The organism is Pseudomonas guariconensis, from assembly GCF_900102675.1.
Lineage (GTDB): Bacteria > Pseudomonadota > Gammaproteobacteria > Pseudomonadales > Pseudomonadaceae > Aquipseudomonas > Aquipseudomonas guariconensis.
Map to the genome: position 1 here is coordinate 55,405 of NZ_FMYX01000001.1, position 230,686 is coordinate 286,090.

General features: G+C 62.6%; 197 protein-coding genes and 5 pseudogenes (2 of these 202 running past the window's edge). 110 read left to right on the top strand and 92 right to left on the bottom strand.

The window, feature by feature from the left end; translation table 11 throughout:
• On the bottom strand, positions 1-66 hold the 5' portion of the coding sequence (locus BLS27_RS00260) for an NAD(P)/FAD-dependent oxidoreductase (protein ID WP_090342198.1). It extends 1,137 nt beyond the left edge of the window; only the first 66 of its 1,203 coding nucleotides appear in the window; it begins with the start codon at positions 64-66; its stop codon lies off the left edge, out of view.
• Between the two features lie 269 nt (positions 67-335).
• Between BLS27_RS00260 and BLS27_RS00265 the strand changes: the two genes are divergently transcribed.
• Positions 336-878, top strand: coding sequence for an RrF2 family transcriptional regulator (locus tag BLS27_RS00265; RefSeq protein WP_043212729.1), 543 nt, complete (start codon positions 336-338; stop codon positions 876-878).
• Positions 879-913: 35 nt separating this feature from the next.
• Positions 914-1,690 (top strand): trans-aconitate 2-methyltransferase, encoded by a 777-nt coding sequence (gene tam / locus BLS27_RS00270; RefSeq protein ID WP_043212731.1) that lies wholly within the window; start codon positions 914-916, stop codon positions 1,688-1,690.
• Here the strand turns inward: tam and BLS27_RS00275 are convergent.
• Together BLS27_RS00275 and BLS27_RS00280 are read right to left on the bottom strand one after the other, a co-directional pair.
• Positions 1,680-2,051, bottom strand: coding sequence for a DUF2784 domain-containing protein (locus BLS27_RS00275; RefSeq protein ID WP_043212733.1), 372 nt, complete (start codon positions 2,049-2,051; stop codon positions 1,680-1,682). The genes tam and BLS27_RS00275 overlap by 11 nt on opposite strands.
• A gap of 126 nt (positions 2,052-2,177) precedes the next feature.
• The gene (locus tag BLS27_RS00280; RefSeq protein WP_043212735.1) at positions 2,178-3,047 is read right to left on the bottom strand and encodes a LysR substrate-binding domain-containing protein; all 870 of its coding nucleotides are present in this window, start codon (positions 3,045-3,047) and stop codon (positions 2,178-2,180) included.
• A gap of 262 nt (positions 3,048-3,309) precedes the next feature.
• On the opposite strand from BLS27_RS00280, the gene BLS27_RS00285 reads away from it, so the two are divergent.
• The 5 genes from BLS27_RS00285 (at position 3,310) to BLS27_RS00305 (ending at position 9,398) form a co-directional block, all read left to right on the top strand.
• The gene (locus BLS27_RS00285) at positions 3,310-4,626 is read left to right on the top strand and encodes an MFS transporter (RefSeq protein ID WP_043212738.1); all 1,317 of its coding nucleotides are present in this window, start codon (positions 3,310-3,312) and stop codon (positions 4,624-4,626) included.
• Between the two features lie 13 nt (positions 4,627-4,639).
• Complete coding sequence (locus tag BLS27_RS00290; RefSeq protein ID WP_090342201.1) at positions 4,640-6,031, top strand: FAD-dependent oxidoreductase; 1,392 nt, start codon at positions 4,640-4,642, stop codon at positions 6,029-6,031.
• A 126-nt stretch (positions 6,032-6,157) separates the two neighbouring features.
• Entirely contained in the window at positions 6,158-6,868 is a 711-nt protein-coding gene (locus tag BLS27_RS00295) for a YebC/PmpR family DNA-binding transcriptional regulator (RefSeq protein WP_043212740.1), read from the top strand.
• A gap of 85 nt (positions 6,869-6,953) precedes the next feature.
• Positions 6,954-7,898, top strand: coding sequence for a LysR family transcriptional regulator (locus BLS27_RS00300; protein WP_090342205.1), 945 nt, complete (start codon positions 6,954-6,956; stop codon positions 7,896-7,898).
• Positions 7,899-7,985: 87 nt separating this feature from the next.
• A complete protein-coding gene (locus BLS27_RS00305) occupies positions 7,986-9,398 on the top strand; it encodes a DOPA decarboxylase (RefSeq protein WP_090342208.1) in 1,413 nt (470 codons plus the stop codon).
• A gap of 95 nt (positions 9,399-9,493) precedes the next feature.
• On the opposite strand, the gene BLS27_RS00310 is transcribed toward BLS27_RS00305, so the two are convergent.
• Positions 9,494-10,867, bottom strand: a complete 1,374-nt coding sequence (locus BLS27_RS00310; protein WP_070575361.1) for an MFS transporter — start codon at positions 10,865-10,867, stop codon at positions 9,494-9,496.
• 416 nt (positions 10,868-11,283) lie between these two features.
• Here BLS27_RS00310 and quiC point away from each other — a divergent pair, with 416 nt between their 5' ends.
• On the top strand, positions 11,284-13,191 hold the full coding sequence (quiC, locus tag BLS27_RS00315; protein WP_090342211.1) for a 3-dehydroshikimate dehydratase QuiC: 1,908 nt from the start codon (positions 11,284-11,286) through the stop codon (positions 13,189-13,191).
• Between the two features lie 146 nt (positions 13,192-13,337).
• On the top strand, positions 13,338-14,009 hold the full coding sequence (locus BLS27_RS00320) for a TetR/AcrR family transcriptional regulator (RefSeq protein ID WP_043213716.1): 672 nt from the start codon (positions 13,338-13,340) through the stop codon (positions 14,007-14,009).
• Positions 14,010-14,045: 36 nt separating this feature from the next.
• Here BLS27_RS00320 and BLS27_RS00325 read toward each other — a convergent pair whose 3' ends face one another.
• The gene (locus BLS27_RS00325; protein ID WP_043213714.1) at positions 14,046-15,053 is read right to left on the bottom strand and encodes a GlxA family transcriptional regulator; all 1,008 of its coding nucleotides are present in this window, start codon (positions 15,051-15,053) and stop codon (positions 14,046-14,048) included.
• 127 nt (positions 15,054-15,180) lie between these two features.
• Here BLS27_RS00325 and BLS27_RS00330 point away from each other — a divergent pair, with 127 nt between their 5' ends.
• The 8 genes from BLS27_RS00330 (at position 15,181) to BLS27_RS00365 (ending at position 25,372) form a co-directional block, all read left to right on the top strand.
• Positions 15,181-15,648, top strand: a complete 468-nt coding sequence (locus BLS27_RS00330) for an FAD/FMN-containing dehydrogenase (RefSeq protein WP_090342216.1) — start codon at positions 15,181-15,183, stop codon at positions 15,646-15,648.
• A gap of 76 nt (positions 15,649-15,724) precedes the next feature.
• A complete protein-coding gene (locus BLS27_RS00335; protein ID WP_043213707.1) occupies positions 15,725-15,937 on the top strand; it encodes a PLDc N-terminal domain-containing protein in 213 nt (70 codons plus the stop codon).
• 118 nt (positions 15,938-16,055) lie between these two features.
• Complete coding sequence (locus tag BLS27_RS00340) at positions 16,056-16,553, top strand: GNAT family N-acetyltransferase (RefSeq protein WP_090342220.1); 498 nt, start codon at positions 16,056-16,058, stop codon at positions 16,551-16,553.
• A 125-nt stretch (positions 16,554-16,678) separates the two neighbouring features.
• Positions 16,679-18,775: a sensor domain-containing protein gene (locus tag BLS27_RS00345; RefSeq protein WP_232092029.1), complete on the top strand. Its 2,097-nt coding sequence runs from the start codon at positions 16,679-16,681 to the stop codon at positions 18,773-18,775.
• 244 nt (positions 18,776-19,019) lie between these two features.
• Positions 19,020-19,898, top strand: coding sequence for a DMT family transporter (locus tag BLS27_RS00350; RefSeq protein WP_043213699.1), 879 nt, complete (start codon positions 19,020-19,022; stop codon positions 19,896-19,898).
• Positions 19,899-20,176: 278 nt separating this feature from the next.
• Complete coding sequence (katG, locus tag BLS27_RS00355) at positions 20,177-22,429, top strand: catalase/peroxidase HPI (protein ID WP_090342226.1); 2,253 nt, start codon at positions 20,177-20,179, stop codon at positions 22,427-22,429.
• Between the two features lie 250 nt (positions 22,430-22,679).
• Positions 22,680-23,891, top strand: a complete 1,212-nt coding sequence (locus BLS27_RS00360) for a M24 family metallopeptidase (protein ID WP_043213695.1) — start codon at positions 22,680-22,682, stop codon at positions 23,889-23,891.
• Positions 23,892-24,043: 152 nt separating this feature from the next.
• A complete protein-coding gene (locus tag BLS27_RS00365) occupies positions 24,044-25,372 on the top strand; it encodes an MFS transporter (protein WP_090342229.1) in 1,329 nt (442 codons plus the stop codon).
• Between the two features lie 159 nt (positions 25,373-25,531).
• Here BLS27_RS00365 and BLS27_RS00370 read toward each other — a convergent pair whose 3' ends face one another.
• Positions 25,532-26,530, bottom strand: a complete 999-nt coding sequence (locus BLS27_RS00370; RefSeq protein WP_090342233.1) for a GlxA family transcriptional regulator — start codon at positions 26,528-26,530, stop codon at positions 25,532-25,534.
• Positions 26,531-26,642: 112 nt separating this feature from the next.
• Here BLS27_RS00370 and pssA point away from each other — a divergent pair.
• A pseudogene (pssA, locus tag BLS27_RS00375) lies at positions 26,643-28,027 on the top strand (CDP-diacylglycerol--serine O-phosphatidyltransferase).
• Here pssA and BLS27_RS00380 read toward each other — a convergent pair.
• From BLS27_RS00380 to BLS27_RS00390, 3 genes are all read right to left on the bottom strand, one after another.
• On the bottom strand, positions 28,011-28,520 hold the full coding sequence (locus tag BLS27_RS00380) for an HvfX family Cu-binding RiPP maturation protein (protein ID WP_090342236.1): 510 nt from the start codon (positions 28,518-28,520) through the stop codon (positions 28,011-28,013). The pseudogene pssA and the gene BLS27_RS00380 overlap by 17 nt on opposite strands.
• A 157-nt stretch (positions 28,521-28,677) precedes the next feature.
• Positions 28,678-29,964: an ATP-binding protein gene (locus tag BLS27_RS00385; protein WP_043213686.1), complete on the bottom strand. Its 1,287-nt coding sequence runs from the start codon at positions 29,962-29,964 to the stop codon at positions 28,678-28,680.
• On the bottom strand, positions 29,961-30,701 hold the full coding sequence (locus tag BLS27_RS00390; RefSeq protein WP_043213685.1) for a response regulator: 741 nt from the start codon (positions 30,699-30,701) through the stop codon (positions 29,961-29,963). The genes BLS27_RS00385 and BLS27_RS00390 overlap by 4 nt, the downstream gene beginning before the upstream one ends.
• 216 nt (positions 30,702-30,917) lie before the next feature.
• Here BLS27_RS00390 and BLS27_RS00395 point away from each other — a divergent pair, with 216 nt between their 5' ends.
• Together BLS27_RS00395 and BLS27_RS00400 are read left to right on the top strand one after the other, a co-directional pair.
• Positions 30,918-31,190, top strand: coding sequence for a DUF2790 domain-containing protein (locus tag BLS27_RS00395; protein WP_043213683.1), 273 nt, complete (start codon positions 30,918-30,920; stop codon positions 31,188-31,190).
• On the top strand, positions 31,180-31,710 hold the full coding sequence (locus BLS27_RS00400) for a thioredoxin family protein (RefSeq protein ID WP_052352489.1): 531 nt from the start codon (positions 31,180-31,182) through the stop codon (positions 31,708-31,710). The genes BLS27_RS00395 and BLS27_RS00400 overlap by 11 nt, the downstream gene beginning before the upstream one ends.
• A 31-nt stretch (positions 31,711-31,741) precedes the next feature.
• Here BLS27_RS00400 and BLS27_RS00405 read toward each other — a convergent pair whose 3' ends face one another.
• Together BLS27_RS00405 and BLS27_RS00410 are read right to left on the bottom strand one after the other, a co-directional pair.
• Positions 31,742-32,887 carry an MFS transporter gene (locus BLS27_RS00405; RefSeq protein ID WP_090342239.1) on the bottom strand — a complete coding sequence of 382 codons (1,146 nt, stop codon included), beginning with the start codon at positions 32,885-32,887 and terminating at the stop codon, positions 31,742-31,744.
• Between the two features lie 107 nt (positions 32,888-32,994).
• Positions 32,995-34,677, bottom strand: a complete 1,683-nt coding sequence (locus BLS27_RS00410) for an amidohydrolase (protein ID WP_090342242.1) — start codon at positions 34,675-34,677, stop codon at positions 32,995-32,997.
• 232 nt (positions 34,678-34,909) lie between these two features.
• On the opposite strand from BLS27_RS00410, the gene BLS27_RS00415 reads away from it, so the two are divergent.
• Positions 34,910-35,533, top strand: a complete 624-nt coding sequence (locus BLS27_RS00415; protein ID WP_043213676.1) for a TetR/AcrR family transcriptional regulator — start codon at positions 34,910-34,912, stop codon at positions 35,531-35,533.
• A 51-nt stretch (positions 35,534-35,584) separates the two neighbouring features.
• Here BLS27_RS00415 and BLS27_RS00420 read toward each other — a convergent pair whose 3' ends face one another.
• Positions 35,585-36,433, bottom strand: coding sequence for a shikimate dehydrogenase (locus BLS27_RS00420; protein WP_090342246.1), 849 nt, complete (start codon positions 36,431-36,433; stop codon positions 35,585-35,587).
• Positions 36,430-36,879, bottom strand: a complete 450-nt coding sequence (gene aroQ / locus BLS27_RS00425; protein WP_043213671.1) for a type II 3-dehydroquinate dehydratase — start codon at positions 36,877-36,879, stop codon at positions 36,430-36,432. The genes BLS27_RS00420 and aroQ overlap by 4 nt, the downstream gene beginning before the upstream one ends.
• A gap of 226 nt (positions 36,880-37,105) precedes the next feature.
• On the opposite strand from aroQ, the gene BLS27_RS00430 reads away from it, so the two are divergent.
• From BLS27_RS00430 to BLS27_RS00440, 3 genes are read left to right on the top strand one after another with little or no spacing between them, the layout of a single operon-like run.
• A complete protein-coding gene (locus tag BLS27_RS00430; protein ID WP_244155174.1) occupies positions 37,106-38,347 on the top strand; it encodes a TolC family protein in 1,242 nt (413 codons plus the stop codon).
• Positions 38,348-38,405: 58 nt separating this feature from the next.
• The gene (locus BLS27_RS00435; RefSeq protein ID WP_090342249.1) at positions 38,406-39,620 is read left to right on the top strand and encodes an efflux RND transporter periplasmic adaptor subunit; all 1,215 of its coding nucleotides are present in this window, start codon (positions 38,406-38,408) and stop codon (positions 39,618-39,620) included.
• Positions 39,621-39,634: 14 nt separating this feature from the next.
• Positions 39,635-42,775, top strand: coding sequence for an efflux RND transporter permease subunit (locus tag BLS27_RS00440; protein ID WP_090342253.1), 3,141 nt, complete (start codon positions 39,635-39,637; stop codon positions 42,773-42,775).
• Between the two features lie 31 nt (positions 42,776-42,806).
• Here BLS27_RS00440 and BLS27_RS00445 read toward each other — a convergent pair whose 3' ends face one another.
• The 8 genes from BLS27_RS00445 to BLS27_RS00480 all read right to left on the bottom strand — a co-directional run bounded on the left by BLS27_RS00445 (position 42,807) and on the right by BLS27_RS00480 (position 51,364).
• The gene (locus BLS27_RS00445; protein ID WP_090342257.1) at positions 42,807-44,135 is read right to left on the bottom strand and encodes an MFS transporter; all 1,329 of its coding nucleotides are present in this window, start codon (positions 44,133-44,135) and stop codon (positions 42,807-42,809) included.
• A gap of 179 nt (positions 44,136-44,314) precedes the next feature.
• Positions 44,315-45,022: a hypothetical protein gene (locus BLS27_RS00450; RefSeq protein WP_139205728.1), complete on the bottom strand. Its 708-nt coding sequence runs from the start codon at positions 45,020-45,022 to the stop codon at positions 44,315-44,317.
• 192 nt (positions 45,023-45,214) lie between these two features.
• Positions 45,215-47,365, bottom strand: a complete 2,151-nt coding sequence (locus tag BLS27_RS00455; protein WP_090342264.1) for a TonB-dependent receptor — start codon at positions 47,363-47,365, stop codon at positions 45,215-45,217.
• A gap of 68 nt (positions 47,366-47,433) precedes the next feature.
• Positions 47,434-47,841, bottom strand: a complete 408-nt coding sequence (locus BLS27_RS00460) for a DUF2946 domain-containing protein (RefSeq protein ID WP_043215091.1) — start codon at positions 47,839-47,841, stop codon at positions 47,434-47,436.
• Positions 47,842-47,919: 78 nt separating this feature from the next.
• Positions 47,920-48,693, bottom strand: a complete 774-nt coding sequence (locus BLS27_RS00465; protein WP_043215089.1) for a ParA family protein — start codon at positions 48,691-48,693, stop codon at positions 47,920-47,922.
• Between the two features lie 119 nt (positions 48,694-48,812).
• Positions 48,813-49,163 (bottom strand): hypothetical protein, encoded by a 351-nt coding sequence (locus BLS27_RS00470; RefSeq protein ID WP_090342268.1) that lies wholly within the window; start codon positions 49,161-49,163, stop codon positions 48,813-48,815.
• A gap of 81 nt (positions 49,164-49,244) precedes the next feature.
• On the bottom strand, positions 49,245-50,819 hold the full coding sequence (locus tag BLS27_RS00475; RefSeq protein WP_090342271.1) for a sensor domain-containing diguanylate cyclase: 1,575 nt from the start codon (positions 50,817-50,819) through the stop codon (positions 49,245-49,247).
• Positions 50,820-50,884: 65 nt separating this feature from the next.
• A complete protein-coding gene (locus BLS27_RS00480) occupies positions 50,885-51,364 on the bottom strand; it encodes a hypothetical protein (protein WP_090343038.1) in 480 nt (159 codons plus the stop codon).
• A 242-nt stretch (positions 51,365-51,606) separates the two neighbouring features.
• Between BLS27_RS00480 and BLS27_RS00485 the strand changes: the two genes are divergently transcribed.
• Genes BLS27_RS00485 through dgt form a run of 3 tightly spaced genes read left to right on the top strand, consistent with a single transcriptional unit; the run spans position 51,607 to position 54,425 of the window.
• The gene (locus BLS27_RS00485) at positions 51,607-51,798 is read left to right on the top strand and encodes a hypothetical protein (protein ID WP_043215077.1); all 192 of its coding nucleotides are present in this window, start codon (positions 51,607-51,609) and stop codon (positions 51,796-51,798) included.
• Positions 51,792-53,162 carry a B12-binding domain-containing radical SAM protein gene (locus BLS27_RS00490; protein ID WP_090342275.1) on the top strand — a complete coding sequence of 457 codons (1,371 nt, stop codon included), beginning with the start codon at positions 51,792-51,794 and terminating at the stop codon, positions 53,160-53,162. The genes BLS27_RS00485 and BLS27_RS00490 overlap by 7 nt, the downstream gene beginning before the upstream one ends.
• Positions 53,163-53,204: 42 nt before the next feature.
• A complete protein-coding gene (dgt, locus tag BLS27_RS00495; protein ID WP_070575457.1) occupies positions 53,205-54,425 on the top strand; it encodes a dGTP triphosphohydrolase in 1,221 nt (406 codons plus the stop codon).
• Between the two features lie 14 nt (positions 54,426-54,439).
• Here the strand turns inward: dgt and BLS27_RS00500 are convergent, their stop codons facing one another.
• The gene (locus BLS27_RS00500; RefSeq protein WP_043215070.1) at positions 54,440-54,790 is read right to left on the bottom strand and encodes a response regulator; all 351 of its coding nucleotides are present in this window, start codon (positions 54,788-54,790) and stop codon (positions 54,440-54,442) included.
• A 230-nt stretch (positions 54,791-55,020) separates the two neighbouring features.
• Between BLS27_RS00500 and BLS27_RS00505 the strand changes: the two genes are divergently transcribed.
• From BLS27_RS00505 to BLS27_RS00525, 5 genes are read left to right on the top strand one after another with little or no spacing between them, the layout of a single operon-like run.
• On the top strand, positions 55,021-58,476 hold the full coding sequence (locus BLS27_RS00505) for a response regulator (protein WP_090342279.1): 3,456 nt from the start codon (positions 55,021-55,023) through the stop codon (positions 58,474-58,476).
• Entirely contained in the window at positions 58,473-59,294 is an 822-nt protein-coding gene (locus tag BLS27_RS00510) for a CheR family methyltransferase (RefSeq protein WP_043215065.1), read from the top strand. The genes BLS27_RS00505 and BLS27_RS00510 overlap by 4 nt, the downstream gene beginning before the upstream one ends.
• Positions 59,291-59,866 carry a chemotaxis protein CheB gene (locus BLS27_RS00515; protein ID WP_043215061.1) on the top strand — a complete coding sequence of 192 codons (576 nt, stop codon included), beginning with the start codon at positions 59,291-59,293 and terminating at the stop codon, positions 59,864-59,866. Before BLS27_RS00510 ends, BLS27_RS00515 begins: the two co-directional genes overlap by 4 nt.
• Positions 59,860-61,086: a hybrid sensor histidine kinase/response regulator gene (locus BLS27_RS00520; protein ID WP_090342283.1), complete on the top strand. Its 1,227-nt coding sequence runs from the start codon at positions 59,860-59,862 to the stop codon at positions 61,084-61,086. The genes BLS27_RS00515 and BLS27_RS00520 overlap by 7 nt, the downstream gene beginning before the upstream one ends.
• Positions 61,087-61,130: 44 nt before the next feature.
• On the top strand, positions 61,131-61,508 hold the full coding sequence (locus BLS27_RS00525; RefSeq protein ID WP_043215057.1) for a response regulator: 378 nt from the start codon (positions 61,131-61,133) through the stop codon (positions 61,506-61,508).
• A gap of 875 nt (positions 61,509-62,383) precedes the next feature.
• On the opposite strand, the gene xthA is transcribed toward BLS27_RS00525, so the two are convergent.
• The gene (gene xthA, locus BLS27_RS00530; protein ID WP_043215524.1) at positions 62,384-63,196 is read right to left on the bottom strand and encodes an exodeoxyribonuclease III; all 813 of its coding nucleotides are present in this window, start codon (positions 63,194-63,196) and stop codon (positions 62,384-62,386) included.
• A gap of 162 nt (positions 63,197-63,358) precedes the next feature.
• Here xthA and BLS27_RS00535 point away from each other — a divergent pair, with 162 nt between their 5' ends.
• Genes BLS27_RS00535 through BLS27_RS00545 form a run of 3 tightly spaced genes read left to right on the top strand, consistent with a single transcriptional unit; the run spans position 63,359 to position 69,475 of the window.
• Positions 63,359-64,009, top strand: a complete 651-nt coding sequence (locus tag BLS27_RS00535; protein WP_070574573.1) for a GNAT family N-acetyltransferase — start codon at positions 63,359-63,361, stop codon at positions 64,007-64,009.
• Positions 64,010-64,061: 52 nt separating this feature from the next.
• On the top strand, positions 64,062-65,804 hold the full coding sequence (locus BLS27_RS00540) for an autotransporter assembly complex protein TamA (protein ID WP_090342285.1): 1,743 nt from the start codon (positions 64,062-64,064) through the stop codon (positions 65,802-65,804).
• Positions 65,801-69,475 carry a translocation/assembly module TamB domain-containing protein gene (locus BLS27_RS00545; RefSeq protein ID WP_232095237.1) on the top strand — a complete coding sequence of 1,225 codons (3,675 nt, stop codon included), beginning with the start codon at positions 65,801-65,803 and terminating at the stop codon, positions 69,473-69,475. Before BLS27_RS00540 ends, BLS27_RS00545 begins: the two co-directional genes overlap by 4 nt.
• 123 nt (positions 69,476-69,598) lie before the next feature.
• Here the strand turns inward: BLS27_RS00545 and BLS27_RS00550 are convergent, their stop codons facing one another.
• Positions 69,599-69,979 carry a Mor transcription activator family protein gene (locus BLS27_RS00550; protein WP_043215517.1) on the bottom strand — a complete coding sequence of 127 codons (381 nt, stop codon included), beginning with the start codon at positions 69,977-69,979 and terminating at the stop codon, positions 69,599-69,601.
• A gap of 409 nt (positions 69,980-70,388) precedes the next feature.
• Here BLS27_RS00550 and BLS27_RS00555 point away from each other — a divergent pair, with 409 nt between their 5' ends.
• Positions 70,389-70,583 (top strand): hypothetical protein, encoded by a 195-nt coding sequence (locus BLS27_RS00555; protein ID WP_043215515.1) that lies wholly within the window; start codon positions 70,389-70,391, stop codon positions 70,581-70,583.
• 36 nt (positions 70,584-70,619) lie between these two features.
• Here the strand turns inward: BLS27_RS00555 and BLS27_RS00560 are convergent, their stop codons facing one another.
• Positions 70,620-70,988: a fe2+ zn2+ uptake regulation protein gene (locus BLS27_RS00560; RefSeq protein ID WP_043215512.1), complete on the bottom strand. Its 369-nt coding sequence runs from the start codon at positions 70,986-70,988 to the stop codon at positions 70,620-70,622.
• Between the two features lie 198 nt (positions 70,989-71,186).
• Between BLS27_RS00560 and pvdQ the strand changes: the two genes are divergently transcribed.
• On the top strand, positions 71,187-73,502 hold the full coding sequence (gene pvdQ / locus BLS27_RS00565) for a bifunctional acylase PvdQ (RefSeq protein WP_244155176.1): 2,316 nt from the start codon (positions 71,187-71,189) through the stop codon (positions 73,500-73,502).
• A 42-nt stretch (positions 73,503-73,544) separates the two neighbouring features.
• On the opposite strand, the gene BLS27_RS00570 is transcribed toward pvdQ, so the two are convergent.
• Positions 73,545-74,267, bottom strand: a complete 723-nt coding sequence (locus BLS27_RS00570) for a UDP-2,3-diacylglucosamine diphosphatase (protein WP_043215510.1) — start codon at positions 74,265-74,267, stop codon at positions 73,545-73,547.
• Positions 74,264-74,764, bottom strand: coding sequence for a peptidylprolyl isomerase (locus tag BLS27_RS00575; protein WP_043215507.1), 501 nt, complete (start codon positions 74,762-74,764; stop codon positions 74,264-74,266). The genes BLS27_RS00570 and BLS27_RS00575 overlap by 4 nt, the downstream gene beginning before the upstream one ends.
• Before the next feature lie 236 nt (positions 74,765-75,000).
• On the opposite strand from BLS27_RS00575, the gene BLS27_RS00580 reads away from it, so the two are divergent.
• Positions 75,001-76,704 (top strand): glutamine--tRNA ligase/YqeY domain fusion protein, encoded by a 1,704-nt coding sequence (locus BLS27_RS00580; RefSeq protein WP_070574585.1) that lies wholly within the window; start codon positions 75,001-75,003, stop codon positions 76,702-76,704.
• Between the two features lie 9 nt (positions 76,705-76,713).
• Complete coding sequence (gene cysS / locus BLS27_RS00585) at positions 76,714-78,096, top strand: cysteine--tRNA ligase (protein ID WP_043211339.1); 1,383 nt, start codon at positions 76,714-76,716, stop codon at positions 78,094-78,096.
• Positions 78,097-78,173: 77 nt separating this feature from the next.
• Here cysS and BLS27_RS00590 read toward each other — a convergent pair whose 3' ends face one another.
• From BLS27_RS00590 to BLS27_RS00600, 3 genes are all read right to left on the bottom strand, one after another.
• Positions 78,174-79,565 carry a sensor histidine kinase gene (locus BLS27_RS00590; RefSeq protein WP_043211337.1) on the bottom strand — a complete coding sequence of 464 codons (1,392 nt, stop codon included), beginning with the start codon at positions 79,563-79,565 and terminating at the stop codon, positions 78,174-78,176.
• On the bottom strand, positions 79,543-80,223 hold the full coding sequence (locus BLS27_RS00595; RefSeq protein ID WP_043211335.1) for a response regulator transcription factor: 681 nt from the start codon (positions 80,221-80,223) through the stop codon (positions 79,543-79,545). Before BLS27_RS00595 ends, BLS27_RS00590 begins: the two co-directional genes overlap by 23 nt.
• A 226-nt stretch (positions 80,224-80,449) precedes the next feature.
• Positions 80,450-81,469 carry a branched-chain amino acid aminotransferase gene (locus BLS27_RS00600; RefSeq protein WP_070574590.1) on the bottom strand — a complete coding sequence of 340 codons (1,020 nt, stop codon included), beginning with the start codon at positions 81,467-81,469 and terminating at the stop codon, positions 80,450-80,452.
• Between the two features lie 310 nt (positions 81,470-81,779).
• Here BLS27_RS00600 and BLS27_RS00605 point away from each other — a divergent pair, with 310 nt between their 5' ends.
• The 9 genes from BLS27_RS00605 to BLS27_RS00645 all read left to right on the top strand — a co-directional run bounded on the left by BLS27_RS00605 (position 81,780) and on the right by BLS27_RS00645 (position 87,855).
• Complete coding sequence (locus BLS27_RS00605) at positions 81,780-82,613, top strand: urease accessory protein UreD (RefSeq protein WP_090342294.1); 834 nt, start codon at positions 81,780-81,782, stop codon at positions 82,611-82,613.
• A gap of 10 nt (positions 82,614-82,623) precedes the next feature.
• Positions 82,624-82,926 carry an urease subunit gamma gene (locus BLS27_RS00610; RefSeq protein ID WP_043211330.1) on the top strand — a complete coding sequence of 101 codons (303 nt, stop codon included), beginning with the start codon at positions 82,624-82,626 and terminating at the stop codon, positions 82,924-82,926.
• Positions 82,927-82,936: 10 nt separating this feature from the next.
• Positions 82,937-83,254, top strand: coding sequence for an urease subunit beta (locus tag BLS27_RS00615; RefSeq protein ID WP_043211329.1), 318 nt, complete (start codon positions 82,937-82,939; stop codon positions 83,252-83,254).
• Positions 83,251-84,954, top strand: coding sequence for an urease subunit alpha (ureC, locus tag BLS27_RS00620; RefSeq protein ID WP_043211328.1), 1,704 nt, complete (start codon positions 83,251-83,253; stop codon positions 84,952-84,954). The genes BLS27_RS00615 and ureC overlap by 4 nt, the downstream gene beginning before the upstream one ends.
• A 9-nt stretch (positions 84,955-84,963) precedes the next feature.
• Positions 84,964-85,443, top strand: a complete 480-nt coding sequence (ureE, locus tag BLS27_RS00625; RefSeq protein ID WP_090342298.1) for an urease accessory protein UreE — start codon at positions 84,964-84,966, stop codon at positions 85,441-85,443.
• A 19-nt stretch (positions 85,444-85,462) separates the two neighbouring features.
• Positions 85,463-86,008 carry a HupE/UreJ family protein gene (locus BLS27_RS00630; RefSeq protein ID WP_090342303.1) on the top strand — a complete coding sequence of 182 codons (546 nt, stop codon included), beginning with the start codon at positions 85,463-85,465 and terminating at the stop codon, positions 86,006-86,008.
• A complete protein-coding gene (locus tag BLS27_RS00635) occupies positions 86,008-86,682 on the top strand; it encodes an urease accessory protein UreF (RefSeq protein WP_070574603.1) in 675 nt (224 codons plus the stop codon). The genes BLS27_RS00630 and BLS27_RS00635 overlap by 1 nt, the downstream gene beginning before the upstream one ends.
• Before the next feature lie 11 nt (positions 86,683-86,693).
• Positions 86,694-87,320, top strand: coding sequence for an urease accessory protein UreG (gene ureG, locus BLS27_RS00640; RefSeq protein ID WP_043211322.1), 627 nt, complete (start codon positions 86,694-86,696; stop codon positions 87,318-87,320).
• A gap of 310 nt (positions 87,321-87,630) precedes the next feature.
• Positions 87,631-87,855 (top strand): hypothetical protein, encoded by a 225-nt coding sequence (locus BLS27_RS00645; RefSeq protein WP_043211321.1) that lies wholly within the window; start codon positions 87,631-87,633, stop codon positions 87,853-87,855.
• 67 nt (positions 87,856-87,922) lie between these two features.
• Here the strand turns inward: BLS27_RS00645 and BLS27_RS00650 are convergent.
• Positions 87,923-88,186: pseudogene (locus BLS27_RS00650) on the bottom strand (short chain dehydrogenase); the annotation flags it as partial.
• 182 nt (positions 88,187-88,368) lie between these two features.
• Here BLS27_RS00650 and sodC point away from each other — a divergent pair.
• Together sodC and BLS27_RS00660 are read left to right on the top strand one after the other, a co-directional pair.
• Positions 88,369-88,884, top strand: coding sequence for a superoxide dismutase family protein (sodC, locus tag BLS27_RS00655; protein ID WP_043211320.1), 516 nt, complete (start codon positions 88,369-88,371; stop codon positions 88,882-88,884).
• Between the two features lie 234 nt (positions 88,885-89,118).
• Positions 89,119-90,024, top strand: a complete 906-nt coding sequence (locus BLS27_RS00660; protein WP_043211318.1) for a LysR family transcriptional regulator — start codon at positions 89,119-89,121, stop codon at positions 90,022-90,024.
• Positions 90,025-90,133: 109 nt separating this feature from the next.
• Here the strand turns inward: BLS27_RS00660 and BLS27_RS00665 are convergent, their stop codons facing one another.
• Both BLS27_RS00665 and BLS27_RS00670 read right to left on the bottom strand, forming a co-directional pair.
• Positions 90,134-90,550, bottom strand: a complete 417-nt coding sequence (locus BLS27_RS00665) for a RidA family protein (protein ID WP_043211317.1) — start codon at positions 90,548-90,550, stop codon at positions 90,134-90,136.
• A pseudogene (locus BLS27_RS00670) lies at positions 90,550-91,906 on the bottom strand (flavin-containing monooxygenase). Before BLS27_RS00670 ends, BLS27_RS00665 begins: the two are co-directional and overlap by 1 nt.
• 300 nt (positions 91,907-92,206) lie before the next feature.
• Between BLS27_RS00670 and BLS27_RS00675 the strand changes: the two are divergent.
• Positions 92,207-92,881 carry a DUF1028 domain-containing protein gene (locus BLS27_RS00675; RefSeq protein ID WP_090342311.1) on the top strand — a complete coding sequence of 225 codons (675 nt, stop codon included), beginning with the start codon at positions 92,207-92,209 and terminating at the stop codon, positions 92,879-92,881.
• The gene (gene argE, locus BLS27_RS00680) at positions 92,874-94,037 is read left to right on the top strand and encodes an acetylornithine deacetylase (protein ID WP_043211312.1); all 1,164 of its coding nucleotides are present in this window, start codon (positions 92,874-92,876) and stop codon (positions 94,035-94,037) included. The genes BLS27_RS00675 and argE overlap by 8 nt, the downstream gene beginning before the upstream one ends.
• Before the next feature lie 48 nt (positions 94,038-94,085).
• On the opposite strand, the gene BLS27_RS00685 is transcribed toward argE, so the two are convergent.
• From BLS27_RS00685 to BLS27_RS00695, 3 genes are all read right to left on the bottom strand, one after another.
• A complete protein-coding gene (locus tag BLS27_RS00685) occupies positions 94,086-95,354 on the bottom strand; it encodes a carbohydrate porin (RefSeq protein WP_043211311.1) in 1,269 nt (422 codons plus the stop codon).
• 135 nt (positions 95,355-95,489) lie between these two features.
• On the bottom strand, positions 95,490-97,907 hold the full coding sequence (locus BLS27_RS00690) for a glucose/quinate/shikimate family membrane-bound PQQ-dependent dehydrogenase (RefSeq protein WP_090342314.1): 2,418 nt from the start codon (positions 97,905-97,907) through the stop codon (positions 95,490-95,492).
• Positions 97,908-98,088: 181 nt separating this feature from the next.
• Positions 98,089-98,703, bottom strand: coding sequence for a TetR/AcrR family transcriptional regulator (locus tag BLS27_RS00695; RefSeq protein ID WP_090342317.1), 615 nt, complete (start codon positions 98,701-98,703; stop codon positions 98,089-98,091).
• Between the two features lie 103 nt (positions 98,704-98,806).
• Between BLS27_RS00695 and BLS27_RS00700 the strand changes: the two genes are divergently transcribed.
• Positions 98,807-100,177 carry an MATE family efflux transporter gene (locus tag BLS27_RS00700; RefSeq protein WP_090342322.1) on the top strand — a complete coding sequence of 457 codons (1,371 nt, stop codon included), beginning with the start codon at positions 98,807-98,809 and terminating at the stop codon, positions 100,175-100,177.
• Here the strand turns inward: BLS27_RS00700 and BLS27_RS00705 are convergent.
• Positions 100,165-100,494, bottom strand: coding sequence for a cupin domain-containing protein (locus tag BLS27_RS00705; RefSeq protein ID WP_043211307.1), 330 nt, complete (start codon positions 100,492-100,494; stop codon positions 100,165-100,167). The two genes, BLS27_RS00700 and BLS27_RS00705, sit on opposite strands and share 13 nt — an antisense overlap.
• A 47-nt stretch (positions 100,495-100,541) precedes the next feature.
• Complete coding sequence (locus BLS27_RS00710; protein ID WP_043211305.1) at positions 100,542-101,153, bottom strand: LysE family translocator; 612 nt, start codon at positions 101,151-101,153, stop codon at positions 100,542-100,544.
• Positions 101,154-101,254: 101 nt separating this feature from the next.
• Here BLS27_RS00710 and BLS27_RS00715 point away from each other — a divergent pair, with 101 nt between their 5' ends.
• Positions 101,255-102,232: a GlxA family transcriptional regulator gene (locus BLS27_RS00715; RefSeq protein WP_090342325.1), complete on the top strand. Its 978-nt coding sequence runs from the start codon at positions 101,255-101,257 to the stop codon at positions 102,230-102,232.
• A 34-nt stretch (positions 102,233-102,266) separates the two neighbouring features.
• Here the strand turns inward: BLS27_RS00715 and BLS27_RS00720 are convergent, their stop codons facing one another.
• Positions 102,267-103,127, bottom strand: a complete 861-nt coding sequence (locus tag BLS27_RS00720; RefSeq protein WP_043211300.1) for a CAP domain-containing protein — start codon at positions 103,125-103,127, stop codon at positions 102,267-102,269.
• 218 nt (positions 103,128-103,345) lie between these two features.
• On the opposite strand from BLS27_RS00720, the gene BLS27_RS00725 reads away from it, so the two are divergent.
• Entirely contained in the window at positions 103,346-103,750 is a 405-nt protein-coding gene (locus BLS27_RS00725; RefSeq protein WP_043211298.1) for a hypothetical protein, read from the top strand.
• Positions 103,751-103,753: 3 nt separating this feature from the next.
• Here the strand turns inward: BLS27_RS00725 and BLS27_RS00730 are convergent, their stop codons facing one another.
• Positions 103,754-104,371, bottom strand: coding sequence for a LysE family transporter (locus tag BLS27_RS00730; RefSeq protein ID WP_043211296.1), 618 nt, complete (start codon positions 104,369-104,371; stop codon positions 103,754-103,756).
• Between the two features lie 167 nt (positions 104,372-104,538).
• Between BLS27_RS00730 and BLS27_RS00735 the strand changes: the two genes are divergently transcribed.
• The 4 genes from BLS27_RS00735 (at position 104,539) to BLS27_RS00750 (ending at position 107,213) form a co-directional block, all read left to right on the top strand.
• Positions 104,539-104,760 (top strand): MbtH family protein, encoded by a 222-nt coding sequence (locus BLS27_RS00735; RefSeq protein WP_043211294.1) that lies wholly within the window; start codon positions 104,539-104,541, stop codon positions 104,758-104,760.
• A 10-nt stretch (positions 104,761-104,770) separates the two neighbouring features.
• Entirely contained in the window at positions 104,771-105,490 is a 720-nt protein-coding gene (locus BLS27_RS00740) for a thioesterase II family protein (RefSeq protein ID WP_090342332.1), read from the top strand.
• An 83-nt stretch (positions 105,491-105,573) separates the two neighbouring features.
• Positions 105,574-106,125 (top strand): hydrolase, encoded by a 552-nt coding sequence (locus BLS27_RS00745; RefSeq protein WP_090342336.1) that lies wholly within the window; start codon positions 105,574-105,576, stop codon positions 106,123-106,125.
• A complete protein-coding gene (locus BLS27_RS00750) occupies positions 106,122-107,213 on the top strand; it encodes a DUF1615 domain-containing protein (RefSeq protein WP_372240757.1) in 1,092 nt (363 codons plus the stop codon). The genes BLS27_RS00745 and BLS27_RS00750 overlap by 4 nt, the downstream gene beginning before the upstream one ends.
• Positions 107,214-107,249: 36 nt before the next feature.
• Here the strand turns inward: BLS27_RS00750 and BLS27_RS00755 are convergent, their stop codons facing one another.
• From BLS27_RS00755 to BLS27_RS24105, 4 genes and pseudogenes are all read right to left on the bottom strand, one after another.
• Complete coding sequence (locus BLS27_RS00755) at positions 107,250-108,098, bottom strand: ABC transporter permease (protein WP_043211287.1); 849 nt, start codon at positions 108,096-108,098, stop codon at positions 107,250-107,252.
• Entirely contained in the window at positions 108,095-109,108 is a 1,014-nt protein-coding gene (locus BLS27_RS00760) for an ABC transporter substrate-binding protein (protein WP_090342342.1), read from the bottom strand. The genes BLS27_RS00755 and BLS27_RS00760 overlap by 4 nt, the downstream gene beginning before the upstream one ends.
• 90 nt (positions 109,109-109,198) lie before the next feature.
• Positions 109,199-109,954: a methyl-accepting chemotaxis protein gene (locus BLS27_RS24100; RefSeq protein WP_371906685.1), complete on the bottom strand. Its 756-nt coding sequence runs from the start codon at positions 109,952-109,954 to the stop codon at positions 109,199-109,201.
• A 102-nt stretch (positions 109,955-110,056) separates the two neighbouring features.
• A pseudogene (locus BLS27_RS24105) lies at positions 110,057-111,343 on the bottom strand (methyl-accepting chemotaxis protein); the annotation flags it as partial.
• Between the two features lie 265 nt (positions 111,344-111,608).
• Here BLS27_RS24105 and BLS27_RS00770 point away from each other — a divergent pair.
• Positions 111,609-112,928: a Na+/H+ antiporter family protein gene (locus BLS27_RS00770; RefSeq protein WP_043211279.1), complete on the top strand. Its 1,320-nt coding sequence runs from the start codon at positions 111,609-111,611 to the stop codon at positions 112,926-112,928.
• Between the two features lie 73 nt (positions 112,929-113,001).
• Here the strand turns inward: BLS27_RS00770 and BLS27_RS00775 are convergent, their stop codons facing one another.
• The 3 genes from BLS27_RS00775 to BLS27_RS00785 form a co-directional block, all read right to left on the bottom strand.
• Complete coding sequence (locus BLS27_RS00775; protein WP_043211277.1) at positions 113,002-114,003, bottom strand: FecR family protein; 1,002 nt, start codon at positions 114,001-114,003, stop codon at positions 113,002-113,004.
• A gap of 150 nt (positions 114,004-114,153) precedes the next feature.
• Entirely contained in the window at positions 114,154-115,923 is a 1,770-nt protein-coding gene (locus BLS27_RS00780; RefSeq protein WP_090342347.1) for an acyl-CoA dehydrogenase C-terminal domain-containing protein, read from the bottom strand.
• 20 nt (positions 115,924-115,943) lie between these two features.
• Complete coding sequence (locus BLS27_RS00785; protein WP_043211273.1) at positions 115,944-117,566, bottom strand: acyl-CoA synthetase; 1,623 nt, start codon at positions 117,564-117,566, stop codon at positions 115,944-115,946.
• Between the two features lie 190 nt (positions 117,567-117,756).
• Here BLS27_RS00785 and BLS27_RS00790 point away from each other — a divergent pair, with 190 nt between their 5' ends.
• The 6 genes from BLS27_RS00790 (at position 117,757) to BLS27_RS00815 (ending at position 124,051) form a co-directional block, all read left to right on the top strand.
• Entirely contained in the window at positions 117,757-119,154 is a 1,398-nt protein-coding gene (locus tag BLS27_RS00790) for a sensor histidine kinase (protein ID WP_090342350.1), read from the top strand.
• A gap of 12 nt (positions 119,155-119,166) precedes the next feature.
• Positions 119,167-119,799: a response regulator transcription factor gene (locus tag BLS27_RS00795; protein ID WP_090342354.1), complete on the top strand. Its 633-nt coding sequence runs from the start codon at positions 119,167-119,169 to the stop codon at positions 119,797-119,799.
• A 98-nt stretch (positions 119,800-119,897) separates the two neighbouring features.
• Positions 119,898-120,371: a MarR family winged helix-turn-helix transcriptional regulator gene (locus BLS27_RS00800; RefSeq protein ID WP_043211269.1), complete on the top strand. Its 474-nt coding sequence runs from the start codon at positions 119,898-119,900 to the stop codon at positions 120,369-120,371.
• 28 nt (positions 120,372-120,399) lie between these two features.
• A complete protein-coding gene (locus tag BLS27_RS00805) occupies positions 120,400-121,593 on the top strand; it encodes an HlyD/EmrA/EmrK family protein (RefSeq protein WP_070574659.1) in 1,194 nt (397 codons plus the stop codon).
• A complete protein-coding gene (locus BLS27_RS00810; protein ID WP_043211265.1) occupies positions 121,590-123,125 on the top strand; it encodes a DHA2 family efflux MFS transporter permease subunit in 1,536 nt (511 codons plus the stop codon). The genes BLS27_RS00805 and BLS27_RS00810 overlap by 4 nt, the downstream gene beginning before the upstream one ends.
• A gap of 179 nt (positions 123,126-123,304) precedes the next feature.
• The gene (locus BLS27_RS00815; protein WP_090342358.1) at positions 123,305-124,051 is read left to right on the top strand and encodes an SDR family oxidoreductase; all 747 of its coding nucleotides are present in this window, start codon (positions 123,305-123,307) and stop codon (positions 124,049-124,051) included.
• A 54-nt stretch (positions 124,052-124,105) separates the two neighbouring features.
• Here the strand turns inward: BLS27_RS00815 and mapR are convergent, their stop codons facing one another.
• The 3 genes from mapR to BLS27_RS00830 all read right to left on the bottom strand — a co-directional run bounded on the left by mapR (position 124,106) and on the right by BLS27_RS00830 (position 127,320).
• Positions 124,106-125,515 (bottom strand): GntR family transcriptional regulator MpaR, encoded by a 1,410-nt coding sequence (gene mapR / locus BLS27_RS00820; protein ID WP_090342361.1) that lies wholly within the window; start codon positions 125,513-125,515, stop codon positions 124,106-124,108.
• Positions 125,516-125,554: 39 nt separating this feature from the next.
• Complete coding sequence (ccoG, locus tag BLS27_RS00825; protein ID WP_090342365.1) at positions 125,555-126,961, bottom strand: cytochrome c oxidase accessory protein CcoG; 1,407 nt, start codon at positions 126,959-126,961, stop codon at positions 125,555-125,557.
• A gap of 119 nt (positions 126,962-127,080) precedes the next feature.
• Positions 127,081-127,320: a DUF3203 family protein gene (locus tag BLS27_RS00830; protein WP_043211257.1), complete on the bottom strand. Its 240-nt coding sequence runs from the start codon at positions 127,318-127,320 to the stop codon at positions 127,081-127,083.
• Between the two features lie 157 nt (positions 127,321-127,477).
• Here BLS27_RS00830 and BLS27_RS00835 point away from each other — a divergent pair, with 157 nt between their 5' ends.
• Complete coding sequence (locus BLS27_RS00835) at positions 127,478-128,008, top strand: MgtC/SapB family protein (protein WP_090342369.1); 531 nt, start codon at positions 127,478-127,480, stop codon at positions 128,006-128,008.
• Positions 128,009-128,547: 539 nt separating this feature from the next.
• Here the strand turns inward: BLS27_RS00835 and BLS27_RS00840 are convergent.
• From BLS27_RS00840 to BLS27_RS00850, 3 genes are read right to left on the bottom strand one after another with little or no spacing between them, the layout of a single operon-like run.
• Complete coding sequence (locus BLS27_RS00840) at positions 128,548-129,447, bottom strand: hydroxymethylglutaryl-CoA lyase (protein WP_090342373.1); 900 nt, start codon at positions 129,445-129,447, stop codon at positions 128,548-128,550.
• A 20-nt stretch (positions 129,448-129,467) separates the two neighbouring features.
• Positions 129,468-129,872 (bottom strand): MerR family transcriptional regulator, encoded by a 405-nt coding sequence (locus BLS27_RS00845; protein ID WP_043211252.1) that lies wholly within the window; start codon positions 129,870-129,872, stop codon positions 129,468-129,470.
• Between the two features lie 55 nt (positions 129,873-129,927).
• The gene (locus BLS27_RS00850; protein ID WP_090342376.1) at positions 129,928-130,824 is read right to left on the bottom strand and encodes a helix-turn-helix domain-containing protein; all 897 of its coding nucleotides are present in this window, start codon (positions 130,822-130,824) and stop codon (positions 129,928-129,930) included.
• 168 nt (positions 130,825-130,992) lie between these two features.
• Between BLS27_RS00850 and pobA the strand changes: the two genes are divergently transcribed.
• On the top strand, positions 130,993-132,180 hold the full coding sequence (gene pobA / locus BLS27_RS00855) for a 4-hydroxybenzoate 3-monooxygenase (protein ID WP_090342379.1): 1,188 nt from the start codon (positions 130,993-130,995) through the stop codon (positions 132,178-132,180).
• Between the two features lie 21 nt (positions 132,181-132,201).
• Here pobA and BLS27_RS00860 read toward each other — a convergent pair whose 3' ends face one another.
• Positions 132,202-132,849 carry an ankyrin repeat domain-containing protein gene (locus BLS27_RS00860; RefSeq protein ID WP_043211245.1) on the bottom strand — a complete coding sequence of 216 codons (648 nt, stop codon included), beginning with the start codon at positions 132,847-132,849 and terminating at the stop codon, positions 132,202-132,204.
• A gap of 175 nt (positions 132,850-133,024) precedes the next feature.
• Between BLS27_RS00860 and ggt the strand changes: the two genes are divergently transcribed.
• Together ggt and BLS27_RS00870 are read left to right on the top strand one after the other, a co-directional pair.
• Entirely contained in the window at positions 133,025-134,854 is a 1,830-nt protein-coding gene (gene ggt, locus BLS27_RS00865) for a gamma-glutamyltransferase (RefSeq protein WP_090342383.1), read from the top strand.
• Positions 134,855-134,932: 78 nt separating this feature from the next.
• The gene (locus BLS27_RS00870; RefSeq protein ID WP_043211342.1) at positions 134,933-135,814 is read left to right on the top strand and encodes a LysR family transcriptional regulator; all 882 of its coding nucleotides are present in this window, start codon (positions 134,933-134,935) and stop codon (positions 135,812-135,814) included.
• Positions 135,815-136,778: 964 nt separating this feature from the next.
• On the opposite strand, the gene BLS27_RS00875 is transcribed toward BLS27_RS00870, so the two are convergent.
• Positions 136,779-137,507: a DUF899 domain-containing protein gene (locus tag BLS27_RS00875; RefSeq protein ID WP_090342386.1), complete on the bottom strand. Its 729-nt coding sequence runs from the start codon at positions 137,505-137,507 to the stop codon at positions 136,779-136,781.
• A gap of 146 nt (positions 137,508-137,653) precedes the next feature.
• On the opposite strand from BLS27_RS00875, the gene BLS27_RS23925 reads away from it, so the two are divergent.
• Positions 137,654-137,980: a YdcA family protein gene (locus BLS27_RS23925; protein WP_090342390.1), complete on the top strand. Its 327-nt coding sequence runs from the start codon at positions 137,654-137,656 to the stop codon at positions 137,978-137,980.
• On the opposite strand, the gene BLS27_RS00885 is transcribed toward BLS27_RS23925, so the two are convergent.
• Positions 137,977-138,636: an HAD family hydrolase gene (locus tag BLS27_RS00885; RefSeq protein WP_090342393.1), complete on the bottom strand. Its 660-nt coding sequence runs from the start codon at positions 138,634-138,636 to the stop codon at positions 137,977-137,979. The genes BLS27_RS23925 and BLS27_RS00885 overlap by 4 nt on opposite strands.
• Positions 138,637-140,106: 1,470 nt before the next feature.
• Here BLS27_RS00885 and BLS27_RS00890 point away from each other — a divergent pair.
• The 4 genes from BLS27_RS00890 (at position 140,107) to BLS27_RS23555 (ending at position 144,941) form a co-directional block, all read left to right on the top strand.
• Positions 140,107-140,805: a hypothetical protein gene (locus BLS27_RS00890; protein WP_090342397.1), complete on the top strand. Its 699-nt coding sequence runs from the start codon at positions 140,107-140,109 to the stop codon at positions 140,803-140,805.
• Positions 140,806-140,918: 113 nt separating this feature from the next.
• Entirely contained in the window at positions 140,919-142,715 is a 1,797-nt protein-coding gene (locus BLS27_RS23550; RefSeq protein ID WP_139205729.1) for a hypothetical protein, read from the top strand.
• The gene (locus BLS27_RS00905; RefSeq protein ID WP_090342410.1) at positions 142,712-143,623 is read left to right on the top strand and encodes an ATP-binding protein; all 912 of its coding nucleotides are present in this window, start codon (positions 142,712-142,714) and stop codon (positions 143,621-143,623) included. Before BLS27_RS23550 ends, BLS27_RS00905 begins: the two co-directional genes overlap by 4 nt.
• Complete coding sequence (locus BLS27_RS23555) at positions 143,613-144,941, top strand: hypothetical protein (RefSeq protein ID WP_139205730.1); 1,329 nt, start codon at positions 143,613-143,615, stop codon at positions 144,939-144,941. Before BLS27_RS00905 ends, BLS27_RS23555 begins: the two co-directional genes overlap by 11 nt.
• 45 nt (positions 144,942-144,986) lie before the next feature.
• Here the strand turns inward: BLS27_RS23555 and BLS27_RS00915 are convergent, their stop codons facing one another.
• Positions 144,987-146,078, bottom strand: coding sequence for a site-specific integrase (locus tag BLS27_RS00915; protein ID WP_090342417.1), 1,092 nt, complete (start codon positions 146,076-146,078; stop codon positions 144,987-144,989).
• A gap of 451 nt (positions 146,079-146,529) precedes the next feature.
• On the opposite strand from BLS27_RS00915, the gene BLS27_RS24030 reads away from it, so the two are divergent.
• Positions 146,530-146,754: a DUF1524 domain-containing protein gene (locus tag BLS27_RS24030; RefSeq protein WP_003257205.1), complete on the top strand. Its 225-nt coding sequence runs from the start codon at positions 146,530-146,532 to the stop codon at positions 146,752-146,754.
• A 121-nt stretch (positions 146,755-146,875) separates the two neighbouring features.
• Here BLS27_RS24030 and BLS27_RS00930 read toward each other — a convergent pair whose 3' ends face one another.
• The 3 genes from BLS27_RS00930 to BLS27_RS00940 are packed head-to-tail and all read right to left on the bottom strand — an operon-like array spanning position 146,876 to position 150,224.
• Positions 146,876-147,781: a plasmid partitioning protein RepB C-terminal domain-containing protein gene (locus BLS27_RS00930; RefSeq protein WP_015270467.1), complete on the bottom strand. Its 906-nt coding sequence runs from the start codon at positions 147,779-147,781 to the stop codon at positions 146,876-146,878.
• On the bottom strand, positions 147,778-148,671 hold the full coding sequence (locus tag BLS27_RS00935) for a ParB/RepB/Spo0J family partition protein (RefSeq protein WP_015270466.1): 894 nt from the start codon (positions 148,669-148,671) through the stop codon (positions 147,778-147,780). Before BLS27_RS00935 ends, BLS27_RS00930 begins: the two co-directional genes overlap by 4 nt.
• On the bottom strand, positions 148,671-150,224 hold the full coding sequence (locus tag BLS27_RS00940) for a recombinase family protein (RefSeq protein ID WP_090342425.1): 1,554 nt from the start codon (positions 150,222-150,224) through the stop codon (positions 148,671-148,673). The genes BLS27_RS00935 and BLS27_RS00940 overlap by 1 nt, the downstream gene beginning before the upstream one ends.
• 122 nt (positions 150,225-150,346) lie before the next feature.
• On the opposite strand from BLS27_RS00940, the gene BLS27_RS00945 reads away from it, so the two are divergent.
• The gene (locus BLS27_RS00945) at positions 150,347-150,700 is read left to right on the top strand and encodes a hypothetical protein (RefSeq protein WP_090342428.1); all 354 of its coding nucleotides are present in this window, start codon (positions 150,347-150,349) and stop codon (positions 150,698-150,700) included.
• A gap of 560 nt (positions 150,701-151,260) precedes the next feature.
• On the opposite strand, the gene prpR is transcribed toward BLS27_RS00945, so the two are convergent.
• Positions 151,261-153,213, bottom strand: coding sequence for a propionate catabolism operon regulatory protein PrpR (gene prpR / locus BLS27_RS00950; RefSeq protein ID WP_090342431.1), 1,953 nt, complete (start codon positions 153,211-153,213; stop codon positions 151,261-151,263).
• A gap of 202 nt (positions 153,214-153,415) precedes the next feature.
• On the opposite strand from prpR, the gene BLS27_RS00955 reads away from it, so the two are divergent.
• The 7 genes from BLS27_RS00955 (at position 153,416) to BLS27_RS00985 (ending at position 160,591) form a co-directional block, all read left to right on the top strand.
• Complete coding sequence (locus BLS27_RS00955; RefSeq protein WP_015270462.1) at positions 153,416-154,474, top strand: phosphotransferase family protein; 1,059 nt, start codon at positions 153,416-153,418, stop codon at positions 154,472-154,474.
• Positions 154,471-154,827, top strand: coding sequence for a 4-hydroxypentanoyl-CoA kinase subunit LvaB (lvaB, locus tag BLS27_RS00960; protein WP_015270461.1), 357 nt, complete (start codon positions 154,471-154,473; stop codon positions 154,825-154,827). Before BLS27_RS00955 ends, lvaB begins: the two co-directional genes overlap by 4 nt.
• Before the next feature lie 53 nt (positions 154,828-154,880).
• On the top strand, positions 154,881-156,053 hold the full coding sequence (locus BLS27_RS00965) for an acyl-CoA dehydrogenase family protein (RefSeq protein ID WP_090342435.1): 1,173 nt from the start codon (positions 154,881-154,883) through the stop codon (positions 156,051-156,053).
• Positions 156,053-156,820 (top strand): SDR family NAD(P)-dependent oxidoreductase, encoded by a 768-nt coding sequence (locus tag BLS27_RS00970; protein ID WP_015270459.1) that lies wholly within the window; start codon positions 156,053-156,055, stop codon positions 156,818-156,820. The genes BLS27_RS00965 and BLS27_RS00970 overlap by 1 nt, the downstream gene beginning before the upstream one ends.
• 83 nt (positions 156,821-156,903) lie before the next feature.
• Positions 156,904-158,556, top strand: a complete 1,653-nt coding sequence (locus BLS27_RS00975) for an acyl-CoA synthetase (protein ID WP_043936168.1) — start codon at positions 156,904-156,906, stop codon at positions 158,554-158,556.
• A 56-nt stretch (positions 158,557-158,612) separates the two neighbouring features.
• Positions 158,613-158,936 carry a DUF485 domain-containing protein gene (locus tag BLS27_RS00980; RefSeq protein WP_015270457.1) on the top strand — a complete coding sequence of 108 codons (324 nt, stop codon included), beginning with the start codon at positions 158,613-158,615 and terminating at the stop codon, positions 158,934-158,936.
• Positions 158,933-160,591 carry a cation acetate symporter gene (locus BLS27_RS00985; RefSeq protein ID WP_090342438.1) on the top strand — a complete coding sequence of 553 codons (1,659 nt, stop codon included), beginning with the start codon at positions 158,933-158,935 and terminating at the stop codon, positions 160,589-160,591. The genes BLS27_RS00980 and BLS27_RS00985 overlap by 4 nt, the downstream gene beginning before the upstream one ends.
• A 49-nt stretch (positions 160,592-160,640) precedes the next feature.
• On the opposite strand, the gene BLS27_RS00990 is transcribed toward BLS27_RS00985, so the two are convergent.
• The 10 genes from BLS27_RS00990 to BLS27_RS01035 all read right to left on the bottom strand — a co-directional run bounded on the left by BLS27_RS00990 (position 160,641) and on the right by BLS27_RS01035 (position 172,063).
• Positions 160,641-160,793 carry a hypothetical protein gene (locus BLS27_RS00990; protein ID WP_043935652.1) on the bottom strand — a complete coding sequence of 51 codons (153 nt, stop codon included), beginning with the start codon at positions 160,791-160,793 and terminating at the stop codon, positions 160,641-160,643.
• A 66-nt stretch (positions 160,794-160,859) separates the two neighbouring features.
• A complete protein-coding gene (locus BLS27_RS00995) occupies positions 160,860-161,768 on the bottom strand; it encodes an NAD(P)-dependent oxidoreductase (RefSeq protein ID WP_090342441.1) in 909 nt (302 codons plus the stop codon).
• Positions 161,769-161,822: 54 nt separating this feature from the next.
• On the bottom strand, positions 161,823-163,202 hold the full coding sequence (locus tag BLS27_RS01000) for an aspartate aminotransferase family protein (protein ID WP_090342444.1): 1,380 nt from the start codon (positions 163,200-163,202) through the stop codon (positions 161,823-161,825).
• 96 nt (positions 163,203-163,298) lie between these two features.
• The gene (locus tag BLS27_RS01005; protein ID WP_090342448.1) at positions 163,299-164,552 is read right to left on the bottom strand and encodes an aspartate aminotransferase family protein; all 1,254 of its coding nucleotides are present in this window, start codon (positions 164,550-164,552) and stop codon (positions 163,299-163,301) included.
• A gap of 45 nt (positions 164,553-164,597) precedes the next feature.
• Entirely contained in the window at positions 164,598-166,022 is a 1,425-nt protein-coding gene (locus BLS27_RS01010) for a gamma-aminobutyraldehyde dehydrogenase (protein WP_015270452.1), read from the bottom strand.
• A gap of 79 nt (positions 166,023-166,101) precedes the next feature.
• On the bottom strand, positions 166,102-167,433 hold the full coding sequence (locus tag BLS27_RS01015; RefSeq protein WP_090342452.1) for an APC family permease: 1,332 nt from the start codon (positions 167,431-167,433) through the stop codon (positions 166,102-166,104).
• A 12-nt stretch (positions 167,434-167,445) separates the two neighbouring features.
• Positions 167,446-168,603 (bottom strand): iron-containing alcohol dehydrogenase, encoded by a 1,158-nt coding sequence (locus BLS27_RS01020; protein WP_015270450.1) that lies wholly within the window; start codon positions 168,601-168,603, stop codon positions 167,446-167,448.
• Positions 168,604-168,797: 194 nt separating this feature from the next.
• Positions 168,798-169,673 (bottom strand): alpha/beta fold hydrolase, encoded by an 876-nt coding sequence (locus BLS27_RS01025; protein WP_003257190.1) that lies wholly within the window; start codon positions 169,671-169,673, stop codon positions 168,798-168,800.
• Positions 169,670-171,196 (bottom strand): flavin-containing monooxygenase, encoded by a 1,527-nt coding sequence (locus BLS27_RS01030; protein WP_090342456.1) that lies wholly within the window; start codon positions 171,194-171,196, stop codon positions 169,670-169,672. The genes BLS27_RS01025 and BLS27_RS01030 overlap by 4 nt, the downstream gene beginning before the upstream one ends.
• A 285-nt stretch (positions 171,197-171,481) precedes the next feature.
• A complete protein-coding gene (locus tag BLS27_RS01035) occupies positions 171,482-172,063 on the bottom strand; it encodes a TetR/AcrR family transcriptional regulator (RefSeq protein ID WP_090342460.1) in 582 nt (193 codons plus the stop codon).
• Positions 172,064-172,556: 493 nt separating this feature from the next.
• Here BLS27_RS01035 and BLS27_RS01040 point away from each other — a divergent pair, with 493 nt between their 5' ends.
• From BLS27_RS01040 to BLS27_RS01070, 7 genes are all read left to right on the top strand, one after another.
• Entirely contained in the window at positions 172,557-173,444 is an 888-nt protein-coding gene (locus BLS27_RS01040) for a phytanoyl-CoA dioxygenase family protein (RefSeq protein WP_015270447.1), read from the top strand.
• 36 nt (positions 173,445-173,480) lie between these two features.
• Positions 173,481-174,848, top strand: coding sequence for an NAD(P)/FAD-dependent oxidoreductase (locus tag BLS27_RS01045; RefSeq protein ID WP_090342465.1), 1,368 nt, complete (start codon positions 173,481-173,483; stop codon positions 174,846-174,848).
• 17 nt (positions 174,849-174,865) lie between these two features.
• Positions 174,866-175,573: a hypothetical protein gene (locus BLS27_RS01050; RefSeq protein ID WP_015270445.1), complete on the top strand. Its 708-nt coding sequence runs from the start codon at positions 174,866-174,868 to the stop codon at positions 175,571-175,573.
• Between the two features lie 392 nt (positions 175,574-175,965).
• Complete coding sequence (locus tag BLS27_RS01055; protein ID WP_003257183.1) at positions 175,966-177,387, top strand: DUF1329 domain-containing protein; 1,422 nt, start codon at positions 175,966-175,968, stop codon at positions 177,385-177,387.
• A gap of 24 nt (positions 177,388-177,411) precedes the next feature.
• Positions 177,412-179,058, top strand: a complete 1,647-nt coding sequence (locus tag BLS27_RS01060; protein WP_308700757.1) for a DUF1302 domain-containing protein — start codon at positions 177,412-177,414, stop codon at positions 179,056-179,058.
• A gap of 8 nt (positions 179,059-179,066) precedes the next feature.
• Positions 179,067-181,481, top strand: a complete 2,415-nt coding sequence (locus tag BLS27_RS01065; RefSeq protein WP_043935645.1) for an efflux RND transporter permease subunit — start codon at positions 179,067-179,069, stop codon at positions 181,479-181,481.
• A 10-nt stretch (positions 181,482-181,491) separates the two neighbouring features.
• A complete protein-coding gene (locus tag BLS27_RS01070; protein WP_015270442.1) occupies positions 181,492-182,454 on the top strand; it encodes a WD40/YVTN/BNR-like repeat-containing protein in 963 nt (320 codons plus the stop codon).
• Between the two features lie 111 nt (positions 182,455-182,565).
• On the opposite strand, the gene BLS27_RS01075 is transcribed toward BLS27_RS01070, so the two are convergent.
• Positions 182,566-183,435, bottom strand: a complete 870-nt coding sequence (locus BLS27_RS01075) for a phytanoyl-CoA dioxygenase family protein (RefSeq protein ID WP_090342469.1) — start codon at positions 183,433-183,435, stop codon at positions 182,566-182,568.
• A gap of 239 nt (positions 183,436-183,674) precedes the next feature.
• On the opposite strand from BLS27_RS01075, the gene BLS27_RS01080 reads away from it, so the two are divergent.
• Positions 183,675-184,928, top strand: a complete 1,254-nt coding sequence (locus BLS27_RS01080; protein WP_180963333.1) for a PucR family transcriptional regulator — start codon at positions 183,675-183,677, stop codon at positions 184,926-184,928.
• Positions 184,929-184,988: 60 nt separating this feature from the next.
• Here the strand turns inward: BLS27_RS01080 and BLS27_RS01085 are convergent, their stop codons facing one another.
• Positions 184,989-185,219, bottom strand: coding sequence for a hypothetical protein (locus tag BLS27_RS01085; protein WP_279614944.1), 231 nt, complete (start codon positions 185,217-185,219; stop codon positions 184,989-184,991).
• A 233-nt stretch (positions 185,220-185,452) separates the two neighbouring features.
• On the opposite strand from BLS27_RS01085, the gene BLS27_RS01090 reads away from it, so the two are divergent.
• From BLS27_RS01090 to BLS27_RS01100, 3 genes are read left to right on the top strand one after another with little or no spacing between them, the layout of a single operon-like run.
• On the top strand, positions 185,453-186,586 hold the full coding sequence (locus BLS27_RS01090) for a MexC family multidrug efflux RND transporter periplasmic adaptor subunit (protein ID WP_043935643.1): 1,134 nt from the start codon (positions 185,453-185,455) through the stop codon (positions 186,584-186,586).
• Between the two features lie 15 nt (positions 186,587-186,601).
• Positions 186,602-189,730: an efflux RND transporter permease subunit gene (locus tag BLS27_RS01095; RefSeq protein WP_090342473.1), complete on the top strand. Its 3,129-nt coding sequence runs from the start codon at positions 186,602-186,604 to the stop codon at positions 189,728-189,730.
• The gene (locus tag BLS27_RS01100) at positions 189,730-191,133 is read left to right on the top strand and encodes an efflux transporter outer membrane subunit (RefSeq protein ID WP_015270436.1); all 1,404 of its coding nucleotides are present in this window, start codon (positions 189,730-189,732) and stop codon (positions 191,131-191,133) included. The genes BLS27_RS01095 and BLS27_RS01100 overlap by 1 nt, the downstream gene beginning before the upstream one ends.
• Before the next feature lie 85 nt (positions 191,134-191,218).
• On the opposite strand, the gene BLS27_RS01105 is transcribed toward BLS27_RS01100, so the two are convergent.
• From BLS27_RS01105 to BLS27_RS23930, 6 genes and pseudogenes are all read right to left on the bottom strand, one after another.
• Positions 191,219-191,776, bottom strand: a complete 558-nt coding sequence (locus BLS27_RS01105) for a TetR/AcrR family transcriptional regulator (RefSeq protein ID WP_015270435.1) — start codon at positions 191,774-191,776, stop codon at positions 191,219-191,221.
• Positions 191,777-191,954: 178 nt separating this feature from the next.
• Entirely contained in the window at positions 191,955-192,359 is a 405-nt protein-coding gene (locus BLS27_RS01110; RefSeq protein WP_003259136.1) for a hypothetical protein, read from the bottom strand.
• A 10-nt stretch (positions 192,360-192,369) separates the two neighbouring features.
• Complete coding sequence (locus tag BLS27_RS01115) at positions 192,370-193,530, bottom strand: hypothetical protein (RefSeq protein WP_425262090.1); 1,161 nt, start codon at positions 193,528-193,530, stop codon at positions 192,370-192,372.
• A 29-nt stretch (positions 193,531-193,559) separates the two neighbouring features.
• Positions 193,560-195,179 (bottom strand): methyl-accepting chemotaxis protein, encoded by a 1,620-nt coding sequence (locus BLS27_RS24370; RefSeq protein WP_015270433.1) that lies wholly within the window; start codon positions 195,177-195,179, stop codon positions 193,560-193,562.
• A 586-nt stretch (positions 195,180-195,765) separates the two neighbouring features.
• Positions 195,766-196,440, bottom strand: coding sequence for a TetR/AcrR family transcriptional regulator (locus BLS27_RS01130; protein WP_090342478.1), 675 nt, complete (start codon positions 196,438-196,440; stop codon positions 195,766-195,768).
• A gap of 113 nt (positions 196,441-196,553) precedes the next feature.
• Positions 196,554-196,694: pseudogene (locus tag BLS27_RS23930) on the bottom strand (integrase); the annotation flags it as partial.
• 172 nt (positions 196,695-196,866) lie between these two features.
• On the opposite strand from BLS27_RS23930, the gene BLS27_RS01135 reads away from it, so the two are divergent.
• On the top strand, positions 196,867-197,856 hold the full coding sequence (locus BLS27_RS01135) for a DNA-binding protein (protein WP_090342482.1): 990 nt from the start codon (positions 196,867-196,869) through the stop codon (positions 197,854-197,856).
• A gap of 629 nt (positions 197,857-198,485) precedes the next feature.
• A complete protein-coding gene (locus BLS27_RS01140; RefSeq protein WP_208599397.1) occupies positions 198,486-200,084 on the top strand; it encodes a hypothetical protein in 1,599 nt (532 codons plus the stop codon).
• 742 nt (positions 200,085-200,826) lie between these two features.
• On the opposite strand, the gene BLS27_RS01145 is transcribed toward BLS27_RS01140, so the two are convergent.
• The 4 genes from BLS27_RS01145 to BLS27_RS01160 form a co-directional block, all read right to left on the bottom strand.
• On the bottom strand, positions 200,827-204,021 hold the full coding sequence (locus BLS27_RS01145) for a tetratricopeptide repeat protein (RefSeq protein WP_208599398.1): 3,195 nt from the start codon (positions 204,019-204,021) through the stop codon (positions 200,827-200,829).
• A 417-nt stretch (positions 204,022-204,438) separates the two neighbouring features.
• Positions 204,439-204,744 carry a hypothetical protein gene (locus BLS27_RS01150; RefSeq protein ID WP_090342485.1) on the bottom strand — a complete coding sequence of 102 codons (306 nt, stop codon included), beginning with the start codon at positions 204,742-204,744 and terminating at the stop codon, positions 204,439-204,441.
• A 632-nt stretch (positions 204,745-205,376) separates the two neighbouring features.
• The gene (locus BLS27_RS01155; protein ID WP_090342488.1) at positions 205,377-205,694 is read right to left on the bottom strand and encodes a hypothetical protein; all 318 of its coding nucleotides are present in this window, start codon (positions 205,692-205,694) and stop codon (positions 205,377-205,379) included.
• On the bottom strand, positions 205,691-206,092 hold the full coding sequence (locus tag BLS27_RS01160; RefSeq protein WP_090342491.1) for a hypothetical protein: 402 nt from the start codon (positions 206,090-206,092) through the stop codon (positions 205,691-205,693). The genes BLS27_RS01155 and BLS27_RS01160 overlap by 4 nt, the downstream gene beginning before the upstream one ends.
• A gap of 369 nt (positions 206,093-206,461) precedes the next feature.
• Between BLS27_RS01160 and lexA the strand changes: the two genes are divergently transcribed.
• Genes lexA through BLS27_RS01180 form a run of 4 tightly spaced genes read left to right on the top strand, consistent with a single transcriptional unit; the run spans position 206,462 to position 212,201 of the window.
• Positions 206,462-207,079, top strand: a complete 618-nt coding sequence (gene lexA, locus BLS27_RS01165) for a transcriptional repressor LexA (RefSeq protein WP_182818904.1) — start codon at positions 206,462-206,464, stop codon at positions 207,077-207,079.
• A complete protein-coding gene (gene imuA / locus BLS27_RS01170) occupies positions 207,079-207,699 on the top strand; it encodes a translesion DNA synthesis-associated protein ImuA (RefSeq protein WP_090342495.1) in 621 nt (206 codons plus the stop codon). Before lexA ends, imuA begins: the two co-directional genes overlap by 1 nt.
• A 6-nt stretch (positions 207,700-207,705) precedes the next feature.
• Positions 207,706-209,124, top strand: a complete 1,419-nt coding sequence (locus tag BLS27_RS01175; protein ID WP_090342499.1) for a Y-family DNA polymerase — start codon at positions 207,706-207,708, stop codon at positions 209,122-209,124.
• Positions 209,100-212,201: an error-prone DNA polymerase gene (locus tag BLS27_RS01180; protein WP_425262091.1), complete on the top strand. Its 3,102-nt coding sequence runs from the start codon at positions 209,100-209,102 to the stop codon at positions 212,199-212,201. Before BLS27_RS01175 ends, BLS27_RS01180 begins: the two co-directional genes overlap by 25 nt.
• A gap of 50 nt (positions 212,202-212,251) precedes the next feature.
• On the opposite strand, the gene BLS27_RS01185 is transcribed toward BLS27_RS01180, so the two are convergent.
• Together BLS27_RS01185 and BLS27_RS01190 are read right to left on the bottom strand one after the other, a co-directional pair.
• Positions 212,252-213,073: an aldo/keto reductase gene (locus tag BLS27_RS01185; protein ID WP_043215584.1), complete on the bottom strand. Its 822-nt coding sequence runs from the start codon at positions 213,071-213,073 to the stop codon at positions 212,252-212,254.
• Positions 213,061-213,966: a LysR family transcriptional regulator gene (locus tag BLS27_RS01190; protein ID WP_043215586.1), complete on the bottom strand. Its 906-nt coding sequence runs from the start codon at positions 213,964-213,966 to the stop codon at positions 213,061-213,063. The genes BLS27_RS01185 and BLS27_RS01190 overlap by 13 nt, the downstream gene beginning before the upstream one ends.
• 119 nt (positions 213,967-214,085) lie before the next feature.
• Between BLS27_RS01190 and BLS27_RS01195 the strand changes: the two genes are divergently transcribed.
• From BLS27_RS01195 to BLS27_RS01220, 5 genes are all read left to right on the top strand, one after another.
• Complete coding sequence (locus BLS27_RS01195; protein WP_043215587.1) at positions 214,086-214,784, top strand: CoA transferase subunit A; 699 nt, start codon at positions 214,086-214,088, stop codon at positions 214,782-214,784.
• Between the two features lie 35 nt (positions 214,785-214,819).
• On the top strand, positions 214,820-215,476 hold the full coding sequence (locus tag BLS27_RS01200; RefSeq protein WP_070572443.1) for a CoA transferase subunit B: 657 nt from the start codon (positions 214,820-214,822) through the stop codon (positions 215,474-215,476).
• Positions 215,477-215,633: 157 nt separating this feature from the next.
• Positions 215,634-217,052, top strand: a complete 1,419-nt coding sequence (locus BLS27_RS01205; RefSeq protein ID WP_090342507.1) for a short-chain fatty acid transporter — start codon at positions 215,634-215,636, stop codon at positions 217,050-217,052.
• A gap of 154 nt (positions 217,053-217,206) precedes the next feature.
• Positions 217,207-218,244 carry a lectin MOA-related protein gene (locus BLS27_RS01215; RefSeq protein WP_139205731.1) on the top strand — a complete coding sequence of 346 codons (1,038 nt, stop codon included), beginning with the start codon at positions 217,207-217,209 and terminating at the stop codon, positions 218,242-218,244.
• Between the two features lie 29 nt (positions 218,245-218,273).
• Positions 218,274-219,053, top strand: a complete 780-nt coding sequence (locus BLS27_RS01220) for a helix-turn-helix transcriptional regulator (protein WP_090342518.1) — start codon at positions 218,274-218,276, stop codon at positions 219,051-219,053.
• A gap of 2 nt (positions 219,054-219,055) precedes the next feature.
• On the opposite strand, the gene BLS27_RS01225 is transcribed toward BLS27_RS01220, so the two are convergent.
• On the bottom strand, positions 219,056-219,640 hold the full coding sequence (locus tag BLS27_RS01225; protein WP_043215007.1) for a LysE family translocator: 585 nt from the start codon (positions 219,638-219,640) through the stop codon (positions 219,056-219,058).
• 248 nt (positions 219,641-219,888) lie between these two features.
• On the opposite strand from BLS27_RS01225, the gene BLS27_RS01230 reads away from it, so the two are divergent.
• Positions 219,889-221,460: a TerC family protein gene (locus BLS27_RS01230; protein WP_090342520.1), complete on the top strand. Its 1,572-nt coding sequence runs from the start codon at positions 219,889-219,891 to the stop codon at positions 221,458-221,460.
• Here BLS27_RS01230 and rarD read toward each other — a convergent pair.
• Together rarD and BLS27_RS01240 are read right to left on the bottom strand one after the other, a co-directional pair.
• A complete protein-coding gene (rarD, locus tag BLS27_RS01235) occupies positions 221,423-222,310 on the bottom strand; it encodes an EamA family transporter RarD (protein ID WP_043215003.1) in 888 nt (295 codons plus the stop codon). The two genes, BLS27_RS01230 and rarD, sit on opposite strands and share 38 nt — an antisense overlap.
• A gap of 33 nt (positions 222,311-222,343) precedes the next feature.
• A complete protein-coding gene (locus BLS27_RS01240; protein ID WP_090342522.1) occupies positions 222,344-223,930 on the bottom strand; it encodes an EAL domain-containing protein in 1,587 nt (528 codons plus the stop codon).
• Positions 223,931-224,238: 308 nt separating this feature from the next.
• On the opposite strand from BLS27_RS01240, the gene hppD reads away from it, so the two are divergent.
• Entirely contained in the window at positions 224,239-225,315 is a 1,077-nt protein-coding gene (gene hppD, locus BLS27_RS01245; RefSeq protein WP_043214998.1) for a 4-hydroxyphenylpyruvate dioxygenase, read from the top strand.
• 18 nt (positions 225,316-225,333) lie between these two features.
• On the opposite strand, the gene BLS27_RS01250 is transcribed toward hppD, so the two are convergent.
• Together BLS27_RS01250 and BLS27_RS01255 are read right to left on the bottom strand one after the other, a co-directional pair.
• A complete protein-coding gene (locus BLS27_RS01250; RefSeq protein WP_090342523.1) occupies positions 225,334-226,140 on the bottom strand; it encodes a CSS-motif domain-containing protein in 807 nt (268 codons plus the stop codon).
• 129 nt (positions 226,141-226,269) lie between these two features.
• Positions 226,270-226,959 (bottom strand): type 1 glutamine amidotransferase domain-containing protein, encoded by a 690-nt coding sequence (locus BLS27_RS01255; protein WP_043214993.1) that lies wholly within the window; start codon positions 226,957-226,959, stop codon positions 226,270-226,272.
• 154 nt (positions 226,960-227,113) lie between these two features.
• Here BLS27_RS01255 and BLS27_RS01260 point away from each other — a divergent pair, with 154 nt between their 5' ends.
• On the top strand, positions 227,114-227,551 hold the full coding sequence (locus tag BLS27_RS01260; RefSeq protein WP_043214990.1) for a nucleoside deaminase: 438 nt from the start codon (positions 227,114-227,116) through the stop codon (positions 227,549-227,551).
• On the opposite strand, the gene BLS27_RS01265 is transcribed toward BLS27_RS01260, so the two are convergent.
• Together BLS27_RS01265 and BLS27_RS01270 are read right to left on the bottom strand one after the other, a co-directional pair.
• Complete coding sequence (locus tag BLS27_RS01265) at positions 227,552-229,156, bottom strand: ATP-binding protein (protein WP_090342525.1); 1,605 nt, start codon at positions 229,154-229,156, stop codon at positions 227,552-227,554.
• Between the two features lie 80 nt (positions 229,157-229,236).
• Entirely contained in the window at positions 229,237-230,292 is a 1,056-nt protein-coding gene (locus tag BLS27_RS01270; protein ID WP_090342529.1) for a tetratricopeptide repeat protein, read from the bottom strand.
• Positions 230,293-230,437: 145 nt separating this feature from the next.
• Between BLS27_RS01270 and BLS27_RS01275 the strand changes: the two genes are divergently transcribed.
• Positions 230,438-230,686, top strand: partial view of a YbjQ family protein gene (locus BLS27_RS01275; RefSeq protein WP_070572421.1) — the 5' portion only. It continues 72 nt past the right edge of the window; only the first 249 of its 321 coding nucleotides appear in the window; the start codon lies at positions 230,438-230,440; its stop codon lies beyond the right edge, outside the window.

Below are 230,686 nucleotides of genomic sequence, written 5' to 3' on the forward strand. Positions count from 1 at the left end.
GGCGGCGCTCAAAGCGCTCCAGACACCGGCAAAGCCGGCACCGATGATCAGGATATGTGGGTTCATGAAGGTGCTCCAACAAGGTTCGCAAGGGGAAGTGAACGAGCCTTCGGCGAGGGTCTGCACTGTCGCCGAGTAACTACGACTTTATTGGTCGTAGTTTAAAACGGCAAGGTTTTTTTGCGCACGGCGCTGCGAGTGCGTTCTGCCGTTTGGCTAGGACCTTCGGTTTAAAGGGGCTGCAAGGCTCATGGGCAAGACGGACGGCATCGCGAAATTTTGCTCGCCGATTCACATAGGCGTACTATTTGCGACAATATTGGTCGGAGATTGACATGTCCCTTTACAGTGCCGGGGTCGAATACGGCATCCATTGCCTGCTGTTTCTGGTGGATGAGCGTGGTGAAAGCCGCGAGTCCAGCGTCCGTGACCTGGCCGAGTTGCAAGGCGTGCCCCAGGAGTACCTGGCCAAGGTATTCACCAAACTCGCCCGTGCAGGGCTTGTGGCCGCTACAGAAGGCGTGCGTGGCGGTTTTCGACTGGCGCGGCCGTCCGATGAGATCACCGTGCTGGATATCGTCCACGCCATCGATGGACCGAAGAAGATTTTCGATTGCCGCGAGATCCGCGAGCGCTGCGTCCTGTTCGAGGGCGCGCCGCCGGGCTGGGCCACCGAGGGTGTCTGCGCGATCCATGCGGTGATGATGGGAGCGCAGAAGCGCATGGAGGAAGCCCTGGCCCAGCAGACCATCCTCGATCTGGCCCGGCGTTTCGGGCGCAAGGCGCCGGCGCAGTTCGGTCAGCAAATCAATGACTGGATGAGCGAGCGACGCGAAGGCAAGGGCAGTGCCGGTGACATCCCGCTGACCGAAGTCTAGGCTCTTGGCATTGAGCCTTTTGCAGGAGCCCCGTCATGGCCTGGTCCGCTACGCAGTATTCCCTGTTCGAAGATGAGCGCACCCGCGCCGTGCGTGACCTGCTCGCCGCGGTGCCCCCCCGGCCGGTACGCCATGCCACCGACTTGGGCTGCGGACCGGGCAATTCCACCGAAGTGCTGCGCGGCCAGCACCCCGATGCGATGGTGGTAGCGTTGGACAGTGACCCGGACATGATCGACAAGGCACGCCAGCGTCGTCGCCTGTGCGTGCCGCAGGTACGCTGTGAAGTCGGCGATATCGCCAGCTGGTCGGCCGCCGAGCCGCAAGACCTGATTCTCGCCAATGCCTCGCTGCAATGGGTGCCCGACCATGGCACCCTTTATCCGCACCTGATTCGCCAGCTCACCGAGGGCGGTACTCTGGCGGTGCAGACCCCCGACAACCTGGACGAGCCTGCCCATCGCCAGTTGCGTGAGATCGCCAGCCAAGGCCCCTGGGCCGACCTGTTCGCCGACTTCTCACTGCCGCCCCGGCACAACGCGGCGTTCTACTACGACTTGCTCAGCCCGCTGTGCAGCCGCGTGGATGTGTGGCGCACCACCTACCACCACCCGCTCGTGGGCGGGGCAGAGGCTGTGGTCGAGTGGTTCAAAGGGTCGGCCTTGCGTCCCTACTTGGCGCGCCTGGACGCGCAGCAGCAGGTAGATTTTTTGCAGTTGTACTTGCAAGCGATGCAGCGCGACTACCCGCCCTCGACCGATGGCAAGGTGCTGTTGGCGTTTCCACGGTTGTTCGTGGTCGCTACCCGCTAGATCGGCGCCAGCGCCGGATCACGTAGCTGTACACGACGAGGTTCTGCAACAGCACGAACAACCCCAACAGCGTCTGGATCTGGGGCGTCAATCCAGCGGGGTAGATCAGCGGCCAGATGTAGTGCTCGACGAAGCCACCCTGGTAGCCGGCCCCACCGGCCGCGGCGCGCATGCGGTTCTCCCAGCCGGTCAACGGGCAGGCCAGGTGCAGGCCCTCCACCGCCAGCCCCCAGGCCAGGGCGGGTAGGTGAATGAACAGGGCCGCGCGCCATTTGACGACCAGCAGGCCGCCGAACAGCACCAGCAGGATGAACGCCAGGTGCACCAGAACCAAGGCGTCGGCGGCAAGGCGATACAGCATGCGGTGAATCCCTGCGCAACAACGGTGCCTTGAGCATATGCCATTGCCGTTGCCGCCGGCTAAACGTCTGCTATTGCCTGTCCCGACCTGTTCGCAGGCTTACCTGGGAACAGGCCAACGCGATTGTCAGTGTTCTTCCTGCACCATCTGCAGGAAAGTCGCCACCACCCGGCGAGTGCGCTGCTCGCTCAGGCAGACCAGCGTCTCGGTCAGGTGCCGTTGGCAATCAAGGATCGGTAAGGCGCATACCCGTGCATCGGCACCGAATTCGGCCGCTGAGACCACGCCCACGCCGATCCCCACCACCACCGCCTCGCGGGCCGCCTCACGGCCCTCCACCTGGATCGCCGAGCGTATGCGCAGGCCGGCGCGCTGCATTTCTTCTTCGAGGGTCTGGCGGGTCACCGAGCCGGGCTCACGCAGCACCAGTGGCGTGTCGTCCAGGTCGGCCAGGTGGATCGCGCCGCGGCTGGCCCAAGGGTGGTTGTGGGAGACGAACGCGACCATCGGGTCGCGGCGCATGGGCACGCAGAACAACCGCTCGTCATCCACATCGCGGCCGAGCAGGGCAAGGTCGGCCTGGTAGCTGAACAGCCGTGCCAGAGACTCGTCGGTGTTGCCCGTTTCGATCTTCACCTGGATGCCCGGGTAGCGCTGGCAGAACCGGGCGATCTGCGGCAGCACGTGTACCGGGGCATCCACGGCCAGTACCAGGCTGCCGGTGTGCAGGGCGCGGGAATCCTGCAGCAGTTCCACCGCCTCGGTCTCGCAGGCAAACAGGCGCTGGGTGATGCCCAGCAGACGCTCGCCCAGGTCGGTCAGTTGGACCGAGCGCTTGTTGCGGTGAAACAGCAACACGCCATAACGCTCCTCCAGTTTGCGGACCTGATCGGAGACCGCCGGCTGGGTCAGAAAGAGTTTTTCGGCGGCGCGGGTAAAGCTGCCGTGCTGGGCGACAGCGTGAAAGGCCTTCAGTTGAGCGTGGGAGACCGACATGACGTACTCCGTTACAAGCTGAGCTTATGTGTGAAATACGATAAATCGATTTTATTTATCAGTCACCAACTGGTTCCATGTCCGACAGTCCGACGGTGCTTTGCAAGCAATCACCGGGGGCCATGGTAATCAGCCGGTCATCCCGATCTGCGGTGCCATCTGACCAGTGACGGTCCTCCTCGTCATGCAGTGCGCAACACAACAACAAAACAGGCGTTTTTTCACATTCTGCCGGCACACTTGAGCAAGAGGTCAGAGTCAAATGAATCAATCCCTAGCGGCCATGAAGCGCTGGCGCGTCCAGATCTTCGCAATCACCTGGCTGGCATACGCCGCCTTCTACTTCACACGCAAAGCCTTCTCGGTCGCCAAGCTTGGCATCGGCGAGGACCCGACGTTCATGCTCGACAAGGCCGCCATGGCCAACCTCGACGGTATCTACCTGGCCGCCTATGCCGTGGGCCAGTTCACCTGGGGCATGCTCGCCGACCGCTTCGGGCCACGCGTGGTGGTGCTCGGCGGCTTGCTGATTTCCGCAGCCGCTGCCGTGGTGATGGGCAGTTATGCCACGTTCCCGATCTTTGCCACCTGCATGTTGATCCAAGGCCTGGCGCAGTCCACCGGGTGGGCGGGGTTGTGCAAGAACATCGGTAGTTTCTTCCCGGCCGTGCAGCGTGGGCGTGTCCTGGGCCTGTGGAGTTCCTGCTATGCCTTCGGTGGCCTGGTAGCTTCGCCGTTCGCTGGGTGGTGGGCCTACACCCTGATCGGCAGCTGGCACGCGGCGTTCTTCTCCAGCGCCGCGGTGGTGGCGGGCGTGGCCGTTCTGTTCTTCATCTTCCAGCGCAACAAGCCTGAGGATGTGGGGCTGCCGGCGGTGGAGCCGGAGCCGCAGAGCATGGCCCCTGGCGCGAGCCTGGGCAGCGTGTGGGAGCCTTTGAAGGAAATCCTGCGCAACCGTACTGTGCTGACCCTGGGCTTGGCCTACTTCATGCTCAAACCTGCCCGTTACGCGATCTTGCTGTGGGGGCCGGTGATCGTCTTCGAACAGATGCCCTCGGTGGGCAAGGTCGGCGCGGCCATCATCCCGACGGCCTTCGAGCTGGCCGGCCTGCTGGGGCCGATCCTTATCGGCCTGGCCTCGGACAAGCTGTTCGGCGCGCGCCGCATGCCGGCCTGCGTGATCAGCCTGGTGCTGCTGACGGTCGCCCTGGCGGCGTTCATGGGCGCCATGCACACCGGCAGCGTGGTGTTGGTGGTCGGCTTGCTGTTCGTGATGGGCCTGACCCTGTACGGGCCGGACTCGATGATCAGCGGCGCGGCAGCCATCGACTTCGGTACCGCCAAATCCGGCGCAACCGCCGCCGGTTTCGTCAACGGCTGCGGCTCGGTGGGCGCAGTGCTCGGTGGCCTGCTGCCGGGCTACTTCGACAGCGTCACGGTGTTCATCATCTTCGCCGGCACCGCGCTGTTCTCGGCCCTGGTCCTGCTGCCGCACTGGAACAGCCGCCCGGCCAGCGTCGCTGCGGCCAATGACGTGGCACCCAACACCGCAATGGCAATCAAGCCGGCGCGCACCTAAAGGAAAGCGACCCATGAGACCCTTCTGGCTGCAACAGGCCCTGGACACGGAAGATCAGGCGGTGTGTCCGCCGCTGATCGGCGATGCGCGATGCGACGTGTGCATCGTCGGCGGAGGCTACACCGGCTTGTGGACGGCGCTGATGCTCAAGGAGCAGGCGCCCGAACTGGATGTGATGCTGATCGAGGCGGACATCTGCGGTGCCGGGGCCAGCGGCCGGAACGGGGGATGCGCGCTGTCGTGGTCGGCTAAATACTTCACCCTCGAACGCCTGTTCGGGGCGCAGGAGGCAGTGCGCCTGGTGCGCGAGTCGGAGCGCAGCATCAGCGCCATCGGCGAGTTTTGCGCGGCCAACGGCATCCAGTGCGACTATCGCCTAGATGGCACCTTGTACACCGCGACCAACCAGGCCCAAGTCGGAGGCACCGATGCGGTGATCGCGGCCCTGGAGCAAAAAGGGATCAATTCGTTCCAGCGCCTGCCGTTGGAACAGGTACAACGTCTGGCAGGCTCTGAGCGTCATCTGGAAGGCTGGTACTCACCGGCCGCCGCCACGGTGCAGCCCGGCCGCCTGGTGCGTGGCCTGCGCCGGGTCGCGCTACAACGGGGTGTGCGGATTCACGAAGGCACCGCCATGACGGGGCTGGAGCATGGTGCGCCGGCCCAGGTGCGCACGGCGCGTGGGACCATTCGTGCAGATCGCGTAGTGCTGGGCCTCAATGCCTGGATGGCCCGGGCCTTCCCGCAGTTCGAGCGCAGTGTGGCGATCGTTTCCAGCGACATGATCATCACCGAGCCGTGTCCAGAGCTGCTGCGCGAGATCGGCCTGGTCAGTGGCGTCAGCGTCCTGGACTCGCGGATTTTCGTCCACTACTACCACAACACCAGCGATGGCCGACTGATGCTGGGCAAGGGCGGCAACACGTTCGCCTATGGCGGGCGCATGCTACCAGTGTTCGACCAGCCTTCGCCTTACCAGCCCCTGCTGCGTGAAAGCCTGGGCGATTTCTTCCCGGCGTTGGCCAACGTGCCCTTGGCGGCCAGCTGGAACGGACCGTCGGATCGCTCGGTGACCGGCTTGCCGTTCTTTGGCCGGCTGGACGGGCAGGGCAACGTGTTCTACGGCTTTGGCTACTCGGGCAGCGGTGTCGGGCCGTGCCACATGGGCGGGCAGATTCTGTCCTCGCTGGCCTTGGGCCTGGACAACCCGTGGACACGCTCGCCGTTGGTCAAGGGGCCGCTCGGTTACTTCCCGCCGGAGCCGATCCGTTACCTGGGCTCGCTGATGGTGCGCAATGCCATTCGCCGCAAGGAACGCGCCGAGGACCGCGGCGTGCGGCCACGGCGGTTCGATGTGCGTCTGGCCAAGTTCGCGGCGGCGGCGGGCAAGGCCGACAAGGCTTGATGCCAGGGGAGCCGCTCTGCGGTTGCTGTGCGATTTCTTGTCGATCAAGCAGGCGAGGGCGTATAAACTGCTCCCACTTTTGGCCGGTCGCTTCCTGAACCGGCCGCTGAAACAAAGAGAGTCGACATGGGCGCACAGTGGAAAGCCAAGCATAAAGAAGCCGCAGCCAACGCCAAAGGCAAGATCATGGGCAAGCTGGCCAAAGAAATTCAGATCGCCGCCAAATCCGGTGCCGATCCGGACATGAACCCGCGCCTGCGCCTGGCAGTGGAGCAGGCCAAGAAGGCTTCGATGACCCGTGAGACCTTGGAACGCGCGATCCGCAAGGGCGCAGGCCTGGACGGCGATGCCGTGCAGTACCACGCGGTGACCTACGAAGGGTTCGCCCCGCACCAGGTCCCGCTGATCGTCGAGTGCCTGACCGACAACATCAACCGTACCGTCGCTGAAATCCGCGTCGCCTTCCGCAAGGGCCAGCTCGGCTCCAGTGGTTCGGTCGCCTGGGACTTCAACCACGTCGGCCTGATCGAAGCCACTCCCAACGGCGATGCCGACCCTGAGCTGGCCGCCATCGAATCCGGCGCCCAGGACTTCGAGGAAGGCGAGGAAGAGGGCTCGACCCTGTTCATCACCGACACCACCGACCTGGATGCGGTGCAGAAGGCCCTGCCAGAACATGGTTTCACCGTGACCTCCGCCAAGATCGGCTATACCCCGAAAAACCCAGTCAGCGCAGCCAGCCTGAGCGCAGAAGCCCTGGCCGAAGTCGAGGCGTTCCTGGAAGCGATCGACAACCACGATGACGTGCAGAACGTCTACGTCGGCCTGACTGACTGATCAGCGGGGCCCCCATCGCCGGACACTTCGGCCTCCCGAGGTGTCCGGCGACCGAGGGCACGGCCCTCGCCGGAGTCACCCATCGATGCATCCCACCTTCGCTTCCCTGAGCCTCGCTCACCTGCGTACCCTCGACTGCCTCCTGCAGTTGAAGAACCTCAGCCACGCCGCCGAACGCCTCGGTACCAGCCAGTCGGCCTTGAGCCGGCAACTGGCGCATCTGCGTGACGCCTTCGATGACCCGTTGCTGGTCCGCCAAGGACGCGGCTATGTGCTCAGCGAGCATGCCGAGTCGCTGGTCGAGCCGCTGCGCCAGGTGTTGGAGGAGCTGGCCGCCCTGCGCCAACCCGCCGCCTTCGATCCGGCGCGCTGTGAGCGGCGCTTCTGTATTGCCGCCTCGGACTACGTGGCCGAACACATGCTGCCGCTGCTGGTCAGCGCCTTGGAGCGTGAGGCGCCGGGCGTATCCTTGGAGTACCGCACCTGGCAGGCCGGCCAGTACGCCTTGTTGGCCAGCGGCGAGATCGACCTGGCCACTACCTTGTTCGACGAGTCTCCGCCCAACCTGCACGGCCGGCTGCTGGGGGAAGACCGCGCAGTGTGCCTGATGCGCGACGATCACCCACTGACCGCCCAGCAGAGCTTGAACCAGGAGGATTACCTGGCCTTCAAGCATGTGCGCATTTCCGGCGGCGGCGACAAGGACAGCTTCATCGACCGTCATTTGCGTGCCCAGGGGTTGCAGCGGCGGATCAGCCTGGAGGTGCCGTTCTTCTCTGCCACGGTGCAGGTGATCGGTAATGGCCAGGCGCTGGCGACCGTGCCCGAGCACATCGCCCGCCAGCTGTGTCGTCTGCACCGTCTGGCCTGGCGGCCCCTGGGTTTCATCGAACATACCCAGCGCTATTGGGTGGTCTGGCACCAGCGTTTGCAGGCCTCGGCGGAACACCGCTGGCTGCGCAACCGGGTCTTCGAGTTGTGGTGGCAGTCGCAGTTTGGGGTGCAGGGCGGGCATGCGTCTTCGCCATAGCAACTATGCGCGAAACGGGGTTCTTCGCAGTGCCTGGCGCACCTAGACTCTGTCGTCCATAGCGTCAGCAGCCCAAGGAGATTGCGCGTGAACCCGGAAGACTTTCGCCAATACGGCCACCAATTGATCGACCTGATCGCCGACTACCGCCAAAGCGTCGCCGAGCGACCGGTCATGGCCCAGGTCGAGCCTGGCTACCTCAAGGCCGCCTTGCCCAGCGAGGCGCCACAACAAGGTGAGCCGTTCGAAGCCATCCTCGCCGATGTCGACAAGCTGCTGATGCCGGGTCTGTCCCACTGGCAACACCCCAACTTCTATGGCTACTTCCCGTCGAACGGCACCTTGTCGTCGGTGCTGGGTGATTTTCTCAGCACCGGGCTGGGCGTGCTGGGGCTGTCCTGGCAATCGAGCCCGGCCCTGAGCGAACTGGAGGAAACCACCCTGGACTGGCTGCGCCAGCTGCTCGGGCTGTCAGCACAGTGGAGCGGGGTAATCCAGGACACCGCCTCGACCAGCACCCTGGTGGCATTGATCTGCGCCCGCGAGCGTGCCACCGACTACGCCCTGGTGCGCGGCGGCCTGCAGGCCCAGGCCAAACCGTTGGTGGTGTATGTCAGCGCCCACGCCCACAGCTCGGTGGACAAGGCTGCGCTGCTGGCCGGCTTTGGCCGCCAGAACATCCGCCTGATCCCCACCGACGAACGCTTTGCCATGCGCCCCGAGGCGCTGCAGGCTGCCATCGAGCAGGACCTGGCAGCCGGCAACCAGCCTTGCGCGGTGGTCGCCACCACCGGCACAACGGCCACCACGGCCCTCGACCCGCTGGCGGCGATCGGCGCCATCACTCAGGCGCACAAGCTGTGGCTGCACGTGGACTCGGCCATGGCTGGTTCGGCGATGATCCTGCCCGAGTGCCGCTGGATGTGGGATGGCATCGAGTTGGCCGACTCGGTGGTGGTCAATGCCCACAAGTGGCTGGGTGTGGCGTTCGACTGTTCGATCTATTACGTGCGTGATCCACAACACCTGATCCGGGTGATGAGCACCAACCCCAGCTACCTGCAATCGGCAGTCGATGGCCAGGTGAAAAACCTGCGCGACTGGGGTATCCCCCTGGGCCGGCGTTTCCGTGCGCTGAAGCTGTGGTTCATGTTGCGCAGCGAAGGCGTCGAGGCCCTGCAGCAGCGCCTGCGCCGGGACCTGGACAACGCCCGCTGGCTGGCCGAGCAGATCGAGGCCGCACCGCACTGGCAGTTGTTGGCGCCGGTGCAGCTGCAGACGTTGTGCATTCGTCACTGCCCGCCGGGGCTGGAGGGGGAGGCGTTGGATGCCCATACCCGGGCCTGGGCGGATCGGCTCAATGGCTCCGGCGATGCCTACGTGACCCCGGCGACCCTGGAGGGGCGCTGGATGGTGCGGGTGTCGGTGGGGGCGCTACCGACCGAGCGGGCGCATGTGGAGCAGTTGTGGGCGAGGCTTCAGACCATCGTCAACGGCTGACAGCAGCCTCTATGAACCCCGTTCCCACAAGGTCAGCATGGGCCCTGCGGGAGCGGGCTTTTTGCGCGGCTCAGGCCGCTCTCACAGGGTGTGTGTCAGCGGCTCACTGCCTGGAAACTGCTTTTGCGGCTGGCTTCATAGGCGCCTTTGTCCATGGGCCTGGCCTGTGGGTTGCCCAGGTCTTCCATGGCCAGACGGTGGGTTTCCGGCGCGATGTAGGCGGCGAGGGCGCACAGGCAGGTGATGAAGAACGCCAGGCTACCGACCACCAGCGGAATGTTGTCCGAGCCGGGCGGGGCGACGGTGGCGAACAGCGCGGGCAACATGGCGGTGAGCATGGTGCCGATGTTTTGCGCAATGGCCATGGCCGAGACGCGATAGCGGGTCTGGAACAGCTCCGGGTAGAAGCTTGGGAATACCGCGTTGTACCCCTGGTAGACCATGCCCCACATCAGGATCGACACGCCAAAGGCCAGCGGCACGTTCTGGATGCTGATCGCATAGAGGTAGACGAAGGCCAGCAGGCCCGAGCCCAGGCAGCCGGCGATCATGGTCGGGCGACGGCCAATCTTGTCCGACAGGTTGCCGACGAACGGGATCACCAGCACCGCGACGATATTGCCCACCACCGGGATCCACAGGTACACGCTCTTGTCGAAGCCGATGCCATAGGCCGGTTGTACCGCGTAGGCTGCGCCGAAGATGGTTGCCACCACCGGAATCACGTTCATCAACGCCATGAAGGCCACCAGCACCATGCATTTCCAGCTGTGTCGGAAGGCTTCACTGATCGGCGACTTGGCGACTTTGTCCTGCTGTTCTTCCTGCACGAAGGCCGGGGTCTCGTGGACTTCCTTGCGGATGAAATAGCCGGCCACCAGCACCAGCGCGCTCATCAGGAACGGGATACGCCAGCCCCATTCATTGAAGGCCTCGCTAGGCATGAAATAAGCCAGCGGCAGGAACACCGCCGCCGCCATCACCTGGCCGGCCTGCACGCCTTGCAGGGTGTAACTGGCGTAGTAGCCACGCCGCCCGAACGGGGCGTGCTCCATGATCATCGAGCTGGCGCCGGAGATCTCGCCGGCCACCGCGAAGCCTTGGACCAGGCGCAGCACCACCAAAAGGGCCGGGGCCAGCAGGCCGATGTCGTGGTAGGTCGGCAGCAGGCCGACGGCCATGGTCGACAGCCCCATCAGGAACATGCACAGCAACAAGACGTTCTTGCGACCGCGGGTATCGCCCCAATGGCCGAGTACGAAGGCGCCCAGCGGGCGGGCCAGGTAGCCGACCCCGTAGGTCGCCAGCGAGGCGATGATGGCCATTTTCGGGTCGGTGGAGGGGAAGAAGATCTGCGGAAAGATCAGTGCCGCAGCCTGGGCATAGATGAAGAAGTCGTAGTACTCGAGTGCCGAGCCGATCCACCCGCTGGCGGTCGCTTTCTTGGCTTGGGAGTTGGAGTGGGCCATCGTTTTCTCCGGTGTTCTTGTAGGTCAGCGGGAGGCTGTTCAGGAGTGATCAGTCGATGACTGATGCCGATGGGACGAACAAGCAGGTGCGGGTCGCAGGGCGAGGGAAGTGTGCATAGGTCGGTACCCGGTTATTGAATTTATTATGCCGTGACGCTGGGCCTGTCAGCACGACACCTGCTGAACGTGGGGGCAGGGGCCGTTGCTGGGGATTCATGGTTGTCCAGGGGCAGACCTGAATCAATTCGCCAAAACCGCTTTTGTTCGGTAATCGAACAAAAACTAACTGTTTCGTACAAAACGCATTGCGGGGCTGACTTTACCTGCGAATAATCGATCGTGCCAGGCTCCCACGGGCCTGTGACCGTCAGCCCGCGCAACCTTCGAGGGGCGCGCCAATAACAAGGAACTCCCCCATGCAGCGTTCGATTGCCACCGTGTCCTTGAGCGGTACATTGCCGGAAAAGCTCGAAGCCATTGCCGCTGCCGGCTTCGACGGCGTCGAGATCTTCGAGAACGATCTTCTGTATTACGCCGGCAGCCCCCGTGAAGTCCGTCAGTTGTGCCGCGATCTGGGCCTGGCGATCACGCTGTTCCAGCCGTTTCGCGACTTCGAGGGCTGCCGACGCGAGCGCCTGCAGAAAAACCTCGACCGCGCCGAGCGCAAGTTCGACCTGATGCAGGAGTTGGGCACCGACCTGGTGCTGGTGTGCAGCAACGTCCAGGCCGACGCCCTGGGCGATGAGCAGCTGCTGGTGGACGATCTGCGCCTGCTCGCCGAGCGTGCCGGCCAGCGCGGGCTGCGCATTGGCTATGAAGCGTTGGCGTGGGGGCGTCACGTCAATACCTACCAGCAGGTATGGAACCTGGTGCGCCAGGCCGATCATCCGGCCCTGGGGGTGATCCTCGACAGCTTCCACACCCTGTCGCTCAAGGGCGATCCGAGTGGCATCCACCAGATCCCTGGCGAGAAGATCTTCTTCGTGCAGATGGCCGATGCCCCGATCCTGGCCATGGATGTGCTGGAGTGGAGCCGGCATTTCCGCTGCTTCCCTGGCCAGGGTGAGATGGATCTGGCGGGTTTTCTCGCCCCGATTCTGGCCACGGGGTACCGCGGCCCACTGTCGCTGGAGATCTTCAACGACGGTTTCCGCGCCGCCCCGCCCCGGCAGAACGCCGCCGATGGCCTGCGCTCGTTGCTTTACTTGGAGGAGCAGACCCGCGTGCGGCTCGCCCAGCAAGCCCACACCGTGGAGCCGGGCGTGTTGTTCGACCCGCCGCCGGCCAGCGGCTACGAGGGCGTTGAGTTTCTCGAGTTCGCGGTGGACGAGGCCACCGGAGCGCAGTTGGGCGCATGGCTCAAGCGCCTGGGCTTTGCCGAAAGCGGACAGCACCGCAGCAAGGACGTGCGCCTGCTGCGCCAGGGCGAGATCAATATCGTGCTCAATGCCGAACCCTATTCCTTCGCCCACAACTTCTTCGAGGCCCATGGCCCATCGCTGTGTGCCACGGCGCTGCGCGTCACCGACGGCCAGGCCGCCCTGGGGCGGGCGACCGCTTATCGAGGACAACCGTTCCGTGGATTGGTCGGCCCCAACGAGCGGGAGATCCCCGCTGTGCGCGCCCCCGACGGCAGCCTGATCTATCTGGTGGAGCAGGCGGGCGAGGGCCAGACGATCTATGACAGTGATTTTCGCCTCGACCCGCAGGCCATTCCCAGTGGCGGCCTGCAGCGCATCGACCACATGGCCCTGGCGCTGCCGGCCGAGTCGCTGGACAGCTGGGTGCTGTTCTATAAGAGCCTGTTCGATTTTGCCGCCGACGACGAGGTGGTGTTGCCCGACCCCTATGGTCTGGTCAAGAGCCGCGCCCTGCGTAGCGCCTGCGCCACGCTTCGGCTGCCGCTGAACATCTCGGAAAACCGCAACACCGCCATCGCCCACGCGCTTTCGAGCTACCGTGGCTCGGGCGTGCACCACATCGCCTTTGCCTGCGACGACATCTTTGCCGAGGTGGCCCGGGCCAAGGAAGCCGGCGTGCCGCTGCTGGAAATTCCGCTGAACTACTATGACGACCTGGCGGCGCGCTTCGACTTCGACGATGAGTTCTTGAGCGAACTGGCGTACTACAACGTGCTCTATGACCGCGATGCCCAGGGCGGGGAGCTGTTCCACGTGTACACCGAGCCGTTCGAGGGGCGGTTCTTCTTCGAGGTCCTGCAGCGCAAGGGAGATTACGCAGGGTACGGCGCGGCCAACGTGGCGGTGCGCCTGGCGGCGCTGGCCAAGGCGCGCAGCGGGGCAGGGCGCAAACCGGTCTTGTGATGATCCTGGGTTGCGGTGCTTCGACAAGGGCCCACCAGACCAGGTAGGGCCCCCAAACCTGACCACCCGACCAACACCACGCTTCCCTGCATCGTCCCGCTCGCGGATAATCCCACCCCATTGAAAACAACAGCCTGCGAGTGGGTATGAGTGATTCGGTAGTCAATCTCGGCCAGCCTGAGATCGAAGGGCCGCGCAAGTCGCGCAAGAACAACCCCGAAAAAACCCGCGAGGATATCCTCCAGGCCGCCATTCACGAGTTCGTCCAGCAAGGTCTGGCCGGGGCGCGGGTCGACGCCATCGCCGAGCGCACCGCCACCTCCAAGCGCATGATCTACTACTACTTCGGCAGCAAGGAGCAGCTGTACGTCGAGTGCCTGGTCAAACTCTACGGCGATATCCGCAAGACCGAGCACAGCCTGGACCTGGAGTCTCTACCGGCCGTGCAGGCCATCGAGCGGCTGGTGGAGTTCACCTTCGACCACCACGACCATAACGTGGATTTCGTGCGCATCGTCTGCACCGAGAACATCCACTACGGCGAGTACGTCAAGCAATCGCCGGTCATCCGCGAGATGAGCAGTCTGGTGCTTGAAGCGTTGGGCCGCACCTTGCGCCGGGGCGTGGAGGAGGGCGTGTTCCGCGCCGGTATCGAGGTGATCGACCTGCACATGCTGATGAGCTCGTTCTGTTTCTACCGGGTATCCAATCGCCACACCTTCAGTGAGATCTTCCAGATCGACCTCTCCGACGAGCAGATCAAGCAGCGCCACAAGCAGATGATCTGTGACGCGGTGCTGCGCTACATCCGCGCTTGATTCATGCCTTCGGGGCTGCAAAGCAGCCCCAGAAACTCATTCGCCCAGCCGTTGCTCGCGCGAGGGTGGATACCCGAAGTACGCCGCATAGCACTTGCTGAAGTGCGACACCGAGACAAAGCCGCAGGCCACCGCCACTTCCATCACTGACAGGTCGGAGTACTGCAGCAGGCGGCGGCTCTTGGTGATGCGCAGTTCCATGTAGTAGCGCCGTGGCGAGGTGCCGAGCTGCGCCTGGAACAGGCGGTCGATCTGGCGCCGCGAGCGTCCGCTGTAGGCGGCCAGCTGGTCGAGGCTCAGGGTTTCCTCAAGGTTGTTCTCCATCAGTTCGACGATGGTGCGCAGATGCAGGCTCATGGACTTCTTCGCCCCCGGCCCGACCTGGCGATAGCGGGCGCCGGAGAACGAGAGAATCTCCTCGACCCCTTCGGCCAGCGCATCGCCATACAGGCGTCGGACCAGGCCGAGCATCAATTCCATCGCGCCGTTGGGGCTGGCGGCGGTCAGGCGGTCACGGTCGAGGGTGAAGCTGGCCGGTGTCAGGCGGGTTTGCGGGCTGCGCTCGGCAAGGCTGGCGCGCTGCTCTGGATGAATGCTGCAGCCGTAGTCGTCGAGCACGCCAGCGCGACCGAGGAACCACGCGCCGTTCCACAGCCCGCCCAGCGCCATGCCATGGGCGGCGCAGTCACTGAGCATGCGGTCGAGTTCGGGGTACTTGAGCGGCGTGCGCAAGCCGCCACAGATCACCAGCAGGTCCAGCTCCTTGAGGCTGGCGGCGTTCAGTTCGCTGGCCACCAGCTCTAGGCCCAGGTCGCTCAGCACCCGGTCGCCCTTGGGCGAGAGCGGCGTGAAACGGAAGCTGTCGGCGCGCAGCAGATTGGCCGTCACCAGCACATCCATCGCCACGGTGAAGCTGGCCATGGAGAAGTGTTCGAGCAGGACGAAGTCGACCCGATAGGGCATCTGGCCGTTACCGGCAGTGGACTTGAGCCTCAACATGTTGCTGGTGCTGGTTTTCTGGCTGAACTGGCGTGGCGTGGACACTGCTGACTCCGCTTCCTGGCTGGCCGGATGAGTGTGCTGGGAGTCTGCGGGAAAGACAACCGGAGCACGCATGGCGGGCGCAGGGTCACTGGGCTATGCTGAGCCACCGCCTCGAGGACAATCCCCGATGAAATACGCCGCCGTATTGCTGCTGAGCCTGCTCCCACTGCTGGCCCAGGCGCTGGAGTCGGGCGACACGCTCGCACCCTGGACGCTGCTCGATCAATACGACCAGCCCTACAGCCTCGATACCGACACCCGCATCCTGCTGGTGGCACGCGACATGGATGGCGCAAAGCTCGTCAAGGCCGCCTTGGCCGAGCAACCCAAGGGGTATCTGCAAGCGCGTCATGCTGTGTTCCTTGCTGACATCCAGCGCATGCCCGCGATCATCGGCAAGCTGTTCGCCATCCCCGCCATGCGCGATTACAACTACCGCGTGGTGCTCGACCGCGAGGGACGGGTGGCCAGCCGCTATGGCGTCGGGGAGGGTCAGGTGCTGTGGCTGCAACTGGATCACCGGGTGCTCGCCGGGCAGCGGGTGTACACCGATGCCACGGCGCTCAAGGCCGCCCTGGAGCGTGCCACGCCCTGAGCCAGCCTGACGGATCCGACTGAACCCTTGCGCCTGAGCGTCGCCCAATGCAGTACATGCTTACGGGAGAACGCTCATGGAAATCGGAACGATCTGGATCATTGTCGCGGCCATTCTCATCCTGCTGGAGATCGTCGCCATCTGGCACATCATCGGCAGCGACCGGCGTGCCGAACGCAAGATGCTATGGGTCGTCTTCGTGGTGTATGTGCCCTTGCCAGGGCTGATCTTCTGGGCCTGGAAAGGGCCGCGAGCGGTCAAGGGCAGGGCGGTGCTGGAAGAACGATGATGGCCAGGGCCGCATCGCCTTGCGCCGCAGGCTGTCGCCAGTTCCCAGGGGGAATCCGGGGCGCAACGCGCCCCGCGAACTTCGCTAGAATCCCACCTCTTTTTCGCCGAGCCACACCATGCACGCCCCCCTCCAACTGCTCCAGACCTCCGCCGACCAGGCCGAGCTGATCCGCAACCTCTACCAGTTCTACGCCTACGAGTCCTCCGACTGGGAAGCCGAAGACGTCGAAGTGGACGGGCGCTTCTATATCCACGAAGAACACCTGGTCCGGTATTGGCAATCGCCCGGCTGGAGTGCCAGCGTGATCTTGGTCGATGGCTTCATCGCAGGCTTTGTGCTGATCGAGCGCAGTGAGCTGCCGGGGCTTGCGGCCACGGAACTCGCCGACCTGTTCATTCTCAAGCGCTATCGCCGCCAGGGCATCGGCAAGGCCATTGCCCAGCAACTGCTATGCAGCGGTACAGGAGACTGGCTGCTGCGCTGCTACGCCCAAGACCCGCCTGCGGTGGCGTTCTGTCGCGCTGTGCTGGCGGACTTGCCCCGTGCCTGGCGGGCTATCGCCCTGGACGATGAGCCGCTGCTGCTCAACTTTCTGGTCTCGCCCGTCCACTGAGCTGACCATAAATTTTTGTGACGCACTTCACAAAACGCTTTCGGCTAACGGCATAATGCCAGCACTTGATGACTTCGATCCGGCCCTGACAGGCCGGCATGTTCCGTGCTGCCATAGGGTAAATCATGACGCCAGTCAGCCCCGACCTCATGTACCGGCTGTTGATCCAAAGTGTGGCGGATTACGCCATCTACCTATTGACCCCCGATGGCAGGGTGGCCAACTGGAATCCCGGAGCGCAGCGGGCCAAGGGGTATTCGAGCGAGGAGATTGTCGGCAAGCATTACTCGCTGTTCTACCACGAGGATGAACGTGCTGCGGGGCTGCCGCAGCAGAACCTCGAGCAGGCCCGGCGCACCGGTCGCTTCGAGGCCAGCGGCCTGCGCCTGCGCAAGGACGGATCGGCGTTCCATGCCCATGTGGTGATCGACGCGGTGCACGACGACCAAGGGCAACTGGTGGGGTTCGCCAAGACCACCCGCGACATCTCCGAGCACCGGCGCCAGGAGGCCGAGCTGCGCCAGGCCAAGCAGTTGGCCGAGCAGTACAGCCAGGAAATGGCCGACCTGTCGCGTTTTCTCGACTCGGTGATCGCCAACATCCCAGCCAGTGTCATCGTCCAGGACCTCGACAGCCAGCGCATCCTGCTGGCCAACCAGCAAGCCGAGCAGCTGTTTGGCGCTCAGGGCACATGCATGGTCGGCCAGTTGCCCGAGCAGTGCCTGGCACCTGAAGCTGCCCAGTACCTGACCCAGCAGCTGGCCCGAGGCGCGCGCAGCGTCAAGGGTTATGCCGATGAGAGTCGCGTGGCCACAGCGCTCGGCCTGCGCACCTTGCGCAGCAGGACGTTGCTCAGCCAGAACCGCGAAGGGCAGGCTGACTACGTGCTGTTCGTGGCCGAGGATGCCACCGAGGAACTGGCGGCCCACGCCCAGATCCACTACATGGCGCACCATGATGCGTTGACCGGCTTGCCCAATCGCACCCTGTTCAGCGAGCGGCTCAAGCAGGCGCTGGGCCGCGGCCAGGACAGCGGCAAGTTGACCGCGACCCTGTGCCTTGACCTGGATAACTTCAAGAACATCAACGACTCCCTCGGTCACGCCTTCGGCGACAAGCTGCTGCGCGCGCTGGGCAAGCGCCTGCGCCGCGAGTTGCGCGAGCACGATACCCTGGCCCGGCTTGGCGGCGATGAGTTCGCCGTGGTCCTGGCCGGGCTGGATACCCGCGAGGCCGCCTGCCATACCGCCCAACGCCTGATCGAGGCGATCAGCCCGCCGTTTCGCATCGAAGGGCATCAGTTTTCGGTGGGCGTGAGCATTGGCATCGCCCTTGCGCCGGACGATCATGGCCAGGCCGAGCAACTGCTCAGCTATGCCGACATGGCCCTGTACGAGGCCAAGCGCAACGGCCGTAACCGCTACGAATGCTTCAGCGTCGAGATGGATGTCGCTGCCCGCCAGCGCCGTCTGGTGGAGACCGACCTGCGCACCGCCTTGCACCTGGGGCAGTTGCAGTTGCACTACCAGCCAGTGGTGGACCAGCAAACCAACAGCGTCACCGGCTACGAAGCCCTGCTGCGCTGGGAGCACCCCACCCGTGGCATGGTCATGCCCATGGACTTCATCCCCATCGCCGAGGAAACCGGGCTGATCCACGAGATCGGCACCCGCGCCCTGAATCTGGCCTGCCAGGAAGCCGCCACGTGGGAAGGCACCCAGACGGTATCGGTGAACCTGTCCGCCGTGCAGTTCAAGAACGCCAACCTGGTACAGACCGTGGCCCTGGCCCTGGCCGATTCGGGGTTGGCGGCGCAGCGGCTGGAACTTGAGATCACCGAGTCGGTTTTATTGGGCAACAGCGAGGAAAACGTACGCACTCTGCGGGCGCTCAAGGATCTGGGGGTGTCGATTTCCCTCGACGATTTCGGCACGGGATATTCATCGCTCGGGTACTTGCGCTCGTTTCCGTTCGACCGGATCAAGATCGACAAGTCGTTCGTCCATGACATGTGCGACAGCCGCGAAGCGATGTCGATCATTCGCGCCATCACCGAACTGTCCAACAGCCTGATGATCAAGACCACGGCCGAAGGGGTGGAATCGCCTGAACAGATGCGCCGCCTGGCGGCGGAAGGGTGCTCGCATTTCCAGGGCTACCTGTATGGCAAGCCGGCGCCAGCGAGCCAGCGGCTCAGGAGTGTCGTGCCCGTGCAAGGCTGAAGCTCGGCGGTGCTTGCTTGGCGGGTGAACTCGCCCCACAGGTTCGGTGTCGCTCTCAATTGCACCGCATAGGAGCGGGTTTACCCACGAACCGGCCGGAGCAGGTGGAGGCGGAACCCACACTGGCAAATCCGGTCGATCAGCGAACACAAACCCGTGCACGCCGATTTCTCATCCCGGTGCATCTCTTCTAGAATCCGCCCATACCTGCGCCGGCCCTGCCACGCGCGCCGTCGAGAGCGCCATGAGTTCCAGAACCCCGCTGTCCGGAGTCAACCAACCGCTGCGCGGCATCGCCCTGGTGGTCGTGGCAACGTTCCTGTTCGCCAGTCACGATGCGCTGTCGAAGTTCCTCGGTGGCTTGTACCCGATCGTCATGGTGGTGTGGGCGCGCTATCTGGTGCACACCCTGCTGATGGCGGGGATCTTCCTGCCCAAAGCCGGCATGGCAGTACTGCGAACCCGCCGGCCGCTGCTGCAGACCCTGCGAGCCCTGAGTCTGCTGAGCACCAGCCTGCTGTTCACTGCAGGCTTGCAGTATCTGCCGCTGGCCGAGGCGACGTCGGTCAACTTCCTGGCTCCGGTGCTGGTCACTGCGCTCTCGGCACCACTGCTAAAGGAGCGGGTCTCCCTCGGCCAATGGGTGGCGGTGGTGATGGGCTTTATCGGCGTGCTGGTGGTTGTGCATCCGGGCGGGGCGATGTTCACGCCGGCGATCCTCTTCCCCCTGGGCTCGGCACTGGGTTTTTGCTTCTATCAATTGCTGACCCGCAAGCTGTCCGCCTATGACTCCCCGACCACCAGCAACTTTTACGCCGGGCTGTGCAACACCCTGGTGCTCAGTGCCCTGGTGCCGTTCTTCTGGCAACTGCCCCACTGGAATCACGCCTTGCTGATGCTGGCCTTGGGCGGCTGCGGCATGACCGCCCATCTGCTGCTGACCCAAGCCTTCCGCTTCGCCGCCCCAGCCTTGCTGGCGCCGTTCAGCTACTGTCAGATCGTTTTCGCAGGGCTGTTGGGGCTGGTGATTTTCAGCCAGGTACCTGAAACCAGCAGCCTGGTGGGCATCGCCATCATCTGCCTGAGTGGGTTGGGCGCAGCCTGGATGCAGCGCGGCAAGTGAACCTCGGCCCCCGAAAGTCCCAGCCTATTACCCCCACATAGCCACTCTATTAGAAACCTGCCGCCGCTCGGCTAGTCTTCATTCTGCCCCGTGACAACGGCGGGTGGGCGTGGGCAGGGATACCCCTCGGGGCGCCTGCTTTTTCCGCCGTTGACGAGCCTGTGTCGGGCTTTCGCCGACGCGACCTGATGAGGGGGCGCATGAGCTTGCGTGCTCAACCGATCGAGCACCTGGCCTAGACCGGGAAATCTGGACAACCGACCCAAAGGTACACGCAGATGTCGAACGAATCGAAATGCCCGTTTCATCAAACCGCGGGTGGTGGCACCAGCAACCGTGACTGGTGGCCGGACCAGCTGAACCTGAAGATCCTCCACCAGCATTCTGCCAAGTCCGACCCGATGGATCCCGGTTTCGACTACGCCAAAGCGTTCAAGAGCCTCGACTTCCAGGCCCTCAAGCAGGACCTGCACGCCTTGATGACTGACTCCCAGGACTGGTGGCCCGCCGACTTCGGCCACTATGGCCCGCTGTTCATCCGCATGGCCTGGCACAGTGCCGGTACCTACCGCATCGGCGATGGTCGCGGCGGCGCAGGCTCTGGCCAGCAACGTTTCGCGCCGCTCAACAGCTGGCCGGACAACGTCAGCCTGGACAAGGCCCGGCGCCTGCTCTGGCCCATCAAGCAAAAATACGGCAACAAGATCTCCTGGGCCGACTTGATCGTGCTCACCGGCAACGTCGCCCTCGAATCCATGGGCTTCAAGACCTTCGGTTTCTCCGGCGGGCGCGCAGACGTATGGGAGCCGGACGAAGACGTTTACTGGGGCTCCGAGAAGGTCTGGTTGGGAGGCGACACGCGCTATGGCAAGGCCCAAGCCCCAGGCCAGGGCGACCTGGTGGCCGAGCCGCAGAAGCACGGTGAAGAAGAAAGCCGCACCCTGGGAGGGGAGCGTAACCTGGAGAACCCGCTGGCTGCCGTGCAGATGGGGCTGATCTACGTGAACCCGGAAGGCCCGGACGCCAATCCCGACCCTGTGGCCTCGGGCAAGGACATTCGCGAGACCTTCGGGCGCATGGCCATGAACGATGAGGAAACCGTGGCCCTGATCGCCGGCGGACATGCCTTCGGCAAGACCCACGGCGCCGGCCCCGCCGACAACGTAGGCCCTGAGCCAGAAGCCGCAGGCCTCGAGCTGCAAGGTCTGGGCTGGCAGAACAAGTTCGGTACCGGCAAGGGCGGCGACACCATCACCAGTGGCCTGGAAGTGACCTGGACGTCTACCCCGACCAAGTGGAGCAACGAGTACCTGGAGAACTTGTTCAACTTCGACTGGGAACTGACCAAGAGCCCGGCCGGTGCCCACCAGTGGCGGCCGAAGAACGGCGCCGGGGCAGGACAGATCCCCGATGCCCACGATCCTTCCAAGCGTCACGCGCCGGCCATGCTCACCTCCGACCTGGCCCTGCGTTTCGACCCGATCTACGAACCGATCGCCCGGCGTTTCAAGGACAACCCCGACCAGTTGGCTGATGCCTTCGCCCGTGCCTGGTACAAACTGATCCACCGGGACATGGGCCCGCTGTCACGCTACCTGGGCCCGGAAATGCCCCAGGAGGTGCTGCTCTGGCAGGACCCGATCCCACCGGTGGACCACCCGCTGATCGACGATCAAGACATCGCCGCCCTCAAAGCCAAGGTGTTGGCCTCGGGCCTGAGCGTCGGCGAACTGGTCTCCACCGCTTGGGCCTCGGCCTCGACCTTCCGGGGTTCGGACAAGCGCGGTGGTGCCAACGGCGGCCGCCTGCGCCTGGCGCCGCAGAAGTTCTGGGCAGCCAACCAGCCTGAACAATTGGACAAAGTGCTCAAGGCGCTGGAGAAGATCCAGGGTGAGTTCAACGCCTCGGGCAAGAAGGTTTCCCTGGCCGATTTGATCGTGCTGGCGGGCTGCGCCGCGGTGGAAAAAGCTGCCAGGGACGGTGGGCACACAGTCAATGTGCCGTTCAGGCCTGGACGCATGGACGCCTCCCAGGAGCAGACCGATGTCGAGTCGTTCGGTGTGCTCGAGCCCTTGGCCGACGGTTTCCGCAACTTCACCAAAGCCCGCTACAGCATCAAGGCCGAGAAACTATTGCTGGACAAAGCCCAGTTGCTGACCCTCACCGCACCGCAGATGACCGTGCTGATCGGTGGCCTGCGGGTACTGGGCGCCAATGTCGGTGGCAGCCGACACGGGGTCTTTACCGACAAGCCCGGTGTGCTGTCCAACGACTTCTTCCGCAACCTGCTGGACATGAGCGTGGAGTGGAAGCCGACCTCGGCGGACAACGAAACCTTCGAAGGTCGCGACCGCAAGACTGGCCAGGTGAAGTGGACCGGTACCCGCGTCGACTTGGTGTTTGGCTCCCACGCCCAGTTGCGGGCCTTGTCGGAGGTCTATGGCAGCAGTGATGGCCAGGACAAGTTCGTCAAGGACTTCGTCGCTGCCTGGGTCAAGGTGATGGAGCTCGATAGGTTCGACTTGAAGTGACCGTGGCTTGAGGGGCCTGTGCGCCCCCTATCGCGATACATGGCCGCCCCACAGGTGCTGCGCACGCCATTGCGCTGTGCCTGTGGGGCGGCCTTGTGTTTAGGTGATCCGCAAAAAGGCCGCCAAGGGGCGGTGGCCGTTTCGCCAATTTCAGGTCGGATAGATACAAAAGCGCCCTTGATCGTTCTGCTGCAATGCATCCCAGGCAACCGGCCTGAACAGCATGCCCATAACGACAAGGAAACCCACCATGCAAATGCCCAAGACCCTGAAGATCCACAATGGCGAGAAGGCCAAACCCACGTTCTGCGCCCAGGAATACGCTGCCCGCCAAGCCCGCCTGCGCGCCTACATGGCCGAGCATGACATCGAGGCGGCGATTTTCACCTCGTACCACAACGTCAACTACTACAGCGACTTCCTCTACTGCTCGTTCGGGCGCCCCTATGCGCTGGTGGTCACCCAGGACAAGGTGGTCTCGATCAGCGCCAACATCGATGGCGGCCAACCCTGGCGGCGGACGGTCGGCACCGACAACATCGTCTACACCGACTGGCAGCGCGACAACTTCTTCGTCGCCATCCAGCAGGCCCTGCCGCTGGCCTCGCGCATCGGCGTGGAGCATGACCATCTCAACCTACAGAATCATGCCAAGCTCGCTGCCTGCTATCCCAAGGCCGAGTTGGTCGACATCGGCGCGCCTTGCATGCGTATGCGCATGATCAAGTCCGCCGCAGAGCAGGCGTTGATCCGTCAGGGCGCGCGTATCGCCGATATCGGTGGCGCGGCAGTGGTCGAGGCCTTGCGCGATCAGGTGCCTGAGTACGAAGTGGCGCTGCATGCCACCCAGGCAATGGTGCGCGAGATCGCCCGCAGCTTCCCTGACGCCGAGCTGATGGACACCTGGACCTGGTTCCAGTCCGGGCTCAACACCGATGGTGCCCACAACCCGGTCACCAGCCGCACGGTGAGCAAGGGCGAGATCCTCAGCCTCAACTGCTTCCCGATGATCGCCGGTTACTACACCGCGCTTGAGCGCACCTTGTTCCTCGACCACTGTCCGGACGAGTACCTGCGCCTGTGGCAAGCCAACGTCGAGGTGCACGAAGCGGGCCTGAAGCTGGTGCGTCCCGGCATCCGCTGCTGCGACATCGCCCGCGAGCTGAACGAGATTTTCCTTCGTCATGACCTGCTGCAGTACCGCACCTTCGGTTACGGCCATTCCTTCGGCACCCTGAGCCATTACTACGGGCGCGAAGCGGGGCTGGAGCTGCGCGAGGACATCGACACCGTCCTCGAGCCAGGCATGGTGGTGTCGATCGAGCCGATGATCATGCTGCCCGAAGGGCACCCCGGCGCGGGTGGCTACCGTGAGCACGACATCCTGATCGTCAACGAGCACGGTGCCGAGAACATTACCCATTTCCCGTACGGGCCGGAGCACAACATCATCCGCAAGTGACCCTCGGGCACGGTCGCGGGCCTGCCCGCGACCTTCCCGCCAGTGACCGCTCGACCCTGCCGCCAATTACAAGAACAGAGGGTATCCGTCATGTCCCAGCGTCATTCCGTTGTGCCGAAATCTCGTTTGCTGCCCGCCCTGGGAGGTGCGCGATGATCACCATGAGCGCCCGTCACCTTGACCTCCCGGCACAGGACGCCGAACGCCAGGCGCTGCGCAAGGCCGCGCGAGCCAGCTTCATGGGCAACTTCGTCGAATGGTTCGACTATGCCGCCTATGGCTACCTGGCCACCATCATTGCCGCCACGTTCTTCCCCGATGCCGACAAGACCACTGGCCTGCTGGCCACCTTTGCAGTGTTTGCCCTGTCCTTCATCGTCCGGCCGTTGGGCGGGGTGGTCTGGGGACATTTCGGTGACCGCCATGGGCGGCGCAACGCGCTGTCGTGGTCGATCCTGATCATGTCGGTGTCGACGTTCTGCATCGGCATATTGCCCAGTCATGCGCAGATCGGCGTGTGGGCACCGTGCCTTTTGCTGCTGATTCGCCTGGTGCAGGGTTTTTCCGCCTCCGGCGAGTATGCCGGGGCCTCGGCGTTTCTGGCCGAATACGCGCCAGCAGGCCGTCGCGGGCTGTACACCAGCATCGTGCCGGCCAGCACTGCCGCCGGGTTGCTGTTCGGCGCCGCGTTCGTCGCCGCCTTGCATGCGCTGCTCAGCACCGAGGCCTTGCACAGCTGGGGGTGGCGCCTGCCATTTTTGCTGGCTGCACCGTTCGGCCTGGTGGGGCGCTATATCCGCATGAGTCTGCAGGACACGCCGAAATTCCTGGAGATGGAGCAGCGCCTGGAAAGCAAGGGCTGCGCGGGCGCCACACCGCTGCGCGAATTGCTGACCCTGCACCGGCGCAGTGTGCTGATCGGCATTGGCGTGACCTGCCTGAATGCGGTGGCCTTCTACCTGCTGCTCAGCTACATGCCCACATACCTGTCCAACGAAATGGGCATGAGCGAGCGCGACTCGTTCATTGCCTCGACGGTGTCGCTGGCAACTTACATCGGGTTGATCTTCCTGATGGGGCGCTTGTCGGACCGCTTTGGTCGCAAGCCCATGCTGGTGGTCGCCTCGCTGCTGTTTCTGGGGCTGACGGTGCCGCTGTTCAGTTTGCTCGATCATCAGCCGCTGTTGGTGATCCTGGCGATCCAGATCCTGTTCGGTGCGATGCTGGCGATGAACGACGGCACCTTGCCCTGCTTGCTGGCGGAGATTTTTCCCACACGTGTGCGTTTCAGCGGGTTTGCCTTGAGCTTCAACATCGCCAACGCGCTGTTCGGTGGCACCGCGCCGTTCATTGCCACCTGGCTGATCCAGGTCACTGGCAACAAGCTGGCTCCGGCGGGCTACCTGCTGGTCGCTGCGGTGGTGGCACTGGTGGCTATGCTGGCCTGCCGGGAAACGGCGCATCGTGCGTTGCAGGATTGACTGCGCAGAGCGCCCAGCGCTCCCAACCGGTAGGACGGGTGTTTGCGAGCAATCCAGAACCTGTGGGAGCGGGGTTCACCTGCGAACATCGGCGGAGCCGGTGCCAGGTGCCGCCGGGAAACCTTGTTCGAGGTGAACCCTACCTTCGTTAGCAACCCGTCAGTGCAACGACGCCTGTCGCCGCTCTCCGAGCGGTGACAGGCCAAAGAACCGGCTGTAGCTCTTGGAAAAATGCGCAGGCGAGGTAAAGCCACAGGCCAGGGCGATTTCCCGCACCTTGGCGTCGCTGCGCAGCAGCATCTCCCGCGCCCGTGACAGACGTAGCTCCAGGTAGTACTGGCTGGGGGTGCGCTGCAGGTACTTGTGAAACAGCCGCTCCAGTTGGCGCACCGTCACCTCGTTGAGGGTTGCCAGCTCTTCCAGCCCCAGGGGTTCTTCCAGGTTGGCTTCCATGATCGCCACCACCTGGCTTAGCTTGGGTTGCGCATTGCCGAGGCGGGTGCGCAGCGGAACCCGCTGGCGGTCACGCTCACCACGCACCCGGTCGCACAGCAACAGCTCGGCCGCCTTGGCGGCGATGGCTTGGCCATCGGGCAGGCGGGCGACCAATTGCAACATCATGTCCATGGCGGCCACGCCGCCGGAACAGGTGTAGCGGTCGCGATCGAGCTCGTACAGTTGGTTGGAGATGACGATGCCGGGGAAACGCTCCTTGAGCGCTTCGATGTCTTCCCAGTGGATGGTGCAGCGGTAGCCTTTGAGCAGCTGCGCCCGTGCCAGCAGGTAGCTGCCCGTGCAAATTCCACCCAGGGGTACCCGCTGGCGGGCGAGTTGTCGCAACCAGTCGATCAGCGGGCGGCTGTCACGGTCGTTGGCAATGGGGTTGGCACCTACCACGAACAGGGCATCCAGTGCGGGTGCGTCGGCGATGCCATGGTCAGGCAGCACGCGCATGCCGTTGCTGGCGGTCACAGGTTCCGGCGTGGCGGCGACGACTACGGTGCGAAACAACGGGCGGCAGGCGGCCAGGTTGGCCATGCGCAGGGTCTCGACCGCCGAGGCCAGGCCGATGGTGGTGAAGTTGGGTTGTACCAGAAAGCCGAACGTCCTGGGTGGGGGGAGGGGGGAGGCAGGCTGCGCAGAGCAGGGCTGGACCATGTGCGATTTACCTGTGCAAGCTGAGGCGTCGTTGTTTCCGGGCTATAAGAAAAAACCAGCCTTGAGGAATTCTTGTTGTTCTATGCCGTGGCCGGCCCGATAGTACACCCGGATGACAAGGGGCCGGAATGCCCACGACCCGGAGCCCCTTTTGCACAGGAGAGACCGCTTGAACCGTAAATCCGTGCCGGTACCCCAAGAAGGCTTCGCCCTGGCCCCCGGTGCCATCGAGGTGTTGCCCGATGCGGCGAGCTACCGCACTCGCTTGCTTGAGCTGATTGCCAGCGCCACTCAACGTATTGTCATCGTCGCCCTGTACTTGCAAGAGGACGAGGCCGGCCAAGAAGTGCTCGACGCCTTGTACCAGGCCAAGGCGGCACGACCAGCGCTGGAGGTTCTCGTCGTCGTCGACTGGTTCCGGGCCCGGCGCGGCTTGCTGGGGGCGGGGCGGCAACCGGGCAACGCGGCGTGGTACCAGGCCCAGCGTCAACGCCGAGGCCTTGATGTGGTCATCCATGGTGTGCCGGTACAGACCCGCGAGCTGTTCGGCGTGCTGCACCTCAAAGGCAGCATCATCGATGACCAGGTGCTGTACACCGGGGCGAGCCTGAACAACGTCTACCTACACCGCTTCGACCGCTACCGGCTGGATCGATACCACCTGTTCCACAATGCCGGGTTGGCTGACGCCATGGCCGGCCTGGTGCGGCAGATACTGGCAAGTACCGCGACACCGCGCCTGGACTTGCCTGCACCGCCGACGACCAAACGCCTGCGTGGTGCGATTCGCCGGCTGCGAGCGCGTTTGAGGCACATGGTCTACGACCTGCCCGTGGCTCCGGCCCGGGAAGGGCTGCGGGTGATCCCTCTGTTGGGCATCGGCCGAGGCAATCCGCTCAACCGCAGCGTGTGCGCGCTGCTTGCGGCTGCGCGTTCGCAGATCGTGCTCAGCACACCGTACTTCAACCCGCCCCGTGTACTGATCGCCGAGATCGACCGGGCGCTGGCCCGTGGGGTGACGGTGGAGATGATCATCGGTCACCGAACCGCCAACGATTTCTACGTCGCCCCCGGGCAACCCTTCACCGCCAGCGCCGCCTTGCCCTATCTGTACGAGGACAACCTGCGCGCCTTCGCCCATCGGCGCCAGGGCGCCATTGCCAGCGGCCAGCTGCAGGGCGGATCTGGAACGATCCGGGGCACACCTTCCATGCCAAGGGCGTGTGGATCGACGAACGCTACAGCTTGCTCACCGGCAACAACCTCAATCCCCGTGGGTTCAATCTGGACCTTGAGAACGGCCTGTTGATCGATGACCCCCAGGGACAGTGGCTCGCCCCCCGTGAGGCCGAACTCGAAAGGATCCGTCGGCACGCCCCCCGGCTGTCGTCGGCCGAGGAGCTGGGCGCGGCCGGCGAACACCCGCGCGAAGTGCTCAAGCTGCTGCGGCGGCTGCGCTACAGCCGCCTCGAGCCATTGATCAGGCGGGTGCTCTGACGCTCATTGGCTGGAACCGGCCGCGCAGCCAGTGATCCAGGCTCAGGCGGCCGGCCCCTTTGAGCAACAGTGGCAGCAAGGCCACCAGATAGATGACCGGCAGCTTGAAGTTGCCGTAGCCCTGGTTGGTAATCGCATAGCCCTGGGCAAGCTCGGCCAGGCTCGACCACTGCGCCGGCCAGTGCACCGCGGCGATAGCCACTACTGTCACCACCATCAGCACGGCCGAGGCCAGGCGCGTGCCCAGGCCGAGCAGCAGCAACAGCGGGCAGATCAATTCAGCCCACAGCGAGAGCTGCCAGTTCACATTGGCTGGCAATAGGTTGAACGGGAAGGGAAAACTCGCTTGCAGATCAGTGAACCAGTTGGCGCCGTTAAATTTCTCGATACCCGATTCGAAGAACTCCCAGGCCAGGAACAGGCGCAGGGGCAGGTCGGCGCTCCAGGTACCGAGGCGATCCAGGGCGTTAAAGGCGCGGGGCAATGCGTTCATGGTCAGGCTCTCTTGTCAGCAGGTTGGAGAACTCGAGCCCTGGGGGCTCGAGGTGTGACAAGGAGTGTGTGCGGCGAGGGTATCTGCAGTGTGTCCAGGGCAGTGGCGTTATGTATCGGCGTGTAGTCGAAGCCGGGGCCGGGACGCGGCCCCCACGTCATTTGAGCTCGATCTGCGCGCACAGCCCGCCGCCAGCGCGGTTGCTCAAGGTCAGTTGCCCTCCCATGGCCTGGGTCAGTTGCTGAGCGATCGCCAGCCCCAGGCCGGTACCTCCGGTGCTGCGGTTGCGGGAACCTTCCACCCTGTAGAACGGTTTGAGCACTTCGGCCAGCTCATCGGCGGGAATGCCAGGCCCTTCGTCGAGCACACGGATCAACGTGCCGTTCCCGGTGTGTTCCACCTCAAGCTGCGCGGCACCTGCGAACTTCAGCGCGTTGTCCACCAGGTTCACCAGCACCCGGCGCAGGGCATGGGGGCGGGTGTGGAGGGTGACATCGGTGGCACCCAGGCGCTCGACCTTTGCGCCGCTGTCCTGGTAATCGAAGACCAGGCTGTCGAGGAAGGCATCGAGCTTGATGCGGCAGGGCGCCTCGGTGCTGCTGTCCATGCTGCGCGCGTACGCCACGCCTTCGCGCACCAAGTGTTCCATGGCGCTCAGGTCGCTCCAGAGTTTGTCCTTCTCCAGGCCGTCGTCCATCACCTCCACCCGCAATTTCATGCGCGTGATGGGGGTTTGCAGGTCATGGGAGATGGCCGCCAGCAGTTGCATGCGCTCTTTGAGGTAGGCCGCGATGCGCGCCTGCAGGGCGTTGAAGGCGACGGCCGCGTAGCGCACCTCTCGGGGGCCGCTTTCGTCCAGTTGGGGGCCGGGTTTGTCCGGGTCCAGATCGTCCACCGCACGGGCCAGCCGGGTCAGTGGACGGATCGCCAGACGCACGGCCAGCCAGGTGCAGCCCAGCAGCACCGCCAGCTGGATCAACAGCACCACCGGCAGCCATTTGGCCAAGGGCACGCCGGCCGGCGTGACGTCGATGGTCAGCGGCGCGCCGTCCGCCAGGCGCAAGTGGGCCTGAAAATGCGCAATGGGGCCCGGGATCTCCTGGAAGGTCAGGCGATAATCCTGGCCGATCGCCTTGACGATCGACTCGGCGGCCATGGGCGGGTCCTCGCTGGCCATAGCCTGGCCACTGAGGCCTTCACTGAGTTGATAGCGATAATTTTGCCGTTGCAGGCGTGGCAGCCAGGCAGCACGTTCGTTTGCTGGCAAGCGCTCGAGGATCGCCACCGAGGTTGCCACGTCTTGCTCCAGGTTGTTGAGCATCATCGAACGGCTGCTGACGTAGCGCTCGTAGAACTGCAGGCCGAACGACAGCCCGTAGGCCAGCACCAGCCCGGTGAGAAAGATCAGCGCCAGGCGCGAGGCAAGGGTACGGGGCCATCTCATAACGGCGACTCGAGCAACTGCACCGGCAGGGAGAACACATAGCCCTCGCTGCGTACGGTTTTGATGCAGGTGGGTTCGCGGGCGTCGTCGCCCAGACGTTGGCGCAGGCGGCTGACCAGCAAGTCGATAGAGCGGTCGAAGATATCCGCCTCGCGGCCCTGGGTGAGGTTGAGCAGTTGTTCGCGGCTGAGCACCCGCTGGGGGTGGTCGAGAAACACCCGCAGCAGGCGATACTCCGCGCCGCTCAGGGCCACCAGGGTGCCGTCGGTGTCGAGCAGGTGGCGGGCGGTGGTGTCCAGCCGCCATTGGCCGAAGCCGATCAGCCGGCTGCTTTCGCTGATGGTCAGGTTGGGCGGCAGCATCCGCGTGCGACGCAGCACGGCGTTGATGCGCGCCAGCAGTTCACGCGCCGAGAAGGGTTTGGTGAGGTAGTCGTCGGCCCCCATCTCAAGGCCAATGATGCGGTCGGTCTCATCGTTGCGTGCGGTGAGCATCAACACAGGCGTGTTGCGGTGCTTGCCGGCGCGCAGTTCACGGCACAGCAGCAGGCCGTCGTCGCCGGGCATCATGATGTCGAGCACGATCAGGTCGACCGCGTTGTTCTCCAGGAAGGCGCGCATTTGCCGGCCATCGGCGACGATGCTGGTGCGCAGGCCGTTCTTCTTCAAGTAATTGCCGACCAGCTCGCGGATTTCGCGATCGTCGTCGACGATCAGGATGTGATCGACATGTTCCATCGGAGGGTTCCTGTACAGGGTTGGATAGGCGCAGTGTACCGAGCGTTGTGGCCCTTGCGGACCGGGCTTTGTATTGCAGTGTATCCGTCGGCGGTGCAGATACAGCACAAGGCAATAGGAGGCCTTTGCGGACACAGCCCGGATACCCGCCAGCGGTGAAATGGCTCTCGACCGGGGAAGACTCCCCACCGCATAAACACTCGCAGGAGAGATGCCATGACCACCAAGACTTTTGCCATCGCCGCCTTGTTTGCCTTGTCCAGTTTGGGCGCCATCGGTGCCCAGGCAAGCCCGCAACCGATGCAGGACAACGTGATGCAATACCGCTATGGCGATCATCTGGATATTCAGAAAGTACTCTCTACCCAGGACGACCAGGCCAACGCCTGTGGCGTGGTCACCACCCGCATGGATTACCTGGACTCCCACGGCCAGCGTCAGAGCGTCGAGTACCGTACCTACGCCACCGGCGGCTGCCATGAAAATTGACCGGCGCATGCTGATCAAGGTCGGCGGGTTGGGCATGGGACTGGTTGGGCTTGGCCTGGCCGGTTACCTGGCGGCGCGGGACGGGCAGGGCGCCATGCCTTCGCTGGCCGGCGCCAGCCAGTGGCTGAACTCGGCGCCGCTGGATGCCCCGGCGCTCAAGGGCAAGGTGGTACTGGTGGATTTCTGGACCTGGGATTGCGTCAACTGCCAGCGCAGCCTGCCCTATGTCAACGACTGGTCTCGGCGCTATGCCGACCAAGGGCTGGTGGTGATCGGGGTGCATACGCCGGAATACGACTATGAGCATGATCTGGGCACCCTGCGCCAGAAGGTGGCCAGTCTAGGCATCGGTTATCCGGTAGCGGTGGACAACGACTACCGGATCTGGAACGCCTGGGGCAACCAGTTCTGGCCAGCCCATTACTTCATTGACCGTCAGGGACAGGTGCGCCATGTGCATTACGGCGAAGGCGGCTATGACGGTCAGGAGAAGGTGATACAGGCGTTGCTGGCTGAGTGACCGCGTATCTTGGGGCGCTTGGCGCCCCTTTTCATAGGGCCTTCTGCCGCTCGCGCATGCCCGCCATGCACTTGAGCAGAAAACCGATGGTCACCGCACTGGCTGCGGTGATGAAGATCGAAGGCTTTCCGGTCACCTGCAACAGCATCGAGATGAACGCTGGCGCAACTGCAGCCGCACTGGCCAGCGTGATCGGCACCAGTGGGGTGAACTGGCCTTGGGGGTCGTTGGTGGCGATGGCGCCCATGTAGTAGCTCAACGCCAGGGCCCAGCCGAAGTTCAGGATGAACAGCGCCACGAACAGGCTGATCGCGCTCGGTGTACCCCCGGCGAGCAGGACGATGGCCAACAGCACCAGCAACGAGCCAAGGCCGATCATCGGCCCGCGGCTGACCCGTGCCCCCAACAGGCTCGGCAGACCCGAGCCAGGCAGGCCGCCCAGCACGCCCATACCGAATGCCCAACCCACCTCCACGGCGCTCAGGCCTTGGTCATGCCCCAGCTGATCGAGGAAGCCCCAGACGCTGTAGATCGCCAGTTGCAGGAACAACATACCCAGCAATGAATAGCGGCCGATGCGCGCCGATCCCTGACCGCTGGCGGCCAGCACGGTGCCGCGGGTGACGGCGTGGCAGACCGGTAAGGCGATGCAACTGACGCTGATCAGGCCGAACCAGCCCGCCATCGAGGCGATTGCCAGCGAACTGCCGAACGCTTCGGCCACCAGCGGCAGGGTGGCGGCTGAGAACGCGAAGATGCCTGTCTGCAGGAACAGCACCAGGCCAAAGGAGCGGTCCTGTCCCGGCAGGCGGCCGAGGTCGTTGAGGGTATTGGCGTACAACAGGCCCCCGCCAATCCCCGCGAGCAGGCGCCAGGCAAGTACCGGGGTGAAGCTGGCGCTTTGCGCCGTGAACAGATTACAGGCCAGCGCCAGCAGCGCGGCCAGTAGATAGACGCGGCGCTGGCTACCTTGCCGAGCCAACAAGGGGCTAAGCAGGGTACCCAGGACCAGGCCACCCATTTCCATGGCGATCACCAGGCCTTGCTGGCTGAGGGAAAGGGCCAGGCGTTCGGCCAGCAGGCCGATGAACATGGGTTGAACGCCAATTACGATGATGGCCGTGCTGGCGATGAAGATCAGAGAAGCACGCTGGAGCCGGGAATTGTTGTTGTGCATTGTGGGGTCCCGATGAATGAAATGGCTGATGCGTGTCGCAGTGGAGCGCCCCGCAGCCCGCGCGTTGGCGCGACACTGCGAAGCGGCTTGGGACGAAGGGCCTGGGCTCAGGTCAGGGCGCGGCTCAGCTGGTCATGGGTGACTTGGCCGTTCATCAGGGTCAGCAGAACCTCGGTCTTGCCGATCTGGTAGCGGTCCAGCTCGAACAAGTCCTGTTCCAGAATGATGATGTCCGCGCGCTTGCCTTCGCTGATCGAGCCGATCTCTTTCTCCAGGCCCAACTGGTAGGCGCCATTGATGGTGTAGGCGGCGATCAGCTGGGGGATGCTCAGCTTCTCGTGGATGTCCGGCATCACCGGGGCACCGGGCTCGCCCGCCAACTGCCGGGTATGGCCGGACTCGATGTGCTCCACCGGTCGATGCTGGCAGCGGCACTGGCAGGCCAGCCCGTCCATGCCGATGGACACGGTCACGCCCTGTTCGATGAAGCTGCGGAACCTGTACATCGAGGCCCAGCGCTGCGGGCCATAGGACTTCTGGATCGCCTGGGTATAGGCGTCGACCACACCCCACTGCAGCTGGGTATTGGCCATTACGCCGATGCGGCGAAAACGCGGGATGTCGTCCGGGTGGGTGAGGAACGCGTGGGTGATCACATGGCGACGGTCACGTGGCGGGTTGCTCGCGCTGACACGCTCGAACACATCCAAGGCCATGCGCACGGCGCCATCGCCCACGGCGTGGACCATCACATCGATGCCGTTGAGGTCGGCCTCGCGCACGTGCCGCTCGAAGGTTTCCTCCGGCATGGTGGTGCTGCCGCAGCTGTGCGGCTTGTCACAGTAGGGCTCGAGCAGGTAGGCGGTGTGGTTCATCTCGGTGCCGTCGAGCATCAGTTTCAGCGCCTGGGCCTTGACCAGAGGGCTTGCGTACTCAGCGCGCAGGGCCTTGAGACTGGCCACCGGGTCCGGGTCGGTGCCCATGTCGATGTAGCTGCCGACCACCCGGAGCTTGAGGCGTTGCTCGTCTTCCAGGCGCATCAGAGTCTGGTACAGCAGCGACTGATCGCCGCTCGGGTCGAGGAAGCCTGCGTCGAACACGGTGGTGATGCCGGCGGCGACCAGTTTCTCCTGCCACAAGGCGATCGAGCGCAGGTACAGATCGATGCCGACAGGCAGATAACCCAGGTCGCTCAGGCGCTGCATCAGTAGCGAATAGGCCGCGCCATCGACGATCAGGCCGGTGGGTTCGCCGGTGTGCGGGTCCTTCTCGAACCAGCTGGCGCCTTCTTCCACCGGTGGCGTGTCACGGTCGATGCCTGCCAGCTCCAGGGCCTTGGAGTTGACCCACATGGAATGGTAGTCGGTGGACAACAGGCACACTGGCTTGTCGGCACAGATCGCGTCCAGGGTTTCGCGGCGCAGCATGTCCCCAGGCACCAAGGCCTGGACCCAACCCATGCCGGTGATGGCCTTCTCGTTGGGGTTCTCGTCCACGTAGCGCTTGAGCGCAGCCAGCACCTGATGGGGGTCTTCATGGTTGACGAAGGCCTGATGGGCGAACGCGGTGGTGGAAAAGTGCCAGTGGGATTCGACGAAACCTGGCAGCACCAACTTGCCCTGGGCGTCGAGCATGCGCGTGGCAGGGCCCTTGAAAGCCAGCACGCTACGGTCGTCGCCGACATGCACGATACGCTCGCCGCGCACCGCCACGGCGCTGGCCCAGGGGCGGTGCGGATCGACGGTGTAGATACGGGCGTGGTGGATGATCAGGTCGGCATGTTCAGTCATGGCGGTACTCGTGGGGCTGGGCGAGGGAGGGCCGCGGACGACAGGCGAGGGTAGGCATTGCAAGGCTCCCGCTGGTTGTTGTTGTCGGGCAGGGTGCGGCCGGTACGGCGTGGTCAGTCGATCACGTGGAAATATTCTTTAATCCATAAAAACTTTTAGTCAATAAAATTTTTAATCGAATGAGTTTGCCGTTATGCTGGGCGCCCACCCGCCAACGCCAGCCAGGAGAGCCATGAGCGGATTGCGCGAACAACAAAAGGCCCTGCGCCGCCAGGCCATCAGTCAGTCGGCCCTTAGCCTGTTCGAGAGCCAAGGGTTCCAGACCACCACCATGGAGCAGATCGCCCGTTCGGCGGCGGTCTCGGTGCCTACGGTCTTCGCCTATTTCGGCAGCAAGCAGGAGATCCTTCTGGAGAAACTGCGCGAGGCGGATCACCGCGCCATCAGCGCCGCGCGCCAGCGCATCCCCGAGCTGGACGACCCGATCGACACCATTTGCTATTTCGAGCGTTGCCTGACCGAGTTCGCCTTCGAGGTGCTGTCGCCTGCGTTGTGGCGCGAGATCCTGCCCCAGGTGATTGCGCTGCTTGGGCCTGATCAGTCGGCGTTGCCTGCGCCCTACAAGCGGGTCAACGATGCGTTGGTGAGCGAGATCGCTGCGCTGTTGGACGAGCTGCGCGGGCTGGGCAAGTTACGCGCCGATCTGGATGTCGACTATGCCGCCTTCATGCTCAACGACTATGGGCACCTGCAACTGCTGCGCCTGTGCCGCAGCGAGCCCATGGACCTGGAGCGGTACTGGCGCGAGGTGCGTGAATCGACTGCGTTCATGGTGCGGGGGATGCTGCCCGCCTGATGACGTGCAATCTGCTTCGCGGGTACGGCGATGTACCCGCGAGCAGGTACCTCACCCCAGGCGTGCGAAATGCGCTTGCATGCGCCCGGCATCGGCGATTCGGCCGGTGAACAGCTCGAATGCCTTGACTGCCTGGAATACCGCCATGCTGCTGCCATCGAGCGTGCGACACCCCAGCGCCCGGGCATGGCGCAGCAGCTCGGTTTCCAGCGGGAAATAAATGATTTCGGCCACCCACAGCCGGGCATGCAGCAGCGCCACGGGCAGGGGTGTGCCGGGCAGCTTGGCCATGCCCACCGGGGTGGTGTTGACCAGCCCGTCCGCCGTAGCCATGGCGGCGGCCAGGTCCGTGCCGAGTGACGCCCGGCCTTCGCCGAAGCGGGCGCTGAGGTTGCCCACCAGCGCCTGGGCGCGCGCGCTGTCCACATCGAACAGCACCAAATGGCGTACGCCTTCACCAAGCAGCGCATGAGCCACCGCCGAGCCCGCGCCGCCGGCGCCCATCTGTACCACCTGGTCACGTGCCACATCCGGCAGGCCCCGGCGCAGGCCTTCGGCAAAGCCCAGGCAGTCGGTGTTGTGGCCGACCCGCTTGCCATCTTTGAGCACGACAGTGTTCACCGCACCGATGCCTTCAGCCTCTTGCGACAGCTCATCGAGCAGCGGCAGGATCGCCTGCTTGAACGGGTAGGTGATGTTGAGGCCGGTAAACCCGGTGCGCTGGGCCGCATCCAGCAGGCCGGGCAAAGCGCTGTCATCCAGGCCCAGCTGGTCGGCGTCGATCAACCGGTACAGGTAGCGCAAGGCTTGGGCGTCGCCCTCGTGCTCGTGCAGCGCCGGGGTCCGCGAGGCTTGGATACCACGGCCGATCAGCCCGGCCAGGACAGTGTTCGGGTTCATCCGCGTGGCTCCTTGAGCAGTTGGGCGAAATGCGTCAGGGCCAGGCGGTAGCCGTGGCTGCCAAGGCCACAGATCACGCCCACGGCGATCGATGACACGAAGGAGAGGTGACGGAACGGCTCGCGCTTGTGCACGTTGGAAAGGTGCACCTCGATGACTGGCAACTCGCTCGCCGCCAAGGCATCGCGAATGGCTACCGACGTGTGTGTCCAGGCGCCGGGATTGATCAGAATGCCGGCACAGCGTCCGCGTGCGGCGTGTGTCCAGTCGATCAGCTCGCCTTCATGGTTGGTCTGGCGAAATTCGATTTCCAGGCCGAGCGCGTGTGCGCAGTCGGCACAGCCTTGGGCCAGGTCGGCGAGGGTTTCCTGGCCATACTGGTCGGGCTCGCGGGTGCCGAGCAGGTTCAGGTTGGGGCCGTTGAGCACGAGGATTCGGGGCGTCATGGCGGGGCATCGCTTTGTTGTTTTTGGATGCCCCGATATATGTACCACCTGGTTAGTTTCGTCAATTTCCTTCGTTTGCCCCGCAGCGAATGTGTGCGGTTATCGGATAGTGTCGTCCTTCGGCCTCCCTTTCAAAATTGTAATTTTGCCGCCACCGAGCCGATAGGCGGCGCTCTTTACAGTCCCTCGCCATGCTTTCCGACGCTTGCCGACGAGGACTTCAAACGTGCCGCGCAACCGGTTCATCCCCCGCAGTACCGCCTTGTTCTGTCTACTGCTGGCTGGCCTCGCTGCGCCCAGCCTGCGCGCTGAGCAGCGCCTGAGCCTGCCCCAGGCGATCGAGGCCGCCTTCGCCCAGAACCCCGACCTTGCTGCCGCCGGCCGCGAAATCGGTATCGCCGAAGGTGAGCGGCGCCAGGCGGGGCTACTGCCCAATCCAGAGTTGTCCTGGGAAGCCGAGGACACCCGCCGCGATACCCGAACGACCACCGTGACCCTCAGCCAAGCCCTGGAACTGGGCGGCAAGCGCGGCGCACGCATCGACGTGGCCGCCGCCGGCCAGAGCGTCGCCCAGCTGGAGTGGGAGCGCCAGCGCAATGGCCTGCGTGCCGATGTGGTGCAGGCCTTCCATGCCGCCTTGCGCGCCCAGACCGCCCTGGAGTTGGCGCAGCAATCCCAGGCCTTGATCGAGCGCGGCCTGCGGGTCGTGCAAGGGCGGGTGAAGGCGGGACAGTCCTCGCCGGTCGAGGCCACCCGCGCCCAGGTTCAGCTGGCCCAGGCGCAGGCGCAGGTGCGCCGTGCCGAGTCGCAGCGCGTCGTCGCCAATCAGTCTTTGGCGCGGCTGACCGGCAGCCCGCAGGCGGCCTTCGCTCGCCTGGATACGAGCCAGCTGTCGCCGGGCCCGGCACCTCGCGCCGAGACCTTGCTCGACAAGGTGTCGCAAACCGCCGAGTGGCGCCTGGCAGAAGCGCAGATCCAGAGAGGGGAGGCGTCCCTCGGCTCGGAAAAAGCCAAGCGCATCCCCGACCTGACCGTGAGCCTGGGCAGCCAGTACAGCCGTGAGGAGCGTGAACGGGTCAACGTGGTCGGTCTGTCCATGCCCCTGCCGTTGTTCGACCGCAACCAGGGCAATGTGCTGGCTGCCGCGCGCCGCGCCGACCAGGCCCGTGACCTGCGCAACGCCGTGCAGTTGCGCCTGCACAGCGACACCCGCAGCGCCGTCAGCCAGTGGGCGTCGGCAATGCAGGAGGTGCAGGCCTATGACCGCACCATCCTGCCTTCGGCGCAGCAGGCTGTGGACACCGCCACCCGTGGTTTCGAGATGGGCAAGTTCGCCTTCCTCGATGTGCTCGATGCCCAGCGCACGCTGATCGAGGCACGTGGGCTGTACCTGGAGGCCCTGGCCTCGGCAACCGATGCCCGTGCTCAGGTCGAGCGCATCTACGGCGACCTTGGCCCAGACCGTTGACCGAGGCCTGTCTCGCCCGTCTGCACCGATGCCATCGGCAATCCCTTTAGGAGCAACCATGCAAAACACCCGCAAACTCGCCATCCTGGCCGCTGCCATCGCCGTGATCGGCCTGGGCGGCCTGGCCTGGACCCAATCCATCGGCCAGGCTCCTCAAGACACCCAGGGCGAAAACAACCCTACCCATGACAGCCCGCAGCAAGACGATGGTCATGCTCACGCCGAGGGTGGCGATGAAGGGCATGAGGAACAGGAGGGCAGCCTGCACCTGTCCGCCACCCAGATCGAAGCCGCTGGTGTGCAGTTGGTCGCTGCCGCGCCGATGACCTTGGGCACCGCTATCAGCTTCCCTGGCGAGATCCGCTTCGACGAGGACCATACCGCTCATGTAGTGCCCCGTGTGCCCGGGGTGGTGGAATCGGTGCACGCCGACCTGGGCCAGCCAGTCAAGCGTGGACAAGTCCTGGCGGTGATCGCCAGCCAGCAGATCTCCGATCTGCGCAGCGAGCAGCAGGCTGCCCAGCGCCGCGTGGAACTGGCGCGGTTGACCTTCAAGCGCGAACAACAGCTGTGGCAGGAACGTATCAGTGCCGAACAGGACTACCTGCAAGCCCGCCAGGCCTTGCAGGAGGCCGAAATCGCGCTGACCAACGCCCAGCAGAAAGTCGCCGCCGTCGCTCCGGCCGGCGCAGGCAATCGCTACGAGCTGCGCGCCCCCTTCGACGCCGTGGTGGTGGAGAAGCACCTGACCGTCGGCGAAGTGGTCGACGAGACCAGCAACGCCTTCACCCTCTCGGATCTGAGCCGGGTCTGGGCCACCTTTTCGGTCACCCCGCGTGACTTGGGCCGGGTCACGACCGGGCGGACGGTCACCGTGAGCGCGCCGGATCTGGGGGCTCAGGTCCAAGGCCAGGTCAACTATGTGGGCAGTCTGCTGGGCGAGCAAAGCCGCGCAGCCACTGCCCGTGCCACCTTGGCCAATCCCAACGGCGCCTGGCGTCCGGGGCTGTTCGTCAATATCGCGGTGAACGTCGAGCGCTTCGATGCCGCCGTGGTGGTACCAGAGGCAGCGCTGCAAACGTGGGAGGAACAGACCGTCGTGTTCGCCCGCACCGACGAGGGTTTCCAGGCCCGCCCGGTGAAAACCGGCCGACGCGACGCAGGCCAGGTGGAAATCACCGACGGCCTGGCGGCCGGCACCCAGGTGGCGGCCGCTGGCAGCTTCGTTCTCAAGTCTGAGCTCGGCAAGGGCTCGGCCGAGCACAGCCACTGACTGGGGACCTCTTCATGTTCGAACGCCTGATCCAATTTGCTATCGAGCAGCGCCTGGTGGTGATGCTCGCGGTGGTGCTGATGGCTGCCGTCGGCATCAACAGCTACCAGAAGCTGCCGATCGATGCGGTGCCGGATATCACCAATGTCCAGGTGCAGATCAACACGGCCGCGCCCGGCTACTCGCCGCTGGAGACCGAGCAGCGCATCACCTTTGCCATCGAGACCGCCATGGCCGGCCTGCCGGGGCTCAAGCAGACTCGCTCGCTGTCGCGCTCGGGGCTGTCCCAGGTGACGGTGATCTTCGAAGACAGCACCGACATCTTCTTCGCCCGCCAGTTGGTCAATGAGCGCCTGCAGGTGGCCCGCGAGCAGTTGCCCGCCGGCATCGAAGCGGCCATGGGGCCGATCTCCACCGGGCTGGGTGAGATCTTCCTGTGGACCGTCGAGGCCGAGCCAGGGGCGCTCAAGGACGACGGCACGCCCTATACGGCGACTGACCTGCGGGTGATCCAGGACTGGATCATCAAGCCACAACTGCGCAACGTGCCGGGCGTGGCCGAGGTCAACTCCATCGGCGGCCATGCCAAGCAATACCTGATCGCTCCGGACCCAAAACGTTTGGCGGCCTACAAACTCACGCTCAACGATCTGATCGGCGCTTTGGAACGCAACAACGCCAACGTCGGCGCCGGCTACATCGAGCGCAACGGCGAGCAACTGCTGATCCGCGCCCCGGGTCAGGTGGCTTCGGCTGAGGACATTGCGAACATCGTCATTTCCAGTGTCGACGGCGCGCCGATCCGCGTCAGCCATGTCGCCCAAGTAGGCCTGGGCCAGGAGCTGCGCTCCGGTGCGGCCACCGAGAACGGCCGCGAAGTGGTGTTGGGCACGGTGTTCATGTTGATCGGCGAGAACAGTCGCACGGTGTCCCAGGCGGTGGCGCGCAAGCTGGCCGACATTAACCGCACGCTGCCCAAGGGGGTGATGGCCGTGACGGTCTACGACCGCACCAACCTCGTGGAAAAGGCCATCGCCACGGTCAAGAAGAACTTGGTGGAGGGCGCGATCCTGGTGATCGCGGTCTTGTTCCTGTTCCTGGGCAATATCCGCGCGGCGTTGATCACCGCGATGGTCATTCCGCTGTCGATGCTGTTCACCTTCACCGGCATGTTCAACAACAAGGTCAGCGCCAACCTCATGAGCCTCGGGGCCTTGGACTTTGGCATCATCGTCGACGGCGCGGTGGTGATCGTCGAGAACGCCATCCGCCGACTGGCCCACGCCCAGCAGCGCCACGGCCGCATGCTGACCCGCGCCGAGCGCTTCCATGAGGTGTTCGCTGCCGCCCGCGAAGCGCGCCGGCCGCTGATCTATGGCCAGCTGATCATCATGGTGGTGTACTTGCCGATCTTTGCCCTGACCGGCGTCGAGGGCAAGATGTTCCACCCCATGGCGTTCACGGTGGTGATGGCCTTGCTGGGGGCGATGATCCTTTCGGTGACCTTCGTGCCTGCGGCCATTGCCCTGTTCGTCACCGGCAAGGTCAAGGAAGAAGAGGGCGTTGTGATGCGCACCGCCCGCCAGCGCTATGCACCTGTCCTGGCCTGGGTCCTGCGCCAGCGCACGCTGGCCTTCGCCGGCGCCGCCTTGCTGGTGGTGTTGTCCGGTGCATTGGCCAGCCGCATGGGCAGCGAGTTCATCCCCAGCCTCAGCGAGGGCGACTTCGCCCTCCAGGCCCTGCGGGTACCGGGTACGAGCCTGAGCCAGTCGGTGCAGATGCAGCAGCGCCTGGAACAGATCATCATCGCCCAGGTGCCGGAGGTGGAGCGGGTATTCGCCCGCACTGGCACTGCCGAGATCGCCTCTGACCCGATGCCGCCGAACATCTCCGATGCCTATGTGATGCTCAAACCGCGCGAGCAATGGGCCGATCCCGGCAAGCCGCGCGAAGCGCTGATCGCCGAAGTACAGCGTGCCGCGGCCAGTGTGCCGGGCAGCAACTACGAGTTGTCCCAGCCGATCCAGTTACGATTCAACGAGCTGATTTCCGGCGTGCGCAGCGATGTGGCGGTGAAAGTGTTCGGCGATGACATGGACGTGCTCAACCGGATCGCCGCGCAGATCGCCGCTAGCTTGCAACAAGTGCCGGGCGCCTCCGAGGTCAAGGTGGAGCAGACCACCGGCCTGCCGGTGCTGACCATCGACATCGATCGCGACAAGGCCGCCCGTTACGGCCTGAACGTGGGGGATGTGCAAGACGCCATCGCCATCGCCGTCGGTGGCCGTACCGCCGGTACCCTGTACGAAGGCGATCGACGCTTCGACATGGTGGTGCGCTTGTCCGAAACATTGCGCACCGATGTCGACGGGCTGTCGGGCCTGCTGATCCCCGTTCCGGCCAGCAGCGCCGCGGGAGCTGCGCAAATTGGGTTCATCCCGCTGTCGCAGGTGGCCACGTTGAATTTGCAATTGGGGCCGAACCAGGTCAGCCGTGAGGATGGCAAGCGGGTGGTGGTGGTCAGCGCGAACGTGCGTGGTCGTGACCTGGGTTCGTTCGTCGAACAGGCCGAGCAACGGCTGATCGGCGAGGTGCAGATTCCAGCGGGCTACTGGACCCGCTGGGGTGGCCAGTTCGAGCAGTTGCAGTCGGCGACCGAGCGCCTGCAGGTGGTGGTGCCGGTTGCATTGCTGCTGGTGATGGCGTTGCTGCTGATGATGTTCAACAACCTCAAGGACGGCTTGCTGGTGTTCACCGGCATCCCGTTCGCCTTGACCGGCGGTGTGTTGGCGCTGTGGCTACGGGACATCCCGCTGTCGATTTCCGCCGGGGTCGGGTTCATCGCGTTGTCCGGGGTCGCGGTACTCAACGGACTGGTGATGATCGCCTTCATCCGCAACCTGCGTGAGGAAGGGCGCACGCTGCATGCGGCGATCGAGGAAGGGGCACTGACTCGCCTGCGACCGGTACTGATGACCGCTCTGGTGGCCTCGCTGGGGTTCATCCCCATGGCCCTGGCCACCGGGACCGGCGCCGAGGTGCAGCGACCGCTGGCGACCGTGGTGATTGGCGGCATCCTGTCGTCCACCGCCTTGACCTTGCTGGTGCTGCCGGCGTTGTACCAGTGGGCGCACCGGCGTGAGGAGGCGGCTTGAGCCGCCCCACACGCCGCACTTTGCTCAATCGCTAGGGTATCGCGCGCGCAGGCTGGCGCTCGCCGGCGTCCTCGTGCAGAGAGATCCGCGAGGTCTCCGGCAGTGCCAAGCCGCCCACCAGCGCCACCAATGCGATCACCACCAGGTAAAAGGCCGGCGCCAGGCTGCTGCCGGTCTGGCTGATCAGCCAGGTGGCCACCAGAGGCGCGGTGCCGCCGAACAGGGTGTAGGCCACGTTGTAGGTGATCGCCGAGGCGGTGTAGCGGGTGCGGGTCGGGAAGGTCTCCGACAGCAACGCCGCGGTGACCACGCCACTGAGCAAGGCACCGACGGCCAGCAGGATCACCCCCAGCAACGCGCCGGACATCGAGCCGGAACTGGCCAGCCAGTAGGCCGGGAATACCGCCACCATCACCCATAGGCAGGTGAAGCCGATGGTCTTGCGCCGCCCGACCCGGTCGGAGAAGGCGCCGGCCAGCGGGCAGCCGACCGCGGCGAACAGCAGCGCCACGGTGGTCACCAGCAGCGACTGGGCGCGGCTCAGGTTGCCGACCATCTGCAGGTAGGTAGAGAAGTAAGTGGTGAACATGTAGAACGACAGCGCGGTCAGCGAAATGAACGCGCCCAGGTTGCGGATCGCCCTGCCGTGGTGGCGCAGGGTTTGCTTGAGCGGCGAGTGGCTGTGTTCCTTGCCCTCGGCCATGGCCTCGCGAAAGGCTGGGGTTTCCTCCATCCGCCAGCGCAGGTAGAGGCCGACCAGGCCTAAAGGCGCGGCGATCAGGAACGGAACACGCCAGCCCCAACTGCTCATGGCCTCGGGGGTCAGGCTCGCCTCCAGGGTGTAGGCAATCACTGCCGCGCAGGCGAAGGCGGAAAAGGTCGATACCGGCACGAAGCTGCCGTAGAAGGCCCGTTTGTCCTGCGGTGCATGTTCCATCAGATAGGCGCAGGCGCCGGCGTACTCGCCGCCTGCGGAAAAACCTTGCAGGCATCGCGCCACGGTGAGCAACAGCGGCGCCGCCAGGCCGATGCTGGCGTAGGTCGGCAGCAGGCCGATCAGGGTGGTTGAGCCGGCCATCAACAGGATGGTCAGCGACAGGATGCGCTTGCGACCCAGCCGATCGCCCAGCGCGCCGAACACGATACCGCCCAGCGGTCGCAGGGCGAACGCTACGGCGAATACGGCAAAGGTCTTGAGCAAGGCGACGCTGGCATCTTCGCCTGTGAAGAACAGGCTGGCGATCAGCGTGGCGAGAAAGCCATAGACGGCAAAATCGAACCATTCGACGAAATTGCCGATGGCCGAGGCGGCGATCACCCGGCGCAAGGTGGCGGGGGATACCTCATGGGGTACGGACATTGGGATGTTCTCCGGTCTTCAAAGGCAGCCTGGGCGCAAGTGCCGTGGTCAGGCCACGGCATCGTTGTTGTGAAGACCAGTAGAACGGCAGGCGGGAGGGCGCGCTTTTTCGTGGGCGACATCGGGATACCTGTTTTGGCCTGCAGGGCGCCGGAGGGCGTTCTGTGCAATCGAGACGGCTATTGGCGGCCGACTTTCCAGGGGGCGTATTCAACGACCGCATGATTTTCTGCAGGCGCCTGCGCCTCCAGCATGAAACTAGGCATGTCACGCAGGTCGAGTTGCATGCAGCGACGGCTCAGGTCGGCTTGCAATTGCCCATCCAGGCGAAAAGCATCGGTTCGCTGCGGTACGGGGGCCAGATCAACCAGGCAACCGGTGACTTTGCCCTGGGCGTCGGCCTGGTAGCGGATGACCGCCTGGCCAACGCTGTCGACGGGTTGCTCACGCATCAGTTGCTGCCAGAAAAATGCCTTGCGCGCTTCATGGATCCGCCAGGGGTGATCGCTGGCCAATGTCGGCCAGGGCGCGACTATCACGATGGGGGCAGTGATCTGGACGGTCTCTTCGCCTCCATACAGCTCGCTCGGCACCAAGGGATAAATGGTCTTCCAGCATTGCCGTTCGACTGCGCGGGCCAGAACCGGATAGGCGGAACGGACCACTTCAGCAGGCAGCTTGGCGGCGTTCTCCGGTTTGCCGGGCTGGGTTGAACAGGCGACGGGGCGGGACTGGCGATCGAGGGTGACCTTGAGATCGACTGCCCCGCTAAGCTTGCCTTGGGTTGCGGTCGTTACGTCGTTGGCAAGGACAGACTGCATGGCCTCGATAAAGGGCTTCTCGGCTGGGGTGACGGTCGATGCCTGGCAGGCTGCGAGCGAGAGCATGCTTGCCCATAAACACAAGTGGAGCGGGTAGGCGTGTAAGAAAGCGGGTCGCACGGGAACATCCTTGGTCGATAGCCGGAGCGTTCATGCTCCGGCGTAGTGAGAGAGGCGTGCGGGATCTTAAAGGGGTTGAGCAATGGCGGAAAAATACAATGTGTATTGAGATTTTTCCGCCAGCTTTCGGTCCGCCACTCAGAAGCGCAAGTCCATCGCCACCTCGACGGTACGCGGCGCGCCCATGTAGTACTGCCCGCCATACGCCTGTTTGGCATACAGCTCATCGGTGAGGTTGCGCACCCGAGCGGTGAGGGTGGTGTGCGCGACCAGCCGATAGCGGGCAAAGCTGCCCAGCAATGTGTAGGCCGGCGCTTGCAGGGTGTTGGCGTTGTTGGCGTACACCGAGTCGACGTAGCGCACGTCCACGCCCGCCGACCAAGCCGAGGTGAAGCTATAGGTCAGCCACAGGTTGGCGACGTTGGCTGGCACGTTGACTGGGGTGTTGCCTTTGCGCGAGACCGACTGGCCGCCGGCCGCTTCGTTGAAATCGTCGTATCGGGCATCGACATAAGCGTAGTTGCCCTCGGCCAGCAGCTTGGGCGTGACCTGCAGCCGCCCCGACAGCTCGATGCCGCGGGAAGTCTGCTGGCCAGCCTGGACCATCACGTTGGGGTCGTTGGAATCGCGCACGGCAAAGTCCTTGCGCACGATCTGGTACACCGCCACCGTCGCTGCACCCCTTCCGTCGAGGAAGTCGAACTTGCTGCCAGCCTCCCACTGCTCGCCCTTGGAGAGGTCGAACAGGCCGACGTTGGAGTAGGTCGCTGCGGCCAGCGAGCCGGCGGGCAGGTCGGCAGCGGTGCTGTACTGCATGTAAACGCTCGCAGCAGGTGTCAGCTCGTAAGTCAGGCCGATGCGCCCGCTCAACGGCTCCCAGCGGCGCTCGAAGAAGGCCGGGCTGGTCGGCGAGACAGGACCATAGTTGGTCACTTGCATGTCCAGGTAGTCGTAGCGCAGACCGGTGAGCAGGGCCAGGCGGTCGGTCAGTTGCAGGCGGTTCTCGGCGAACAGGGCGCGGTTGGTCACCTCGTTGTGACGCTGCTTGGTCAGGCCTGCGTTCACGCCGGGGATGTCATCGAAGCTGCCCGGGTCGAAATGCGCTGGATCGACGACATCACGCCAACTACCCGAAGTGGGGTAGAGGGTCTGGCGCATGCGCGAATAGTCCAGGCCCAAGGACCACTGACTGGCGAGGCCCAGCACTTGATCATCGTGGCGCAGTTCGATGCGGTCGCCCAGCAGACGCTGTTCGTGGCGTTGCAGGTAGGGGCTCGAGCGCACCACGTTACCTGCGTCGTTGTAGGCGTAGCTTTCGAGGTTGCGGTAGTCGCGCTGAGCGTTGTAGTGGTACAGGGTGTTCTGCACGCTCGTCGTGTCGCTGATCTGGTAATCGAGGATCGAACGCAGCCAACGAACCCGCTGCTCATAGCGGCCATCGGCGACGTTGTAGTTCTCGAAGCGCCGGCTGCGGTCGATCTTCATCGTGCTGCGCCCGGGCAGGATGGGCGAGCCCCAGTAGGGGCTGTCTTCCTTGTCTTGCTGGTATTCCAGGGCCAGGGTGTGGGTGAGGTCGGGGGCAAGGTCGCTGAGCACGGAGAAGGCCAGGCTGTCGGTCCAGCGTTCGTTGCGGTCCACGTATCCGTTTCCATGGCCACGGCTGAAGTCCAGTCGGGCGAAATGCCGGGCGTCGGCCGGGTTGCTGGCCAGGGCCTGGTTGATGCCGAAGGCGACTTCCGAATCGTCGTAGCTGCCATAGCGCACCCGGCCGTCGAAGGTCTGTTCATCACGGCTGGCCAGCTTGGTGATGGTGTTGATCGAGCCTCCCACGGCGCCTGTGCCATGCAGGAACGACGACGGCCCGCCGATCAGTTCGACCCGGTCGACGACCCAGGCGTCCACCGGGCGGGTGGCGCTGCTGTAGCCCAGGTTGATGCCGTTGTAGAGCTGGGTGACCTGGTTCTGGGTAAAGCCCCGGTAGGACACGAACCCACCGTAGCCCGGATTGGCCGACGCGTTCACGCCGGTCATGGTGTTGAGTACGTCCTGGGTGTCCTTGGCATCACGTTCCTCGATCACGCGGCGGTCCGAAACGCTCACCGAGGCTGGCGTCTGCCGCGCAGTCAGGCCCAATCGGGAGCCGGTCTGGATCGGCTCGTCCAGTTGCACGCCACTGGGTGCCTCGCGTTCGCCATCGATGGTGGTGGCGGTCAGTTCGACGGGGTTGGCTCCCGCCCAGGCGTAGCTGCAGGTGCCCATCAGGAGCACCAGGGAAGTATTGCGGATCATGTTGTCAGGGATTCCACGCAAAGGTCATGGCTGGCCACGACCGTGCACGCGAAAGCACCCGGTCGAGGTCAGGCTGAAGTTGCTGCTGCGAGGAAATCGGAGGGGGAGGCGCGAGGGTTGAGGGCAGGGCGCAGGTAGCGCGGTGGCGGTTGCGCCCAGCTGCGCACCACGATCGGCGAGGGCGAATTGCCTTGGGCCTGGGTGAAAGTCCAGGCGCTGCTGGTCAGCGGTACTGCCAGGGCGAAGGAAGAGCACACTGGGCAATCGAGCTGCGCCATGTGCGAGTCGCTGCCGCTGTCGCCTAGGTCGACGGCCGGGCCGTGGTCACTCGACAGCGAGCAGAACCCGCCTTCCAGTCCGGACAGGCGAAGGCCACTCATCTGGCCATGGTGCAGGCCGCACAGCAATAGGCTGAACAGGACGCTGGCATAGAGCGTCCAGGCGGTCAACACACGTGTCCGGCGCAAGGTTTTCATGGCGGCGAATCTACCATTCGGACGAACGGTCGTGATGTGGTGGATTGTCGCAGCATGGCGCCCAGATGCTGCGCCGGTTCAGGCTGCCCGCTCCAGCACATCCAGCAGATCGACGAACTCCTGGGACAAGCGGTGTCGGGGCGCCAGGTGTACAAGCGGCATCGCCGCTTCATGGGATTGGCGCATCTTGATCGAACTGCTCAAGTACACCGGCAGCACCGGCAGCCCCTCGGCGCGCAACTGATCGACCAGGGTTTGGTGCAGGGCCGTACGTCCGGCGAACTGATTGACCACCACCCCTTCGACCACCAAGTTGGCGTTGTGATCCTGGCGCAGTTCCTCCACTTCCACCAGAACACTGCGTAGCGCCTGGCGCGAAAAACTGTCGCAATCGAACGGGATGAGTAGCCGCTCGGCCGCCACCAGGGCACTGAAGGTATAGAAGTTCAGGGCTGGGGGCGTATCGATGTAGATGCGCTCGTAATCATCCGACAGCTGCACGAGCAATTTGCGTAGCTTGTTGATTTTGAATTTGCTTTCGAGCTTGTGCTGCAGGTCGGTGAGGTCCTGGCTGGCGGTGACCAGGTGCAGGTTGTCATAGCGTGTTTCGGTGATCGTCACGCGGTGCTTATTGCCGGCCGCCGTGGTGGTCAAGGTCTGGCGGAAGAAATCGGTGATGCCGGCAGGGATTGCATCGTGGGCAAGGCCGGTCAAGTAGTAGGTGGCGTTGGCCTGCGGGTCCAGATCGACCAGCAAGGTTCGATAACCTTCGGCGGCGCTGGCGGCAGCGAGGTTACAGGCGATGCTGGACTTGCCTACACCGCCTTTGTGGTTGAACACGACACGACGCATGGTACTTCATCCCTGATAGGTTGCAGATCGAGGTCAATCCTATGACCGTAAGATGACAGTATTAAGACAAGGCTTGTTACATGTCGGGCAGAGGCCCTGTACTAGAGCAGGTGCAGGCCTCAGGGTGCTTCACGATCATCGTGGATGTCCGAACTGCCCGAGGTGCCGGCGTCATCGACATCGCCGCTGTTGCCGGTGCCCGGGCCTTGGTCGCCCTTGCTGCCTTGGGAGGTGCCGTCGCCGCCGGTGTTGTCGGTGTCGTTGGCATCGGTGCCACCGTTGCCGCTGCCCGTGGCATCACCTGGAGTGCCAGAGCCCATGGCACCGCCGTCGCGATCGATGGTGCCGGTGCCGGGTATCTGCTCGCTGGGAGTGCGTACGGTATTGGCAGTGCCGGCCGCCAGCGCCAAAGGCGCGCTGGCGCCCAGACACAGGGCAAGGCTCAATGAAAGCAGGTGTGGGTGTCTCATGGCACGTCTCCTGGATCAGGTCTGCGTGCATTGGAACCCTCGATGCCAAGGTGGGTGCCGAAACCGCGACGGACGGTGTCCTCAGTCACTGGTCATCACGCGATTGCGCCCGGCCTGCTTGGCCGCGTAGAGCGCCCGGTCGGCGCGGTTGAGGGCTTCGCTGGGCGCCTCGTTGCTGTCTGCTTCCCAACGCGCCACGCCCAGCGAGAGCGTCACCGCACCCACCGGCTCGATGGGGGTATCCTGCACGCCCTTGCGCAAGCGCTCGGCCACGGCGAGGGCGGCTTGCAGGCTGGCGTCGGGCAGTAGCATCAAGAACTCTTCGCCGCCGGTGCGGCACAGCACATCGCCTTCCCGGCAACAGCGGCGCATCAGTTCGGTCAGTCGACGCAGCACCTGGTCGCCCACCTCATGCCCATGGCCATCGTTGACCTGCTTGAAGTGGTCGATGTCCAGTGCCACGACGCAAAAGTCACAGGCTTCAGCCTCCAGCAGCGACAGGCTGAAGTCCAGGTGGCGACGGTTGCCCAGGCCGGTGAGCGGATCGGTCTGGGCTGCCCGGTTGAGCCGGCCGATGCGCTCCTGCAACAGGTTCAAGCCAAACAGCAGCGCTCGCTTGAGCTCGGCGGCTTCGAAGTACCAGGCCTTGACCCGTTGCAAGCCCTCGGCCGTTCCGGGACGGTCCAGGGCGCGTGCACTGGCGGCCAGTTGTTGCAATGGTCGAGTGATGGCCACGGCCAGCCACCAGAGCACCAGGCAGCCCAGCAGGGCCAGCGGCGCGGAAATGCCGACCACATCGAGTATCAGGCGCTTGAGTGGGGCGACGGTTTGCGCCAACGGCTGCTGGGCAACGATGCCCCAGCCCGTGCTGGGCACGGTGGCGAAGCCCGCCAGCATGTCCACGCCGGTGCTGTTGCGCACCTGCTGCGTGCCATTGCCCAGGGCCTCCAGTTCATCGATCAACGCATTGCCTTGGACCACTGTGCCCACGCGCTCGGCATCCGGGTGATAGAGCAGGCGTCGGTTGCGATCGACCACATAGAGGTAGGAGCCATCCTTGTAGAAATGCTCGCCTAGCAGGCTTTTGAGAATGTTGTGCTCGCGCAGGTACAGCGTGCCGCCTACATAACCAAGGTAGCCACCCTTGGCGTCGAAGATAGGTTGCGATAGCACCACTACCAGGTTGCTGGCGGTGGAAAGAAACGGCGTCGACACCAACGCGTGCCGTTCGCGCAGTGCCTGGGTGGCGCCAGGGGTCTGCAGGCGGGCACCGATCATCTTTCGCAGCGGCGCCGGTGAAATGGCCTGCAGGACGCCTTGGGCATCGACCACGAACGTCGAGTTGAAGGCGCTGCTCTGGCGCAGCAGCCGTTGGGTTTCGTTCTGCATCGCCAAAGCATCGTCGAGCTGGCGGCCCTGGACCGAAGCACTGAAGGCCAGTTGTTGCAGGGCGTTACCGAGGAACATCTCGGTGATCGAGGCCAGTTTCGCGGCGTACACCCGATTGGCTTCCAGCGCATGGTCGATCAGCAGCTGGCGCTGCACGCGGTAGCTGGCGAAGTAGCTGGTCAGCAGCATCACGGTGGCGGTGAGTGCCGCAAGTACGAGAATCAGCGTGCGCAGATCCAGGCGCAGGCCTTTCTTGGTGTGTGGCAATCCTGACCTCTTGGGCGGGGAAGAGAAACAACCTTACCTGTTACAGGGCTCAGTCGCAGCCGTTTTCACTCCTTGGAGGTTTCCAGCTCGCTCAGTTCGTCCTCGACCTGCTGCATGCGTTGCTCGGCCAGGGCCTGCACCTGCTCGTCGCTGGCGCTTTCGCGCATAAAGGCGGTCAGCTTCTCGCTAAGGCGCTTTCCTTCGTCGCTGTTTTCCAGCGCCTTGGCTTTCTGCGGATCGTGTGTGGCGGCGACGATGAGGTCGAATTCGGCATCGCTGAAGTGCTGTTCACTGTAGAGCTTGAACAGGTCCTGACGCTGGTCCTCGGCGGTGAGGTGCTTGCGCAGCACGGCCTGGATCTGTTGCTCGGACAACTGCGGATGCTTGGGTGCGAGCAGTGTGGCGATCTTCTCGATGTTGTGCTCGTAGGCTTCCTGCAGCGGCAGGTTGGCCAGGATCTTTTCTTCGCGGGTGGGTTTCTGGTCGCAGGCGGCGAGAGTGGCGAGCAGCAGCAAGGGGAGTAGCAGGCGAGGGAAGCGAGCCATGAGGTAAGCCTTGGTCAGGTTGGACGGCAAGTGTACTTCAGAACACCGACAGGCTTTCGATCCATCGACAAGAAGGTCTGTGTCGGTCGTTCAGTCGTGCGTTGTAAGAAGGCGCTTGGTTTTCCAGGCGTTGTCTAAACACTGCGTTTTTGACAGGTCGGAGTGGCCTGGCTGAAGGTGTCCAGACCGAGGCAAAGGATGCCAACGGCTAACGAAAGGCCCTCATCACCTGGGATGCGACCATGAAGAAATGCGTAGTGTATGGCGATCTGATGTCTGATCGCGCCGCAGAGCAATACCCCACGATCACCCTTTGTGACGGCTGCATCGAAGACGACCGCAAAGCCGGTGAAGCCGGCCAGATACTCTTCGTGCAGGGCGAGTCCGAGGACGGCGAGTGTGACTGGTGTGCCCGAGAACTCGGCGAATGCTGATCGGCGCGGGACGTGTACCGGTGCTGTTCGTGTCCGCCGGCCTGCTGCGCCCCAAGAAGCGGGATCACGCCCTGGCCCGTCGGCAGCTGTACCTGAACTACGGCGCGTTAGGTCTGGCGACCCTGTGTCAGCGAAACGGTCTCGAGACCCTGTTGGTGCATGGCGAACACGAGGCTCCCGTTGCGCTCGCCGAGCGTCTTCACCGGCAAGGGTTGCTCCGGGTCGATGCGCCGTTGATGCTGTCGATGACCAGCTTCCATGCTCTGGAGTGGGCGCGCGTGTTCTGTTCTGCGGTCAAGGGCATGGAGCCACGGGTGCGTATCGTACTCGGTGGGCGATGGGTGACAGGGCCTGACCGGCAATGGCTGCACGGCAAGCTGCCGCTGGTCGATCGGATCGTTCAAGGCTTGGGTGAAGACCTGTTGCCTTCGTTGCTGGGGTTTCAGGGTGCATGGGATGGGCGGGCCGCTGGGCTCAACCATCTGCTGGTCGAGGGGTATCGGCGTTATCAGCCCAGCATCGAGACCTCGCGCGGATGTGGCAAGGGCTGCACTTTTTGCCAAGAGCGAGACGTCCCGCTGCAAAAGCTCAAAGCCCCTGAACGGATCGCCGACGAGCTGCGCCAGCTTGCAGGCGACTATGGCGACCACGACATCCATCCGTACTTCCAGTCGTCCTTCTTCCTGCCCAACCCGCGATGGGCCCAGGCGCTGGCCGAACAGGTCCAGCGCTGTAATGCCAGGATTCTCTGGCGCTGCGAGAGCCGGGTCGATGGCATCAAACCCGAGATAGTCCCAAGCCTGGCTGCGGCGGGCATGAAAGTCATCGACCTTGGCCTTGAGTCGGCGGCGCCCGAGCAGATCCTGGCGATGAACAAGGCCCGGGACCCGGCGCGCTACCTAGGGGCGGCGTCAAAATTACTGCAGGCCTGTGCCCGTCACGGCATTTGGGTCAAGGTAAACGTGATGCTTTACGCCGGTGAAACGGCGCACACCCTTGAGCGGACCCGACAGTGGCTCGATGCCCATGCCCACTGCATCAAGGGCGTGTCGGTCGGGCCAGTGGTGGTCTATGGCCCGCCCAGCCATTGTTCTGAGTTTCTGACGGCACTAAGGGCACGGGGCGCGACACCTGTCGACCCAGCAAGCGCCGAGGACTATGGCATCACGCAGTTGAACCTGAGCCCTGAACTGGACGCTGAGCAGGTGGAGCGCGAGAGCCTGGCGCTGTCCAGGCGCTACATGGCAAAGCAGGATTACTTTGATCTGAAGCGCTTTTCCTATTACCCACGCGATTACAGTGAGCAGGCGTTCGAGGCGGATGTCGCGACATCGGATGCGGCCTGCTTGCCGTTTCGGCCATAGCGGCCACGATGAGACTTACGTACAACCGAGGAAAGGGATGACATGTACGACAGCGATGTAAAGGCCTACGCCAAGGAACAAGAAATCGAAGCTGCAAAACTGGAGTACCGAGTCTTCGTCCATGACGATGGACGATCCAATGGGCGTCAGGAACTCATGCGCGACTATGCCAGGGTCCTGTACTCCTCTTCCTTCCGGCGCTTGCAAGGCAAGATGCAACTGCTGGGTATCGACGCCGGGCGCTTCAACCGCAATCGCCTCACCCACAGCCTGGAGGTCGCACAGATCGCGCGTTCGATAGCCATTGACCTGGCGCTCAATGACACTGTCGTCGCCGAGACTGCAGCGCTGGCCCATGACATCGGCAACCCGCCATTCGGGCACCATGGAGAAAAAGTGCTCAACGAACTGTGTGGCGACTGTGGCGGATATGAAGGCAATGCCCAGGCCTTTCGTATTCTGCGTACCCTGGAGCGCAAGCATCATTTGTACGACGGGCTCAACCTCAATGTCCGTACGCTGATGGCGGTGACCAAGTACTTTCATCGCCGGGAGGACAATCCGGCGAAGTTCCTCTACGACGAGGACTACCAGTTCCTCTGTGCCGAACTGGCGAAGCAGGGTTTCGAAGGCAGCAAAAGCATCGACGCCCAGATCATGGACCTTGCCGATGAAATCGCCTATGCCGCCCATGATCTGGAGGACGCCTTGAGTTTTGGTCTGATCAGCCTGGGAGAGATCCTGCACGAGTTCAAGATCAGCGACACCTTCGCCGAGGCGTATCCAATGATGGAGCAACTGGCGCAGGCGGTGCAGAACGATGCGATGTGCTCGCATCGACTGGGGTCGTCGGAAGAGTACGCCATGGTGTTGAAGAAGGAGCTGACCTCCAAGATCGTCAACACGCTGTGTTCGGACATCGGCCTGGTGGATGGCAAACTCGGTTACACGCGTTATGCCAAGTTGGCGGAGGGCCTCAAGAAACTCTTGTTCAAGGCCATCCTGCGCAAGAAAGACGTACAGCTCTACGAAAAACGAGGCGAGCAGGTGATCAAGGGGCTGTTCGAGGTGTACAGCGATGAGCGTTATAACGAGAAAAACAGGTTGCTGCCGCCGGAGCTTCGCTCACTCAAGGCGGACAGGCACAGGCTGATCATCGACTACATCGCAGGCATGATGGACCTGTACGCCATCCAGGAATACGAGCGCTATTTTGGCAAAGGCAGTCTGGATCGCTACTATTTCGGCGAGCGCCGACCCTAGGGCGGCGCCTGCGCTCAAGGCGTTCCCAGTATCCCCATCACCTTGTCGCGCAACTGATCGATACCAAAGGGCTTGCCAATCAGGTGCATGCCCTGCGGTACATCGAAGCTCTCGGCAAAACCACTGGCAAACAGCACGGGCAGCGCTGGACGCAGTGCTCGGGCCTTGGCTGCCAGTTCCTCGCCGCGCATGTCCGGCAGGCCTACATCGGTCATCAGTAGTGCCAATGGCTGGTTGGCGTCCTCGAGGATCTTCAAGGCCGCGGTGGCGTTCTCGGCTTCGATGGCGGTGTAGCCCAGTTCGTCGAGCACTTCGACCATCAACATCCGAACGATGTCGTCGTCTTCGACTACCAGAAGTTGCATGGGGGCGTCCTGTTCAGATGGGTTGTCCTTACTTGTGTGGGTGCGTACGTTGCAGAAGTTCCCCAGCATAACGGCCCCTGTCGATCGATGGAACGATTGGCGCCAGCAACCTTCAAATACTGGCTAACTGCCCTGTCAGAGCGGGCAAAGCTGGTTAGACTCGCTATAGCGTCCGCCTTGCGTAGTGGCCGCGATCCTTTCAATGGACTTTTTTACCCGGGCGTTTTCAGATGATTCAAGCAGCCTCGATGGATCAACAGAGCTTTCGCAAACTGTTGAGCCGCAACGTAGGGCTCCCCCTGGGGGTAGGCCTGCTGGGCGCCGTGGCTTTCGTCGCGGTGATCAACTACCTGCTCTCGGCCATGCAATGGGTCGAGCACACCGATCGGGTGATCGGCAATGCCAACGAAACCGTCAAACTGTCGATCGACATGGAAACGGGTATGCGCGGGTTCCTGATCACCGGGGACGAGCGCTTCCTCGACCCCTACGAAGTGGCCAAGCCTCGCATTTTCACGAGTCTGAAGGCCTTGCGAGCGATGGTGCAGGACAACCCGCAACAGACAGAGCGCATTGACCGCCTGGTGGCCCTGCAACAGGCCTGGAACGATTTCAGCAGCCAAATGATCGCCTCGCGGCGCAACCAGGGCGATTACCAGACTTCCATAGGCAATGGCCGCGGAAAGCGCTTGACCGATGAAATCCGCAAGGAGTTCGACGATTTCATTGTCACCGAGCAGCAACTGCGCATGGCGCGCAACGAGAAGGTCAACAGTGTCACGGTCTGGGCGATCACGGCCTTTGTGTTGTTCATCGTCACGCTCAGTGCCTTGCTGGCGTATCTTGGCCGTCGCGACCTGCTGCTGCTGTCGAACAGCTACGTGGACAACTTGCAGGCCCAGCGCCGCGCCACCGAGCGCCTGGAGCACCAGGCATGGCTGCGCAGCGGCCAGACCCAGCTCGCCGAACAGGTCCTGGGCCAACTGACCCTGGCGATGCTCGGCGACAATATCCTGCGCTTTTTCGCCAGTTACCTGGGCAGCGTGGTGGGGGCCTTCCATGTACGCGATGAACAAGGGCAACTGGTGCGTGTGGCCAGCTACGGCCTGGACACCGAACAGGCCCAAGGGCCATTGACCGCTGGTCAGGGGGGCCTGTTGGACGAGGCGGTCCGTCAACGGGCGCCGTTGCGCCTGGACAACCTGCCTGAGGACTACCTGCGGCTGAGCTCGAGCCTGGGCAGCGGTCTGCCACGCAGTGCCTTGCTGCTGCCGACCCACGACGATGGTCAGGTCAATGGCGTGTTGGAGCTGGGGTTCCTGCGGCCTTTGCAGGAGCGCGATGTGGAGCTGCTGCAGCAAGTGGCGGGCAGCCTGGGCATCAGCATAGAAAGCGCACGCTACCGACATCGCCTGCAGCAGGTACTGGCCGAGACGCAACAGCTCAACGAAGAGCTGCAAGTGCAGCAGGAAGAGCTCAAGACCGCCAACGAGGAGCTTGAGGAGCAGTCCCGCGTACTCAAGGAGTCCCAGGCGCATCTGGAGATTCAACAGGCGGAGCTTGAGCAGACCAACGAGCAGTTGGCCGAGCGCACCGATGCCCTGGGCCGCAAGAATGGCGAGCTCAATCAGGCGCAGTTGGAGCTGCAGGCCCGAGCCGAGGATTTACAGCGCACCAATCGTTACAAGTCCGAGTTTCTCGCCAACATGTCCCACGAACTGCGCACGCCGCTCAACAGCTCGTTGATCCTGGCCAAATTGCTGGCCGAGAACGCGCAGGGCAATTTGAGCAGCGAACAGGTCAAGTTCGCCGAATCCATCTATTCAGCGGGCAACGACTTGCTCAATCTGATCAACGATATTCTCGACATTGCCAAGGTCGAGGCGGGCAAGCTCGAAGTGCGGCCACAGGTCACCCAGGTCGATAGCCTGGCCGATGGCTTGCGCAGCTTGTTCCAGCCGCTTGCCCAGGACAAAGGCTTGGCGTTCGACGTACGACTTGAGCCGGGGGTACCGGCAACGCTGCTCACCGACCGTCAGCGCCTGGAGCAGATCCTGAAGAACCTGCTGTCCAACGCCATCAAGTTCACCGAGCACGGAAAGGTCAGCCTGACCATCGACCAGCAGCAGGACCGTAGTGTCGTCTTCACAGTCCGTGACACCGGCATCGGCATCGCGACCGACCAGCACCAGGCGATCTTCGACGCCTTCCATCAGGTCGATGGCACCAGTAACCGCCGTTACGGCGGCACCGGTCTGGGGCTGTCGATCTCTCGTGACCTGGCGCGGTTGCTGGGCGGGCAGATCAAGGTCGAGAGCGCGCCAGGGCAGGGCAGCGCGTTCAGTCTTGTCCTGCCCGAGCAGCTCGAAGCCGATGAGGTAGGACCCTCTGCGCCGCGGGTGAGCGCGCCGGCGCCGACGCCACCGGCAACGCTGCCTGCCGCGCCGCCACCTGCCAAGGCACCGGCTTTTGCCGATGACCGCGAGCAGGCGCCGTTCGCCAACCGCTGCATCCTGGTGGTGGAGGACGAGCCAAGTTTCGCCCGTATCCTCTATGACCTTGCCCATGAACTGGGGTACAGCTGCCTGGTGGCCCAAGGGGCCGACGAGGGTTACGCGTTGGCCGCCCAGTACACGCCGGATGCCATTTTGCTGGACATGCGCCTGCCCGATCATTCGGGGCTGACGGTGCTGCAACGGCTCAAGGAACAGGCCAGCACCCGGCACATCCCGGTGCATGTCATCTCGGTGGAGGATCGCATCGAGGCGGCCATGCACATGGGCGCGGTGGGTTATGCAGTCAAACCGGCCAGCCGTGAGGAACTCAAGGCGGTGTTCGGTCGCCTGGAAGCCAAACTCACCCAGAAGCTCAAGCACATCCTGCTGGTGGAGGACGATGATCTGCAGCGCGAGAGCATCGCCCGCCTGATCGGCGATGAGGATGTCGAGATCACTGCAGTGGCTCTGGCACAGGATGCCCTGGCGCTGCTTCGCGAAAACATCTACGACTGCATGATCATCGACCTCAAGCTGCCGGACATGCTTGGCAACGAGTTGCTCAAGCGCATGACGTCCGAGACGATCCGGTCCTTCCCGCCCGTGATCGTCTACACCGGGCGCAACCTCACCCGTGAGGAGGAGGCGGACCTGCTCAAGTACTCGCGCTCGATCATCATCAAAGGCGCACGCTCGCCTGAACGGCTGCTCGATGAGGTCACGCTGTTCCTGCACAAGGTCGAATCGCAGCTCTCCCATGAGCGCCAGCGCATGCTCAAGACCGCACGCAGTCGTGACAAAGTGTTCGAAGGGCGCAAGATCCTTTTGGTGGACGATGATGTGCGCAATATCTTCGCCTTGACCAGCGCCCTTGAGCATAAGGGCGCCATCGTCGAGATCGGTCGCAATGGGCATGAGGCCATCGAGCGTCTGGAGCAGCACCCGGACATCGACCTGGTGCTCATGGACGTGATGATGCCCGGGATGGACGGCTACGAGGCCACTCGGTTGATCCGCCAGCAAGCGCGCTGGCGCAAGTTGCCGATCATCGCCGTGACCGCCAAGGCCATGAAGGACGACCAGCAACGCTGCCTGCAGGCTGGCGCCAATGATTACCTGGCCAAACCGATCGAACTGGACCGATTGTTCTCACTGATCCGTGTATGGCTGCCGCAACTGGAGCGAATTTGAGTAACGAACGCAACACCGATATCGAGATCCGGCTGTTGATCGAGGCGATCTACCTCAAGTACAGCTACGATTTTCGCGATTATTCCGGCGCTTCGATCAAGCGCCGGATCCTGCACGCCGTGCGCCAGTTCGATTGCCGCACGGTATCGGCCTTGCAGGAGCGGGTCTTGCACGATCCGGCAGCATTCATGCAGTTGCTGCAGTTCCTGACGATTCCGGTCAGTGAGATGTTCCGCGATCCTGAGCACTTTCTGGCCGTGCGCAGGGAGGTGGTACCGCTGCTGCGCACCTGGCCGTCGCTCAAGGTCTGGATCGCCGGTTGCAGCACGGGTGAGGAGGTCTACTCGATGGCGATCCTGCTGCGCGAGGAGGGTTTGCTGGAGCGCACCATCCTCTATGCCACCGACATCAACCCCCATTCACTGGAAAAAGCCAAGCAGGGTATCTACCCCCTGAAGGCCATGCAGACCTACGCCGAGAACTACCGCAAGGCTGGAGGACGCCGGGACTTGTCCGAGTACTACACGGCCGCCTACGGCAACGCGATCATTGATAGCAGCCTGCGCGAGAACGTGACTTTCGCCGACCATAGCCTGGCCACCGACAGTGTGTTTTCCGAAACCCAATTGGTGTCGTGCCGCAATGTCCTGATCTATTTCAACAAGGCGCTGCAGGATCGCGCCTTGGGCCTGTTCCATGAGTCCTTGTGCCATCGTGGGTTCCTGGTACTCGGCAGCAAGGAGTCCTTGGATTTTTCCGCCTACAGCGAGCGCTTCGAAGCGCTCGTGCGGCCTGAACGGATCTATCGCAAGTCATGAGTGGCGTGGCGGCGGTGGTCATCGGTGCCTCGGCGGGCGGCGTTTCGGCGCTGTTGCAAGTATTAGGCGGGCTGCCCGAAGGTTTTGCCATTCCGGTGCTGTGCGTATTGCACCTGCCCGATGATCGCCATAGCCAGCTGGCCACGGTGTTGCAGCGACGCTTGCATCGACCGGTACATGAGGCCCGGGACAAAGAGCGCATCGTCGACGGGGTGATCTATGTGGCCGGACCCGGTTACCATTTGTCGATTGAACGCGACCTGACCCTGTCGTTGAGCCAGGAAGACCCGGTGCATTTCTCCCGCCCGGCAATCGATTTTCTGTTTCAGTCGGCGGCGGATGCCTATGGCGCCGGCCTGCTCGGCGTGCTGCTCACCGGTGCCAACGAAGACGGTGCCGAGGGTTTGCTTCAGATCAAAAACAGCGGGGGCCGGACCGTGATCCAGGACCCTCGCGACGCACAGGTCGCGCAGATGCCGGAGGCCGCGCTGGCCTTGCAGCAGCCCGACCATATTCTTTCCCTGAGTGGTATCGGGCATTTGCTCGCTACCCTGGAACCGCGCGCATGCTGAGCGATATCACCGCCAAACTGTTGATCGTTGACGATCTGACGGAAAACCTGTTGGCCCTCGAAGCCCTGATCCAGGGTGAGGACCGCGAAGTGCACCGGGCCCAGTCCGCCGAGCAGGCGCTGTCGTTGTTGCTCGAGCATGAATTCGCGCTGGCCATTCTCGATGTGCAGATGCCTGGCATGAACGGGTTCGAGCTGGCCGAACTGATGCGTGGCACCGAAAAGACCAAGAACATTCCGATCGTCTTCGTCAGTGCGGCCGGTCGCGAGATGAACTACGCGTTCAAAGGCTATGAAAGCGGCGCGGTGGACTTCATGCACAAGCCCCTGGACACCCTGGCGGTCAAGAGCAAGGTCTCGGTCTTCGTCGACCTGTTCCGCCAGCGCAAGGCGCTGGGGCGTCAGCTGGAGGCCCTGGAGCGCAGCCGCCAGGAGCAGGCGCAACTGCTGGCCGAGCTCGAAGTGGCGCGTGGCGAGCTGGAGCGCGCGGTGCGCATGCGCGACGACTTCATGTCGATCGTCTCCCATGAGGTGCGCACGCCGCTCAATGGCCTGATTCTGGAAACCCAACTGCGCAAGATGCATCTGGCCAAGGGCAATATTGCGGCGTTCAGTGAAGATCGCTTGCGGGCGATGGTCGAGCGTGACGAACGGCAGATCAACAGCCTGATCCGCTTGATCGAAGACATGCTCGATGTGGCCCGCATCCGTACCGGCAAGCTGTCGATCCGACCCAAGGCGTTCGACCTGGCGCAACTGGTGCGAGGGCTCGTGGAGAATTTCGCGGCACAGGCCGCGGCCCTGGAAACCCATCTCGAACTGGAGCGTTGCGAGGCGTTACCGGGAGAGTGGGACGAGTTCAGGATTGAGCAAGTGGTGGCCAATCTGTTGTCCAATGCCTTGCGTTACGGCGAACGGCGACCGGTGCGAGTGCGAGTGTTCGAGCACGACGCCATGGCCTGCGTGCAGGTGCAGGATCAAGGGATCGGCATCAGCGCGGCCAATCAGCAGCGTATTTTCCAGCAGTTCGAACGCGTCGCGACGCAGCAATCCAGCGCGGGCCTGGGGCTGGGGCTGTATATCTCCGAACAGATCGCCCAGGCCCATGGCGGACGCATTCATGTTGACAGCGAGGAAGGTAAAGGCGCGACGTTCAGCCTCTACCTGCCGCTGGCGGCACAACGTCGACAAAGCGACCAGACGCAGGCAACCTCTGCCTGAGGTGACGGTCTGATGGCCAAGTTATTGAATCCCAAGGCGAAGTCATGAGTGAAGATGCACAAGATGTCGTATTGGTCGTCGAGGATGAACCGGCGATTCGCATGATCCTGCGTGATTATCTGGCTGGGGAGGGGTATCACGTGCTGGTGGCCGAAGACGGTGAACAGGCCTTTGCCATCTTGGCGAGCAAGCCGCATCTGGATTTGATGGTGACGGATTTTCGTTTGCCGGGTGGGATTTCGGGGGTGGAGATCGCTGAGCCTGCGGTCAAGCTGAGGCCGGACTTGAAGGTGATTTTCATCAGTGGGTATCCGGCGGAGATCCGCGAGTGCCAGAGCCCGATTGCGCGGCGGGCGCCGATACTGGCCAAGCCGTTCGATCTGGATAGTTTGCGGGAGCAGATTCAGATTCTTTTGCAGTGAATCGTTGGTTTCTGTTGGTTTCTTGTTGGTGGGCTTATCCGATTGTTTTATCGACAGGTAGTCACCTTTCTGCCTTTACGGCGGGTCACTTTGGGTCTTGGCCAAAAGTAACCAAAAGCCGCGCGCCCTGCATCCGGCCCGGCGCTTCTCACCGGGTCCCCTCGCTGCGGTGTCTTGCGGGGCTACGCCAGCCTCCATCTCGCGACTTGGGCTACGCCGAAGGGCGCTACGCGCCTGCCCCTACAAACACCTCCACTCGGCCTGCTGATGGGGCGCAAGTTACGGGCGGCGCCTGGGCTGGCGTTGTTTCATTCAGTGGTTTTTGTGGTGAGCTTTTGGGCCTATTCGCGGGTAAATCGGGGCGCCGAACCGCCGCACACACAGGCTCACAGCTCTTGAGAACGGCGCTGTGCCTGTAGGAGCGGCGGTTCGGCGCTCCTACCCGCAAATAGGCCGGAACAAACAGCCAAACAATAAACTTGTTTGCCGTTGCCGTTGCCGTTGCCGTTGCCGTTGCTTTTGATGCGCGATAGTCCAGACACCACCCATCGCGACCTCAGAAGGCCGAGTGAAGGTGTCTGAAGGGGCAGGCGCGCAGCGCCCTTCGGCGGTAGCCGAAGACGCGAGATGGAGGCTGGCGTAGCCAGCCGGAGGCCGCGGAGCCCCGCAAGACACCGCAGCGAGGGGACCCCGGAGCGCAGCGCAGGGGCCGGATGTGGGAGCCAGCGGTTTTTGCCTACTTTTGCCCAAGAGCAAAAGTAGGTCGCCATAAAGGCGAAAAGCACCGGTGGCGCCACCACCAAACCCGGATATTCACACAGCCTGAAAGCCCAAGCCCAAGCCCAAGCCCAAGCCCAAGCCCAAGCCCAAGCCCCTCACCCCAACTCCAACCAAATAGGCGCATGATCCGAAGGCTTCTCCATTCCCCGCAACTCATAATCGACCCCAGCCGCCTTGAGCCGCGACACCAACCCCTGCGACGCCATGATCAAGTCGATGCGCAGCCCCCGCTTGGGCTCATCCTCGAACCCCCGGCTGCGATAGTCGAACCAACTGAACCGGTCATCCACCTCAGGATGCAAATGCCTGAAGCTGTCGACCAATCCCCAGCCCTTGAGCCGCTCCATCCATTCACGCTCCTCAGGCAGGAAACTGCATTTGCCCGTGCGCAGCCAGCGCTTGGCGTTGTCAGGCCCGATACCGATATCGCAGTCTTGGGGCGAAATGTTCATGTCGCCCATCACCAACAAAGGTTGCTCGCTGCTGAACTGGCTTTCGAGCAATGCCTGCAAGTCACCATAGAACCGTTGCTTGGCCGGAAACTTGGTGGGGTGATCTCGGCTTTCTCCCTGCGGGAAATAACCGTTCATGACAGTGATGGGGGTGCCCTGTGCATCGGCAAAGGTGCCCCAGATGAAACGCCGTTGCGCATCCTCCTCGTCGCTGGCAAAGCCTTTGAACAACGACAGAGGCTCCCGACGCGAGAGCAGGGCGACGCCGTAGTGGCCTTTCTGGCCGTGATAGTGCACGTGATAGCCCAGGGCCTGTACCTCGGCCAACGGGAACTGATCGTCGCTGACTTTGGTTTCCTGCAGGCCGATTACATCCGGCTGGTGCTTGTCGATCAGCGCCGCCAGTTGATGGGGGCGCGCGCGTAAACCATTGATGTTGAACGAGACGATCTTCATTGAAAGATAATCCTGATAAAAGCAGGGATGCTAGCTGACATCGGCGACCACCACCAGCATGGCACCCTATGGCCCTGGCTGCTAACGTGCCAAGGCAGCTGAAACGATACACTCAAGGCGTTTACCGGCCCGTCCAAGTCCGTTCCAGGAGGATCACCTGCAATGCCCGACGTCACTGCTGCCTCGGCCCGTGTCTGTCTGCTCGATGATGGATACCACCGCGAGGTGCGCTCGCTCCTTTATCACGCTTATCGTCACGATCCCACGCTCGCCTATGTCTTCGAGGCCCAGCGCCCAGGGTATGAGCGGCGTCTTCGAATGATGCTGCGTGAATGGGTGCGACAGCACTTCTACCTTCAACTGCCAGCCATCGGCTTGCTGGTGGACGATCGTTTGGTCGGTCTGGCGCTGATTGCACCTTCGCTGCGGCGCCTGGGGGTGACCGACAGTTGGGCCTGGCGTCTGCGCATGATCCTCGGCACAGGCATACGCTGCACCCGGCGCTACCTGGATTACCAAGCGGCGCTGTCCAGTGCCTTGCCGCCGGGCAGGGTGCATGTGCTGTCGCTGGTGGGCGTGCATCCTCGGTACCAGAGGCAACGTTATGGTGAACAATTGTTACAAGCTGTTCATGACTGGTGCAGCGAAGACCCGCAGAGCCAAGGCGTGGTGCTCAATACTGGAAATGCTCATTTTCTGGCGTTCTACCAGCGTGTGGGCTATCAGGAGGTGGGTGAAATTGCGGTAGGGCCGATCCGTGAGCGCGTTTTCATGCGTCCCAACCCGATGTCCGTGGAGACTGCGATTGGGTAAGACGTTCGACAAGCGGCACCCTGAACGGGTCGCCTCTGGTAGCATTCGCCCCATGACGTATTCAGGAAGACTAACCTGGGGCCTGATTTTTTGGGCCGCCAGTACCGCAGCATGGGCCCAGAGCGAATTGAAGGTGCAGGTAAAACCGGCCAACAAAGCGCTCAAGAGCAATATCGAAAACTACATTGGCAGCCTCGGCAACCGTGACGAAGAAGCCTTGCTACGCTTCAGTCGTGGTGCTCAGGAGCAGGCGCGCAAGGCCGCCCAGGCCCTGGGCTACTACCAGGCGCAGATCGACACCGAGGTCAAGCCACCGAGCGACAAGGACCATCCCCCGCAACTGATCATCAGCATCGAGCCCGGCGAGCCTGTGCACTTGCGCAACGTCACCGTGCGTATCGAAGGCCCGGCCAGCGAGCTCAGGGCATTTCGCATTCCCGACAGCAAGGCGTTGCGCCCAGGCGAGCCACTCAATCACGGGGTCTACGAAGACGCCAAGCGTCTGATCCAGAACCAGGCATCGCGTTATGGTTTCTTCAGCGGCCACTTCACCCGCCAGCGCCTGTCGGTCGACCCCCAGGCGGGCGTGGCCGATATCGAACTCATCTACCAAAGTGGTCCCCGCTACCGCATGGGGGCTGTCACGTTCGGCGGCGATACGCCCTTGGACAACGACCTGCTGCAGCGCATGGTCTCCTTCAAACCTGGCACACCCTATGATTCCGAGCTGATCGCCGAGCTCAACAACGACCTCCAATCGAGTGGCTATTTCGAAGGCGTACGCGTCGACGCGGCGCCGACCGCGGCGGTCAATGAGGAAATCCCGGTGGACGTTCACCTGCAAACCCGTAAGCCTCGTACCATGGGGCTGGGCCTGGGGTTCTCGACCGACGTCGGGCCACGCGGCAAGGCCAACTGGACCCGTCATTGGGTCAATGCCGAAGGGCACAGCTATGGCTGGGAAACCGAGCTGTCCGCGCCGCGGCAAAACGTCGGTCTGTGGTACGACGTGCCTCTGGACCCACCGCTGACCGACAAGCTGCGCTTTGCCGGCGGTTACCAAAACGAGGAGATCGCCGGAACCGACACCCTGAGTAAACTGCTGACCGTGGGCCCAGAGTGGCACAGCAAGCTGCCCAGCGGTTGGCAGCGGGTCGTCTCGCTCAAGTACCAGCGCGAAGAGTACCGCTTGGGTGATGATTCGGGGTTGAGCAACCTGTTGATGCCCGGGGTCAGTTTCTCCTACCTGCGTAGCGACAACCGCATCGATCCGCACAACGGCTACCGGCTGCAGTTCGACCTGCAAGGGGCAAAAGAAGGGCTGGTGTCCGACACCAACCTGCTGCACGGGAACGTGCTGCTCAAGGGCCTGACCACCCTCGGCCAGCGCCACCGCCTGCTTGGCCGTGTGCAGTTCGGCGGTAGCGCTACCAATGGCTACAAACAGAACATCCCGCCTTCGTTGCGCTTTTTCGCAGGTGGCGACCAGAGCGTGCGCGGCTACGACTACCAGAGCTTGTCTCCGAAAAACAGCGACGGCGACCGAATCGGCGGCCGCTACTTGGTGGCAGGCAGCGCCGAGTACCAGTACTCAGTCGCCGAAAAGTGGCGTGTGGCGACGTTCATCGACCAAGGCAATTCATTCAATACGCTGGAACTGCCCAGCCTCAAGACAGGCGTCGGCATCGGCGTACGCTGGGTTTCGCCGGTCGGGCCGTTGCGCCTGGACCTGGCCCGAGCGCTGGATGAGGACGGTGGTTTCCGCTTGCATTTCTCCATGGGGCCTGAGCTGTGACTCGTGTGTTCAAACCCATCCTTCTGATATTGCTGGCGTTGCTGCTGCTCATTGCCTTGGCCCTAGGCCTGCTGTTGGGCTCGGAGATGGGCAGCCGCTGGGCACTGGGGCGTGTGCCGGGGCTTGAGGTCAACGATTTCGAGGGACGCCTGGGCAGCAACTGGCAGGCCAGCCGACTGGTCTGGGCCGATGGCGACAACCGGATCGAAGTGCAGGCGCCACGGTTGACGTGGTCGCCAGCCTGCCTGTTGCGCGCCACACTGTGCGTGGACCGCCTGCAGGCCGAGCGTATCGACATGGCCTTTGCGCCTGCAGAGGCAGCGGCAGACAGCGGGCCATTGCAACTGCCCGCCTTGCGTCTGCCGATCGCCATCGAGCTGGGTGAGGTCAAAGTCGGGCAATTGCGCCTGGACGGCAACGACCTGCTGGGTGACCTGCAACTGGCTGCGCATTGGACTGTCGGCGGCCTGCGCATCGACACCTTGCAACTGCAACGGGATGACTTGCACCTGAACCTGCAGGGCGATCTTCAGCCTGAAGGCAATTGGCCGTTGCAAGTGGCCGGCACCGTGCAGTTACCCGCCGTGGACGGTAAGCCCTGGCAGCTGGCGCTGACAGCCAAGGGTGAATTGCAGAAGACCTTGACGCTCGAAGCCATCAGCAGTGGCTACCTCGATGCCCGCCTGAGCGGCGAGTTGCAGGCATTGGCTGAACACCTACCGGCTACCCTGAGCCTTCGCGCCGATGGCTTCAAGCCTTCGGCATCATTGCCTGACACCCTTCAACTAAACCAACTGCGTCTCGACGCCACGGGCGATCTGCTCAAGGGCTATCGCCTGGCAGGTTCCGCCAGCCTGCCTGCCGAACAAGGCCCCATTGGCCTGGTACTGGGCGGGCAGGTGGATGCCAAGGGCGCTCGCCTGGATGCGCTGGACCTCAACGCCAGCGAGACCCAACGGGTCAAGCTGCAGGCCAGCGCCGACTGGCAAAAAGGGCTTGAGGCCGACGCCCGCATCGACTGGCAGGATTTTCCTTGGTTGCGCCTCTATCCCTTGGAGGAGCCACCTCAGGTTACCCTCAAACGCTTCAATGCCCAGGTGCAATACCGAGACGGCAATTACAAAGGTGACTTCAAGGGTGACCTCGACGGCCCCGCCGGAGCGTTCAACGTGGCCAGCCCCTTCGAGGGCGACCTGAGCCAGGTGCGCTTGCCGCAGTTTGCCTTGACGGCCGGGCAGGGCAAGGCTGCCGGTAGTGTTGCCGTTCGATTCGCCGACACACTGGCCTGGGATGTGGATGTGCAACTGTCAGCGCTGGACCCTGCGTTCTGGCTGGCGGAGATGCCAGGCTCCCTGGGCGGGCCCCTGCGCAGCAAAGGCGAGCTGAAGAACGAGCACCTGCAGGTGCAGGCTCAGCTTGATCTCAAGGGGCGCTTGCGGGGGCAACCCGCCGTGCTCAAGGTGGAGGCCGACGGCGCGGACGAGCGCTGGACACTCGCAAGTCTTGCCGTGCAGTTGGGCGATAACCGCATCAATGGCAGTGGCAGCCTGCAACAGCGCTTGGCCGGTCGCATCGATCTCGATCTGCCACGCCTGGGCCAGCTCTGGCCGCACCTTCAAGGGCGGGTGAATGGCCGCCTGGATGTCGCCGGTACATTACAAGCGCCGCAAGGGACCTTGACCCTCCAAGGACAACAACTTGGCCAGGCGCAGAATCGGATCCAACGCCTGGACCTCGACGCCAAGCTAGACAGCGCGCAACGCGCCCTGGTTACCTTGAAAGCTGGCAATATCCGCCTGGACGAAACGGCCTTGGGCAATCTGGACATCAACGGCAAAGGGGATATCCGCCAGCAAGCAGTCACCCTCGCGCTCGACGGGCCGCAGCTCAAGCTGAATCTGGCATTGGACGGTCATCTGGCCAAGGGTGACTGGCGCGGCCGTCTGGCAGAGGGGCGTATCCAGGCCGGTGGCCAGGATTGGCGCTTGCAGGCTCCGGCAAAACTGCAGCGCCTGGCCAGCGGTCAGCTTGATCTGGGCACCCATTGCTGGCGCGCCGGGCAGGCGAGCCTGTGTGGCGAGGACCAGCGGTTGATGCCCGAGCCGCGGCTGCGCTATCACCTCAAGCAGTTCCCGCTGGACAGCCTGGCCCAGTGGTTGCCGAAGGATTTCGCCTGGCAGGGCCTGCTCAATGCAGACATCAACCTGGACATTCCAGACGCCGGGCCCAAGGGCAACATCCGCGTCGATGCCAGTGGCGGCACCCTGCGGGTTCGCGACCAGGACCGCTGGATCGACTTCCCGTACCAGGTGCTGCGTCTGGACAGTACCCTTGCTCCCCGTCGGGTCGACACCCGCCTGGATTTTCGCGGCGAGCGCCTGGGTGAGCTGAGCCTGAGCACCCGAATCGACCCGCTGGGCAAGAACAAGCCGCTGTCAGGGGATTTCCGCCTGACGGGCCTGGACTTGTCCGTGGCGCGTCCCTTCGTGCCGATGGTCGAGCGCCTCACCGGTCAGCTCAATGGCAGCGGTCGTTTTTCCGGCACCCTGTTGAGCCCGCAGGTCAACGGCAACCTGGCGCTCAGTGGTGGCGAAGTCAGTGGAGCGCAGTTGCCGGTCAGCCTCAAGAACCTTTCGCTGCAGGCGCTGATCGCCGGTGAGCAGGTACAGCTGAACGGCAATTGGCAAAGCGGCGAGGCCGGCCGTGGCCAATTGGAGGGCAACCTGACCTGGGGCCAGGCCCTGGCCATGGATTTGCGTTTGAGGGGCCAGCAATTGCCTGTCAACGTCGAGCCCTATGCGGCTCTTGAAGTTGCGCCAGACCTGACCATCCGGCTGGTCGATGACAAGCTGGCGGTCGCTGGCAAGGTGAAGGTGCCCAAGGGCAAGATCACTGTGCGCGAATTGCCGCCATCGACCGTCAAGGTTTCGGATGACACGGTGATCGTCGGCGATCAGACCGAAGAAGGTGCGCCGCCCATGGCGATCGCCATGGACGTCGATGTGGATGTGGGGCAGGACAAACTGTCGTTCAAAGGCTTTGGTCTGACGGCCAACCTGCTCGGGCATGTGCACATCGGCAACAACATGGATACTCGCGGTGAACTCAGCCTGGCCGACGGTCGCTACCGCAAATATGGCCAGAACTTGATCATCCGTCGGGCACGGCTGTTGTTCGCCGGTCCGATCGACCAGCCGTACCTGGATATCGAAGCGATCCGTCGGGTCGACGACGTCATCGCTGGCATTCGCCTCAGTGGCAATGCCGAGCAGCCGACCACGAAGGTGTTTTCCGAGCCTGCCATGAGCCAGGAACAGGCACTGTCCTACCTGGTACTGGGCCGCCCTCTGACTGCCACGGGCGAAGACAACAACATGCTGGCCCAGGCGGCCCTCGGGCTTGGCCTGCTGGGCGGGGAGGAATTGACAGGTGGCCTGGCCTCGAGTCTCGGCATCGAGGACTTCCAACTAGGCTCCGAAGGCTCGGGCAACAGCACCAGCGTGGTGGCCAGCGGTAACATCACCGAGCGGCTGAGCTTGCGCTACGGCGTCGGGGTGTTCGAGCCGGCCAATACCATCGCGTTGCGCTACAAACTGAGCAGAAGGGTTTTCCTGGAAGCGGCCAGCGGCTTGGCCAGTTCCTTGGATATCTTCTACAAGCGCGATTTTTGAACCCTTCACAGCTTTCAGCAAACGTGTCGAGTGCCTCATCCTTCAAGGGGTGGGGCGCTTTGCTTTTGAGAGGCGCTCAAACAGTTGGGCCTCGTGCTGCTGTGGCACTTAGGCCAGCAGGTCTCAGCTCGCGTGATCTTCCTGTCGGCGGATATTGCCGATCTGGCGCAAGCTCAAGCCGTACTTGTCCGCCAACAGACTGCGCGAAAGACCGTCAGCACTTTCCTGTTTGATTTGTAGGTTGCGCAGTTGGCGCATGAAGTGATCCGGCTTCGGAATTTCCAGGGCGACACCGGCAAAACGCTTGATCAGGCTTTGCAAGGCCTCTGGAGGCAATAGATCGGCAAGCTTGGTACGTTCCAGATGCTTGGGGATGTATTTAGGGCGCCCGCCATAAGCGCAAGTCAGTCGGTAGGCGTTTTCTATGCCGATGCATTCGATCAGCGATTGCAGGGAGTGAGGCAGTTGGGAAATATCGATGCGATTGAGGTCTGGCAGTTCCATTGGTGATTCCTCGGAGAAATAAGCAGGCGCAGGGCATGGTGGTCCATGTCGAAAGGCGGGCGGGCTTTGCCTCAATGGGCGAAGTCGTCGTCGGCCTGAGCTTGATTCTCCGGCAGCCACGAGTGGGGTCGCTAGGCGCCAAGCGGATCGGCGGGTGTAGCCTTCTGGCGTGAGGTTGTGCAGGCAGCGAGGGTCGAATACGTAGGATGTGGCGTCAACAAAGCCCTGAAGGCCTTGATGACTCGTATTTTCAGTTTGCATTGCGCATCGGAGGGTCAGCCTACCTTCACCCCATGATGCAAGTGCCGGGGAAGGGCTAGATGCAAAAGCGCCGCCTATGGGGGGGACGTTGTATCATGGCCTCGGCTCGTCGCGAGCCATATGTCCCTGATGTCGCAAGGAACCTTCGATGACACATGTGCAACGCTTGAAATACTCGATCCTGATCATCCTGGTGGTGCTGGGCATCATGCTGGGCCTGTCCTATCTGCAAAAGCAGGGGACCATTACCGAGCAGACCTTCCAGTACATCGCCATCGCCATCGCCGTAGTCGTGGTGGTGATCAACGCAATCCTGCGTCGCAAGGTCGGGCCCAAGCCTTGAAGCAGGCGGGCCGGCCAAGCGCGGCCGGCCATGGGGTCAACGGGCGGTGGCTTGCTCCAGCACGGCCCGGGCCTCGGGGTTGAGGCTGTAGCACTTGTCGTTGCCCAGGCTGATCACGCCTTCGGCGCACAGCCGCTTGAGCACCTCGCGCACGCTGAGAAACGACAGTGGGATGTCCAGCTGTTCCAACTGCGCATGGACGCCGCGCACCCCGATGCTGCGCCCGTCGCGATCGGCGGCGTGCAGGGCATCGATGACTTTGAGGCGGATCAGGCTGGTACGCAGGCCAAAGGTTCGCAGCAATTCGCGGATCTGCTCGTTACCGGCACGCACCTCGGCGCCCGCGACCGCTCTGGTCGTGGCCAGGCGAGGGCCGCTCTGCAACGCAGGTTGTGGGTCGTACATGTGAATGCTCCTTTTCGTGGGCTGTCCCGAAATCATGAGTGCCTCACTTAATAGGACGAATGAGATGGGCAAAACTGCAGCCCTTGGCGAAAAAAATCGCTGCTTTGTGTTGAAGACGTCGCGCTGGGTTGTCTTGCGTAAAATTTTCACCGGGCTGTTCGTCTGATCGGGATGACCCTTCCAATCCCAGGAGTGCCCGTGTCCATACTCCCGCGTCACCTGACCCACCTTGGGCTGGCAGCCGTTCTGCTCAGCTCAGGCCTTGCCGCGCAAGCCCTTGAAGCCACTGGCAAGGCATCGGCGCAGATCCGCCGGACCACTTTTGGCGTCCCGCATATCCTGGCCAAGGACGAACGAAGCCTGGGGTATGGCATCGGTTATGCCTATGCCCAAGACAACCTTTGCCTGCTGGCCAACGAAGTGCTGACCGTCAATGGTGAGCGCGCGCGCTACTTCGGTGCCCGGGGCAAGACGATCGAGCAGCGTGAGAACCTCGACAGCGATACGTTCTTCGCCTGGCTCAATACCGACTCGGTGGTCAACGCCTTCCTCCAGGCCCAGCCAGACCTGGTGCGTCAGCGGCTGGAGGGGTATGCCGCGGGCTACAACCGCGCCCTTGCCGAGCGCAAGGGCCAGGGGCTGCCGGTTGAATGCGGCAGTGGCGACTGGCTGCGGCCGATCACCAGCCTGGACCTGGCCAAGCTCACCCGCCGGTTGTTGGCAGAGGGGGGCATCGGTCAATTCGTCGAGGCGCTGGTGGCGGCCTCACCGCCGCAAGCGGCCGAGCGAGGGGAGGGGCGGGACTTCAGCGCCGCCTTGGCGCGCCAGGCGCAGTTCGCCTCGGCCCGAGGCAGCAATGCGGTAGCGGTCGGCGCCGAGCGTTCGTCCACCGGCGGCGGCCTGTTGCTGGCCAATCCACACTTCCCATGGGAGGGAGGCATGCGTTTTTATCAGATGCAGCTGACCATCCCGGGGCAGTTGGATGTCATGGGCGCCGCATTGCCGGGATTGCCATTGATCAATATCGGCTTCAACCGCCACCTGGCCTGGACCCATACCGTCGATACGTCCAAGCACTTCACCTTGTACCGCCTGCAACTCGACCCGAAGGACCCCACTCGCTATCTGCTCGATGGCAAGTCCGTGCCACTGACCCGCAAGACCTTGAGCGTGACGGTCAAGGGTGAGGATGGCCAACTGCAGCGAGTCCAGCGACACGTCTATACCTCGAGCTTCGGTCCGGTGGTGCAGTGGCCTGGCCGGCTGGACTGGGACCGGCAACACGCCTATAGCCTGCGCGATGCGAACCTGGAGAACACCCGGGTGTTGCAGCAGTGGGATGCGATCAACCGTGCCGACAGCCTGGACCGCCTCAAACAGGCGGTGGGGCAGATCCAAGGCGTTCCATGGGTCAACACCCTGGCTGTCGATGCCGGGGGGCGTGCAGCGTATCTGAATCAGTCGGTGGTGCCTTATGTGGACCAGGCGTTGCTGGCGCGCTGCGGCGATCCGGCAGCAACCGAGCCACTGGTGGTGCTGGATGGCTCGCGCAGCATGTGCCAATGGAAGACCGATGCGCAAGCGGCTCAACCCGGCATCTTCCCGGCGCGGCTACTGCCAAGCCTGGAGCGCCGCGACTTCGTGCAGAACTCCAACGACCCGGCCTGGCTTGCCAACCCTGCGCAACCCTTGACTGGTTACTCACCGTTGGTCAGCCGCGAAGGTCAGCCGCTGGGCCTGCGCAGCCGCTTTGCCCTGCAGCGCCTGCAAGGGCCCGGCAAACTCGGGATGGCCGAGCTGCAACGCATGGTGCTGGATGATGAGGTGTATGCCGCTAATCTCGTGCTCCCGGACCTGCTGGCCTGGTGCCAGGTGGCGCCATCCGATGTGCAAGCGGTGTGCGCAAGTCTGGGCGCCTGGAATGGCAAGGCCGACCTGGACAGCGGCGTGGGCCTTCTGCACTTTGCCAACATCGTCGAGGCGATGGCAGAGCATCCTGAAAGCTGGCGTGTAGCCTTCGATCCGGTCGATCCGCAGCATACACCGCGCGGCTTGGCGGTGGAGCAAGCGTCGGTGAGCAAGCGTGTACATGAAGCAGCGCTGGCTTCGTTGGCACGGTTGGATGAGGCGGGTGTGAGTGTCGATCGCCAATGGGGACAGATTCAGCAGTCCGCCGATGGCACACCTGTGCCGGGTGGGCCTCAGGAGCTTGGGGTGTACAACGCGATGTACAGTGTCCCTGCGGGAGCGGGTAAACAGCAGGTCGTCAGTGGCACCAGCTATCTGCAGCTGGTCAGCTTCACCCGGCAGGGGCCGCAGGCGCTTGGGTTGCTGGCGTTTTCACAGTCAAGCGAGGCCGCATCGCCCTATGCCAGTGACCAGACCCGTGCGTTCTCTGCCAAGCGCTTGGCACCGATACCGTTCACCGAGGCGCAGATCAAGGCTGATCCGCAGTATCGCCAGTATGTGATCAGCGAGGGGGACCAGGCTGTGGTGGCCGGCGCAGGTCATTGAGTCAAGAAGGGGCGCTTGGCGCCCCATCACGACGGCCCCGAATCAAGGAAAGTCGAACGGGGCCAGCTGGAAGCCCTGGTCATCGACCTGCAAGGCCCAGCCACGGCGGTCCCAGTCACCCAGCACGATGCGTCGAGCCGGCTGCCCTTCGACCACCAGCTTGTGAAGCGCTGGCCGGTGGGTATGGCCATGCACCAGGGTGCGCACGCCATGGGCTGCCATCACCTTGGGAACTTCCTCGGGTGTGACGTCGACGATCTCGGTGGACTTCATGCGTGTCTGCGACCGGCTTTCGCTGCGCAGCTTACGCGCCAGCTTCTGCCGAGTGGACAGCGGCAGGTGACGCAGGATCCACAGGCTCAGCGGGTTGCGCAGGTAGCGACGCAGCTTCATGTAGGCCAGGTCGCGGGTGCACAGGGTGTCGCCATGCATCAACAACACCGGCTCGCCACCGAGTTGCACCACGCTGGGGTCAGCCAGCAGGGTACAGCCCGCCGCTTCGCAGAAGGCTTGGCCGATGAGGAAGTCGCGGTTGCCGTGCATCAGGTAGATCGCCGTGCCGCTGTCGCTTAGCCGACGCAGGGCCTGGCAGATCGACTGCTGGAAAGGCGTCATGGCATCGTCGCCGATCCAGGCTTCGAAGAAGTCGCCGAGGATGTACAGCGCCTTGGCATGCCGGGCACGGCCGTCGAGCAGATCAAGAAACGCCCGGGTTATGTCCGGGCGTTCTTCTTGCAGGTGCAGATCGGAGATCAGCAGAATCACTCAATGATCTCGGCTTTCTCGATGATCACGTCGTCCTTCGGCACGTCCTGATGGCCGGCCTTGGAACCGGTGGCGACGCCTTTGATCGCGTCGACCACGTCACGGCCTTCGATCACTTCGCCGAATACGGCGTAGCCCCAGCCTTGGACGTTCTTGCCGCTGTGGTTGAGGAAATCGTTATCGGCGACGTTGATGAAGAACTGCGCCGAGGCGGAGTGCGGTTCCATGGTGCGGGCCATGGCGATGCTGTACTTGGCGTTCTTCAGACCGTTGTCGGCTTCGTTCTGGATCGGGGAACGGGTTGGCTTTTGCTTCATGCCCGCTTCGAAACCACCACCCTGGATCATGAAGTTGTTGATCACGCGGTGGAACACGGTGCCGTTGTAGTGACCGTCCTTGACGTACTGAACGAAGTTTTCGACGGTTTTCGGTGCCTTTTCGCCGTCCAGTTGCAGGACGATGTCGCCGTGGTTGGTGCTCAGTTTGACTTTGGACATGCTGAATTCGCTCTTTGAAAGGCATTCGGAAAATGGGCTGCGCAGGGCGCGTACTGTCACCTGACGCAGGATCGGGCGACTGCGACACAAGGCGCGCGTCGGCCATTTTGCATGGCTTGCGACAAATCGCGCCAGTTTGTCGGTGCCCGGCTGTCAGCAGCTTGACTGCTTCGGCTATGATAGGCCCTTTGATTCAATCGGCCTACCCAGGCCGGATACCAGCATTCAAGGATCCTATGAGCAAGCCCACTGCCGAAAACGCGCCCAACGCCGCTGCCAAAGGCGCCCCCGCCGTCCCTGCAAACTTCCTGCGGCCGATCGTCCAGGCCGATCTGGACTCGGGCAAGCACAGCAGCATCGTCACCCGTTTCCCGCCGGAGCCCAACGGTTACCTGCACATCGGCCACGCCAAGTCGATTTGCGTGAACTTCGGGCTGGCCCAGGAGTTCGGGGGCGTCTGCCACCTGCGTTTCGACGACACCAACCCGGCCAAGGAAGACCAGGAGTACATCGACTCCATCCAGCGTGACGTCAAATGGCTGGGCTTCGAGTGGGCAGGCCCGGTGCGCTACGCTTCGGACTACTTCGATCAATTGCACGACTGGGCCGTGGAGCTGATCAAATCGGGCGATGCCTATGTCTGCGACCTCACCCCTGAGCAAGCCAAGGAATACCGCGGCAGCCTGACCGAGCCGGGCCGCAACAGCCCGTTCCGCGACCGCAGCGTCGAGGAAAACCTCGACCTGTTCGCGCGCATGAAGGCCGGCGAGTTCAAGGATGGCGAGCGTGTGCTGCGCGCCAAGATCGACATGGCGTCGCCTAACATGAACCTGCGCGACCCGATCCTGTACCGCATCCGTCATGCCCACCATCACCAGACCGGCGACAAGTGGTGCATCTACCCCAACTACGACTTCACCCACGGTCAATCGGACGCCATCGAGGGCATCACCCATTCGATCTGCACCCTGGAGTTCGAAAGCCACCGTCCGTTGTACGACTGGTTCCTGGACAAACTGCCGGTGCCGGCGCGCCCGCGCCAGTACGAGTTCAGCCGTCTGAACCTCAACTACACCATCACTTCCAAGCGCAAGCTCAAGCAACTGGTTGACGAAAAGCACGTCGATGCCTGGGACGACCCGCGCATGTCGACCCTGTCGGGCTTCCGCCGCCGCGGCTACACGCCGGCCTCGATCCGCAACTTCTGCGAGATGATCGGCACCAACCGCTCCGACGGCGTGGTCGACATGTCCATGCTCGAGTTCAGCATCCGTGACGACCTCGACCGCACCGCGCCGCGCGCCATGTGCGTGCTGCGTCCGCTGAAGGTGGTGATCACCAATTACCCGGAAGGCAAGGTCGAGCAACTCGAACTGCCGCGCCATCCGAAAGAAGACATGGGCGTGCGCGTGCTGCCGTTCTCCCGTGAGCTGTACATCGACCGTGACGACTTCATGGAAGAGCCGCCCAAAGGCTACAAGCGCCTGGAGCCTGCTGGCGAGGTGCGTCTGCGCGGCAGCTACGTGATCCGTGCCGACGAGGCCATCAAGGATGCCGACGGCAATATCGTCGAACTGCGCTGCTCGTATGATCCGGACACTCTGGGCAAGAACCCCGAGGGCCGTAAGGTCAAGGGCGTGATCCACTGGGTTCCGGCCGAAGGCAGCGTGGAGTGCGAGGTGCGCCTGTACGACCGCCTGTTCCGTTCGCCGAACCCGGAGAAGACCGAGGAGGGCGGCAGCTTCCTGGACAACATCAACCCGGATTCGCTGCAGGTGCTGACCGGCTGCCGCGCCGAGCCGTCGCTGGCCCAGGCCGCGCCTGAGGACCGCTTCCAGTTCGAGCGCGAAGGCTACTTCTGCGCCGACCTCAAGGACAGCCAGCCGGGCCGTCCGGTGTTCAACCGCACCGTCACCCTGCGTGACTCCTGGGGCAGCTAAGGAATCGCCGTGCTTACCATCTACAACACCCTGAGCAAGACCAAGGAAGCCTTCAAGCCCCTGGACGGCAACAAGGTGCGCATGTACGTGTGCGGCATGACCGTGTACGACTATTGCCACCTGGGCCACGGCCGCAGCATGGTCGCCTTCGACCTGATCACCCGTTGGCTGCGCAAGAGCGGCTACGAGCTGACCTATGTGCGCAACATCACCGACATCGACGACAAGATCATCAACCGCGCCAATGACAACGGCGAGCGCTTCGATGAGCTGACCGCGCGCATGATCGATGCCATGCACGAAGACGAGCGCCGTCTGAACATTCTGCCGCCGGATCAGGAGCCGCGCGCCACCGACCATATCCCCGGCATGCACGCAATGATCCAGACCCTGATCGACAAGGGTTATGCCTACGCACCGGGCAATGGCGACGTGTACTACCGGGTCGGCAAGTTCGTCGGCTACGGCAAGCTGTCGCGGCGCAAGATCGAAGACTTGCGCATCGGCGCGCGGATCGAAGTGGGCGAAGCCAAGCAGGACCCGCTGGACTTCGTCCTGTGGAAAGCCGCCAAGCCGGGCGAGCCGAGCTGGGAGTCGCCGTGGGGGCCGGGCCGTCCGGGCTGGCACATCGAGTGCTCGGTCATGTCCACCTGCTGCCTGGGCGAGAGCTTCGACATCCACGGCGGCGGCAGCGACCTGGAGTTCCCGCACCACGAGAACGAGATCGCCCAGAGCGAGGCGGCCACCGGCAAGCCTTACGCCAATGCCTGGATGCACTGCGGCATGATCCGTATCAACGGCGAGAAGATGTCCAAGTCGTTGAACAACTTCTTCACCATCCGTGATGTGCTCGACAAGTATCACCCTGAGGTGGTGCGCTACCTGCTGGTGGCCAGCCACTATCGCAGCGCCATTAACTACTCCGAGGACAGCCTGCGTGAGTCCAAGGGGGCCTTGGAGCGCTTCTACCACGCGCTGCGTGGTCTGCCGCGTGTCGAGGCCAAGGGAGGCGAGGAGTTCGTCGAGCGTTTCAGCGTGGCGATGAACGACGATTTCGGTACGCCGGAGGCCTGCGCCGTGCTGTTCGACCTGGTGCGCGAGATCAACCGCCTGCGTGACAGCGATCCTGAGGCCGCTGCCGGTCTTGCGGGTCGTCTGCGTGAGCTGGGAGATGTGCTGGGTGTACTGCAACTGGACGCCGATGACTTCCTGCGCGCCGGGGCTGAGGGCAAGGTCGACGCCGCTGAAGTGGAAGCGCTGATCCAGGCGCGCTTGCAGGCGCGTGCGGACAAGAACTGGGCCGAGTCCGACCGTATCCGTGACCAGCTGACCGCCATGGGCGTGGTCCTGGAAGACGGCAAGGGCGGTACCACCTGGCGCCTGGCTGACTGATCGATGCGTTGATTGGGGCTGCTTTTTGCAGCTTTTCGCGGGTCAACCCGCGAAGGGCCGCAAGGCGGCCCCAGTCGTTACTTGGCTGGCCCCGCCAACGGGCAATGCAGCGTCAGCTTCGCCCCGCCCAGCTCGCTGCTTCCCACCTCCAGCCGGAACCCATGCAGGTCGACGATCGCCGCGACGATCGACAGCCCCAGCCCGAACCCCGGGTGGCGATGGCCTTCCTCACTGCGATAGAAACGCTTCAACACTGCCGCGCGCTCTTGCTCCGGAATCCCCGGTCCACTGTCCTCGATGGCGATATACAGGCCGCTGGCATACTCACGCGCCTGGATCCGTACCTGTCCACCCTCCGGTGTGAACTTGATGCCGTTACCCACCAGATTGGCCAGCGCCTCGAACAGCAGTTCCCGGTCCCCGTGCAGCGCCGGCAACTGCGCGGGCTGCTCCAGGGTCAGGCGGATGCCACCATCTTCGGCCAGCGGCAGGTAGAAGTCGAAGAGCTCCAGCAGCAAGGCGTGGGGATCGAGTTCGACGAACCCGGCGCGGCGCTGACGGTCTTCCAGTTCGCTGATGCGCAACAGTCCGCGAAAGCGCGCCATCAGCGTGTCGGTCTCGGCAATTGCCTGCTCCAAGGCCTGGGCCTCGGGCGCGTTGTCACCGCCTTGCTGGCGGATCCGGTAAAGCTGCGCACGCAGGCGAGTGAGCGGCGTGCGCAGATCATGGGCGATGTTGTCACAAACACCCTTGACCTCGTGCATCAACCGTTCGATGCGGTCGAGCATGGCATTGACGATGGCCGCCAGCATGTCCAGCTCGTCACGCCGCGCCGAAAGCGGTAGGCGATGGGTGAGGTCACCTGCGACGATCAGCTCGGCCTGGGCCTGGATCGCCCTGATACGTTTGAGCGGTCGCCTGCGCAGCAGGTACCAACCGGCGAAACCGGGGATCAAGGTCAGGGATATGCCCCAGAGCAAGGCATGCAGGATGATCCGTGTAACCACGAACAGCGAGCCGTTGTCGCGGACCAGCACCAACCAGCGTCCATCCTTGATGCGGATCGCCACGGCGTCGCAGCTGTCGCGGGGCAGGTGTGGGTCGTCGGCATCCAGGCATCGCTTGAGTTCGTGGACTTCGCCATCGAGCCCGAGCTCCGGTGGGATGAAGCGCACACGCCCGCCAATGGGGTTGAGCTGGGCGTCGAACAGGCCGTAGGCGTCGAAACCGCGCTCTTCGAACGCCTGGCTTGCGATCAGCGCATCGTCGAGCTGCTTGCCACTCATGTGGGAGAACAGGTGCTGGCGTTGCAGCATGGAGTGGCGGGTGAGCTTGTTCAGGTAGCTTGAGACCTCGAAGTACAGCACCCCCATGAGGATGCTGCTCCAGGCCACGAACAGGAAGCTGTACAGCGCCAGCAGGCGGCTGGTGGAGGAGCTCCAGCCCTTAGACGGGTTCGGCAATGGCATAGCCGGAGCCCCGCACGGTACGGATGAGCGGGTTCTGGCCAGGCGGGTCGATCTTCTTGCGCAGGCGACCGATGTGCACGTCGATCAGGTTGGTGCCAGGGTCGAAGTGGTAGCCCCAGACTTCTTCGAAAATCATCATCCGGGTGATGACCTGGCCGGCATGGCGCATCAGGTATTCCAGCAGCTTGTATTCGGTGGGTAGCAGGTTGAGGGTCTGCTCGCCGCGGCGCGCTTCGTGGCTGATCAGGTCCAACTCGAGGTCGGCGACCTGCAGACGGGTCTGGGTCACCGGCACGCTGTTGCGGCGCAGCAGTACTTCGACCCGTGCGGCCATCTCGTCGGAGGCGAACGGCTTGGTCAGGTAGTCGTCGCCGCCGGCGCGCAAGCCGCGCACGCGCTCGTCGACATCGGAGAGGGCGCTGATCATCAGGATGGGGGTGGCGATCTTGAGGTTGCGCAGGGTGGTGACGATGGTCAACCCATCGACCTCGGGCAACATGCGATCCAAGGTGATCAGGTCGTAGCCTCCACCGATGGCCTTGGACAGGCCTTCACGGCCATTGTCGGCCCAGTCCACTTCCAGGCCATGGCTGGACAGTTCGGCGACGATCTCCTGGGCGGTGACGGCGTCGTCTTCGATGGTCAGTACGCGGGGCATGCTAGTACCTGGGCAGCGATTGGAGGCTTGATTGTGCCAAAGAATAGACATTGCGCGATTTAAGAAAAATTCATTTGCTGCATCAAGACCTGATCGGCCTGAGTCTGCGGGGCCGAGATCCCCTTTGACCTTGGTGAACGGGCGCACCGCCAAAGGCGGGTATGGAAAATGAAAACGGGGCATGCCATTGCTGGCATGCCCCGTTTTTCAAGGGGAGGACGGAGCCTCAGGCGACCTTGACGATCCAGCCGGCTGGCGCTTCGACGTCGCCGCTCTGGATGCCGGTCAGCTCGTTGTAGAGCTTCTGGGTGACCGGGCCGACTTTTTCCAGGTCGTGGAAGACGTGCAGCTTGCCGTTGTACTCGATCCCGCCGATCGGCGTGATGACTGCGGCGGTACCGCAGGCGCCGGCTTCGACGAAGCGATCGAGGTTGTTGATCTCGACATCGCCTTCGACCACTTTAAGGCCCAGGCGCGAGGCGGCCAGTTCCATCAGCGACAGACGGGTGATGCCCGGCAGGACGGAGGCCGATTTCGGGGTGACGAACTCGTTGTCCTTGGTGATGCCGAAGAAGTTGGCCGAACCGACTTCCTCGATCTTGCTGTGGGTCAGCGGGTCCAGGTAGATGGCATCGGCGAAGTTGTTCTTCTTCGCTTCGGCACCTGGCATCAGGCTGGCCGCATAGTTGCCACCGACCTTGGCGGCGCCGGTACCTTGCGGGGCGGCGCGGTCATAGCTGGAGATGGTGAAGTTGTGCGGTTTCATGCCGCCTTTGAAGTACGAGCCGACCGGGATGGCGAAGATCGAGAAGATGAACTCCGGCGCGGTGCGCACGCCGATGTTGTCGCCGGTGCCGATGACGAACGGACGCAGGTAAAGGGCGCCTTTGCCGTGCGGTGGTACGAAGCGCTCGTTGGCCTTGACCACTTGCTTGCAGGCCTCGATGAACACATCGGTCGGCACTTGCGGCATCAGCAGTCGGGCGCAGCTGCGCTGCATGCGGGCGGCGTTCTGGTCAGGGCGGAACAGATTGATCGAGCCGTCCTTGCAACGATAGGCCTTCAGGCCTTCGAAGCATTGCTGGCCATAGTGCAGGGCGGTGGAGCCTTCACTGATGTGCAGCACGTTGTCTTCGGTCAGGGTGCCTTTGTCCCACTCGCCGTTGCGCCATACGGACAGGTAGCGCTTGTCGGTCTTGATATAGTCGAAGCCCAGCTTGTCCCAGTTAATGCTCTCGTTACTCATGACACCCTCTTGTATTGCCTAGGGCCTGATCGCTCAGGCTGCTTTTATATGCGCACCTCGCCACGATAATACATCCGCCGCGGATCCGAAACGTCCAGTCATGAATTGCCCAGACGGGCGACCGGCTGGTCAGCCCTTGCGACGACGTGGTGCGCTGAATCTTTTCATCCAGCCTCAAGCGAAGAGTTGGCCCGTTACCTGCTATGTCCCTGCCAAAGAATTTGATCAAGTGGTCAGGCCTGCAGGGCATCCAGCGCTGCTTCTGACCCGCTTCACGGCCGCAAGGCCGCGTGTTTTCGGGGGCTTGTGGATGTCGTTGGCGCAGCGCAAGGAACAACTCGAGCAGCAACCTGGCTGGAGCGCCTGTCTCCAACTGCGCTTCATCCAGTGCGAAGGGGTGACCCGCCTTGGTGCGCGGCGGCACTTCGGTCCTCTTTTGGTGCAGCGTCCGTTCCATCCCGAAGGTGCACCCTGTCATGTCTATGTCCTGCATCCGCCAGGTGGCATCGTCGCCGGTGACCGGCTGGAATTGGAGGTTCATCTAGAACCTGGCAGCCACGCACTGCTGACCATGCCGGGGGCGAGCAAGTTCTACCGCAGCATCGGGCCTACGGCACGGCTCACGCAGCGGTTCCACCTGGCGGCGGGCAGCACGCTGGAATGGCTGCCCCAGGACAGCATCTTCTTCAGTGGCGCGCGAGCCAGGCTCGACAGCCGCTTCACGCTCGAGCCCGGTGCACGGTTGCTGGCCTGGGAAACCCTGTGCCTGGGGCGACCGGTCATGGGCGAGCGCTTCGAGCAGGGCGCACTCGATAGCAGCCTGTGCATCGAACTGGCAGATGACCCTGGGCTGCAGGAGCGGCTGCGCATCGAAGCCGGGGGGTTGGACAAGCTTGGCGGCTACCCGCTGGTCGCTACGTTTTGCGCAGCGCCCGCCAATCCAGCGCTGCTCGAGCGCGTGCGCCAGGCACTGGAGGGCTTGGGCAATCCTGCTGGCGCCACCTTGCTGGGGCCCTTGCTGGTGATCCGCCTGCTCAACCATGACAACCAACACCTGCAATCCACCCTGCAGCGCCTCTGGCACCTGCTGCGTCCGGCTGTCCTCGGCCTGGCGCCGTGCCCGCCGCGCATCTGGGCCACCTGAGAGAGAGGCCATGGAGCTGACCCCAAGAGAGAAAGACAAACTGCTGTTGTTCACCGCAGCGTTGCTGGCCGAGCGGCGCCTGGCCCGTGGCTTGAGGCTCAACTACCCGGAGGCGGTGGCGCTGATCAGCGCCGCTGTGCTCGAAGGCGCCCGTGATGGGCGCAGTGTCGCCGAGCTGATGAGCCTGGGCCGTGAAGTACTGGGGCGGGCGCAGGTAATGGAGGGCGTGGCCGAGATGCTCCACGACGTTCAGGTCGAGGCGACCTTTCCCGACGGCACCAAGCTGGTGACCGTGCATGACCCCATCGTCTGAGGAGCCGAGCATGATCCCCGGAGAAATCCAGGTCGCTGACGGCGACATCGAACTCAACAAGGGCCGCCCGACTGTCAGCGTCAGCGTGGCCAACCATGGCGACCGTCCGGTGCAGGTCGGATCGCACTACCACTTCTACGAGGTCAATGATTGCCTGGTCTTCGAGCGTGAGGTGGCCCGGGGCTATCGCCTGGATATCCCGGCCGGCACCGCCGTGCGTTTCGAGCCTGGGCAGGCCCGCACCGTTCAGTTGGTCGCCTACGCCGGCAAGCGGGAGGTGTACGGCTTCCAGGGCAGGGTCATGGGCGCACTGGAGGGCAGGGTATGAGTCGGATATCCCGGCAGGCCTATGCCGACATGTTCGGCCCGACGGTCGGCGACCGTGTGCGCCTGGCCGATACCGCCCTGTGGGTCGAGGTGGAAAAGGACTTCACCGTATACGGTGAAGAGGTCAAGTTCGGTGGTGGCAAGGTTATCCGCGATGGCATGGGCCAGGGCCAGATGCTCGCCGCCGAGGCGATGGACCTGGTGCTGACCAACGCCTTGATCATCGATCACTGGGGCATCGTCAAGGCCGATATCGGCGTGCGTCATGGGCGTATCGCCGCGATCGGCAAGGCGGGCAATCCGGATGTCCAGCCAGGGGTCACCGTCCCCGTCGGGCCGGGCACCGAAGTGATCGCTGCCGAGGGCAAGATCATCACTGCCGGTGGCATCGACTCGCACATCCACTTCATCTGCCCGCAACAGGTGGAAGAAGCCTTGATCAGTGGCGTCACCACGTTCATCGGGGGCGGCACCGGGCCGGCCACCGGCACCAATGCCACCACCTGCACGCCCGGCCCCTGGTACTTGGCGCGCATGCTCCAGGCCGCCGACAGCCTGCCGATCAACATCGGCTTGTTGGGCAAAGGCAATGCTTCGCGGCCCGAAGCCTTGCAGGAGCAGATCGCCGCCGGAGCGGTGGGCCTGAAACTGCACGAAGACTGGGGCTCCACGCCGGCTGCCATCGACTGCTGCCTGGGCGTGGCCGAGGCGCTGGACATCCAGGTGGCGATCCACACCGACACGCTCAATGAGTCCGGGTGTATCGAAGACACCCTGGCCGCCATCGGTGATCGCACCATCCACACCTTCCACACCGAAGGTGCCGGGGGCGGTCATGCGCCGGACATCATCCGCGCAGCCGGGCAGGCCAATGTATTGCCCTCTTCGACCAACCCGACGCTGCCCTATACCGTGAACACCGTCGACGAACACCTGGACATGCTCATGGTCTGCCATCACCTGGACCCGAGCATTGCCGAGGATGTGGCCTTCGCCGAGTCGCGCATACGCCGCGAGACCATTGCCGCCGAGGATATCCTCCATGACATGGGGGCTTTCGCGATGACCTCTTCGGACTCACAGGCCATGGGCCGGGTGGGCGAGGTGGTGCTGCGCACCTGGCAAGTGGCGCACCAGATGAAGCTGCGCCGCGGGCCGTTGTCGCCTGACAGCGATTACAGCGACAACTTCCGGGTCAAGCGCTACATCGCCAAGTACACCCTCAACCCGGCCCTGACCCATGGCATCGCCCATGAGGTGGGATCGGTGGAGGTGGGCAAGCTTGCTGACTTGGTGCTCTGGTCGCCGGCCTTCTTCGCCGTCAAGCCGGCCTTGGTGCTCAAGGGCGGAATGATCGTCACGGCGCCGATGGGCGATATCAATGGCTCGATTCCCACGCCGCAACCTGTGCATTATCGGCCGATGTTCGGCGCACTCGGCGCGGCCCGGCAGGCCACGCGCATGACCTTCCTGCCGCAATTGGCCATGGACAGGGGCCTGGCCGAGACACTTGGTCTGCGCAGTCTGATCGGTGTGGCCCGCGGCTGTCGGCGGGTACGCAAGGCCGACATGGTCCACAACAGCCTGCAGCCGCTTATCGAGGTAGATGCCCAGACTTATCAGGTGCGCGCCGACGGCGAGCTGCTGGTGTGCGAACCGGCCCGCGAACTCCCGTTGGCCCAGCGTTATTTTCTGTTCTGAGGAAAACCCATGATTGTCCTGACCCGTCGACTCAACGAAGCAGGCCCTGTGACCGGCACCGTTACCCTGGACGTGGATAGCCGCATCAAAAGCCGCCTGCGTATCACCCTGGACGACGGCCGTGAGGCAGGCCTGATGCTTGAGCGTGGTCACCTGCTGCGTGGCGGCGAGCTGCTCGGTGACGCCGAAGGTCACCATGTAGTGCAAGTGCTTGCCGCGCCCGAGCAGGTGTCCACGGTGCGTTGCACCGACCCGCTGCTGCTGGCCCGCGCGGCCTACCACCTGGGCAACCGCCATGTGCCGCTGCAGATCGAACCTGGCCTGCTGCGTTTCCAGCACGATCATGTCCTGGACGAGATGCTGCGCGGCCTGGGCTTGAGCGTGGTGACCGAGCAGGCGCCTTTCGAACCTGAAGCTGGGGCCTACCAGAGCGCGCCCCATCATCACGGCCACGACCATCAGTTCGTGCGCTTGCCTGCCCATTGCTGAGCCATCTTGGGAGTTTTCAATGAAAAAGACGTTAGCCGTTGTCCTGCTGCTGGTGGCCCTGCCGGCCTTCGCCCACCCTGGTCACGACAGTAGCCCCTTGCGCGACGGCCTGTTGCATCCACTGACCGGTCTCGATCATCTGTTGGTGTTGCTGGGCACCGGTGTGCTGGCGGCCCTGACGCGCCGAAGCCTGGGCCTGCCGCTGGCCACCTTGGCGGCGATGGTTGGTGGGGCGGTGTGCGGTCATCTGGTTGGTGACGTGCTGGGTATGGAAGCGATGATCGCCGTGTCGGTATGGGTGATCGCAGGCGCCTTGTTGCTGCCCAGTCGGCAAAGGCTGCTGGCAGTGATCATGCCGATGTTCGCCCTGTTCCATGGCTGGGCCCATGGCGTGGAGGCTACACCCAGCGCATTCTGGCTGTTCGGCTCAGGTTTCGTTCTCGTCAGCACGCTGCTGCTGGCAGTGGGATTTGCCGTCGGCTGCCTGTTGCGTCGTCACACGGGCCTGCAGAAGGCCGTCGGTGGGGGGATGCTGGCGGGGGCGGCCTTGGTGCTGGCCGGTTGATGGACGTCGACCTCGCGCTGCTGCGCCTACTGCAACTGGCCAGTCCAGGCCTGCCGGTAGGCGGTTTCACCTACTCCCAGGGGTTGGAGTGGGCCGTGGAGGCCGGTTGGGTGCGCGACACTGCAACCTTCGCTGCCTGGCAACGCGAGCAATTGAACGACACCCTCGGCTACCTCGACTGGCCAGTGTTGGCGCGGCTCTATCACGCCTGCCAGGCAAATGATGCCGGCGCCTTCGCGCATTGGAGCCGCTTCGTGCTGGCCAACCGTGAGACTGCCGAGTTGCGGCTGGAAGAACAGCAGCGTGGCAGTGCGCTGGCGCGGCTGCTCGATGGCTGGCAGCTGGGGCAGGCCCCGGACTGGCGGGCCAGTCTCGACCTGAGCCAACTGAGCGGCATGGCCTGGCTTGGCGTGCATTGGTCCATCCCGTTGCGTCAGTTGGCCTTGGGCCACGGCTTTGCCTGGCTCGAAAGCGCGGTGATGGCCGGGGTCAAGCTGGTGCCGTTCGGCCAGCAGGCGGCCCAGACGCTACTGCGCGACCTGGGGCAGGCGCTGCCTGCCGTGCTCGATCGCGCCCTGGCGCTGGACGATGACCAGCTCGGCGGCAGCCTGCCGCGGCTCGCCATTGCCTCTTCCTGTCATGAAATCCAATACACCCGTTTGTTCCGTTCTTGAGGAAGACCTTCATGCAAAGTCATCAAAACCCCCTGCGCGTCGGCGTCGGCGGACCGGTCGGCTCCGGCAAGACCGCATTGCTCGAAGCCCTGTGCAAGGCCATGCGTGACCACTACCAACTCGCGGTCGTGACCAACGACATCTACACCAAGGAGGATCAGCGCATCCTCACCGAGGCCGGTGCCTTGGAGCCTGAGCGTATTGTCGGGGTGGAGACCGGTGGTTGTCCGCATACGGCGATCCGCGAAGACGCCTCGATGAACCTGGCTGCCGTAGAGGCGCTGACGCGTAAGTTTGGCAATCTCGATGTGATCTTCGTCGAAAGCGGAGGCGACAACCTCAGTGCGACATTCAGTCCGGAACTCGCTGACCTGACGATTTATGTCATCGATGTCGCCGAAGGCGAGAAGATTCCCCGCAAAGGAGGGCCAGGCATCACCAAGTCGGATTTCCTGGTGATCAACAAGACCGATCTGGCGCCTCATGTCGGTGCTTCGCTGGAGGTAATGGAGCGCGATACCCGACGCATGCGTCCCGAGCGACCGTGGACTTTCAGCAATCTGAAGAAGGGTGAGGGGTTGCAGGCGGTGATCGATTTCATCGTAGAGCGTGGGATGTTGGGAGGTGGCGCTCCTTGAGTGCGGCCCAATGGTCGAACGAGGCTGGTGGCCAGATCAGCGTCGTCAGAGTGAGTTTGAAGGTGACTCGCCCCATCAGCGCAGTCGCTGGAATGCGAAGAGAGCTGAACGATGTCTTGAGGGCAGGCGTAGGACGGCGCTCGAACGCGACATCGATTCAGCGTAATGACCGAGTAGATTTCCTGGTGCTAGAGAAGGCGTTGCCAGACGACAGTGGGCGTAGGTGAAGGACGAGATCCCTCACCGGTCGGCAGGCAGATCATGACGGTTCGCCTGCTTCATCGACGTCAGAAACACACGAGAAAACGATATGAAAAAACGTGCCGTAATCGCTCTGTTGTTCACCGCGGGCCTGACCCCGTTCGCCCACAGCACCGAGTCCGCCCCTGGGGCCGCTACGCCGTCTCCAATTGTCCAGACCGGCGCCATCGCCGGCGATGCCCTGCTCAGCTATTGGGATTTCGGGCCAGAGTGCCCGGAGGGCACGGGCTGGACCGAAGTCGGGCACTGCCAGCCTTACTGGGACTTCGATTGACCCGGAGGTCTCGAGCGGTTCAGAGGCCTTTGCGTGCGTCGCTCGGATGACCCTGCAATGAGCCTTCGAGCTTGAGCGTCGCGCCATCGACCAGAGTCAACACCAGATCCTCGATGGTGCCGGCCAGTCGATCCGCAAAGATCGGCTGGCCATCCGGGTCAAGGTCGTCATAGTAGAACCGAGTACCCTCCAGCCAGCCGACGGCGGTGTTGAGGTCGGTGTCGAGATAGTACTTTCCATCGAGGAAGAAACCCGTGAATTGCCAGGTACGCTCCTCGTTATCGACGGTGTAGCGTTCGCCTGGTTGCATGCCGGTTGCGGGATCGAGCATGGTGCAGCCCTCCTTGAGTGGATGTCGGGTAGAAAACGCAACCCTCGTAGAGGTTCCTTACACAAGACAGAAGTACGTCTGACTGCGATCGAATGGAATCGCTGGCAGCGTACGCAGTCCACCTGTCAGGTGGCGTGTTCTGCAGGTAAGACGTCCGTTGTTCCAAACCAAGGAGAAATCACATGAAAGCACTGGTAATGACCGCCTTGCTGGTCACCGCCGGCCTTGCTCAGGCCGACCAGAAGGTGGAATTGCAGCTTGCCGGCCCGGACGGCCCAGGCAAGTCGATCGGGACGGTCACCCTCGAGCAGACCCCGTACGGGGCATTGCTCACCCCGGATCTTGCCGACCTGCCTCCGGGTGTGCACGGCTTCCACTTGCACCAGCGCCCTTCATGCGACGCGGCCGAGGAGAACGGCAAGTCCGTGCCGGCCGGCGCCGCCGGGGGCCACTGGGATCCGGCGGCGACCAACGCTCACAAAGGCCCGTACGACGCAGGCGGCCATCGCGGCGACTTGCCAGCGTTGTATGTCGGTGCCGACGGCAAGGCTACGACTCCAGTTTTGGCACCTCGACTCAAGGTGGACGATTTCAAGGAGCATGCCCTGATGGTGCATGCCGGTGGTGACAACCACAGCGACCATCCTGAGAAACTGGGCGGTGGCGGCGCCCGGGTAGCGTGCGGGGTGGTGCAGTAAGCGCATCCCAGGTATACGCGTCGTAACCGCCCTGAACAGCCAGGGCTTTTCGGAGGGGCCGCTCTGCGGCCCTTTTGCGCGTCACACGTTTAACCTCACGGCTGCGCTCGTGCCATGAAAAATATCTTCAACCCATAGGCAAATCCTTGCTCACCCACGCGCCTGTGGGCCCAGCGCTAAGGTAAGGTGGCAGGAAAAATCCGCTACGCCGCATGCGGCGTCAGAGAGGTACCTGTGGCTTCCTATACCTTGCGTCAACTCAAGTATTTCGTCACCACCGTGGAGGCCGGCAGCGTCGCCGAGGCATCGCGCCAGCTGTACATCGCGCAGCCGTCGATCTCCACGGCCATCAAAAGCCTGGAAGAGAGCTTCGGCGTCCAGTTGTTCATCCGCCACCATGCCCAGGGCGTTTCGCTGACCCCCAGCGGCAAGCGCTTCTATGCCAAGACCAAGGCGCTGCTGCAGATGACCCACGAGTTCGAGCAGAACGCCTTGGCCGACAACGACACCGTGGCCGGGCAGATCGATATCGGCTGCTTCGAGACGGTGGCGCCGCTGTATCTGCCCAGGTTGATCGCAGGCTTTCGTGAGCGTTATCCGGGCGTGGACATCCGCCTGCGCGATGGCGAGCAGCAGGACCTGATCCAGGGCCTGACCGCCGGCACATTCGATCTGGCTTTTCTCTACGACCATGACCTGGACGGCACCATCGAAGCCGAGCCATTGATGCCGCCGCAAAAGCCCTACGTGCTGCTTCCTGAAAAGCACCGCTTCGCAGGTCAGGCTCAGGTGTCGCTGCGTGACTTGTGCCCGGAGCCGATGATCCTGCTCGATGTCGCGCCGAGCCGCACCTATTTCGTCAGCCTGTTCAACGAGATGGGCCTGACGCCGAACATTGTCTTCAGTTCGCCATCGATCGAGATGGTGCGGGGGATGGTTGGGCAGGGTTTCGGGTTTTCGTTGCTGGTGACCCGGCCACATTCCGAATACACCTACGATGGACAGCGGCTGGTGACGCTGGACATCGCCGAGCCGGTGGCCCTGTCGGGGCTGGCGGCGGCGCGGTTGAAGCGGGTCCAACTGACCAAACCTGCGCAGTTGTTCGTCGAGTTCTGCCGGGAGGAACTGGCCAAGCTTTGAGCTTCCATGAGCCCTGAACGGGCAAGCCCGCTCCCCAAGGCCTTGTCGCCTGAGGGGAGCGGGCTTGCCCGCAAGGGGGCTGCAAAGCAACCCCGCAAACGCCAGGGTGTTACGCCTGGTCCGGCACCACGGCGATCACATCGATCTCCATAAGCCATTCAGCCTGGGCCAGGCCCGCCACCACCAGTCCGGTGGAGATCGGGAACACGCCTTTGAGCCATTTGCCGACTTCCTGATACACCGGCTCACGGAAGCGGGGGTCGGTGATGTAGGTGGTGGTCTTGACGATGTGCGACATGTCCGAACCGGCTTCTTCAAGCAGCTGCTTGACGTTCTTCATCGCTTGCTCGGCTTGGGCACGAGGATCGCCCAGGCCTACCAGACGACCTTCGAAGTCGGTACCGACCTGGCCGCGCACATAGATCGTGTTGCCGGCACGCACTGCCTGGCAGAGGTCGTTGTCCAGCGACTGATTGGGGTAGGTCGCCTTGGTGTTGAACATGCGGATACGGGTATGGGTAGGCATCAGTGCGCTCCGAGGGTGCTGACTTTCTGGATCGAGGTTGGGGACTGCTCGGCATCCGCTTCACGCTGTTCGCGATCGCGGTAGGCCTGGTATGTGCGTTGGGTGGCGATGTGGCCGGCCACATGCTTGGCGTCGTGCCAGACGCCCCAGATGAATGATGAGCCGCGGCGCGACAGCCAGGGCAGGCCGAGGAAGTACACACCCGGCTCGCGGGACACGCCGCGCTGGTGCAGCGGCTTGCCGTTGGCATCGAAGGTGTCGACCTGCAGCCAGCTGAAATCCACGCCGTAGCCGGTGGCCCAGATGATGGTGTTGACGCCGGCCTTGGCCAGGTCGAGCTCGCGCAGCGGGTGGCTGACGCATTCAGGATCGGGCAGACGCTTGCGGGCTTCTGGCTCCTGCGGCAGGTCCAAGCCGTTACGCTCGATGTAGGCATCGGCGGCATCCAGCAGGGCCAGGTAGTTCTCATCGCCACGGCGGATGTTGTCGGCAAGGTCGTCCTGGAAGCGCACCACGCCGTTCTCGAACGACTGGGTCAGGCCGACCAACGTCATGCCTTGGTGGGCGAGGGCGCGGAAGTCCACGGTATGGCCACCGCGGGCACCACTGACGGCGATGGTCACGTGTTCGCGGCCCGGTTTGGCGATCTCGGCGTCCCATTCGCCCAGCACACCCAGCCACCAGCAGAAGTCGCGGTTGCGGTAGGACCGTGGCGGACGGTCATGGGCCCCGACCGAGAGGTACACCTGGCGCCCGGCGCGCATCAGCTCTTCGGCGATCTGCACGCCGGAGGAGCCAGCGCCCACCACCAGCACAGCGCCTTCGGGCAGTTGCTCGGGGTTGTAGTAGGCGGCCGAGTGGATTTGGTGCAGGCGCTCGTCCTTCGGGGCGATGGCCGGAATCACCGGGCGTTGGAAAGGGCCGGTCGCGGCCACTACGCGGTTGGCACGGATCACGCCTTCGTTGGTTTCGATGGTGAAGCCTGGGCAGTCGGCGTTGCGTACCACCTTCTTCACTTCAATGCCGGTCCGTACGGGCAGGTTGTACTTGCGCACGTAGGTCTCGAAGTAGTCGGCGACCTGGTCCTTGCCGGCGAAGGCATCCGGGTCGAGGTCGAATTCCAGGCCCGGGAAGCGGTCGTGCCAGACCGGGCCGTTGGCCACCAACGAATCCCAGCGCCCGGTGCGCCAGGCCTCGGCGATGCGCTTGCGCTCCAGCACCAGGTGCGGCACGCCGAGTTTGCTCAGGTGTTCGCTCATGGCCACGCCAGCCTGGCCGGCGCCGACCACGAGAGTGTCGATTTCGATGTTGTTCAATGTCATGTCTGAGCCCTTCTTGGAAGGCGGTTTTATTCAGGTCGGTGGGGTACCGCCTTTGCCTGAGGCCAGACTAGGGATGTGCTTTGCAACGCGAAAATATTATTTAGCTAATGATTGCCTATAAATTACCGAAGGCCTTGATCGGCGCGGCGTTGAGCTATGTTTCCTGTTTATTTGAGTGCCGTTTTTATTGATGTTTTATGGCCTTAGTTTTTTCCTTTTCTGGTCCTAGGAAAAAGTTGGTTTCGTGGGTCAATGGCTTCTGCCCAGAATGCTCCCATTCGCGCGAAAAGTTGTTTTCGCTGTGCATTGGACAGACCCTCAGGAGCCACAGACCATGACCTTTTCCATCATCGGCCGTTGCCAGGAAACCGGCCAGCTCGGTATCGCCATCAGCTCATCGAGCATCGCAGTAGGCGCACGTTGTCCTTGGGTACGTGCAGGTGTCGGCGCGGTGGCCACGCAGAACATCACCTTGCCCGCGTTGGGCCCGCAAATACTCGATGCCCTGGAGCAAGGGCAACTGCCGGCGGCCGCGCTGGACCGGGTGCTCACGGCCAATGGCTGGAGCGAATACCGGCAGGTGACGGTGATCGACAGCCAGGGGCAGGTGGCATTGTTCACTGGCAAGGAAGCACTCGGCGTGCACAACGCAGTGGCCGGCGAGCAGTGCGCGGCAGCAGGCAATCTGTTGTCCTCGATCCAGGTGATCGAGGCCATGGTCGCGGCCTTCGAGCAAACGGCCGGGCACCTGGCCGATCGTCTGTTGGCTGCGATGCACGCGGCCATGGCCGCTGGCGGCGAAGCGGGGCCGGTGCATTCGGCAGCGATGAAGATTGCCGGTGAGCTGACCTGGCCGCTGGTAGACCTGCGGGTGGACTGGGCGGACGAGGACCCTATCGGCGCGCTGGACAAACTGTGGCAAAACTACCGCCCGCAGATGCAGGACTACGTGACCCGTGCGTTGAACCCAACCGCCGCGCCAAGCTATGGAGTGCCAGGCGATGAGTGAGTCGAGCAGTCGCGAACTGCTGGCCCGGCTGGTGGGATTTGCCACCGTCAGCCGCGAATCCAACCTGGAGCTGATCGGTTTCATTCGTGATTACCTGGCCGGGCTGGGTGTGGACTGCGAGCTGTTCCACAACGAAGAGGGCACCAAGGCCAACTTGTTCGCCACCATAGGCCCTAAGGACCAGGGTGGCGTGGTGTTGTCCGGGCACACCGATGTGGTGCCGGTCGATGGCCAGGCCTGGACCGTCGAGCCTTTCGCGTTGACCGAACGTGACGGGCGTCTGTACGGGCGCGGTACGGCGGACATGAAAGGCTTCATCGCTTCGGTGCTGGCGGCGGTGCCGGCGTTTCTCGCGCAGCCGTTGAAATGGCCGGTGCATCTGGCGTTTTCCTACGATGAGGAGGTCGGCTGCCTAGGCGTGCGCTCCATGCTGGCAGCCCTCGAGCAACGTCCCCACAAACCGCGCCTGTGCCTGATCGGCGAGCCTACCGAGCTCAAGCCAGTGCTGGGCCACAAAGGCAAGTTGGCCATGCGTTGCCAGGTGCACGGCGCCGCGTGCCATTCGGCGTACGCGCCCTATGGGGTCAATGCGATCGAATACGCCGCGCGCCTGATCGGCAAGCTCGGCGAGATCGGCGATGGCCTGGCGCGTCCCGAGCACCATGACGAACGCTTCGACCCGCCGTTTTCCACGGTGCAGACCGGCATGATCAAAGGGGGGCGGGCGCTGAACATCGTCCCGGCCGAGTGCGAGTTCGACTTCGAGGTGCGCGCCTTGCCGGGCTTCGAGGCCCAGGCCGTGGCCGACCAGTTGCAGACCTACGCCGAGGCCGAACTGCTGCCGCGCATGCGTGCGGTCAGCGCAGACAGTGACATTCGCCTGAAGCCGCTCAGTGCCTACCCTGGCCTGGCGACCCCGGCCGACAGCGAGGCGGCGCAACTGGTCGCGCTGCTCAGCGGCTCCGAGGAGTTTGGCACCGTGGCCTTTGGTACCGAGGGTGGGCTGTTCGATCAGGCGGGCATTGCGACGGTGGTCTGCGGGCCTGGCAGCATGGATCAGGGGCACAAGCCCGATGAGTTCATCAGTGTCGAGCAGTTGAAGGCCTGCGATGCCATGTTGCTTCGCCTGGTGCAGCACCTGAGCGCGGGTCGATGAGCCTTGGGGCGCGTGCGCCCCTTTCGCCGCGCCCCGAGGTGCAATCGATCAGAAGCTCGCCTTGACCTGCAGTCCCACCACCAACGCGTTGTCGATGCGTTGCCCGGAGAATGCGCCCGGCTCGATGATGTACTGCACATCCGGCCGCAGGTTCAGCCAGGGTGTGGCCTGGTAGCCGTAGCTCAGCTCGATCAGCTGTTCGGCGCTGTCCAGGTTGGGGAAGTCCTGGCCATCGGCCTGGGCGGCGTCCTCGAGTACATCGCGGCTACGGGGGTTGGGCACGGCGCGACCGTAGCCCAGCGCCAGGGTATCGCGCGGGCGCCCTTCGAACGGCTTGTACAGCACGACGCCTGCGCCATACCACTTGGTAAACGGCGAGGCCGCTTTGCTTGAGGCCGAATACTGGCCGAAGGCGTGCAAGCTTCGGCCCGGCAGGGCAGGGTCGTTCCACACCGCCTGGTCGATCAGCAGGTAATGGCCGCTGCGCCCGGACACTTGGTCATTGCGGCCGATGCGTTTGGCATCGGAGCTGTCGTAGTAGTAGCCGAGCTTGTACTCGCCAGGCAGTTGGCCTTGCAGCTTGTACACCAGCTCGACCGGGACCACGGTGCCGGTCGTGTGCTTGGGCCCCAGGTGCCAGGCGCGGCTGGCGTTGCCGTTGCTTTCGGGGTCGACGTTGAACGCTGCCACACGCACCTGCCAGGCTGGCGACAAGTCGTATTTGACCCTCACGCCCAGATGCGCGTTGGGGTAGTTGGTCCAACCACTGCCGCCGGACATGTTCAGCGGGTGGCCGCAGAAGCCGGCGTTCATGAAGTTGCACAGGATGCCGCTGTCGAGCCCGCCCAGGTCGTTGCCCATGGCCATGTAACCGAGCTTGACGTTGAGTGCCGGGGTGAACAGGGTGCGCTCGTAGCTGAGCTCGGTCAGGCGGGTGTAGAGGCCGCCGTAGTTTTCCTGGATCGGCAGGCGGTTGCCCACCAGGTCCTCGGAGGCGCTGTTGCCGCGGCGGTCGTTGACCGTCAGCTGGACCTTGCCAGCATTGTCCAGGCCGTACAGCTTCGAGAGGTCGAACTGTACGCCGAGCTTGAGGTTCTGCGAGTAGCGTGCCGAACGGTGCAGGCCACCGTGGGCGTTGTAGGCCGTTTCGCCGCTGTAGTCGCCGGTGAACCTGATGCCATCTTCCTCGAGCTGGTGGCGCAAGCCGCCCCAGTCACCGGTCAGGGTGTTGCGGGTCATCAGGTCGCCGTCGGCCATGGCGGTGGTGCTGGCCAGGGCCAGCGCAAGAGCGGGGGTGATGCGAATAACGCGGGGCATTACGGAGTCTCGGGTTGTCTGTGAGGGCCCGTTCGCCGGTCCCACAAAGGCTGCTCGGAGTCTTTGTGAGAACCGGCGAAGGGAGCGACGCGGTCTCGGTGGGGTAGGGTTTATCCGCGAAGAAGGCGGCGCGGTTTACGGCAGGGCATAGGCCATCACGTAGTCGCCACGGTCAGGGGATTGCCGCGCACCGCCGGCAGTGACCACTACATACTGCTTGCCGGTCTTGGGCGAGACGTAGGTCATCGGGCCGCCCTGGCTGCCGACGGGCAGGCGAGCCTTCCAGATCTCGTTGCCATTGCCGCTGTCGTAGGCGCGCAGATAGAAGTCCTGAGTACCGGCGATGAACACCAGGCCGCCTTGGGTGGACAGCGTACCGCCGAGGGTCGGCAGGCCGATCTTGATCGGCAGGTGCATGCGGATACCGAGTGGGCCGGTGTCCTCGACAGTGCCGACCGGCACTTGCCAGGCGATCTGCTGGGTCTTCATGTCGATGGCGGTCAGGGTGCCGAAAGGCGGTGCCTGGCACGGAATACCGGCCACGGACAGGAAGCGGTTCTTGTTCACAGCATAAGGCGTGCCCTTGAGGGGAACGGCGCCCATGCCCGTGTTCAGCGCCTCGCCACCGGAGGTGGCCTGGCCTTTGTTCTGCGACGGGATCATCTGAATCCACAGACCCAGACGCATGTCGTTGACGAAGATAAAGCCATGTACTGGGTCGGTGGAGATGCTGCCCCAGTTCATGCCACCGAGCGAACCTGGGAAGCTCAGCGACAGATCGGTGCCTGGCGCGGTGTACAGGCCGTCATAGCGCATCTTCTTGAAATCGATGCGGCACAGCAGTTGGTCATACGGGGTGGCGCCCCACATGTCCGATTCGGTCAGGGTCTGTGCACCGATCTGCGGCATGCCCACCGATTTGGGTTGGGTCGGGGAGTACGGCTCGTTAGGGATATTGCTCGGCTTGACCGGCACTTCGTCGACCTGGGTCAGCGGCGTGCCGGTCGCACGGTCGAGCACGTAGATCTGCCCGGCCTTGGTGCCGATCACCACCGCCGGGACGGTCTTGCCATCGTCCCGCGTGAAATCGATCAGGCTCGGCTGCATGGGCAGGTCGAAGTCCCACAGGTCGTTGTGCACGGTCTGGAACACCCACTTCTGGTTGCCGGTGGTGGCGTCCAAAGCCAGTACCGACGCGCCATAGGTGTGGTCCAGCTCGCTGCGCTCGACGCCGTAGAGGTCGGTGGAGGCGCTGCCCATCGGCAGGAAGACCGTGTTCATCGCCGGGTCATAAGACATCGGCGCCCAGCTGTTGGGGGTGCTGCGCACGTAGGTGCTGTCGCCTTGCGGGGCGTTGCGGTCCTCTGGATTGCCCGGGTCGAAGGCCCAGCGCATTTGCCCGGTGATCACGTCGAAGCCACGGATCACGCCGCCTGGCATGTCGGTCTGGACGTTGTCGGCCACCCGGCCGCCAACCACCACGGTGGTGCCGGCCATCAGAGGAGCGGAGGACAGCTGGTAGTAGGAATCCGGGACATCGCCCAGGCCGGCCTTGAGGTCGACCTGGCCGTTGTTGCCAAAGCCTTCGCAGAACGCGCCGGTGTCGGCATCGACGGCGATCAAGCGGCCGTCGATGGTGTTAGTCAGCAGGCGGCGCTGGCAGTTGGCGCCGGCGGGCAGTTTGACGGCGGCGATCGGCGAGCTGTCGGGCTGGGTCGGCTGGGCGATCTGGGCGGTGGCGTCGAAGTAGGCCAGGCCGCGGCAACGCTGCCAGACCTTGGATTGGGCGTTGATCGCGTTCTTCCAGAGCTCCTTGCCGGTGTCAGCGTCCAGCGCGATGAGATTGTTGTGCGGGGTGCAGATGAATACCTTGTCGCCCACCTGCAGCGGGGTCAGCTGGTCTTCGGCACCGTTGCCGTCGCTCAGCGCCACATCGCCGGTGTGATAGGTCCAGGCGACCTTGAGTTCGTTCACGTTGTCACGATTGATCTGGTCCAGCGCGGCGAAGCGGCTGCCGCCTTCGGTATTGCCGTAGTGCGCCCAGTCTTTCTGTGCCTGGCCGGGTTCGACCGGGGTCATGCCAGGGCCTTTGCCGGTAGGGGCGACGCTTGGATGAGCGACGAACATGTTGCCAACGCCAATCGCCAAGGCGACGGCCAGCACGCCGGCCACGGCGTAGGCACCACGGCCGGTGCTGCCACCGCTGGCGCGCACCAGCATCGGATAGACCAGCGTCACGACCAGGCCGATAGCCGAGAACATGAACAACCGCGAGAACAGCGGCCAGAACGCCAAGCCTGCATCGAGCACGGCCCAGACCGCCGTACCGACCAGGAAAGCGGCGAACAGCCAGGCACCGGCGGGCTTGCGGCGGGCGATGAGCCCGCCGGCCATGGCCATGGCCAGGCCGCCGAGCAGGAAGTACCAAGAACCGCCAAGGATGGCTAGCTTGACGCCGCCGACGGCCAGAAGCAGGCCGAGCAGGGCGATGATCACGCCGAGCCCGACCAGGATGAAGGTTGAGGCGCCAGAGGCGCGAGGTGTTTGTGTCATTGCCAGGGATCTCGCAGGTGGGACTGCGCGCAGTTTAGGCCCTTAGCAAGCTAATTAACAAGTTAGTACATTATTTTTCAGGTCAGATTGTCGCAGGGCCGGAACTCTCCAATAACGCTTAAAAGCTTAGATCATGAACGAAAAATCGCTGAAACAGCGTCTACCCAAGCGCCTCGGGTGATCAGCGTGAAACCGTTGATTCGGCGCGGCGAAGCCCTTCCATGAGGCATCTGAGGGCTGTCTTGACACGTTCTGCCGCCTTTTGTGGGTCGTCCTGGGCAATCACCCACATACCGCTGTCGCCCATGGCGCCGTTGATCAGATGCGCCATGGCCACCGGGTCGAAGTCACGCAGCACCCCAGCGTGCTGCAGCTCCATCAATCCGGCGGCCATGGGGCCGATGTAGCTTTCTTCCTCGAGTTCGCGCAGGCGGGGGCCGAGTACGGCGGGAGCATCCTGCAGCAGGATGCGGCGCAGGGCGGGATCATGGAGCAGGTCGTAGTAGTGCAGACAGGTGTCCAGGTAGCCCTCCCAAGGATCGGTATGGGTGGCGAAACGCTCATCGAGCGCTTGGTTGATCTCGTCGAGCAGGTGCGTCACCACGGCGGTGAACAGCCCGGCCTTGCCGCCGAAATGGTGATGCAAGGCGCCCCGGGTCAGGTCAGCCTCGGCGCACAGTTCGTCCATGACCACGGCGGTGAAGCCTTTTTCCGCGAATTGACGGCGGGCAACAGCGATCAAACGCTCGGTGGTTTCGGCGCTCATGGCGGCTCGGGTTCGGCGAGGGGCGGGCATCGGCAGCTCCTGGGAGATAACAGTGGACGCAAATTAGCATACGTTGCGTATGTCAATAAGGGGTATTAGCATACGCGGCGTATGCTAATTGGAGGTTTGTCCTATGTCCGCGTCCCTGCAGCACCCTCAACGTACATGGCTTGCCGAATTGCCGGGCTTGCTGCGCCTGGCTTTGCCGCTGGTGCTGGGACTCTCGGCCAGTGAGCTGATCAGCTTGACCGACACCCTGATGCTGGCCTCGCTGGGGACGCTGGTACTGGCCTGTGTTTCGCTCACGGCCAGCGCCGGGTTGATCTTTCACGCTGGGCTCTACGGCATGCTCGCCACCCTCAGTGTGCGGGTGGGCCATGCCTTCGGTGCCGGCGATGCCGAGGGATTGGCACGCACACTGCGTGCGGGGCTGGGTTACGGCCTGTTGGTCGGCACCCTCGGCTGCCTGGCGATGCTGGGCAGCCTGCCGGTGCTGCAATGGGCCGGCGTGCCGTTGCCGGACGTAAAGGTACTGGCGCCGTACTGGCAGGCGATGGCGGTGTTCTTGATTCCGTTCTGCCTGGCCGTGGTGTTCAAGGACGTGCTGGAGGCCGTCGGTCGCCCGTGGGCCGCGGTGTTGGTGGTGATGAGTGCGGTCGTGTTCAACGTGCCCTTGAGCTACGGCCTGATCCACGGACATTTCGGCTTGCCGGCCCTGGGCTTGTTGGGCGCCGGTATCGCCAGCGTGCTGGCCGAATCCCTGGCTGTGCTGCTGGCATTTGCCTATTGGCGTCTGGCGCCTTCGCTATCGGTCTACCGGCGAGCCTCCCTGGGCCCCCGGTTGGCCTGGCGCACGCTGATGGGAGAGGGCTGGCCGCTGGGGCTGGGCTACCTGGCCGAGGCTGGCGCCGTGGTGATCGCGGCCTGGATGCTCGGCTGGCTGGGCACGGCGGCGCTGGCCGCCAATCAGGTGGTGCAGTCGATCGGCTCGTTGCTGTACATGCTGCCGTTGGGCATGGCCGCGGCGGTGAGCATCCGCATCAGCCAGGCCCAGGGCCAAGGCCAGCGTGCGCGTATCAAGGCCATTGGCAGCGCCACCTTCATCAGTGTCAGCGCCTGGATGGTGGCCAGTACCCTGCTGCTGATGGTGTTTGGCCGGGCGATCGCCGAGGCCATGAGTGACGACCCGCAGGTGATCGCCATCGCGGTGCCGATGTTCGTGGTGGTCGCGACCATGCAGATCGCCGATGGTTTGCAGTCCACAGCTTTGGGAGCCCTGCGCGGATTGCAGGACTACCGCTGGCCGGTGGGCGTGACCTTGGTCAGCTATTGGCTGTTGGCATTGCCGCTCAGCTACGCCCTGGCGTTCCATTCGCCGTTGGGGCCGGTCGGGGTCTGGGTCGGTTTTGCCTGCGGCCTGGCGGTGGCGGCGTTGCTGCTGCCTTGGCGCTTCTACCAGTTGCAGGGTGGCCCGACAGAGGGGGTTCAGCCTCAGTTGCCGTAGAACACTGCCAGCCAGACCGTCGCCACACCGGCCTCGGTCCACTCCACCCGGTGCCGGCAATGGGGCGGGATATCCAGATGATCGCCGGGGCGCAGCACCCGCTCGTGGGGCTCATGCTCAAGCCTGAGCCCGGCGCTGCCGGTGAGCAGCAGTACCCATTCACCTTCGGCCTGGTCGTACCAGAAGCCAGGCGGGCTGGCCTGGCCACTGGAGACGATGCGCTCGATGCGCAGACCCGGCCGGCGCAGAAGCTCGTCGAACTGCTCGCTCGCCTGGGGGGCGAGCGGAGGAAGGGCCGTGAACAGGTTTTCGGGCATTGGGGCCTCGCGTGCTAAGCCAGTGAGGCCCCTGAGTGTAGATCGGCTCAGCGCCCCAGTGGCAGCGCCACGCCGATCAGTGCGAACAGCGTCCCGCAGCAGCGATTGAAACCACGCCCCCCCTTGGCCAGCCAAGGGCGCACGCGAAAGGCCAGGCGCGCCAGCAGGTATTCGACCACGAACTCCACGCTGGCAAAGGTCGCCGCCATGATCACGAACTGCATCGCCAGCCCGCGTTGAGGGTCGATGAACTGCGGCAAAAAGGCGCCATAGAACAACAACACCTTGGGGTTGGCCATGGCCGACAGAAAGCCCTGGCGGAACAGCCCACGGTTGCCCAGACGCGTGGTGCCCTCAGCAAGCTCCAGGCGCATCGCCGGGCTACGCCAGAGCTGAATGCCCAGCCACAAGAGATAGGCCCCACCGACCCATTTGAGCACCTGCAGCAGCGAGGCTGAGGTATGCAGCAGGGCACTGAGGCCGAACATCGCCAAGGCAATCAGCGCGCTGAATCCGAACACGCCTCCCACGATGGTGTACAGGGTGCGACGGGCGCCATAGAGCGCGCCGTGGGTCAGGGCCAGCAGGCTGTTCGGACCAGGGGTCAAGGACAAGCCAATGCTGGCCAGCAGATAGATGAGCCAAATATCCAGCGCCATGGAGAAAGCCTTTGGGGGTGAAGAGCGCCAGTCTAGGGTAAGCGTCAAGATTGCTAAGGTAATATCTGGACTTTCTGCGGTTATCTTTGGACGTGCCCTGCATGACCCCTGACATTCGTCTGTTGATCCTTCCCCTGCCGGAATTCGCCTTGCTACCGTTCGGGGCTTTCCTCGACAAACTGCGCTTTAGTGCGGACGACGAAGACTACAGTCGCCAGCGCTATTGCAGTTGGACTTTGCTCGGGCTGACTGCCGATCCTGTGCCCTCGAGCAGCGGCGCGGTGGTTCAGGTGCAGGCCACGGCGCAATCGGTGGACTTCAAAGGCCATGACTACCTGGTGCTGTTCGGCGGGCGCAACGCCGCGGCGACGGCGGCGCTGGCTCCGCGTTACCGGGCTTTGCTCAAGCGCGCTGTCCGGGCGGGGCTGAAGCTGGTAGGCGTCGACAATGCGGTGTTTCTGCTGGCGGCCTGTGGTTTGCTCGATGGCCACAAAGTGGTGGTGCACTGGCGCCACGAGACGGAGTTTCGCGCCTCGTTCCCGTCCGTGCAGGTGCTGCGCGAGCAGCTGTATTGCTTCGATGGCGCACGGATCTCCTGTGCTGGGGGCACGGCGGCCATCGACCTGGCGGTGGAACTGTTGTCGCGTGCCTGTGGCCGGGCGCGGGCACTCAAGGGCTTGGCCGACATGCTCGTGGACGAGACCCGCGACAGTCGCCATGCCTTGCGCTCCCTGGAGCAGGAGCCAGGGCAGGGGCGTGCGGTGCAGCGTGCTATCGCGTTGATGCGTCATCACCTGGGCTCGAACCTGACCCTTGAACAGCTGGCGGCAGAACTGGGCATCAGCCGGCGCCAGCTGGACCGCCAGTTCCAGGCCAGTCACGGCATGACGGCCAAGGCCTGGTGGCTCGAGATGCGCCTGCAGCAGGCGCGCTGGCGGTTGCTCAACTCAAGTCACGGCTTGGCGCAGATCGCCGATGAGGTGGGGTTGGGGGATGTCAGTTACCTGGGCAAGTGCGTACGCCGCAGGTTTGGCTGTACGGCGTTGACGCTGCGCGCCTCGGGAAGGCCAGGGGAGTGAGTCTCCCCCGGCGTTGCGAACACCTCCACGGCAATCATTGCGGCGACCCGAACAACCCGGTCCAGTAGATACCCGCATCGCTCTTAGGGTCCACCGCATAGGCGGCGCCCAGCTCGGTGAAGTCGGGGTTCATCAGGGTGGCGCAATGGCCGGGGCTGGCCAGCCAGCCATCGACCACCTTGTTTGCCGTGTCACGACCGGCGGCGATGTTCTCGCCGATCTGCCGGTACAGGTAGCCGGCCAGCTCCGCCCGGTCGCCAGGGGTACGGCCGTCGCGGTCGATATGGTCGAAGAAGTTCTGGTTGGCCATGGCCCGGGTGTGGTTGGCGGCGACACCGGCCAAGGTGTTGTTCCAGTTCAGGGCAGGGGCAGCGGCGAAGGGTTGACCGCCGCATTGGCGCGGCGCTTTGCGTGCGGCGTTGATCGCCTGCAGCAGTTTCTGGCCTTCGGCCTGCCAGTCACCCAGGCGCCCGCTGAGCAGGGGGCGGGCCAAGACTATGCGCCAGTCACGGCCTTCCTGGCTGACACCGATGTCGACGAATTGTGGGTCAAGGACAACCTGGCAGAAGCTTTCCTCGATGGCATTCATCGCCGCCCGGGCATCGCGTGGGCCGGACAGGCTGATCGCCTGGACGTTGACCATGGGATAGGCGGCGCGGCTCATGGCCTGTTGCAGGTCCCGGGTGCCTTCCGGCGAAAGCGCAAGGCGGGTGTCGCTGTTGAGCGGCGGCAGCTCCAGGGAGGCCTCGCCGCCGCAGCGCTGGGCTTGGCTGCGATAGGCATTGATCGACTCGATCAGTTGACCTTCTTCACCGGTAAAGGCCAAGGCACCGGTGGAGGCGACAAGGCCCAGTGTCAGGGCGGCAAAGCGGGCAACGGATGACAGGACGCGCATGAAAATCTCCCTATGACTGGCAGCGCCTAGCTGCCCATCCTACACAAGCACACGGCGTTTGGCCCCGCTTTGTGCATGGTGAAAAAACGGCCGGCAATCGATTGCGTACGGCAAAAGAGGGGGTAGACCCCTGGCTGCTCGAAAAGTGCGGTGTCGGTGTAATCAGCCGATCGCAACGCACTCATGAAGTTGGACAGGGAAAGATCTATGCTTGCTCCATGACCATCACCGAGCTTCCCCTTCGCCAACCCTGCCCACCGGGCCTCTGCGATTGCGGGCGCGAGCGGCTGCACGAAAGCCCACCCCAGGCCCAGCGGATCCTGCTGTTGACCCGCCAGGAAGAAAAGCGCCTGCTAGAGCGCCTGGAGCACCTCAGGGACCTGGACGATCTGGAGCGTCTACAGGTGCGCCTGTACGAGCAGCTGGGGATTCGCCTGCGCATCGCCCCTGGCTACAACGAAGTCCGCACCATGCGCGGTATCAGTATCGAACTGGAGGAACAGCCCGGGCTGTGCCGCAAGACCCGCCAGGCCATTCCGGCCGCCATCCGCCGAGGCCTCGAGCGCAACCCGCAGGTGGCCTTCCGTCTGCTCGATGCCCACGACCTGCTGCGCGACGCCTGATTTTCAGCGCATCGCCGCCAGCTTGATCCCGAACCCCACCAGGCAGGCGCCTGCCAGGCGCTCCAGCAGATTGGACACCCGTGGGTTGGCGCGCATGCGCTCGGCCAGGTGATGGGTCAACAGCACCGCGATCAGGCCATACAGGAAGGTCAGCGCGGCGACGGTCACCGCCATGAAGGCAAAAGTCACCACGCCCTGGTGGCGCACCGGGTCGACAAACAACGGGAAGAACGCCATGTAGAACATGATCGCCTTGGGGTTGAGCAGCGTGATCATCATCGTCTGGCGCAGATAGTGCCCGCTGGCCATGCGGCTCTCGCGCGGGGCGCCCCCCGGCTTGCTCAGCACCATGCGCAGGCCGAGCCAAGCCAGGTAGGCCGCCCCCGCCCACTGCACCACATGGAAGGCCGCAGGGTAGGCTGCCAGCAGCGTGGCGACACCGGCCACCGCCAACCACATCAAGACCTGATCACCCAGGATCACGCCCAAGGTCGCGGCCAGCCCACCTTTGATGCCACCCTTGCCGGTGGCGGTGATCAGCGCGAAGTTGCCAGGCCCGGGGATGGCCAGGAGGATGAGGAACGCAACAACGAAAGCACCGTAGTCGGTCACGCCTAGCATGGGGGGATCTCCGAAATAGGCATCGCCAAGGGGGATCTGGATTTATGCCACCCTACACGCTGCTTGCAAAGCACGGACAGCGACTAATTTTCGCCGTCGACCTTTCGTTTGTTGGATAGCCGCCCTGCGCACCGCGCAGCGGCCCTCATCATTCAAGGAGACAGGCAATGACGTCCGTATTCGACCGCGACGATATCGTGTTCCAGGTAGTGGTCAACCACGAAGAGCAATACTCCATCTGGCCTGACTACAAGGCGATCCCCAACGGCTGGCGTGCCGTGGGCAAGAGCGGCCTGAAAAAAGACTGCCTGGCCTACATCGATGAAGTCTGGACCGACATGCGGCCGCTGAGCCTGCGTCAGAAGATGGCCCAGGCCCAGGTTCAATGAGGCGTTGCCTGTGGATGCAGTGAATCTGCTGTGCCTGCCGTACTCCGGCGCCAGCGCCATGGTCTATCGCCGTTGGCGTCGCAAGGTGCCGGCCTGGCTGCAGGTGTGCCCGGTGGAACTGCCCGGTCGCGGCATGCGCCTGGGCGAGCCCTTGCAGACCGACATGCAGGCCCTGGCCCGGCAACTGGCTGCCGAACACCGCGCATCGGCCCGTGCCCCTTATGCCTTGTTGGGCCACAGCCTGGGTGCGCTGTTGGCCTTCGAGCTTGCCCACGCGCTGCAGGCCCAGGGTTGCCCGCCGCCGCTCGCGTTGTTTGCCTGCGGTACCGCGGCGCCGAGCCGCCGTGAGGACTATGACGGCGTGCAATGGCGTGAACCTCGGCGCGACGACGAATTGATCGAAGAGTTGCGCAAGCTGCAGGGCACGCCCGAAGAGGTGCTGGCCAACCAGGAACTGATGAGCCTCACCTTGCCGATCTTGCGTGCGGATTTTCTGCTGTGCGGGCGCTATGTCTACCGTCAGCGTCCGCCCCTGGACTGCCCGCTGCATGTGTTGGGCGGCGAAGACGACCGGGCGAGCCAGGAGCAATTGCAGGCCTGGGGACAAGAGACGCAGGGTGCGTTCACCCTTGATATCTTCCCCGGTGGGCACTTCTTCATTCATCAGCACGAAGACCAGGTACTGGGCCTCTTGGCCGATGCCTTGGCGCCGCTTCGACACTGTGCCTGATTGACGTCGCCCTTTGCCTCGGCCAGCCTAGTGGGCTTTGCAGCCCACCCTGGGCTGCCCATTTTCACAGGCTAGGGCAGACAATGCTGATCGATCCTCGCAAGGCCACGCTGCTGGTCGTCGATATCCAGGAAAAACTCATCAACGCCATGAGCGACCCCGAAGGCACCCGCGCCCGGGCGCGCTGGCTGTTGGCGGCGACCGCCGAGCTGGAGCTGCCGACGGTGATTTCCGAACAGTACCCCAAAGGCCTTGGCCCGACCTTGGCCGAACTCAAGGCCGCATCGCCGGCGGCGCAGATCGTGGAAAAGCAGCATTTTTCTTGCGTGGCCGCCGAGTGCTTGCCGGCCAGCCTGATGGCGCGTGAGCAGGTGATCGTCTGTGGCATGGAAACCCATGTCTGCGTGTTGCAGACCGTGCTGGGCCTTTTGGGCCTGGGCAAGCAGGTGTTCGTGGTCGAGGATGCCTGCGACAGCCGCATCCCCGCCAGCAAGGCGGCGGGCCTGGCTCGCATGCGCGATGCCGGCGCCCAGGTGGTGACCCGCGAGATGGTGTTGTTCGAGTTGATGGGCAGCGCCGATCATCCGCTGTTCCGCCACCTCAGCAAGACCTACCTGGTGGGCGAACAGCCTTGACTGCCAGGACGAGCGGCAGGCTGGCCGCACTGGGCTTGGTGGTCCTGGGGGTATTGCAGGGGTGTACGACCTCGCCTGAAGTTTCCGAGGCCGATCCGGCCCAGGTGCAGGCTCAGGTCAAGCGCCTGCTGCCGGCATCGATCAAGGACAGGGACGGCTGGGCCCGGGATATCCAGACCGCTTTTGCTGCCCAACGCATCAATCCAAGCAAGAGCAACCTGTGCGCGGTGCTGGCGGTGACCGAGCAGGAGTCGACGTTCAATGCCGATCCTCAGGTGCCGAACCTGGGCCGCATCGCCCGCGAAGAGATCGATCGGCGCGCCGCGCGGCTGCACATTCCCAAATTGCTGGTCGATGGGGCATTGAAAACCCCGTCGGGCAATGGCAAGACCTACCAGCAACGCTTGATGGCCGTGCGCAGCGAAAAGCAGTTGAGCGGCCTGTTCGATGACTTCATCGCCGGCCTGCCGCTGGGGCGTACGCTGCTGGGCGGTCTGAACCCGGTCCGTACCGGTGGGCCGATGCAGGTCAGCATCGAATTCGCCGAGCGCCATGCCAAGGATTATCCCTACAGCTATGAGGGCACGATTCGCCAGGAGGTCTTCACCCGCCGTGGCGGTCTGTACTTCGGTATTGCCCACCTGCTGGGGTATCCCAGCCACTATCAACGCCAGTTGTATCGCTTCGCAGATTTCAACGCGGGCTGGTACGCCAGCCGCAACGCGGCGTTCCAGGCGGCGCTCAGCCGGGCGAGTGGTGTGACGCTGGCGCTCGATGGCGACCTGATTGCGCCAGGCTCGATCATGCCGGGCAGCACTGAACAGGCGGCGCGTAAGTTGGGCGTCAAGCTGGGGCTGCGCAACCCGCAGATCCGCAGCCAGCTGGAGAAAGGTGACAGCCTGGCGTTCGAGGACACCGATCTGTACCAAGGCGTGTTCGCCCTGGCGGACGCCAAGGCGGGCAAACCGTTGCCGCGTGCGGTGCTGCCGGGAATCGAACTCAAGAGCCCGAAGATCACTCGCAAGCTGACCACCGCATGGTTCGCAGGAAGGGTCGATGAGCGTTACCAGCGCTGCATGAAGCGTTGAGCCTGACGCCTTGGGGCCGCTGCGCGGCCTCATTGCTCAACGTCGTGGTTGCCCGTAGGCCTGGCTGATGCGGTCGATGACCATGGCCAGTGCGACGATCGCAAGCCCTGCCTCAACACCTTGGCCAACATTGAGTGTCTGGATCCCGGACAGCACATCCTCGCCCAGGCCTCGGGCGCCGATCATCGAGGCTACCACCACCATCGACAGCGCCATCATCACCGACTGGTTGAGCCCGGCCATGATGCTCGGCAACGCCAGGGGCAGGGCGATGCGGCGCAGGCGTTGCCAGCGGTTGGCGCCCAGGCCGTGGGCCGCTTGCAGCAGTGATGGGTCGATCTGCGCCAGGCCCAGCTCAGTCAGGCGTACCAAGGGGGGCAGGGCGTAGACCAAGGTGGCGAACACGGCCGGGACCTTGCCCAGGCCGAACAGCATCAATACCGGGATCAGGTACACGAAGGCCGGCAAGGTCTGCATCACGTCCAGCACCGGCAGCACCAGGCGCCGTGCCAAGGGACGGGTCGCCAGGACGACCCCTAGGGGTACTCCGATCAGCACGCACAAGCCGGTACTGACCAGCACCAGCGCCAGGGTTTGCAGCAGCTTGTCCCATAACCCGATCATGCCGATCAGCGCCAGCAGGGCACTGAGCACCAGCGCGCGTGTCAGGCTGCGGCTGGCGTGCCAGGCGAGCAGGCCGACCAGCAGGAGCAGCAGCCACCAGGGCAGCAAGCGCAACAGGCTTTCCAGGCCCACCAGCAATTGCAGCAAATGGTCGGACAAGCTGCGCAGTTGATCGCCATAGCGCAGCACCAGCCAGTCGACCAGGCGGTTGACCCATTCGGCGAAGGAGAACTGCCAGGCATCGGGAAACCCTGCGCTCACAGCGCGCCCTCGACCTTGGCGGCGACCTCGGCGGGCAGCCAGGCCTTCCAGACCGCTGGATGGTCGCGCAGGAACATCAAGGCAGCCTCACGTGGTGACTGGCGGGTTTCGCTCATGTGGGCCAGGGCTTTGTTCAGGCGGTCGATGGGCAGGTCGACTTTCTCGAACACCGCCACCAGGTCTGGGTAGTGCTCGCGAAAGGGCGCCGACACACCGATCGACAATTTGGCGGGCAGCGAACGGCTGCCTTTGGGGTGTGGGTTTTTCGCGTCGGTGAGGGTTGCCCAGGCTGCGGGGTCGAACGGCGGTTCTTCGAGTCGGACCAGGTCATAGCGGCCCATCAGCGGCGTAGGGCTCCAGTAATAGAACAGCACAGGTTGGCCGCGACGGATCGCCGAGCCGATTTCCGCATCCAGGGCGGCGCCGGAGCCACTGCGGAAATTGTTGTAGAGGGTATCCAGGCCATAGGCCTTGAGCTTCTGGCTGTTGACTGTTTCGGAGGTCCAGCCGCTGGGGCTATTGAGAAAGCGGCCTTTTTCCGGTGTTTCCGGATCGCGAAACACCTGAGGGTAGCGTTTGAGGTCTTCGACGCTACGCAGATCCGGCGCCAGCGCCTTCAGGTTGCGGGCCGGGTCGCCCTTGATCACATAGGCCGGCACCCACCAGCCTTCTTCGGCATTTTTCACTGTATCGCCCAGGGCGAATACCTGGCCGGCCTGTTCGGCCTTGACCCAGGCGGGGCTGCGTCCGGCCCATTCCTCGGCGATCACCTGCAGGTCGTTGCGTGCCAAGGCCACTTCCATGCTGACGGTGCTGCCGGGGAGGGTATCGGTGGGGTAGCCGAAGCCGTGTTCGACGATCAGGCGCAGGATCTCGGTGGTCAGGGCGCCGCTTTCCCAGCCGATGGCACCGAAGTGAATCGGCGTGCGCTCCTCGGCGGCTGCGCTGTCGGTGCTGGCCAGGCCCACGGCAAGCAGCAGGCCGGCCAGCAGCGTTGGAATTCGTTTCATCAGAGCCTCGTCGGTTGCCGGTCCTTGGGTTGTGGCAAGTGTAGACGACGAGGTTGCAAGGGCCGCGCAGCGGCCCCGGCGATGCAGGATTCAGACGCGGAACTGATCCATCAGCCGCTGCTGCTGGTTGGCCAGGTCATTGAGCGACTGGCTCACCCGCGCCGACTCGTTGGCCTGGCCGGACAGCGATTCGGTGACATCGCGAATGGTCGCGACATTGTTGTTGATCTCTTCGGCCACCGCGCTTTGCTCCTCGGCGGCCGAGGCGATCTGCAGGTTCATGTCGGTGATCACCGTCACGGCCTGGCCGATGCGCTGCAGGGCCGTGACCGCCTGGCCGACCTGTTCGACGCCGCCCTGGGCCTGGCGATGGCTGTTGTCCATGGCACCGACGACCTCCTGGGTCCCGGCCTGCAGGGCTTCGATCACCTGGCGGGTTTCTTCCACCGACTCCTGGGTGCGGCGTGCCAGGTTGCGCACTTCGTCGGCGACCACAGCAAAGCCACGTCCAGCCTCGCCGGCACGGGCCGCCTCGATGGCGGCGTTGAGGGCCAGCAGGTTGGTCTGTTCGGCGATCGAACGGATCACCTCCAGCACCGAGCCGATCTTCTCGCTGTTCTGTGCAAGGCCTTGGACTTGGGCCATGGCGCCGCTCATGTCGGCGGCCAAGGCGTCGATGCTGGTGGTGGTGCGGTCGATCACCGCCAAACCTTCGCGGGTCGCCTGGTCGGCCTCGCGTGCGGCCTGGGCCGCCTGAGCCGCGCTGCGGGCGACATCCTGGGCGGTGGCGCTCATTTCGTGGGAGGCAGTGGCCACCTGGTCGACCTGGCGGTACTGCTGTTCCATGCCGGAGCTGGTTTCGGCAGCGATGGCCGCGGACTGGTCGGCGGTACCACGGGCAGCCTGGACCGACGCTTTGACGTCGGCAATGGTCGGTTGCAGCTTGTCGAGGAAACGGTTGAACCAGCCGGCCAGCTCGCCCAGTTCATCGCGTTTGTCGTAGGTCAGGCGACGGGTGAGGTCGCCTTCACCGCTGGCGATGTCCTTGAGCATGGCGGCCACGCCCAGGATCGGCCGGGTGACTCCCCGGGCCATCAGCCACACCAGCAACAGGCCGGCAATCGCCACGGCCAGGCCCAGGCCCAGCTCCAGCAAGGTGCCGCTGGTGTTGAGGCTGTCGAGTTCCTGCTTGAGCGTCTCGGCCGGGCCTGTCAGGGCGCTTTCCGGCACATCGAGCAGCACGCCCCAAGGCTTGCCGCCAGGGATCGGTTCGAACGCGGCCAGCACCTTCAGACGCTGCTCGTTGCGCAAAATCTGCAGCTTGCCTTCGGGCAGCTTGCCCACGAGGCTGGCGCCTTGGGCGGTGTCGACCTGGTCGAAGCGGTGGGCCAGTTTGCTGGCATCGGCACTGTAGCCGGCCAGCAGGCCTGCAGGGCTCAGAATGCCGACCGTGGTGCGGCCTTCATAGAGGTTGCGGCTGGCATCCTGGCTGAGGGCCTGCAGGCTGTTGAGGTTGATGTCGATGGACAAGGTGGCGATCACCTTGTTGGCGACGATCAGCGGGAACACGATGCTGGTCATCAGCACCTGCTGGCCTTCGATGGTGTAGAAGTACGGCTCGCTCACGCAGACCTTGCCGGTGCTGCGCGGGCAGACCCACCAGGTGTTGTTCGGCTCGCCGCTCGGGCCGATCTCGGTGTTGGCCATGTCCTGCTCGGGCAGGGCCATGGAGGTCAGCTGGCCGGCACGCGGTTGCGACCAGTAAAGGGCGAAGCGGCCGGTCTCGTTGCTGCCCAGTTCGGCCTGACCGGTAAACAGTTTGTCCTTGCCATCCAGCGCGTCAGGCTCGAACACCAGCGACAGGCCCAGCAGGTCGGGGTTGGCCTGAAGCGCAGCGCGCACCTGGCGGGTCATGTCTTCGCGCAGGTTGTAGGCGTCCAGGAAGCGCTTTTCGGCCTGCTCGCGCAGGAACAGCACCTGACGGGCAAACCCTGCGCCGTACTGGTAGGCATCCATGAACTGGCGGCGGATGTTCAAGGCCTGGACCTCGCCTTGCGACTCGATGCGCGCCTGGGCCGACTCGGTGAGCATCTGCATGCTGCTGGCTTTGACCAGGTCGGAGCTATGGTCCATGCGGTAAAGCGAAAGGCCGATCAGTACCGTGACGATGGTGGCCAGGCAGAGCCCGGCCAGCAGGGTGATCTTCCACTGGATGGAGAGTTGTCGCAGAGGCATTTTCGGGCGAATCCCTTGTTATAAATCGGGGGTCTGCCTCCTGTGTCGGCGCCTCCCAGGCTTTCTTTATTCAAGCGTTCAATAAAAATTCGTATTGCCTGAGCCTGTTGCGTCAGGTCCAGGCGTTGAGCGCTTTGACAAGCGACCGAGCGTGCTTCAGAGTGTGCGCCCTTCATAACAATATCCCCTGGCCCGGCCACTGCCTTGAGGCAGCCTGTCGCCGGCGCGTCCGCTTTTTGTCCGTCGTTACGAGGTAACCCACACAATGAATGCTGTCATTGCCGCGGTCGGCATCATGCTGATCCTGAGCCTGTCCCGCGTGCATGTGGTCATCGCCCTGATCATTGGCGCCCTGGCCGGTGGCCTGGTCGGAGGCCTGGGCACCGAAGGCACGCTCAAGGCTTTCAACAGTGGCCTGGGCGGTGGCGCCACGGTGGCGCTGTCTTACGCGCTGCTGGGGGCCTTCGCCGTCGCCATCGCCAAGTCCGGGCTGGCCCACGCCCTGGCCGATCGCGCCCTGGCGATGGTCGATCGCCAGGGGCACGGCAACGCGGGTGGGCTCAAGTGGCTGCTGATCGGCCTGATGCTGGTGGTGGCGATCTCGTCGCAGAACATACTGCCCATCCATATCGCCTTCATACCGCTGCTGGTGCCGCCGCTGCTCTATGTGCTGACCCGCTTGCGCATCGACCGCCGGTTGATCGCCTGTGTGATCACGTTTGGCCTGATCACTCCGTACATGTTCCTGCCGGTCGGCTTTGGCAACATCTTCCTCAACGAGATCCTGCTGGCCAACGTCAGCCGTGCAGGGGTGGACGTCAGTGGGGTGAATGTCACCCATGCCATGGCCATCCCGGCCGCCGGCATGCTGGCCGGATTGCTGCTGGCCGTGTTCTTCAGCTACCGCAAGAAGCGTGACTATGACCTGAATCGCATCGAACAGGTCGAGCAGGTCAGCGTCAGCTACAACCCCTTGACCTTGCTGGTGGCAGGCGCGGCCATCGCCGCGGCATTCATCATCCAGCTCTGGCTGGACTCGATGATCATCGGGGCGATGGTGGGCTTTTTGATTTTCTCGCTCTCGGGCATCGTGCGCTGGAAGGACACCGACGACCTGTTCACCGAAGGCATGAAGATGATGGCCATGATCGGCTTCATCATGATTGCCGCCTCGGGGTTTGCCGAGGTGATGAAGGCGACCGGTGAGGTGAAGAGCCTGGTGGAAACCTCGGCGCAGTGGATCGACCACAGCAAGGGCATCGGTGCCCTGCTCATGCTGTTGGTAGGGCTGCTGGTGACCATGGGCATCGGCTCGTCGTTTTCCACGGTGCCGATCCTGGCCGCGATCTTCGTGCCGCTGTGCGTGCAGCTGGGCTTCGACCCGGTCGCCACGGTGTGCATCGTCGGTACCGCCGGTGCGCTGGGCGATGCCGGTTCGCCCGCGTCGGACTCGACCCTGGGCCCGACCTCGGGCCTCAACGTGGATGGCCAGCATCACCATATCTGGGACACTGTGGTGCCGACCTTCATCCATTACAACCTACCGTTGCTGGCCTTTGGCTGGCTGGCGGCGATGGTGCTTTGAAGAACCCGGGCTGCCCTGCAGCCCATCGCAGGTTCGGCCCGCACCTAGAGGGCTAGGCTGGCACGCTGCGGCGTCAGCCGCGTCCAGGCGGCGGGGAAATACGATTGAGGACGGTGCTGCCGTCCTTGCTGCGGGTCAGGTAGATCGGCAGTACCTTGGGCAGATTGTCCACCAATCGCTTGACCTCATGGATGCTGTAGACGCCACTGACGCGAATGGTGCCGGTGCTCTCGTCAGCCAGTTGCAGGGGGGTGTCCAGGTAGCGGTTTATCACCGGTAGGGCCTGGGCGAGGCTCAGGTTGTCGAGAATCAACTTGCCGCTGCGCCAGGCCAGGCTGTTGCCTGAGTCGTCGCTCTGGGCGAGCGCCGGTTCGAAGTCGCCGGCGCGGTAGCTGGCCTGCATGCCGGGGCCCAGTCGGTAGCCACCATCGTTGCCGTTGCTGCTGACCAGCACAGAGCCTTCCACCAAGGTCACCTTGACCTGATCTTCATACTTCCAGACGTTGAACTGGGTGCCGGTCACCCGTGTCTGGCCGGTACCCGCCCGAACGATGAACGGGTGGGTGCTGTCGTGCGTAACCTTGAAGAACGCCTCGCCCTGGACCAGGGTGACCTGGCGCTGATCCTTGTAATTGAGGTAGCGCAGTTCGCTGTGCAGGTTGAGCTCGACAACGCTGCCGTCGCTGAGCGTGACCTGGCGCATCTGGTCGGTGCTTTGAACGTGCTGGTAACGATTGGGCAGCCAGCCTTGTTCCCAGCCGACCCAACCCGCCAGGGGCAGGGCCAGCAAGGCGATCGCCGCCGCCGAGGCCAGAGGGCGCCAGTTGCGCGCACGAGCCGGTTGACGGGCGTTGGGGTTGAAATCGACCACCGTGGTGGTGCGAGGCAGCAATTCGGCGGTCTGCCAGATCTCCAGCATCGCCTCGTATTCCTCCAGGTGCCTCGGATCGGCCGCAAGCCACCGTTTGAACGCCTCGCGCTCGGCTGGCGTGCAATCTTCGGCATGCACGCGCATGCACCAGTGCGCGGCGGCATCGGCGAGGGCATCGTCTGGGTTGAGGCGGTCTTGGTTCATCGTGGCTCCCGGTTTTGCGGCATTCTACCCTCCACAGGGGGGTGGCGAGAACCGAGATAATGGCGAATGACTATCAGTTGTGGGGTTTTTTGTCGGCATCAGCCGACTTCTCGCGCCGATAAGCAGGGGCGCGGAGCGCCCCTTGTCGGATCAGAACTGCTCAGGGGTCATGCCGTACAGACTCCCGCTGCCAGCCATGATGCTGACTTCCAAGGCCAGGCTGCGCGGCAGCAGGCGTTGGAAGAAGAACTGCGCGCACGACAGCTTGGCCCCATGGAAGGTAGGGTCTTGTTCGAGGTTGCGCAGGGACACGGCGGCCATGCGTGCCCACATGTAGGCGTAGGCGGTAAGGCCAAAGAGGTGCAGGTATTCCACGGCGGTGGCACTGACCAGATTGGCATCATTGGATGCTTGCTCGCGTAGCCAGTGGCTGGTGTGCTCCAGGCGGTCCAGGGCGTCCTGCAAGGCCTCCCGGTGCGCCGGTGCGTCGGCACAGAAGGTGCGCACTTCTGCCAGGAAACCGGCCAGCGCCTGGCCATCGTCAGCCAGCACCTTGCGCCCGAGCAGGTCGAGTGCCTGGATGCCATTGGTGCCCTCGTAAATCTGTGCGATCCGCACATCTCGCACGCGCTGTTCCTGGCCCCATTCGCGGATATAGCCATGGCCACCGAACACCTGCTGGCCCAGCACGCAGCTCTCCAGGCCGTTGTCGGTAAAGAACGCCTTGGCCACCGGCGTCAGCAGCGCCACCAGACGCACGGCCTGCTCCCGTTCGCCCGCGTCCTCGGCATAGCGGGCCAGGTCCAGTTGCTGGCCTACGTAGGTGGCGAAGGCCCGTCCGCCTTCGGTCAAGGCGCGCATGGTCAGCAACATGCGCCGTACGTCGCCGTGATGAATGATCGGGTCGGCGATCTTGTCCTTGGCCTGCGGGCCAGTGGCGGCCCGACTTTGCAGGCGGTCCTTGGCATAGCGCGCAGCGCTTTGGTACGAGGCTTCGGCGCAACCGATACCTTGGAGACCGATGGACAGGCGCTCATAGTTCATCATCGTGAACATCGCCGCCAGGCCTTTGTTCGGCTCGCCGACCAGGTAGCCGGTGGCGCCGTCGAAGTTCATCACGCAAGTCGCCGAAGCCTTGATGCCCATCTTGTGTTCGATCGAGCCGCACTGCACGGCGTTGCGCGCACCGAGCGAGCCGTCCGGGTTGACCAGGAACTTGGGCACCAGCAACAGCGAAATCCCCTTTGGACCGGCCGGCGCATCCGGCAGCCTGGCCAGTACCAGATGGATGATGTTCTCGGTCAGGTCCTGTTCGCCACCGGTGATGAAGATCTTGCTGCCGCTGACCTGGTAGGTGCCGTCGGCCTGGGGTTCGGCGCGGGTGCGGATCAGCCCCAGATCAGTTCCGGCGTGTGGCTCGGTCAGGCACATGCTGCCCGCCCATTGGCCGCTGTAAAGCGGTGGCAGGTAGATAGCCTTGAGGTCGTCACTGGCATGGGCATCGATCGCCAGGCAACTGCCGGCGCTCAGCGCCGAGTACAGGCTGAAGCTGCAATCGGCGGCGTAGAGCATCTCTTCGAACAGCACGGCGAGCATTTTCGGCATGCCCATGCCGCCATGCTCAGGGTTGCCACCCAGACCGACCCAGCCGCCTTCGCGGTAGGTCTGCCAGGCCTGGCGGAAGCCGTCAGGGGTGATCACCTGGCCGTCGTCGAAGCGTACGCCTTGCTCATCGCCGTTACGGCTGAGGGGGGCGATCAATTGGCCTGTGATCTTTGCCGCCTCTTCGAGGATGGCATCGGCGGTGTCGGCGTCGACCCGCTCGGCCAGAGCGGGCAAGCGTGCCCACAGGGCCGGAGCGTCGAAGACTTCGTGCAGGACGAAACGCATGTCGCGCAGAGGCGCGTTGTAATCAGTCATGTCGGGGCTCGCGTGGATAGTCAGAGGGCCTTGGCCCGGTCGCGCAGGACGTATTTCTGGATCTTGCCCGTGGAGGTCTTGGGCAGCTCGCCGAACACCACGGTCTTGGGCACCTTGAAACCGGCCAGGTGCTCGCGGCACCACTGGATGATGTCTGCCTCCCGGGTGCTGGCTTGCCCTGCCTTGAGGGCGACGAACGCGCAGGGTGTTTCGCCCCACTTTTCATCCGGGCGGGCCACCACGGCGGCTTCGAGCACTGCCGGATGCTTGTAGAGGGTATCTTCGACTTCGATGGTGGAGATGTTCTCGCCGCCGGAGATGATGATGTCCTTGAGCCGATCCTTGATCTCGACGTAGCCGTCGGCATGCCAGACGGCCAGGTCGCCGGTATGGAACCAGCCACCACGGAAGGCCTCGGCGGTGGCCTCGGGGTTCTTCAGATAGCCCTTCATCACCGTGTTGCCGCGCATGAAGATCTCGCCCAGGGTCGTGCCGTCCTGCGGCACCGGTTGCAGGGTCTGTGGATCGGCCACCATCAGCCCATCCAGGGTCGGATAACGCACACCTTGGCGGGATTTGATCCGAGCCCGCTGCTCCAGCGGCTGTTCATCCCACTCCTCGTGCCAGGCGCAGACGGTGACCGGGCCGTAGACCTCGGTCAGGCCATAAGTGTGGGTGACGCGGATGCCCATCTGCTCGACCGCACCGATCACCTTGGCTGGTGGCGCAGCGCCCGCGACCATTGCCTGCACCGGGTGGCCGATGGCGGCTTTGTCGGCATCGGGCACGTTCACCAGGGCGTTGAGCACGATGGGCGCGCCACACAGGTGACTGACCCGGTGCTCGCGGATCAGGTTGAGGATCTTCTGTGGATCGACCCGGCGCAGGAACACATGGGTGCCGGCCAGGGCGGTGACGGTCCAGGGGTAGCACCAGCCGTTGCAGTGGAACATCGGCAGTGTCCACAGGTACACCGGATGCTGGCCCATGGACCAGGTCATCTGGTTGCCCAGGGCGTTGAGGTAGGCGCCGCGATGGTGATACACCACGCCTTTGGGATTGCCGGTGGTGCCGGAGGTGTAGTTCAGGGAAATCGCCTGCCATTCATCATCGGGCCATTCCCAGGCGAACGCTGGATCGCCTTCGGCCAGCAGCGCCTCGTAATCCAGATCGCTGACGGCGCGGCCTTCACCGTATTCTGGATCGTCCACATCGACCACCAGGGGAGGGTGTTCGAGCAGGGCCAGGGCGCCTTCGATCACGCTGTGGAACTCGCGGTCGGTGATCAGTACCTTGGCTTCGCCGTGCTGCAGCATGAAGGCGATGGCCTCGGCGTCCAGACGCACGTTGAGGGTGTTGAGCACCGCGCCGATCATCGGCACGGCAAAGTGCGCTTCGAGCATTGCCGGAATGTTCGGCAACATCACTGCGACGGTGTCGCCCCGGCCGATACCGCGCCCGGCCAAGGCACTGGCCAGGCGTCGGCAACGGGCGTAGGTCTGGGCCCAGTCACGACGGATGGCGCCGTGGATCACCGCCGGATAGCGGCCATACACCGCGGCGGTTCGCTCGATGAAGCTCAAGGGGGTGAGGGCGACATGATTGACAGCAGTGGGCATCAGGCCCTGGGAATAGATCGACATGCGGTGGTCCTGTAAGGAGGCAGACGCAGCCTGTGCGCATGGCCCCCGGTGGCTGATTGTTAGCTCTGATCAGGGAAAGGGAGCAGGCCGATGGCTGCTGCCCCTGTCGCATTTTTACGCGAACCGCTATGGTAGCTGGAAGATCGACTATAGCAATATAGTAAAACTACTATAAGAAGAGCCTTCTACGGTGAATACGACCCTATCGCCCTTGCTGGCCAAGGACCCGCAACCGAGCCTCTTGCTGGCCCCCGACGCACGCCCGTTGGCGTTCAACTCCGCGTTCCAGACGCTGTTCGGCGAGGACACGCAGGCATTGCCCACCAATACCGCCGCGCTGGTAAAGGCATGTCTGCGTCAACGCCGTGCCATCGTCGAAGTGGAGGCCGAGGTTGGGGAGCGCATCCTGCTTTGGACGTTCATTCCCGATGACAACGGCCAGCAGGTCGTGGCCCGCTGCCGCGACGCCAGTGATGAACGTCGCGAGGCGCGCGAAGCCAGCCGTGCCCGGCGTCTGTACCGACTGATCACTGAAAACACCACCGACTTGATTTCCCGGCACAGCCCGGACGGGCGTTTTCTCGATGCCACGCCGGCGGCGTTCCGCTTGCTCGGCCTGTGGCCTGAACAACTGCGCGGCAGCGCCGTGCACACTTTGCTGCACCCCAGCGAGCGGCGTCAGGTGCTGCTGCAGGCCGGCGCGGCGCTGGAAGTGGAGGGCTACCACACCCTGACCTGTCGGGTGCGCCATGCCGATGGCCGTTACCGCTGGTTCGAGATTGCCTGTCGGGCGATCCGCGAGACCTATACCGGCACGGTGGTGGAAATCGTCGCCGTCTCGCGCGACATCACGTTGCGCATCGAAGCCCAGGAGACCCTGGCCCACAGCGCCCGCGTCGCCACCTTGGGCGAGCTCGCCTCGGGCATTGCCCATGAGATCAACCAGCCGCTGGCAGCGGTGCTCAATTACAGCAACGCCAGCCTGCGTTACCTGCACAACCTCGACCATGACCCCCAGGCCCGCGAACGCATCGCTCAGGGCTTGCAACGTATCAACGCCCAGGCCAACCATGCCGCGCAGGTGATCCGTCGCCTACGGGCCTTCCTGCGCAAGGGGCCGCGTCATCTCCAGGCGCTGGATATCGCCGATGTGGTGGGTGAGGCGTTGCGTCTGTGCGCCTGGGAGGCCGGGCAGGCCCAGGTGCGCATCGAACAGCGCCTGGGCCCGCAGTTGCCCAAGGTGTACGCGGACCGGGTATTGCTCGAGCAGGTGCTGCTCAATCTGCTGCGCAATGCTATCGACGCCAACCGCGAGCAGCACGGGACGCAGGCCTCGCGTATCCTGCTCATCGCCAAGGCCGTGGACGACGGGCTGCTGGTGGAGGTCTGCGATCAGGGCCCGGGCGTGGCAGTGGAACGCCTGGATGAGATCTTCACGCCGTTCACCACGACCAAGGCCGATGGCCTGGGATTGGGGTTGAGCATGAGCCGGAGCATTGTCGAGGGCTTTGGTGGCAGCCTACAGGCGCGGCCGGGCGAGGCGGGTGGCTTGGTGCTGTGCTGTCGTCTGCCGGCGAACAACGGATAAGGAGAGGGGCCAGTGGTGCAAGCGAAGGTGTATGTGGTCGATGACGACCAGGGCATGCTCGACTCGACGGTCTGGTTGCTGGAGTCGGTAGGCCTGCGCGCGCTGCCGTTCACAGGGGGGCAGGCGTTTCTCGATGTCTGCGATGACCGCGAGCCGGCCTGCGTGCTTTTGGATGTGCGCATGCCAGGCCTGGGCGGGCTGGCGGTACAGGCGGCGCTACGTGAGCGCGGGCTCGACATCCCGGTGATCTTCGTCAGCGGCCACGCCGATGTGCCCATCGTGGTACGGGCCTTCAAGGCCGGTGCCTGCGACTTCATCGAAAAACCCTACAACGACCAATTGCTGCTCGACAGCGTGCAAGCCGCCCTGGACCAGGTCCGTCGCCGACAGCAGGGCAGCGAAGCCCTGGCCGCCGTGCAGGCGCGGATCGACGGGCTCACGCCCCGTGAGCGCGACGTGTTCATTCCCTTGGCCCAAGGGCTGAGCAACCGGGAAATCGCCGAGCAATTGAGCGTCAGCGTCAAGACCGTCGACCTGTATCGAGGGCGGGTGATGAAGCGCCTGCAGGCTGCGAGCCTTCCTGAGCTGGTGGGCATGGCCATCGCTTGTGGGCAGGTCGCGGCGCTGGGATTACAGGAGTCCTGAGGGCTTCTGTACGAAAATTTACATAGCAGGCTATTTAAGGCTTTGACATTCACTGCCTAGGCAGTAATATTTTTAAACAATTGCCTGAGCAGCCTGTCATGTCCCATTTCTCTCCGGAAAACTTCCAGACCTGCACCATCGGCCTGCTGCTTGGCCGCGCCGCGCTCCTGAAGGACCGCATCCTCGACTCTCACCTGGAAGCCGACGGCGTCACTGCCGCCCAGTTCAAGGTGCTGATCATTGTCACCCAGTACCAAGTGGACACGCCGGCCGAGCTGTGTCGCTACCTGGGCCTGGACAGCGGCTCGATGACCCGCATGCTCGATCGCCTCGAGCAGAAGGAGCTGATCGTGCGTAACCGCTGCCCAGAAGACCGTCGCCAGGTGCGCCTGGCGTTGACTGCCGAGGGTCAGCGCCTAGCCGACCGGCTGCCGGAGATCGGCGCGGCGGCGATGAACGAGCTGGTCGGTGTGCTCGAGCCCGAAGAGCTCAAGGCCCTTGAAGGCTTGCTTGCCAAGGTGCTGATCAGCGCCGGCGACCCCCTGACGATCAGCCGTTTCGCCGATCGTTGATCCCTCACGACTCATCCAAGGTATTGTCATGGCCACTTCCGCTGACACCTCCACCCCAGCACCTGCGCCGGACAACACAGGCAAGCGCAAGGCCTGGTTGCTTGGCTTGCTGCTGGTGCTGATCCTTGCCGGTGCCGCCGCCTGGGGCTGGTACACCCTGGTCGGGCGCTGGCATGAAAGCACCGACGACGCCTACGTCAATGGCAACGTGGTGGAAATCACGCCGCTGGTGACTGGTACCGTCACCAGCATCGGTGCCGATGATGGCGACTTGGTGCACGAAGGCCAGGTCCTGCTGCGCTTCGACCCGGCCGACAGCGAGGTCGCCTTGCAGGCCGCCGAGGCCAAGCTGGCGCGCACTGTGCGTCAGGTCCGGGGCCTGTACAGCAACGTCGATGCGCTCAAGGCGCAATTGCAGACGCGTCAGGCTGAGCTGCAGAAAGCCCAGGACAATTACAACCGGCGCAAGGTGCTGGCAGATAGTGGGGCAATCGCCGCTGAGGAAATCTCCCACGCTCGCGACGACTTGACCGTCGCCCAGAGCGCCCTGAACAGCGCCCGCCAGCAACTGAACACCAGCACTGCACTGGTCGACGACACCGTAGTCTCCTCGCATCCCGAGGTAATGGCTGCCGCCGCCGACCTGCGCCAGGCCTACCTCGACAATGCCCGCACCACATTGGTAGCACCGGTCACCGGCTACGTGGCCAAGCGTACCGTGCAACTGGGCCAGCGCCTGCAGCCGGGTGTCGCGACCATGGCGGTGATCCCGCTGGACCAGGTCTGGATCGATGCCAACTTCAAGGAAACCCAACTGCGCGACATGCGCATCGGTCAGCCGGTGGAAATTTCTGCCGATCTTTATGGCAGCGACGTGAAATACAGCGGTACCGTGGACAGCCTGGGCGCCGGTACCGGCAGCGCCTTTGCGCTGTTGCCGGCGCAGAACGCCACCGGCAACTGGATCAAGATCGTGCAACGGGTACCGGTGCGTATTCACCTGAACCCCGAACAGCTCAAGGACCACCCCCTGCGTATTGGCCTGTCCACCGTTGTCGAGGTCGATCTGCATGACCAGAGCGGCCCGGCGCTGGCCCAGCAGCCGCCACAGCAAGCCAGCTACACCACCCAGGTGTACGATCGCCAGTTGGTCGAAGCCGACAACCTGATCGCCCGGCTGATCCACGAGAACAGCGCCACCGGCAAGACGGCCCAGCGATGAGCAAGGACGCGCCCGCGCAGTTCACTCCGCCGAGCCTGCTGCTGACGACCATCGGCCTGTCGCTGGCGACTTTCATGCAGGTGCTCGACACCACCATCGCCAACGTGGCCCTGCCGACCATCTCCGGCAACCTGGGGGTGAGCTACGAGCAGGGCACCTGGGTGATCACCTCGTTCGCGGTGAGCAATGCCATCGCCTTGCCGCTGACGGGCTGGCTGAGCCGGCGCTTCGGCGAGGTGAAGCTATTCCTGTGGGCCACATTGCTGTTCGTGCTGGCCTCGTTCCTGTGCGGCATCGCCCAGTCGATGCCGGAACTGGTGGCCTTCCGCGTGCTGCAGGGTGTGGTCGCCGGGCCGCTGTACCCGATGACCCAGACCCTGCTGATCGCCGTGTACCCGCCCGCTAAAAGGGGCATGGCGCTGGCCTTGCTGGCCATGGTCACGGTGGTGGCGCCGATTGCCGGGCCGATTCTCGGTGGCTGGATCACCGACAGCTACAGCTGGCCCTGGATCTTCTTCATCAACGTCCCCATCGGCCTGTTCGCCGCGGCCGTGGTGCGCCAGCAGATGCGCGCGCGACCCGTGGTCACCAGCCGTCAGCCGATGGACTATATCGGCCTGCTGACGCTGATCATCGGCGTGGGCGCGTTGCAGGTGGTGCTGGACAAAGGCAACGACCTGGATTGGTTCGAATCCTCGTTCATCGTCATCGGCAGCCTGATTTCGGTGGTATTTCTGGCGGTCTTCATCATCTGGGAACTCACCGATCGTCATCCGGTGGTCAACCTGCGTTTGTTCGTGCACCGCAATTTCCGTGTCGGCACCTTGGTGATGGTGCTTGGCTATGCGGGCTTCTTCGGCATCAACCTGATCCTGCCGCAATGGTTGCAGACCCAGATGGGTTACACCGCCACCTGGGCGGGCTTGGCAGTGGCGCCGATCGGCCTGCTGCCTGTGGTCCTGTCGCCATTCGTGGGCAAGTATGCGCACCGGGTCGATCTGCGTTTGCTGGCGGGGTTGGCGTTCCTGGCGATCGGCGCCAGCTGCTACATGCGCGCCGGCTTCACCAGCGAGGTGGACTTCCAGCACGTGGCACTGGTGCAACTGTTCATGGGCATCGGCGTGGCGCTGTTCTTCATGCCGACCTTGAGCATCCTGCTGTCGGACCTGCCGCCTCACCAGATCGCCGATGGCTCGGGGCTGGCGACCTTCCTGCGCACCCTCGGAGGCAGCTTCGCCGCCTCGCTGACCACCTGGATCTGGATTCGCCGCGCCGACCAGCACCACGCGTACCTGAGCGAGCACATCAGTCAGTACGATCCTTCCACCCAGCACATGCTGGAGCAGTTGGGCGGGGCCAACCCGCAGAGCTATGCGCAGCTGGAGCGGATCCTCAACGGCCAGGCCTACATGATGTCGACGGTGGATTACTTCACCTTGATGACCTGGGTGTTCGCAGGGCTGATCCTGCTGGTATGGCTCGCACGGCCGCCGTTCACCGCCAAGGCGGGGCCAGCGTCGGCCGGACACTGATGCAACGGCTTCTTCGCGGATGAGCCCACTCGCGCCTGGCCCGGGTTGCTCCTTGTGACAGCGGACTCGCCCGCAAAGGGGCTCTGCACGCGTGCGACCGCTAACGTTCAGGCGGGCATTCACAACCCTCTGCATTTCTTCTATTGTCGAACGTTCATTTCCAGGCAATTGGCAGATTCATGGAGAACGTCATCGTCATCACCGGTGCCAGCCGTGGCATCGGCGCCGCCACCGCCTTGCTGGCGGCGCAGCAGGGTTATCGCATCTGCATCAACTACCACGCCGACGACCAGGCCGCCGAACAGGTGCTGGCCCAGGTGCGTGCGCTCGGGGCCACGGCCATCGCCGTGCGAGCCGATGCCAGTGTCGAAGATGAAGTGGCGCAGCTGTTCCATCGCGTCGACCAGGAGCTTGGTCCGGTTACCGCTCTGGTCAACAACGCCGGCACCATCGGCCAGCAGAGTCGGGTGGAGGAGATGTCTGAGTTCCGCCTGCTCAAGGTGATGAAGACCAACGTGGTCGGCCCAATGCTGTGCGCTAAGCACGCATTGCTGCGCATGGCCCGCCGTCATGGTGGGCAGGGCGGGGCGATCGTCAATGTATCGTCCGTGGCGGCGCGCCTTGGCGCTCCCCACGAATATGTCGACTACGCCGCCTCCAAGGGTGCGCTGGACACCTTCACCGTCGGCCTGGCCAAGGAAGTGGCAGGCGAGGGCGTGCGGGTCAATGGCGTACGGCCTGGCTACATCCACACAGGTTTCCATGCGTTGAGTGGCGATCCGGAGCGGGTATCCAAACTCGAACCGGGTTTGCCCATGGGGCGTGGAGGACGGCCGGAGGAAGTGGCCGAGGCGATCCTGTGGCTGCTATCGGACAAAGCGTCCTATTCGACAGGTAGTTTCATTGACCTGGGTGGTGGGCGCTAAGTAGCTGGGGGAGCGCGCACCGCGGTGGGCTGCGAAGCAGACCCTGCTGCGCGATCAGAACGACCTCACGATCCGCCCCAACGTCTCCATGGCCTGCTCGGCACCCTCATTCCAAGGGCTGCCGTAGTTCAGGCGGATGCAGTTACCAAAGCGCCGCGTGGGCGAGAAGATTGGCCCCGGGGCGATGCTGATGCCCTGGGCCAGGGCCATGTGGAACAACTTGAGCGCATCCATCTGCTCCGGCAGTTCAAGCCACAGGAAGTAACCACCGCTGGGGTGGCTGACCCGGGTCTGCGCCGGGAAATGCCGGGCGATGGCGGCCAGCATGCTCAACTGCTGGCCTTCCAGGGCATAGCGCAGCTTGCGCAGGTGGCGGTCGTAGCCGCCGTGTTGCAGGTAGTCGGCGATCGCAGCCTGGGCGGGCATCGAGGCGCACAGCGAGGTCATCAGCTTGAGCCGCTCGATCTTCTGGGCAAAGCGCCCGGCAGCCACCCAGCCAATGCGATAGCCCGGTGCCAGGCTCTTGGCGAAGGAACCGCAGTGCATCACCAGGCCCTCGGTGTCGAAGGCCTTGGCCGGCTTGGGCGCTTGCTGGGCATAGTAGAGCTCGGCGTAGACATCGTCTTCGATCAGCGGCACCTGGTGGCGGCGCAGCAGCTCCACCAACGCCTGCTTCTTCGCCTCAGGCATGCTTGCGCCCACCGGATTCTGGAAGTTGGTCATGCACCAGACGGCTTTTACCGGGTGTTTCTCCAAGGTTTGCGCCAGTACGGCCAGGTCCATGCCTTCACGTGGATGCACCGGGATTTCCACGGCCTTGAGCTTCAGGCGCTCGAGCACCTGCAGGCAGGCATAGAAGGCCGGGGCTTCGATTGCGACCAGATCGCCAGGTTCGGTGACCGCCTGCAGGCACAGATTGAGCGCCTCCAGGGCGCCGTTGGTGATTAGCAGCTCCTCCATGGGCAGCATCAGCCCACCGACCATGTAGCGCAGGGCGATCTGCCTGCGCAGTTGCGGATTGCCCGGCGACAGGTCGGTGACCACCATGCGCGGGTCCATGGCTCGGCTGGCGCTCGCCAGCGAGCGCGACAGACGCTGGAGGGGGAAGAGTTCCGGGCTGGGGAAGGCCGAGCCGAACGGCACGGTATGCGGATCCTTGATCGAGTCGAGGATGGAGAACACCAGCGCGCTGACGTCCACCTGGGTGGATTCGCTGACCGGTGCCAAGGCCTGGGGTTCGCTGAACGGCCGGGGTGCGTGGGCATTGACGAAGTAGCCTGAGCGCGGCCGGGCGCGAATCAGGCCACGGCGCTCGAGCAAGTAGTAAGCCTGAAACACCGTGGACGGGCTGACGCCGTGGGTCTGGCTGGCGTAGCGCACCGAAGGTACACGTTGGCCGGGCCCCAGGACGCCGGAGCGGATCAGTTCGGCAATGTCGTCAGCGAATCGTTCGTAGCGTTTCATCGTGGCTCGGCAGTCAAGGTGACAAGTCAGTGTAAGGGATCAACGGTTCAGTGGCGCGACGAAGCGGCTGTCGGCGCGGCTGTAGATCGTCGGCTCATCGCTGTCGCGGACTTCGAAGGTGATCTGCTGGGCACTGTTGGTGGGGCGGTCGGCCAGCAATGCGACCGATACCGGCAGCTCGCTCATTTCTCCGGCGGGAATGACGAAGGCCGTCTTGCCGTTCAGCGCGAAGCCCTCGGCGTCCACCAGACGCAGTTCGTAGCGCTGGGGAGACTGGGTCTTGTTGATGACCTTGAGCAAGTAGATGTTCTCGATCTGGCCTTGAGCGTTCTCGCGGAACAGGCCGCGGTCCTTGATCACATCCAGCGACACCATCGGGCGCAGGTCCAGGGCCACCACCAAGGCACCGACCATCAGCACCAGGGCACTGGCGTAGCCTAGCAGGCGTGGGCGCAGCCAGTGCGTCTTGCCGCCTTGCAAGGTGTGTTCGGACTTGTAGCCGATCAGGCCACGGGCATAGCCCATCTTATCCATCACGTTGTCGCAGGCGTCGATGCAGGCGGCGCAGCCAATGCAGGCCATCTGCAGGCCGTCGCGGATATCGATGCCGGTGGGGCACACCTGCACGCACAGGGTACAGTCGATGCAATCGCCCAGGTTCTGCGCGCGCGGGTCGCTGCCTTTCTTGCGCGGGCCACGGGCCTCGCCGCGGCGAGGGTCGTAAGCCACCGCCAGGGTGTCCTTGTCGAACATCACGCTCTGAAAACGTGCGTAGGGGCACATGTGCATGCATACCGCTTCGCGCAGCCAGCCGGCGTTGAGGTAGGTGGCGGCGGTGAAGAACACCACCCAGAACAGCGCCACGCCGCCCAACTGCAAGGTGAACAGCGCCTCGGCCAAGGGGCGGATGGGCGTGAAGTACCCCACGAAGGTCAGCCCTGTGAGCACTCCGATGGCCAACCACAGGCTGTGCTTTAGGGTGCGGCGCGCAAGCTTTTCAAGGGTCCAGGGGGCTGCGGCGAGCTTGATACGCTGGTTGCGGTCACCTTCGCTGACCTTCTCGCACCACATGAACAGCCAGGTCCATACACTCTGCGGGCAACTGTAGCCGCACCAGACACGGCCCGCGAACACCGTGATGGCAAACAGCCCGAAGGCGCAGATGATCAAAAGCGCCGACAGCAGGATGAAGTCCTGAGGCCAGAAGGTGGCGCCGAAGATATGGAATTTGCTTTCGGCAAGGTCCCAGAGCACAGCCTGGCGGCCGTTCCAGTCCAGCCAGGCGGTGCCGAAGAACAGCACGAACAGCGCACCGGCAAAGCCAATGCGCAGGTTGCGGTACAGGCCGGTGAAACTGCGTGTATGGATGCCGCTGTCGCCCAGGCGCTTGCGCGGGCTGGCGGGCGCGTCAACGTCGATCACGCGGTACGGGATTCTATCGCTCATGGCTTGTGCTCTTGAGTCTCGATCAGGCCCGTTCACTATGGGGCGCGATCTGTTTCCAGCACAGACTCAGGTGGCGCGATAAAAACCGTATCAGATGAACCGCTGGTACCTCGCAGGCCTCAGATCACGGAGCCTGGCGTGCTTGCCTTCAGATGCCTGCGGCTATCCACCGCACCGGCCACGGTGAGCGCGTCGGCCTCGGCTTCGGTGATGGGGACGCGCTGGTTGGCGAGCAGGGCCACCGACATGCGCAACTGCTCATCCGTGACGATCTCGATGTCCGGCCCTTCGGCCTCGAGGCGTAGGTCTTCGCCGATCAACGTACAGCGGCGGGTGCTTTCGTCGATTTCTACGGGCATGGCGATGTCCTCTTGGTTGGCGGTCTGCAGTTGTGACCGCGCCAAACAGGTGGTTGCTGCATCGCTGCGCTCAGTGGATTCGGTTGCACTCCCGGCAAGCCCAACGGTCCATCCCTTGAGAGGTACGAGCGTCGCTCCCACGACCTGGAGGTCTGACATGCACCCTTGGTGGCACACGGCATGGCTGGCCATACAAGCCGAGTTCGCCGACATCGCCGACCTGCGCGAGGTCACCCAGATCCTGGTGCGCTTGTTGATGGCCGCCGTGCTGGGCGCGGTGCTGGGCTTCGAGCGCGAGCACAAGGGCAAGTCCGCGGGCGTGCGCACGCACATGTTAGTGTGCCTGGGGGCGGCGCTGTTCGTCCTGGCGCCGAGCATGGCCGGCGCTGACGAGCAGGCGCTCAGCCGAGTGGTCCAGGGGATCGTCGCGGGGATCGGTTTTCTGGGCGCCGGGACGATTCTCAAAGGGAACGGCCAGGAGACCAGCCATGTGAAAGGCCTGACCACCGCCGCCGGATTGTGGATGACCGCCGCCATCGGCACGGCCGCGGGTGTGGGGCGTGAGGCCACTGCCGTGATCAGCACGGTGCTGGCGCTGCTGGTGCTGGGCAGCATGCCGCTGCTGGTGGAGAAGCTTGAAGGCGAGGATGAAGGGAAGCAGGAGGAGGAGCGTGACAGGAAGCACTGAGGGGAGCCGAAGCTCCCCTCAAAGCGTTGTTGCCTGCTCTTTTTTTTATTATTGGAGACTGGCCTGTTGTTGTTTTTGTCAGCCATTGCCTCGGTAGTGCGGGTGGCCCCCACTCGGGGCACAAGAGCAAACGTATTTTTTTGAGCGCTGACCTGCTTTCATCATTGCTGATCCGATGCTGACTGCCGCTACCTTGCAGGTAGTTTTATTGTTCTGTGTCAGACCGCGAGGGCGAACCCTCTGAAAAGCGTGCCTACTCCAAAAAAATCTGCTTGCTACGCCTCTGCCGTGTTGTTCTTGTTATGTCAGAGCCGTTACCTATTGTTTTTATTGGGTGTCACGTTGTTGTTCTTGTTATGCCAGAGATAAAGCAGATGCCATGCCAACTTTTTAAAATCCTTTAAAATCAATGCCTTGTCTGAATTCGCAGAAGCCGGGCCACCTGAAAATCTGTCGATTTGTTTCCCTGTTACCCGATTTTTTGCTGGCAAACGGGGGTGAGGTAACACTCACCCACACACATGTGACACCCGTATGACTTATTGAGCGCTACGCGCCCGTGCAACCCGCGACCCCGTGACGCGGCCCAGCACCGAACTGATGCGCTGGCCGGCCGCGATCAGGCGCTCCAGGTCGATGCCGGTGTCGATTCCCAGGCCTTGCATGAGGTACACAACATCCTCGGTGGCAACGTTGCCGGTCGCGCCCTTGGCGTACGGACAGCCGCCCAGGCCCGCCACGGAACTGTCGAAGACCTGGATGCCTTCGAGCAGACTGGCATAGACATTGGCCAGGGCCTGGCCGTAGGTGTCATGGAAATGCCCGGCCAATTGCCCACGTGGCACCTGGGCCGAGACCACCTCGAACAACCGGCGTGTTTCGCCAGCGGTACCGGTGCCGATGGTGTCGCCCAAAGACACTTCGTAGCAGCCCATCTCATGCAGTGCCCGCGCCACCGGCGCGACCTGCTCGGCGCTGACCTTGCCTTCGTAAGGGCAGCCCAGCACGCACGACACATAACCGCGCACGCGCACGCCATGGCTGCGCGCCGCCTCCATGATCGGCTCGAAGCGCTTGAGGCTCTCGCTGATCGAGCAATTGATGTTGCGCTGTGAGAAGGCCTCGGATGCGGCGGCGAATACCGCCACTTCTTTCACCCCAGCTGCCAGGGCGTCTTCGAAACCGCGCAAGTTGGGCGCCAGGGCGGCGTAGGTCACGCCTGGGCGTTGCTTGATGGCGGCGAACACCTCGGCTGAGCCGGCCATCTGCGGTACCCATTTGGGCGAGACGAAGCTGCCCACCTCGATATAGGACAACCCGGCCTCGGTGAGCTCGTCCACCAGGCGCACTTTGTCCGCGACGCTGATGGGCTGGGCTTCGTTCTGCAGGCCGTCGCGCGGGCCGACTTCGACCAGGCGGACTTTCTCGGGCAATGACATGGCGGGGTTCCTGTGTCAGGTCAACGGTTATTGTGATTGTGCTGGTTGAGGGTGGCGGCCAGGGCCTGCTCGCAGCGTTCCTGGGCAGTGTCCAGCTCCAGGTGCATTTGCTGGATATCGAGCATCTGCTGTTCCAACTGAGCGCGGCGCTCGGCGATCTTGGCCAGCATGCTGTTGAGCTGCTTGAGATTGCCGCTGGTAGGGTCATACAGCTCGATCAGCTCCCGGCATTCGGCCAGGGAGAAACCGATGCGCTTGCCGCGCAGGATCAGCTTCAAGGTGACCTTGTCGCGCGCCGAATAGATGCGCTCCAGGCCTCGACGTTCGGGGCTCAGCAGGCCTTGCTCCTCATAGAAGCGAATCGCGCGGGTGGTGATGTCCAGCTCGCGGGACAGGTCGGAGATGCTGTAGGTCTGGCTGCTCATGCTTGGGCTCGGAAGAGGTGATAGCCGCTAACCTAAAGGCTGCTTGACGTAAACGTCAAGCAGGCGCTGCTGGCCCCTGGGATTGGGCCGATCGCCGGAAGCCATTTGGCGTCTGGCCGGACAGGCGCTTGAAGAACCGGGCGAAGTAGGTCGGGTCGGTGAAGCCCAGGCGGTCTGACAGCTGGCCGATGCTCATGCGCGTGTACACCAGGTTGCGTCGTGCTTCCAGCAACAGGCGCTGGTGAACGACTTGCAGAGCGGTCTGCCCGGCCAGGTCCCGGCACAGCTGGTTGAGACGCAGGCTGGAAATACCCAGCTTCGCCGCGAAGTCTTCGACCGACAGGTGCTCGCGGTAATGGGCTTCCACCAAGCGCAGGTATCGGCTTAGCAATTGCCGGTCGCGTTCATCTCGGTTGCGCGGGGCCTGGCCCAGTTGTTGGCGACGGCTGATCCACACCATCAGTGCGGTGAGCAGCGCCTGCAGCATGGCGGCCCGCCCTGGCGCGTGGCCCTGGTATTCCTGTTGCAGCGTGTCGATCAGACCGTGCAGGCGGATACGGTCCTTGCCCAGCGGGTAGCAACCCACCGACGTCAGCACTGCCAGGGGTGCGCCGAGGCGCTGCTCCAGATCGGCCACCAGGGCGGTGCCGAACGTCAGCACGTGGCCCTGGATGTCGGCGCTGAAACGAAACCCATGCACGGTCAGCGGAGGGACCACCTGAATCGCCGCTTCGTGGATTTCGCTGCGCTGGCCTTCGATCTGTACCTGCGCCCGGCCCCTTTGCACGTAAAGCAGCTGGAACAGCTCGGCATGGCGATGGGGCTTGATTTCCCAGTGGTGCAAACGGCTGCGCGCAGGGATCGACTCGCAATGCAGCAAGTCGGCACCGGGCCAGGCCTGGTTTTCGCCGTAGAGCTGGAACAGTGGCACTCCGGGAAGTCGGGTGGTCATGGCATGTCTGTCCGTTAATCGAACGAAATTTGCAAAAGTGCAGTTAATGCACGGGATTTCACACTTTTTGCCCTGCAGTGGCCAGTAAAAATGCAGGTGCAAACCCAAATCTGCAGATGCCAAGGCATGCGTTGCCAGTACCGGCATCGATACGACGAGACAACAACAATGAAGACTCAGGTTGCAATCATCGGGGCTGGTCCGTCCGGCCTGCTGCTTGGCCAGTTGCTGCACAGAGCTGGCATCGACACCGTGATCCTCGAACGTCAGACCCCAGACTACGTGCTCGGCCGCATCCGTGCCGGCGTGCTGGAGCAAGGCACGGTCGACCTGTTGCGCGAGGCGGGTGTCGCCGAACGCATGGATCGTGAAGGACTGGTGCATGAGGGCGTCGAGCTGCTAGTCGGCGGTCGTCGCCAACGCCTTGACCTGAAGGCCCTCACCGGCGGCAAAACAGTCATGGTGTACGGCCAGACCGAGGTCACCCGTGACCTCATGCAGGCCCGCCAGGCCAGCGGTGCGCCGATCGTCTATTCGGCCAGCCAGGTGCAGTTGCACGGGCTGGACTCTTCACAGCCCTTTGTCACTTTCGAGCAGGACGGCCGACGCCTGCGCGTGGACTGCGATTACATTGCCGGATGCGATGGTTTCCACGGTGTGTCGCGCCAGAGCATCCCTGCGGGGGTGCTCAAGCAATACGAGCGCGTCTATCCGTTCGGCTGGCTGGGCCTCTTGGCCGATACGCCGCCGGTCAACCATGAGCTGATCTACGCCCACCATGAGCGCGGGTTCGTGCTGTGCAGCCAGCGTTCCCACAGCCGCAGCCGCTACTACCTGCAGGTGCCGCTGCAAGAGCGTGTGGAAGATTGGAGCGACGAGCGCTTTTGGGAAGAGCTCAAGGCCCGGCTGCCAGAGGACGTGGCGGCACGACTGGTCACCGGGGCGGCGCTGGAGAAAAGCATCGCACCGCTGCGCAGCCAGGTGGTCGAGCCCATGCAGTTCGGCCGGCTTTTTTTGCTCGGCGATGCCGCGCACATCGTCCCGCCCACGGGTGCCAAGGGGCTTAACCTGGCGGCGTCGGACGTCAATTACCTCTACCGGATCCTGATCAAGGTCTACCGCGAAGGGCGTACCGACCTGCTGGCTCAGTACTCGCCCCTGGCCCTGCGCCGGGTGTGGAAGGGTGAGCGCTTCAGCTGGTTCATGACCCAGTTGCTGCATGACTTCGGCGAGCATCAGGATGACTGGGACCGCAAGATGCAGGAAGCTGACCGGGAGTATTACCTCAGCTCGCCGGCCGGGTTGGTGAACATTGCCGAGAACTATGTGGGGTTGCCGTTCGAGGCGGTGGAGTAGGGCGGACGGCTCCATTCGCCCTCATTTCTCCAGTAACGCCACGATCTCCCGATATCCTCGCTGCTGCGCGTGCTCCAGTGCCGTCACGCCGTCCTTGTCGGCGATCGCCGGGTCCGCCCCGGCCGCCAGCAGCCGGCGGACGATGTCCACGTGACGCGGGCCACCATCGCCAAGGATCACCGCCTCCAGCAAGGCGGTCCAGTGCAGGCGGTTGAGATGGTTCACGTCGACACCTGCGTCGATCAGCATCTGTACGGTCTGCACATGGCCGCGTTCGGCGGCGGGAATCAGCGCGGTGCCACCGTAGCGGTTGGTGCTCTTGAGGTCGGCACCGTGATTCAGGGTCAGTCGCAGGATCTCGTTCAGACCACGGGCCCCGGCATATAAATAAGGACTGTCCTGGATGTCGTCCTTGGCATTGACGTCGGCGCCAGCTTCTATCAGCACCTTGGCTGTCGCGACCTCATTGGCGTGGGTGGCCACCAGCAGCGCGGTGCGGCGCCGAGCGTCCCGCGCATCGACGTTGGCGCCTTCATCGAGCAGACGGCGTACGGCAGAAGCATCGCCACGCTGGGCGGCATCGAGCAGTTGGGTATCCATGGCAAGGGTCTCGGCGTGGGCGACAACGCTGATGAGCAAGGCGAAGAGGGCGGCGAACGGCAAGCGCATGGGAGAGGCTCCTGAATGACCGGTCTTCATCCTAGGAAATACCCTTGAGTGCTTGAAGTTAATTCTGCGCATGAACATCAGTGCATTTCTGGATATACCCCTGTTTTCGGGCTTTTGCGCAGGTTCGGCTAAAATCGCTGGTTTTGGCGCCCTGCGCCTGCCCTCGAATTACAGGATGTCCTTCTTGAAAAGGCCTTTACCCGTTGTAGTGCGTGTCACGGCTCTGTGTTGCCTGGCGACCTTGACCAGTTGTGGCTGGGGTGGACGAACGGCAGAAACGCCCTCGGTCTTGCCGTTGCCACCCGAGCTCGACTCCGGCTACCGCGCCGGGTTAAAGCCGACTCATGCCAGCCGGCACATGGCTGCCGCCGCCAACCCCTTGGCCAGTGACGCAGGGCGCTCGGTGTTGCGCGCAGGTGGCAGCGCCATCGATGCTGCCATCGCCATGCAGGCGGTGCTCACCTTGGTCGAACCGCAGTCCAGCGGTATCGGTGGAGGGGCGTTCATCCTCTATTGGGACGGGCACCAGGTCCAGGCCTTCGACGGTCGTGAAACCGCGCCCTCGCAGGTTACGCCGAACCTGTTCCTTAAGTCTGACGGCACGCCCATGGCATTTCGTGACGCCCAGATCGGCGGCCGCTCAGTGGCCGTACCCGGCGTGCTGCGCGCCTTGCATTTGGCCCATGAACAGCATGGTCGACTGCCATGGCGCGACCTGTTTGCCCCGGCCATCGCCTTGGCCCGCGACGGTTTCCCGATGTCCAAGCGATTGCACACACTGCTGGCAGCGGACACCTATGTCGCCGGCTCGCCCGGCATGGCCCGCTATTTTCTCGATGCCCAAGGCAAGCCCTTGGCGGTCGGCACGCTTCTGAAGAACCCCGAGCTTGCACAGACGCTGGAACTGATCGCCACGCAGGGGCCTGATGCGTTCTACACCGGCGACATTGCCCAGGCGATGGTCGAGGCTGTGCGCGGCCATGCCAACCCCGGCCTGCTGTCGCTCGAAGACCTGCGTCGCTACCAGGCCAAGGAGCGCACGCCCGTCTGTGGGCCCTACAAGATCTGGCGCATTTGCGGCATGCCACCGCCATCCTCCGGTGGCGTCGCGGTATTGCAGACCCTGGGCATCCTCGAAGCCCTGCAGTCGGCCACACCGTCGCTGGACTTGGCCAGCATGGCACCGACGCAGGCGGCGTCGGTGGCGGGTCTGGAACCCGCGCCCATGGCGGTTCACCTGATTGCCGAGGCCGAGCGCCTGGCCTACGCCGACCGTGCTCAGTATCTGGCTGATAGCGACTATGTGGCGGTGAATCTCCAAGGGCTGACCAACAAGGCGTACCTGGCGAGTCGTGCCCGGCTGATCGGCCCGAGCAGCATGAAGCACGCCGAGGCCGGTACACCGCCGGGTAACAACTTGGCCCTGTCGCCTGACCGGTCTCCCTTGCGCATTGCCACCTCCCATGTCTCGGCCGTCGACGATCTGGGCGGTGCGGTTGCCATGACCACGTCCGTGGAGGCCGCTTTTGGCTCGCACCTGTTCGTCAAAGGATTTCTGCTGAACAACCATCTGACCGACTTCTCGTTCGTACCCAGCGCAGACGGCAAGCCCGTCGCCAATGCGGTCGCTTCCGGCAAGCGACCGCTGTCCTCGATGTCGCCGACACTGGTATTCACACGTGAGTCCGGCGAACTGCTGGCCAGTCTGGGCTCACCCGGTGGCTCGCAGATCATCGGTTACGTGAACAAGGCATTGATGGGCCTGTTGGATTGGAAGCTCGATCCCCAAGCGGCCATCAACCTGCCCAACTTCGGCAGTCGCAACCTCGGCACCGAGGTGGAAGCGGGGTTGGCAAGCCCAGCCCTGATACAGGCGCTTCAAGCCCGCGGCCATGAGGTGACACCGATGACGATGACCAGCGGGACGCAGATCATCCAGCGCACCGCTGACGGCTGGTCGGCGGGTGCCGATCCTCGGCGCGAAGGGACGGCGCTGGGCGACTGACGCGCTGGCGCGTGCGGTTGCCGGCGGTGTATGGGCGTGCTAGAAGTCGGGTCTGTCATTCAGAAGTTGAATACACCGATGTCTATCAGCGTTAAACCGAATAGGGCCCTGTTCGACCTCGACCTGCTGCGCGCCATTGTCGTGGTGGCCGACTGCGGCAGTTTCACCACGGCGGCGACGCGCTTGCACTCCACCCAGTCGACCATCAGCCAGAAAGTACGCCGGCTGGAGGACATGGTGGGGCACCGCCTGCTGGTGCGAGGCAACCGCGACGTGCTGCCCACGGACGCAGGGCAGACACTGCTGGGTTATGCCCGGCACATGCTGGCGCTGAACGACCAGATGCTCGAAGCCCTGGCGGGGGCGATGGTTGGCGTGACGGTGCGCTTGGGAGTACCTGAGGATTTCGTCGGTGGGCGCACCACCAATGCCTTGTCGGCATTCAGTCGACGCCATCCTCAGGTCAAGTTGGAGGTTACCAGCGGGTTGTGCCGGGACCTGAGCCAAGCCTATGACAACGGCGAATTGGATCTGGTGTTGCTCAAGCAGCGGCGTAATGCGAGGGAAGGGGTGGCGTGCTGGCCTGAGCGATTGCAGTGGATCGACAGTGCCCGGACACCGGCCTTCGAACTCGACCCGATCCCACTGGTGACTTTTCCGCCGCGGGGGTTGTATCGCGATGACATGATTACCGCGATCGAGGGGATGGGGCGGCGTTGGCGTATCAGCTTTACCAGCTCCAGCTTGAGCGGGATACAGGCGGCGGTGGCCGATGGCATGGGGATCAGTCTGTTGCCGCCGCGGGCGGCGACGGCGGAGCACCGGGTGTTGGGAGTGGAGCAGGGGCTGCCGGAGGTCGATAGCTACGAGATCGTGGTGGTGCATCGGCCGACGGCGGATGGAATGGTTCGGGCGTTGGCCGAGGTGCTCATGGAGTTGCTTGCGGCGCACGAGATTTGATTTGGCGTTGGTTGTTGTTGGTTGTTGGTTGTTGGTTGTTGGTTGTTGGTTGTTGGTTGTTGGTTTTGAGGTTTGTGGGCTTATCCGTTTGATTTGGCGACGGTTAGTCACCTTTCCGCCTTTACGGCGGGTCACTTTGGTCTTGGCCAAAGTAACCAAAGCCGCTGCGCCCCCGCATCCGGCCCGGCGCTTCGCACCGGGTCCCCTCGCTGCGGTGTCTTGCGGGGCCTCGCGGCCTCCGGCTGGCTACGCCAGCCTCCATCTCGCGACTTCGGCTACCGCCGAAGGGCGCTACGCGCCTGCCCCTACAGACACCTCCGCTCGGCCTGCTGATGGGGCGCAAGTTACGGGCGGCGCCTGGGCTGGCGTTGTTTCATTGAGTGGTTTTTGTGGTGAGCTTTTGGGCCATTCGCGGGTAAACCGGAGCACCGAACCGCCGCTCACACAGGCTCACCGCAGCTCTTGAGAACGGCGCTGTGCCTGTAGGATCGGCGGTTCGGTGCTCCGATTAACCCGCGAATAGGCCTGAACAAACACCCAAACAATTAACTTGTTTGCCGTTGCCGTTGCCGTTGCCGTTGCCGTTGCCGTTGCTTTTGCTTTTGCTTTTGCTTTTGCTTTTGCTACGCGATAGTCCAGACGCCACCAATCGCGACCTCAGGAGGCCGAGTGGAGGTGTCTGTAGGGGCAGGCGCGCAGCGCCCTTCGGCGGTAGCCGAAGTCGCGAGATGGAGGCTGGCGTAGCAAGCCGGAGGCCGCGAAGCCCCGAAAGGCACCGGAGCGCAGGGAACCCCGGAGCGCAGCGCAGGGGCCGGATGTGGGAGCCAACGGTTTTTGCCTACTTTTGCCCAAGAGCAAAAGTAGGTCGCCGTAAAGGCGAAAAGCGCCGGTAGCGTCCCCACCAAACCCGGATATTCACCCAGCCTGAAAGCCCAAGCCCAAGCCCAAGCCCAAGCCCAAGCCCTCACTCATGACAACACTGCCCAACCCGCGCCCCCACCTCATACCGATCATGATGCCGCACCCAATCCATCGTCCCCCCCTCATTCCTCCCCAACGGCGCAATGTCGAGAAAGTTGTAAGCCCCCACCAGAATGTCCAACCCCCGCGCATACGTGGAATAGGTGTGATAGACCGCCCCATTCCCGTCCCGGTAGAACGCACTGAGCCCTGGCAGCTCCTGCTCGCTCCCCGCATAGGCCTCGTAGTTGTACTGCCCAGACCCATCCGTGGCGACACTCACCCCAAAGTCCTCGTTGAAACTGCCACCGTGTGACGAGAACCAAGGAAACCGCCACCCCATCCGCCGCCGGAAGTCCTGGAACTGCCCATAGGGCGCCCGCGACACCGCGACCAGCGAAACGTCATGGTGCGCCAGGTGCAGGTTGGCACCGTCGAAATGATCGGCCAGGAACGAACACCCCGGGCAGCCCTCGCTCCAACCGTCGGCGAACATGAAGTGATAGACCAGCAGTTGGCTGCGCCCGGCAAACAGGTCCGTCAGCCCCAGCTCGCCATCGGGCCCGTGGAAGCGGTAAGGCTGTTCGACTTTGACCCACGGCAAGGCCCGCCTGGCCGCTGCCACTTCGTCACGCTGATGAGTAAGGGCTTTTTCATGCAGCCAGAGCTGGCGCCGGGCGGCGAGCCACTCGCTTCGGGTCACCACTGGGTGCTTGATGTCTGGATTGTTCATGACGCTGGCTCCACGTGAGGGATTCAGCGAATGGTCGAATGGCGGCTGTTGGATTCGACAAAGGCTTGCCCCCTCACGACGAATGGTGCAGTAGCCCGGATGAATTCGAGTGATATCATCAGGCCACTAATCACAAGGAGCTGTGCATGCGCTGGCGTTGTCTGTCGTTATTTCTGTTGACTCTTCTGCTCGGCATCACGTCGGCCCAGGCGGCTAACACCCCGTGCTCGGGTCGCAAGGGTGGGATTGCAGGGTGTGACGGCGAGATCTTCCTGTGCAACGACGGTTCGATCAGCGCTTCGAAGAAAAACTGCAGCGCGTTATACGGGAGCCGTACCGCGCGCCCGGCAGTGCAGTCATTGCGCGCCAGCGACGAAGGCTGCGGATGCGGCAGTGGCAACTACTGCACGGGCCCGCGAGGCGGGGTGTATTGCCTGACACCCTCGGGCAACAAAAGCTACCGTCGACGCTAGCCGGCCATCTCGTCTATCAACGCCCACAACCGCGTGTCGTTGAAATCTTCGACCACCAATCGCGCCCCGGCAGCGAGCAATCGCTCGGCAGTCTGGGTAGTGGCGATGCCCACTGTGAAGATGCCTGCATCGCTGGCAGCCTTTACGCCGGGCAGAGAGTCCTCGAAAGCCAGGGCCTGGCTGGCCGTGGCTGCAAGGCGCTGCAGGCCAGTCAGGTAGGGCAGCGGGTCGGGCTTGGGGCGGGCCAGTTCCTCGGCCACCAGTACATGCCCGAAACACCCCTCCAGGCCCATGGCGGCCAGCATGTGCTCGGCATTGAGGCGGGGCGCATTGGTTACCACGCACATACCGATTTCATGCTGCCGGGCGTAGGTCATCAGGCGTGCCAGTCCGGGCATGGGCGTCAGCCGAGGCGACAGCTCGCGGAATAACGCCTCCTTGCGCTCGGCCAGGGCCAGGCATTGGGCCGGGCTGCAGAGAGGAAAAAGCTCGGCGAACAGCTCTCCGTTGGCCCGCCCGCTGACCTGGGCCTCGAACTGCGCTTGGCTCAGCTCGCGGCCGTCATGCTCGCGCAGCAACTGGCGGAAGGCCTGCAAATGCAGGGTATCGGTATCGGTGAGGGTTCCATCGAGGTCGAACAGCAGGGCGGTCAGCATCGGGTATCCAAAAGGGGAAAACGTCAATCCCGGCCATGATAGCCAAACAGTCATCTTAACTAAATCTTCCAATTTCTGGCTAGTCGATAATCTCGGCATTTCAATGGCTTGCGTTCCTGTCAGATCGCGGATTTTAATATTTACTTGGTGCTTTCGAGGTGAGGGTTGAGTTGAGTTGGAGCGTTGTTACTAAAAATTGGCGAATAAGCTTGTAGCTACGCAATAAGAATTGCTGTTTTAGGTTCTTGAGGATATATAGTTTTCTGCTGATCGGGTGTAATGACTCAAGATGGTCTTCAGGACCCTATTTATTGGTAAGTCCTGTCGATTGCGTCCTTGTTTTTGGAACTCCTTTTGAAGATGCCGAATGTGCTTTCTCCGATACTGGGGTAAGCACTGCGTGATGTCTGCTGCTGACCATCCACAATCCAGCAGAAAAGCCAGTAATCCGTTTCTCCACACAATCGGTCCTTTTAACGCATCAGGTGTAATGCGCTTTGCTCGGGACCTGAAATGATTTGGTAGGTTAGTTGCGGGCGTGTCAGCTAGTAATTCGCCCGCTCTAATGTCTGGGAACAGGAGTCCCTCGCTAAGTTTGCAAAGTCCTAACCAAGCGTGGATTGCTCGCACTGGACATAGCTGAGGTAAATAACCAATAGTCAAAAGCTGGGGAGGCGACTTATGCGACTTTGGGGTTGGGCGAACTGTTATCTGTATTCTTTTTGGCGTCACCACCACGTCCTCCAGGCTCAGTGCGCAAGTCTCATTCATCTCCAATCCGCACCAGTAAGAAACGAGCAATATCGCTCGATTACGCACTGATTTGAGGAGTTTATGATGTATCAGGCGTGCTCTGTCATGGTTCAGAAGGGCGCGGGCTTTTTTGAGCTCGTGTCGATGGCGAGCGATCTCGCCTTTTAACATTTTAGTCAGTTCGGAGACACAATGAAATGTAGGAGTCGTCTGTGAAGATATAGGTGCTTGTAAACATGTCACTTTCTCGAACTCCCTGCAGAGCCTTAATACGGTGGGGCATTGGGTGGGATCTGCAAATCCGAGTGTTCGATGATAGCGAGAGAGCGCTGTTAGGATCCGACCGATTTCGGCAGGGGTATCTCGGAAGCTATGCAACAGATATAGGCACGATTCTTCAGCTGTACAGGGAAGGCCACCTTCATAGTAATTTTGGAAATCACGTATATAACCCATTGTTTGACGGTCAAAAAGGGATGGCGGGGGACCTGGCATGGATAACGTTTTCATCGCGTCGCTTCCTCTATGCTTGTGATTCCGTAGCGGCTTATTATTTTTCTTACGTTATGCGGTGCCTTTTATTTCCAATAGGCATCATGGGTGTGGGGCAACTGTGCGATTATCACATTGTGGAATCCGCCCCCATCCGTCATAGAAGACCTCCGCGAGGGGTTGGCATATCTACCTAAGCATGAAGTCTATGTTGAGGGTGTAGATATGTCTAAAAAAATCGCGAAGCAAGCGACGCCCAGCAATGCCTTGATTGCTCAGATGCGTAACCGTGGATCTGTCCGCAGCAGCATTTGGCATGTTTATAGTTTGAAAGCCAATAATGACTTGATCCTAGAAAGCCATCGTGAAGTCGCGCATTGGTTGGTTTATCTTGAGTTTGACTCATCAATAGTAAGTTTCTGGAAGCCACGCGGCGATGAATTTAATGCAGATCAGCGAGGTGGGCGCAAGGTAAAACTTGATGCGATTGCTACGAATGCCGAGGGCTTGATCGAGTGGCATGAGGTAAAGTCCGGATACATTGATGATCTAGAGGCGCATGAGCAACTGAAAGTTCAGAAGGAGTTGGCGCGGGCTGCAGGGGCTCTTTACCGACTTTTCGATGAGTCAACACGAAGCGCCCGTCACTATGAAGTTATACCCTTACTAAGATTGGCAAATTTCGTGGCGTTGACGCGCTGGAGTGCAGATATCAACACAACAGAAGCGCTTCTTTTTCAACTCATCGGGCGAAATGGAACCGGTACTATTGGTAGTTTGGCGCAGATGTTACCTAACCTCGACATGACGGAGTTGGTCGGCGGGCTCAGCCGTTTGGCAATCAAAGGGCAGGTAAAGTTAACGATTGATGCTTTCACCCCAAACCTGCAGACCACATGGTCTTGCAAAGTTGAACGGCCATGAAGCGGGTTGTGATACCCCAGAGCGTGCAAGCTGGGAACTGGCCGAGACTGCCAGCCTCGGCAGTCCCCGAGGAGCACTGCGAGCTGTTCTGTAAGCGTCGCACTGCAGTGCAGATGTACATTGAAGGTCACGCTTTGCGCGTAATTGAGCAGAAGACCCACCTAAAAGGGTGGGAGGTTAATCGGTTAGCGACCCGCTTTCTGACTTTGGATGACCAAGGCCAGTGTATTGGCGAAAGAGCTTTGCTTCCCTATATTCATCTCAAATCCTACGAGCGACGCAAACCATCGGGTCACAAATATAGTGGCCAACAGGGAGGGATGTCGGGCTGTCTTCAGCATTTGCTTAAAATATATCCGGAAGTTGAAGAGCAGATGATCGCGGTTATCAAAGATTCCGCACAGACGCTTGATGATCAGAGGAACGCAATTGCGTTCCTTGCCAAAAAGTTCATGCAGATTTTGCACGCCGTTGCCCCTGACCATCGTGGTTGGCCGTATTCGACTAAGTATCAGGGGCGTGTGAGCATACGCCGCTATATTCTCGCTCTGCGCAACCAATTTCCGGCCTCGTACATTAACGCGCATGGCAGTCCCGAGGCGAGAGCGCATATTGTCACGGGTACCGGGCATCGGCCATACCTTGTCGCGCAGCGACCGTTCGATGTTGTGGAATTGGATGGCCATTTTCTCAGTGCTTTTTTTGTTTTGTTGGTGGAGCAAGTAAATGGCTTGATGCTACCGATTCCGTTAGACCGTATGTGGTTACTCGCTGCTATTGATCAATATTCCCATGCTGTGCTTGCGTACAAATTGGTCTTGCGAAGCCAGCCTGGAGCCAGTGATGTTCGCGAAGTGCTTGTGCGAGCAAGCTTGGGGGGGTGGAAGGCGCAAACACTGGAAAACACCAATTTTCCCTATAAGGTCGATGCTGGTTTTCCTTCTAGTGTGATTGAGGAATGTTGTGGTGTCACGTTCAGCGTACTTAGTGTTGACTCGCATCTATCCAATATAGCTAAGAAAATTACGCTTCAAGCGCGGCAGGATTTCGGCTTCCATCATTACTTGGGGCCAACCGGACGTTTTGAAACGCGCGCAAAGATCGAGCGACTTTTTGCGGAGGTTGTACGACACACAGCTTTATTACCTTCGACAACCGGTAGTCACCCTCGTCATGGCAGAGCAGATGGCGCGCAGGAAAAAGCCGTTGATTATCAGTTGGATCTGACACGATTTATCCAAGCATTGGACGTCGCGCTAGCCAATTATAATACGGAACCGTCGGAAGGTATTGGCATGTTTTCGCCGTTGGGCTTGATTCGACAGTATATGAATCAAGCTGCCATACTACCACGCATTGCCGTTGAGCGTCGTGAACGGCTGAAAGTCGACTTGATTACTAAGTATGTCACGGTGCGCGGAAGCTTGGCGGAAGGGCGGCGACCATACGTCATGCTGGATCGGGTCAGGTATACCAGTGAGCATTTGGCGGCCAACTTTGATCTGATCGGGCTCAGATTGTGTGTGGAAATTGATGAACATGATTATCGCGCTGTCAACGCTTTCCTACCCAATGGTGCTGCAATAGGTGTACTCCACGCCTGCGGTTGGTGGGCGACCTTTAGGCATACGCCGTACATTAGACGTTTGGTTAATTCGTTGATTGCTCAACGAGCGTTGACTATCACTGAGGATCTTCCACCCAGTCAGCAGATCTGTGATTATTTCATTCGCCACAACGAACCCAACCGGGCGCTACTGGTTAAGCAGGCCGAGGATCCGAGCCTGTCGACATTGCCGCGCGCCGTCGTGCCTGTGAAAAAACCGGTGAAGGATTACCTGCTTCAGCCGGGTCAAGAATATCCTGGTCTTCCCTCCGCTGGGCATGCCGATAACCGAGGTGGATCATGAATATTACGCATCCCTTAATCAGCAAGCAGGCGCAAATTATCACGCCTGCGTTCATTTGGGCGGTGCGATTGTGTCTTGATCGGGTTGCAATGAGACGTTCCGCAGTGATGTTTCGTGGGCATTCACGGGTTGGTAAAAGTCGCTGCGCTGTGTTTGTGGCCGAGCAGCTAAAAAAACAGTTTCCTGAATGCCATGTTGTTTTGCACATAGCGCTGAAGCGGAAAGATTCGCGCCCTAACTTGCTTAGGGAGCTTTGTTATTCTGAAAGTATTCATCCAAAGGAGCGTGTGGATCTGCGCTATCATTTGGTAGCTCATGTGGAATCATTATTGGTCGGGCAGCAGGCTGGGCAATATATTTTGGTTATAGATGAGATTCAAAGATTGTTGCCGGTGGATTACTTTGACTTGGCGGATATCTACAATTTGCTACAGGTGAAGAACATCTGCATGACGTTGATTGCCTTTGCTCAGCCGCATATCGATGAACAAATTACTATGATTAATAAGCGTCGTGACCAGCAGTTGATCGCACGGTTTTTAACCGAGATATTGACTTATCCTGGCTGTCGTGGGGTCGACGAACTCGGCGTGATATTGAATGCCTACGATACGGGCTCCGAGTTCCCCTCTGGTTCAGGAACGAGCTATACCGCGCATTTTATACCCAAGGCCTTCTCGGCAGGTTTTCGTTTGGCACTTGCTACCGAGTCGCTATGGCTCGAATTGTCGGCCAGTACTTCCGGAAATTATACAAACAACATTCCCATGGACCATCTGTGTGAGTCGGTACTCAATCTACTGCTCAACCTTGCAGCCAAGGACAGCACCTCCATGGAGCTTGATCCTCACTGGGTGAGTGAGGCCGTGCAAAAAAGCAACCTACGGGCTTTTTGTGATGCATTATAACCGTGGCTATTTCTTTCCCGATGGGTTTCCCACGCCCTTCGAAGCGGCCTTTGCTACTGTGCAAAGAGCTGCGGTCATCAACGGGGTACCGGCACGCGCTTTGTTGCTGGCCTTCAGTCCTGGCGAAGGCGACCATCGGTGGCGCCACGGCAGTGTGGCCAGCGCAACGATTCAGGGGTTGTACGCGCCCGGGCGTCCCTATCTGGCGAATACGCACTTCATTGGCAGCGTTTCACAATTTTTTGCCCCGCGTGTCATGGATAAGATGCAGTACTGCCCATTGTGTGCCGCTGACTCAGGCTACCTTTCGCTCTTTTTCCATCTGCGATGCGTCCGATGGTGTCCATGGCATCGGATTGAACTCAAATCTTTGTGCGCGCAATGTGCTGATGCCGCGGCCTTTTGTCCCGATCGGAACAGTCAGCCGTGTGGTACCTGCGGTTATGCCGTGCCCAGCTTGAAAGTGATCCTCGACAGCTTGCGCTCGGGTCTCTGTGCTCAGCGTGCCGCTCATAGTTTGCGGCTATTTAGCACCTTGGCGCGTCTTCAGCGTCTGGGAATTTTAGATACCATGCGGTTGGGGGAGGGTCCTATAGATCCTCCCGTTCTGATTCAACCTCACAGTTTTTATGACGCGTTCGAAGAAGACTCGACCCTACGGCGATACCGGGTGGCATTAGACATGAGAGGGGGCGAGGATAGCCTGACGCAACCGCGGCAGGTGGATGTGGTCTATCGACGGTTTGTGTCATTTTGGAGGTCGAGGCTACTTCGGCGCCATCGTCATTGCCTGCATAACGCCAACAGTTGCCTGGGGATCCTCGAACGGGGATCGTGCGTGTTCGCGCTCACGCTGATGCTGTTTCGGCAGAAATTTGAAACATTGCCTATTTCAAATACTCACATTTGCATGTCTGACAGGGCTCTGGAGTGCCTAAGTGAGTTGGGCTTCACGCGTAGTAGCCTACGCAATTATTTCAAAGTAATGTTTTATCAGTTGCTTTCCCGGCTGTGGTATCGCTGCGCCCATAGCAACGGTTTTTCTGTCCGTGTGGATTCTCGTTTCTTCTTCACGCCCTTTCTGGGCAGAGCGCCATCACTTAGCGACTACCTCGGTGAGACCATCCGAGGACGGGTCCATGAAATCATCATCGACTTGCCTGCCGGACTGCCAGTGCTGCGCAAGCTCATGAGCCACGGGCGCACCGATGCGTTGCTGCGGATTTCCCATGCTGCCGGCACGGTTTCAGTTCATACCGATGCCCAGCCAAAGTTCTTGTTCGGTTTCGAAATCCTGGCGAGCGCCTTTGTATTTTGAGTTCAGTGCATTGTGCGGAATGACGGATATCACTGCTCGAGGCGATTATTCATCGGAGGGCGCGCTGGCATTCGCTTGAGGTGTGAGGGCCTGGCCAAGTAGGTTGGTTGCACGACTGCCCAGCAGGGTGCCGGCCTGGAAATAGCCCATCACCGTAGTGATGCTGCGGTGCTCGGTCATCGCCATCACCTCTCCCAGTGGCACTCCTTGACGCCCGGCCTCGGTGACAAAGCCCGAGCGCAGGCTGTGCGCTGCCCAATCCCCTTCAAGGCCGGCCAATTGCGCTCGACGTTTGACGATACGCGCCACCTGATCGCCTGATAATCCGGTGCTACTGACCCGGCCGCCTCTGTACAGCCGACGGAACAGTGGTCCGGTCTGCGCGGGCGCCGCCTCCAGCCACGCCTGCAGCGCGTGGGCCGCAGGCCCTTGCAGGGGCTTTTCCCGCCGCTCGCCACCGGTATCAGTCTTCGTCGCCCCCAAGGCGTAGAGCCAAGTGTCTGCGTCCAAGCGACGGAGGTCCTGAACCTGCAGGCCAATCACTTCTGAACGCCTGCGTCCGCCGCCACTCCACGCCAACAGCAACAGAGCACGGTCGCGGAGGCCGCGAATACCGTCAGTACAGGTAGCAAGCATCGCTTGCAGCGGCTCCAACACCACGGCGGTTTTCTTGCGAACCGAGACGCCGTGGCGAGCCTGGGCCTTACGGGCTTCACGCAACAGGGTTTTTACGACCTGACTCTCTGCCGGGTTTTCCCACTGCTGCAGGCGATGCCACTTGGCCAGGACAGCCAGGCGGTGGCTGACCGTGCTGAACGCCAACGGGCCTGGTTTTCCCTTGACGCCGGCGGCGACCAGCGCGGCATCGAGATTCGCTGGCAGCAGGTGGCTCCAGCCGCCCGCGCCGTCGGGTCGGGCAAGGTGGTCGACAATGAACTGCACCGCCACCTCCGGGGGCAAGGCACCATCACCGAGTGCGCGTCGGTAGCGCAGTTGCAGCCAGGCGGACCAATAGGCAAGGGCGCTCTGGTAGCTGCGCACAGTGTTGGCCGCGGTACCGGCGGCGATGAATGCGTCGGCGGCGGCACGGGTGCTGGCGGCCAGTTCCGCCAACACTAAAGGCGAGGAGGAGGGCATCGCTATCGGTTCTGTCAATGTCTTCTCGCTCAACGTTGCAATAGGTTCGGATAACCTGTGGCTTATCAGACCTAATATAACGAAGAGGTCGGCATGACGATATCCATGATCGTGAAGGGCCGTTATCGACCCATAGCTGCCCTTCGCAAAGTGCCGCAATCGGCAAAAGCTGCTAGTCACGAACGCTGCCTTCGGCCCAGCGCAATCCTTCATCACGTTCGACTACAGCTGACGCTGATCCTTGAATTCCGTAACGCTTGCATCAGTGCACCGCTGTACCCAAACCGGCTGGATACCGCAAAAACCTGTTCGCTGCTAACGGAACTCGAGGGCGGCTCACGGCTATCCGTTAAAAGCGAAGAACCGGAAACACCAGACCTATCAGCGCTTGATATAGACCACATTTTGCCGCGTAGTTGGCACGTCCCGCTGGACGCAGAAAGATGGCAGCGTGGCAGCCGACAGCGACGAGTCGGATATCGAAGTGATTGTGCGCTCTTGCGGCACATTGACGCCCTGGCAGCTCCTGATTCGTGAACGGCATGAGAGCATCCCAATGCTAGGCAACTTGACGTTGCTGAACCTTGGCGTCAATAGGACGGCGCAACCCTGCAATTTCGCGACGAAACGCGACAAGCTGATGCCATTGCTTGCCTTGGTCTCAATGCCCCACTGATTGCCACCTCTGCACGGGACGAAGCCGCGATTCCAGCCAAAGCCCATGCCCTCGCCAACATAGCACTGACGATCTGCCCCCGAAACGAATGATGTCCTCCCACTAAGCACAGCAGGTAGGTCTATTCACGCTCCAGACTACGAGCATCTGCGGTGACCGCCTCCACAACCCCCGCCAGCTCCCGCACTAGGTCAGGCTCGAAACGCTCCAGGTAAGCTGCGATAGTCTGATTGCGCAACATGCGAGACACATAGCCCTTGGCAACCACGAGTACCAGCATGGTTTCGCCGAGGGTGTCCTCGACCAACCGGTAATCGTGGTAGAGTTTTTCCATCTCTCGCTCCATGCGTGCAATGTCTTCAGCAGTCACGCCCTCACTGACTTTCTTTGCCTCAACCAGCTGTTCAGGACGCGTTGCGGCTAATACCATTTCGGCGTAGCGACCAGTAAAGCAGTTGGCGGAAATCATCATCTCGACTAGTTCTACCTGGCGCATCGGCTTCATCTTACGCAACACGCGAAAGACCGCCTGACTAACCATTCGCGTTTTCAGCATCTCAGCGACTTCCGGCGCAATCCCCCGCAACAAATGCTGGCGCTCGCGGATGCGTCCGACGTTGACGCTCAAGACTTCGGCAATCCGCTCGGCAGTCGTTCCTTTGCGTATCGCCTCCAGAATCATCTTGTGCTCTTGAATCGGGGTAAGTCGGTTGACCTGCCGGTTGTAGGTAAAACCTTCGTCATCTGTCGCCAACAGGCACAACGTGTCTTCCGCCCCCAACTGTGCGAGCGCAGCTAGCCGCAAATGACCATCCAACAGTAGATAACGAGGCTCCCCTCCCGTCCCGTGAACCGGCTCGGGATAAACCGCGAGCGGCTCGACCACGCCCAATTCACGGATGGAGGCTAAAATCGCTGCGAATTTGACGGACGTCAGCATGTCGTGGGTGACTTGGCGAGAGGGCAAGATCAGCGGTAAGCGGACGGTAATCAACTCGGGGGCAAAGGCACGCTTGACGACAGTCATGCGTCCCCCTGAATTCGCTCGGCCAATACCTGCGGCATATCATCAATACCTTCACTGCGTAACATTGACCGGAAAAATTCATCGGCCAACAACCGACGCAATGCAGTCACGACGAAGAGCAATCTTTGCTCACCGATGTCCGCCTTCTTTACCATCAGGCGCTGACGGCGCACCTCAGTCTGATAGGCAGTCAGCAACTGGCGAGGAGTGGTCATGCGCTCGCCTCCATGCTGCCTACCATAGCCCTTGCCAAGAACGCGTCTTCGGTCGATCAGGCGGCGCACCTTGATGAGTTCATCTCCTTTTAACAATCCACTTTCATAGGCTTCGACCATGGCGGCCTGGACCTGGGCATCGTCGGACCGTGCCACATGGATCGCGACTTTAATCGGTAGCCAGCCCTTTTCGACGGCAGCGATCAGGCGCTCCTCTCCCTGCCGCAACAAGATCAAAATGCCGCCAACATAGGCACGGTCCAAGCAGGTTTTCTGGGCAATCTGCCTGATGGAGTAACCACGCTCGTGCAGTACGTTGATCGCCATCAGCAAGTCGCGGTTCGAATGCTTACGTCGCGCCAGATTCTCTACCAGGCTGATGAGATAGCGGTCTGCCTCTGCCGCCGTCACCACGACCGCTGGAATGGCCGACTCCCCCAGGACCTTGAAGGCTTCGAAGCGCCCCTGCCCACAGATCAGGTCGAAACTCGAACCGTTACGGGTCACCGTGATCGGTCGTTTCAACCCCAGACTCGCAATGTTTTCCACCAGGCGTGCAAACACTTGTTGATTGCGACTACGCGGATTGAGCACGCGAATATCCGCGAGTGGGATCTGCGCAATAGGCGCCGCCTGCGCCACATGAAGTGCAAGATGCTCTTCCGATGTGGCCATTACGCAGCGCTCCCCAGGGGTATACGTCGACTCAGGGCCGCTAGGATATCCAAGCTGTTGAACCGGTAGAGTTCCAATTCGCGCGGATTAGTATCTCCCAGACGCAGGTGAGGTGCCGCCAAATCGATCATGGGAAAGAGGTAGTAATCAAGCACCTCCTGCTCACCTGGGAGCATGCGAACAGCGACAGTAAGGTCAGGTAACAAGCCGAAATCGAAGCGTAGCTGCCAACGCCTGCGCACTGACTCTGAACATTGACAGCGGCAAAGCACCACCGAAATCGAGAACTCATCATTAACCCAAACCAGCTGGGTCTGGGGATCGACCGAGATGTGTCCACCGACAAGACGAATGCGCTCCTGTGTGTCGACCAAGATGTGCGGATACAGCTCTCGCAGCCGACGATTGGCCTCCAGAAAGCTGTAGTCCCGTCCGGGGGAATAGCCAATTAGGCTGTAGCTGCGTAGCAGACTACCAAAGCGCTGGCGATAACAACTGCTGGAGGGGCAATCCTCTTGCTCATCAATGATCAACCCAGACAGACAACCTCGCTCCGCAAATAGTTGTTTCAGCGTCGCCAGCATTTGCTCGTCAGTCCAGTGCCGTGACCGCGCTCGGATGATGGCCTGCGCCGCGAGAAACAAAGCGTGGTCGACCACAGAGGAGAAGGCACCGTCGGCCCGCACCAACTGATCAACTGGATTGGATGTTCGGGGCTGTTTCAGCTTGCCAGACGTGCGATTCCAAACATTGTTACCGATGTACTTTTCGTTGATCAGGACCTGATGCACCACTCCCCGTGACCAAGGTCGCTGGAAGTCTGTAAGCAGTCCACGCCGATTCAGTTGAGTTGCAATTTCAGCTTCGGTTCGACCTTCCCTGACAAATGCCTGGTAAATGTCTTGAACGACCTGTTGTTCGGACTCAGGACCAGGCGTGAGAATCACCCGATCCGTCTGAAGGCTTTTGTACTCTCCCCGATCCAAGATTGCTTTAGGCTGCCCTGTCTGATCTATAAGTTGACGACGCAATCCATATCCAGCCGGGCCACCTTGTCGGTATCCCAGCTGGATCAAGCGCGACTGCCCCGCAAACACCTTGACGGACAGCTCACGACTGTACTCACCAGCCATCATGCGTTTAACACTCTTGATGATGCTGGATACCGGTGAGCCATCGTTAACGAACTGTTCGGCGCAATATTCGACCCTGACACCCGCCTGCCGACATCGAACTTCGTAGCTGGCGCTCACATCAGGGTCCTGAAAGCGCCCCCAGCGACTTACGTCATAGACCAAAACTACAGAGAACTCGGACTGACCAGCGTCGACATCTAGAAGTAGCTGTTGGAGAGCTTCCCGACCATCCAGGCTCAAGCCACTTTTACCCGCATCGGTGTATACCCGGACGATCTCCAGCTCATGTGCTGCCGCATAAACGCGAATGGCATCCAGCTGATTTTCAGTGGAGTACTGCTGGTGCTCCGTCGACATGCGGACATAGGCAGCAGCTCTATTGCTGCCTTCGGTCGTGGATAGATGTGCTCGTCTCATTTGTAGATCGATGCCCCCTTAGCGACTTGGGGTCTACACCCATGCCAAGCCGTAGACCGCACCACACCTACCGGCCTACATCAGATGCGCTACTCACGAATATAAAGAGGAGATACGGAAAGATGATCACTAAAATGGGTAATTCATTTCCAATCTGCGCCCAAACTTACGCCGGTGCCCTAGCTGCTGCCTTGCGCACCGAATTAGGCACGTCACATCGCGCAATCAAGACGCTGCGCCATTGGACCGATGCCAGTGAACGTACGGCTAAGCATTGGCTGGCGGGCAGCCATGGTCCGAGTGGCCTTCATTTGATTGAATTAATGCGGCATTCCGACCATGCCCTTCAGGCGGTGCTTGAGTTGGCGCAGCGGAACTCGTCCGTAGCAGTGGTCTGGCTTCCCGCTTTGCGCGAGCGTTTGCTTGACGTCGCGGAAATGATCGATGTTTGCCTGGGTCCTGGCAGCGCTCACTGACAGCCATTTGAGCGGTCTCCGGCCTCTCTATCGCTGTAGCCTGAATCCTCCGTGCTCAGAAGATTCCAACCCATTTAAAGTATGAGGATCCAGCATTTGAAGAGTGCAGGATGTCCAAGTCTAAAAAACTGGTGGCGGGACTACTGTTCAGCTGAATGTCCGTAGTTGGCCGATTGCTGCCGCTCTCCACAGGCAGCTTTGGGTCGAAAGCGGTCAGTCGCGTCCAGACCGGCTGAATATGCACATCGCGAAAACGCACCTCCGGACGCCATACTGTCCTACTCCGACTGCTCCGACTGCATCAGCATGGTCCTCAGGCGACTGAGCAAGAATGCCGGACGATACAGTACACCGCGCATAGTCGCCGGATCTGATAGAGGGCAAGCGCTCGCAGAATGAGTATCTCAGGTAACTAAACAGGTTGAGCGCCCCCACAACAAAATCGCTAGCAACCCGGCGATGTACGTCGAGCCAGTCAGTTGGCGGATGATTAGACGGTATCGGGCCTTGAGACTGTCCAACCAGACGTCATGGGTTGAACATGGGATTGGGGCTTTCATTCAATTGGCAGATCGCAAGCGCCGCCACAAGGTTGTGCGGCTGATGCCGAGACGGCGGGCGGCTTCGTCGAGGTTGCCGTGGCAGCTTTCCAGCGTTTCCTTTACATGGCGCAGTTGCGCGATCTTGCCGATGGTGTGCAGGTCCGTTTCGCCTGGCGACTTTTTCCGGGCGGGTGAACGGGGAGGGCCTTCGCACAGTTCAGGTAGCACGCGTGCCAGGTACTGCTCTTTCAAGCGGTGTTCCTCAAGCAGTTCGCGTGCCGAGAGCATCGCGCGCTCGATCACATTCTCCAGTTCCCGGACATTGCCCGGCCAGGCATAGCGTTCAAGGTACGGCAGCAGCGCGGCGGGGATGTCTGCAGCTCCCGGTGGTTGCCCCTGAACGAGCAGGCGCTGGCTAATGACCCGGCAGATCAGGGCAATGTCCTCAGGGCGCTCTCGCAGCGGGGTGGTCTGCAGACGCAGGATGTTGAGCCGGAAATACAGGTCGGTACGGAAATCGCCATCGTCCATGGCGCTGCGCAGGTCCTGGTGGGTGGCGGCAATGATGCGCACGTCGATGGCAATCGGTTCGGTGCTGCCCAGGCGCAGGACTTCGCGCTCTTGCAGCACGCGCAGAAGGCGTGTTTGCAGCGAAACCGGCATGTCGCCGATCTCGTCGAGGAACAGCGTGCCGCGGTGTGCCGCTTCGAACAGGCCTGGCTTGCCACCTTTGCGCGAGCCGCTGAAGGCGCCTTCCTCGTAGCCGAACAATTCACTTTCCAACAACGACTCGGGAAACGCCGCGCAATTGATGGCGACAAAGGGGCCCTGCCGGCGTGGGCTTTCGTTATGGATTCCCTGGGCGAGCAGTTCCTTGCCGGTGCCGCTTTCACCGGTAATCAGGATGGTCGAATGGCTGGTGGCAAAACGCTTGGCCAACTGCAGCATCTCGCGGTTGGCCTTGCTGTTGCCGTTGAGCTGGTCGAGCCGGTAACGGGCAGTGAACGCACCGGGGCGGCGGGTGGATCGGATGCGCTGGTCGGCACGTTGCACAACAGTGATGTCCTGGCAGGTCAGGACCAGGCCGGTACGTTCGCCGTTCTCCAGGATAGGCAGTAAATTGCTCACCACGACGTGCGAGCCGAGCCGCATCACACGGTTTTCTTCACCCGTGCCTTCCTGCAGCGCCTGCTGCATGTCCAGTTCCGGGCACAGCTGCTGCAGCGGCCGGCCCAACGCTGCGCTAACCGGCAGGTCCAGCAGCTGCGCAAGGGCCGGGTTGAGCGACTGCACCACGCCTTGGTTGTCGACCGCTGCAACGCCGGCGGGGATATGCCGCAGCACGGCATTCAGATGCCGCCGTTTGGCGATCTCGACGCGCTGAGTGTCGAGAATGCCCAGGGCTTCCTCCAGCGCTTTGCGCGCGGTTTCTTCGCTCAGCGACAGCACGCCATGCAGCCCTGCCTGCTCCGCCAGCCCCACCACCGTCGACGAGCCGATGATGCTGCGACAGCCTAGCTGGGCCGCCTGTTCGACGGCCTGGCGGGCCTCTTCCAGGGAGGTGTAGGCGGCCTGGTGAACCTGGACGGTGAAGAGCGCGGCCATGGCTTGCAGGTCGTGGTTGATGTGGTTGTAGCTGAGCACGGCCACTTGGGAGGAGCGTTCGCGGGCCTGCCCCAATGCCCGTAGCAGATCGCCGCTGCCCACGCGCATCGCCAGTACCGGGCGTGTCAGGTGTTTGCGCAGGTAGGCGGCGGTCGCCCCGGCGCAGACGAACACATCGACCTTACCTGCCTGCTCCAATTCTTGGGCGGTCTGCAGTGCTTCAGCCACCGAGGTGTCGAGGACTTCGATACGGGTATCGGGGTAGTCCGTCGTGAGCCCGGCCACCACATGGGCGAGCCGGCTCCGTTGTTGGGGGCGCTGCAAGTGGCTGATCAACACGACGACCTGGGAGGCAAGAGCATCCATCACGGGGCCTATTCATATTTGAAATGTTTCGATATTGAATCAATACCTTGCAAATATGCAACGAGCAGCCTGACTTTCGCTCGGCGGTGAGGCGTCAGAACCCAGGCTATATGCGGCCTGTGGCTGACTTTTGAAGAGTTGGCCCAGGCCTTGCTCTTGGGCTTGTGCCAACCCAGAAACCAAAGGCAGGGCCTACAGACCCATGAGCAGTTCACCAACGATTTCCCCGGCCAGCGATACGTTCGCGGCCATGACTGACGATCACCGCCTGGCCGAGTTCATCCGAGAGCAGGCCTCGGCAACGCGGGTGGTCATCCAGGCGCGCAAGCGCCTGAGCGGCGGTGCCATCCAGGAAAACTGGCTGCTGGACCTGCTGATCGAAGGCGGCCCGTGGGCTGGTGTCCGGCGTTGGGTACTGCGCAGCGATGCGCTTTCAGCGCTACCCGCCAGCCTTGACCGTGAACAGGAGTTCGCCGTGCTGCAGGTGGTTTACCAGGCCGGCGTGAAAGTGCCACGCCCGCTCTGGCTGTGCCGCGATGTGCGCGTGCATGGGCGGGTGTTCTTCGTGATGGAGTATGTGCCGGGTAGCGCTACCGGCCGCGCGCTCAGCACCGGCGCCGGTCCTCAGGGCCGGGCGCAACTGGCGGCGCAGCTTGGCGCCAACCTGGCGCGTCTGCATCAGGTCCGCCCGCCGTGCGCCACGCTGGGCTTCCTGTCCGTTCCGGACAGCTCGCCGGCCCTGGCGACCATCGACGCCTACCGCCGCTACCTCGACACCCTCGCCGATGCCTATCCGGTGCTGGAATGGGGCCTGCGCTGGTGCGAGCTGCATGCGCCGCGCAGCAGCACCCTGTGCTTGTTGCACCGTGACTACCGCACCGGCAACTACCTGGCCAGCGAAGAAGGGCTGGAGGCCGTGCTCGACTGGGAGTTCACCAGCTGGGGAGATCCTTGCGAGGACCTCGGCTGGTTCACCGCCCGCTGCTGGCGTTTTACCCGTCCAGACCTCGAAGCCGGCGGCATTGGCCAGCTGGAGGATTTTCTGCGTGGTTATCACGAGGTGTCTTCGCTGTGCATCGAACGCAGTCAGCTGCACTACTGGCAGGTCATGGCCACCCTGCGCTGGGCAGTCATTGCCTTGCAGCAAGGGCAGCGCCATCTGTCCGGTGAAGAACCGTCGCTCGAGTTGGCACTGACAGCCCGGCTGTTGCCGGAGCTCGAACTCGACATCCTGCACATGACTGGAGCCGAAGCGCCATGACCCAACCCAACGCCCACCAATTGCTCGAGATCGCCCGCGCGACGCTTCTGGAGCAGCTGTTGCCAGCGCTGCCCGGCGAGTTGCGTTACCCGGCCTTGATGATCGCCAACGCCATGGCCATTGCGGCCCGCGAAAGCCGCCTGGGTGCTCAGGCCGAGGATCAGGAGCAGGCGCGTCTGGTCGCCTTGGTCGATGACGCGCCGTCGACATTGCCCGACCTGCGCCGCCAACTGGCTCGCGCCATTCGCCAGGGCAGCCATGACGCCCCGCAAACCCGGCGCACCCTGGTCGAGACATTGCGCCAGATCACCGTTGCCCGATTGGCGATCAGCAACCCCAAGGCCTTGCCCTGAAACTGCATCGACCACCCCATTCCTCCGATAGACAAGAACACACAAGGACAGCCATGAACTTCACTCTCCCGGACGAACTGCTCGCCTTGCAGGCCAAGACCCGAGACTTCATTGCCGAACAGGTCATCCCGTTCGAGAACGACCCCCGCCAGGACAGCCATGGCCCCAGCGACGCCCTGCGCCAGGACCTGGTGGCCCGCGCCCGCGCCGCCGGCTTGCTGACGCCTCACGCCAGCCGCGAAATGGGCGGCCTGGAGCTGAGCCATGTGGCCAAGGCGATCGTTTTCGAAGAGGCCGGTTACTCGCCGCTGGGCCCGGTAGCGCTGAATATCCATGCGCCGGACGAAGGCAATATCCACCTGATGGACGTGGTCGCCACCGAGGCGCAGAAGGACCGCTGGTTGCGCCCGCTGGTCCAGGGCCATGCCCGTTCGTGCTTCGCCATGACCGAGCCTGCTCCGGGCTCCGGTTCGGATCCGTCGATGCTGCGTACCACTGCCACCCGCGATGGCGACGACTATCTGATCAATGGCCGCAAGTGGCTGATCACCGGGGCCGAAGGCGCGGACTTCGGCATTATCATGGCGCGCATGGAGGATGGCACCGCGACCATGTTCCTGACCGACATGAAGCGCGACGGCATCATCCATGAACGTCAGCTGGACTCGCTGGACGGCTGTTTTACCGGTGGTCACGGGCAGCTGCGTTTCGACAACCTGCGTATCCCGGCGAGCGATGTCCTCGGCGAGATCGGCAAGGGCTTCCGTTATGCCCAGGTGCGCCTGGCGCCCGCACGCTTGACTCATTGCATGCGCTGGCTCGGTGCCGCGCGCCGCGCCCACGACATCGCCTGCGACTATGCGCGCACCCGTGACGCCTTCGGCAAGCCGCTGGGCGAGCACCAGGGCGTGGGCTTCATGCTCGCCGACAACATGATGGACCTGCACGTGGTGCGCTTGGCGGTCTGGCACTGCGCCTGGGTGCTCGACCAGGGCCGGCGTGCCAATGTCGATTCGAGCATGGCCAAGGTGATCAGCGCCGAGGCGCTGTGGCGGGTGGTCGATCGTTGCGTCCAGGTATTGGGTGGCCGCGGGGTGACCGGGGACACCGTGGTGGAGCGGATCTTCCGCGACATTCGCCCGTTCCGCATCTATGACGGTCCGAGCGAAGTGCACCGCATGAGCCTGGCGAAGAAGCTGCTCGACCAGCGCCTGGAGGCCCACTGATGCAGCCGAACCTTGTCCGACTGTTCGCCCTTGACGGGCGCCGCGCCCTGGTGACCGGGGCCTCCAGCGGCCTGGGCCGTCACTTCGCCATGACCCTGGCCGCTGCAGGCGCCGAGGTGGTGGTGACCGCCAGGCGCCAGGCGCCGCTGCGGGCGTTGGTGGAGGCCATCGAGGTGGCTGGAGGGCGGGCGCAGGCCTTTGCCCTCGATGTGACCAGCCGTGAGGACATCTGCCGGGTGCTCGATGCCGCCGGCCCGCTGGATGTCCTGGTCAACAATGCGGGGGTGAGCGACAGCCAGCCTTTGCTGGCCTGCGATGATCAAACCTGGGACCACGTGCTCGACACCAACCTCAAGGGCGCCTGGGCCGTGGCCCAGGAAAGCGCCCGGCGCATGGTGGCGGCGGGGAAGGGGGGCAGCCTGATTAATGTCACCTCGATCCTCGCCTGCCGTGTGGCCGGTGCCGTAGGCCCTTACCTGGCGGCCAAGGCCGGCCTGGCCCACCTGACCCGCGCCATGGCGCTGGAGTTGGCGCGCCATGGCATCCGGGTGAACGCCCTGGCGCCCGGCTACGTGATGACTGATTTGAACGAGGCCTTCCTGGCCAGCGAGGCCGGTGACAAGTTGCGTTCGCGTATCCCCAGCCGACGCTTCAGCGTGCCGTCGGACCTGGACGGCGCCTTGCTGCTGCTCGCCAGCGATGCTGGGCGGGCGATGAGCGGCGCCGAGATCGTGGTCGATGGCGGCCATCTGTGCAGCAGCCTGTAACGCGCCCTGGCGCAATAATAACAAGAACAGGAGGTAGGTATGTGCGTGCAAAACCTGAGCAAAGTGTCGATGAGGTGTCTGCCATGATGGTTCCAACCCTCGATCACGAGCTTGCCCCCAACGAAGCCAACCATGTGCCGCTGTCGCCGCTGTCGTTTCTCAAGCGGGCCGCACAGGTATATCCGCAGCGAGATGCGGTGGTCTATGGTAGGCGGCGTTACAACTATCTTCAGTTGCACGAGCGCAGCCGTGCTCTGGCCAGTGCCCTGGAGCGGGTCGGTGTGCAACCGGGCGAACGGGTGGCGATACTGGCCCCGAACATCCCTGAAATGCTCGAAGCCCACTATGGCGTGCCCGGTGCCGGGGCGGTGCTGGTATGCATCAACATTCGGCTCGAGGCACGCAGCATCGCCTTCATCTTGCGGCACTGCGCGGCCAAGGTATTGATCTGCGACCGCGAGTTCGGTGCCGTGGCCAGTCAGGCGCTGGCCATGCTCGATGCGCCGCCCTTGCTGGTGGGCATCGACGATGATCAGGCCGAGCGCGCCGACCTGGCCCACGACCTGGACTACGAAGCGTTCCTGGCCCAGGGCGACCCCGCGCGACCCTTGAGTGCGCCACAGAACGAATGGCAGTCGATCGCCATCAACTACACCTCCGGCACCACGGGGGACCCCAAGGGCGTGGTGTTGCATCACCGCGGCGCCTACCTAAACGCCTGCGCTGGGGCGCTGATCTTCCAGTTGGGGCCGCGCAGCGTCTACCTGTGGACCTTGCCGATGTTCCACTGCAACGGCTGGAGCCATACCTGGGCGGTGACGTTGTCCGGTGGCACCCACGTGTGTCTGCGCAAGGTCCAGCCTGATGCGATCAACGCCGCCATCGCCGAGCATGCCGTGACTCACCTGAGCGCCGCCCCGGTGGTGATGTCGATGCTGATCCACGCCGAGCATGCCAGTGCCCCTCCGGTGCCGGTATCGGTGATCACTGGCGGTGCTGCCCCGCCCAGTGCGGTTATTGCGGCGATGGAGGCGCGTGGCTTCAACATCACCCATGCCTATGGCATGACCGAAAGCTATGGCCCCAGCACATTGTGCCTGTGGCAGCCGGGGGTCGACGAGTTGCCGCTTGAGGCCCGGGCGCAGTTCATGAGCCGCCAGGGTGTCGCCCACCCGATGCTCGAGGAGGCCACGGTGCTGGATACCGATACCGGCCGCCCGGTTCCAGCCGATGGCCTTACCCTTGGCGAGCTGGTGGTGCGCGGCAACACCGTGATGAAAGGCTACCTGCACAACCCAGAGGCCACCCGGGCCGCATTGGCCAATGGCTGGCTGCACACGGGCGACCTGGCCGTGCTGCACCCGGACGGTTACGTGGAAATCAAGGACCGGGCCAAGGACATCATCATCTCCGGTGGCGAGAACATCAGTTCGCTGGAAATCGAGGAAGTGCTCTACCAGCACTCAGAGGTGGTTGAGGCGGCGGTGGTGGCGCGCCCGGACTCGCGCTGGGGTGAGACACCCCATGCGTTCGTCACCTTGCGCGCTGATGCGCTGGCCACGGTTACGGAGGCCGACCTGATCCGCTGGTGCCGTGAACGCCTGGCGCACTTCAAGGCGCCGCGGCATGTGTCGCTCACGGAACTGCCCAAGACCGCCACCGGCAAGATCCAGAAGTTCGTCCTGCGCGAGTGGGCCCGGCAACAGGAGGCGCAGACCGCCGACGCCGAGCATTGATCGAGCTGCAACAGCTGCACACCCCATAACAACAAGTACATTGAGCGAGGTGTCCCATGTCCAGCCTGTTATACGCGCGCGTTCGCGCCAGTGCCCGGTTCCAGCAACTGGTGACGCGCAGAAACCGTTTTACCCTGAGCCTGTTCGTGCTGATCCTGGCCTTGTTCTATGGCTACATCGCATTGGTATCGTTCTGGCCCGAGCTGATCGCCAGGCGCCTGGTCGAGGGGTCGAACATGACCTTCGGCGTCGCGGCCGGCGCTTTCCTGTTCGTGTTCTTCTGTGCGCTGTCGGCGTTCTATGTGTACCGGGCCAATGGCGAATTCGATCGCCTGACGCAGACGCTGGTCGCCGGGCTGGAAGAGGAGTGGGGCGCATGAAGAAACTACTGCCTCTGGCTTTGTTGCTGCACTCCGGCCTGCTGTTGGCTTCGCCTGCGCTCGGCGCGGGCCAGCGTCAGCCGCTCAACCTGCATGCGATAGGCATGTTCATGGTGTTCGTGCTGTTCACCCTGTGCATCACCTGGTGGGCAGCGCGGCGCACCCGCTCGACGGCGGACTTCTACAGTGCCGGTGGCGGCATCCTGGGCTGGCAGAATGGCCTGGCGCTGGCCGGTGACTACATGTCCGCCTCGACGCTGTTGGGGATCACCGCGCTCATCTACACCTCCGGCATGGACGGCTACATCTACCTCATTGCCTTCTTCGCGGGCTGGCCGGTGTTGCTGCTGTTGATGACCGAGCGGCTGCGCAACCTGGGCCGCTTCACCTTCGCTGACATCACTTCGTACCGCCTCGACCAGGGCAAGGTGCGCACCATGGCCGCCATCGGTTCGCTGACCGTGGTGTGTTTCTACCTGGTGGCGCAGATGGTCGGGGCCGGGCAGTTGATCAGGCTGCTGTTCGGCCTGGACTATCACATCGCCTTGGTGATCGTCGGTGCGCTGATGATGCTGTATGTGACCTTCGGCGGCATGGTGGCGACCACCTGGGTGCAGATCATCAAGGCATTCCTGCTGCTGGTGGGCGGCTCCGTGGTGCTGTTCCTGGCGATGCGCGAATTCGACTTTAGCTATGACACCCTGGTCAGCAAGGCCATGCACACCCATGCCCTGGGCGAGCGCCTGCTGGCGCCCGGCAGCCTGCTGGCTGACCCATTGACAGCGCTGTCGCTGAGCCTGGGGCTGGTGTTCGGCACCGCCGGGCTGCCGCATATCCTGATGCGCTTCTTCACCGTCAGCGATGCCCGGGAGGCACGCAAGTCGGTGCTCTATGCCACCGGGTTCATCGGCTACTTCTTCAATGTCATTTTCCTGCTGGGCCTGGCGTCGATCGTGATCGTCAGCCAGCAGCCGCAGTTCTTCGAAGGCGGGCAGGTGGGTGGCAAGCTGGTGGGCGGGGGCAACATGGTGGTCATGCACCTGGCCCAGGCTGTAGGCGGCAACCTGCTGCTGGGCTTTTTGTCTGCCGTGACCTTCGCCACCATCCTGGCCGTGGTGTCAGGCCTGGCCCTGGCCGGGGCGTCCGCCATCGCCCATGACCTGTATGCGCGGGTGATCATGAAAGGCGCGGCCAGCGAGGCCCAGGAGCTGCGGGTGACCAAGCTGGCGACCCTGGGCCTTGGCCTGGTGGCGATAGCCCTGGGCATCGTGTTCGAAAACATCAACGTGGCCTTCATGGTCGCGCTGGCCTTTGGCATCGCCGCTTCGGCCAACTTCCCGGTGCTGTTCCTGTCGATGTTCTGGTCGGGGTTGACCACGCGCGGCGCGTTGGCCGGTGGCTACGTGGGGTTGGTCAGCGCCATGGGCTTCGTGGTGTTTTCCAAGCTCGTGTGGGTGGATGTGTTGCACTTTGCCGAGCCGCTGTTCCCTTATACCCAGCCTGCGCTGTTCTCCATGCCGCTGGCGTTTGCGGTGGCGTATGGCGTTTCCCGGCTAGACCGGACTGCGCGAGCCAAGGCAGAAAGGGCGGCGTTCGCCGACCAGTTCGTAAGGGGCCAGACCGGCCTTGGTGCCAGCGGTGCGGTCGATCATTGATTACCTGCGGCCGCTGGCGGATGCGTGCCAGCGGCCAGGTGAAACCTCGTTAATACCCCCTGAAAATCTCGCCGATGCTGGTGATCGGATGCCCCATGCGCTGCGCCGCCGCTCGGTTGACGAGAGAAGGCCTGGGGGCAAGCAGGGCACTCAGGAAAACGGCCAGCGTCAACACGGCCAGTAGAAAACCAAATCGGCGCATATGATCCTCCAGCGATTTTTATTGTTGTTGTCTTTAGGTTCGATCCGAAAGGCCAGTATCACGCGGTTAGTGCCCGGGCGCTTTGTCGTGGGCGAATGACAGGGTGATGGCTGCAATGTCCTGGTTGCCATAGCCCATTGATGCCGCGCGCTGCGCGACTTGGCATACCGCGTCGAACACTGGCGTCCAGGCCCCTTGTGCATGCAGGGATTGGGCAATGTGCGCGAAGGCATCTACATGTACATCGAGCCTCGCCTGGTCGCCTGCGAAATCCTGCGCTTCGAGCCGGCGTGCCGCTTCCTCGAGTGCGTCGGCGACGAAAAAGCGTGACGTGTCGAGCAGGAGCTTGGCTGTCTTCGAAACCGACAGGCCAAACCGTTCGCTCGCACCCACGGCCTCGAAGAACGCAACCATCGCGGCAAACGCATGGGCGTGGAGCACGCTCGCGAAGGCCAATGCTTCGCCCCAGGGAAGGAACACCGTATGGCCGGCGAGCCCTTCAAGCAGCGACCGGTGCTGCTCGAAGGCCTCACGATCGCCGGTATGAATACTGTGGCTTTCGCGATGGCCGACGTTGCGCGGGTAGGCCACGATCATCCCTTTGACGTAATGGCCGCCCGCCCGATTGACGAGGCCCTGAAGCGCCGGTCCCTCGTCCTGGGCGTTGGTGGTGTAATCGACGATCGTACGGTTGGCCAGTGCATGCATCACACCTGGCATCCCGAGCACCTCGTGGGTCGCGTGGTTGTCCAGGAGCACGAAGATCGTGGCCGGGCTTGCAACCAGCGCGGTTTCAACGCTGTCGCACAGGTGAGCGCCAGCGGCGACGAGCGACGCAGCCTTGCCGGGTGATCGATTCCAGATCGCCACGCGTTTGCCTTGCTTGAGCAACGCGTGTGCCATGAGCGTTCCCATCGCACCGAGCCCGACCACGGACACATCAAACTCGAAACTTTCATCATTTTGTTCGCGCACGTTCAAAGCCTCTTGATTGTTGTTTTATGTGATGCCCCACGGGAGAGCCTTTGCTCACCGCAGGTTCTGCGATCGGGCCCAGTCCGTTGCATCAGCCAACGTGCGCTCGAAGGCGCTGAAGATCGCTTCGATGTCGCCCTGCGTGGTAATCAACGGCGGGCAGAACGCGATCGTGTCGTAGAGGGCGCGAATGATCAGCCCATGCTTGTGGGCCTGTGTGAACACGTAGTCACCCAGTGCACCTGGCTGGGCGAACGGTTGGCCGGTGGCCTTGTTCGCAACCAGTTCGATCCCGCCCATCAGCCCGACGCCTCGGACGTTGCCGACCAGCGGGTGGTCTTCGAACGTGCGCAGGTGGCGCTGGAACATGGGGGCCAGGCGCTGGACATGGCCAACCAGGTCGCGCTCTTCGATGATGCGGATGTTTTCCAGCGCAACCGCGGTGGCGACGGGGTGGCCCGTGCAGGTCAGGCCATGGGCGAATGCCCCCAGGCGCTGGCTCTGGCTCACCAGTACATCGTTGATGGCATCGGACACCACCACGGCCGCCAGCGGCTGGTAGGAAGAGGTGAGCTGCTTGGAGAGCACCATGATGTCGGGCTGGATGTCGTACAGCTGAGCCCCGAACATCGTGCCCAGCCTGCCAAAACCGGTGACGATCTCGTCGATCACCACAAGAATGTCGTAGCGCCTGCACACTGTCTGGATCGCCGCCCAGTAGCCAGTGGGAGGAGGGATCACGCCGCCCGCTGCGATCACCGGTTCGCCGACGAAGGCGGCAATGCTTTCCGGCCCTTCGGCGAGGATGTAGCGCTCCAGTTCGTTCGCCAGGCGGGCCGAAAAGGCTTCCTGCGTTTCCCCTGGCCGGGCGAACCGGTAGAAGTTCGGGCACGTCAGATGGTGAACCGGGATGGCCGGCAGGTCGAAGTCGCGATGAATCGAGGGGATGCCGGTCAGGCTCCCGGCAGCGATGGTGGCGCCGTGATAGGCCTGCTGGCGAGAGATGAATTTCTTCTTGTGCGGTTTGCCCAGCGCGTTGTTCACGTACCAGAGCATCTTCACCACCGAGTCGTTGGCTTCGGAGCCTGAATTGGTGAAGAAAACATGGTTCAGGTCGCCCGGCGCCAGCTCGGCCAGCTTGGCGGCGAGCGCCGCCGCCGGGGCGTTGGTCTTGTGGCTGAAGCTGTGGTAGTAGGGCAGTTGCCTGAACTGCTCGACGGCGGCGTCGACCAGGCGCTTTTCACTGAAGCCCAAGGCAACGCTCCACAGGCCCGACATCGCCTCGATGTAGGCGTTGCCTTGCTCATCGAAGACCCGCACGCCGTCGCCGCCGGCGATCACGAGGGGGCCGATTTCCTGGTGCTGCGCCAGGTTGGTGTTGGGGTGTATGAATGAAGCCAAGTCATTCTGGATGGTTGAAGTGACGTTGCTCATTGGTGTGATTTCCTGCCACGGACGGGTTGTCGACTGCACGCGATGAGCCTGCATGCGGCGCTGTATCGATACAGGCCGCACCGCAGGCCCGTGCAGTTACTGGCTAAACGCTGCCGCGACCGATTCGCCGAAGGCTTTCAGGCCTTCTTCGAGCTGGTCGGTCGGGGTGTTCACCGGTGGCATCAGCTTGATGATTTCGCCGTTCGGGCCGCAGCGGTCGACCAGCACACCCGCCTGCAGCACACGCTGCTGGGCATCCTTGGCGAATGCGACGTTGCCGCGACCGAAGTCGATGCCGGCGATCATGCCGCGACAGCGCGCGGAGGCGACGCCAGGAGTTTCCGCGAAACCGGCGACCGCGCGCTCCATGGCCGCGCAGTTGGTGGCCAGCAACTTCAGGAACGACTCATCGCGCCAATAGCCGAGCGCGATCTGGGCCGTCAAGAAGGCCAGTTGATTGCCGCGGAAGGTGCCGATGTGATCGCCCGGTTGCCACACATCCAGCCCGGCGCGAATCAACACGATCGCCATCGGCAGGCCGAAGCCGCCGATCGATTTGGCGCAGGTGATCAGGTCTGGCACCACCCCGGAGCGCTCGAAGCCGAAGAAGTCGCCGGTGCGCCCGCAGCCGGCCTGGATTTCGTCGCAGATGAGCAACACGCCGTGATCGCTGGTCCACTTGCGCAAGCGTTGCAGCCATTCGTTGGAAGCCGGGTAGACGCCGGCCTGGATCTGCACGGACTCGACGATCACCGCCGCCGGTAGCTCCGAGCCGCTGCCCTGGTCGTTGGCCAGGCGCTCGAGGAAGCCAATGCTGTCGAATTCGCCGTAGGGGCTGTCTTCGTACGGCACGAACACCACATCGGTGGAAAGCCCAGGGCCACGGCGAGTGCGGTTGCCGGTGACGGCCAAGGCGCCGGCGGTCATGCCGTGGTAAGCCCCATAGAACGAGACGACCTTGGTACGCCCCGTCGCCTTGCGCGCCAGCTTCAACGCCGCCTCGACAGCGTCGGCACCGGTCGGGCCGGTGAACTGCACCTTGTAGTCCCAGCCGCGTGGCTTGAACAGGTCGCGCTCGATCGCTTCGAGAAACTGGCGCTTGGTGGTGGTGTGCAGGTCGAGGGCGTGGGTCACGCCGTTGGACGACAGATACGCGATCAAGGCATCGCGCATGCGCGGGTCGTTGTGGCCATAGTTCAGGGCGCCGGCGCCAGCGAAGAAGTCCAGGTACTCGCGGCCGTCTTCACCTCGGATCTTGCTGCCTTGGGCGGTATCGAACACCAGCGGCAAGTCACGGCAGTACATCCGCACGTTGGACTCGAGCCTTTCGAATGTCTCGATGTTGTTCATGCAAACCTCTTGAAAAATGATCTGGGCTATCTGGGTCGTGGGCGGTCAGTGCTTGAACATCACGTGGCGAACCACGGTGTAGTCTTCCAACCCGTACATCGACAGGTCCTTGCCGTAGCCGGACAGCTTCACGCCACCATGGGGCATTTCGCTCACCAGCATGAAGTGGGTGTTGACCCAGGTGCAGCCGTATTGCAGGCGAGCGGCCAGGCGATGGGCGCGACCCACATCGGCGGTCCATACCGACGAGGCCAGGCCGTAGTCCGATTCATTGGCCCATGCCAGTGCCTGGGCTTCGTCTTCGAATGGCGAAACCGTCACCACCGGGCCGAAGATTTCACGGCACACCACCTCGTCCTCCTGCGTAGCGCCGGCCAGGACCGTCGGCTCGAAGAAGAAGCCGCCGCCCGCAGCGCGCTTGCCGCCGGTGACCACCTCAATGTGAGGCAGTTCCTTGGCACGGTTCACGAAGCCCTCGACACGCTCCAGGTGCTCTTGGGTGATCAGCGGGCCCATCTCGGTCGCCGGGTCATCCTGAAGCCCGCACTTGATGCTGGACACGGCTTCGCCGAGCTTGCGCACGAACTCCGGGTACACCGCCTTCTGCACATAGAGGCGGCATGCGGCGGTGCAGTCCTGGCCGGCGTTGTAGAAGCCGAAGGCGCGGATGCCTTCGACGGCGGCGTCGATGTCGGCATCGTCGAAGATCAACACCGGTGCCTTGCCACCGAGCTCCATGTGCATGCGTTTGACGCTGTCGGCGGTGCCTTCGATGATACGGCTGCCGGTGCGCACGGAGCCGGTCAGCGACACCATGCGTACCTGGGGGTGGCTGGTCAGCGGCTCACCCACCGAGGCGCCGCGACCGTGCACGATGTTGACCACACCGGCGGGGAAGATGTCGGCGAGCAACTCGCCCAGTTTCAAGGTGCTCATCGGCGTGTGTTCCGACGGCTTGAGCACGACGGTGTTGCCGCCGGCCAAGGCTGGGCCCAGTTTCCAGGCTGCCATCAGCAGGGGGTAGTTCCACGGCGCGATGGAGGCGACCACGCCCACCGGGTCGCGGCGGATCATCGAGGTGTGGCCCGGGATGTACTCGCCCGCCGCCGAGCCCTGCAGGCAGCGCACGGCACCGGCAAAGAAGCGGAACACGTCGGATACGGCAGGCAGTTCATCCTGCAACACGGCGGTGAACGGCTTGCCGCAGTTGTCTGCCTCCAGGCGGGCAAACACCGGCGCCTGGGCGTCGATGCTGTCAGCGAGCTTGAGCAGCAGTGCCGCGCGGTCCTTGGGCGGCGTTTGCGACCAGGCGTCGAAGGCCGCATCCGCGCTTTGCACCGCGGCATGGACCTGGGCACGGCTGGCTTCGGTGGTCTGTACCAGGACGCTGCCCAGGGACGGGTTGTACACGTCGAGGTTTTCGCCTTCGCCGGCCACCAGGGCACCGTTGATCAAGAGTTTGGTTTGCATGTCGATTCTCGCCATTGAACGGCAAGGCCATGGCCTTGCCTTGTGGTTGTCGTCAGGGCATTCGATTGGAAGGTGGCCGCTACGCCAGCGCGTCAGGCACTGGGTTGCGGAAGAAGCTGGTCCGGCAGGCGAGGTAAACCGCGCCCAGGGCGAGCCAGCTACAACCCATGATCAGTGCGTCTTTATCCAGGCTGGCCAGCATCCAGCCGGCCGTGACCAGGCCGATGAGTGGGAAAAGCACGCCGCGCAGCAGGCCGGCCCCGTCCTTGACGCGTGCGTCAAAGGTGAGCCGCAACGCGCAGAGGTTGACGGCGGTGAAGGCTAGAAAAGCGCCGAAATTGACCAGGGACGTCGCGGTGGCGATCGTCAGGCCAAAACCTGCGGTGCCGAAAATGCCGCAGAGCAGGATGTTGAAGACCGGGGTCTTGTAACGAGGATGCAAGGCCCCGAATAGCTTGCGTGGCAGTTGGTTGTCCCGGCCGAGGGCGTACAGCAGCCGGCCCACGCTGGCCTGGAATGACATGCCTGCGGCGAAGTGGGCGATGATGATCCCCGCCAGGACCACGACGAAGAACAGGTCGCCGCCGATCATGCGGGCTATCTCGAAGGCAGCCCCGTCCACGAACTCGAATGTGGGGGAGGGGTGCGCCAGGTACATGAAGTACGAGGAGCCGACGTAGACCGAGCCGCCGATCAACGCGACCAGCAGGATGGCGCGCGGCAGTGTGCGGCCCGGGTCGCGGGTTTCCTCGCTGAGCGTGGACAGCGCGTCAAAGCCCAGGAACGAGTACGCGGCGATGGCGGCGCCGGCCATGCTGGTGGCGAAGGGCACGTTCTGGTTGAAGAACGGCTTGGCCGACAACAGCCCGCCAGGGCCGTTGGCCGCGACAATGTAGTGCACGCACAGGCCGATGAACACGACGATGATGGCCAGTTGCGCGACCATCAACAGCACGTTGAAACGGTTGGCAACCTGGATGCCCAGCACGTTCAGCAGCGAGGTGGAGACGATGAACCCGATGATCCACACCCACTGCGGCACTTCTGGAAACGCCATGTTGAGGTAGCTGGCACCGAGCAGCCAGATCAGCATGGGGATGAAGAAGTAATCGAGAAGGGCGGCCCAGCCCACCATGAAACCGAGGTTCGCGCTCAGCATCTTGCGGGTATAGGTGTAGGCTGAACCGGCCACCGGGAACACCCTGACCAGCCGGCCATAGCTCAACGCCGTGAACACCACGCCGGTCGCCGCGATCAGGTAGGCCATCGCCGTGGTGTTGCCGCTGGCCTGGGTAATCACGCCATAGGTGCCGAAGACGATCAACGGCGCCAGGAACGCCAGGCCGAACAGCAGTACGGAAAACGGACCCAGGGTGCGCTTCAGCGAAGCGCTAGGGATTGATTCGCTCATGACTGACATCCCTCACGCTACGAAGTGGTAAGCAGTGGCGACGATTTCACGGTAGGTCTCGACGGTCATTTCCTTGGCATTGCTGGCGTCGGAGAAGTTTTTCTTCGACTTTTCAGCGATGGTCAGGAAGTCTTCCTCGCGCACGCCCTTCACCTCGGCGAAGCGGGGGATGCCCAGATCCTTGCTCATCTGGAACAGGTAACCGACAGCGGCCTCGGCGGCCTCGGCCGGCGAGAGGTTGGGGTCGATCCCGAGCGCATAGGCGACCTGGGCGTGGCGGGTGATGTCGGCATCGCGGTTGTGACCGAACACGAAGGGCAGGAAGATCGCGTTGCCCACGCCGTGCGGTGTGTCGTACATGCCACCGATGGCTTCGGAGATGCAGTGCACGCTGCCGACGTCGGCGTTCCCGAAGGCCATGCCGGCGATCAGACTAGCCACCAGCATCTGCTGGCGGGCGTGCAGGTTGCCAGGCTCCAGCACGGCGGGCTTGAGGTGTTGGCTGATCAGGCGGATGGCGTGCAGCGCCAGGCCGTCGCTGATCGGGTTCGCCATGCGACCGGTGTAGGCTTCGATGGCGTGGGTGAGGGCATCCATGCCGGTTGCGGCGGCAATCGACGAAGGCAGCGTGTCGAGAATATGGGCGTCGAGCAGTGCCAAAACGGGCCCGACCCGGTAATCCTGGACGCTCATCTTGAAATGGCGGACGGTGTCGGTGATCACCGCGAAGCAGGTCACTTCACTGCCGGTGCCGGCGGTGGTCGGGATGGCGACGATAGGCGGAATGGCATGCTTAAGGGTGAAAGAACCCTCGTAGTCTTCGATCCGGCCCTCGTGGGTCAGCAGCAGGCTGATGGCCTTGGCCGCGTCCATCGCGCTGCCGCCGCCGATGGCCAGGAGGCCCTGGATACCTTTGCCGCGGTACAGCTGTGCCGCGCGGTTGATGTCTTCGCTGCGAGGGTTCGCCTTCACGTCCGCGATTTCGTCGAACGAAATGCCCGACCTTTCCAGGCTGGCGTAAACGCTGTTCAGCAGCCCGGCGGCCTTGACCCCGGCATCCGTGACGATCAGAACGTGCTTGAGCCCCAATTCACGCAGATGCTCGCCAGTGCGCTCACGCAGGCCTGGCTCCATCACGACTTTGGTGGGGAGTAAGAACTTGAATTCCATACGTACCTCTTGCTCAGTTGTTGTCGTTGTTGAACGGGCAGTGGAGGAGCATCGCGCCAGGCCGTCGTCGCGGCTCAGGTGTGCTTGAAACTGGAATGTTGTTGTTTTGGGTTTGGGTTAAGCCTGTTGCGAGAAACCTCTGGTGGAATAAAAAGAGGGGCGGCCAAGCAATCCGCCCCTAAATGGAAACGGTGTTAGCGCATGTGCCCTGCCAGCAGGGAAAGCAGTGTGCCCGACAGGCACGTTGGGAAGTCATGCCCCATCCCAGGCAACAGCACCAGGCTCGACTGGCGAATCGCCGCGGCCGTGGCGAAGCCTCCGGTGGTCGCGACCATGAGGTCTTTGTCCCCGTGGATGACCAGCGTGCTGCAGCGAACCCGCTGCAGCTCCTGGGTGCGGTCTCCAGAGTTGATGATGGCGCCGATCTGCCGGGCGGTGCCGAGGTTGCTCACCTCGCCGCCGCCGCGCTCCCAGGCCTGCGTGGCGTAGTTGCGCAGGGCTTGCTCGTCGCATTCGAGGGGCGAGCCGATCAGTCGCATGATGTCCACGTAGTCCCGAACGCTTTCCTGCTGGTTGCGCGGCGGGCGGCGCAGTAGTTGGAAAAGGGCTTTGAGCGCGGGCTGGCCGACGCGCAGCGAGCCGGTGGTCGAGAAGATCGAAGTGAGCGTCCTGACGCGCTCGGGGTACCGGGCCGCGAGGGTCTGGGCGATCATGCCGCCCATCGACATCCCCACCACGTGCGCCGTTTCCAGGTTCAGGCCGTTCATGAGCCCGATCACGTCGTTGGCCATGTCGCCCAGGTCATAGCCGGGAGTGCGCTTGCGCAGGAACTGCTGCATGGCCGTGGGAGGTACCACGTCGGTGAAGAACGATCGGCCCGAGTCACGGTTGTCCAGCGTGATGACGCGGAACCCGCGCTCGACCAGGCCGGCGATGATCGGTTGCGGCCAGTAGGTCAATTGCAGCCCCAGGCCGACGATGAGCAGGACCGCCGGGGCGTCGTCATCGCCGTGAGTGCGATAGCAGAGCTTGCGCTCCCCCGGTAGCTCGCAGAAGCGATCGGCGCTCATCGACGGCTACCTTGTTGCTGCAGCATGACACCAGCGTGCAAAGGCGCGTTGGGCACTGTGGTGAACGAGAGGCACTTGTCGGCAACGTTGCCCTGACGCAGCAGTTTGACGTCGCGGAAGTAGTCCATCGACATCACCCAGGGCTCACGCGGCCCTTGGCGCGGCATGCTGTCCAAGGCGCGTTGCACGTAGCCGGCGCCAAAGTCCAGCAAGGGGCGGGTTTCGATACCGGCTGGCGCCTTGGGTTCGCAGACGTTGTGGCCCTGTTTGTCCATGAAGCCCAGCAGGCGACAGAAATGATCGCACAGCAGGCACACTTTCAAGGTCCAGGACGAGTTGGTGTAGCCCACGGCAAAGGCGAAATTGGGCACACCAGAGAGCATCATGCCTTTATAGGCCAGGGTTTCGCTGAGTATCACCGGTCGGCCGTCCTTGTGCAGGGTGATGCCGCCGAACAGCTGTACGTTCAGCCCCGTGGCGGTGACGATGATGTCGGCCTTCAGTGTCTTGCCCGATTTGAGCAATACTCCGGACTCGGTGAACCGCTCGATGTGATCGGTGACGATGTCGGCTTTGCCTGCGCTGATGGCTTTGAACAGATCGCCTTCGGGGACCGAACACAAGCGCTGGTCCCAGGGGTTGTAGGGCGGGTTGAAATGTACGTCGACCGGGTAGTCTTTGGGCAATTCCTTGCGGGTCAGCCACAGCAGCAGCTTTTTCGAAAGCTTGGGGAAGCGTTGGCAGAATGCCCAGAAAGCCAGGGTGATCTTGGCGTTCTTGTAGCGTGTCAGGGAATAGGCGGTTTGCGCAGGCAGGATTTTGCGCAGAAACGCTGCAACGGAGTCTTTGGCGGGCTGGTTGATGATGTAGGAAGGGGTGCGCTGCAGCATGGTGATGCTGGCGACCTTGTCCGCCATCGCTGGAATCAAGGTTACCGCCGTTGCACCGCTGCCGATGACGACGACACGCTTGCCCGTGTAGTCCAGGTTTTCCGGCCAGTGCTGGGGATGAATGATCTGTCCCTTGAACGCCTCCGTGCCCTCGAAGCGTGGGCTGAACCCTTGGTCATAGCGGTAGTAACCGCCTGCACTGAACAACCAGCGGCACTCGATGATGCGGGTTTCTGCCGTGTGACCATCCTCGACGCTCACTGCCCAGAGCCCTTTATCGCTCTGCCAGTTCGCCGAAACGACTTTCTGCCGGTACTGGATGAAGGACGCCAGTTCATATTCGTCGATGGCTTCTCGCAGGTATTCGAGAATGTCTGCGGCGTCCGCCAGGGACTTTGCCTTGGTCCAGGGCTTGAAGTCGAAACCGAAGGTGTACAGGTCCGAGTCGGAGCGAATGCCAGGGTAGCGGAACAGGTCCCAGGTGCCGCCCATTCGTTCGCGGGACTCGAGAATCGCAAATCGTTTGTGCGGCTGATGACGCCGCAGGTAGGCTGCCGCACCAATGCCAGACACACCGGCTCCCATGATCAAAATATCGAGCGGCTCAACCGGAAGAGCAGTGTGAGAGGACATGTCGCCTCCTATTGTTGTGTTATAGAGACTTGGTCAAATGACTTGATCGTTTGGCAAGAATAGGATTGGCAACGCAGGCGGATCAAGGTGCGAAATGCACCAGGTTTCTATTGGTTTGGGATGATTTGCACCAGACGCGGGGGCAGTTCTCTCAAGAAAGGGAGAGGCAAGGAGGGGGCAGGCTGGGGCAGTCGCCCGGTATGAGAAAGGCGGGAAGGTAAGCCAGGTTGATGGCTAGTCAGTACCGATCGCGCCGTACTGAAGCACGGCGCATTCGAACCTTGATCAGTAACTGGCCACCAGCAGTTTTACAGCTTGGCAGGCGGTTTCGGTCTCGGCTTCCAAGCGTTCCCGGTCGCCATGGGCGGACCAAGCCAGCAACAGGCCGTCGAACAGGTTGATGAGCAAGCGGCTGATGGTGGTCAGCCTGGCCTGGTCCAGCCCGGGGCCAGTGACCTTTTCGATGGCTTGCTTGGTCGCTTCGACGGATACGGTATAGATCTTGGTTGCCATGGCCGGGTTGTTGCGCAGGTTCCAGAAGAAGAGCTCGAACTGTGTGGTCGCCAGGTCAGGGTGGGCGGTGAACCATTTGACGAGCTGGCGCAGCATTTCCCCCACCGACTCTGCCGCCGTGGCGCCTGTGGGTACGTCCTGCAACGACTGTTGCGGCATGTTGATCAAGGACTCATAGACCGCATAGAACAACTCGTCCTTGGTATGGAAGACGTAGTGCAACGAAGCCAGTGGCGAATTCGCCTCGGCCGCGATACGGCGAGTGGTGGCGTTGGCTATTCCATGTTCCGCGATCACTTTCACGGTGGCTTCAATAAAGTCTTGTCTGCGCAATTCAGCGCCTATTCGAGCCATTGGGCATTTCTCCCTCTTCGGTATTGCCGCCAGCCATCGGGTCTGGCCTCGGCGGGGACGAATGCTAACGCATGGTTGTTTCCCAATCCATGCGTCGATGCGATTGAGCGTCAGGGGGCGGTCTGCGCGACGCCTTCCCTGGGAAACTTTAGATAACAAGTGTTTCGTTAATACACAATATGGCGTGCCGGGCGAACACGGGGAGGCACCGATTTGGGAACGCCAGTATCACTGTGCATCGGCAGGCCAGGCGCTCGCCCCTGAATTTCCGTGGACGCTGGCGCGGGTCAGGAAAACGGCACGTGAATTGCTTTGGTCGTAAGACTTGATCAAGTGATCATGTCGGTTGATCAGTCGATCGCTCTTGTCGGTAGTGCCGGATTTTCGGCGCTCGCGACAGGTGAGCGCAGGGTGCCTACGGCAACTTGTAGCCGGGCCCTGGGCCCAGATCCGCTGACAAACAATGACTCAAAGCACACAGGTAAATGCGCAAATGGATACACGGAAACTTTCGACGGTCAGCAGCGACACACCGGTCGAGCAGGTAGTGGAAATCATCAAGCGTGACGGTGCCGTAATCATTTCCAACTTTGTCTCGGAAGGCACCTTGAAGGCCCTGACCGAGGAGTTGGACACCTTTTTGAGTGTCACGCCTTGCGGTATGGACCCTTACTTTGCCGGCACCCAGACACGCCGCGTCGCCCGAATTCTCGGGCGAAGTGACACGGCGGTAGAGGTGGCGCTGAATCCGTTGTTTCTCGAGTCCGCCAGAAAGATCTTGCAAACACCTACCCATGTCTGGGTCGGAAGCGACCGCGTCGAGATCGAGCCGGATATCCAACTCAGCATTACCCAGGCTATCCAGATCGGCCCAGGCCAGGGTTTGCAACCTTTGCATCGCGACGATGCCACATCGCTCTGGCGGCATCCGCAATATGGTCGTGAGGCTCGGCTGCAAATCATGCTGGCCATTACGGACTTCACCGAAGAGAACGGTGCGACACGTGTCATTCCCGGCAGCCATCAATGGGATGACGAACGCATGCCAACGCAGGAAGAAACAATCGCCGCCGAAATGAAGGCAGGCTCTGCGCTGCTATGGATGGGGTCGGTCTACCACGGTGGTGGCGCCAATACATCCTCAACGCCTCGCACCGGTCTGACCATGGCGTATGACTTGGCTTTCCTGCGACTGGAAGAAAACCACTTCCTGTCCATTCCTGTTGAGCGTGTTCGGCAGCTCCCTGCGCAACTGCAACGTCTGCTGGGTTGGAGTGCCAGCTCCACGCTGCTGGGTTGGGTTGAAATCGATGGGCAGATGCGCGACCCACAAGAGCTTCTGGGCATGGCGTCTTTCTCCGAGCCAGGCAAAGGCTTCTAACCCTTCCCCTTGGCAGAATTCCCTGGAGCGAAGTGAATGAATGCGTCGAACAATGTGGCCGGGAACGGTTCGGAAACACTGAGGTTTCGCAGCCTCGGCGGGTGGGTGGAACGTCCTATCGACCTGCAACCTGAATTGAAAGGTCACGCGCATGCCGATGTGATCGTGATAGGAGCCGGGTTTGCCGGTTTATCGACGGCCTTGGAGCTGTCAGCCCTTGGGGCGAGCGTCATCGTGCTGGAGCAGGAGTTCGCCGGTTTCGGTGCCAGTGGGCGCAATGCCGGTTACCTGCTCGGCAGCATGGGAATCGAGTGCGAAGTCTTCGTCAAGCGCGTGGGGCTGGAACAGGCCAGGACGTTCGTCAGTTTCTACGACGAGGCTGTCACGTATGTGGAAGGGCGTTTCGCGGCGTTGGGTATAGATTGTGACTACATCCCCTCGGGGGTTATCCGAGCTGCCGTGCATCCAGGCCAGGAAAAGCGGCTGCGCGCGAACATGGCGCTTGGGCACACATTGGGCTCTGTGACCCGTTTCGTGGACCAGGCCGAGATGCGCGCCCGCGGGCTCCCACCTGCCTTTTTGTTTGGCAGCGAGCAGCGCGGTGGCACCCTGAACCCAGGGAAGTACATCGGTGGCCTGCGCCGTGCGGCCATCCAGGCCGGCGTGAAACTCTACGAACGCACCCCGTTGGTTTCCTACAGTGAAGGGCAAGTCATCACTTGCAAGACCCCGTTCGGCACTGCAACGGCGCCCGTGATGGTCATGGCGACCAACGCCTATACGCCTCAGGTGGGACTGTTGCGCAACAAGGTGGCGCCGATTCGCGTATCGGCAATCGAAACCGAGCCCCTGTCGACGGAGCAGTTGGCTGCCCTGGGATGGAAAGGGCGAGAAGGGATCATCACCCCGCACTACACGATGGAGAGCCACCGCCTGACGGCGCATGACACCCTGGTGTTGACGGTCAAACAGTTGGGCTATGCCTACGGTTCCAAGACTCCCAACATTCCGGACTACAGCGCCTATGCCGCGTTGGCGCGGGTGTTGCGCCAACGTTTTCCGGGTCTGCAAGGCCTTGGCATTCAGCACTGCTGGAGCGGTTATGTCAGTGGGGCTTACGACTTCCTGCCCGTCATCGGCACGACGGGGGCGAAACAGAACATTTTCTATACGGCGGGATGCTCGGGCCATGGCCTTGCGACGCAATCGCTCATGGGCTCGCTGTTCGCCCAGAGAATCAACGGCCAAAAGCCGCCACTGCTTTCGGCATTGCAGCACAAGACACCGTCCATGCTGCCGGAGCCTTTCCAATGGTGCGCTATAAACACGGCGTTTGCAGCGGCCCGGTTGTTGGATGCCTGGACCGATAAAAAAGTGCGCAAAGACAGTGCATTGAAAAACTGAACAGTGCCGGCGCCTCGATGGCGCAAGGCTGTGGCGCGGCATTATTTACAGAGGCGGTTATCGTGGAGCTCAGAGATCTAGGTGCACTGGTTTCGTGCATTCTGTTGGTGGTGTGCGGGCTGGGTTATGGCATGGCATTCGTCAGGCGGAAGAATTATCTGCTTGGCCTGGAGTTCCTGGTCGTGGGGATTTCCGCATCGAACTTCACGGCGTTCATCGCGACGGGTTGGCAGGCCAATTACAATGTCGCGATTTTTCTCGATGCGTTTTCGCGCGGGGTGGGCGTACCTGTTATCGCAACATTGGGGTTGATGGCGGTTACCCACGGTTACAAACCTTCTATAGCAAAAGACCTGCTGCTGTTCGTGGCCGGTTTTGCCGCCACCTGCGTCTACTACCTGTCTGGCATCGTCAACGATACATTGGCGTTCTTCTACTTGCTCATGTGGTCACTCTACACGGTGTACCTGTGCTACTTCACGTGGCGCCTGGCACGTGCCGGGGAGGTGTTCCATGCATTGGCTACCGTGCTGGGCGGGGCGGCGGGGCTGACGGTGGCGTTGCGGTATGACTTCTTTCCGATTCCGGGCGATGACACGAAGATGGTCTTCATGACCTTCGCCTTCCTGACCTGGTCCTATTCGATCGTGCAGTTGTACTACGCCTATGGCGCGCTTGAGCGCTCCAAGCGGGTTTCCTCTCAGTCGCTCGTTCATTCCCGATAACGTTTACTCCATGGCGGGCCACCGGCCTGCTTTTTTGCCGCCCCTCGGGGCGGTTTTTTTTGGGGGGGCATTTTATGCGCCGTACGGTTGTCGGGTGAATGGCACGCCTCAGCTGGTGTCGTTATGCCCAGCCGTCGATCATCTTTTGGTAACACTTGTTTCGATAATTCACATGATGGTGCATGAAAGCGCTGCGTCCACCGCAGGGGGTATCATCTAACTAATTGATATTAAAAGAATATATTTATTCATTAGGATTCTGGCATATGGCTTGCGTCATGATCTTGCGACATGATCGGTTGATCAGGTCAGTTGATCATGAGATGTGACAGGGCTGGTTTTCCGTCTGGAAAGTCGAGCCACGGTCAAAGCCCTTTGTTGAGGATCCTGCAATGAAAGAAGTGACTGAACGGCTGGAAGGTGAAGTGTCCGCTCGCCGTGTTTTCAGGCAACTGCTGCTGGCTTGCGCGGTATCGACCGCGATCTGCTCGGTTCAGGCAGCGACCCAGGAGCCTGAGGCGCTGGGTTCGAAGCTGACCCCTCTGGGCGGTGAGAGCGCAGCGAGTTCAAGCGGGGATATTCCGGCCTGGGCACAGCCAGGGCAGCAGGGGGCGGGGTGGAGTTACGGCCAGGTACGAGGGGAGCACTGGAAGTTCAAGGGTGATAAGCCCCTCTACAGCATCGACGCGAACAATGTGACACAGCATGCGAGCAAGCTGTCCCCTGGCCAGCTCGAACTGTTCAAGAAAGTCCCAGGCTATCGCATGGATGTCTACCCGACCCGTCGTACCTGCAGCGCGCCGGATTTCGTGATCGAGAACACCAGGCAAAACGTTGGCTTTGCCAAGCTCGACGCTGCCGGTGTAGCCCTTGAAGAAGCCCATGTACCCGGTATCCCGTTCCCAATGCCCAGCACTGGGGCCGAGGTGATGTGGAACATGAAGATGCGCTATCGCGGCGTCGGCGTGGAAATTCCCCGGAGCATTTCAGGCATTTCTCCGCGCAAGGGCGGGGAATGGTTGCGCCAGTCGACCGACACCTTCTTCCTGACCCCTTGGGGCAAGAAGGGGAGCGCGCTTTTCTCTTCCTATGGCCGGCTGGAGAACGCGACCTTCTTCAACTACCTGGAGCCCGCTGCGCTGGCCGGTCAATCCGCCGTGCAAACGGCTGTGGCCGGCGAGCAGGCCACGACCTTCTACTACTTCCCTGGTCAGCGTCGCGTGCGGCGCATGCCGTCGTATTCCTACGACGCGCCACAGATCGGCCTCGACAACCAGTACACCGTGGACGAGGCGAACATCTTCTTCGGCACCATGGACCGTTTCGACTGGAAACTGATCGGCAAGCAGGAACTGCTGGTGCCTTACAACGATTTCGGTGCCTACGACACCGCTGCCAAGGTGGAGGCGTTCGCTGGCAACGACTCGATCTCGCCGCAGTCGCGTCGCTATGAACTGCATCGCGTCTGGGTCGTCGAGGCCAATGTTCGCCAAGGCATGCGCCACCAAGCGCCCAAACGCATGTTCTACATCGACGAGGACAGCTGGAACCCGCTGCTGGCCGTCGACTTCGACAAGCAAGGGCAGATCTGGAAGGTGCGTGAAGGGTTCTCGATTCCCGTGTTCGAGACCGGCGCTTGCGACGTGCAGGCCCAGGTCCAGTACAACCTGGCCGAGGGTCGTTACCTCTTCGACATGACCTCCATCGGGGCAGGCAAGAACGATATTCGCTGGATCACCGAAGACAGTGGCAACCCTCGCCTGAAGCGCGACTTCTTCACCTCCGACAATCTGCGAGCCATCAGCGAGCGCTAAACCGACGCCAGATCGAGAGCCAACATGAAAAAAATAATTACGAAAGCGTCAGGCCTTGTCATCGTGTGCGCAACCCCCTTGGCAATGGGGTTCACATTTGAAACCGAAACCCTCAATGGCTCCTTCGATTCCACGATCACCGCAGGCATGGGCCTGCGTACCGAGTCGCGGGGCTGCAACCTGATCAACCAGGGGCCGATCGGGCACAACGTGCCCTCCGGCTGCCTGGCACAGAGCTCCGGCGTGGCGGACCAGGGCGACCTGAACTACGACCGCGGCGACATGTTCACCAACTACCTCAAGGGCACCCATGAGCTGTTGCTCAAGATGCCCGAGGACGTCACCTTCATGGCGCGTGGCACCTGGATCCGCGACTTCGCTGCCACCGATACCACCGGCACGCTGTCGTTCAACACCCCTGAGAGCGTCGGTAGCAACGGGCTGAGTGACGACGCGCGTGACGACCTCGCCTTCAAGGCTCGCCTGCTGGACCTTTGGGTGAGCAAAGGATTCAACGTGGGCGGGCAGCGGGTCCGCGCGCGCCTGGGTAACCAGGTGATCAACTGGGGCGAAAGCCTGTTCGTGGCCGGTGGCATCAACAACACCAACGCCTACGACTACCAAGCCTTGGCGCGCCCTGGCGTGCAGCTCAAGGAGGCCGTGCTGCCCGCGCCGATGCTCAGTGTCGCCTCGGGCCTGGGCTCGGGTGTCAACGTCGAGGCCTACTATCAATTTCGCTGGAACAAGAGCGAGTTGCCGCCGGTGGGCAGCTACTGGTCCACTACCAACGCGCTGGGTGAGGGCAGGGGAGACTATGGGTTCTCCGAAAAAGACGCCCGCGACAGCGGCCAGTGGGGCCTTTCGCTGCGTTGGCAGCCGGAAGACAGCGACATCAACTATGGCTTCTACGTGATGCGTTATCACGACAAGTTGCCATCATTGCGCGTCGCCATTCTTGACCCTAACACCTTCGCGGCGGCACCGACCTGGGAATACCAGGAAGACCGGATGATGTATGGCGTCAGTGCCAACATGCCGATCGGTGACTGGGCAGTGGGTACAGAGCTTTCTTACCGGCCGAAGGATTCGGTCATGCTCAACCCTGTTGTCGACCTGTGTTCCAGCAATGGGGGCAAGTGCTGGAAAGACGAAAAGAAATTCCAGTGGCACCTCACCGGCCTTTACAGCTTCACACCGTCCAACTCCCCGACGCTGCTCGATTTCACCGGAGCCAGCACGGGTACCCTGCTGTCGGAACTGGTGGTCATCCATTACCCCGGGCTGCATGACGAGTTCAATGGCGAGCCCCTTGCCGCGGGGCTCAATGCCTGGCAGTTGGACCCTGCGACAGCACCCAAGTCCCGTGGCGACAAGACGTCCTCGGGCATCAATTTGGACTTCAGCCTGACCTACGACGGCACCTTGTTACCGGGCTGGCAGGTCACTCCAGGTGTCTTCTATTCGCGCTCGCTGGGGGGCAGAACGCCGAACTTGAGTGCGACCTTCACCGAAGACGCGAGCAGCATGAACCTGTACCTGAACTTCGTGCGAAACCCGGCCAGTTGGCAGATTTCCCTCAACTACGCGAAGTTCATGGGCGGCGAGACGCCCTACGACCAGCTTTATCGTGACCGCGATTATGTCGGCATCGCGATCTCCCGCACCTTGTGAGGCTTGCCGTGAACGGTTCTGTAAAGCTATCTGAAGCCCCGGCACGTGGCCTGTTGTCACGTGTCGAGGGTGTGTTGTTCGGGCATCGTCGTCTGGTGCTGGCGAGCCTGGCGATGTTCACGCTGATCATGGGCTGGTTCGCCGTGCAACTGCGCATGGATGCCGGCTTCGAAAAGCAATTGCCGGTAGGCCATGAATACATCGAGACATTCGAGGCTTACCGCAATGACCTGCTGGGGGCGAACCGGCTGACCCTCGTGGTCAAGGCCCGACAGGGCGATATCTGGAGCTCCGCAGGTCTGAAACGGCTGTATGACGTCACCCAGGCGGTGACCTTTCTTCCGGGTGTTTCGCGCAGCAGCGTGCGTTCGTTGTGGACGCCCAATGCCTTCGTCAACGAAATCACCGAAGAGGGTTTTCGCGCGGATCCACTGGTACCGGGGACGGTTTCTCCCGAGCACCTGGATGACCAGGTCATCGCGACGATCGCCAACTCCACTGCCCAGGGTGGTTTCATCGGCACGCTGGTTTCCCGTGATCAGCGCAGCGCGATGATCACGGTGGAACTCAACGAGTACGACACCCATGGCGCCCACCTGGACTACGTGGCGTTCAACCACAGGCTGGAAAAAGAGATCCGCCAGCAGTTCGAAGATGGCGATTTCGAAATCCAGATCATCGGTTTCGCCAAACAGATCGGCGACATCGCTGACGGGGCTTCAGCGGTGTTGGAGTTCTGTTTGCTGGCGTTGCTGCTGACGGCGGGGGCAGTGTACTGGTATTGCCACTCCCTGCGCTTCACGCTGCTGGCGCTGGTCTGTTCGCTGGCCTCGCTGGTCTGGCAGTTCGGCAGCCTGCGCCTGTTGGGGTACGGGCTCGACCCGCTGGCGGTGCTGGTGCCCTTCCTGGTATTCGCCATCGGGGTTTCTCATGGCGTGCAGCAAATCAACTTCATCGTGCGCGAGATCGCCATCGGCAAGCGCGCCGAAGAGGCGGCGCGCTCGAGCTTCACGGGGTTGCTGATTCCCGGGACGCTGGCGCTGGTGACCGCGCTGGTTTCCTTCGTGACGCTGCTGTTGATCCCGATCCCGATGGTGCGGGAGCTGGCGATCACGGCCTCGCTTGGCGTGGCCTACAAGATCATCACCAACCTGGTGATGTTGCCGTTGATGGCGTCCTTGCTACGTGTCGATGACAAGTATGCGGCCGCCCAGGAAATTTCCCGGCAGCGTCGCACCCGCTGGCTGCGTGGCCTGGCCCGGCTCGCCGAACCGCGCAAGGCGCAGTGGGTGCTTGGCGCGGCCTTGGTGGTGTTCCTGGTGGCGATCTGGCAAAGCCATGACCGTGTCGTTGGCACGCTGCAGGCGGGCGCGCCGGAATTGCGCGAGAATTCGCGCTTCAATCGCGATGCGGTCTCCATCGCCAGCAACTACGACATAGGTCTGGACTGGCTCAGCGTGGTGTTCGAAGTCAACAAGGCCGCTTCCAGCGAAGGCAGCCAGGTGGCCTGCGAGGATGTCGCCCTGGGCCAGTACCAGGATCGCTTCGTGTGGGCCATGCAGGGGGTGCCCGGTGTCCTGTCGGTCGCGTCTTTCTCCACCAACATGCGCCAGTTCAACGAGGGCTACAACGAAGGCAACCCGAAGATGGCGGCGGTGCCCATCGACCCGATGAACTACGCCGCGCTGGCCACCGAGGTGGCGCGTACGCCCGGGCTGATGCGCACCGACTGCAACATGTCGGCGGTGCACCTGTACCTGGCAGACCACAAGGCCACCACCATCAACCGAGTGGTGGACGCCGCCAAGGCGTTTCGCAGCGAGTACCCGATGCCAGGCATTTCGGTTCGCCTCGCGTCCGGTAACGCCGGCGTCCTGGCCGCCATCAACGAAGAGGTGGAAAAAAGCGAAACCCCCATGCTGCTGTATGTCTATGCCGCCATCGCATTGCTGGTGTTCGTGGTGTACCGGGACCTGCGAGCGGTCCTGGTGTGTTGCCTGCCGCTGACTATCGGCACTTTCATTGGCTACTGGTTCATGAAGGAACTGCAGATCGGCCTGACCATCGCCACCTTGCCGGTGATGGTGCTGGCGGTGGGCATTGGCGTTGATTATGCCTTCTATATCTACAATCGCCTGCAACTGCACCTGGCCCATGGCCAGTCGATTACCAAGGCGGTCGAGTGCGCGCTACTCGAGGTGGGTGTCGCCACTATTTTCACCGCCATCACCCTGGCCGTGGGCGTGGCCACCTGGGCGTTCTCGGAGCTCAAGTTCCAGGCTGACATGGGCAAGCTGCTGGCCTTCATGTTCATCGTCAACATGGTCATGGCCATGACCGTGCTGCCGGCCTTTGCCGTCTGGCTGGAGCGGGTGTTCCCGCGTAAGCGTCCCGTGCGCATGATCGGTGCGCTGGTGCACTGAGGAGAGAAGCATGAAATTCAGGGTTTCATTCACCGCGGCCTTGCTCGCAGCAGCATTGCCGCTGATGTCTCTTCAGGCCGCGCCGTTGCAGGCCGTGCCGGCCGTACAGGCGAGCAATGCCACGCAGGCCACCATGCTGGCCGCCAGCTGGGCCGGGGAGCGCGTGGTTGCCGTGGGCGACCACGGTGTCGTGTTGTTGTCCGACGACCAGGGCAAGCAGTGGCGCCAGGCGAGGTCGGTACCGCTGTCCACGCCATTGACGGGGGTGTCGTTCGTGGATGCCAAGCGCGGGTGGGCGGTGGGCCACTGGGGCGCGATCCTGGCCACCACCGATGGTGGGGAGTCCTGGCAGGTCCAGCGCCTGGCCACCGAAGAAGACCGACCGCTGTTCGCCGTGCACTTCTTCAATGCCCGGCAGGGCGTGGCGGTAGGGCTCTGGTCGTTGGTGCTGACGACCGAGGATGGGGGGCTGACGTGGGCTGAGCAGGCGGTGCAAGCGCCGCCCGGGGCCAAGCGGGCCGACCTCAACCTGATGGGGCTGTTTGCCGACAGCCGCGGCACGCTTTACGCCACGGCCGAGCATGGGCAGGTGCTGCATTCCGAAGACCACGGGAAGAATTGGCGTTACCTGGATACCGGCTACGAAGGCACCCTGTGGTCAGGCGCGGTACTGGCCGATGGGCGTCTGCTACTGGGTGGCCAGCGCGGTACCTTGTTGCAGGGTTCAGCGGACGGCAAGGGCTTTCGCCGAGTGCCCACGCAAAGCAAGGGCTCTGTCACTTGCGTCGCGGTAGCGGGCTCTCGTGTGCTGGCGGTCGGGTTGGACGGGCTGATGGTGCAGAGCAGCGATGGTGGACACAGTTTCGAGGAAACCCAGTCGGCTGATGGCCTATCGCTGACGGCGGCGCTGTTCAATGCCGATGGCACACCGGTTCTGTTTTCACGTCGTGGGGTAATGCCTTATCGGGAGTGAAGGGCTGGCGCTCAAAGGCCAGGCATCGCAAACCGATGCCTGGCCTGTTTCCTTGCCTGGGCGTTTGGATGGTCGTGGCACCTTCAGGGCCAGGCAAGTCAACGCTGGATGCTAGAGCTGAAGGTAATCCGCCAGGTCTGCGTAGTTATGCTGCCAAAGGCCAGGGCTGCCATTGGGGTATTGGGAGCGGAAACCGAGGATCTTCTGAACGCGTGGAGAAAGCGTGCGCACCAGCTCGAGCGGCACGATCAACGGGTAGGCTTCTTCAGGCGTGATGATCGAAGCCTGCATCGGGATCGTCAGCCCGCGACGGTAATAGTCGGCGGTCACGTTGGCCCCGCCACCGTGAACGACCTTGCCGCCGAACAGCACGGCATCCCCGGCTTTCAGCAGGGCGGGGATCGTCATCTCTGGGGTTCCGACGTCGTTGAAGTCATCCCAGTCCTGGCTCCCCGGAATCAAGCGCGTGGCGCCGTTTTCCTCGGTGAAATCGGTCAGCGCCAGCATCAGGTTGGTGATGGCGCGTGGCGCATGTTTGTTCATGGCCACGAACGGTTGGTACTGCGCCATGTCGCGGTGCAGCATTTGCGCTTTGTTGCCCGGGCCTATCTCGATCAACTGGGCCGTGGTCAGCCACCAGTCTCCGCACTCCGGGGCGAAAAGCACGTTTCCCAGTTCGTGGAAGAGGTCGTCATCGAGGATTTCCTCACGAAAGGTCTTGCTGTGGGTGACGAGGTTGGTGAGCCGTTTGGTCTGATGGCCGTGGAACTCGGCGATCAGCGCGTGCTCATGCTTGGAGCCGGCATCGAGCGCGGCCAAGGGAGCGTCGAGTTCGTTGTTGATCCGCACGACTTGTTCGGGGGTCATGAAGTTGCGAATGATGACCGCTCCTGCTTGGTCGCTCAGCAGCGCAATCTCTTGCGCTGAAGTCGAGCGGGTTACCACGGGCAGGCTTGGCATGGAGTCGCGAGAGGCTGACATTGAGAACACTCCAGATTGAAAGAACGGTTGGCGCAGGCGGGTTGATCCCCCCAACTGCTGGCATCAGGAAACAAACCCGCTTGCCACTGCGCTAAACCCAAAAAAGGGACATGAAGCGTCACGGTGCCTCCTTGTATTTTTTGTTCAGGCAGTGAGTTCATGCTAGGTTTCCCCTGGCCTTGAGCCAAGGTACGAACTGCACCATTTACCAGACGATTTTTGAGCGATTTGCACTGATCATGACCAGCACGCCATTCCCCTGGCCACGCCCCTCGGAAGCCGTTCGCGAGCTCATGCGCAAAGGTGCCGAACTCGCTCAGGCGCTGCCGCCCGAGTGGATCGAGCGCCTGAACCAGGCACTGTTTTCTACACCGGAAGATGCCAAGTTGCTGGAGGATCCGGTCATCCTCGCCGCGTGCCGGCGCGCCAATCGGGCAGAGTTGCTGCACTGGGCCAATGCCAATCTGCAGCGCCCTGGGGAGCCGGTGGAGCCCTACGTGTCTGCTGACATGGTGGACACGGCCAGGGAGCTCGCCCGCAGGGGGCTCTCCGAGCTGCTGATGAATGTCGCAAGGTCGACACAGAACGCAGCCTGGGACCTGTGGATGAAGATGGCCTTCAGCCTGACGCAGGATCCCGCGCTGCTCGCGGAGTTCCTGGAGGTCTCGTCGCGGTCGATCTCGACGTTCATCGACAGCAACATGCGTGTGGTGACCCAGATCATCCTCGAAGAAAAGAGCGCCCAGGCCCATGACGACCCTATCGATAAACGCAGCCTCGTAAGCCGGCTGCTCGACGGCAGGGATGTGGACGCCGAGCAATTTGGCAGGCGACTGGGCTACAGCCTGGCTCAGAGGCATCACGCCTGCCTCGTCTGGAGCGAAACCCCGGACGCCGAGATTCGCCCGCTGGAAGATATGGCGCGAGCCCTGGCGCAGCTCACGGGTACGGTAGCGCCTCTGATCGTATTCGCGGGCCCTGCGACCCTGTGGGCCTGGTGCAATGCGGCAAAGCCGCTGGACCTGAACCTTTTGCAAGGTGTCGCTCGACAATTTCCCAAGATACGCGCCGCAATCGGTTCGGCGGGCGCGGGGATGAATGGCTTCCGGCGCTCGCACCTGGAAGCCTTGACCACCCAGCGGTTGATGGGCCGGTTGGCGGGTTCACCTGCCGTTGCCACGATCGATCAGGTGAGGATGGTGTCGCTGATGACCCAAGATGCCCGCGCGGCCAGGCAGTTCGTCTTGAGCACCCTGGGGCGCTTGGCGACCGAGCCCACGGTACTTCAGCATTCGTTGCACGCCTTCCTGGCCAATGGCTGCAACATCACCCAGACCGCCGAGGTACTGCGTACGCATCGCAACACCTTGCTGCGCCGACTGGAGCGCGCCCAGGACCTGCTGCCTGTCCCGCTTGCCGACCATCGCATCCAGATCGCCGCTGCCCTTGAGCTGGTGATCTGGAGTACGCCGCTCGATGGCGACGAGCAATAGCGTTCATTCCCTACCTTTGACGCAATAGCGGCCTCACGGCTGTTGCCTCTATGCGGGCGCTCAACAGGGCGCCCGCGCTGCAATGCCCTGCAGGAACGCGTTCTCCAGCACCGTTGCACTCTCCCTCGGCGCGCGCCCTCGTTGGCGGGCATCGACCATGCCATGCAACAGCGATACGAACATCTCGGTCAGCAATGCCGCGGTGACATCCGCGCGAAATACACCCTGTCGCTGGCCGCTGAAGAACAATGCATCGAGCCGTTCCAGATAGAACCGGAGGTCGTGCTGCACGCTGCAAGGTGGCCCGGCTGATGCCCGCCAACGCCGCCAGTTCACCCATGGACGCTCTGGGCCGCAAGGCGGCAGCGGCATAGAGGGCATTCACCAGCTTGGCGGGAAGCGATGAAGGTGGGAAGCCTGAAGTGATCATGAGGAGCCTTGTTTGATTTATATGAGACATCATTGACTCATCTGGGTTTGAAAAGTAGCATTCGCCCCGTTTTCAATCAAGGCTCGGGTGAGTGATGGGCAAGACAGGTTCGATAAGAGTGGGCGTACTCGCTGTGGCGATTGCCTTGGCCGGGTGCGAGCCCGCAGCAGAGCAGTACGGTGCAGCCAATGCGAGCTACCCGGTGGAAATCGTGACGTTGGCCTCCGAGCAGGTGACCTTGGCCGCTGAGTTGCCGGGCCGGGTCGAGCCGATGCGCGTCGCAGAGGTGCGGGCGCGGGTGCCGGGTATCGTGTTGCACAAGCGCTTCGAGGAAGGGGCTGACGTCAAGGCGGGGGATGTGCTGTTCCAGATCGACCCGGCGCCGTTCAAGGCCGCCCTGGCCCGCGCCGAGGCGGACCTCGCCCGTGCCCAGGCCATGCAGCAGGAAGCCCAGGCACGTGTGAAGCGCTATGAGCCGCTGGTCAAGATCGAGGCGGTCAGCCAGCAGGACTTCGACAGCGCCACTGCCGAGTTGCGCAGTGCCCGTGCGGCGGTACGTTCCGCGCAGGCCGATGTGCAGGCCGCTCGCCTTAACCTGGGCTACGCCACTGTCACTGCGCCGATCTCCGGACGCATTGGCCGTGCGCTGGCCACCGAAGGCGCGTTGGTGGGGCAGGGGGATGCGACGCTGATGGCGCGTATCCAACAACTCGACCCGATCTACATCGACTTCACGCAGTCTGCCGCTGACGCGCTGCGCCTGCGACAAGCGGTGAAGGACGGCGCACTTTCGGCCGACAGCCAGCGCCTGACCGCGCAAGTGGAAGGCACCGATTTCCAGCGCTCGGGCGAGCTCATGTTCACCGATGTGAGTGTGGACCGCGGTACCGGCCAGGTCATCCTGCGGGGGCGTTTCGACAACGCGGACGGCACCCTCTTGCCGGGCATGTATGTGCGCGTGCGCACGCCGCAAGGCACCGACAACCACGCCATCCTGGTTCCTCAGCGTGCGGTCCAGCGAGGCAGTGACGGCCAGGCGCGGGTATTGGTCGCCGCCAATGGTATCGCTGAGGCACGCGTCGTGCGAACCGGCGTGATGCAGGGTTCGCGCTGGCAGATTACCGAGGGGCTGGAGCCGGGTGATCAGGTGATCGTCGGCAGCCCGGCCGGGCTGGCCCCCGGTATGCCGGTGGCGCCTGCCCAGAAACAAACGGCTGCCGCCCAGTGATGCGAGGGAAGTGAGATGTCCAGATTCTTCATCCATCGCCCGAACTTCGCCTGGGTCGTGGCGTTGTTCGTTTCACTGGCGGGCCTGCTGGTGATTCCATCCTTGCCCGTGGCCCAGTACCCCAACGTGGCGCCACCGCAGATTTCCATCACCGCCTCCTACCCCGGCGCTTCGGCCAAGGTCATGGTGGAGTCGGTGACCAGCATCATCGAACAGTCGCTCAATGGCGCCAAGGGCCTGCTGTACTACGAGTCCACCAACAACTCCAACGGCGTGGCCGAAGTGATGGTGACCTTCGAGCCAGGCACCGACCCGGACATGGCGCAGGTCGATGTGCAGAACCGTTTGAAACAGGCCGAGGCGCGCATGCCTCAGGCGGTGCTGACCCAAGGGCTGAAAGTCGAGCAGGCCAGTTCCGGTTTCCTGCTGATCTACGCCCTGACCAGCACGGCTGGCAACCGTGGCGATACCACGGCCTTGGCCGACTATGCCGCGCGTAACATCAACAACGAACTGCTGCGCGTGCCTGGCGTGGGCAAGCTGCAGTTCTTCGCCTCGGAAGCGGCCATGCGGGTCTGGGTGGACCCACAGAAACTGGTGGGCTATGGCCTGTCCATCGACGACATCAACACGGCGATTCGCGGCCAGAACGTCCAGGTGCCGGCCGGCAGCTTCGGCAGCACGCCGGGCGCCAGCGAGCAGGAACTGACCGCCACCCTGGCGGTGCAGGGCACCCTCGACACGCCGCAGGCTTTCGCCGGCATCGTCCTGCGCGCCAACCCGGATGGCTCCAGCGTACGCCTGCGTGATGTCGCGCGCATGGCCATCGGTAGCGAGAACTACAACCTGTCGGCACGCCTGAACGGCCACCCGGCGGTGGCCGGCGCGGTGCAGCTGGCGCCGGGCGCCAACGCCATTCAGACCGCGACGCTGGTCAAGGAGCGCTTGGCCGAACTGTCGCAGTTCTTCCCCGAAGGGGTCGAGTATTCGGTGCCGTACGATACCTCGCGCTTCGTCGACGTGGCCATCGAGAAGGTGATCCACACCTTGATCGAAGCCATGGTGCTGGTGTTCCTGGTGATGTTCCTGTTCCTGCAGAACGTCCGCTACACCCTGGTGCCCTCGATCGTGGTACCGGTGTGCCTGCTCGGGACGCTGATGATCATGAAGCTGCTCGGCTTCTCGGTGAATATGATGACCATGTTCGGCATGGTGCTGGCCATCGGCATCTTGGTGGACGACGCCATCGTGGTGGTGGAGAACGTCGAGCGCTTGATGGCCGAGGAAGGCCTGTCGCCGGTGGAGGCGACCATCAAGGCCATGGGGCAGGTTTCCGGGGCCATTATTGGTATCACCCTGGTACTGGCGGCGGTATTCCTGCCTTTGGCGTTCATGTCCGGTTCGGTGGGGGTGATCTACCAGCAGTTCTCTGTGTCTCTGGCTGTCTCGATCCTGTTCTCCGGCTTCCTGGCCTTGACCTTCACCCCAGCGCTGTGCGCCACGCTGCTCAAGCCAGTGCCTCAGGGCCATCATGAGAAGGGCGGTTTCTTCGGTGCCTTCAACCGTGGCTTCGCCCATATCACCGAGCGCTATTCGTTGCTCAATAACGGGCTGGTGGCGCGTGCCGGGCGCTGGATGCTGGCGTATGTCGGCATCCTGGTGGTGCTGGGCTATTCCTACCTGCGTCTACCGGAGGCCTTCGTGCCAGCTGAAGACCTGGGCTACAGCGTCGTCGACGTACAGTTGCCGCCAGGCGCCAGCCGGGTACGCACCGACCACACCGCCGAGACGCTGGAAAAATTCCTGATGTCTCGTGAGGCGGTGGCCAACTCGTTCATCGTCAGCGGCTTCAGTTTCTCGGGTCAGGGCGACAACGCCGCGCTGGCGTTCCCCACCTTCAAGGACTGGTCGCAGCGTGACAAGACGCAATCGGCAGAGGCGGAAACGGCAGCGATCAATGCGCAGTTCGCCGCCAACGGTGATGGTGCCATCACCGCGGTTATGCCGCCGCCCATCGACGGCCTGGGCAACTCCGGCGGTTTCGCCCTGCGTCTGATGGACCGTGGTGGCCTTGGCCGTGAAGCGCTGCTCGCCGCCCGTGACCAACTGCTGGCCCGCGCCAACAGCAACCCGGTGATTCTCTATGCGATGATGGAAGGCCTGGCCGAGGCGCCGCAGTTGCGTGTGCACATCGACCGGGAAAAAGCCCGAACACTGGGGGTGAGCTTCGAGGCCATCAACAGCACCTTGGCCACGGCTTTCGGTTCGGCGGTGATCAACGACTTCACCAATGCCGGGCGCCAGCAGCGCGTGGTGGTGCAGGCTGAGCAAGGCGAACGCATGACCCCCGAAAGCGTGCTGCGCCTCTATGCCCCGAATGCCAACGGCGAGCAGGTGCCGTTCAGCGCCTTCGTCACCACCCAGTGGGAAGAGGGGCCGGTGCAACTGGTGCGCTACAACGGCTACCCGTCCATCCGCATCGCCGGCGACGCTTCGCCGGGGCATAGTACTGGCCAGGCGATGGCCGAGATGGAGCGCCTGGTCAGCGAGCTGCCGCCGGGTATCGGCTACGCCTGGACGGGCCTTTCCTACCAGGAGAAGGTGTCCAGCGGCCAGGCGGCCAGCCTGTTCGCCCTGGCCATCTTGGTGGTGTTCCTGCTGCTGGTGGCGCTGTACGAGAGCTGGGCGATCCCGCTGACGGTCATGTTGATCGTGCCGATCGGTGCTCTGGGGGCGGTGTGGGCGGTGACGCTCACCGGCATGCCCAACGACGTGTACTTCAAGGTCGGCCTGATCACCATCATTGGCCTGGCGGCGAAGAACGCCATCCTGATCGTCGAGTTCGCCAAGGAACTGTGGGAGAAGGGCTACAGCCTGAGCGACGCCGCCATCGAGGCCGCGCGCCTGCGTTTCCGCCCGATCGTGATGACCTCCATGGCCTTCATCCTCGGCGTGGTGCCGCTGGCCATCGCCACCGGCGCCGGTGCGGCCAGTCAGCGCGCCATCGGTACCGGGGTGATCGGCGGCATGCTCAGCGCCACCTTGCTGGGCGTGGTGTTCGTGCCGATCTGTTTCGTATTCGTGCTGAAGCTGCTCAAGCGCAAGCCGGCCCCCGTGCAACACGCTGTCGAGGTAACCCAGTGATGCTCATGCGCAATCTTGCAATTCCGTTCGCGCTGGCCGTCACTTTGGCCGGCTGCTCCCTGGCACCGACCTACCAGCGCCCCGAGGCGCCGGTGGCGACCGCGTGGGGCGATGCCGCCGGCCATCGCGGCCGGGCGGTGGAGCAACTGGACTGGCAGGCGTTCATCGTCGACCCGTCCCTGCGCCAGCTGGTGGGGACCGCGCTGGACAACAACCGCTCGCTGCGCCAGACCCTGCTGGATATCGAGCAGGCCCGCGCGCAGTACCGCATCCAGCGTGCCGACCGGGTCCCGGGCTTGAATGCCGGGGCTTCCGGCAACCGCCAGCACTTGCCGACCGACTTGTCGAGCGATGGCCGCGAAGGGGTCAGCAGCACCTATCAGGTGGGGTTGTCGCTGCCGGAATACGAAGTGGACCTGTTCGGCCGTGTCAAAAGCCTGAGCGATGCGGCACTGGAACAGTACCTGGCCACCGAGGAAGTCGCGCGTGCCGCGCGCATCGCCCTGATCTCCGAGGTGAGCCAGGCCTACCTGACCCTGGACGGCGCCGAGCGGCGCCTGGCGCTGACCCGCCAGACCCTGGCCAGCCGCGAGGATTCGCTGGCCCTGGTCGGCCAGCGGCGCACCGCCGGCACGGCCACGGCGCTGGATCACCAGGAGGCGCTGGGGCTGGTCGAGCAGTCGCGGGCCGAGCTGGAAGGCATCGTGCGCGAGCAGCGCCAGGCCTACAACGCCCTGGTGCTGCTGCTGGGCAGCGCGGACGCGGCGAAGGCGATCCCGGCCGAGCGCGACGAGGCGCCGATGGTCCTGCAGGACATCGCCCCGGGCGCGCCGTCGGCGCTGATCGAACGTCGCCCGGACATCCTCGCCGCCGAGCATCGGCTGCGGGCGCGCAACGCCGATATTGGCGCGGCGCGGGCAGCGTTTTTCCCGCGTATCAGCCTGACCGGCAGCTTTGGGACCGCCAGTGCGCAGATGTCCGGGCTGTTCGACGGAGGCTCGCGTAGCTGGACCTTCATGCCGCAATTGTCGCTGCCGTTGTTCGACGCCGGGCGCAACCGGGCCGGGCTCAGCCTGGCCGAGGCACGCAAGGACTCGGCTGTGGCCGCCTATGAAGGCGCGATCCAGGTGGCCTTCCGCGAAGTGGCCGATGCGCTGGCCGCCACCGACACCCTGCGCCGTGAGCAGGCTGCGCGAAGGGCCCTGGTCGATACCAGTCGTGCGACCCTGGCGCTGGCCAAGGCACGTTACGAGGGGGGAGTGGACAACCATTTGCGCTACCTGGACGCCCAGCGCAACAGCAACGTGAACGAAGCGGCCTTCATCGAAGCCAGTACCCAGCGGCAACTGGCGTTGGTCGACCTGTTCCGCGCACTCGGTGGTGGGTGGTCGGGCAAGGGCTGAAACGGCCTCCTTTGGTTGGCATGTCCAGCCACTTCGCCCTAGGGATCGATGCCCTGGGGCTTTTTTTTTTGCGTGCGCAGTCAGGTCAGCGGGCGGGTGCCGCAGCGCCGTCGAGGAACATCAGTTCCAGCGTCTGCACGGACGTCGCGCTGGCCGCCCGCCCGCGTCGTTCGGCATCGACGATGCCGTACACCATGCTCAGGAACATTTCGGTGAAGATCGCCGCGCTGATATCGATACGGAAAGCTCCCGCCTTCTGGCCGCGCAGGAAGAAGGCATCCAGGGCGTCGGCATAGGCCCGCCACGGACGGTTCGCTTCGCTGTCGTCGAACGAGTCCGGGCGGTACTGGAAGAGCAGGAAGATCATCATCTCGCGATGCTTGAGGTGCTCGACGATGAGACGATGCAGGGCTGCGGTCGGGTCGCCGCCGTGCAAGTCAGCGTTGCCGATGACCTGGGAGAGGATCTGGTCGCCATAGCGTTCCAGCATGTTCACCAGGTTGTCACGGGTGCCGCAGAAACGGTGCAGGGTCGCTTTGCTCACGCCCGCCGCCTCGGCCAGCTCCTTCAAGGTGGCTCGGGGGTGGACGACGATCGCGTCGGCCAGCGCTTTGAGCAAGCGCTCATCGGTAGGGAGGTGCATCAGAAGATTCCACACTGCATATCGTGCAGGCATTGTGAAGGAAAACGGCTCATAGGGCACCCATTTGAGTAAATAATGGCTCAACCAAGGCTTGCAGGTCGCAGCCGTGCGGGTCTTTGCTTGCGGGCACCAAGGCACCGCCTCCCTCGGCGTTCCAGGTCGAGGGAGGCGGCGAAGCTCAGGGCAGGGTGAAGAGCACTTTGACCTTGTCATTGACGGCCGAGGTGTCGACATAGCCGATGGCATTCGACTCGCTGCCCACTTTGGCAATCACTGCGGCGTCATCATCCACGCTCTGCAGTGGTTGCCCCTTGCCCGTGAACACCAGGCCTGACCAGTACGACTTGAGCTGAGATTCGTTCTTGTTGGTCAGCGCGCTGTAGAACCTTTCCTTGGTGGGGTTCCAGCCTTTCTGGTCGAGGCCCTTGAGGCTGGTGTTCTTGCCCAGGAATATGTTGGCCACCTCGGCCTGGGACGGTGCGGCGCTGGCGCTGGCATTCACGATCACGGCCACTTCGGCGCGGGCCAGGGTGCAGGCCGTGGCCAGGGCTGCGGCGAACACTGCGGTGATGAGTGGTTTCATGTGGCGCTCCTTAGAAGACGAAATCGACGCCGACGCTGACGATATCGCCGTCGTAGTTGCGCGAAGGAGTGCCGGCGGCACCGTTGCTAGCCGCGAAGACTGCCTGGTCGAAGGTCTCTTGGGCGTTCTGCACGAAGGTGCCGCGGTAGCCGTTGCCGCGCATGTCCACCCGCTTGTACTCGCCCTTGAGCACCAGGTTCGGCGCCAGGTTGTAGTTCACGCCGTAGGTCCAGGAGCTCTGGCGGCCAGCGTCTTCGTCGAGCTGAGCGTAAGTGAGGTGGAGCAGCACGTCGCCAAAACGGCGCCCGCCCATGAGGTAGAAGGCATCGATGCTGCCTTGCTGGTCACCTTCGGTGTTGTTGCTGGTCCACTCGTTCGAGGAGACCCAGGTGCCATTGTCGTACTGGTAACCGATGGATGCGAAGCGGCCTTTCTTGCGGTTCAGGCTCAGGAAGTCGACACGCGTGGGCGCTCCCCCAGGGGCGACCACCGACGCACTGAGGTCCGTGTCGATGTCTGCTTCGGCATACCCGACGCGCAGCGTGCCGAAGTCGTAGGTTTCCAGGCTGACATTCGCCGCGAAGATTTTCTTGTAGTCGATGTCGTACAGGTCATCCATGGCGAACAGGTTGCGCTTGGCGGCTTGGCCGCCTGCCACCTGGAGCGTCACGGAGCCGATGCCGGTGGGCAGGGTGTAGAGGGCATCGGCGCCTTCGTAGTTGCTCAGTTGGACCTGGCTGTAGACCTCATCCGGCAGCCGCAACCAAGGGTGGGTGACGCCGACGTCGAGGGTTTCGGAGTACATGTAGATCGGCAGGCGCAGCCGGCCTGCGCGCAATGTCAGGCCTTCGGTCGCCTTCCAGGAGAGGTAGGCCCATTCCAGGTTGCCTTTCCAGGTGTCCTGTTCCGGCTTGAGGGTGCCCTGCACGGTCATCCCCAGCGTGTCGGTGAGCCCATATTGGAGTTGGCCGCCCAGCCGGGAGAGCTGGTCACCGCGCCAGGCGTCCGTGGTCTGCCCGCTGATGCCGAAGCTCCGTCCTTGACCCTCGCCTCCCAGGTGGGTGAGGCCGGCAGTGCCGAAGCCGTTGAATCGATAGTCTCCCTGGTCCAGGGCCATTGCCGGGGTGGTCGCGATAAGGCCTGCGATACCGAGTGCTCTAATGCCTTGCATGCTTCAACTGCTCTTGTGGTGGGTAAGGGTCAAATGCGGAACTGAGCGGTGGCGCTGCGAAGGTGGTTGCCCATACCGACCAATTGCTCACCGAGCCGTGCGGTGGCGTCGGCACCTTGCGTGGTGGCCTGGGTATCCTGTTGCAGCTTCTCGGTGTCTTGCTGGATCGAACGGGAAAGGCCGATCTGCTCGTTGGTGAAACGGGCGATGCCGGCGTTCAACTCATCGATCTGGCGAACGGTCTTGGTAATCGCCTCCAGGGTCTGCGTGGCATGTTCTGAGCGCTCGATGCTTGTCCTGGCCTTCTCGCCGTTCAGGTTCATCGCGTGCAAGACGCCGCTGGCGCTGCTTTGCAGGCGCTGGATGATGTCTTGGATCTGCGCGATGGAAGCGGCGGTTTTCTGGGCCAGGTTGCGCACTTCGTCGGCGACCACGGCGAAGCCTCGCCCTTGCTCACCGGCCCGTGCCGCCTCGATGGCGGCGTTCAGGGCGAGCAGGTTGGTCTGTTCGGCGATGCTCCGGATCACCGTCAGCACCGCGCCGACATGCTGGGTTTCTGCTTCCAGTTGTTCCATGGCCTGCACCGAGCCGAGCACGCTGTTGCCCAGGTCGCCGATGCTGGAGGACAGTATGTCGATGTTGTGCCTGGCTTCGTTCGCCTGGCGCGCCGCGGCGCTGGCTTGCTCGGAGGCCTGTCCGGAGCGCTGTGCCACTTCTTGAATGCTGTTGGTCATGGTGTCGATGTCACTGCTGATGGACTCGGTGCGCTCCTGCTGCGAGCGCGCGCTGTCCTCCGCGCCCTGGGTGAGCCGGTGCAGCTCGCGGGACATCTGCTCCAGGGGCGCGGCGGTTTCGATGACCTGGCGCAGGGTGCCTTGCAGGCTGTCCAGCAAGCCGTTGAACAGGCCGATCATTTCGCCGATTTCGTCCGAGGAGTCGACATGCACGCGGCGGGTCAGGTCGCCATCGCCGCTGGCAATGGTCCTGAGCGACGCGATGACGCCGCGGACATTGCCCATGACCTGACGAATCACCCAGGCCGCGCTGGCGCTGACCAACAGCAGCAGGCAAAAGCTGAGCAGGTAGCCGACATGCGTGGTGGTGGCGTTGTCGGCGCGGACCTGGGTCAAGCTGCTCAGGAAGTCGGCGTAGGCGTGGCTGCGAAACTGTTCGCCCAGCGCCTGGGCGTTCTTGAGGTCGCTGGCCATGCGGTCGAAATGGGGGCGCAAATCATCGAACGCGGCCCCGTCGAGCAGTTGGCCGGAGGAGGCGAGCGCGTTATCGGCGTAGCGCTTGATCGCCGCTGACCAGGCTTGAAGCTCCCGGTGTCGGTCGGCCCGTTCAGCGGTCAGCGGTTCCAGGTCGCGCAGCCGCGCATGGACGTCGGCCAGCACGTCGCTCGCTTCATCCAAGGTGTCCCGCTCGCCCGCTGCCACGGCGCTGTTGAGCAGGCCGGGCAGGCGGGAAAACTGGAAGATCACGTTGTCGGCAGCTTCCAGCGTTGGGTAGCGCTGCTTTTCGAGCGATACCAATCGGCTGTCGTTGTCGTCCAGTTGCACCGCGGTGTAGCCCACGAACAGCAACAGACCGAACAGGGCGATGGCGGGTGGCAGGAAGAGTTTCAAGGTGAGCGAGATTTTTTTGAACATGGGCTGTGCGGGCCTCGTCGGAACGAAGGGCAAATCGCAGGCAAGCAGGGCCGCAAAAGCCGGTGCGCTGTTGGCAGGGCCTGCTATCGCTACGCGTCGGACAAAGGGCTGTCCTTCGGAAGTTGGCGTTACGTGATCATGGCGCCCCTCCGTGCCCCGTTGCGAATTGGCCACCCGCTTGCGCGGAGGGTCAGGCCGAGGCCAGGTTGGGAGAGGTGGGGGAAGGTGAGGTCGTCCATTTCAGACAACCTGCGTCTTTGTGGAATAAGGAGCCGGCAGTTCTGGCATGCCTGCTCGGATCGCGACAGCGTCTTGGTGCTAAAGCCCATTTTCGCTCCTGCCACTTGGTTGTGTTTTATTTGTTATATCAAGTGTTTTGTAAAATACAGGAGTTTTGCTTACATGCAAGACGCAATGGCGCCAGAGCCTGCAAAAAAAGCAGGGCAGGCGCTATCGGGGCCTGGTGCTTGGGTTGGGTCGGCAAGGCGCGGGGCGACGGTTGCGCGACGACGGAAGGCGGCGAAGACCGAGCGGTTTGGTGGGGTGACGCCTTCCTGGGAAGGCGCCGGGTTTACCGGGAGGCGACTTAGGACTTGGCGGTTTTAGGGGGAGAAATCATGACAATGAAGGCGTCAATCAAGGCCTTCCCGCGCTCTGCGCTGACAGGCTCGGATTCGAAAGGCAGCATCATGAGCCAGCCATCACTGAACGCGGCAATGTGATCGGCCAACACATCGGCCGGCACATCTTCACGGACCTGGCCCTGGCGCTGGCCGGCCTCCAGCACCGAAGTGGCCACCTCGCGGAAGTTGGTATAGCGCTGCTTGATGACGCTGGCGAACGCGGGCTGGTGCCGGGCATGGGTGAGCAGTTGCAGCCATGCAAGCCAGTTGCCTGGCTCGTCAAGGCTGATCCATTGGTGCCACTGCTCAATGAGCGACTTGATGTCGACCTGATCGAGGTGGATGTCCAGCAGTGCGTCGACCTTGTCGAACAGGGTCTGCGCAACGGCACTGACCATTTCTTCCTTGTTGGCGAAGTAGTAGGTCACCGCGCCTGTGGTGCACCCGGCGTGCTGCGCCACCTTGCGCATGGTGGCACCGGCATAGCCTTCTTGCGCGATCACCGCGATCGCCGCCGCCAGCAACTCGGACCTTTTGGCGTCGCGATCGCCAACCGGGCGCCCACGACGGGCAATCGGTTCGGATTCGCATTCATTGGCCTTGACGTTGGGAGCAGGGCGGGGATGTGCTTCAGGCATAGGGAGGCGATTTCATCGGACAACCAATAGAGCCGGCAGTTTGCCACAGCACAGCCGACGCGCGCGATGTCAGTGGGTGGCGAGGCTCGTGCTTTTTACCTACCAGCTTTGTGGGCCAAGTGAGCGACGATGAACTGCATTGCGACCTCTACGGTAGGGGCCGTCGCCGAGCGCCCGGTGATGCGCAGTTGAAGCCAGGCCGACCAATAGGCGAGGGCGCTCTGGTAACTGCGCACGGTATTAGCCGCCGTGCCCGGCGAAGACGCCTCGACCGAGGCGCCACTGCATCCACCGCCAGTGGAACTGAGACGGCAATCCTTAATATATTGTATTATTTGACACGTATACCGTATTGTTAATTAAGTTTAATGACGATTAGCTCGGATAAGATTTAATTATCAGACCTAAATGGGGAGAGGTTAGGGCATGGCAGTAGGCGTACCAGAAAATGATGTGTTCGCCGCGGCAGACGCGGTGCTCGCCCGCGGCGAACGGCCGACGGTGGAACGGGTACGCCTGGAGTTGGGACGCGGCAGCCCGGCGCGGGTCGGTGCTTTGCTCGATCAATGGTGGGAACAACTGGCCGGGCGCCTGCGCGGCGAAACCCGCTTACCCGGCTTGCCGGCGGAGGTGGCGCAGGCCTTCGTGGCCATTTGGCAGCAGGCCACCCTGATGGCGCAAGGTGTCGCCGAGCAGGCCCTGGATACCCAGCGCCAGGTGCTGGCCGAGGAGCGCGAGACACTGGCAGCGCTGGAAGCCCGCGCCCGCCTGGAGGTGGTCCAGGCACAGCAGCAAACCGCTGAGGCCGTCAACACACGGCAACGCGTGGAAACCCGCCTGGCCGATCTGGAACAGCTGCTAGTTCAGCGCCAGGCGCAAATCGACGACCTGCGCGCGCAACGCGACGCGCTGCAGACGCAGCGTGACGAATCCCAGATGCAGGTGGCCGAGCTGCGGCAGCAGTTGCACGACAGCCGCGAACAGGCCGAGCAGGCGCGCATTGAGCAACAGCGCTATACCCGCGATGTCGAAGACCGCGCCTATCGCGAGATTGATCGGGTCCGCGAAGAGAGCAAGGGCCTGAGCGCCCAACTCAAGGACACCCAAGGTCAGTTGCAGGGGGTGCAACAGACACTGGCGGTCGCGCAGAAGGCCCTGGCCGAAGCGTGTGAACAGCGCAGCACTGCTCAGGCGCAGAGCGTGGCACTGACCGAACAGCGGGATCAGGCACGCCTCACCGCCCAGCAAGCGGGCGAGCAACGACAGGCTTTGCAGGACCGCCTGCAGCGCGCCGAGGTGGAGCTGGGGGAGGCGCAGCGTAGCGCGGCAGCCCACGAAGCTCGTGCGCAGACCCTGGACGTGCAGTTAGGCCAGTTGCGCGATACCCTGCAGCAGAAACGGCGTCAGCGTTCTTGACCGGCGCCAGCCGCGGTAGCGGCTGGCGCTCGCCATACCGTTCAGCAAAGCCATACGCTCCCGACACCATGCCCGAGGTGCTCAGCACACTTTGCGCACGTTTCAGCAAGTCGCTACCTTCTGGCAGCGCGGCGACGATCTCTCGCATCAAGGGATAGGCCCCCGTGTAAGTAACCCGGTCGGTGAAGAACGCGCTCTTTACGGAGAATTACAACGGTCGCGAGAGTTTAGAACCTGTCATAGCAATGCTTGAGGTACAGCGGGTGAGCATCTTTGACCAGGCCGAGACCTGTGACAAAACAATAGTACATTCGCGTCGGTGATCGGCAGAAATCGACCTATTGATGTCCTTCGCAAAGGACGGATATCGTCGGTCAAACGTAGCCACTCGGCGTTAGCGACACGACGGCCATTATCGGTCAGAAAGCGGGGGCTGCGACTCCGCACTGCCCTGGCATGATCGAAGCATTCGAGCGCACGGTGCAATTCGCGAGAGATCTGAGGACGTTAAAGACGACTTCGAATTCCTGTCGATCAGGTGGAAGTTGGGGGACCTAGACGAGCGAGAGATCCGGCGAGCGCGCTGGGTAATGTGGACGCTGACGTCGACGTCCAGAAGCCTGCGCGACGTGGCCACCAAGACCCTGTACGAATTCGCAGCCAAGCGGCCTAGGGAGTTTTTCCGGCTGGCAGTGGAGTCAATTGCCGTTTCAGACCCATACGTCCCCGAGCGGATGTTTGCCACGGCCTACGGTGCAGCGTTGACCACGTGGTCGGATATCAATGCTGTGGAGATGCGTGAGGCACTGCCTAGCCTCGCGCGTGAGATTTATCGAGCGATGTTCGCGCCTAGCGCGACGCATCCTACTTGGCATGCTCTCTTCCAGCAGTATTGTTTGGGAATCATTGCCATCGCAAGGATGGTGGATCCAGCTTGCATGTCTGAGGACGAGGCAGATCATCTCCTTCCACCGTTTAGTCATCTACCCAATCCGTTTGCGAATATGCCGCAGTACGCTCCGGAGGTGGTCGAACGTGCGAAATGCGGGGCGATTCGAATGGACTTCGGCAACTATACGATCGGGAGACTGATTCCACGTCGGTCGAACTACGACGACCGCAATCCAGAGTACCAGAAGGTGCTGCCAGCACTCGTTTCGCGAATGCTGGTACTTGGCTATGACCCTGAGCAGTTCGAAGATGTTGACCAGCAAATGAACTCCGGCCCTCGTATGGGTAATGACAAGCACAAGGTCGACAGGTACGGGAAGAAGTACGGCTGGATTGCTTACTTCGAGATGTGGGGGGTACGGTACGTGCAGGGCCTTCTTGCTGAGGAACGCGGCGCTCGCCCCTCAGATGCGGACATCGACCCGACGTTCCCGCTCGAGGCCGCGAGCATCGACCTGCCGCTCCCAGACTTGTTCAGTGGTCAGCCGACGGATGCTGGTGACTGGATAGTGAGAGGGCCGCAACCAGACTACTGTGGCATCTTGGAGATTGCAGAGATTGATGGCGTGACCGGGCCGTGGGTAGTACTTGACGGATTCCTCGAACAAAACGCTCCCGCTGATGACCGACAGGTCTTTACCTTCCTCCGCGGTCTATTCGTAGACAGCGGAGAAGTCGACCGTCTGTGCATGTTGTTCACCGGTCTCGAGTATCCCGGCAATGATGCTATTCCGGAGGAGCCAGGCTACTACTACACCTATGCGGGTGAGATGCCTTTCTCCTCGATTCCGGGTCTGCCTAACGCTAATGAGCAGGAGGGCGACCGCGCCGAATACATGGTGTCCGCTGATCGGTGGTCAGAAAGTGGCGTCGCGGTCGACATCCCAGTGCAGAAGTACAACTGGGAGAGCTACCACAGCGTGATGAACCAGAACAACGGTGCAAGCCTGCCTTCTAAACTGCTCTGTGAGGCTCTGAGTCTCAGGTATCGCGCCAGCAAATGGGACTTGCACGATGCTTCAGGCGTGGCGTCCCTGTACCGCGAAGTCGGCGAGTATGGCTCGCAGGTCAGTGGTTCTTTCAGCTATCTGCGTCGTGACCTTCTTGACAGCTACTTGACGCAGTCCGGCAAGGCGCTGGTGTGGCTCATGTGGGGAGAGCGTGGCTTTCATCACCGGTCGGCCGAGGCGCACAACCTGCACGAGTACTACGCGGACCACCAGCATACTCACAAGCGTGTTGACGTCTATCAGCCTGCTTCGAGCACTCAATCGTAGGCAAGTTCAGGCGAGGGGAGGCCGCCATTCTTGGGCGCAGTAGCCGTTTATGAGGGCGTGGAACCGGCGGCGGATTCAGTGTTCGTTATGGATTCGCCGTTCGACGGCTGACCAAGTCGCGTCACGTTCAAATCAGCGCTGCGGGTACCCGCTATCCGGCGCACCACTTGCTGGCACGACTGGATAACAAAGTCAGTTGACTTCGCCGGCGTCAGCTCTCGAACCGCATCGGATTTAAGCGTCGTACAAGCGGTCATAGCGCTCTCGTCCCGCCAGGTGCGTAACCGCTGCCAAGTGGTCAATCAACCCATGACGCGCTGAATGACCTCTGGTGATAATCGTGTCGGCAGCACAGAAATATCCATGACCGGTTACAGCCTTAATCGGCCAACCAAAACTAAGTGATGACCGGCTGCTTCTGCCTGATTGCTGTCCTCCGGGAAGGCAGTTATTGGTCGATTTCTGCCAGTCAAGGCTCACCCCGTGCGCTGGTCAAGTCCGATGCAAACAACTGGTCAGGTCGAATGCAAATGAATGGTCAGTGGCAACGCAAACGGGTAGTCATGGGGAGTGCAACTCTCCACACAGGCTTAGGAGAGGGGATAACTGTCAAGCATCGGCCACGTAGATGCACCGTTTGACCTTTGCCCACCGCTATGCACAGACAGTACCCGTCTGCGCGTAATCTCAGGGCGAGCTGGGTTTATCAAGTCCGTCAGCGGCAACACCTGGAGGGATGCGCCTAGGTAGTCGCATACCCTCGGGACACCAGGAACAGATGCTCCATGTCATGGGGACCAACCTCGGCGGCTGTCTTCACATGCAAGTTCCTTTTAAGGAGGTAAACATCCTTGATGATTTCTGGGGGCCGCTCAGGCTCCATCACTGCCGGGACCAGCAGGTAACAACCTGCCCGCTGGTGATCGTCAAGAAATCTGCAAAGGTTGATATCGGTCTCAGGGGTCATCGTCATAGAGCGTGATGCGAGGCTTTCATACTGGGAGTCCGTCACGCTTTCGCTGGGCCTTGATGTAATGACCAACCCATAGTGGGTTGCTGGCTGATTGTACAGCTGTCGGATGATGCTGATATGAAGGGCTTCGTTTTTATCGACCGCTCCGAAGCGATCGCGCCAGCGTTCAAAAATCTTGATTGCACTGCTGCGATCTTTGAACAAGAGTGCCATGAAGGGTGGAGCGTTGTGGCTGAACGTGCCGTAGGCGGTCCCCAACCAACCGGCGCGATCCCACAGGTGAACATCAATCACGGAACGCACTGTCAGCTGACGGTGGTCCTTTAGCGTCGCCGGAAAGTCAGTGTTACCGCTTTGTTCCTCCGATTGAGCGAGGCGAGCCTCGGCCACAGTTTCGCGTTTGACCTGAGGTCGGTGAGGTTTGGCCGCATAACAGTGGGGATTTCGCTCATTCCACATGTCCAGCCGTGCAACGCCATTGAACATGCGCTCCCGACTGTTGCATACAGACCCGATCATCGCCAGGCGACCCATGGCCGCATCGGACTTGAACAGCTGCTCAATCGCCACTTCGAATTCTTTAATGTGGCAGGTTGCCGTGAAAACGTTGGTGGCGACGCGCAGCAATAGATCCAGAAACTGGGCGTGCATGGGTGGAGCACCTGGAAACACACCGGCAGGCCAGACGACGGTGGCCCGCATACGCTCAAGATCAATGTGCACGTCGACCTGTGGTCCATCCGTTTCCACAACCTCGATCTCGAACAGCTCGGCATGCGCATAGGCCTCCACCTCAAAAGCAGTCGCGAAGAATGCTTCTAGGGTCCCTGCAATCGCTTCAGATACCGTGATGGCGGTGTCGGAGGGTTGATGGATGACGTTCACCTGCATGCCGAGCACCTTGGTAGCTAAGACCTGGTGATGGCCATCGTTCAGAATCACAGGACGCCAAGCTTCTTTCACGCACGGTTGGCTCGCCAAAAAGCTGAAGAACTTCTCGATATTTTCAGTGGATTCGTCCTGTGGAACCCAACCTTCCTCACGCAACAGGTGTTCATAGCCGAGCAAATATAACAATGTGAACCTGCTGATGGGCAGGTCGAGCGCGAGCAGAACATCAGGGAGTATCGCTAGGCGTGGAGCCTCATCAGCAGCAAAATTCAGCAACTGGCAGGCGAAGAGCCGGTCGAAATCCGCGAGTTGTGTATCCGCGCGCTGCCGCGTGGTGTCATCACAGGACACCGCTTTCAAGCACCCTTTGGCGAGCTGCAGCGCCTTAAGCATCTCGGGCAGGTGTTTAAGTTGAAGCGCTTGCCAGGCAGTGTTCATTAACGCAGGAAACAACTGGGAAGAGAGCGCACCAGTGGTCTCCGCCTCGATAAAAAGCGCAGTTGCAGCGCCGGTGCAGCTGGCACGAGCCGCCCAATGCAGACCTGCGCTCTGGTAAGCCAGCCCCAATTGCAGCTGTGCATCGACCAAACGGTCGACTTCTTCCTTCTTGGAGAGCAGCAGCACGGCTTTACCTAACAGGCGGATCAACTCCATGTTTTGATCCAGTTCCAATTGCCTCGATCGATTGAGCAATATCCGCGCGGCCTGAATTTCACCCGTGCGTTTCACGACGAAATCGGACAATTGGTCCACCAATCTACGATAGCCGCGATCGGTCCCGGCCACGTGGCCGAAGACCTCGATCATGCGGCTCAAGCGCTCGGCGTCATACTCGCCCAGGCATTCCGCCTTGCCGAGGATGTCACCAAAGCGCGGCCATATCGCAACCAGACGTTCGGGTGCTTTGGCAAGGACCGCCGCGTTGACTTGGAACACCAACGCGGACGTTGCCGCTTCCAGGGCGTTATTGGGTCGGCTGGTGTCATTGGCCAGCGCCTCCAATTTGTCGACCAATCGACCGACGCGAGCCTCAAGCTTGACTTGCTCGGCCGTACGCACGCCATGGATTACCAGGCTGTATAGCAGCTGGGCGAGATTACACAGCAGCTCAAGGTTGACGGCATGGTCGCTATCGATGACCCGGGCTTCGAAGCTGTCGTAGCCGTCCAGCAGTGTGCAGATATCGTCATACCACCAGAACGCGGTCCACAACGCTTCGTAGCGTGCCGCGTATTGCTGGCGTAGGGCGCCTCCATCGTCAGCGAGGCGGACTGCGCGCTGGAACCTGCCGTCAACTTCAAATCGCGGCAGTTCTAACCCGCGCGCAAGCTTCGCCGCTACCAGGGCTTCTGTGGCGCGTTCCATTTCCCTGCCGACGAATCCCGCCGGCTCGCTCAATGCGCGTTCAATGTCGTCAAGCTGCTGTTGGCGTGAGTAGTCTGTGGGACCCAGCGCTCGCGTGCTAATTTGCTCGCCAATCCCCAAGTAATTGTACGCGAGGTCCTGGCGGCCGTTTTCAATGACTTCCTTGATGATCCAGCTGCGGTCGTGGATGACGACCTGCACGCCATACTTGTCGCTGAGTTCGTCTTCCAGCCGGGCTCTATCCTTGGCGCGGGCAGGCCTGGACGTGACAAAAAAGACTTTCTGATAGCCACGCTCGGTATCCATGATGCCGGCGACATCCGCCCTGACCTTGTCTGCCCAGGCTTTTTTCGCGCTGAAGGCAAACGCCCAGCGCTCGCAACCGCTGTTAGCCTCACCGATGTAGGTGAGCGTTTGGATTTCTGACGACACGGGTGTGGTTTCGGTATCCGCCTTGCTGTCGCCACCACCCTCCGGGCCGGTTGCTGGCCTGAGGTTGGGACAGATCGTCCGCTCGCACAGCTTGCGGCAGAAAAGTTCGAAGTCGTGTGTCTCGTTGCGGTCGGTAATGGTTTCGAGATGGTGCGACAGTATCTCGGCCCTGAGGCCATGCTCGAATTGGTCGCTAGAGTCCGAATAGAGCTCTGGCCGGAGTTGGCGCATGAACTGCGATGGACTGTTTACCGCATCTCCAGCGAATCTATGCATCACGCGCCTCATTGATCGGTAGATAATCAGCGATTGTTATAGAACTTTCAAAAATGCGTCAACCAGCCTCTAGTAAACCTCATGCAGCACTGTACGGCAGATTGCGACTCAACGAAACATCACGTCTGATGTGCCATCCTAACCATAAATATCACTGTAAGGCGCCCGTGCCCTGCGACTTAGATAGGGCAAGCTCAACGTGCGCCAGCGGTTAAACGTTTCAGTCGGTGCATCAGTGCAGCAGGCATTACGCCTAGTCAAGGGTTAGCAGACCGAGCACTGATCAGAATCTCCTCCGTGCGTGCAGGTCCGTTTCAATGCGCGACGAGGTTTTTTGCTTGTGTCGATCCCCTGTCTCTCTACGACCTGCGAAGCACACTAGTGTGTTTGATTTTTTGATCTATATCCCTGGGCGTGTCAGTGGACATCGCGAAAAAAATCATCTTGAGACAACAAGCCCAGCTCGTCCTTAGATAATTGGGAATCTTCCCCAAACAAATTGGAAGTCCTCCGTTCTTGCTTGAGATACGCTAGGGTGGCAAAGAAGCAGGACTCGCATAAGTGCACCTCGTAACGCGAGCCATCATGAGAAGCACCGTAGCCCCAATGTGCTTCGAGTCTCCCATATTGGAAATTACCGTCAACCAGCCGGGCACTAACACCGCATACATCACAAAGAACATCTGTCACTGCGTCGATTTCAACTCGACCAAAGATTTTCATAGTCCCACCTCAATCGCGGCATTTACTCAGCATAAAATGGAGCGGATCATTTGTTGGGCTTACTAAGCATTACGCTACTGAGCAGCATTTGATTGCTCCAGACATCCGTCGTACCCATCTCATCCCTGCGGGGGTTCGAGTCTCAACCTTTGCGGAGCAGGCCAATGCCGACAGCATCCACCTAGGCATCGTGCAGGCCATCAGCTTGTTCAATTCCTCAGCATAGCAACCCAGGATCGCGTGCGTCAGGCCCGTTTAGCGATGCGTGTCGCTGTCACTCAAGGCGACTATCTTGACGCCGACTGGGCGAAATCGTTGCCCGTTGATTTGAGCGCAAGATTGGGGATGCCGCCTGGGACCATCGCGTCATTACTGATGTGCGGCTGATCGGACGTTACGGCCCGCTAGCCTATAGTGAAAGACAAAATGCCTAGGCCCAACCACCTCGCCTTCTTTGTCTGGCGGATAATGGTGAACGGGTTCCAGATTAGTGCAAAACGGCGCTAGCTGATCAAGGTTGTACCATTTCCCCTTTCTTACAGCTCTCGGATGCTACTCCGATTAATCGGCTCCCGAATAAGTACGAGTTTTATCCTGCCCGATGTTCTGCGCACAAGCTCTTTCATTTTTCATCAGATGCCTAGAAACTGATTGAGATCTGCTGTTTTTGAATAATGATACTCCTTAGGTGAAAAGCGTCCATGTGGGCCAAACAGTAATTTGGCCGTTAGGTGTTCGAGATAGGTGATCGCCTCCGGTTGCGCATATCGCATAAAGCACTCGCGCTGTGCCGCAGATAGGCAGGCTCGGTGCTTCAGACATGTTTTCACCATTTCCGCCAGTACATAGCCGCGTATGTCGTATCGCTCATCCATGGCGCAAAGGATGGTTCGATAGCATAAGTGATAGTTGGGTTGCTGGCCGGTCTGTAGGTAGGCGTCGTTACTCATCCTTGACTCCCGGCCTGCCAGGAAGCCAGAAATTGCAGCACCTGCTCAACTTGGCCCTGACTGACTAGTTGCTCCGCAGTTCGCCCCTCGAAAGTTAACAATTGATCTTGGCGGAACCAACCAATTGCTTGCTCGATAGTCGCACCTGTCTCAGTCACCGTCAGAACCACACGTAGGACATCTGTTATGAAGCGTGGCGCTGCTTCGGAGTCAGTCTTGATTGCACCATTTGACTGGCTTTTGCGATACGTAGCGAGGTAAACGTCAAACTCAGCTGGGTTGAGGCCAAAAACCCTGGCGTAACGCTCCCCTGGAGAGGTCGTCCCTTTCGTGTTGCGTAGGTAATCAGCCAATTCAGCAGCTGACAGCGCGCTTAATTGAAATGCCTCTTGGTTCATGACTTGTTCCCCTCGCGACCTTTGTTAACAGCATGCCCCCAAATCAACAGTAAGCAAAGCCATAGCTGTGTGGCTTTTATGGTCGACGTGGCAAGGGCGGTCGTTCAGCGGAATCGTATGTACGCCACGGATGTGGAGCTTTCACGCAACGGCCTAGGAGCATCCCCCGATGACACAGTAGACACAAAGAGAGCCAGGCGGAACGACTAAGACCACGCGATGGTGGTGGGCGGCCTGGAACTAATGTTTAGGGAATGTGCGGTAGGGTCGATTTGGGGGTTTGATTTACCGTTTTTTGGCCTTTTCAGTTCTGATCACTCAAACCGGACGACGAAGGGGGCTGTTCACTGTACGCCGAAAAGAGTACAAATGTACTCCATGGATAACATGACCCCCAAACGCCGCGCCATTCTCGAATTCATCCGCGAGCGCATCGCCGATCACGGCCAGCCCCCCAGCCTGGCCGACATCGCCCAGCGCTTCGGTTTTGCCTCGCGCAGCGTGGCGCGCAAGCACATCACCGCCTTGAGCCAGGCCGGCTTCATCGACGTGACACCCAACCAGGCCCGCGGCATCCGGCTGGCCGAGCCGCTGCGTCGGCCCGAGATCCTCGAAATCCCGGTGCTTGGCCAAGTGGCGGCGGGCGCGCCGATCGGTCCCGACCTGGACATCCACGAGCAGCTGTTGCTCGACCCCAGCCTGTTCCGTCGTACGCCCGACTACCTGCTCAAGGTGCGCGGCGACTCGATGGTCGACGACGGCATTTTCGATGGCGATCTGGTCGGCATCCGCCAGCAGGGCGAGGCCCGCGACGGGCAGATCGTGGTCGCCCGCCTGGATGGCGAGGTGACCATCAAGCGCCTTCAGCGCATCCCCGGAGGCTATCGCCTGCTGCCACGCAACCCTGCCTATGCGCCAATCGATGTGGCGTCGGGTCGGGATTTCGTCATCGAAGGCGTGTTCTGTGGCCTGCTGAGGCGTGACTGATGGGCGCGGTAGTCGACCTCGATCGCCTGCTTGACCAGCGTCGGATCTGGCGCGGGCGCCAGGTCCAGGCACGGCCTCAGGGCCTGCAGCCTACCGGCCATGCCTCGCTCGACGATCGGCTGCCCGAAGGCGGCTGGCCGGCTGCTGCACTCACGGAACTGCTGCTGGCCAGTCCTGGCTGCGGTGAGCTGCAATTGCTCTGGCCAAGCCTGGCGCGCCTGACCGGTGAAGGCGGCCGGGTGGTGCTGGTGGCACCACCGTTCATTCCCTATGCGCCGGCCTGGCAGGCGGCCGGTGTCGACCTGCGCTGGTTGGCCCAGGTCGAGGCCCCTGCGGCCGAAGCCTTGTGGGCCGCCGAGCAGTGCCTGCGCTCCGGCAGTTGCGCGGCCGTGCTGTGCTGGCCTGGGCGTGCCGATGACCGAGCCCTGCGGCGCTTGCAGGTGGCTGCCGAGACAGGGCAGGCCCTGGCGTTCGTCTGCCGCGGGCAGCAGGCTTTGCACAATCCTTCGCCAGCAGCCTTGCGTATTGCCATCGACACCCGGCCTGCCCAATGGCGGGTGCTCAAATGCCGTGGCGGCTTGTCGCCGGCAGCGCCCATCGCCTGCCCGGTGCGGAGCTGATGCAGCATGCTGTGGGCGTGTATCGTGTTTCCGCAACTGGCGTTGGACAGCGTCCTGCGTGAGCGTGACGACCCTGGCGCCCCCCTGGTGCTGATCGGCGGGCCGCAGCAGCGGCGGGTGGTGCAATCGGTCAATGCGGCGGCTGCGGCGCTGGGGCTGCGGGCCGGGCAAACCCTCACGACCGCCCGTGCCCTGGCTGATGGCTTCACGTGCGTGGAGGCCGACCCTGCGCGCATCGAGCAGCTCCAGCAGTTGCTCGCCACTTGGGCCTACCGCTTCAGTGGCCAGGTCAGTCGGCACTACCCGCGGGCATTGCTCTTGGAGGTCGGTTCAAGTCTGGGGCTGTTCGGGCCCTGGCCGGCGTTCGAGGCTCGATTGCGTCTGGAGCTGGACGAACTGGGGCTGCGTCACCGTATTGTCCTGGCCACCAACCCGGTGGCCGCGCGCGTGCTCGCCAATGGTCATGACGGCTTGGCAGTGATGACGGTGGAGGATACCCGGGCTGCCCTGGCATGCATGCCTGTCGACAAGATCGGTCTGCCCCCGGAGGCGGCGACGGCGTTCGCCCGCATGGGGCTGCGCCATCTCGGTGAAGTCCTGGCCCTGCCACGCGATGCGCTGGCCCGGCGCTTTGCCGCCCAGGTGCAGGTGCACCTGGACCAGTTGCTCGGCCTGCGCAGCCTGGGCCTGGCCTACCATCAACCAGCGGAGCGCTTCGAGGTGCGGCTGGAGCTGAACTTCGATGTCGAATCGCACCAGGCGTTGTTGTTCCCCTTGCGCCGTCTGCTGAGCGACCTGGCGGTCTTTCTCGCGGGGCGGGACTGCGGCGTCCAGCGCTTCCACCTGTACCTGGAACATGCCCAAGGGCCGGCGACCGAGCTCAAGGTCGGTCTGCTGGCCGCCGAGCGCGATGCTGCCAGGCTGTTCGAGCTGGCACGCGGGCGCCTGGAGTCGCTGCGCATTCCTGCGCCGGTACGTAACCTTCGTTTACTGGCCGAGGACCTGCCACCTTTCGTGCCCCAGCACCAGGCACTGTTCGACCCTCGGGCCCAACAGGCCCAACCCTGGGAGCAGCTGCGCGAACGCCTGCGGGCGCGCCTGGGCGACGATGCGGTCAAGGCGCTGAGCGCCGAAGCCGATCACCGTCCCGAATGCGCTTGGCAGCCGGTGGAGCAGGGGGCCTTGGGCGTATTGCCGGTCGCGCCAGGCAGCCGCCCTGGCTGGCTGCTACCTGAGCCCCAGCCTCTGAGCGAAGCAGGTTTGCGCCGGTTGGGGCGGGCCGAGCGTATCGAGTCGGGTTGGTGGGACGGCGGCGACGTGCGTCGTGACTACTACCGCATAGAGACCCGTGATGGTTTGCAGGGGTGGGCCTATGACGACCTGAGCAAGCCCGGGCAGTTGTGGCTGCAGGGGTGGTTCGCATGAGTGGGTTGGATTACGCCGAGCTGCATTGCCTGTCGAATTTCAGCTTCCAGCGCGGGGCCTCCAGTGCCGACGAGCTGTTCAAGCGGGCCAAGGCCTTGGGTTACCAGGCCCTGGCGATCACCGACGAATGCACCCTGGCCGGCATCGTCCGCGCCTGGCAGGCAGCCCGGCAGGAGGGTGTACGGCTTATCGTCGGGAGCGAAGTACAGCTTCATGGGGGCGCCAAGCTGGTGCTGCTGGTCGAAAGCCTCGAGGGCTACCAGAACCTCTGCGCACTGATCACTCGGGCGCGACGCCGGTCGGAAAAAGGCACCTACCAATTGCTCCGCGAGGACTTGCAAGCCCATTGCCAGGGCCTGCTGGCGCTGTGGGTTGCCCAGCCCGGGGATGCACCGGCCAATGGGCTATGGCTGAAGTCGCTGTTCGGCGAGCGGCTGTGGCTGGCGGTGCACCTGCATCGAGGGTGCGACGATGCCCGGCGTCTGCAACAACTGCACGTCCTGGCGGGCCAGGTGGGGATTCGCGCGGTGGCGTGCGGCGACGTACATATGCATGTCCGGGGCCGGCGCGCCCTGCAGGACTGCATGACCGCAATCCGCCAGCATTGCACCCTGGCAGAGGCCGGCCGCTACCTGTACCCCAATGGCGAGCGTCACCTGCGCACCTTGACCGAGCTTGGCGAGCTGTATCCGCCCGACCTGCTGGCCGAAACCCAGGTCATTGCCCACCGCTGTCGCTTCGGCCTGGATGAGCTGAAATACCAGTACCCCAGCGAAGTGGTGCCGCAAGGACACACCCCCGCCAGCTGGTTGCGCCATCTGTGCCAGTCGCGCTTGCCCGAACGCTGGCCGCAAGGTGTCAGCCGCAAGGCGCTGGACACCTTGGACAAAGAGTTACGACTGATCACCGAACTGGGTTACGAAAGCTACTTTCTCACCGTCTACGACATCGTCGATTTCGCTCGCAAACAGGGCATCCTCTGCCAAGGGCGGGGCTCTGCCGCCAACTCGGTGGTGTGTTTCGTGCTGGGCATCACCGAACTGGACCCGATGGAGCATCGGCTGCTGTTCGAGCGCTTCCTGTCCCGTGAGCGCAACGAGCCGCCGGACATCGACGTGGACTTCGAGCATGACCGCCGGGAAGAGGTCATCCAGTATGTGTTCCGTCGCTATGGCCGTGACCGGGCGGCGCTCACGGCAGTGGTCAACACCTACCATGCCGCCGGCGCGATACGTGATGTGGCCCGGGCCCTGGGGCTGCCGGCCGACCAGGTCGACGCCCTGGCCAAGTGCTGCGGGCGCTGGAGCGACCGCATCCCCGATGTCCAGCGCCTGGCCGAGGCGGGTTTCGAGGCACAGAGCCCTTCGCTGCAACGCATCCTGGTGCTGGCTGGCCAGCTGATCGGCTTTCCCAGGCACCTGTCGCAGCACCCAGGGGGCTTCGTCATCTGCCAGCAGCCGCTGGACCGCCTGGTGCCGGTGGAGAACGCCGCCATGGCGCAGCGCACGGTGATCCAGTGGGACAAAGACGACCTCGACCTGGTCGGCCTGCTCAAGGTCGATGTGCTGGCCTTGGGCATGCTCAGCGCCTTGCGCCGCTGCTTCGACCTGTTGGCCCGTCACCGAGACCGGCACCTGACCTTGGCGACTATCCCCAAGGAAGACCCCGCCACCTACGCCATGATCAGCCGCGCCGAGACCATGGGTGTGTTCCAGATCGAGTCGCGGGCGCAGATGGCCATGCTGCCGCGCCTCAAACCCAAGAAGTTCTATGACCTGGTGATCGAGGTGGCCATCGTCCGGCCCGGGCCGATCCAGGGTGACATGGTCCACCCCTACCTGCGCCGACGCCTGAAGCAGGAGAAAGTGACCTATCCCTCACCCGAACTGGAAGCTGTGTTTGAGCGTACCCTCGGGGTGCCGTTGTTCCAGGAGCAGGTGATGGAGCTGGCCATGATCGCCGCCGACTACACCCCGGGCGAGGCGGACCAGTTGCGCCGCAGCATGGCTGCCTGGAAACGCCACGGCGGCCTGGAGCCGCACCGTGAACGATTGATCAATGGCATGTTGAAGAACCGCTACGAGCGGGCCTTTGCCGAGCGGATCTTCGAGCAGATCAAGGGCTTTGGCAGTTATGGCTTCCCCGAGTCCCATGCCGCCAGCTTCGCCTTGCTCTGCTATGCCAGCAGTTGGCTCAAGTGCCATGAGCCAGCGATCTTCACCTGCGCGCTGATCAATAGCTGGCCCATGGGCTTCTACAGCCCTGATCAGCTGTTGCAGGAGGCGCGTCGCCAGGGCATCGAGGTGCGACCGGTGGATGTGTGCCACAGCGAATGGGACTGCACCCTGGAACCGCACGGTGAGGGCGCGTTGGCGATTCGCCTGGGGTTGCGGCAGATACGCGGGTTCAGCGAGGCCGATGCCCGACGCCTTGAGCAGGCGAGGGCGCGTCAGCCCTGGCGTGATGTCGAGGACTTGTGCTTGCGCGCCGAGCTCGACAGCCGCGCCCGTGCCCGCTTGGCCGATGCCGGTGCTTTGCGTGCTTTGGCTCGCGACCGTCATCAGGCACGTTGGCAGGTGGCGGCCGTGCAGGCGCAACTGCCGTTGTTCGCCCAGGTGGAGGCTGCGCCAGAAGTGGCGGTGGAGTTGCCGGTGCCGAGCGTGGCCGAGGACCTGTTTGCCGATTACGCCACCCTGGGCACGACCCTAGGGCCACATCCTCTGGCGTTGTTGCGACGAAATCTTCGGGCATTGGGATGTCGCAGCTCTGCCGAGCTGGCGGATGTCGAGCATGGGGACAGCATCGCCGTGGCCGGCGTGGTGGTAGGGCGACAGCGGCCGCAGACCGCCAGCGGCGTGACGTTCGTTACCCTCGAAGATGAGCACGGCATGGTCAACGTAGTGGTCTGGCGTGACCTGGCTGAGCGCCAACGCAGGGCACTGGTCGGGTCGCAACTGCTCAAGGTGAGCGGACGGCTGGAGCAGGAGAAGGGCGTCCGCCACTTGATTGCCCGGCGCCTTGAGGACATCAGCCCCTTGTTGCAGGGGCTGGATGTGCGCAGCCGGGATTTTCACTAGCCTCGAACCCGATCGCGGAGAGCGCCGGGCCAAGCAGCCCCGAAGAACGCTCAGACCATCGCCAGGTGCTGCTTGCGCGTCGGCGCCGGAAATGCCTTGTCGATCGCCTGCAAGTCCTCGTCGGTCAGGCTCAGTTCGCCCGCCGCCGCGTTGAGCCGCACATGCAGTGGCTCCACCGCCTTGGGGATGGCGATGACGCCTTCGTTGCGCGTCACCCAGGCCAGGCTCACCTGGGCCGGTGTGGCCCCATGCCGCTCGGCGATCTCGGCCAGTACCGGGTGTTGCAGCAAACGCCCGGCCTGGGCCAGCGGGCAGTAGGCCATGGTCGGCAATCGATGTGTCTGGCTCCATGGCAGCAGATCGAACTCGATGCCTCGTTGAGCCGGGTTATACAGCACTTGGTTGGTGGCACAGTCGGGATTGTCCAGCTCGAGCAGGTCCTCCAGGTCGAAGTTGGACACACCCCAGCGACGGATCTTGCCCTGCTCGCGCAGGCGCTCGAAGGCTTCGACGGTTTCCTCCAGCGGATACTGGCCGCGCCAGTGCAACAGGTACAGGTCGATGCAGTCGGTACCCATACGCGTCAGGCTCCGCTCGCAGGCAGCGGGAATGCCGCGGCGGCTGGCATTGTGCGGGTAGACCTTGCTGACCAGGAATACCTGTTCTCGGCGTCCGGCGATGGCTTGGCCGACCACCTGCTCGGCGCCACCTTCGGCGTACATCTCCGCCGTGTCGATCAGTGTCAGGCCCAGTTCGATGCCCTGTTGCAGGGCGGCCACCTCGGCGGCCTTGTGTCGTGGGTCCTCGCCCATGTACCAGGTGCCTTGGCCAATGGCCGGGACGCTGGCGTCTGCCAGATTCACGAAACGCATGTCACCTCCTGTGGATCGGTGTGGGAAAGCACGACGTCGAGCAACGCTTGCGCTGCCGTGGAAAGTTTGTGGTCGGCCAGGGCAATGACGCCGATGCGGCGCTCCACGCGGGGCTCGACCAGGGCCACGCAGCGCGCGCCGAGCTCCTGCATCTGGTTGATGCACAGCGCTGGCACGGCGCTCACGCCCAGGCCGTTGGCGACCATGCGACCTACGGTCGACAGTTGATGGCTCTCGAACGCCGCAGTCAGTTTGCCGTGGCTGGCTGCTACATTCTGCTCCATCAGCAGACGCACCGCCGAAGGACGCTGCAAGGCAATGAAATCCTGGGCCAGCAGATCCTGCCAGGTGACCTGAGGTTGGCTTGCCAGTGGCGAGTCGGCGGGTACCACCGCCACGAAGCGGTCCAGATAAAGGGGATGAAAACGCAAACCGTCGAGGTTTTCCGGCTCGAAACCGATACCCAGCTCGACGCGGCGATGGCGCACCAGCTCCAGCACCTGTTCGTTGATCACGTCATGCACGGTGACGTTGACCTTGGGGTAGCGCTGGCGGAACACCTTCAGCGAGCGCGGCAGCAGGTTGCCGGCAAAGGCGGGCATGGCCGCCACCGAGACCCGCCCCAATTGCAGGGTGAAGCGCTGGCGTAGCATTTCCTCGGTGTCATCCCAATCTGCCAGCAGGCGCCGGGCCAAGGGCAATAGCACTTCACCTTCGGGGGTGAGGCTGACGCTGCGGGTGGTGCGGGTTAACAGCGCACCGCCGAGGTTGTCCTCCAGGGCCTTGATGGTCAGGCTCAAGGCCGGCTGGGAGACATGCAGATGTTCGCCGGCCTGGGCGAAGCTCTGGTACTTGGCCACGGTGATGAAGGCGCGTAACTGCTTGACGTTCATGACGAACCCGATTTTGTTTTGAAAAAGTTATCAATCGATGACGAAAACAAAATTAACAAATCAGTCGACAGCGGTGAAGATGCCTCCACGGTTCCAACAACTACAAAAGGCGACTGAGCATGGCCGGACTGGACAAGCGCGTAGCAACCTATGAAGAGGCCCTCGCAGGCCTGACCGACAACATGACGGTACTGGCCGGCGGCTTCGGCTTGTGCGGCATCCCCGAAAACCTCATCGCTGAAATCAAGCGCCGCGGCGTCAAAGGCCTGACCGTGGTCTCCAACAACTGCGGCGTCGACGGCTTCGGCCTGGGTGTCCTCTTGGAAGACCGTCAGATCCGCAAGATGATCGCATCCTATGTCGGCGAAAACGCCGAGTTCGAACGCCAACTGCTCAGCGGTGAGTTGGAAGTCGAGCTGACCCCTCAAGGCACCCTGGCCGAAAAGATGCGCGCAGGCGGTGCCGGTATCCCGGCCTTCTACACGGCCACCGGCTACGGCACTCCCGTCGCCGAAGGCAAGGAAGTGCGTGAATTCAAGGGGCGCAAGTACATCCTCGAAGAATCCATCACGGGCGATTTCGCCATCGTCAAGGGCTGGAAAGCCGACCACTACGGCAATGTGGTGTACCGCAACACCGCGCAGAACTTCAACCCGCTGGCCGCCACCGCCGGCAAGATCACCGTGGTCGAGGTCGAGGAAATCGTCGAACCGGGCGTGTTGCTGCCCAGCGAGATCCACACCCCCGGCATCTATGTCGACCGGGTCATCGTCGGCACGTTCGAAAAGCGCATCGAGAAGCGCACCGTCAAGGCCTAACGCGCCGTCCACAGAACAACAAAGAGATCCTGACCATGGCACTGACCCGCGAACAGATGGCGCAACGCGTCGCCCGTGAACTGAAGGACGGTTACTACGTCAACCTCGGTATCGGCATCCCCACCCTGGTGGCCAACTACGTGCCCGCCGACATGGACGTGATGCTGCAATCGGAAAACGGCCTGCTCGGCATGGGCGAGTTCCCCACCGAAGGCACGATCGATGCCGACATGATCAATGCCGGCAAGCAGACCGTCACCGCCCGCCGCGGTGCATCGATCTTCGACTCCGCGCAATCCTTCGCCATGATCCGTGGCGGCCACGTCGACCTTACCGTGCTGGGAGCGTTCGAAGTTGACGTGGAGGGTAACATCGCCTCCTGGATGATTCCTGGCAAGCTGGTCAAGGGCATGGGCGGCGCCATGGACTTGGTAGCTGGTGCCGAGAACATCATCGTCACCATGACCCATGCCTCCAAGGATGGTGAATCCAAGCTGCTGCCGCGCTGTAGCCTGCCGCTGACCGGCGCCGGTTGCATCCGCAAGGTGCTCACCGACCTGGCCTACCTGGAAATCGAAGACGGCGCGTTCATCCTGCGCGAGACCGCCCCGGGGGTCAGCGTGGAGGAAATCATCGAGAAGACCGCCGGCAAGCTGATCGTGCCGGATGACGTGAAGGAAATGACCTTCTAAGAAACATCGGCCCTGTGGGAGCGGGTTTGCCCGCGAAAGCGTCAGTCGAGGCGACACCGTCGCCTGAACGGACGTCTTCGCGGGTGAGTCTGTTCCCACAGGGCTTTGTGCTGCTTCAGTGCTTGAAAATCAAAAAAACAAATAAAAGGAAAATCCCGTGGCCGCTGAAATCCAAGACAGCCGCTCCGCCCGTTTTGCCCTGCGTTGCTCCAATTGGGCCGAACGCTGGTTCCCCGATTCCTGGGTATTCGCCGCCCTGGCCGTTGTGTTGGTGTGCCTGGGCGCGATGGTCATGGGCGCCAAGCCTACCGATACCGCCAAGGCGTTCGGCGATGGCTTCTGGAGCCTGATCCCATTCACCATGCAAATGGCTTTCGTGGTCATTGGTGGTTATGTGGTGGCCAGCTCGCCGCCCGCCGCGCGGCTGATCGACCGCCTGGCCAGGTTGCCGAAGAACGGTCGTTCGGCGGTGTGCTGGGTAGCGCTGATCTCGATGCTCGCATCCTTGCTCAACTGGGGGCTGTCGCTGGTATTCGGCGGTCTGCTGGTTCGTGCCCTGGCCCGGCGCCAGGACCTGAAGATGGATTACCGTGCCGCAGGCGCTGCCGCCTATCTGGGCCTGGGTGCGGTCTGGGCGCTAGGGCTTTCGTCGTCGGCTGCACAGTTGCAGGCCAACCCGGCCAGTCTGCCGCCGTCGATCCTCGCCATTACGGGGGTGATTCCATTCACCGAGACCATTTTCCTCTGGCAATCCGGCGTCATGCTGGCGGCCTTGGTGATCGTTTCGCTGGCCATTGCCTATGCCACTGCGCCAGGGCCGAACAGTGCCCGCACCGCCGAGCAATGCGGCGTCGACCCAAGCTTCAGCGCGGCACCGGTGGCCCAACGCACCCGTCCGGGCGAGTGGCTGGAGTACAGCCCAATACTGACCCTGCTGCTGGTTGCCCTGGCTGGCGGTTGGCTGTACCAGGAATTCGCCACCAAACCTGCGATCACCGCTATCTCCGGCCTGAATACCTACAACTTCCTGTTCATCATGCTCGGCGCCTTGCTCCACTGGCGTCCGCGCAGTTTCCTCGATGCTGTGACCCGCGCGGTGCCGACCACCACCGGGGTGTTGATCCAGTTCCCGTTGTACGGCTCGATCGCCGCGATCCTCACTCAGGTCAAGGGCGTGGATGAACAGACCCTGGCGCACCACATCTCTACGTTCTTCGTGCAGATCGCCTCCCACGACACCTATGCCGTGCTCATGGGGGTGTACTCGGCAGTGCTGGGCTTCTTCATCCCGTCCGGCGGCGGCAAATGGATCATCGAGGCGCCCTACGTGATGCTGGTGGCCAACGACCTGCAGTACCACCTGGGCTGGGCGGTGCAGATCTACAACGCCGCCGAGGCCTTGCCCAACCTGATCAACCCGTTCTACATGCTGCCTCTGCTGGGCGTGCTGGGGCTCAAGGCGCGGGACCTGATCGGCTTTTCATTCGTACAATTGCTGGTGCACGTGCCGTTGGTGCTGGTGTTGCTGTGGGCCCTGGGCACGACTTTGCACTATGTGCCACCGGTCATGCCGTAAGGTTTGCAGAGTGTGGGAAGATGGCGGTGAGAACCGCCCTTTTTTTGCCTGATGAGTGCGCCTTGTCAGTGGTCTCTGGAATGTTTACCCGCTGATGGCTGGCTCAGGTCTCGCGCATGTTGTCGACTCATTTCAAGTCGACGAGCAATTACCCATGCCCATTCACAAACTTGTCCCCGGTCAACCCGATGATGCCAACAGCCCACTCGTTGGTCAGATATTGCCGCGCCCTGAACCCGTCGAGCCGCCACCGGAGCCTGATACCACCGCCCCGGATTTCACGGCAGAGCTGACCCGTGCGCTGGGCCTTAAGCAGATCAAGGCCACTGATCGCATGGTGCTGCGTGATCAACATGGGCGTGTCCTGTGCGTTCATGCAAAGTCCGATGATTGGGGGTGGGTGTATCTGGGTGAGCCGGAACGATATGGCGCTGAACTAGTGCCGTTGGTGGTGCATCTGGACCCGACCAGTCAAAACCTGTCGATGTCCGCGGAAAAGAAGATGGTCGGCTGGTCCTTCTTCGCCGATGGCAACTCGACTGCTGGAGACTATGTATTCGCGGGGTTCAAGGTTTGGACGGACTATCCGCGCCTGCGTTTCAGGATCAAGCGAAGTGGGACCACAATCGTCAACCATCGACAAATGTTTGCTTTCACGCTGAGCTGTGAAATCGGCAGCACGCGTATGGCCGTGCAGGCGCCTGCTGGTAAGTGGGGGTGGGTGAAGCTGGTGCCTGAAAGCGACGTCTCCGACGATGACCAGCTTCGGTTCTCTTTGCACAAATTGTCGATTCCGCTTGTCAGGGTGAGAGAGTTGATCAAAGCGACCTGGCCCAATACGACTTTGACGTATCAGACGTCCGTGGATTCGTACTACGAGGCCATATCCGCTCAACAAGCGCGCGGCATCTGGGTTGAGTCAGGCCTCAAGTATTTCAAGTACAAGCCAGAGGTGTTCGATTGCGATGATTTCGCCTTGGCCTACAAATCCAAGGCCGCCAAAACGGCGTACTTGGAAAACAATCTGTATCCCTACTCGGTGGGCATCGTATTCGGGCAGAATGCCAAAGGTGCCCATGCGGCGAATCTGTTCATCGACCAATGGCTGCGCCTGCAACTGCTCGAGCCGCAAACCGGCGCTGTTCAGCGTGCATCAGAGTGGGCCTATACGCCGTATCACATCATGTTTTGACGTTTTCCAGGCGCGATGAGGGCGCAGCGATGATCGAGGTGTCGCGGTTCTGGCGGGATCCGGCTTTACCCTTCGTTGAAGCCCGGCGAGTGGGGGATGGCCGCCAGGTGTGCTATGCGCCCCATTCCCACGAGAGCTTTTCGATTGGCGTTATCACCGGCGGGCGCAGCACCTACGTGACGGGCACCGTACGACGGGAGGTAAGTGCAGGCACCACGGTGCTGATGAACCCCGGCGTGGTCCATACTTGCAACCCCATCAAGGACGAGCCTTGGTCCTACCTGATGCTGTTCGTCGACCTGCCGTGGCTACAGGCCCAGGGCTTTGAACTGCCGTTGGCGACGTACAGCACCTCACCGGTGCTGTACGGGCGGCTGCTTGAGGTCTTTGCCACACTGTTCGATGACCAGTGCGCAGACCGTCAAGCCTGCCTGGCCGCGTTTTTCAGGACCTTGCGGGGTGACCTCGACGACGAGCCGACACCGCCGATACAGTTCAATCCCCGATTGGAAGCTGCTGCTGCGTTCATCCGCGCTCATCGGCTCGACCCTTTGACGATCGAAGATATCTGCGCTGCCGTCGGCCTGTCGCGGGCTTACCTGATCCGCGCCTTTGGTCAGCGTTTCGGCCTGACACCCCATGGCTACCTGCTCGACCAACGCGTGCAGCACGCCCGGGCCCAATTACGCCAGGGGCGGGCGATCGCCGAAGTAGCGGCGGAGGCAGGCTTTGCCGATCAGGCGCATCTGCAACGGGCATTCAAGCAGCACCTGGCGGCGACCCCTGGGCATTATCGCTCGGGCCGCTAGGGTCAGCCCAAGGCCAGGTACAACGCGCTGGCGAGCAACAAAGCTGCCAGTGCCCGGTTGAACATGCGCATATGCCCAGGGTTGCCCAGGTACTGGCGAATCACACTGCCGGCCCAGGCCCAACTGGCAATCGAGACGAAGCAGATCGGCCCATAGATCCAGGCAAACAGCCATAACAAATGCTGCTCACCCCCTGTATAGGCTCCAATGCCTGCCACAGCGGCCAGCCAGGCCTTGGGGTTGAGCCACTGCATGGCCGCGCCATGCCAGGCTGAAGGCGCGTCGTCCTGATGCTCGGTAGTCAACTGGCCATTGTCACAGGCCAGCTTCCAGGCCATGTACAGCAAGAAAAGCACCCCGCCACCATGCAGCAAGCGGCCCAGCAACGGCCAGCGCAGCAGCAGTTCATGCAGGCCCAGGCCAACCAGCACCAACAACAGGCAAAAGCCCAGGGTCGCTCCGGCGGCATGGCCAAGGCTTGCGCGCAGGCCATGGCGAGCGCCACTGCCTAGGGCAACGATGTTGACCGGGCCGGGTGAAATGGACGCCGCCAGAGCGAAAGCAGCCATGGACAGGGACAGGCTCATGAGAAATATTCCTTGAGTGGTGGGACGCACCATCGTGGCCGAAGGGGGCAGGCAGGGTATTGAAGAAAAGTTCCCTACAGCTTTTGTAATAGTTTCACCCTGTCAGAAAAAGCCGCGGTGACTGTAGGATCAACATCCCAATTAGCCATCAAGGTCACCATGAGCACCTTCTCGGAGCCCCCCAGTCTCTGGCCATATCGGCCTTCCTTCCCACGTCCCTGTGACGCCTCCCGCATGAGTACTTCGCAATGGAATGGCTAGCCGATCCTACGGCCTGGCTGGGCCTTGCCACGCTTATCGTGCTCGAACTGGTGCTGGGCATCGACAACCTGGTGTTTATCGCCATCCTGGCCGACAAGCTGCCGCCGCATCAGCGCGACCGTGCGCGGGTCATTGGCCTGAGCCTGGCCTTGATCATGCGTCTGGGCCTGTTGGCCAGCATTTCCTGGATGGTCACCTTGACCGCGCCATTGTTCGAGGTGCTGGGCAAGAGTTTTTCGGGTCGTGACTTGATCATGCTGTTCGGTGGTGTGTTCCTGTTGTTCAAGGCCACCATGGAGTTGCATGAGCGTTTGGAAGGGCATGTGGTGCAGACCAACGGCGCTACCCGGCATGCGGCGTTCTGGCCCATCGTGGCGCAGATCGTGGTGTTGGATGCGGTGTTCTCCCTCGACGCGGTGATTACCGCAGTGGGTATGGTCGAACATTTGTCGGTGATGATGATCGCAGTGATCTTCTCCATCGGCATCATGATCGTCGCCAGCAAGCCCCTGACCCGCTTCGTCAATGCCCACCCCACGGTGATCATGCTGTGCCTGGGCTTCTTGATGATGATCGGCTTCAGCCTGACAGTCGAGGGCCTGGGCTTCCACATTCCGAAAGGCTACCTGTACGCGGCCATCGGCTTCTCGTTGCTGATCGAGCTGTTCAACCAGTTGGCGCGTGCGCGTCGCAAGCGCAGCTTGCAACAGCATCGACCGCTGCGCGAGCGAACTGCCCATGCCGTCCTTCGGCTGATGGGCGGGCGCCGGGTGGAGGCGGACGAAGTGGGCGATGAGATCGCCGATCTGGTCGAAGGCGGTGGTGAACAGGTGGTCTTCGACCGTCGCGAGCGGGTGATGATCAGTGGCGTGCTGAATCTGGCCGAGCGGCCGATCCGCACCGTGATGACCGTGCGCGTCAAGGTGGATGCCATCGACCTGGCCCTGCCTGCCGATGCCATCGCCCAAGCGCTGGCCCACTCGCCCTATTCACGTCTGCCGCTGATCCGTGATGGGCGGATCGAAGAGCCGTTGGGCTTCGTGCACAAGAAAGAACTGCTCAAGGAATTGCTGTCCGGTGGGCAACCTGACCTGGAGCGCCTGGCACGTGCGCCGCTTAACCTGCTGGAGAGCTTCAGCATCCTCAATGCCTTGGAGCAGATGCGCGCACATTCCACGCATATCGCCTTCGTGGTCAATGAGTTCGGTGACTTCACAGGCTTGCTGACCATGACCGACATCCTTGAGTCGATCGCCGGAGAACTGCCTGACGCCAGTGAAGTAACTGGGCCAGGCATCGTCGAAGAGGGCGGGGCGTTTGTGGTCAGCGGTGCGTTGAACCTGAGCCAAGTACAGGCGCGTACCGGTTTCAGCGCCCGCGCTACCGAGGATTACCAGACCCTCGCGGGTCTGGTCATGAGCTTGCTGGATCGTCTGCCGGTGGTCGGTGATCGTCTGGCCTGCGATGGCTGGACGCTGACGGTGATGGCAGTGGAGGAGCGCAGGGTGCGCCAGGTTCGCCTTACACCGAGCGACGACGCTGGCGTAGCAGGTGCTTGAAGCCTTCAAGCACCAGCACCAGCACTGCGGCCCAGATCGGCAGGTAGGTCAGCCACTGGTCAGGGCCGATGGTCTCGCCCAGCAGCAGGGCTACGCCGACCAACAGCACCGGCTCCACGTAGCTGAGCAGCCCGAACAGACTAAATGGCAGCAAGCGGCTGGCCAGCACGTAGGCGATCAGGGCTGAGGCGCTGATCGCGCCGAGCAACGGGATCAAGCCATAGAGGCCCGGATGTTCGGCCAAGTCGGCCGGCGTAAGCGGGCGCTGCATCACGAAGTACAGCGCCCACGGCAGTAACAGGAACATGTCGCACCACAAACCGCCCAGGTGATCGGTGCGGCAGCGCCGACGCAGGACGAAGTAGATTGGGTAGCCAATGGTCACCACCAGGGTTTCCCAGGCAAAGCTGCCGTTCTGGTACAGCTCATGCCCCACGCCCAGGACGGCGCACGCTACCGCAACTTTTTGCAGGCGCGAAAGGCGCTCGCCATAGACCAGTCGACCAGTCAGGACCATGGCCAGCGGCAACAGAAAGTAGCCCATGGAAACCTCCAGGCTGCGCCCATGCAAAGGCGCCCAGAGGAACAGCCATAGCTGCACGCCCATCAGCCAGGACGTGCCGATCATCCCCAGTAGCAATGTCGGCGTCTGTTTGACCCGAGCGAGCAAGCCACCGACCAGTTTCCAGTCCTTGGTGGCCAGCATGAACAGGGTGAGGCAGGGGAGCGTGAGCAGCGTGCGCCAGCCGAAGATCTCCTCGCCATCCAGTGGAGCCATCAGGGAGGTATAGAAATACATCACGGCGAACAGACAGGACGCCATGACGGACGAAACGATGCCTTTTGACACGAATGCCTCTGTTAATGGATATGAGCGTGTGGATCAGTTGGGCATGATCTCAGGCCGTATGCTGTGCGGCAACCGCGAGCTCCCCGGGCGGGCGGCCAGGGCTTGGAGGAAGTCGCCCACAGGCATCGGTCGGCCGAACAGGTAGCCTTGCTGGAAGCCTACCTGGTGCCGGGCCAGGTAATCGCGTTGAACCTCGGTCTCGACTCCTTCGGCCACGATGCCCAGGCCCAGCTTGCCTGAGAGTTCGATGATGGTGTCGAGAATGTGCTGGGACAACGCGTCGCCGCCGATCATGGCCACGAAACTCTGGTCGATCTTCAGGTAGTCGACCTTGAACTGGCGCAGGTAGTTGAGGCTCGACTGGCCCGTGCCGAAGTCGTCCAGAGCGATCATCACTCCCATGTCATGAAGTCTCTCGAACAACTCCAGGGTAATGGGGGTGGCTTCGATCAGCTTGCGCTCGGTCAGCTCCAAGGTCAGCACCACGCGCCCCGGCGGGAAGTGCTGGAGGAAGGTGCGGCAATCATCCAGCAACTCCAAGTCGCGGCAATGATCGGCGGTAATGTTGATGCCTATGTGAAAGCCATCCTCCAGCAGTGCGGCATACGGCGCCAGGGCCTGGGCGGTACGCAGCATCAAAGCGCGGGTCATGGGGACGATCAGGCCGCTGTGCTCGGCATAGGGAATAAAAAGGTCGGGACGCACCAGGCCTTCGCGTGGGTGGTCCCAACGCATCAGGACTTCGACCCCAGCCCAGCGGTAGTCGTCCTTGCGCACCACGGGTTGGAAGTATGGGAGGAATTCATCGGCCTCCAGGGCTCGGCTAAGTTCGGCTCGAGGCGACGAGGCACGCCGGATCTGCCAGTGGCAGACGATGCCGGCGAGGACGCCGAGCAATAGCAACAGACTGAGCAGGGCCGGATAGTGTTCGGAGACGAACTGGACTTTCTTCCCTGTTCCATAGCCGCCATGAACGCTGAACGGGTAGCGGATCGATGCCTGTACCGAGGGTGCGATGGCCGCTGCTGGCGGCGTGCCTTTGTGTACCACACCGTCCTTGCCCATCCAGTGGTCGCCGACCTGAAGCTGCAGTTCTTCTCCAGAACTGACCCACTGCAGTGCGCTGGTCAGGTGGTCGCCATCGACGGTGGCGATCGCACCGCTGCCAGCGTTGCTGGCGCGATAGGCCAGCAAGGGGTGGTTGGGCGTAACCGAGTTGCCGCTCATCAGCCAGAGGCGACCGTCGGTATAGTCTTGCGCATCTACCGGCTCGTCGAAGTTGCCGAACAGCGAGGAACAATAGAGGGTGTTGTTGTGGAACAGGTTGGTGGAGCGCACAAAGGCGTTCCGGGTGACTTGGCTGCGCAGAGCCAGGTCGATTTCGTCGCAGGGGCGGCCGACCAGCGGCAATAGCTCTTTGGCGGCGTTGGAAATGTTGTCGAGGATATGTTCGACCTGTTCTACCACTTGTCGGGTCGTGGCCTGGCTGGTGTTTTGCAACTCGCGTTGGGCCTGCCAATGCATGATTGCCAGGCCACACAGCAGCGGCAGCGCGCCGACGGCCCAGGGAAGCAGGACTCGCCAGCCCCGACGGGCGGAGCGTTTAACCTTGAAAGGCATGCTGATCTAATCTGATGAAAAACAATGGGCAGAGGATAGCCGTTTGTCGGCCGAAGCGGTGAACTAAAGCGCGACAAATGATTTTACGCACTGTAGAATCCGTTTACGAATACAAGAATAAGGTTCTCCGCGTTCCGGAGGATCAAGCCCGCCGAGAATGGGTCCATATGACATATCAAGGGTTCAAACTCATCATTGGTGACTTCCTTGCCCGCAGCGTGCGCGGCATACCCTGCTCGCCACCACGCCTGTCCGACATCCAAAGCACCTGATTTCACTGTTTTTCGCTTATAGATGAGGACACCAACATGGCTGATATCTTCGACAACCCGATGGGTCTGATGGGCTTTGAGTTCATCGAATTCGCTTCCCCCACCCCAGGCGTTCTGGAGCCGGTCTTCCAGATGCTGGGTTTCACCAAGGTGGCTACCCACCGTTCCAAAGATGTGCACCTGTATCGTCAGGGCGGCATCAACCTGATCCTGAACAACGAACCCAAGAGCATCGCCTCGTACTTTGCCGCCGAGCACGGCCCATCGGTCTGCGGCATGGCATTTCGTGTTCGCAATGCCCACGAAGCCTACGCCCGCGCCCTGGAGCTGGGTGCGCAGCCGGTCGAAATCGAAACCGGTCCGATGGAGCTGCGTCTGCCAGCGATCAAAGGTATTGGCGGAGCGCCGTTGTACCTGATCGACCGCTTCGAAGAAGGCAGCTCGATCTACGACATCGACTTCAAGTTCATCGAGGGCGTTGACCGCAATCCGAAAGGCGCGGGCCTCAAGCTCATCGACCACCTGACCCATAATGTCTATCGCGGCCGTATGGCCTACTGGGCCGGTTTCTACGAGAAACTGTTCAACTTCCGCGAGATCCGCTACTTCGACATCAAAGGTGAATACACCGGCCTGACCTCGCGTGCCATGACGGCGCCCGATGGCATGATCCGTATTCCGTTGAACGAAGAATCGTCCAAGGGCTCGGGGCAGATCGAAGAGTTCCTGATGCAGTACAACGGTGAGGGCATCCAACACGTGGCCTTCTTCACCGATGACCTGATCAAGACCTGGGATGCCCTCAAAGGTTATGGCATGCGCTTCATGACCGCGCCTCCACAGACCTACTACGAAATGCTCGAAGAGCGCCTGCCAGGTCATGGCGAGCCAGTCGACGAGCTGCAGGCCCGTGGCATCCTGCTCGACGGCTCTTCCGAGGCGGGCGACAAGCGTCTGTTGCTGCAGATCTTCTCCGAGACCCTGCTCGGCCCAGTCTTCTTCGAGTTCATCCAGCGCAAGGGTGACGACGGCTTCGGTGAAGGCAACTTCAAGGCGCTGTTCGAGTCCATCGAGCGTGACCAGGTTCGCCGCGGCGTCCTGAACGTCGAATAAGGCCCAGGGCACGCTGGGTCATCCCCGGGATGACCCAGCGTGCCTGCCACTGGCACGATTCCTGAAAATTCCCCAATACATCATTGCCCCCGTCAGCAGCCCTATCAGGGCGAGTGAGGGGAGTATCTGCAACATCGATTGACGAATCTCCTGGCTGGTATGGCCTTGCGGATAACCTCCCTTGACCGTGTACCCATGCTTGCTCGACATCGCACTGCGAAAGAACTCCGCTTGCGAAGGGCGTTGGGCTTCTCGGCTATCGCCTGCGCTCCACAGGTATGTCTCCCCAAATTCCAACAGCAGCACCAGGCCATCCTGGAACCCGCGTAGTTCGTTGCGCAGCTCCAGGCCGTAGGCGGTGGCAATCACTCCTGGGTTGGCATAGGTCAGACGCAGTTCGAGGACCACGTCATTGGGTGTGACCGGCGAGTTGAAGTTGAGCTGCACATGGGCGCTGGGAGTGGAAAAGGCAGGGCTGTAGGACGAAGTGGTTTCGATCGTGCTGCAGTAGGCCTGGCCATCCTGGGTCAGCACCAGCGAGCGAATGCGCGGATCGCCAGCCACCAGCCGTTCGAGCTTCCCCAGAACCTTCGCACAGGGCTGTCCAGCCAGCGGCAGTGCAGTGGAGGCGGCTGTTTGCAAATGGTCCAATACTCGGTCGACGGTGAAGATGGCCTCCTGAACGGACACCAAGGCGTTTTCTTCGAGTTTTCTTTCCAGCTGGTACACCATCACTAGCAGGCCTGACACCATCGGGACCAGTCCGATCGTCAGGACCAGCAGTATCTCGAGCAGGCTGCGGCCTGCGTGAGTGAACCTCGACATCGAAATGTAACCCTCCGACCAGACTGTCCTGAATGGACAGAAGCCGGAAAGATTAACGGGGCAGGTAGCCGGTGGACTGTAGCTGCGATCCGTTTGCGCAGCGGTACATGGCAAAAGACGTTGTCGGAGTCATGCCGGCTTTTTCAGTCGCTCCAGCACCTGTTGCGCTACCTGCCGGCTCGAGGCCGGATTCTGCCCGGTGATCAGCCGGTCGTCGCTGACGACGAAGGCAGCCCAAGGGTCCTCGTGCTTGCTGTATTTGCCGCCACGGGCGACCAGTTCGTTTTCCGTCAGGAACGGAACGACCTTGTCCAACTCGGCGAGTTTCTCCTCGGTGTTGGAGAACCCGGTGACCTGTCGCCCCCTGACCAACAAGCTGTTGTCACTGAGCTTGATGTTGAGCAAGCCGACCACGCCATGGCACACCGCAGCCACCACCCCTCCGGCCTCGTAGATGCGTCGGGCCAGTTCCTGCAGCGGCGCGTTGTCGGGAAGGTCCCAGACCACGCCATGGCCGCCGGCGTAGTAGATCGCGCAATAACTGTCGGCCTTGACTTGGCCGGGAGAAAGGGTGCTGCCCAGGCGACTCATGAAGGCTTTGTCGTCATACCACTGCCAATCGAGCTCGGGCGCCATTTGCAGGCTGTGGGGATCGATCGGTACATAGCCCCCGGCGGGGCTGACGTAGTCGACGGCATAGCCGGCCTTCTGGACCTCGTCGACAAAGTGCACCGCTTCGCCCAGCCACAGACCGGTGGCGCGCCGCAGCGTTGGATATTTCGCCGTATTGGTCAGCACAACCAGGATTTTCTTGCTCATGACCACACTCCCAGCGCCAGCAAAGGGCCCGGATCTGCCCGGGGCAGAAGAAAACCTAATGAGCATAGACGCCCATGGCGGGAAAGCCACGGCCCGGCGCGTGTGCTAGCCTGCTCGGCAGACCGTCGAGCATGGCGGCATGACAGGAGGCAGTATGGACACATTCATGCAGGCGGCCATCGATGAGGCGCGCCAAGGACTTGCCGAAGGGGGCATTCCCATTGGCTCGGTGCTGGTTCATGAGGGGCGGATCATCGGGCGTGGGCATAACCGCCGGGTGCAATGCGGCAGTGCCATCCTGCACGGCGAGATGGATGCCCTGGAACGGGCCGGTCGCCAAAACGCGCAGGTCTACCGCGAGGCTACGCTGTACACGACGCTGTCGCCTTGCCCGATGTGCAGTGGCGCCATCTTGCTCTATGGCATCGGCCATGTGGTGGTGGGAGAGAACCGCACGTTCATGGGTGAAGAGCAATTGCTGCAAAGCCGGGGAGTACGCGTAGAAGTGCTGCAGGATGCCTCGTGCGAGCAGATGATGCGCGACTTCATCGAAAACCATCCAGCGCTGTGGAATGAAGACATCGGTCGTTGATCAGGCCTCGCCGAGCATCTGCATGACCCGGGCCTGCAACTGGCTCAGTTCGAACGGTTTGCAGATCAGCTGCATGCCGGGGTCGAGAAAGTCGTCGCGAGCCATGGCGGTCTCGGCATAGCCGGTGATGAACAGCACCTGCAGGCCAGGCCGCCGTTTACGGGCGATCTGCGCGAGCTGACGACCGTTCATTCCTGGTAGCCCTACATCACTGATCAGCAAAGCAAACTGCCTTGGCGAGTTCAGCAGTTGCAGGGCTTCATCGGCATTGCAGGCGGCCTGACAGGGGAAACCCTCTTCGCGCAGCGCCTGGAAAACCAGGTTTCGTACATGAGGATCGTCCTCGACGATCAGCACATCACGATTGCCGTCGACGGCTTTCATGGGGTGAGTATCTGTCTTGGGCTTTGCCTGGCCGCGATAGCGTGGCAGGTAAAGGTCGACCTGGGTACCGTGTCCAATCTGGCTGTGCAGCACCACATGGCCGTGAGACTGTTTGCTGAAACCGTAGACCATCGACAGGCCCAGGCCGATACCCTGACCGATCGGTTTGGTGCTGAAGAACGGCTCGAAGGCACGTTCAAGGGTGCCTTGCGACATGCCATGGCCGGTGTCACGGATGCTCAGGCGCAGATAGTCGCCATCGGACAGTCCACCGCCGCTGAAACAGGCATCGTCGATATGCTGATTGCTGGCTTCGATGTCGAGCTGACCACCGCTTGGCATGGCTTCGCAGGCGTTTAGTACCAGGTTGTCCAGTACTTCACGCAATTGCATCTCGTCTGCCTCGACCAACCAAAGATTCGTTGGCAGGATCAGCTGCAACGTCACGGATACGTTGAGCTTGGCTTGCAGGGATTCTCGCTGGAGCAGGTTGCGCAGATCGATGATTTTTCGTTGCAAGGACTGCCGAGAAGAGAACGCCAGCAACTGATGGGTGAGGCGAGCGGCGCGTGCCACGGCTTCGCGTCCCATGCGCAGTACGCCTCCCAACTGCTCCGTACGTCCTTGGAGCAAGCGCTTTTCGATCAGTTCGAAGCTGCCGCCGATGCTGGTGAGCAAGTTGTTGAAGTCATGAGCGATGCCGCCAGCCAGCTGGCCTACGGCGTCCATCTTCCGGGTCTGGCGCCATGCCCGATCCTCATCCTGAGGCCGTTGCCGTTGGTCATCGAGGCGCTGTTGCAGTTCGCACAGGCGGTCACGGGCACGGTACTGCCGGCGCCGTGCATGCAGGGCCACCTGGCTCATCTGAAGGAGCTGGGTATCGTCGACAGGCGATGGCAATTGCAGCAGATGGCCCAGTCGTGAGGTGGGAGGGTCGGTACCTGAAGGGGGGGTATCGAGCAGCAGCAGAACAGGCAGGTCCGACCACACCGGTTGTTGGTCGATGAACACTTGCAGTGGCGATTGCGGGTCTGTCGGCAGCGTGCTGTTGGCGGCAATCAGTAGGCCTACACCTTCGGCCAGCCATTCGCCCAGGCGCGTGACATTGTCGGTGCACAGGCACACGAAGCCTGCACCTGTCAGCAGGCGAGACATCTGCGCAGCGATCTGCGCGGGCCCCAGGATGAGAGCCCGTTCGTCTATGAGCACCGCAGCGGCCAAGGGATTCTCCTGACTCTGGTCACCGATACCCACTGGACCACGAACAGAGAGCAGGGGTTCCGCCGCAGATGAGCGGCGTCCTACAAGCCTTGCTGGAGCAACGGATCGTCCGGATTCTGCCGCTCGAGTTCGGCCAGCAGCACCTGTACGTTCTGCAGTTGCCCGGTTTCCTTCCAGTACTGAATCAACAGCACCCGCGCACGCCGATTCGCAGGTTCCCGGCTCAGCACGGTCTCCAGCTGTTTCTGCGCAGCCTCGACCTGCTCCAAGTCATGCAGAGTGACGGCCAGGCTGTAGCGGTAGTCGAGGTTGTCCGGCTCCAGCTCGACGGCGCGTGAGAAGGCGAGCAGGGCGTACTCTTCTTGATCGTGGCGGGTCAGCCAAAGGCCCAGCTGATGCTGCAGGAAGGCTGAGTCCGGGCGCAGGGCCAAGGCTTTGGCGAGCACTTGACGAGAGGCGTCGTGCTGGCCCTGGCGTTCGAGCAGTCGGACCTGCGTGGCCAGTGCGTCGAGGTTCTCAGGGGCGATCTTGAGGCTGCGTTGCAGGGCGGCGGCGGCCTGGTCGTAGGCATCTTCATGCAGATACAGACGCGCCAGGTGCACTTGCGCGGCGGCGTCGTCGGGCTGGGCCTCCAGTGCCTGCTGGTACTGCTCCAAGGTGTCCTGCAAGGGGCCGAAGTACAAACCGATTGCATCGGGATCGAGGCCCAGCAAGGCATCCACCGCAGCAAAACGCACGCCTTGGTCCTCGTCCTCCAGCAACGGGCCCAGAACCAGACTACGTTGAGCTGCGGGTAACAGCCGGCGAATGCTGGTAATGGCGGCGCGGCGAACCATCGGGTCGTCGTGCTCCAGGTCCTGGCGAGCGAGTTTCAGTGCCTGGGGGGAGGGGTAGTTGGGCAGCTCGGCGTGCAGGGCTGCCCGGCGGATCGGCGCCAGGTCGTTGCGCTGCAGTTGCTGGTAGAGCACCCGCGCTGCACCCGGCTCGCCATCATGAGCTTGGCGCAAGGCCTTGGCATAGCTGTGGGCAGGGATGGCAGGGGCAGTGGGTTGCGGGTCACGCCTCAGGTAGCCGATGACACCCGATACCAGGACCAGCAAGAGCAGGGCAATCAGGTAACGACGGCGGTTGGGCATCGGGCGGTCCGTGGCGGCGGGAATGGCAGAGCTTGGGACAGCCGGACACTAATTGCAACGCCCGTGCGGCAGCTGGCCAGGCCAGATCGTATGGAAAGGTCTGTTAAGATTCGCGCGTTTCCAACTGTGGCCAAGGAGCCGTTTCATGATCATCAGCACCACCAGCCAGCTCGAAGGCCGCCCCGTCGCCGAATACCTGGGTGTGGTCAGCGCCGAATCGGTGCAAGGCATCAACTTCGTGCGCGATTTCTTTGCTCGCTTTCGTGATTTCTTCGGCGGCCGTTCCCAGACTCTGGAAAGCGCCCTGCGCGAGGCGCGTGAGCAGGCCACCGAGGAGCTGAAGGCGCGGGCACGTCAATTGCAAGCCGATGCAGTGCTGGGCGTGGATTTCGAA

Bases quoted from the DNA above. Each gene is read 5' to 3' on its own strand.
- BLS27_RS00590 (WP_043211337.1), bottom strand. From the start codon at position 79,565: ATGCCATTGCCGAACCCGTCTAAGGGCTGGAGCTCCTCCACCAGCCGC.
- BLS27_RS01175 (WP_090342499.1), top strand. From the start codon at position 207,706: ATGCTGTGGGCGTGTATCGTGTTTCCGCAACTGGCGTTGGACAGCGTC.
- BLS27_RS00515 (WP_043215061.1), top strand. From the start codon at position 59,291: ATGAGTGGCGTGGCGGCGGTGGTCATCGGTGCCTCGGCGGGCGGCGTT.
- BLS27_RS00875 (WP_090342386.1), bottom strand. From the start codon at position 137,507: ATGAACAATCCAGACATCAAGCACCCAGTGGTGACCCGAAGCGAGTGG.
- BLS27_RS00470 (WP_090342268.1), bottom strand. From the start codon at position 49,163: ATGAGACACCCACACCTGCTTTCATTGAGCCTTGCCCTGTGTCTGGGC.
- BLS27_RS00340 (WP_090342220.1), top strand. From the start codon at position 16,056: ATGCACGCCCCCCTCCAACTGCTCCAGACCTCCGCCGACCAGGCCGAG.
- BLS27_RS01055 (WP_003257183.1), top strand. From the start codon at position 175,966: ATGAAAGAAGTGACTGAACGGCTGGAAGGTGAAGTGTCCGCTCGCCGT.
- BLS27_RS00440 (WP_090342253.1), top strand. From the start codon at position 39,635: ATGTTCGAACGCCTGATCCAATTTGCTATCGAGCAGCGCCTGGTGGTG.
- BLS27_RS00745 (WP_090342336.1), top strand. From the start codon at position 105,574: ATGCTGATCGATCCTCGCAAGGCCACGCTGCTGGTCGTCGATATCCAG.
- BLS27_RS00605 (WP_090342294.1), top strand. From the start codon at position 81,780: ATGTCGTTGGCGCAGCGCAAGGAACAACTCGAGCAGCAACCTGGCTGG.
- BLS27_RS01095 (WP_090342473.1), top strand. From the start codon at position 186,602: ATGTCCAGATTCTTCATCCATCGCCCGAACTTCGCCTGGGTCGTGGCG.
- BLS27_RS01185 (WP_043215584.1), bottom strand. From the start codon at position 213,073: ATGCGTTTCGTGAATCTGGCAGACGCCAGCGTCCCGGCCATTGGCCAA.
- prpR (WP_090342431.1), bottom strand. From the start codon at position 153,213: ATGGATGCTCTTGCCTCCCAGGTCGTCGTGTTGATCAGCCACTTGCAG.
- BLS27_RS00805 (WP_070574659.1), top strand. From the start codon at position 120,400: ATGGCCACTTCCGCTGACACCTCCACCCCAGCACCTGCGCCGGACAAC.
- BLS27_RS01020 (WP_015270450.1), bottom strand. From the start codon at position 168,603: ATGGAATTCAAGTTCTTACTCCCCACCAAAGTCGTGATGGAGCCAGGC.
- BLS27_RS01160 (WP_090342491.1), bottom strand. From the start codon at position 206,092: ATGAACCAAGAGGCATTTCAATTAAGCGCGCTGTCAGCTGCTGAATTG.
- BLS27_RS01195 (WP_043215587.1), top strand. From the start codon at position 214,086: ATGGCCGGACTGGACAAGCGCGTAGCAACCTATGAAGAGGCCCTCGCA.
- BLS27_RS00810 (WP_043211265.1), top strand. From the start codon at position 121,590: ATGAGCAAGGACGCGCCCGCGCAGTTCACTCCGCCGAGCCTGCTGCTG.
- BLS27_RS00275 (WP_043212733.1), bottom strand. From the start codon at position 2,051: ATGCTGTATCGCCTTGCCGCCGACGCCTTGGTTCTGGTGCACCTGGCG.
- BLS27_RS00645 (WP_043211321.1), top strand. From the start codon at position 87,631: ATGAAAAAACGTGCCGTAATCGCTCTGTTGTTCACCGCGGGCCTGACC.
- BLS27_RS01000 (WP_090342444.1), bottom strand. From the start codon at position 163,202: ATGAGCAACGTCACTTCAACCATCCAGAATGACTTGGCTTCATTCATA.
- BLS27_RS00840 (WP_090342373.1), bottom strand. From the start codon at position 129,447: ATGTCATTGCCCGAGAAAGTCCGCCTGGTCGAAGTCGGCCCGCGCGAC.
- BLS27_RS01080 (WP_180963333.1), top strand. From the start codon at position 183,675: ATGACCAGCACGCCATTCCCCTGGCCACGCCCCTCGGAAGCCGTTCGC.
- BLS27_RS00785 (WP_043211273.1), bottom strand. From the start codon at position 117,566: ATGTCGATCTATTCCCAGGGCCTGATGCCCACTGCTGTCAATCATGTC.
- BLS27_RS00930 (WP_015270467.1), bottom strand. From the start codon at position 147,781: ATGACTGTCGTCAAGCGTGCCTTTGCCCCCGAGTTGATTACCGTCCGC.
- quiC (WP_090342211.1), top strand. From the start codon at position 11,284: ATGCAGCGTTCGATTGCCACCGTGTCCTTGAGCGGTACATTGCCGGAA.
- BLS27_RS01190 (WP_043215586.1), bottom strand. From the start codon at position 213,966: ATGAACGTCAAGCAGTTACGCGCCTTCATCACCGTGGCCAAGTACCAG.
- BLS27_RS00940 (WP_090342425.1), bottom strand. From the start codon at position 150,224: ATGAGACGAGCACATCTATCCACGACCGAAGGCAGCAATAGAGCTGCT.
- BLS27_RS00715 (WP_090342325.1), top strand. From the start codon at position 101,255: ATGACCCCTGACATTCGTCTGTTGATCCTTCCCCTGCCGGAATTCGCC.
- BLS27_RS00780 (WP_090342347.1), bottom strand. From the start codon at position 115,923: ATGACTGATTACAACGCGCCTCTGCGCGACATGCGTTTCGTCCTGCAC.
- BLS27_RS00600 (WP_070574590.1), bottom strand. From the start codon at position 81,469: ATGAGTAACGAGAGCATTAACTGGGACAAGCTGGGCTTCGACTATATC.
- BLS27_RS00615 (WP_043211329.1), top strand. From the start codon at position 82,937: ATGATCCCCGGAGAAATCCAGGTCGCTGACGGCGACATCGAACTCAAC.
- BLS27_RS01050 (WP_015270445.1), top strand. From the start codon at position 174,866: ATGGCGCAAGGCTGTGGCGCGGCATTATTTACAGAGGCGGTTATCGTG.
- BLS27_RS01015 (WP_090342452.1), bottom strand. From the start codon at position 167,433: ATGAGCGAATCAATCCCTAGCGCTTCGCTGAAGCGCACCCTGGGTCCG.
- ccoG (WP_090342365.1), bottom strand. From the start codon at position 126,961: ATGAGCGATAGAATCCCGTACCGCGTGATCGACGTTGACGCGCCCGCC.
- xthA (WP_043215524.1), bottom strand. From the start codon at position 63,196: ATGAAGATCGTCTCGTTCAACATCAATGGTTTACGCGCGCGCCCCCAT.
- BLS27_RS01200 (WP_070572443.1), top strand. From the start codon at position 214,820: ATGGCACTGACCCGCGAACAGATGGCGCAACGCGTCGCCCGTGAACTG.
- BLS27_RS01260 (WP_043214990.1), top strand. From the start codon at position 227,114: ATGGACACATTCATGCAGGCGGCCATCGATGAGGCGCGCCAAGGACTT.
- BLS27_RS00860 (WP_043211245.1), bottom strand. From the start codon at position 132,849: ATGCGCTTGCCGTTCGCCGCCCTCTTCGCCTTGCTCATCAGCGTTGTC.
- BLS27_RS00335 (WP_043213707.1), top strand. From the start codon at position 15,725: ATGGAAATCGGAACGATCTGGATCATTGTCGCGGCCATTCTCATCCTG.
- BLS27_RS00500 (WP_043215070.1), bottom strand. From the start codon at position 54,790: ATGCAACTTCTGGTAGTCGAAGACGACGACATCGTTCGGATGTTGATG.
- BLS27_RS00380 (WP_090342236.1), bottom strand. From the start codon at position 28,520: ATGAACGCATTGCCCCGCGCCTTTAACGCCCTGGATCGCCTCGGTACC.
- BLS27_RS01240 (WP_090342522.1), bottom strand. From the start codon at position 223,930: ATGCCTTTCAAGGTTAAACGCTCCGCCCGTCGGGGCTGGCGAGTCCTG.
- BLS27_RS00465 (WP_043215089.1), bottom strand. From the start codon at position 48,693: ATGCGTCGTGTCGTGTTCAACCACAAAGGCGGTGTAGGCAAGTCCAGC.
- BLS27_RS00815 (WP_090342358.1), top strand. From the start codon at position 123,305: ATGGAGAACGTCATCGTCATCACCGGTGCCAGCCGTGGCATCGGCGCC.
- BLS27_RS00635 (WP_070574603.1), top strand. From the start codon at position 86,008: ATGGACGTCGACCTCGCGCTGCTGCGCCTACTGCAACTGGCCAGTCCA.
- BLS27_RS00410 (WP_090342242.1), bottom strand. From the start codon at position 34,677: ATGACTGAACATGCCGACCTGATCATCCACCACGCCCGTATCTACACC.
- BLS27_RS00885 (WP_090342393.1), bottom strand. From the start codon at position 138,636: ATGCTGACCGCCCTGCTGTTCGACCTCGATGGAACCCTCACCGATACC.
- BLS27_RS00700 (WP_090342322.1), top strand. From the start codon at position 98,807: ATGTCCGCGTCCCTGCAGCACCCTCAACGTACATGGCTTGCCGAATTG.
- ureE (WP_090342298.1), top strand. From the start codon at position 84,964: ATGATTGTCCTGACCCGTCGACTCAACGAAGCAGGCCCTGTGACCGGC.
- BLS27_RS00685 (WP_043211311.1), bottom strand. From the start codon at position 95,354: ATGCCCCGCGTTATTCGCATCACCCCCGCTCTTGCGCTGGCCCTGGCC.
- BLS27_RS00295 (WP_043212740.1), top strand. From the start codon at position 6,158: ATGGGCGCACAGTGGAAAGCCAAGCATAAAGAAGCCGCAGCCAACGCC.
- BLS27_RS00455 (WP_090342264.1), bottom strand. From the start codon at position 47,365: ATGATCCGCAATACTTCCCTGGTGCTCCTGATGGGCACCTGCAGCTAC.
- BLS27_RS00770 (WP_043211279.1), top strand. From the start codon at position 111,609: ATGAATGCTGTCATTGCCGCGGTCGGCATCATGCTGATCCTGAGCCTG.
- BLS27_RS01220 (WP_090342518.1), top strand. From the start codon at position 218,274: ATGATCGAGGTGTCGCGGTTCTGGCGGGATCCGGCTTTACCCTTCGTT.
- BLS27_RS00445 (WP_090342257.1), bottom strand. From the start codon at position 44,135: ATGTCCGTACCCCATGAGGTATCCCCCGCCACCTTGCGCCGGGTGATC.
- BLS27_RS00580 (WP_070574585.1), top strand. From the start codon at position 75,001: ATGAGCAAGCCCACTGCCGAAAACGCGCCCAACGCCGCTGCCAAAGGC.
- BLS27_RS00905 (WP_090342410.1), top strand. From the start codon at position 142,712: ATGAATATTACGCATCCCTTAATCAGCAAGCAGGCGCAAATTATCACG.
- BLS27_RS00730 (WP_043211296.1), bottom strand. From the start codon at position 104,371: ATGCTAGGCGTGACCGACTACGGTGCTTTCGTTGTTGCGTTCCTCATC.
- ureG (WP_043211322.1), top strand. From the start codon at position 86,694: ATGCAAAGTCATCAAAACCCCCTGCGCGTCGGCGTCGGCGGACCGGTC.
- BLS27_RS01090 (WP_043935643.1), top strand. From the start codon at position 185,453: ATGGGCAAGACAGGTTCGATAAGAGTGGGCGTACTCGCTGTGGCGATT.
- BLS27_RS01225 (WP_043215007.1), bottom strand. From the start codon at position 219,640: ATGAGCCTGTCCCTGTCCATGGCTGCTTTCGCTCTGGCGGCGTCCATT.
- BLS27_RS00405 (WP_090342239.1), bottom strand. From the start codon at position 32,887: ATGCACAACAACAATTCCCGGCTCCAGCGTGCTTCTCTGATCTTCATC.
- BLS27_RS00415 (WP_043213676.1), top strand. From the start codon at position 34,910: ATGAGCGGATTGCGCGAACAACAAAAGGCCCTGCGCCGCCAGGCCATC.
- lvaB (WP_015270461.1), top strand. From the start codon at position 154,471: ATGACCCAACCCAACGCCCACCAATTGCTCGAGATCGCCCGCGCGACG.
- ureC (WP_043211328.1), top strand. From the start codon at position 83,251: ATGAGTCGGATATCCCGGCAGGCCTATGCCGACATGTTCGGCCCGACG.
- aroQ (WP_043213671.1), bottom strand. From the start codon at position 36,879: ATGACGCCCCGAATCCTCGTGCTCAACGGCCCCAACCTGAACCTGCTC.
- BLS27_RS01040 (WP_015270447.1), top strand. From the start codon at position 172,557: ATGGATACACGGAAACTTTCGACGGTCAGCAGCGACACACCGGTCGAG.
- BLS27_RS00540 (WP_090342285.1), top strand. From the start codon at position 64,062: ATGACGTATTCAGGAAGACTAACCTGGGGCCTGATTTTTTGGGCCGCC.
- BLS27_RS00435 (WP_090342249.1), top strand. From the start codon at position 38,406: ATGCAAAACACCCGCAAACTCGCCATCCTGGCCGCTGCCATCGCCGTG.
- sodC (WP_043211320.1), top strand. From the start codon at position 88,369: ATGAAAGCACTGGTAATGACCGCCTTGCTGGTCACCGCCGGCCTTGCT.
- BLS27_RS00725 (WP_043211298.1), top strand. From the start codon at position 103,346: ATGACCATCACCGAGCTTCCCCTTCGCCAACCCTGCCCACCGGGCCTC.
- BLS27_RS01115 (WP_425262090.1), bottom strand. From the start codon at position 193,530: ATGCAAGGCATTAGAGCACTCGGTATCGCAGGCCTTATCGCGACCACC.
- BLS27_RS00675 (WP_090342311.1), top strand. From the start codon at position 92,207: ATGACCTTTTCCATCATCGGCCGTTGCCAGGAAACCGGCCAGCTCGGT.
- BLS27_RS00955 (WP_015270462.1), top strand. From the start codon at position 153,416: ATGAGCAGTTCACCAACGATTTCCCCGGCCAGCGATACGTTCGCGGCC.
- BLS27_RS01135 (WP_090342482.1), top strand. From the start codon at position 196,867: ATGGCAGTAGGCGTACCAGAAAATGATGTGTTCGCCGCGGCAGACGCG.
- BLS27_RS01110 (WP_003259136.1), bottom strand. From the start codon at position 192,359: ATGAAACCACTCATCACCGCAGTGTTCGCCGCAGCCCTGGCCACGGCC.
- BLS27_RS00280 (WP_043212735.1), bottom strand. From the start codon at position 3,047: ATGTCGGTCTCCCACGCTCAACTGAAGGCCTTTCACGCTGTCGCCCAG.
- BLS27_RS00970 (WP_015270459.1), top strand. From the start codon at position 156,053: ATGCAGCCGAACCTTGTCCGACTGTTCGCCCTTGACGGGCGCCGCGCC.
- BLS27_RS00555 (WP_043215515.1), top strand. From the start codon at position 70,389: ATGACACATGTGCAACGCTTGAAATACTCGATCCTGATCATCCTGGTG.
- BLS27_RS01255 (WP_043214993.1), bottom strand. From the start codon at position 226,959: ATGAGCAAGAAAATCCTGGTTGTGCTGACCAATACGGCGAAATATCCA.
- BLS27_RS00385 (WP_043213686.1), bottom strand. From the start codon at position 29,964: ATGAGATGGCCCCGTACCCTTGCCTCGCGCCTGGCGCTGATCTTTCTC.
- BLS27_RS01070 (WP_015270442.1), top strand. From the start codon at position 181,492: ATGAAATTCAGGGTTTCATTCACCGCGGCCTTGCTCGCAGCAGCATTG.
- BLS27_RS01060 (WP_308700757.1), top strand. From the start codon at position 177,412: ATGAAAAAAATAATTACGAAAGCGTCAGGCCTTGTCATCGTGTGCGCA.
- BLS27_RS00290 (WP_090342201.1), top strand. From the start codon at position 4,640: ATGAGACCCTTCTGGCTGCAACAGGCCCTGGACACGGAAGATCAGGCG.
- BLS27_RS00480 (WP_090343038.1), bottom strand. From the start codon at position 51,364: ATGGCTCGCTTCCCTCGCCTGCTACTCCCCTTGCTGCTGCTCGCCACT.
- BLS27_RS00630 (WP_090342303.1), top strand. From the start codon at position 85,463: ATGAAAAAGACGTTAGCCGTTGTCCTGCTGCTGGTGGCCCTGCCGGCC.
- BLS27_RS00595 (WP_043211335.1), bottom strand. From the start codon at position 80,223: ATGCCCCGCGTACTGACCATCGAAGACGACGCCGTCACCGCCCAGGAG.
- BLS27_RS00560 (WP_043215512.1), bottom strand. From the start codon at position 70,988: ATGTACGACCCACAACCTGCGTTGCAGAGCGGCCCTCGCCTGGCCACG.
- tam (WP_043212731.1), top strand. From the start codon at position 914: ATGGCCTGGTCCGCTACGCAGTATTCCCTGTTCGAAGATGAGCGCACC.
- BLS27_RS00520 (WP_090342283.1), top strand. From the start codon at position 59,860: ATGCTGAGCGATATCACCGCCAAACTGTTGATCGTTGACGATCTGACG.
- BLS27_RS00975 (WP_043936168.1), top strand. From the start codon at position 156,904: ATGATGGTTCCAACCCTCGATCACGAGCTTGCCCCCAACGAAGCCAAC.
- BLS27_RS00345 (WP_232092029.1), top strand. From the start codon at position 16,679: ATGACGCCAGTCAGCCCCGACCTCATGTACCGGCTGTTGATCCAAAGT.
- katG (WP_090342226.1), top strand. From the start codon at position 20,177: ATGTCGAACGAATCGAAATGCCCGTTTCATCAAACCGCGGGTGGTGGC.
- BLS27_RS01030 (WP_090342456.1), bottom strand. From the start codon at position 171,196: ATGTCCTCTCACACTGCTCTTCCGGTTGAGCCGCTCGATATTTTGATC.
- BLS27_RS00985 (WP_090342438.1), top strand. From the start codon at position 158,933: ATGAAGAAACTACTGCCTCTGGCTTTGTTGCTGCACTCCGGCCTGCTG.
- BLS27_RS00395 (WP_043213683.1), top strand. From the start codon at position 30,918: ATGACCACCAAGACTTTTGCCATCGCCGCCTTGTTTGCCTTGTCCAGT.
- BLS27_RS00830 (WP_043211257.1), bottom strand. From the start codon at position 127,320: ATGCCCGTAGAAATCGACGAAAGCACCCGCCGCTGTACGTTGATCGGC.
- BLS27_RS01010 (WP_015270452.1), bottom strand. From the start codon at position 166,022: ATGCAAACCAAACTCTTGATCAACGGTGCCCTGGTGGCCGGCGAAGGC.
- BLS27_RS00300 (WP_090342205.1), top strand. From the start codon at position 6,954: ATGCATCCCACCTTCGCTTCCCTGAGCCTCGCTCACCTGCGTACCCTC.
- BLS27_RS00890 (WP_090342397.1), top strand. From the start codon at position 140,107: ATGTCTAAAAAAATCGCGAAGCAAGCGACGCCCAGCAATGCCTTGATT.
- BLS27_RS01250 (WP_090342523.1), bottom strand. From the start codon at position 226,140: ATGTCGAGGTTCACTCACGCAGGCCGCAGCCTGCTCGAGATACTGCTG.
- BLS27_RS00525 (WP_043215057.1), top strand. From the start codon at position 61,131: ATGAGTGAAGATGCACAAGATGTCGTATTGGTCGTCGAGGATGAACCG.
- BLS27_RS00665 (WP_043211317.1), bottom strand. From the start codon at position 90,550: ATGCCTACCCATACCCGTATCCGCATGTTCAACACCAAGGCGACCTAC.
- dgt (WP_070575457.1), top strand. From the start codon at position 53,205: ATGTACGACAGCGATGTAAAGGCCTACGCCAAGGAACAAGAAATCGAA.
- BLS27_RS00485 (WP_043215077.1), top strand. From the start codon at position 51,607: ATGAAGAAATGCGTAGTGTATGGCGATCTGATGTCTGATCGCGCCGCA.
- BLS27_RS00980 (WP_015270457.1), top strand. From the start codon at position 158,613: ATGTCCAGCCTGTTATACGCGCGCGTTCGCGCCAGTGCCCGGTTCCAG.
- BLS27_RS01130 (WP_090342478.1), bottom strand. From the start codon at position 196,440: ATGCCTGAAGCACATCCCCGCCCTGCTCCCAACGTCAAGGCCAATGAA.
- BLS27_RS01150 (WP_090342485.1), bottom strand. From the start codon at position 204,744: ATGAAAATCTTTGGTCGAGTTGAAATCGACGCAGTGACAGATGTTCTT.
- BLS27_RS00400 (WP_052352489.1), top strand. From the start codon at position 31,180: ATGAAAATTGACCGGCGCATGCTGATCAAGGTCGGCGGGTTGGGCATG.
- BLS27_RS01270 (WP_090342529.1), bottom strand. From the start codon at position 230,292: ATGCCCAACCGCCGTCGTTACCTGATTGCCCTGCTCTTGCTGGTCCTG.
- BLS27_RS24100 (WP_371906685.1), bottom strand. From the start codon at position 109,954: ATGGAACAGCAGTACCGCCAGGTCGACCAGGTGGCCACTGCCTCCCAC.
- BLS27_RS00710 (WP_043211305.1), bottom strand. From the start codon at position 101,153: ATGGCGCTGGATATTTGGCTCATCTATCTGCTGGCCAGCATTGGCTTG.
- lexA (WP_182818904.1), top strand. From the start codon at position 206,462: ATGTACTCCATGGATAACATGACCCCCAAACGCCGCGCCATTCTCGAA.
- BLS27_RS01075 (WP_090342469.1), bottom strand. From the start codon at position 183,435: ATGTCAGCCTCTCGCGACTCCATGCCAAGCCTGCCCGTGGTAACCCGC.
- BLS27_RS00265 (WP_043212729.1), top strand. From the start codon at position 336: ATGTCCCTTTACAGTGCCGGGGTCGAATACGGCATCCATTGCCTGCTG.
- BLS27_RS23555 (WP_139205730.1), top strand. From the start codon at position 143,613: ATGCATTATAACCGTGGCTATTTCTTTCCCGATGGGTTTCCCACGCCC.
- hppD (WP_043214998.1), top strand. From the start codon at position 224,239: ATGGCTGATATCTTCGACAACCCGATGGGTCTGATGGGCTTTGAGTTC.
- BLS27_RS23925 (WP_090342390.1), top strand. From the start codon at position 137,654: ATGCGCTGGCGTTGTCTGTCGTTATTTCTGTTGACTCTTCTGCTCGGC.
- BLS27_RS01215 (WP_139205731.1), top strand. From the start codon at position 217,207: ATGCCCATTCACAAACTTGTCCCCGGTCAACCCGATGATGCCAACAGC.
- BLS27_RS01230 (WP_090342520.1), top strand. From the start codon at position 219,889: ATGGAATGGCTAGCCGATCCTACGGCCTGGCTGGGCCTTGCCACGCTT.
- ggt (WP_090342383.1), top strand. From the start codon at position 133,025: ATGTCCTTCTTGAAAAGGCCTTTACCCGTTGTAGTGCGTGTCACGGCT.
- BLS27_RS23550 (WP_139205729.1), top strand. From the start codon at position 140,919: ATGTACATTGAAGGTCACGCTTTGCGCGTAATTGAGCAGAAGACCCAC.
- pobA (WP_090342379.1), top strand. From the start codon at position 130,993: ATGAAGACTCAGGTTGCAATCATCGGGGCTGGTCCGTCCGGCCTGCTG.
- BLS27_RS00550 (WP_043215517.1), bottom strand. From the start codon at position 69,979: ATGGAACTGCCAGACCTCAATCGCATCGATATTTCCCAACTGCCTCAC.
- BLS27_RS00845 (WP_043211252.1), bottom strand. From the start codon at position 129,872: ATGAGCAGCCAGACCTACAGCATCTCCGACCTGTCCCGCGAGCTGGAC.
- BLS27_RS01035 (WP_090342460.1), bottom strand. From the start codon at position 172,063: ATGGCTCGAATAGGCGCTGAATTGCGCAGACAAGACTTTATTGAAGCC.
- BLS27_RS00370 (WP_090342233.1), bottom strand. From the start codon at position 26,530: ATGGTCCAGCCCTGCTCTGCGCAGCCTGCCTCCCCCCTCCCCCCACCC.
- BLS27_RS00965 (WP_090342435.1), top strand. From the start codon at position 154,881: ATGAACTTCACTCTCCCGGACGAACTGCTCGCCTTGCAGGCCAAGACC.
- BLS27_RS00360 (WP_043213695.1), top strand. From the start codon at position 22,680: ATGCAAATGCCCAAGACCCTGAAGATCCACAATGGCGAGAAGGCCAAA.
- BLS27_RS00695 (WP_090342317.1), bottom strand. From the start codon at position 98,703: ATGCCCGCCCCTCGCCGAACCCGAGCCGCCATGAGCGCCGAAACCACC.
- BLS27_RS00990 (WP_043935652.1), bottom strand. From the start codon at position 160,793: ATGCGCCGATTTGGTTTTCTACTGGCCGTGTTGACGCTGGCCGTTTTC.
- BLS27_RS00460 (WP_043215091.1), bottom strand. From the start codon at position 47,841: ATGAAAACCTTGCGCCGGACACGTGTGTTGACCGCCTGGACGCTCTAT.
- BLS27_RS01045 (WP_090342465.1), top strand. From the start codon at position 173,481: ATGAATGCGTCGAACAATGTGGCCGGGAACGGTTCGGAAACACTGAGG.
- BLS27_RS00835 (WP_090342369.1), top strand. From the start codon at position 127,478: ATGCACCCTTGGTGGCACACGGCATGGCTGGCCATACAAGCCGAGTTC.
- BLS27_RS00320 (WP_043213716.1), top strand. From the start codon at position 13,338: ATGAGTGATTCGGTAGTCAATCTCGGCCAGCCTGAGATCGAAGGGCCG.
- BLS27_RS00705 (WP_043211307.1), bottom strand. From the start codon at position 100,494: ATGCCCGAAAACCTGTTCACGGCCCTTCCTCCGCTCGCCCCCCAGGCG.
- BLS27_RS00720 (WP_043211300.1), bottom strand. From the start codon at position 103,127: ATGCGCGTCCTGTCATCCGTTGCCCGCTTTGCCGCCCTGACACTGGGC.
- BLS27_RS01105 (WP_015270435.1), bottom strand. From the start codon at position 191,776: ATGCACCTCCCTACCGATGAGCGCTTGCTCAAAGCGCTGGCCGACGCG.
- BLS27_RS00735 (WP_043211294.1), top strand. From the start codon at position 104,539: ATGACGTCCGTATTCGACCGCGACGATATCGTGTTCCAGGTAGTGGTC.
- BLS27_RS00610 (WP_043211330.1), top strand. From the start codon at position 82,624: ATGGAGCTGACCCCAAGAGAGAAAGACAAACTGCTGTTGTTCACCGCA.
- BLS27_RS00690 (WP_090342314.1), bottom strand. From the start codon at position 97,907: ATGACACAAACACCTCGCGCCTCTGGCGCCTCAACCTTCATCCTGGTC.
- BLS27_RS01145 (WP_208599398.1), bottom strand. From the start codon at position 204,021: ATGCATAGATTCGCTGGAGATGCGGTAAACAGTCCATCGCAGTTCATG.
- BLS27_RS00575 (WP_043215507.1), bottom strand. From the start codon at position 74,764: ATGTCCAAAGTCAAACTGAGCACCAACCACGGCGACATCGTCCTGCAA.
- BLS27_RS00535 (WP_070574573.1), top strand. From the start codon at position 63,359: ATGCCCGACGTCACTGCTGCCTCGGCCCGTGTCTGTCTGCTCGATGAT.
- BLS27_RS00390 (WP_043213685.1), bottom strand. From the start codon at position 30,701: ATGGAACATGTCGATCACATCCTGATCGTCGACGACGATCGCGAAATC.
- BLS27_RS00310 (WP_070575361.1), bottom strand. From the start codon at position 10,867: ATGGCCCACTCCAACTCCCAAGCCAAGAAAGCGACCGCCAGCGGGTGG.
- BLS27_RS00505 (WP_090342279.1), top strand. From the start codon at position 55,021: ATGATTCAAGCAGCCTCGATGGATCAACAGAGCTTTCGCAAACTGTTG.
- BLS27_RS00450 (WP_139205728.1), bottom strand. From the start codon at position 45,022: ATGCTCTCGCTCGCAGCCTGCCAGGCATCGACCGTCACCCCAGCCGAG.
- BLS27_RS00420 (WP_090342246.1), bottom strand. From the start codon at position 36,433: ATGAACCCGAACACTGTCCTGGCCGGGCTGATCGGCCGTGGTATCCAA.
- imuA (WP_090342495.1), top strand. From the start codon at position 207,079: ATGGGCGCGGTAGTCGACCTCGATCGCCTGCTTGACCAGCGTCGGATC.
- BLS27_RS00850 (WP_090342376.1), bottom strand. From the start codon at position 130,824: ATGACCACCCGACTTCCCGGAGTGCCACTGTTCCAGCTCTACGGCGAA.
- BLS27_RS00945 (WP_090342428.1), top strand. From the start codon at position 150,347: ATGATCACTAAAATGGGTAATTCATTTCCAATCTGCGCCCAAACTTAC.
- BLS27_RS00330 (WP_090342216.1), top strand. From the start codon at position 15,181: ATGAAATACGCCGCCGTATTGCTGCTGAGCCTGCTCCCACTGCTGGCC.
- BLS27_RS00285 (WP_043212738.1), top strand. From the start codon at position 3,310: ATGAATCAATCCCTAGCGGCCATGAAGCGCTGGCGCGTCCAGATCTTC.
- BLS27_RS01005 (WP_090342448.1), bottom strand. From the start codon at position 164,552: ATGAACAACATCGAGACATTCGAAAGGCTCGAGTCCAACGTGCGGATG.
- BLS27_RS00365 (WP_090342229.1), top strand. From the start codon at position 24,044: ATGATCACCATGAGCGCCCGTCACCTTGACCTCCCGGCACAGGACGCC.
- BLS27_RS24370 (WP_015270433.1), bottom strand. From the start codon at position 195,179: ATGTTCAAAAAAATCTCGCTCACCTTGAAACTCTTCCTGCCACCCGCC.
- BLS27_RS00870 (WP_043211342.1), top strand. From the start codon at position 134,933: ATGTCTATCAGCGTTAAACCGAATAGGGCCCTGTTCGACCTCGACCTG.
- BLS27_RS01100 (WP_015270436.1), top strand. From the start codon at position 189,730: ATGCTCATGCGCAATCTTGCAATTCCGTTCGCGCTGGCCGTCACTTTG.
- BLS27_RS00760 (WP_090342342.1), bottom strand. From the start codon at position 109,108: ATGAAACGAATTCCAACGCTGCTGGCCGGCCTGCTGCTTGCCGTGGGC.
- BLS27_RS00350 (WP_043213699.1), top strand. From the start codon at position 19,020: ATGAGTTCCAGAACCCCGCTGTCCGGAGTCAACCAACCGCTGCGCGGC.
- BLS27_RS00775 (WP_043211277.1), bottom strand. From the start codon at position 114,003: ATGAACCAAGACCGCCTCAACCCAGACGATGCCCTCGCCGATGCCGCC.
- BLS27_RS01155 (WP_090342488.1), bottom strand. From the start codon at position 205,694: ATGAGTAACGACGCCTACCTACAGACCGGCCAGCAACCCAACTATCAC.
- BLS27_RS01025 (WP_003257190.1), bottom strand. From the start codon at position 169,673: ATGAGCGCCGATCGCTTCTGCGAGCTACCGGGGGAGCGCAAGCTCTGC.
- BLS27_RS00800 (WP_043211269.1), top strand. From the start codon at position 119,898: ATGTCCCATTTCTCTCCGGAAAACTTCCAGACCTGCACCATCGGCCTG.
- BLS27_RS00935 (WP_015270466.1), bottom strand. From the start codon at position 148,671: ATGGCCACATCGGAAGAGCATCTTGCACTTCATGTGGCGCAGGCGGCG.
- mapR (WP_090342361.1), bottom strand. From the start codon at position 125,515: ATGAAACGCTACGAACGATTCGCTGACGACATTGCCGAACTGATCCGC.
- argE (WP_043211312.1), top strand. From the start codon at position 92,874: ATGAGTGAGTCGAGCAGTCGCGAACTGCTGGCCCGGCTGGTGGGATTT.
- BLS27_RS00490 (WP_090342275.1), top strand. From the start codon at position 51,792: ATGCTGATCGGCGCGGGACGTGTACCGGTGCTGTTCGTGTCCGCCGGC.
- BLS27_RS00915 (WP_090342417.1), bottom strand. From the start codon at position 146,078: ATGCCCTCCTCCTCGCCTTTAGTGTTGGCGGAACTGGCCGCCAGCACC.